This window comes from Leucobacter triazinivorans (genome assembly GCF_004208635.1).
Taxonomy (GTDB): Bacteria; Actinomycetota; Actinomycetes; order Actinomycetales; family Microbacteriaceae; genus Leucobacter; species Leucobacter triazinivorans.
In genome coordinates, this window is sequence record NZ_CP035806.1 from 2,692,239 (window position 1) to 2,918,382 (window position 226,144).

Annotated in this window: 211 protein-coding genes, 6 tRNA genes and 9 pseudogenes (2 of these 226 only partly in view); 140 read left to right on the plus strand and 86 right to left on the minus strand. The window is 67.6% G+C overall.

The genetic code is table 11. The features are described from left to right. Nucleotides 1-337: the beginning of a heme ABC transporter ATP-binding protein gene (locus tag EVS81_RS12100; protein ID WP_205879332.1), read on the minus strand. It extends 479 nt beyond the left edge of the window; 337 of the gene's 816 nt are visible here — the first part of the coding sequence; its start codon is at nucleotides 335-337; the stop codon falls past the left edge of the window. Next, on the minus strand, nucleotides 337-1,404 hold the full coding sequence (locus EVS81_RS12105) for a FecCD family ABC transporter permease (RefSeq protein ID WP_130110614.1): 1,068 nt from the start codon (nucleotides 1,402-1,404) through the stop codon (nucleotides 337-339). Before EVS81_RS12105 ends, EVS81_RS12100 begins: the two co-directional genes overlap by 1 nt. 147 nt (nucleotides 1,405-1,551) lie before the next feature. Between EVS81_RS12105 and EVS81_RS12110 the strand changes: the two genes are divergently transcribed. From EVS81_RS12110 to EVS81_RS12125, 4 genes are all read left to right on the plus strand, one after another. Next, complete coding sequence (locus EVS81_RS12110) at nucleotides 1,552-2,670, plus strand: heme/hemin ABC transporter substrate-binding protein (protein WP_240739835.1); 1,119 nt, start codon at nucleotides 1,552-1,554, stop codon at nucleotides 2,668-2,670. 117 nt (nucleotides 2,671-2,787) lie between these two features. After that, entirely contained in the window at nucleotides 2,788-3,564 is a 777-nt protein-coding gene (locus EVS81_RS12115) for a LytR C-terminal domain-containing protein (protein WP_240739836.1), read from the plus strand. A 180-nt stretch (nucleotides 3,565-3,744) separates the two neighbouring features. Continuing rightward, a complete protein-coding gene (gene groL, locus EVS81_RS12120; RefSeq protein WP_130110615.1) occupies nucleotides 3,745-5,367 on the plus strand; it encodes a chaperonin GroEL in 1,623 nt (540 codons plus the stop codon). A gap of 401 nt (nucleotides 5,368-5,768) precedes the next feature. Further along, nucleotides 5,769-6,620, plus strand: a complete 852-nt coding sequence (locus tag EVS81_RS12125) for an endonuclease domain-containing protein (RefSeq protein WP_240739837.1) — start codon at nucleotides 5,769-5,771, stop codon at nucleotides 6,618-6,620. A 70-nt stretch (nucleotides 6,621-6,690) separates the two neighbouring features. Here the strand turns inward: EVS81_RS12125 and EVS81_RS12130 are convergent, their stop codons facing one another. The 5 genes from EVS81_RS12130 to EVS81_RS12150 form a co-directional block, all read right to left on the minus strand. Continuing rightward, nucleotides 6,691-8,451 carry a sensor histidine kinase gene (locus EVS81_RS12130; RefSeq protein ID WP_130110616.1) on the minus strand — a complete coding sequence of 587 codons (1,761 nt, stop codon included), beginning with the start codon at nucleotides 8,449-8,451 and terminating at the stop codon, nucleotides 6,691-6,693. Between the two features lies 1 nt (nucleotide 8,452). After that, nucleotides 8,453-9,154 carry a response regulator transcription factor gene (locus tag EVS81_RS12135; RefSeq protein WP_130110617.1) on the minus strand — a complete coding sequence of 234 codons (702 nt, stop codon included), beginning with the start codon at nucleotides 9,152-9,154 and terminating at the stop codon, nucleotides 8,453-8,455. Nucleotides 9,155-9,225: 71 nt separating this feature from the next. Then, entirely contained in the window at nucleotides 9,226-11,052 is a 1,827-nt protein-coding gene (locus tag EVS81_RS12140; protein WP_130110618.1) for a DNA repair helicase XPB, read from the minus strand. 243 nt (nucleotides 11,053-11,295) lie between these two features. Next, entirely contained in the window at nucleotides 11,296-13,104 is a 1,809-nt protein-coding gene (locus EVS81_RS12145; RefSeq protein ID WP_130110619.1) for a helicase-associated domain-containing protein, read from the minus strand. A gap of 13 nt (nucleotides 13,105-13,117) precedes the next feature. Further along, nucleotides 13,118-13,384: a hypothetical protein gene (locus EVS81_RS12150; RefSeq protein WP_240739838.1), complete on the minus strand. Its 267-nt coding sequence runs from the start codon at nucleotides 13,382-13,384 to the stop codon at nucleotides 13,118-13,120. Nucleotides 13,385-13,514: 130 nt separating this feature from the next. Here EVS81_RS12150 and EVS81_RS12155 point away from each other — a divergent pair, with 130 nt between their 5' ends. Together EVS81_RS12155 and EVS81_RS12160 are read left to right on the plus strand one after the other, a co-directional pair. Then, entirely contained in the window at nucleotides 13,515-13,892 is a 378-nt protein-coding gene (locus EVS81_RS12155; RefSeq protein WP_130111462.1) for a cold-shock protein, read from the plus strand. Next, nucleotides 13,885-14,655 carry a DUF3027 domain-containing protein gene (locus tag EVS81_RS12160; RefSeq protein WP_130110621.1) on the plus strand — a complete coding sequence of 257 codons (771 nt, stop codon included), beginning with the start codon at nucleotides 13,885-13,887 and terminating at the stop codon, nucleotides 14,653-14,655. Before EVS81_RS12155 ends, EVS81_RS12160 begins: the two co-directional genes overlap by 8 nt. A gap of 565 nt (nucleotides 14,656-15,220) precedes the next feature. Here EVS81_RS12160 and serC read toward each other — a convergent pair. After that, nucleotides 15,221-16,339 (minus strand): phosphoserine transaminase, encoded by a 1,119-nt coding sequence (gene serC, locus EVS81_RS12165; RefSeq protein ID WP_130110622.1) that lies wholly within the window; start codon nucleotides 16,337-16,339, stop codon nucleotides 15,221-15,223. Between the two features lie 137 nt (nucleotides 16,340-16,476). On the opposite strand from serC, the gene EVS81_RS12170 reads away from it, so the two are divergent. The 4 genes from EVS81_RS12170 (at nucleotide 16,477) to EVS81_RS12185 (ending at nucleotide 19,845) form a co-directional block, all read left to right on the plus strand. Continuing rightward, nucleotides 16,477-17,169 (plus strand): iron-dependent transcriptional repressor DtxR, encoded by a 693-nt coding sequence (locus tag EVS81_RS12170; protein ID WP_130110623.1) that lies wholly within the window; start codon nucleotides 16,477-16,479, stop codon nucleotides 17,167-17,169. Nucleotides 17,170-17,261: 92 nt separating this feature from the next. Further along, a complete protein-coding gene (gene gdhA / locus EVS81_RS12175; protein WP_420813288.1) occupies nucleotides 17,262-18,608 on the plus strand; it encodes an NADP-specific glutamate dehydrogenase in 1,347 nt (448 codons plus the stop codon). Between the two features lie 206 nt (nucleotides 18,609-18,814). After that, nucleotides 18,815-19,555, plus strand: coding sequence for an NlpC/P60 family protein (locus tag EVS81_RS12180; protein ID WP_240739839.1), 741 nt, complete (start codon nucleotides 18,815-18,817; stop codon nucleotides 19,553-19,555). Nucleotides 19,556-19,772: 217 nt separating this feature from the next. Next, nucleotides 19,773-19,845 (plus strand) — tRNA-Arg (locus tag EVS81_RS12185). Between the two features lie 120 nt (nucleotides 19,846-19,965). On the opposite strand, the gene EVS81_RS12190 is transcribed toward EVS81_RS12185, so the two are convergent. After that, complete coding sequence (locus tag EVS81_RS12190) at nucleotides 19,966-20,262, minus strand: metal-sensitive transcriptional regulator (protein ID WP_130110625.1); 297 nt, start codon at nucleotides 20,260-20,262, stop codon at nucleotides 19,966-19,968. A 132-nt stretch (nucleotides 20,263-20,394) separates the two neighbouring features. On the opposite strand from EVS81_RS12190, the gene EVS81_RS12195 reads away from it, so the two are divergent. The 6 genes from EVS81_RS12195 (at nucleotide 20,395) to EVS81_RS12225 (ending at nucleotide 24,685) form a co-directional block, all read left to right on the plus strand. Then, the gene (locus tag EVS81_RS12195; RefSeq protein ID WP_130110626.1) at nucleotides 20,395-20,580 is read left to right on the plus strand and encodes a hypothetical protein; all 186 of its coding nucleotides are present in this window, start codon (nucleotides 20,395-20,397) and stop codon (nucleotides 20,578-20,580) included. Between the two features lie 17 nt (nucleotides 20,581-20,597). After that, nucleotides 20,598-20,972, plus strand: coding sequence for a thioredoxin (trxA, locus tag EVS81_RS12200; RefSeq protein WP_130110627.1), 375 nt, complete (start codon nucleotides 20,598-20,600; stop codon nucleotides 20,970-20,972). 199 nt (nucleotides 20,973-21,171) lie between these two features. Then, entirely contained in the window at nucleotides 21,172-22,602 is a 1,431-nt protein-coding gene (locus EVS81_RS12205) for an MBL fold metallo-hydrolase (RefSeq protein ID WP_130110628.1), read from the plus strand. A 54-nt stretch (nucleotides 22,603-22,656) separates the two neighbouring features. Next, on the plus strand, nucleotides 22,657-23,481 hold the full coding sequence (locus tag EVS81_RS12210; protein ID WP_130110629.1) for a sulfite exporter TauE/SafE family protein: 825 nt from the start codon (nucleotides 22,657-22,659) through the stop codon (nucleotides 23,479-23,481). A 101-nt stretch (nucleotides 23,482-23,582) separates the two neighbouring features. Continuing rightward, nucleotides 23,583-24,176 (plus strand): DUF4395 domain-containing protein, encoded by a 594-nt coding sequence (locus EVS81_RS12220; RefSeq protein ID WP_240739840.1) that lies wholly within the window; start codon nucleotides 23,583-23,585, stop codon nucleotides 24,174-24,176. Nucleotides 24,177-24,292: 116 nt separating this feature from the next. Continuing rightward, nucleotides 24,293-24,685 carry a rhodanese-like domain-containing protein gene (locus EVS81_RS12225; protein ID WP_130110631.1) on the plus strand — a complete coding sequence of 131 codons (393 nt, stop codon included), beginning with the start codon at nucleotides 24,293-24,295 and terminating at the stop codon, nucleotides 24,683-24,685. Between the two features lie 117 nt (nucleotides 24,686-24,802). On the opposite strand, the gene EVS81_RS12230 is transcribed toward EVS81_RS12225, so the two are convergent. Both EVS81_RS12230 and EVS81_RS12235 read right to left on the minus strand, forming a co-directional pair. Next, nucleotides 24,803-26,398, minus strand: coding sequence for an isocitrate lyase (locus tag EVS81_RS12230; RefSeq protein ID WP_130110632.1), 1,596 nt, complete (start codon nucleotides 26,396-26,398; stop codon nucleotides 24,803-24,805). A 209-nt stretch (nucleotides 26,399-26,607) separates the two neighbouring features. After that, on the minus strand, nucleotides 26,608-27,261 hold the full coding sequence (locus tag EVS81_RS12235; RefSeq protein ID WP_130110633.1) for a hypothetical protein: 654 nt from the start codon (nucleotides 27,259-27,261) through the stop codon (nucleotides 26,608-26,610). 33 nt (nucleotides 27,262-27,294) lie between these two features. On the opposite strand from EVS81_RS12235, the gene EVS81_RS12240 reads away from it, so the two are divergent. The 9 genes from EVS81_RS12240 to EVS81_RS12285 all read left to right on the plus strand — a co-directional run bounded on the left by EVS81_RS12240 (nucleotide 27,295) and on the right by EVS81_RS12285 (nucleotide 37,755). After that, the gene (locus tag EVS81_RS12240; protein ID WP_240739841.1) at nucleotides 27,295-28,167 is read left to right on the plus strand and encodes an EamA family transporter; all 873 of its coding nucleotides are present in this window, start codon (nucleotides 27,295-27,297) and stop codon (nucleotides 28,165-28,167) included. Nucleotides 28,168-28,186: 19 nt separating this feature from the next. Continuing rightward, nucleotides 28,187-28,915, plus strand: coding sequence for a CYTH domain-containing protein (locus EVS81_RS12245; RefSeq protein ID WP_165384260.1), 729 nt, complete (start codon nucleotides 28,187-28,189; stop codon nucleotides 28,913-28,915). 49 nt (nucleotides 28,916-28,964) lie between these two features. After that, nucleotides 28,965-29,171, plus strand: coding sequence for an HPP family protein (locus tag EVS81_RS12250; protein ID WP_130110635.1), 207 nt, complete (start codon nucleotides 28,965-28,967; stop codon nucleotides 29,169-29,171). 568 nt (nucleotides 29,172-29,739) lie between these two features. Then, a complete protein-coding gene (locus EVS81_RS12260) occupies nucleotides 29,740-31,161 on the plus strand; it encodes an NAD(P)/FAD-dependent oxidoreductase (protein ID WP_130110637.1) in 1,422 nt (473 codons plus the stop codon). Further along, nucleotides 31,158-31,517, plus strand: coding sequence for a cupin domain-containing protein (locus tag EVS81_RS12265; RefSeq protein WP_165384261.1), 360 nt, complete (start codon nucleotides 31,158-31,160; stop codon nucleotides 31,515-31,517). The genes EVS81_RS12260 and EVS81_RS12265 overlap by 4 nt, the downstream gene beginning before the upstream one ends. 60 nt (nucleotides 31,518-31,577) lie before the next feature. Beyond that, on the plus strand, nucleotides 31,578-31,844 hold the full coding sequence (locus EVS81_RS12270) for a hypothetical protein (RefSeq protein ID WP_130110638.1): 267 nt from the start codon (nucleotides 31,578-31,580) through the stop codon (nucleotides 31,842-31,844). Between the two features lie 50 nt (nucleotides 31,845-31,894). After that, a complete protein-coding gene (locus EVS81_RS12275; protein ID WP_130110639.1) occupies nucleotides 31,895-33,340 on the plus strand; it encodes a uracil-xanthine permease family protein in 1,446 nt (481 codons plus the stop codon). A 309-nt stretch (nucleotides 33,341-33,649) separates the two neighbouring features. Further along, nucleotides 33,650-37,504: an AAA family ATPase gene (locus tag EVS81_RS12280; RefSeq protein WP_130110640.1), complete on the plus strand. Its 3,855-nt coding sequence runs from the start codon at nucleotides 33,650-33,652 to the stop codon at nucleotides 37,502-37,504. Then, complete coding sequence (locus EVS81_RS12285) at nucleotides 37,501-37,755, plus strand: hypothetical protein (RefSeq protein ID WP_130110641.1); 255 nt, start codon at nucleotides 37,501-37,503, stop codon at nucleotides 37,753-37,755. The genes EVS81_RS12280 and EVS81_RS12285 overlap by 4 nt, the downstream gene beginning before the upstream one ends. A gap of 107 nt (nucleotides 37,756-37,862) precedes the next feature. On the opposite strand, the gene EVS81_RS12290 is transcribed toward EVS81_RS12285, so the two are convergent. Both EVS81_RS12290 and EVS81_RS12295 read right to left on the minus strand, forming a co-directional pair. Then, the gene (locus EVS81_RS12290) at nucleotides 37,863-38,180 is read right to left on the minus strand and encodes an FmdB family zinc ribbon protein (protein WP_130110642.1); all 318 of its coding nucleotides are present in this window, start codon (nucleotides 38,178-38,180) and stop codon (nucleotides 37,863-37,865) included. A gap of 11 nt (nucleotides 38,181-38,191) precedes the next feature. Continuing rightward, nucleotides 38,192-38,824: a 5-formyltetrahydrofolate cyclo-ligase gene (locus EVS81_RS12295; RefSeq protein WP_130110643.1), complete on the minus strand. Its 633-nt coding sequence runs from the start codon at nucleotides 38,822-38,824 to the stop codon at nucleotides 38,192-38,194. A gap of 125 nt (nucleotides 38,825-38,949) precedes the next feature. On the opposite strand from EVS81_RS12295, the gene galU reads away from it, so the two are divergent. The 7 genes from galU to EVS81_RS12330 all read left to right on the plus strand — a co-directional run bounded on the left by galU (nucleotide 38,950) and on the right by EVS81_RS12330 (nucleotide 46,844). Then, on the plus strand, nucleotides 38,950-39,876 hold the full coding sequence (gene galU, locus EVS81_RS12300) for a UTP--glucose-1-phosphate uridylyltransferase GalU (protein WP_130110644.1): 927 nt from the start codon (nucleotides 38,950-38,952) through the stop codon (nucleotides 39,874-39,876). A 3-nt stretch (nucleotides 39,877-39,879) separates the two neighbouring features. After that, nucleotides 39,880-40,485 (plus strand): GNAT family N-acetyltransferase, encoded by a 606-nt coding sequence (locus EVS81_RS12305; protein ID WP_240739842.1) that lies wholly within the window; start codon nucleotides 39,880-39,882, stop codon nucleotides 40,483-40,485. A gap of 85 nt (nucleotides 40,486-40,570) precedes the next feature. After that, nucleotides 40,571-41,641 (plus strand): hypothetical protein, encoded by a 1,071-nt coding sequence (locus EVS81_RS12310; protein WP_130110645.1) that lies wholly within the window; start codon nucleotides 40,571-40,573, stop codon nucleotides 41,639-41,641. Nucleotides 41,642-42,099: 458 nt separating this feature from the next. Beyond that, complete coding sequence (locus tag EVS81_RS12315; protein ID WP_130110646.1) at nucleotides 42,100-42,453, plus strand: peptidase inhibitor family I36 protein; 354 nt, start codon at nucleotides 42,100-42,102, stop codon at nucleotides 42,451-42,453. Between the two features lie 311 nt (nucleotides 42,454-42,764). Continuing rightward, nucleotides 42,765-43,619, plus strand: a complete 855-nt coding sequence (locus tag EVS81_RS12320) for a hypothetical protein (RefSeq protein WP_130110647.1) — start codon at nucleotides 42,765-42,767, stop codon at nucleotides 43,617-43,619. Beyond that, nucleotides 43,616-44,872, plus strand: a complete 1,257-nt coding sequence (locus EVS81_RS12325) for an efflux RND transporter periplasmic adaptor subunit (protein WP_130110648.1) — start codon at nucleotides 43,616-43,618, stop codon at nucleotides 44,870-44,872. The genes EVS81_RS12320 and EVS81_RS12325 overlap by 4 nt, the downstream gene beginning before the upstream one ends. Continuing rightward, on the plus strand, nucleotides 44,862-46,844 hold the full coding sequence (locus EVS81_RS12330) for an ABC transporter ATP-binding protein/permease (protein ID WP_165384262.1): 1,983 nt from the start codon (nucleotides 44,862-44,864) through the stop codon (nucleotides 46,842-46,844). The genes EVS81_RS12325 and EVS81_RS12330 overlap by 11 nt, the downstream gene beginning before the upstream one ends. Nucleotides 46,845-47,023: 179 nt before the next feature. On the opposite strand, the gene EVS81_RS12335 is transcribed toward EVS81_RS12330, so the two are convergent. Next, nucleotides 47,024-47,620, minus strand: coding sequence for a DUF305 domain-containing protein (locus EVS81_RS12335; protein WP_130110650.1), 597 nt, complete (start codon nucleotides 47,618-47,620; stop codon nucleotides 47,024-47,026). A gap of 385 nt (nucleotides 47,621-48,005) precedes the next feature. Here EVS81_RS12335 and EVS81_RS12340 point away from each other — a divergent pair, with 385 nt between their 5' ends. Next, entirely contained in the window at nucleotides 48,006-48,356 is a 351-nt protein-coding gene (locus EVS81_RS12340; protein WP_130110651.1) for a sugar ABC transporter ATPase, read from the plus strand. 30 nt (nucleotides 48,357-48,386) lie between these two features. Here the strand turns inward: EVS81_RS12340 and EVS81_RS12345 are convergent, their stop codons facing one another. The 3 genes from EVS81_RS12345 to EVS81_RS12355 all read right to left on the minus strand — a co-directional run bounded on the left by EVS81_RS12345 (nucleotide 48,387) and on the right by EVS81_RS12355 (nucleotide 49,794). After that, the gene (locus EVS81_RS12345; RefSeq protein WP_130110652.1) at nucleotides 48,387-48,947 is read right to left on the minus strand and encodes a CueP family metal-binding protein; all 561 of its coding nucleotides are present in this window, start codon (nucleotides 48,945-48,947) and stop codon (nucleotides 48,387-48,389) included. Between the two features lie 105 nt (nucleotides 48,948-49,052). After that, nucleotides 49,053-49,532 carry a DUF6153 family protein gene (locus EVS81_RS12350; RefSeq protein WP_130110653.1) on the minus strand — a complete coding sequence of 160 codons (480 nt, stop codon included), beginning with the start codon at nucleotides 49,530-49,532 and terminating at the stop codon, nucleotides 49,053-49,055. A 189-nt stretch (nucleotides 49,533-49,721) separates the two neighbouring features. After that, nucleotides 49,722-49,794 (minus strand) — tRNA-Ala (locus EVS81_RS12355). A gap of 114 nt (nucleotides 49,795-49,908) precedes the next feature. On the opposite strand from EVS81_RS12355, the gene EVS81_RS12360 reads away from it, so the two are divergent. The 3 genes from EVS81_RS12360 (at nucleotide 49,909) to EVS81_RS12370 (ending at nucleotide 52,740) form a co-directional block, all read left to right on the plus strand. Further along, on the plus strand, nucleotides 49,909-50,538 hold the full coding sequence (locus EVS81_RS12360) for a LysE family translocator (protein WP_130110654.1): 630 nt from the start codon (nucleotides 49,909-49,911) through the stop codon (nucleotides 50,536-50,538). Nucleotides 50,539-50,616: 78 nt separating this feature from the next. Continuing rightward, nucleotides 50,617-51,060, plus strand: coding sequence for an acyl-CoA thioesterase (locus EVS81_RS12365; RefSeq protein ID WP_130110655.1), 444 nt, complete (start codon nucleotides 50,617-50,619; stop codon nucleotides 51,058-51,060). A gap of 153 nt (nucleotides 51,061-51,213) precedes the next feature. Further along, a complete protein-coding gene (locus EVS81_RS12370; RefSeq protein WP_165384263.1) occupies nucleotides 51,214-52,740 on the plus strand; it encodes an Ig-like domain-containing protein in 1,527 nt (508 codons plus the stop codon). 131 nt (nucleotides 52,741-52,871) lie between these two features. Here the strand turns inward: EVS81_RS12370 and EVS81_RS12375 are convergent. Next, nucleotides 52,872-52,944, minus strand: a tRNA-Lys gene (locus tag EVS81_RS12375). 128 nt (nucleotides 52,945-53,072) lie between these two features. On the opposite strand from EVS81_RS12375, the gene EVS81_RS12380 reads away from it, so the two are divergent. Beyond that, nucleotides 53,073-53,702, plus strand: coding sequence for a hypothetical protein (locus EVS81_RS12380; RefSeq protein WP_130110657.1), 630 nt, complete (start codon nucleotides 53,073-53,075; stop codon nucleotides 53,700-53,702). 169 nt (nucleotides 53,703-53,871) lie between these two features. Here the strand turns inward: EVS81_RS12380 and pstB are convergent, their stop codons facing one another. The 4 genes and pseudogenes from pstB to pstS form a co-directional block, all read right to left on the minus strand. Beyond that, nucleotides 53,872-54,651, minus strand: coding sequence for a phosphate ABC transporter ATP-binding protein PstB (gene pstB, locus EVS81_RS12385; RefSeq protein WP_130110658.1), 780 nt, complete (start codon nucleotides 54,649-54,651; stop codon nucleotides 53,872-53,874). 118 nt (nucleotides 54,652-54,769) lie between these two features. Continuing rightward, nucleotides 54,770-55,864 carry a phosphate ABC transporter permease PstA gene (gene pstA / locus EVS81_RS12390; protein WP_130110659.1) on the minus strand — a complete coding sequence of 365 codons (1,095 nt, stop codon included), beginning with the start codon at nucleotides 55,862-55,864 and terminating at the stop codon, nucleotides 54,770-54,772. A gap of 26 nt (nucleotides 55,865-55,890) precedes the next feature. Next, on the minus strand, nucleotides 55,891-56,829 hold the full coding sequence (pstC, locus tag EVS81_RS12395) for a phosphate ABC transporter permease subunit PstC (RefSeq protein ID WP_130110660.1): 939 nt from the start codon (nucleotides 56,827-56,829) through the stop codon (nucleotides 55,891-55,893). Between the two features lie 131 nt (nucleotides 56,830-56,960). Further along, nucleotides 56,961-58,064: pseudogene (pstS, locus tag EVS81_RS12400) on the minus strand (phosphate ABC transporter substrate-binding protein PstS). 164 nt (nucleotides 58,065-58,228) lie between these two features. Between pstS and EVS81_RS12405 the strand changes: the two are divergent. After that, nucleotides 58,229-59,458 (plus strand): CapA family protein, encoded by a 1,230-nt coding sequence (locus EVS81_RS12405; protein ID WP_240739843.1) that lies wholly within the window; start codon nucleotides 58,229-58,231, stop codon nucleotides 59,456-59,458. A 262-nt stretch (nucleotides 59,459-59,720) separates the two neighbouring features. Further along, entirely contained in the window at nucleotides 59,721-60,896 is a 1,176-nt protein-coding gene (locus EVS81_RS12410) for a MarP family serine protease (protein ID WP_130110662.1), read from the plus strand. A 103-nt stretch (nucleotides 60,897-60,999) separates the two neighbouring features. Here the strand turns inward: EVS81_RS12410 and EVS81_RS12415 are convergent, their stop codons facing one another. The 4 genes from EVS81_RS12415 to EVS81_RS12430 all read right to left on the minus strand — a co-directional run bounded on the left by EVS81_RS12415 (nucleotide 61,000) and on the right by EVS81_RS12430 (nucleotide 65,863). After that, entirely contained in the window at nucleotides 61,000-61,977 is a 978-nt protein-coding gene (locus EVS81_RS12415; RefSeq protein ID WP_130110663.1) for an NUDIX hydrolase, read from the minus strand. Further along, complete coding sequence (locus EVS81_RS12420) at nucleotides 61,974-64,124, minus strand: RNA degradosome polyphosphate kinase (RefSeq protein WP_130110664.1); 2,151 nt, start codon at nucleotides 64,122-64,124, stop codon at nucleotides 61,974-61,976. Before EVS81_RS12420 ends, EVS81_RS12415 begins: the two co-directional genes overlap by 4 nt. Beyond that, a complete protein-coding gene (gene mshD, locus EVS81_RS12425; protein ID WP_130110665.1) occupies nucleotides 64,121-65,071 on the minus strand; it encodes a mycothiol synthase in 951 nt (316 codons plus the stop codon). The genes EVS81_RS12420 and mshD overlap by 4 nt, the downstream gene beginning before the upstream one ends. 126 nt (nucleotides 65,072-65,197) lie before the next feature. Next, nucleotides 65,198-65,863, minus strand: a complete 666-nt coding sequence (locus tag EVS81_RS12430; protein ID WP_130110666.1) for a winged helix-turn-helix transcriptional regulator — start codon at nucleotides 65,861-65,863, stop codon at nucleotides 65,198-65,200. A gap of 119 nt (nucleotides 65,864-65,982) precedes the next feature. On the opposite strand from EVS81_RS12430, the gene EVS81_RS12435 reads away from it, so the two are divergent. The 3 genes from EVS81_RS12435 (at nucleotide 65,983) to EVS81_RS12445 (ending at nucleotide 68,431) form a co-directional block, all read left to right on the plus strand. Further along, nucleotides 65,983-66,279: a hypothetical protein gene (locus EVS81_RS12435; RefSeq protein ID WP_240739844.1), complete on the plus strand. Its 297-nt coding sequence runs from the start codon at nucleotides 65,983-65,985 to the stop codon at nucleotides 66,277-66,279. Nucleotides 66,280-66,474: 195 nt separating this feature from the next. Then, complete coding sequence (gene ygfZ, locus EVS81_RS12440; RefSeq protein ID WP_130110667.1) at nucleotides 66,475-67,632, plus strand: CAF17-like 4Fe-4S cluster assembly/insertion protein YgfZ; 1,158 nt, start codon at nucleotides 66,475-66,477, stop codon at nucleotides 67,630-67,632. A 43-nt stretch (nucleotides 67,633-67,675) separates the two neighbouring features. Beyond that, on the plus strand, nucleotides 67,676-68,431 hold the full coding sequence (locus EVS81_RS12445; RefSeq protein ID WP_130110668.1) for a phosphoglyceromutase: 756 nt from the start codon (nucleotides 67,676-67,678) through the stop codon (nucleotides 68,429-68,431). A gap of 63 nt (nucleotides 68,432-68,494) precedes the next feature. On the opposite strand, the gene EVS81_RS12450 is transcribed toward EVS81_RS12445, so the two are convergent. After that, the gene (locus EVS81_RS12450; protein WP_130110669.1) at nucleotides 68,495-68,680 is read right to left on the minus strand and encodes a DUF3073 domain-containing protein; all 186 of its coding nucleotides are present in this window, start codon (nucleotides 68,678-68,680) and stop codon (nucleotides 68,495-68,497) included. A gap of 127 nt (nucleotides 68,681-68,807) precedes the next feature. Between EVS81_RS12450 and EVS81_RS12455 the strand changes: the two genes are divergently transcribed. Continuing rightward, nucleotides 68,808-69,431: a hypothetical protein gene (locus EVS81_RS12455; RefSeq protein ID WP_130110670.1), complete on the plus strand. Its 624-nt coding sequence runs from the start codon at nucleotides 68,808-68,810 to the stop codon at nucleotides 69,429-69,431. A gap of 376 nt (nucleotides 69,432-69,807) precedes the next feature. Here EVS81_RS12455 and EVS81_RS12460 read toward each other — a convergent pair whose 3' ends face one another. Next, a complete protein-coding gene (locus EVS81_RS12460; protein ID WP_240739845.1) occupies nucleotides 69,808-71,115 on the minus strand; it encodes a DUF445 domain-containing protein in 1,308 nt (435 codons plus the stop codon). 76 nt (nucleotides 71,116-71,191) lie between these two features. Between EVS81_RS12460 and EVS81_RS12465 the strand changes: the two genes are divergently transcribed. The 6 genes and pseudogenes from EVS81_RS12465 (at nucleotide 71,192) to EVS81_RS12485 (ending at nucleotide 82,106) form a co-directional block, all read left to right on the plus strand. Beyond that, nucleotides 71,192-75,460: an efflux RND transporter permease subunit gene (locus EVS81_RS12465; RefSeq protein ID WP_130110671.1), complete on the plus strand. Its 4,269-nt coding sequence runs from the start codon at nucleotides 71,192-71,194 to the stop codon at nucleotides 75,458-75,460. 102 nt (nucleotides 75,461-75,562) lie between these two features. Continuing rightward, nucleotides 75,563-75,637, plus strand: a pseudogene (locus tag EVS81_RS16265) (hypothetical protein); the annotation flags it as partial. Nucleotides 75,638-75,957: 320 nt separating this feature from the next. After that, entirely contained in the window at nucleotides 75,958-77,214 is a 1,257-nt protein-coding gene (locus tag EVS81_RS12470) for a DEAD/DEAH box helicase (protein WP_276319066.1), read from the plus strand. A 559-nt stretch (nucleotides 77,215-77,773) separates the two neighbouring features. Beyond that, entirely contained in the window at nucleotides 77,774-79,873 is a 2,100-nt protein-coding gene (locus EVS81_RS12475; protein WP_130110673.1) for an acyl-CoA dehydrogenase family protein, read from the plus strand. A 197-nt stretch (nucleotides 79,874-80,070) separates the two neighbouring features. Then, nucleotides 80,071-81,042, plus strand: coding sequence for a prolyl aminopeptidase (gene pip / locus EVS81_RS12480; protein WP_205879333.1), 972 nt, complete (start codon nucleotides 80,071-80,073; stop codon nucleotides 81,040-81,042). A gap of 176 nt (nucleotides 81,043-81,218) precedes the next feature. Next, nucleotides 81,219-82,106: pseudogene (locus EVS81_RS12485) on the plus strand (neutral zinc metallopeptidase). Nucleotides 82,107-82,284: 178 nt separating this feature from the next. Here EVS81_RS12485 and EVS81_RS12490 read toward each other — a convergent pair. From EVS81_RS12490 to EVS81_RS12505, 4 genes are all read right to left on the minus strand, one after another. Next, the gene (locus EVS81_RS12490; protein ID WP_130110674.1) at nucleotides 82,285-83,133 is read right to left on the minus strand and encodes a LysR substrate-binding domain-containing protein; all 849 of its coding nucleotides are present in this window, start codon (nucleotides 83,131-83,133) and stop codon (nucleotides 82,285-82,287) included. Continuing rightward, nucleotides 83,130-83,468 carry an MGMT family protein gene (locus tag EVS81_RS12495; RefSeq protein ID WP_130110675.1) on the minus strand — a complete coding sequence of 113 codons (339 nt, stop codon included), beginning with the start codon at nucleotides 83,466-83,468 and terminating at the stop codon, nucleotides 83,130-83,132. The genes EVS81_RS12490 and EVS81_RS12495 overlap by 4 nt, the downstream gene beginning before the upstream one ends. A 129-nt stretch (nucleotides 83,469-83,597) precedes the next feature. Further along, nucleotides 83,598-84,380, minus strand: a complete 783-nt coding sequence (locus EVS81_RS12500; RefSeq protein WP_240739846.1) for a VIT1/CCC1 transporter family protein — start codon at nucleotides 84,378-84,380, stop codon at nucleotides 83,598-83,600. 142 nt (nucleotides 84,381-84,522) lie between these two features. Continuing rightward, on the minus strand, nucleotides 84,523-86,583 hold the full coding sequence (locus EVS81_RS12505; protein ID WP_130110676.1) for an ATP-binding cassette domain-containing protein: 2,061 nt from the start codon (nucleotides 86,581-86,583) through the stop codon (nucleotides 84,523-84,525). Nucleotides 86,584-87,054: 471 nt separating this feature from the next. Between EVS81_RS12505 and EVS81_RS12510 the strand changes: the two genes are divergently transcribed. Then, entirely contained in the window at nucleotides 87,055-87,552 is a 498-nt protein-coding gene (locus EVS81_RS12510) for an SRPBCC family protein (RefSeq protein ID WP_130110677.1), read from the plus strand. A 49-nt stretch (nucleotides 87,553-87,601) separates the two neighbouring features. On the opposite strand, the gene EVS81_RS12515 is transcribed toward EVS81_RS12510, so the two are convergent. From EVS81_RS12515 to EVS81_RS12530, 3 genes are all read right to left on the minus strand, one after another. Next, nucleotides 87,602-88,030 carry a DUF3995 domain-containing protein gene (locus tag EVS81_RS12515; RefSeq protein ID WP_130110678.1) on the minus strand — a complete coding sequence of 143 codons (429 nt, stop codon included), beginning with the start codon at nucleotides 88,028-88,030 and terminating at the stop codon, nucleotides 87,602-87,604. A 378-nt stretch (nucleotides 88,031-88,408) separates the two neighbouring features. Then, nucleotides 88,409-88,957, minus strand: a complete 549-nt coding sequence (locus EVS81_RS12525; RefSeq protein WP_130110679.1) for a GNAT family N-acetyltransferase — start codon at nucleotides 88,955-88,957, stop codon at nucleotides 88,409-88,411. Between the two features lie 62 nt (nucleotides 88,958-89,019). Then, nucleotides 89,020-90,069, minus strand: a complete 1,050-nt coding sequence (locus EVS81_RS12530) for an LLM class flavin-dependent oxidoreductase (RefSeq protein WP_130110680.1) — start codon at nucleotides 90,067-90,069, stop codon at nucleotides 89,020-89,022. Between the two features lie 212 nt (nucleotides 90,070-90,281). On the opposite strand from EVS81_RS12530, the gene EVS81_RS12535 reads away from it, so the two are divergent. The 6 genes from EVS81_RS12535 to EVS81_RS12560 all read left to right on the plus strand — a co-directional run bounded on the left by EVS81_RS12535 (nucleotide 90,282) and on the right by EVS81_RS12560 (nucleotide 94,021). Beyond that, on the plus strand, nucleotides 90,282-91,835 hold the full coding sequence (locus EVS81_RS12535; RefSeq protein ID WP_130110681.1) for a leucyl aminopeptidase: 1,554 nt from the start codon (nucleotides 90,282-90,284) through the stop codon (nucleotides 91,833-91,835). A 3-nt stretch (nucleotides 91,836-91,838) separates the two neighbouring features. Continuing rightward, nucleotides 91,839-93,209, plus strand: coding sequence for a M18 family aminopeptidase (locus tag EVS81_RS12540; RefSeq protein WP_205879334.1), 1,371 nt, complete (start codon nucleotides 91,839-91,841; stop codon nucleotides 93,207-93,209). 92 nt (nucleotides 93,210-93,301) lie between these two features. Beyond that, on the plus strand, nucleotides 93,302-93,586 hold the full coding sequence (locus tag EVS81_RS12545) for a hypothetical protein (RefSeq protein WP_130110682.1): 285 nt from the start codon (nucleotides 93,302-93,304) through the stop codon (nucleotides 93,584-93,586). Between the two features lie 121 nt (nucleotides 93,587-93,707). After that, a tRNA-Glu gene (locus EVS81_RS12550) sits at nucleotides 93,708-93,780 on the plus strand. 29 nt (nucleotides 93,781-93,809) lie between these two features. Continuing rightward, nucleotides 93,810-93,886: transfer RNA gene (locus EVS81_RS12555), tRNA-Asp, on the plus strand. 62 nt (nucleotides 93,887-93,948) lie between these two features. Then, nucleotides 93,949-94,021: transfer RNA gene (locus EVS81_RS12560), tRNA-Phe, on the plus strand. A gap of 149 nt (nucleotides 94,022-94,170) precedes the next feature. Here the strand turns inward: EVS81_RS12560 and EVS81_RS12565 are convergent. After that, complete coding sequence (locus EVS81_RS12565) at nucleotides 94,171-95,346, minus strand: tyrosine-type recombinase/integrase (RefSeq protein WP_130110683.1); 1,176 nt, start codon at nucleotides 95,344-95,346, stop codon at nucleotides 94,171-94,173. Further along, nucleotides 95,346-95,543, minus strand: a complete 198-nt coding sequence (locus tag EVS81_RS12570; protein WP_130110684.1) for a MerR family transcriptional regulator — start codon at nucleotides 95,541-95,543, stop codon at nucleotides 95,346-95,348. Before EVS81_RS12570 ends, EVS81_RS12565 begins: the two co-directional genes overlap by 1 nt. 135 nt (nucleotides 95,544-95,678) lie before the next feature. Here EVS81_RS12570 and EVS81_RS12575 point away from each other — a divergent pair, with 135 nt between their 5' ends. The 19 genes and pseudogenes from EVS81_RS12575 to EVS81_RS12675 all read left to right on the plus strand — a co-directional run bounded on the left by EVS81_RS12575 (nucleotide 95,679) and on the right by EVS81_RS12675 (nucleotide 113,500). Next, a complete protein-coding gene (locus tag EVS81_RS12575) occupies nucleotides 95,679-96,374 on the plus strand; it encodes a hypothetical protein (protein WP_130110685.1) in 696 nt (231 codons plus the stop codon). Between the two features lie 10 nt (nucleotides 96,375-96,384). Next, a pseudogene (locus EVS81_RS12580) lies at nucleotides 96,385-97,170 on the plus strand (HAD-IC family P-type ATPase); the annotation flags it as partial. Nucleotides 97,171-97,234: 64 nt separating this feature from the next. Then, complete coding sequence (locus EVS81_RS12585; RefSeq protein ID WP_130110686.1) at nucleotides 97,235-97,663, plus strand: hypothetical protein; 429 nt, start codon at nucleotides 97,235-97,237, stop codon at nucleotides 97,661-97,663. Nucleotides 97,664-98,236: 573 nt separating this feature from the next. Further along, nucleotides 98,237-98,929: a M23 family metallopeptidase gene (locus EVS81_RS12590; RefSeq protein WP_130110687.1), complete on the plus strand. Its 693-nt coding sequence runs from the start codon at nucleotides 98,237-98,239 to the stop codon at nucleotides 98,927-98,929. A 48-nt stretch (nucleotides 98,930-98,977) separates the two neighbouring features. Further along, a complete protein-coding gene (locus EVS81_RS12595; protein WP_130110688.1) occupies nucleotides 98,978-99,901 on the plus strand; it encodes a cytochrome c oxidase assembly protein in 924 nt (307 codons plus the stop codon). After that, complete coding sequence (locus EVS81_RS12600; protein ID WP_130110689.1) at nucleotides 99,898-100,275, plus strand: hypothetical protein; 378 nt, start codon at nucleotides 99,898-99,900, stop codon at nucleotides 100,273-100,275. The genes EVS81_RS12595 and EVS81_RS12600 overlap by 4 nt, the downstream gene beginning before the upstream one ends. Before the next feature lie 116 nt (nucleotides 100,276-100,391). Next, entirely contained in the window at nucleotides 100,392-100,781 is a 390-nt protein-coding gene (locus tag EVS81_RS12605) for a hypothetical protein (protein WP_130111482.1), read from the plus strand. 91 nt (nucleotides 100,782-100,872) lie between these two features. Continuing rightward, entirely contained in the window at nucleotides 100,873-101,484 is a 612-nt protein-coding gene (locus EVS81_RS12610; RefSeq protein WP_338034606.1) for a TlpA family protein disulfide reductase, read from the plus strand. Further along, nucleotides 101,481-102,245, plus strand: coding sequence for a cytochrome c biogenesis CcdA family protein (locus EVS81_RS12615; protein WP_130110690.1), 765 nt, complete (start codon nucleotides 101,481-101,483; stop codon nucleotides 102,243-102,245). The genes EVS81_RS12610 and EVS81_RS12615 overlap by 4 nt, the downstream gene beginning before the upstream one ends. Continuing rightward, a complete protein-coding gene (gene resB / locus EVS81_RS12620) occupies nucleotides 102,226-103,947 on the plus strand; it encodes a cytochrome c biogenesis protein ResB (RefSeq protein WP_130110691.1) in 1,722 nt (573 codons plus the stop codon). Before EVS81_RS12615 ends, resB begins: the two co-directional genes overlap by 20 nt. Then, a complete protein-coding gene (locus EVS81_RS12625) occupies nucleotides 103,944-104,687 on the plus strand; it encodes a DsbA family protein (protein ID WP_130110692.1) in 744 nt (247 codons plus the stop codon). Before resB ends, EVS81_RS12625 begins: the two co-directional genes overlap by 4 nt. Nucleotides 104,688-104,689: 2 nt before the next feature. After that, nucleotides 104,690-105,697, plus strand: a complete 1,008-nt coding sequence (gene ccsB / locus EVS81_RS12630; RefSeq protein ID WP_130110693.1) for a c-type cytochrome biogenesis protein CcsB — start codon at nucleotides 104,690-104,692, stop codon at nucleotides 105,695-105,697. Between the two features lie 49 nt (nucleotides 105,698-105,746). Beyond that, nucleotides 105,747-107,360 carry an apolipoprotein N-acyltransferase gene (gene lnt, locus EVS81_RS12635; RefSeq protein WP_130110694.1) on the plus strand — a complete coding sequence of 538 codons (1,614 nt, stop codon included), beginning with the start codon at nucleotides 105,747-105,749 and terminating at the stop codon, nucleotides 107,358-107,360. Between the two features lie 36 nt (nucleotides 107,361-107,396). After that, nucleotides 107,397-108,044: a signal peptidase II gene (locus tag EVS81_RS12640; protein ID WP_130110695.1), complete on the plus strand. Its 648-nt coding sequence runs from the start codon at nucleotides 107,397-107,399 to the stop codon at nucleotides 108,042-108,044. Then, nucleotides 108,041-108,373, plus strand: a complete 333-nt coding sequence (locus EVS81_RS12645; RefSeq protein WP_130110696.1) for a DUF6804 family protein — start codon at nucleotides 108,041-108,043, stop codon at nucleotides 108,371-108,373. Before EVS81_RS12640 ends, EVS81_RS12645 begins: the two co-directional genes overlap by 4 nt. Before the next feature lie 86 nt (nucleotides 108,374-108,459). Further along, nucleotides 108,460-109,626 (plus strand): peptidoglycan DD-metalloendopeptidase family protein, encoded by a 1,167-nt coding sequence (locus EVS81_RS12650; RefSeq protein WP_130110697.1) that lies wholly within the window; start codon nucleotides 108,460-108,462, stop codon nucleotides 109,624-109,626. A 522-nt stretch (nucleotides 109,627-110,148) separates the two neighbouring features. Continuing rightward, nucleotides 110,149-111,078 carry an SURF1 family cytochrome oxidase biogenesis protein gene (locus EVS81_RS12655; RefSeq protein WP_130110698.1) on the plus strand — a complete coding sequence of 310 codons (930 nt, stop codon included), beginning with the start codon at nucleotides 110,149-110,151 and terminating at the stop codon, nucleotides 111,076-111,078. 346 nt (nucleotides 111,079-111,424) lie between these two features. Then, nucleotides 111,425-112,033, plus strand: a complete 609-nt coding sequence (locus EVS81_RS12665; protein ID WP_130110700.1) for a DUF5134 domain-containing protein — start codon at nucleotides 111,425-111,427, stop codon at nucleotides 112,031-112,033. Between the two features lie 30 nt (nucleotides 112,034-112,063). Further along, a pseudogene (locus EVS81_RS12675) lies at nucleotides 112,064-113,500 on the plus strand (PepSY-associated TM helix domain-containing protein). Nucleotides 113,501-113,563: 63 nt separating this feature from the next. Here the strand turns inward: EVS81_RS12675 and EVS81_RS12680 are convergent. Genes EVS81_RS12680 through EVS81_RS12690 form a run of 3 tightly spaced genes read right to left on the minus strand, consistent with a single transcriptional unit; the run spans nucleotide 113,564 to nucleotide 116,070 of the window. Then, nucleotides 113,564-113,953 carry a hypothetical protein gene (locus EVS81_RS12680; protein WP_420813230.1) on the minus strand — a complete coding sequence of 130 codons (390 nt, stop codon included), beginning with the start codon at nucleotides 113,951-113,953 and terminating at the stop codon, nucleotides 113,564-113,566. Beyond that, nucleotides 113,943-115,097 carry a heparan-alpha-glucosaminide N-acetyltransferase domain-containing protein gene (locus tag EVS81_RS12685; protein ID WP_130110703.1) on the minus strand — a complete coding sequence of 385 codons (1,155 nt, stop codon included), beginning with the start codon at nucleotides 115,095-115,097 and terminating at the stop codon, nucleotides 113,943-113,945. The genes EVS81_RS12680 and EVS81_RS12685 overlap by 11 nt, the downstream gene beginning before the upstream one ends. Nucleotides 115,098-115,128: 31 nt before the next feature. Further along, nucleotides 115,129-116,070, minus strand: coding sequence for a cation diffusion facilitator family transporter (locus EVS81_RS12690; protein WP_130110704.1), 942 nt, complete (start codon nucleotides 116,068-116,070; stop codon nucleotides 115,129-115,131). A 143-nt stretch (nucleotides 116,071-116,213) separates the two neighbouring features. Here EVS81_RS12690 and EVS81_RS12695 point away from each other — a divergent pair, with 143 nt between their 5' ends. Next, on the plus strand, nucleotides 116,214-116,585 hold the full coding sequence (locus EVS81_RS12695) for an ArsR/SmtB family transcription factor (RefSeq protein WP_130110705.1): 372 nt from the start codon (nucleotides 116,214-116,216) through the stop codon (nucleotides 116,583-116,585). 9 nt (nucleotides 116,586-116,594) lie between these two features. Here the strand turns inward: EVS81_RS12695 and EVS81_RS12700 are convergent, their stop codons facing one another. The 3 genes from EVS81_RS12700 to EVS81_RS12710 all read right to left on the minus strand — a co-directional run bounded on the left by EVS81_RS12700 (nucleotide 116,595) and on the right by EVS81_RS12710 (nucleotide 118,764). After that, a complete protein-coding gene (locus tag EVS81_RS12700; protein WP_130110706.1) occupies nucleotides 116,595-117,902 on the minus strand; it encodes an Nramp family divalent metal transporter in 1,308 nt (435 codons plus the stop codon). 143 nt (nucleotides 117,903-118,045) lie between these two features. After that, nucleotides 118,046-118,498, minus strand: coding sequence for a DUF3817 domain-containing protein (locus tag EVS81_RS12705; RefSeq protein WP_130110707.1), 453 nt, complete (start codon nucleotides 118,496-118,498; stop codon nucleotides 118,046-118,048). Nucleotides 118,499-118,530: 32 nt separating this feature from the next. Next, on the minus strand, nucleotides 118,531-118,764 hold the full coding sequence (locus EVS81_RS12710; RefSeq protein WP_130110708.1) for a hypothetical protein: 234 nt from the start codon (nucleotides 118,762-118,764) through the stop codon (nucleotides 118,531-118,533). 85 nt (nucleotides 118,765-118,849) lie between these two features. Here EVS81_RS12710 and EVS81_RS12715 point away from each other — a divergent pair, with 85 nt between their 5' ends. The 6 genes from EVS81_RS12715 to EVS81_RS12740 all read left to right on the plus strand — a co-directional run bounded on the left by EVS81_RS12715 (nucleotide 118,850) and on the right by EVS81_RS12740 (nucleotide 125,496). Beyond that, nucleotides 118,850-119,227 carry a BlaI/MecI/CopY family transcriptional regulator gene (locus tag EVS81_RS12715; RefSeq protein WP_130110709.1) on the plus strand — a complete coding sequence of 126 codons (378 nt, stop codon included), beginning with the start codon at nucleotides 118,850-118,852 and terminating at the stop codon, nucleotides 119,225-119,227. 7 nt (nucleotides 119,228-119,234) lie between these two features. Continuing rightward, entirely contained in the window at nucleotides 119,235-120,050 is an 816-nt protein-coding gene (locus EVS81_RS12720) for a M56 family metallopeptidase (RefSeq protein ID WP_130110710.1), read from the plus strand. Nucleotides 120,051-120,138: 88 nt separating this feature from the next. Next, nucleotides 120,139-120,372, plus strand: a complete 234-nt coding sequence (locus EVS81_RS12725; protein ID WP_130110711.1) for a heavy-metal-associated domain-containing protein — start codon at nucleotides 120,139-120,141, stop codon at nucleotides 120,370-120,372. Nucleotides 120,373-120,452: 80 nt separating this feature from the next. Then, the gene (locus EVS81_RS12730) at nucleotides 120,453-122,429 is read left to right on the plus strand and encodes a cytochrome c oxidase assembly protein (RefSeq protein WP_240739847.1); all 1,977 of its coding nucleotides are present in this window, start codon (nucleotides 120,453-120,455) and stop codon (nucleotides 122,427-122,429) included. Nucleotides 122,430-122,476: 47 nt separating this feature from the next. Further along, a complete protein-coding gene (locus EVS81_RS12735; protein WP_130111488.1) occupies nucleotides 122,477-124,666 on the plus strand; it encodes a heavy metal translocating P-type ATPase in 2,190 nt (729 codons plus the stop codon). 14 nt (nucleotides 124,667-124,680) lie between these two features. Then, nucleotides 124,681-125,496 (plus strand): CPBP family intramembrane glutamic endopeptidase, encoded by an 816-nt coding sequence (locus EVS81_RS12740; protein WP_130110713.1) that lies wholly within the window; start codon nucleotides 124,681-124,683, stop codon nucleotides 125,494-125,496. A gap of 8 nt (nucleotides 125,497-125,504) precedes the next feature. Here EVS81_RS12740 and EVS81_RS12745 read toward each other — a convergent pair whose 3' ends face one another. Then, nucleotides 125,505-126,113 (minus strand): DUF5134 domain-containing protein, encoded by a 609-nt coding sequence (locus EVS81_RS12745; protein WP_130110714.1) that lies wholly within the window; start codon nucleotides 126,111-126,113, stop codon nucleotides 125,505-125,507. Nucleotides 126,114-126,260: 147 nt separating this feature from the next. Between EVS81_RS12745 and EVS81_RS12750 the strand changes: the two genes are divergently transcribed. The 10 genes from EVS81_RS12750 (at nucleotide 126,261) to EVS81_RS12795 (ending at nucleotide 137,104) form a co-directional block, all read left to right on the plus strand. Next, a complete protein-coding gene (locus EVS81_RS12750) occupies nucleotides 126,261-126,653 on the plus strand; it encodes a hypothetical protein (RefSeq protein WP_130110715.1) in 393 nt (130 codons plus the stop codon). A gap of 21 nt (nucleotides 126,654-126,674) precedes the next feature. Next, on the plus strand, nucleotides 126,675-127,730 hold the full coding sequence (locus tag EVS81_RS12755) for a CPBP family intramembrane glutamic endopeptidase (RefSeq protein ID WP_240739848.1): 1,056 nt from the start codon (nucleotides 126,675-126,677) through the stop codon (nucleotides 127,728-127,730). Continuing rightward, nucleotides 127,727-129,319 carry a multicopper oxidase family protein gene (locus tag EVS81_RS12760; RefSeq protein WP_165384266.1) on the plus strand — a complete coding sequence of 531 codons (1,593 nt, stop codon included), beginning with the start codon at nucleotides 127,727-127,729 and terminating at the stop codon, nucleotides 129,317-129,319. The genes EVS81_RS12755 and EVS81_RS12760 overlap by 4 nt, the downstream gene beginning before the upstream one ends. Beyond that, nucleotides 129,306-129,773, plus strand: a complete 468-nt coding sequence (locus tag EVS81_RS12765; protein WP_130110717.1) for a hypothetical protein — start codon at nucleotides 129,306-129,308, stop codon at nucleotides 129,771-129,773. The genes EVS81_RS12760 and EVS81_RS12765 overlap by 14 nt, the downstream gene beginning before the upstream one ends. A 20-nt stretch (nucleotides 129,774-129,793) precedes the next feature. Continuing rightward, nucleotides 129,794-130,174, plus strand: coding sequence for a cupredoxin domain-containing protein (locus tag EVS81_RS12770; RefSeq protein WP_130110718.1), 381 nt, complete (start codon nucleotides 129,794-129,796; stop codon nucleotides 130,172-130,174). Nucleotides 130,175-130,271: 97 nt separating this feature from the next. Beyond that, nucleotides 130,272-130,886 (plus strand): vitamin K epoxide reductase family protein, encoded by a 615-nt coding sequence (locus EVS81_RS12775; RefSeq protein ID WP_130110719.1) that lies wholly within the window; start codon nucleotides 130,272-130,274, stop codon nucleotides 130,884-130,886. Nucleotides 130,887-130,970: 84 nt separating this feature from the next. Further along, on the plus strand, nucleotides 130,971-131,279 hold the full coding sequence (locus EVS81_RS12780) for a TFIIB-type zinc ribbon-containing protein (protein WP_130110720.1): 309 nt from the start codon (nucleotides 130,971-130,973) through the stop codon (nucleotides 131,277-131,279). Between the two features lie 401 nt (nucleotides 131,280-131,680). After that, nucleotides 131,681-135,175, plus strand: a complete 3,495-nt coding sequence (mobF, locus tag EVS81_RS12785; protein WP_240739849.1) for a MobF family relaxase — start codon at nucleotides 131,681-131,683, stop codon at nucleotides 135,173-135,175. Nucleotides 135,176-135,249: 74 nt separating this feature from the next. Further along, nucleotides 135,250-135,858 carry a hypothetical protein gene (locus EVS81_RS12790; RefSeq protein WP_130110721.1) on the plus strand — a complete coding sequence of 203 codons (609 nt, stop codon included), beginning with the start codon at nucleotides 135,250-135,252 and terminating at the stop codon, nucleotides 135,856-135,858. Nucleotides 135,859-135,907: 49 nt separating this feature from the next. Next, a complete protein-coding gene (locus tag EVS81_RS12795; RefSeq protein WP_130110722.1) occupies nucleotides 135,908-137,104 on the plus strand; it encodes an XRE family transcriptional regulator in 1,197 nt (398 codons plus the stop codon). A gap of 198 nt (nucleotides 137,105-137,302) precedes the next feature. On the opposite strand, the gene EVS81_RS12800 is transcribed toward EVS81_RS12795, so the two are convergent. The 5 genes from EVS81_RS12800 to EVS81_RS12820 are packed head-to-tail and all read right to left on the minus strand — an operon-like array spanning nucleotide 137,303 to nucleotide 141,512. Further along, the gene (locus EVS81_RS12800; RefSeq protein WP_130110723.1) at nucleotides 137,303-138,187 is read right to left on the minus strand and encodes an FHA domain-containing protein; all 885 of its coding nucleotides are present in this window, start codon (nucleotides 138,185-138,187) and stop codon (nucleotides 137,303-137,305) included. Beyond that, nucleotides 138,184-139,575 (minus strand): AAA family ATPase, encoded by a 1,392-nt coding sequence (locus tag EVS81_RS12805; protein ID WP_130110724.1) that lies wholly within the window; start codon nucleotides 139,573-139,575, stop codon nucleotides 138,184-138,186. Before EVS81_RS12805 ends, EVS81_RS12800 begins: the two co-directional genes overlap by 4 nt. Nucleotides 139,576-139,589: 14 nt before the next feature. Continuing rightward, a complete protein-coding gene (locus EVS81_RS12810) occupies nucleotides 139,590-140,672 on the minus strand; it encodes a M23 family metallopeptidase (RefSeq protein ID WP_130110725.1) in 1,083 nt (360 codons plus the stop codon). Next, nucleotides 140,672-141,211, minus strand: a complete 540-nt coding sequence (locus EVS81_RS12815; protein WP_071416686.1) for a hypothetical protein — start codon at nucleotides 141,209-141,211, stop codon at nucleotides 140,672-140,674. Before EVS81_RS12815 ends, EVS81_RS12810 begins: the two co-directional genes overlap by 1 nt. A 1-nt stretch (nucleotide 141,212) precedes the next feature. After that, nucleotides 141,213-141,512, minus strand: a complete 300-nt coding sequence (locus tag EVS81_RS12820) for a helix-turn-helix domain-containing protein (RefSeq protein ID WP_231941996.1) — start codon at nucleotides 141,510-141,512, stop codon at nucleotides 141,213-141,215. Between the two features lie 214 nt (nucleotides 141,513-141,726). Here EVS81_RS12820 and EVS81_RS12825 point away from each other — a divergent pair, with 214 nt between their 5' ends. The 4 genes from EVS81_RS12825 to EVS81_RS12840 all read left to right on the plus strand — a co-directional run bounded on the left by EVS81_RS12825 (nucleotide 141,727) and on the right by EVS81_RS12840 (nucleotide 147,115). Continuing rightward, nucleotides 141,727-142,602 (plus strand): dihydrolipoyl dehydrogenase family protein, encoded by an 876-nt coding sequence (locus EVS81_RS12825; protein ID WP_205879437.1) that lies wholly within the window; start codon nucleotides 141,727-141,729, stop codon nucleotides 142,600-142,602. Nucleotides 142,603-142,710: 108 nt separating this feature from the next. Next, nucleotides 142,711-144,258 (plus strand): IS91-like element ISCR8/ISPps1 family transposase, encoded by a 1,548-nt coding sequence (locus EVS81_RS12830; protein ID WP_011117152.1) that lies wholly within the window; start codon nucleotides 142,711-142,713, stop codon nucleotides 144,256-144,258. Between the two features lie 552 nt (nucleotides 144,259-144,810). After that, nucleotides 144,811-146,151: an NCS2 family permease gene (locus tag EVS81_RS12835; RefSeq protein ID WP_011117162.1), complete on the plus strand. Its 1,341-nt coding sequence runs from the start codon at nucleotides 144,811-144,813 to the stop codon at nucleotides 146,149-146,151. A gap of 388 nt (nucleotides 146,152-146,539) precedes the next feature. Next, nucleotides 146,540-147,115, plus strand: coding sequence for a TetR/AcrR family transcriptional regulator (locus EVS81_RS12840; RefSeq protein WP_011117161.1), 576 nt, complete (start codon nucleotides 146,540-146,542; stop codon nucleotides 147,113-147,115). Here EVS81_RS12840 and EVS81_RS12845 read toward each other — a convergent pair. Together EVS81_RS12845 and EVS81_RS12850 are read right to left on the minus strand one after the other, a co-directional pair. Then, on the minus strand, nucleotides 147,102-148,565 hold the full coding sequence (locus tag EVS81_RS12845; RefSeq protein ID WP_130110726.1) for an amidohydrolase: 1,464 nt from the start codon (nucleotides 148,563-148,565) through the stop codon (nucleotides 147,102-147,104). The genes EVS81_RS12840 and EVS81_RS12845 overlap by 14 nt on opposite strands. A gap of 140 nt (nucleotides 148,566-148,705) precedes the next feature. Next, nucleotides 148,706-150,019, minus strand: a pseudogene (locus EVS81_RS12850) (Tn3-like element IS1071 family transposase); the annotation flags it as partial. Between the two features lie 157 nt (nucleotides 150,020-150,176). Here EVS81_RS12850 and EVS81_RS15930 point away from each other — a divergent pair. The 5 genes and pseudogenes from EVS81_RS15930 to EVS81_RS12870 all read left to right on the plus strand — a co-directional run. Beyond that, nucleotides 150,177-151,064: pseudogene (locus EVS81_RS15930) on the plus strand (FAD-dependent oxidoreductase); the annotation flags it as partial. 72 nt (nucleotides 151,065-151,136) lie between these two features. After that, nucleotides 151,137-152,051, plus strand: a pseudogene (locus tag EVS81_RS15935) (IS91-like element ISCR8/ISPps1 family transposase); the annotation flags it as partial. Between the two features lie 257 nt (nucleotides 152,052-152,308). Further along, complete coding sequence (atzC, locus tag EVS81_RS12860) at nucleotides 152,309-153,532, plus strand: N-isopropylammelide isopropyl amidohydrolase (RefSeq protein WP_011776997.1); 1,224 nt, start codon at nucleotides 152,309-152,311, stop codon at nucleotides 153,530-153,532. 54 nt (nucleotides 153,533-153,586) lie between these two features. Further along, nucleotides 153,587-154,957 carry an amidohydrolase gene (locus tag EVS81_RS12865; RefSeq protein ID WP_130110727.1) on the plus strand — a complete coding sequence of 457 codons (1,371 nt, stop codon included), beginning with the start codon at nucleotides 153,587-153,589 and terminating at the stop codon, nucleotides 154,955-154,957. A 160-nt stretch (nucleotides 154,958-155,117) separates the two neighbouring features. Beyond that, a complete protein-coding gene (locus tag EVS81_RS12870) occupies nucleotides 155,118-156,128 on the plus strand; it encodes an ABC transporter substrate-binding protein (protein ID WP_043426253.1) in 1,011 nt (336 codons plus the stop codon). Nucleotides 156,129-156,384: 256 nt separating this feature from the next. On the opposite strand, the gene EVS81_RS12875 is transcribed toward EVS81_RS12870, so the two are convergent. The 4 genes from EVS81_RS12875 to EVS81_RS12890 form a co-directional block, all read right to left on the minus strand. Beyond that, complete coding sequence (locus EVS81_RS12875; protein WP_192551697.1) at nucleotides 156,385-156,777, minus strand: RidA family protein; 393 nt, start codon at nucleotides 156,775-156,777, stop codon at nucleotides 156,385-156,387. A 332-nt stretch (nucleotides 156,778-157,109) separates the two neighbouring features. Next, nucleotides 157,110-157,895 carry an IS21-like element helper ATPase IstB gene (istB, locus tag EVS81_RS12880; protein ID WP_021473521.1) on the minus strand — a complete coding sequence of 262 codons (786 nt, stop codon included), beginning with the start codon at nucleotides 157,893-157,895 and terminating at the stop codon, nucleotides 157,110-157,112. After that, nucleotides 157,892-159,427, minus strand: a complete 1,536-nt coding sequence (gene istA / locus EVS81_RS12885) for an IS21 family transposase (RefSeq protein ID WP_021473522.1) — start codon at nucleotides 159,425-159,427, stop codon at nucleotides 157,892-157,894. Before istA ends, istB begins: the two co-directional genes overlap by 4 nt. A gap of 192 nt (nucleotides 159,428-159,619) precedes the next feature. Beyond that, a complete protein-coding gene (locus tag EVS81_RS12890) occupies nucleotides 159,620-160,402 on the minus strand; it encodes a Fic/DOC family protein (protein WP_240739850.1) in 783 nt (260 codons plus the stop codon). A gap of 68 nt (nucleotides 160,403-160,470) precedes the next feature. On the opposite strand from EVS81_RS12890, the gene EVS81_RS12900 reads away from it, so the two are divergent. The 3 genes from EVS81_RS12900 to EVS81_RS12910 all read left to right on the plus strand — a co-directional run bounded on the left by EVS81_RS12900 (nucleotide 160,471) and on the right by EVS81_RS12910 (nucleotide 163,582). Continuing rightward, nucleotides 160,471-162,531: an Eco57I restriction-modification methylase domain-containing protein gene (locus tag EVS81_RS12900; protein WP_240739851.1), complete on the plus strand. Its 2,061-nt coding sequence runs from the start codon at nucleotides 160,471-160,473 to the stop codon at nucleotides 162,529-162,531. Then, complete coding sequence (locus EVS81_RS12905) at nucleotides 162,518-163,249, plus strand: hypothetical protein (protein ID WP_240739852.1); 732 nt, start codon at nucleotides 162,518-162,520, stop codon at nucleotides 163,247-163,249. The genes EVS81_RS12900 and EVS81_RS12905 overlap by 14 nt, the downstream gene beginning before the upstream one ends. Nucleotides 163,250-163,333: 84 nt before the next feature. Further along, nucleotides 163,334-163,582 carry a hypothetical protein gene (locus EVS81_RS12910; protein WP_130110730.1) on the plus strand — a complete coding sequence of 83 codons (249 nt, stop codon included), beginning with the start codon at nucleotides 163,334-163,336 and terminating at the stop codon, nucleotides 163,580-163,582. 7 nt (nucleotides 163,583-163,589) lie between these two features. Here the strand turns inward: EVS81_RS12910 and EVS81_RS16195 are convergent, their stop codons facing one another. The 14 genes from EVS81_RS16195 to EVS81_RS12975 all read right to left on the minus strand — a co-directional run bounded on the left by EVS81_RS16195 (nucleotide 163,590) and on the right by EVS81_RS12975 (nucleotide 172,165). After that, a complete protein-coding gene (locus EVS81_RS16195; RefSeq protein ID WP_276319067.1) occupies nucleotides 163,590-163,712 on the minus strand; it encodes a hypothetical protein in 123 nt (40 codons plus the stop codon). Next, nucleotides 163,676-163,972: a hypothetical protein gene (locus EVS81_RS12915; protein WP_130110731.1), complete on the minus strand. Its 297-nt coding sequence runs from the start codon at nucleotides 163,970-163,972 to the stop codon at nucleotides 163,676-163,678. Before EVS81_RS12915 ends, EVS81_RS16195 begins: the two co-directional genes overlap by 37 nt. Then, entirely contained in the window at nucleotides 163,969-164,445 is a 477-nt protein-coding gene (locus EVS81_RS12920; RefSeq protein ID WP_130110732.1) for a hypothetical protein, read from the minus strand. The genes EVS81_RS12915 and EVS81_RS12920 overlap by 4 nt, the downstream gene beginning before the upstream one ends. Before the next feature lie 2 nt (nucleotides 164,446-164,447). Beyond that, nucleotides 164,448-164,846 carry a ParB family protein gene (locus EVS81_RS12925; RefSeq protein ID WP_130110733.1) on the minus strand — a complete coding sequence of 133 codons (399 nt, stop codon included), beginning with the start codon at nucleotides 164,844-164,846 and terminating at the stop codon, nucleotides 164,448-164,450. Then, nucleotides 164,843-165,640 carry a ParA family protein gene (locus EVS81_RS12930; RefSeq protein ID WP_205879336.1) on the minus strand — a complete coding sequence of 266 codons (798 nt, stop codon included), beginning with the start codon at nucleotides 165,638-165,640 and terminating at the stop codon, nucleotides 164,843-164,845. The genes EVS81_RS12925 and EVS81_RS12930 overlap by 4 nt, the downstream gene beginning before the upstream one ends. A 79-nt stretch (nucleotides 165,641-165,719) precedes the next feature. Next, nucleotides 165,720-166,106, minus strand: a complete 387-nt coding sequence (locus EVS81_RS12935; protein ID WP_130110735.1) for a single stranded DNA-binding domain-containing protein — start codon at nucleotides 166,104-166,106, stop codon at nucleotides 165,720-165,722. Between the two features lie 72 nt (nucleotides 166,107-166,178). Continuing rightward, nucleotides 166,179-166,412, minus strand: a complete 234-nt coding sequence (locus tag EVS81_RS12940) for a hypothetical protein (RefSeq protein WP_130110736.1) — start codon at nucleotides 166,410-166,412, stop codon at nucleotides 166,179-166,181. Between the two features lie 69 nt (nucleotides 166,413-166,481). Then, nucleotides 166,482-166,898 (minus strand): hypothetical protein, encoded by a 417-nt coding sequence (locus EVS81_RS12945; protein ID WP_130110737.1) that lies wholly within the window; start codon nucleotides 166,896-166,898, stop codon nucleotides 166,482-166,484. 43 nt (nucleotides 166,899-166,941) lie between these two features. Then, entirely contained in the window at nucleotides 166,942-167,139 is a 198-nt protein-coding gene (locus EVS81_RS12950) for a glutaredoxin domain-containing protein (RefSeq protein WP_338034616.1), read from the minus strand. Nucleotides 167,140-167,539: 400 nt separating this feature from the next. Then, nucleotides 167,540-167,845 carry a hypothetical protein gene (locus EVS81_RS12955; RefSeq protein WP_130110739.1) on the minus strand — a complete coding sequence of 102 codons (306 nt, stop codon included), beginning with the start codon at nucleotides 167,843-167,845 and terminating at the stop codon, nucleotides 167,540-167,542. 33 nt (nucleotides 167,846-167,878) lie between these two features. After that, nucleotides 167,879-168,397, minus strand: a complete 519-nt coding sequence (locus EVS81_RS12960; protein WP_130110740.1) for a DUF6349 family protein — start codon at nucleotides 168,395-168,397, stop codon at nucleotides 167,879-167,881. 33 nt (nucleotides 168,398-168,430) lie between these two features. After that, nucleotides 168,431-169,318, minus strand: a complete 888-nt coding sequence (locus EVS81_RS12965) for an ArdC-like ssDNA-binding domain-containing protein (RefSeq protein WP_099197235.1) — start codon at nucleotides 169,316-169,318, stop codon at nucleotides 168,431-168,433. 337 nt (nucleotides 169,319-169,655) lie between these two features. Then, nucleotides 169,656-171,698, minus strand: coding sequence for a hypothetical protein (locus EVS81_RS12970; RefSeq protein ID WP_240739853.1), 2,043 nt, complete (start codon nucleotides 171,696-171,698; stop codon nucleotides 169,656-169,658). Nucleotides 171,699-171,907: 209 nt separating this feature from the next. After that, nucleotides 171,908-172,165: a hypothetical protein gene (locus tag EVS81_RS12975; RefSeq protein ID WP_130110741.1), complete on the minus strand. Its 258-nt coding sequence runs from the start codon at nucleotides 172,163-172,165 to the stop codon at nucleotides 171,908-171,910. Between the two features lie 191 nt (nucleotides 172,166-172,356). Between EVS81_RS12975 and EVS81_RS12980 the strand changes: the two genes are divergently transcribed. The 3 genes from EVS81_RS12980 to EVS81_RS12990 are packed head-to-tail and all read left to right on the plus strand — an operon-like array spanning nucleotide 172,357 to nucleotide 173,582. Next, a complete protein-coding gene (locus tag EVS81_RS12980) occupies nucleotides 172,357-172,725 on the plus strand; it encodes a hypothetical protein (RefSeq protein WP_130110742.1) in 369 nt (122 codons plus the stop codon). Nucleotides 172,726-172,735: 10 nt separating this feature from the next. Beyond that, nucleotides 172,736-173,116 (plus strand): helix-turn-helix domain-containing protein, encoded by a 381-nt coding sequence (locus EVS81_RS12985; protein WP_130110743.1) that lies wholly within the window; start codon nucleotides 172,736-172,738, stop codon nucleotides 173,114-173,116. Further along, entirely contained in the window at nucleotides 173,109-173,582 is a 474-nt protein-coding gene (locus tag EVS81_RS12990) for a hypothetical protein (protein ID WP_130110744.1), read from the plus strand. Before EVS81_RS12985 ends, EVS81_RS12990 begins: the two co-directional genes overlap by 8 nt. 391 nt (nucleotides 173,583-173,973) lie before the next feature. Here EVS81_RS12990 and EVS81_RS12995 read toward each other — a convergent pair whose 3' ends face one another. Further along, complete coding sequence (locus EVS81_RS12995; RefSeq protein WP_165384267.1) at nucleotides 173,974-175,188, minus strand: tyrosine-type recombinase/integrase; 1,215 nt, start codon at nucleotides 175,186-175,188, stop codon at nucleotides 173,974-173,976. Between the two features lie 110 nt (nucleotides 175,189-175,298). Next, nucleotides 175,299-175,496, minus strand: a complete 198-nt coding sequence (locus EVS81_RS13000) for a hypothetical protein (protein WP_130110746.1) — start codon at nucleotides 175,494-175,496, stop codon at nucleotides 175,299-175,301. A gap of 132 nt (nucleotides 175,497-175,628) precedes the next feature. Between EVS81_RS13000 and EVS81_RS13005 the strand changes: the two genes are divergently transcribed. Then, nucleotides 175,629-176,318, plus strand: a complete 690-nt coding sequence (locus tag EVS81_RS13005) for a hypothetical protein (RefSeq protein ID WP_130110747.1) — start codon at nucleotides 175,629-175,631, stop codon at nucleotides 176,316-176,318. Nucleotides 176,319-176,347: 29 nt separating this feature from the next. Beyond that, complete coding sequence (locus tag EVS81_RS15940) at nucleotides 176,348-177,454, plus strand: DUF2510 domain-containing protein (protein ID WP_205879337.1); 1,107 nt, start codon at nucleotides 176,348-176,350, stop codon at nucleotides 177,452-177,454. A gap of 47 nt (nucleotides 177,455-177,501) precedes the next feature. Here EVS81_RS15940 and EVS81_RS13015 read toward each other — a convergent pair whose 3' ends face one another. Both EVS81_RS13015 and EVS81_RS13020 read right to left on the minus strand, forming a co-directional pair. After that, nucleotides 177,502-178,482, minus strand: a complete 981-nt coding sequence (locus tag EVS81_RS13015) for a TM2 domain-containing protein (RefSeq protein WP_130110748.1) — start codon at nucleotides 178,480-178,482, stop codon at nucleotides 177,502-177,504. Between the two features lie 130 nt (nucleotides 178,483-178,612). Beyond that, on the minus strand, nucleotides 178,613-179,143 hold the full coding sequence (locus EVS81_RS13020; RefSeq protein WP_130110749.1) for a hypothetical protein: 531 nt from the start codon (nucleotides 179,141-179,143) through the stop codon (nucleotides 178,613-178,615). Between the two features lie 167 nt (nucleotides 179,144-179,310). On the opposite strand from EVS81_RS13020, the gene EVS81_RS13025 reads away from it, so the two are divergent. Then, nucleotides 179,311-180,558, plus strand: coding sequence for an IS256 family transposase (locus EVS81_RS13025; RefSeq protein ID WP_130111500.1), 1,248 nt, complete (start codon nucleotides 179,311-179,313; stop codon nucleotides 180,556-180,558). Nucleotides 180,559-180,583: 25 nt separating this feature from the next. Here EVS81_RS13025 and EVS81_RS13030 read toward each other — a convergent pair whose 3' ends face one another. From EVS81_RS13030 to EVS81_RS13055, 6 genes are all read right to left on the minus strand, one after another. Beyond that, complete coding sequence (locus EVS81_RS13030) at nucleotides 180,584-180,928, minus strand: hypothetical protein (protein WP_130110750.1); 345 nt, start codon at nucleotides 180,926-180,928, stop codon at nucleotides 180,584-180,586. A gap of 422 nt (nucleotides 180,929-181,350) precedes the next feature. Continuing rightward, nucleotides 181,351-182,211, minus strand: a complete 861-nt coding sequence (locus tag EVS81_RS13035) for a hypothetical protein (RefSeq protein WP_130110751.1) — start codon at nucleotides 182,209-182,211, stop codon at nucleotides 181,351-181,353. 335 nt (nucleotides 182,212-182,546) lie between these two features. After that, entirely contained in the window at nucleotides 182,547-183,341 is a 795-nt protein-coding gene (locus EVS81_RS13040) for a hypothetical protein (protein WP_130110752.1), read from the minus strand. Further along, complete coding sequence (locus tag EVS81_RS13045) at nucleotides 183,338-183,577, minus strand: hypothetical protein (RefSeq protein WP_130110753.1); 240 nt, start codon at nucleotides 183,575-183,577, stop codon at nucleotides 183,338-183,340. Before EVS81_RS13045 ends, EVS81_RS13040 begins: the two co-directional genes overlap by 4 nt. 188 nt (nucleotides 183,578-183,765) lie before the next feature. Further along, the gene (locus EVS81_RS13050) at nucleotides 183,766-184,269 is read right to left on the minus strand and encodes a helix-turn-helix domain-containing protein (protein WP_130110754.1); all 504 of its coding nucleotides are present in this window, start codon (nucleotides 184,267-184,269) and stop codon (nucleotides 183,766-183,768) included. Further along, the gene (locus EVS81_RS13055) at nucleotides 184,269-184,961 is read right to left on the minus strand and encodes a hypothetical protein (RefSeq protein ID WP_130110755.1); all 693 of its coding nucleotides are present in this window, start codon (nucleotides 184,959-184,961) and stop codon (nucleotides 184,269-184,271) included. The genes EVS81_RS13050 and EVS81_RS13055 overlap by 1 nt, the downstream gene beginning before the upstream one ends. Nucleotides 184,962-185,258: 297 nt before the next feature. On the opposite strand from EVS81_RS13055, the gene EVS81_RS13060 reads away from it, so the two are divergent. From EVS81_RS13060 to EVS81_RS13070, 3 genes are all read left to right on the plus strand, one after another. Then, on the plus strand, nucleotides 185,259-186,494 hold the full coding sequence (locus EVS81_RS13060; protein ID WP_130110756.1) for a DUF2254 domain-containing protein: 1,236 nt from the start codon (nucleotides 185,259-185,261) through the stop codon (nucleotides 186,492-186,494). A 138-nt stretch (nucleotides 186,495-186,632) separates the two neighbouring features. Continuing rightward, a complete protein-coding gene (locus EVS81_RS13065; protein ID WP_130110757.1) occupies nucleotides 186,633-187,181 on the plus strand; it encodes a GNAT family N-acetyltransferase in 549 nt (182 codons plus the stop codon). 186 nt (nucleotides 187,182-187,367) lie between these two features. Continuing rightward, nucleotides 187,368-188,759 carry an MFS transporter gene (locus EVS81_RS13070; protein WP_130110758.1) on the plus strand — a complete coding sequence of 464 codons (1,392 nt, stop codon included), beginning with the start codon at nucleotides 187,368-187,370 and terminating at the stop codon, nucleotides 188,757-188,759. 13 nt (nucleotides 188,760-188,772) lie between these two features. Here the strand turns inward: EVS81_RS13070 and cysE are convergent, their stop codons facing one another. After that, nucleotides 188,773-189,342 (minus strand): serine O-acetyltransferase, encoded by a 570-nt coding sequence (cysE, locus tag EVS81_RS13075; RefSeq protein ID WP_130110759.1) that lies wholly within the window; start codon nucleotides 189,340-189,342, stop codon nucleotides 188,773-188,775. A 138-nt stretch (nucleotides 189,343-189,480) separates the two neighbouring features. Beyond that, nucleotides 189,481-190,416, minus strand: a complete 936-nt coding sequence (gene cysK / locus EVS81_RS13080; protein WP_130110760.1) for a cysteine synthase A — start codon at nucleotides 190,414-190,416, stop codon at nucleotides 189,481-189,483. A 231-nt stretch (nucleotides 190,417-190,647) separates the two neighbouring features. On the opposite strand from cysK, the gene prmC reads away from it, so the two are divergent. From prmC to EVS81_RS13150, 14 genes are all read left to right on the plus strand, one after another. Next, complete coding sequence (prmC, locus tag EVS81_RS13085) at nucleotides 190,648-191,493, plus strand: peptide chain release factor N(5)-glutamine methyltransferase (RefSeq protein WP_240740080.1); 846 nt, start codon at nucleotides 190,648-190,650, stop codon at nucleotides 191,491-191,493. 152 nt (nucleotides 191,494-191,645) lie between these two features. Continuing rightward, a complete protein-coding gene (locus EVS81_RS13090) occupies nucleotides 191,646-192,311 on the plus strand; it encodes an L-threonylcarbamoyladenylate synthase (protein WP_130110762.1) in 666 nt (221 codons plus the stop codon). Between the two features lie 2 nt (nucleotides 192,312-192,313). Then, the gene (locus EVS81_RS13095; RefSeq protein ID WP_130110763.1) at nucleotides 192,314-193,549 is read left to right on the plus strand and encodes an MraY family glycosyltransferase; all 1,236 of its coding nucleotides are present in this window, start codon (nucleotides 192,314-192,316) and stop codon (nucleotides 193,547-193,549) included. Beyond that, entirely contained in the window at nucleotides 193,546-194,016 is a 471-nt protein-coding gene (locus EVS81_RS13100; RefSeq protein WP_240739854.1) for a Cg1360 family ATP-synthase-associated protein, read from the plus strand. Before EVS81_RS13095 ends, EVS81_RS13100 begins: the two co-directional genes overlap by 4 nt. Nucleotides 194,017-194,180: 164 nt before the next feature. After that, nucleotides 194,181-195,002, plus strand: coding sequence for a F0F1 ATP synthase subunit A (atpB, locus tag EVS81_RS13105; RefSeq protein ID WP_240739855.1), 822 nt, complete (start codon nucleotides 194,181-194,183; stop codon nucleotides 195,000-195,002). 54 nt (nucleotides 195,003-195,056) lie between these two features. Further along, nucleotides 195,057-195,284: an ATP synthase F0 subunit C gene (gene atpE / locus EVS81_RS13110; protein WP_053384488.1), complete on the plus strand. Its 228-nt coding sequence runs from the start codon at nucleotides 195,057-195,059 to the stop codon at nucleotides 195,282-195,284. 35 nt (nucleotides 195,285-195,319) lie between these two features. Continuing rightward, a complete protein-coding gene (locus tag EVS81_RS13115; protein ID WP_130110764.1) occupies nucleotides 195,320-195,868 on the plus strand; it encodes a F0F1 ATP synthase subunit B in 549 nt (182 codons plus the stop codon). Beyond that, on the plus strand, nucleotides 195,868-196,644 hold the full coding sequence (locus tag EVS81_RS13120; RefSeq protein WP_130110765.1) for a F0F1 ATP synthase subunit delta: 777 nt from the start codon (nucleotides 195,868-195,870) through the stop codon (nucleotides 196,642-196,644). The genes EVS81_RS13115 and EVS81_RS13120 overlap by 1 nt, the downstream gene beginning before the upstream one ends. 55 nt (nucleotides 196,645-196,699) lie before the next feature. Beyond that, on the plus strand, nucleotides 196,700-198,325 hold the full coding sequence (gene atpA, locus EVS81_RS13125; RefSeq protein ID WP_130110766.1) for a F0F1 ATP synthase subunit alpha: 1,626 nt from the start codon (nucleotides 196,700-196,702) through the stop codon (nucleotides 198,323-198,325). A gap of 79 nt (nucleotides 198,326-198,404) precedes the next feature. Further along, entirely contained in the window at nucleotides 198,405-199,295 is an 891-nt protein-coding gene (locus EVS81_RS13130; protein ID WP_130110767.1) for a F0F1 ATP synthase subunit gamma, read from the plus strand. 23 nt (nucleotides 199,296-199,318) lie between these two features. Continuing rightward, nucleotides 199,319-200,782, plus strand: coding sequence for a F0F1 ATP synthase subunit beta (gene atpD, locus EVS81_RS13135; RefSeq protein ID WP_130110768.1), 1,464 nt, complete (start codon nucleotides 199,319-199,321; stop codon nucleotides 200,780-200,782). A 2-nt stretch (nucleotides 200,783-200,784) separates the two neighbouring features. Next, nucleotides 200,785-201,045, plus strand: a complete 261-nt coding sequence (locus EVS81_RS13140) for a F0F1 ATP synthase subunit epsilon (RefSeq protein ID WP_130110769.1) — start codon at nucleotides 200,785-200,787, stop codon at nucleotides 201,043-201,045. 145 nt (nucleotides 201,046-201,190) lie between these two features. Continuing rightward, the gene (locus EVS81_RS13145) at nucleotides 201,191-201,997 is read left to right on the plus strand and encodes a YaaA family protein (protein ID WP_130110770.1); all 807 of its coding nucleotides are present in this window, start codon (nucleotides 201,191-201,193) and stop codon (nucleotides 201,995-201,997) included. 30 nt (nucleotides 201,998-202,027) lie between these two features. Then, complete coding sequence (locus EVS81_RS13150; RefSeq protein ID WP_130110771.1) at nucleotides 202,028-202,837, plus strand: PP2C family protein-serine/threonine phosphatase; 810 nt, start codon at nucleotides 202,028-202,030, stop codon at nucleotides 202,835-202,837. 52 nt (nucleotides 202,838-202,889) lie between these two features. Here the strand turns inward: EVS81_RS13150 and EVS81_RS13155 are convergent, their stop codons facing one another. After that, nucleotides 202,890-204,239 (minus strand): aminotransferase class III-fold pyridoxal phosphate-dependent enzyme, encoded by a 1,350-nt coding sequence (locus EVS81_RS13155; protein WP_130110772.1) that lies wholly within the window; start codon nucleotides 204,237-204,239, stop codon nucleotides 202,890-202,892. An 87-nt stretch (nucleotides 204,240-204,326) separates the two neighbouring features. Between EVS81_RS13155 and EVS81_RS13160 the strand changes: the two genes are divergently transcribed. The 11 genes and pseudogenes from EVS81_RS13160 (at nucleotide 204,327) to EVS81_RS13200 (ending at nucleotide 218,466) form a co-directional block, all read left to right on the plus strand. Beyond that, the gene (locus EVS81_RS13160; protein WP_130110773.1) at nucleotides 204,327-204,803 is read left to right on the plus strand and encodes an OsmC family protein; all 477 of its coding nucleotides are present in this window, start codon (nucleotides 204,327-204,329) and stop codon (nucleotides 204,801-204,803) included. 235 nt (nucleotides 204,804-205,038) lie between these two features. Continuing rightward, nucleotides 205,039-206,667, plus strand: coding sequence for a methionine--tRNA ligase (metG, locus tag EVS81_RS13165; protein WP_130110774.1), 1,629 nt, complete (start codon nucleotides 205,039-205,041; stop codon nucleotides 206,665-206,667). Next, nucleotides 206,664-207,701 carry a TatD family hydrolase gene (locus EVS81_RS13170; protein ID WP_130110775.1) on the plus strand — a complete coding sequence of 346 codons (1,038 nt, stop codon included), beginning with the start codon at nucleotides 206,664-206,666 and terminating at the stop codon, nucleotides 207,699-207,701. The genes metG and EVS81_RS13170 overlap by 4 nt, the downstream gene beginning before the upstream one ends. 71 nt (nucleotides 207,702-207,772) lie before the next feature. Beyond that, complete coding sequence (gene rsmA, locus EVS81_RS13175) at nucleotides 207,773-208,723, plus strand: 16S rRNA (adenine(1518)-N(6)/adenine(1519)-N(6))-dimethyltransferase RsmA (protein WP_130111507.1); 951 nt, start codon at nucleotides 207,773-207,775, stop codon at nucleotides 208,721-208,723. 46 nt (nucleotides 208,724-208,769) lie between these two features. Then, entirely contained in the window at nucleotides 208,770-209,702 is a 933-nt protein-coding gene (locus EVS81_RS13180; RefSeq protein ID WP_130110776.1) for a 4-(cytidine 5'-diphospho)-2-C-methyl-D-erythritol kinase, read from the plus strand. Nucleotides 209,703-210,651: 949 nt separating this feature from the next. Then, nucleotides 210,652-213,966, plus strand: a complete 3,315-nt coding sequence (locus EVS81_RS13185; protein ID WP_130110777.1) for a DUF7927 domain-containing protein — start codon at nucleotides 210,652-210,654, stop codon at nucleotides 213,964-213,966. 78 nt (nucleotides 213,967-214,044) lie between these two features. Continuing rightward, nucleotides 214,045-214,716 carry a DsbA family oxidoreductase gene (locus EVS81_RS13190; RefSeq protein ID WP_130110778.1) on the plus strand — a complete coding sequence of 224 codons (672 nt, stop codon included), beginning with the start codon at nucleotides 214,045-214,047 and terminating at the stop codon, nucleotides 214,714-214,716. A 36-nt stretch (nucleotides 214,717-214,752) separates the two neighbouring features. Further along, the gene (locus EVS81_RS15835) at nucleotides 214,753-214,917 is read left to right on the plus strand and encodes a hypothetical protein (RefSeq protein ID WP_165384268.1); all 165 of its coding nucleotides are present in this window, start codon (nucleotides 214,753-214,755) and stop codon (nucleotides 214,915-214,917) included. 265 nt (nucleotides 214,918-215,182) lie between these two features. Beyond that, nucleotides 215,183-215,651 (plus strand): annotated as a pseudogene (locus EVS81_RS16270) (ATP-binding cassette domain-containing protein); the annotation flags it as partial. 59 nt (nucleotides 215,652-215,710) lie between these two features. Then, nucleotides 215,711-216,682, plus strand: a complete 972-nt coding sequence (locus EVS81_RS16275; protein WP_420813289.1) for an ATP-binding cassette domain-containing protein — start codon at nucleotides 215,711-215,713, stop codon at nucleotides 216,680-216,682. Then, nucleotides 216,682-218,466 (plus strand): ABC-F family ATP-binding cassette domain-containing protein, encoded by a 1,785-nt coding sequence (locus EVS81_RS13200; RefSeq protein WP_130110779.1) that lies wholly within the window; start codon nucleotides 216,682-216,684, stop codon nucleotides 218,464-218,466. The genes EVS81_RS16275 and EVS81_RS13200 overlap by 1 nt, the downstream gene beginning before the upstream one ends. A 29-nt stretch (nucleotides 218,467-218,495) precedes the next feature. Here EVS81_RS13200 and EVS81_RS13205 read toward each other — a convergent pair whose 3' ends face one another. From EVS81_RS13205 to EVS81_RS13220, 3 genes are all read right to left on the minus strand, one after another. Next, nucleotides 218,496-218,867: a sulfate permease gene (locus EVS81_RS13205; protein WP_130110780.1), complete on the minus strand. Its 372-nt coding sequence runs from the start codon at nucleotides 218,865-218,867 to the stop codon at nucleotides 218,496-218,498. A gap of 152 nt (nucleotides 218,868-219,019) precedes the next feature. Continuing rightward, nucleotides 219,020-222,556 carry a MobF family relaxase gene (gene mobF, locus EVS81_RS13210; RefSeq protein WP_130111509.1) on the minus strand — a complete coding sequence of 1,179 codons (3,537 nt, stop codon included), beginning with the start codon at nucleotides 222,554-222,556 and terminating at the stop codon, nucleotides 219,020-219,022. Between the two features lie 445 nt (nucleotides 222,557-223,001). After that, nucleotides 223,002-224,176, minus strand: a protein-coding gene (locus EVS81_RS13220) for an IS3 family transposase (RefSeq protein ID WP_130109015.1) whose coding sequence is annotated in 2 segments (ribosomal slippage) — nucleotides 223,002-223,897 and nucleotides 223,897-224,176 — 1,176 coding nt in all. Because the reading frame shifts where the segments join, the coding sequence is not laid out codon by codon here. Here EVS81_RS13220 and EVS81_RS15945 point away from each other — a divergent pair. Beyond that, nucleotides 224,175-224,558 (plus strand): DNA cytosine methyltransferase, encoded by a 384-nt coding sequence (locus EVS81_RS15945; RefSeq protein ID WP_205879339.1) that lies wholly within the window; start codon nucleotides 224,175-224,177, stop codon nucleotides 224,556-224,558. The two genes, EVS81_RS13220 and EVS81_RS15945, sit on opposite strands and share 2 nt — an antisense overlap. A 2-nt stretch (nucleotides 224,559-224,560) precedes the next feature. Further along, entirely contained in the window at nucleotides 224,561-224,998 is a 438-nt protein-coding gene (locus EVS81_RS15950) for a hypothetical protein (protein WP_205879340.1), read from the plus strand. Between the two features lie 241 nt (nucleotides 224,999-225,239). Here the strand turns inward: EVS81_RS15950 and EVS81_RS13230 are convergent, their stop codons facing one another. Further along, a protein-coding gene (locus EVS81_RS13230; RefSeq protein ID WP_130110782.1) for a thiamine pyrophosphate-dependent dehydrogenase E1 component subunit alpha crosses the window boundary here: on the minus strand, nucleotides 225,240-226,144 show its 3' portion. 202 nt of this gene lie beyond the right edge of the window; only the last 905 of its 1,107 coding nucleotides appear in the window; its start codon lies beyond the right edge, outside the window; the stop codon is at nucleotides 225,240-225,242.

Consider the following 226,144-nt stretch of genomic DNA (forward strand, 5'->3'; position numbering starts at 1 on the left):
CCACCTGGTGCACGGTGAACGGGAAGAGCAGCTGATTGTCCTGCAGCAGAACGCTGCGCCGCCGCGACAGCTCCGACAGCGACCACTCCGCGATGCGTCGACCGCCGAAGAAGACTTCGCCGCGATCCGGAACCGTGTCTCCGGAGAGCAGGTTCAGCAGGGTCGACTTGCCGGCACCGTTCGGGCCGAGCAGCGCGAGCACCTCTCCCGCGCGCACGTCGAGCGAGACCGCGTCGAGCAGCGCGCGGCCGCCGCGCTCGACGACGACCGAATCGGCGCTGCAGACGACGGTGCCCGGGGTGGCCCGCTCGGGCAGCACGAAGTGCCGGGCGGCCATCAGCCCCACCCCCCGGAGCGCTTGCGGGTGCGTCGCAGCAGCCAGAAGAAGAACGGTCCGCCCACCAGTGCGGTGAGCATGCCGATCGGCATGTCTGCGTTGGGCACCATCGTGCGCGCGGCGAGGTCGGCGAGGGTGAGCAGCAGTGCGCCGCCGAGCGCCGAGGCGGTCACGAGGGGCAGGTGCGCGGGTCCGAGCATCATGCGCATGAGATGCGGGATCACGAGACCGACGAACGCGATGATGCCCGCGAACGCGACGGCGGCGCCGGTGAGCAGCGCCACGACGAAGATCATCGTGATGCGCAGCACCTCGACATTGACCCCCAGGTGGCGGGCGTTGCGCTCGCCCAGCGAGAGCAGATCGAGCTTGCGCGCAGCGAGATAGGCGGCGCACAGCCCGACGGCGACGACCGGCGCCACGATGAGCACTTGCGACCATCGGCTGCCCGCCAGACTGCCGAGCTGCCAGAACACGATCTGCTCGCGCGACTGGGTATCCCCGAGGAAGGTGAGGAGGGCGATGGCGGCCCCTGCGATGGCGTTGACCGCGATGCCGGTGAGCACGAGCGTCACCACCTCGGTGCGGCCCTCGGCGCGACTCATGCCGTAGACGAGCAGCGTGGCGCTCAGCCCTGCGGCGAAGGCGAGCACGGCGGTCGTCCACTCGCCGAAGAGGGTGAGCCCGAAGACGATCGCGAGGCCTGCGCCGACGGCGGCGCCCGAGGACACACCGATCACACCGGGCTCGGCGAGGGGGTTGCCGAAGATGGCCTGCATGAGCAGGCCCGCGACCGCAAGGCCGGCCCCGACGAGCGCTGCCATCGCCACTCGGGGGAAGCGGATCGCCCACAGCGTGGCATCCCCGGTCGGATGCGTCGGCATCGGCAGCCAGTCGATCCCCACCCGGTGCAGCAGCGATCCGAGCACCTCTTGAGGCGGGATCGCCAGCTGCCCGGTGCCGGCCGACACGACGACGGAGGCGACGAGCGAGATCGTGAGCGCGGTGAAGAGCACGGTCTTCGCCGCCGAATGACGGGAGACGGTCGTGGGTGGGGGAGCGGTCATGCGGGTTGAGGTCGCCTTCATGCTGGTGGGCCGTGAGCGGAGCTCGATCGGCGCGGCGATGTGCTGGATCTTCGAAGTCCGAGAATCATCCTACCTTTGTTGGGGTAGGCTAAGCGGGGTGAACATCTGACGAAAGGGGCATGCTCCGTGTCACTGGGACGCGCACGCAGGGGAGTGGGCCTGGCGCTCCTGGCGCTCGTGGGGATGAGCCTGGTGGGGTGCCAGACGGCCGCCGAGTCCGACGAGCGCGCGGCCGCCGCAGCGATCGACCTGCCCCCGCTGAGCGAAGTGACGCCGCTCGAGGATCCGCGTGCCTACGAGGGCCCGACCACCGCCGTCGTCGGCGGCCCGAGCATCCCTCCGCTCGCCGAGGCGCCGCGGCCCGAGCTGCCGGTGACGGTCGCGTCGCGGGATCGGGGCGCAGAGACCGACGTGGTCGTCTCCGACGTATCCCGCATCGTGCCGCTGTCGCTCAGCGGCTCGATCGGCGAGCTGGTGCACGCCTTCGGCCTCTCCGGCAACATCGTCGGCCGCGACGTCTCCACCGCGTTCCCGGGATCGGAGGAGATCCCGGTGGTTACCCGGGACGGGCACTCCATCGATGCGGAGGGCGTCCTCGCGCTCAACCCCTCGGTGATCATCACCGACGGCAGCATCGGTCCCACCGACGTGGTGCTGCAGCTGCGCGACGCCGGGATCCCGGTCGTCACCGTCGATCGCGCGATCGACGCCGAGACCAGTTACGCGACCGTGCAGCAGGTCGCCGACGCGCTCGGCATCGGGGCCGCGGCCCCGGCGGTCGTCGACACGATGCGGCAGGCCATCGCCGACACCGAGGCCGAGGTGCAGCAGCTGCTCCCGGAGGACGAGTCGAAGCTGCCTCGCGTCGCGTTCCTGTACACGCGCGGCACCGCAGGCATCTTCTATCTCTTCGGCGAGGGCAGCGGTGTCGACAGCCTGATCCGGTCCATCGGCGCGATCGACGTCGCCGAGGAGATCGGCTGGGTCGGCGAGAAGCCGATGACCGAGGAAGCGCTGATCGGCATGGATCCGGACATCATCCTCGTGATGACGAAGGGGCTCGAGAGCGCCGGGGGCGTCGACGGGCTGCTCGCCGCGCAGCCGAGCATCGCCCTGACGGCGGCCGGCGAGCACCGGCGCATCATCGACGTGGACGACACGGTGCTCTTCGCCGGTGGCACCCGCATCCCCGACGTGATCGACGGTCTCGCCCGCGCGGTGTATGCGCCCGAGTCGCTCCGGTGACGCGCCGGCGGAGCGCGTCGGGCCGTCGAACCTGTCATCGTTCTGGCAGGAGGCGCCGTGTAACCTATTCGGAGTATCGCCCGGGCGGCGATCGTCGGGCGACGACAGGGAGATGACGTGGGGCAGACCGCAGTGCGCACCGCCGAGCGCCTCGACAGCCGCCAGGCCCACCCGCGGGACCGCTTCGACGAGGTGCCGCGCAGCGGTCGGGTCGGTGCGCACCGCTTCACTGCCCGCCCGCGCTACGTCTGGCAGTACGTGGTCGCCGCGCTGCTCGGCTTCGCGCTGCTGACGACCTTCGGGATCCTCGCCGTGCACAGCATTGGCGCGGCCGGAAAGCTCCCGACGAGCAGCCCGTCGGAGGGGGCTGCGACATCTGACGCGCCGCAGCCCGAACTGAACCCGGACGCCACGGTCGCTGTGCTGAACGGCACCCCGACCCCCAACCTCGCCACAGCCGTCGACCAGCTCATCACGAGCGAGGAATGGGGGCAGATCCGTTTCTCGGGCAGCGCTGCGGAGTCCGACGTGGCGATCTCGGCCGTGTTCTACTCCGACGAGGCGGACGCGGCGGCGGCGGCGGGCCTTGCGGCGAAGCTGGGCGGGATCTCCACCTACATCACCGAGGACTACGCGGCCTACGAGGTGCAGCTCGTCGTGCTGATCGGCGCCGACTATCAGGGGCCCGGGCTCGAAGAGGCCCAAGCGATCACCGATGCGGCGGCTGAAGCGCCGTCGACCGACGACACGGACGCTGCGGCTCCGGCCATCGATCCCGCCACCGGGTACGAGATCGATCCGGCCACGGGGTGGCCCATCGACCCCGCGAGCGGATGGCCGATCGACCCCGCGACGGGGGCGCCCGTGGATCCCGCAACGCTGCCGGCGTCCTGAGCAGCGCGACGAGGATCCTCCGTGTTCGCTCTTCGCGAGCGCATCTGCTTGCACTCGCGGTGCCTGAGTGCCAAGATTGGTGTTAGCAGTCGATTCGACTGAGTGCTAAATATCCGTGACCCGGCGCCACGCGTCGGCATGGTGAACACCACCGCAGAGACGTCCAGGAGGGGCGAATACATGGCAAAGATCATTGCGTTTGATGAGGAAGCGCGTCGCGGGCTCGAGCGGGGCCTCAACATCCTCGCCGACACCGTCAAGGTGACGCTCGGCCCGCGCGGCCGCAACGTCGTTCTGGAGAAGAAGTGGGGCGCGCCCACCATCACCAACGACGGCGTGTCCATCGCCAAGGAGATCGAGCTCGACGATCCCTACGAGAAGATCGGTGCGGAGCTCGTCAAGGAGGTCGCCAAGAAGACCGACGACGTCGCGGGCGACGGCACCACCACCGCCACCGTGCTCGCGCAGGCGCTCGTGAGCGAGGGCCTCCGCAATGTCACCGCCGGCGCCGACCCGATCGCCATCAAGAAGGGCATCGAGAAGGCCGTCGCCGCCGTCTCGGATCAGCTCCTCAAGAACGCCAAGGAGATCGAGACCACCGACGAGATCGCGGCGACCGCCTCGATCTCTGCCGCTGACGAGCAGATTGGTCAGCTCATCGCCGAGGCCATCGACAAGGTCGGCAAGGAGGGCGTGGTCACGGTCGAGGAGTCGAACACCTTCGGCACCGAGCTCGAGCTGACCGAGGGCATGCGCTTCGACAAGGGCTACCTCTCGGCCTACTTCGTCACCGACGCCGATCGCCAGGAGGCGGTCTTCGAGGATCCCTACATCCTCATCGTCAACAGCAAGGTCTCCAACATCAAGGATCTGCTCCCGGTCGTCGACCCGGTCATCCAGTCGGGCAAGCAGCTCCTCATCATCGCCGAGGACGTCGAGGGCGAGGCGCTCGCCACCCTCGTGCTCAACAAGATCCGCGGCATCTTCAAGTCGGCTGCGGTCAAGGCGCCGGGCTTCGGCGACCGTCGCAAGGCCATGCTGCAGGACATCGCGATCCTCACCGGCGGCACCGTGATCAGCGAGGAGGTCGGTCTCAAGCTCGAGAACGCGACCCTCGACATGCTCGGCACCGCGCGCAAGGTCATCATCACCAAGGACGAGACCACCATCGTCCAGGGCGGTGGCGAGGAGGAGCAGATCCAGGGCCGCGTGGCTCAGATCCGCCGCGAGATCGACACCACCGACAGCGACTACGACCGCGAGAAGCTGCAGGAGCGCCTCGCGAAGCTCGCCGGCGGCGTCGCCGTCATCAAGGCGGGCGCCGCGACCGAGGTCGAGCTCAAGGAGCGCAAGCACCGCATCGAGGACGCCGTGCGCAACGCGAAGGCGGCCGTCGAAGAGGGCGTGCTGCCCGGCGGCGGCGTCGCGCTCATCCAGGCTGGCAAGGACGTCTTCGAGGGCCTCGGCCTCGCGGGCGACGAGGCTGTCGGCGCGAAGATCGTGCGTGCCGCGATCGAGGCCCCGCTGCGCCAGATCGCGCAGAACGCCGGCCTCGAGCCGGGCGTGGTCGCGGATCGCGTCGCCAACCTGCCCCTGGGTCACGGCCTCAACGCCGCGACCGGCGAGTACGGCGATCTCGCCGCTCAGGGCATCCTCGATCCGGCGAAGGTGACCCGCTCGGCGCTGCAGAACGCCGCGTCGATCGCCGGTCTCTTCCTCACGACCGAGGCCGTCGTCGCCGACAAGCCCGAGCCCGCTGCCGCGGCTCCGGCCGGCGATCCCACCGGTGGCATGGACTTCTAAGCCCTCGCACCGCTGAGGCGCAGCGGCGCTGAGTCCCAGCGCAGTTGCGGCGCAGCGCCGCTGAGTCCCAGCCCAGCAGGGGCCGTACCTTCGGGTGCGGCCCCTGTTTGCGTTTCCGCGCCTCACCCCACTTTCCGCCGCCCACCGTGCAGGAGATCACCCGAGGAGCGGACGTAAACGCGGTGAAACGTCCGAACGACGGGTGATGTCCTGTACGACGGGCGTGCTGGGTCGACGGGCGCGGATGAGCGACGAGCACCAGCGAAGAGAGGCGAGATGGGCGGGAAGCGGGCAGGAGCATCGATCGCTCACAAATAGGATGAATCCGTGGAGGTGCGGGATCCCTCCACAGATCGCGGGAAACCCGCGCGCAGGGGCGGCGAGTCGGAGACGATAGCCGCATGAGTCTGCAATCAGAGCTGAAAGCGGTAGGCGGGGTGATGCGCAGCGCCGAGCTGATCGCTCGGGGCTACACTGCGCACGCCTTGAAGCAAGCCTGCGCGGCGGGTGCCGTCAGCCGTCCGGCCCGGGGCTGGATCGGCTTGCCCTCCCTCGACTCCGAACTGCGCTATGCCGTGCAGCATGGCGTCATACTCACCTGCGTTTCCCTCGCGCGCCGCCACAGGCTGTGGGTGCGCAGGGACAGCGGGTGCCACTTCGCGGTGCGCTCCCGACACGCCCACGTGCGCGTCGAGCAGCACAAGTTGCACTGGGGGAGGGCTGTGCGACGTCGAGAACCTTGGGCGGTGCTCGACTCGATCGAGAACGCGCTGAACTACGTCGCCACCTGCGAGTCGCCCGAAGACGCGCTCGCGACGTGGGAGTCGGCGCTGAAAGCGGGGCTCGTGACGCGCGAGGCGCTCGCGCGGTATCCGCTGAGCGGCGTCGCCCGCGAGCTTCTCGAGCAGTGCACCCCGTTCTCCGGCTCCGGGCTCGAGAGCTACGTCAAACGCCGGGTCGCTTCGCTGGGGCTGACGATCGTGGCCCAGGCGTGGGTGCTCGGGCACCGGGTCGATTTCCTGATCGAAGGATGGCTGGTATTCGAGATCGACGGCAGCACGCACACGGGAGAGCAACGGGATCGGGACAACCGCTACGACACCCTGCTGGAGGTCAACGGTTACGGCAGGATACGCGCGGGGTATCGGCCGGTGATGTTCGAGTGGCCGCGGGTGCAGGCCGGGATCATGGACCTGATCTCGCAAGGACAGCCGCGCCCGTGGTGCAGGACATCACCCCAGAAACGGACGTAAATGCGATAGAACGTCCGAACGGCGGGTGATCGCCTGTGCGACGGGCGTGCGGCGGGCCCGGAGGGGAGGCTCAGACGATCAGCCGCTGCACCGGGATCGTGTCTTCCGACGGTGGAGCGCTCGGCAGGTCGACGCGGAACGTGGCCCCTCCGCCGGGCGTCTCGTGCACGCTGACGCGCCCCCCGTGGGCATCGACGATCGATTTGACGATGGCCAGGCCGAGGCCCGATCCGCCGGTCTCGCGGTTGCGGGATGTATCGGCGCGCCAGAATCGGCCGAAGATCTTTTCTCGGATCTGCTCGGGGATCCCGTCGCCGTGGTCGACGATCTCGAAGCGCGCCACAGGCACCGCGGCCGACCCGGGCTCCGCTGACCCGGGCCCCGCCGACCCGGGCCCCGCCGACCCGGGCCCCGCCGACCCGGGCCCCGCCGACCCGGGCCCCGCGGCTGCGGGCCCCGCTGACCCGGTCCCCCCGGCCGATCCGGTCCCGCTCCCCCCGGAAGCCCCGGGTGCCGCGGGCCCCGCGGGAGATCCCGGCGATCCCGGCGAGGCAGGGGAACCGGGCGACCCCGGCGAGCTCGGAGAGCTCGACGCATCGAACGGACCGGTCGGCACCGAGACCACGATCTCGATCGGGCTGCCTTCCGGAGTGTGCCGCATCGCATTGCCGATGAGGTTCGTCATCAGCTGCCGCACCTTGTGCTCGTCGCCGATCACCTCGGGCGCGCCGGGCGCTTCGACCACCGAGACCTCGCGATCCGGAGCCTGCGCCCGGGCGTCGAGCGCGGCATCGTGCGCCAGGCGGTTGAGCGGCAGCGGAGCGAGCTCGAGGGGCCTGCGTTCGTCGAGTCGGGCGAGGGCGAGGAGATCCTCGACCAGCGAGGTCATGCGGATCGACTCCTTCTCGATGCGCTCCATCGCCTGCCCCACCTGCTCCTCGTCCTGCAGGGCGCCCATGCGGTACAGCTCGGCATAGCCCCGCACCGACACCAGCGGCGTGCGCAGCTCGTGGCTGGCATCGCCGATGAAGCGGCGCATGCGCTCGATGGTGCGGGCTCGATCCTCGAGCGAGCCGTCGAGGCGGTCGAGCATCACGTTGAGCGACTCGCCCAGGTGGCCCACCTCGGTGTGCGGGCTCGTGACCATGATGCGTTTCGAGTAGTCGCCGCGCGAGATCTCGAGCGCCGTCTTCTCCACCTCCGCGAGGGGCAGCATGGTGGCGGTGACGAGCAGGCGAGTGAGCGCGGCGCCGAGCAGGATCACCGCGATCCCGAACGCGGTGAAGATGACCACGTAATTGGCAACGGCCTGGGTGATGAGGGTCGTCGAACTGGCGATCAGCAGGGTGCCGTTGGGTTGCCCGTTCACGTAGATGGGGGAGACGATGGCGCGCCAGCCCGTGCCGCCCTCGCCCTCCAGATCGACGATGCGGTCCCGCTTCTCGGCCACCGCGTCGAGCGACAGTGGCGTCTGCGGCAGCTGGGGGCGGTCGATGCTCGGATTTCCCTCGGTCTCCGCGTCGGCGTAGCCGGTGTTGTCGTACAGCAGCTCGCCCTGCGCATCCAGCATCGCCACGTAGTACTCGCGATTGGCGAAGAGCACGTCTTCGCGCGTGAGACCCCGCAGGTCGGCGCCGTTCGCCAGCGCCGGAGTGGGGTCGCTGCGCAGCTGGGCGAGCTCGGTCGTCTGATTGTTGATGAGCGTCGGCCGCAGCAGGGCCATTGTGCCGACGCCCGCCACGATCAGGCCGAGGAACAGGATGAATACCGTGACCCCCGTGATCTTCGCGCGCAGCGAGACATCTGTCCAGCGGTCGGCGAAGCGGGACACGCTACTTCGTCTCGGTCTTCAGCATGTACCCGAAGCCGCGCTTGGTCTGGATCAGCGACTCCTCGGTGAGCGGGTCGAGCTTGCGGCGCAGATACGAGATGTACGACTCGACGATCCCGGCGTCGCCGTTGAAATCGTACTCCCAGACGTGATCGAGGATCTGCGCCTTCGAAAGCACGCGATTCGCGTTCTGCATGAGGTATCGCAGCAGCTTGAACTCGGTGGGCGAAAGCTCCACCGTGGCGCCGTCGACCGTCACCTCGTGCGTGTCCTGGTCCATGGTGATCGGCCCGATGCTGAGCACGGACTCCTCGTCCTCCTGAATCGTGCGGCGCAGCACGGCCTTGATGCGCGCGACGATCTCGTCGAGGCTGAACGGTTTCGTGACGTAGTCGTCGCCACCGACGGTGAGGCCCTCCACTTTGTCCTCGGTGTCGTCCTTCGCGGTGAGGAAGATGATGGGGGCGGTGTAGCCGGCCGAGCGCAGGCGCTTGGTCACGCTGAAGCCGTTCATGTCCGGCAGCATGACATCGAGGATGATGAGATCGGGCTCTTCCTCGAGTACGGCGGAGATGGTCTGCGCGCCGTTGGCGACGGCACGGACGCCGAACCCGGCGAACCGCAGGCTGGTGCTGAGCAGCTCGCGGATGTTGGGCTCGTCATCGACGATGAGGATCCTGGGTCCCTTGTGCTGAGTAGTCATGCTCTCAGTCTCTGATGATTCGCTATGAAGTCGCTGACAATCTCGGGCTGTGCCTCGCGACGACGCGCCGTCTACAGCTGGTGGGCATCGAGGATCGTGTAGCTGTACCCCTGCTCGGCCAAGAAGCGCTGGCGATTCTGCGCGAAGTCCTGATCCACAGTGTCGCGCGCGATGAGCGTGTAGAAGGACGCCGTCAGGGGAGCGGCGTCGGCCGCGTCGGCGTCGTCGTGGGCGTCGGTCACGTCGGTCACGTCGGGCGCGCCGCCGCCGGCCGCCTCGAGGCTCCGCCGCTCCGCTGCCCGCGCACCGGACTTCGGCCGGAGCAGCCGGCCGAGGCGCTGCGCCTCCTCCTGACGCGAGCCGAAGGATCCCGAGATCTGAATCGCCACCGACGCATCCGGGAGATCCACGGAGAAGTTGGCGACCTTCGAGACGACGAGGATCCGCTCCTCGCCCGAGCGGAACGTCTCGAATAGGCGCTCGCGCTCATCGACCGGGGTCTGACCCGTGATGAGCGGCGCGTCCAGCGCCTCCGCCATCGACTCGAGCTGGTCGATGTACTGGCCGATCACCAGCACGCTCTCACCCGCGTGCTGATCGATGATGCGCCGGGCGACGGGCTGCTTCGCGAGCGTCGAGGATGCGATGCGGTAGCGGTCCTGATCCTCGGCCACCGCGTACTCCATGCGCTCCGACTCGCTCAGATCGATCCGCACCTCGAAGCAGGCAGCGGGGGCGATGAACCCCTGCGCCTCGATGTCCTTCCACGCGGCGTCGTAGCGTTTCGGACCGATGAGGCTGAACACGTCTCCCTCGCGGCCGTCCTCGCGCACGAGGGTCGCGGTGAGACCGAGACGCCGGCGGGCCTGCAGCTCGGCGGTGAGCTTGAACACGGGGGCGGGCAGCAGATGCACCTCGTCGTAGACGATCACACCCCAGTCCTGCGCGTCGAGCAGCGAGAGGTGCGCGTACTCGCCCTTTCTGCGGCTCGTGAGGATCTGGTACGTCGCGATGGTGATCGGCTTCACCTCTTTGACCTGCCCGGAGTATTCGCCGATCTCGTCCTCGGTGAGGCTGGTGCGGCGCAGCAGCTCGTCGCGCCACTGGCGGGCCGAGACCGCGTTGGTGACGAGGATCAACGCCTTCGCGCCGACAGCCGCCATCGACGCCGCGCCCACGATCGTCTTGCCCGCACCGCAGGGCAGCACCACGACACCGGATCCGCCGTGCTCGAACGCCTCGACCGCCTTGGCCTGGTAGTCGCGCAGCTGCCAGCCCTGCTGCACGAGATCGATGTCGTACGGCTCGCCCGGGGTGTAGCCGGCGAGATCCTCGGCCGGCCAGCCGCGCGCCACGAGCTGCTGTTTCAGCTCGCCCCGCGCCCACGCCTCGACCGGATAGGTGCGGTCGTCGAGCCGATTGCCGAGCAGGGGTGCGATCTTCTTCGCGCTCGCCACCTCGCGCAGAATCGCGGGATCATCGCAGCGCAGGATGAGCTGGCCGCTGGGGGCCGCGGTGCGATCGGGGCGGATCGGAGCCGAGATCGTGGGATCCTCGGTTTCGGGCGGCTCCGCTCGCTCACCCGGAGGGGCGTCGAGTCGCTCGATCGTGAGGCGGCCGTAGCGCCGCATCGTGTCTTCGATCTCACTCGCCACCCCCGTGGGCACCGGGAACTTCGCGTGACGGTTCAGTGTGGCGAGGATCTCTTCGGCGGTGTGCCCGGCGGCGCGCGCGTTCCAGAGGCCGAGCCGCGTGATGCGGTAGGTGTGGATGTGCTCGGGCGCGCGCTCCAGCTCGGCGAATACCGCGAGCTCGTGGCGCGCATCCTCCGCGTCCGGGTGCGCGACCTCCATGAGTACAGTGTGGTCGCTCTGCACGATGAGGGGGCCGAGTGTCATAGCTGTCGAGTTTACCGCGTCCGTCCCGGGAATCCGGGGCGTCGGTCGCTGCGCGGCCGTCCCCGTCCACCGCAACGCGCGCCAGTTGTTGTTGCCTCACCTCTGCGTTGGTGACATCTACTGACGCGCGAAGGGGGCGCGGGGAGGCAGGGCGCGGGGAGGCAGGGCGTGGGGAGGCAGGGCGTGGGGAGGCAGGGCGCGGGAGGCAGGATGAGGGAAGCGCGACGAAGAGCCGGGCTGAGATCAGGCGGATTCGACCGCGGTGATCAGGTTGACCGGGAGAGTGCGCTCCACCCCGGCTGCCTGGTCGGTCGCCCGCAGGCGGCCGCCGCTGAGCGAGACGGGGAGCAGCAGAAAGGTGTGCTGCTGGCCGCGAGCCTCCGCGGTCACGCGCACGGGCACGCGATCCCGGATCGCGAGCTCGAGCCTCCGCGTGAAGTTGCTCGTCCCGGGTTCGGATCGTGCCGCGAGGAAGACGCGCTCGACCAGGTCGGAGAGCGCCTCGGGCAGGTCGTCGTGCGCGTCCTGCGCACGGGGCGGCGCCGTGCTCTCGGTGGCGGCCTTCGCACTCGCGCGCGCACGGGGACTCGACGCGTGGTATCTGGCATCGGCGAGCGCGGCCAGCACATGGTCGGCGCGCAGCCGGGAGCACAGCGTGGTCGGGTCCACCCGGTGCAGCTGCAGATGCTGCAGCGCCCGATCCACCGTCAGCGTGTCGGCGAGCTCGCTGCTGCCGACGACGATGCGGGTGCGTCCGTCATCCCCGTGATGCTCGCTCACCTGGATGTTCCCCACCCGCTCGGCGAGCGACCCGATCAGGTAGTCGAGGGGCTGGGGGATGCCGGTGAGCGAGACGCGCGCGAATGCGGCGCGCGCCTGGTGCGGCGTGATGCCGCGCGAGAACGCCTCGGCGATGGAGGCCTCCGTGACGCGCCGTGTGGAGGCGACGCCGATGTGCTCGGGCACCGTGAGCGCTGCCAGATCGATCTCGTCCGCCGGTGCGAGCGGCCCGGGAACGATCACGCTCAGGTCGGGCTGCACGTAGACGCCGGGGGCCGCGGGCGGCAGCAGATCGCGCACGAGTCGCTCGGCGGCGGCCCGCTCGCCCGAGTGCAGCAGCTCTGCGACCGAGCTGAGCCGTCCGTGCGAACTGAGGCCGAGGTATTCGGCCGCAACGACGAATCGCCGCGCAGCGGTCGACTCGGCCTCCGACAGCAGCGGAAAGCGCTCCGGGAGACCGGCGGCGATCGCCGCGAGCGGTTCCTCGCGCACCAGCCCGGCGCGCAGCGGGGCCGGGATCGTCGCCAGCGTCGTCGCCGCGAGGTCGAGCCATCGCGCGATATGATCGCTCTCCGTCCACTCCTCCGCGCGCTCTGAGACCACGAGCGACGACCCGCCCGAGGCCACGAGGCCCGCGCGGTCCGCTGCGGCCAGGGCCTGCGCGGCGTGATCCGCTTCGATGCCGATCGACTCTGCCATTCCCCGAACACTGGCCACGGCGACGGAGCCGCTTCGGTTGAGACGGGCCGGGCGATCCCGCAGCACACGCAGGCACTCGGCGGTCTGGCCGACCGCCGTGAGCGCGGCGGTCACCCAGCTGTCGGCGCTCGGAGGCGCAGCGGGAGGGGCGGACGCGTTGTCGCCGGAACGGCTCGGCGGCGGCGTGCTGAGGTCGTCGGGGCGGTGTCCGGCCGTCATGAGGGCGTGCCGCAGCGCGTTGGTGACCTCCGGGAGCGCCACCGGACGCGCATCCTCGACGCCCAGGAGCCCCAGCGCCAGCAGCGCGGAGACCCGCTCCGCGGTGCGTGTATCCGTGTCGCGGGCGAGGCCGGCGCGCGGTTCCTCGGCCAGTCCGAGCAGCACCGCGAGCGCATCGCGATCGAGGGGGGAGAGGGCGCGCAGGATCGAGTCGGGGCGCAGCAGCTCCGCGGCGAGTCCGATGGGGTCGAGCACACCCGCGGGCGCCTGCGGTCGGCGGCGTCGAACGAGCGACTCGAGCGCGTCGCGGTCCATCTCCGCGATGGCGGAGGCGAGCGCGAGAGTGCCGCTCATGGTCTCGTCGCGCCTACGAGCGGGTGCCGCGACGGAAGTCGGCGCGGCGACGGCGTTGACTGAGGATGAGCAGCAGGATCAGCAGCACGAAGCCCACGGGTAGACCGATGAGGGAGAGCCCGTAGACGAAGGGCCACAGGCCCTCGGCCATCGCCTCGCGGTCGTTCATGCCCACGATGAGCGTGACGAAGAACGAGAGCAGCGCGGTCGCGATGATCGCGAGCGAGGCGTATGCGAGGATTCGCTCGAGAAGCGACGGGGTGCTGGGTGCAGTGGACATCCGTGCCATGCTATCCGCCGCACCGCAGAGGGGGCCGGAGGAGAACGCGGTAGACTTGGCCGAGTATGCGAGCGCATCGCTCGCGAAGACGTGCGTGGCGGAGTCGACTCCGCTGGAGAGGGACGAGGGCATGCCGAACGGCAAGGTCAGGTTCTACGACGAGGCGAAGGGCTTCGGGTTCATTCAGGGGGATGACGGGGCGCAGGTGTACCTGCACGCCTCGGTGCTCCCCGACGGCGCCGACGTGCAGCCCGGCACGCGTCTGGAGTACAGCGTGGCCGATGGCCGCAAGGGGCCGCAGGCCCTCTCCGTGCGGTTCATCGACACGCCGCGCCTGGCGAAGCGCAATCGCAAGTCGGCCGACGAGATGGCGGTGATCATCGAGGATCTGGTGAAGCTGCTCGACGGCGTGGGCAGCCACCTGAAGCACGGCCAGTATCCCGAGCGCTCGCAGTCGCGCAAGATCGCGACCATGCTGCGCCGAGTCGCGGATGACTTCGATGTCTGACGCCCACGTGCCGCCGGTTGAGGCCCTGGAGACGTCACCCGATGCGAACGCCGCGACGGATGCGAACGCCGCGACGGATCCTTCGAGCGCGACGGATGCGTCGGGGGTGACGGGCCCGGCCGCCCCGACCGCGCTCGACGAGGTGCTGTTGGCGTCGCGGGATCAGGCGCGCGCAGCGCTCGCCGAGATCACCGATCCGCGCACCATCGGCTCGGACGACGGACACGAGGTCCACGAGGCGCACCTGCTCACGCTGTTCTTCGAGTGCCGCCTTCCGGGCTACCCGGGGTGGCGCTGGGCGGCCACCCTCTCGCGGGTCGATGAGGAATCCCCGGTGAACGTGCTCGAGGTCGAACTTCTGCCGGGCGACGGCGCCGTCGTGGCACCCGAGTGGGTGCCGTGGTCGGTGCGACTGGCGCAGTACCGGGAATCGCAGGCGCGTCAGGCCGCAGAGGAAGCGGCGGCTGCCGAGGCGGCGGCGGCCGAGCTCGGCGACGAGGACGATGCCGATTCCGAAGACGATCTCCTCGACAACGACTTCAGCGATTTCGACGACGAGATCGACGGCGTCGACCTCGACGAAGATGCCAGCGCAGCCGTCGACTCCGGTGATGATGCGGGCGAGGACGATCTCGACGAGGACGAGGATCTCGACGAGGACTCCGACGACTCCGAGATCTTCGCCGACGATCCTGACGATATCGATGACGCCGACGATGACGACGACACCGACGCGGAAGACGGGTCGGACGACGACGAATAGGCGGATCTCTGCGCCGTCGCCCGGGTCCCGCACGAGGGACGCCGTAACTGCGTCGGGCCGGCCATGAGTCGAAGTACGTAATTTTCACGGATCCGCGAACCCGGATCTCTTCATAGCGTTCTCGAGTAACGAGGATTCGGGTTTCGACCCGCGACAGGCACTCCTCGTCACCAGGGAAGCGAGGACGCAATGAGAGCTCGGAGAGACCCGCTACACGCTCCGCTCGACCGCGCCCCGGGCACGCCCGACGCGCGGCAGCCGAGCCGCGCGCGGCGGATCGGAACGGTCCGCGCCGCAGTGCCCGCCCTCCCCTCGAGCCGCCGGCCGCCGTCGGCGTCCGGCTGAAAGGCCGGGACGGAGGGCGGCCCTTCCCCGGCTTCCCTCCGTCCCGCATCTGAGCGGAGACACCCGTTCGCCGCAGATCCCGATTCGACGCACACCCAGGTCTCACTCGAATCGGGCAGACGGCGCACCCGGCCGCTCGGCTGTCGGGCTCGGTATCGGTGGCGGCTGCGACCGAGCCCGGCAGCACCCCCCCCTCAGGCGAGGGGGTGCATACGACGGATCAGACCAGGCGCTCCAGCACGTAGTCGATCGCGCCGGTGAGCGCGCGCACGTCGTCGGGCTCGATCGCGGTGAACGTCGCGATGCGCAGCTGATTGCGTCCCAGCTTGCGGTAGGGCTCGGTGTCGACGATCCCGTTCGCGCGCAGCGCCTTCGAGATCGCCGCTGCGTCCACCGCGTCGTCGAGATCGATCGTCACGACCACCTGGGAGCGGTGCGCCGGATCCGCGACGAACGGCGTCGCGACCGCGGTGCGCTCCGCCCAGTCGTAGAGCACGCCCGAGGATTCGGCGGTGCGGGCGGCGGCCCAGGCGAGACCGCCCCGGCCGTTGATCCATCGCACCTGCTCGTCCATCAGCGCGAGCGTCGCGAGTGCGGGCGTGTTGAGCGTCTGGTTCTTGCGCGAGTTCTCGACCGCGCCGGCGAGGCTGAGCGTCTCCGGGATATAGCGGCCCGAGGCGGCGATGCGCTCGATCCGCTCGATCGCGGCGGGCGAGACGAGGGCGAACCACAGGCCGCCGTCGGAGGCGAAATTCTTCTGCGGGGAGAAGTAGTAGACGTCGACCTCGTTCGCGTCGAAATCGATGCCGCCCGCGCCGCTCGTCGCGTCGACGAGCGTGAGCGCTCCCTCGTCGCCGGCCACGCGGCGCACCGGCGCCATCACGCCGGTGGAGGTCTCGTTGTGCGGGTAGGCGTAGACGTCCACGCCGGCGACCGCCTCGGCCTGCGAGCGCGAGCCGGCGTCTGCCGTGCGGATGTCGGGCGCATCGAGGAATGGCGCGGCGGCCGCGGCCTTCGCGAACTTCGCACCGAACTCGCCGAACGCCAGGTGCTGGCTGCGGCGTTCGATGAGAGAGTGCACCGCGGAATCCCAGAACGTCGTGGCCCCGCCGTTGGCGAGCAGCACCTCGTACCCCTCGGGCGCCCGGAACAGCTCCGCGAGACCCTCGCGAACGCTGCCGACGAGATCCTTCACCGGCGCCTGGCGGTGCGACGTGCCGAGCACGCGGGGCTGGAGCGAGGCGAGGAAGTCGATCTGCTCCCCCCGCACCTTGGATGGGCCGCACCCGAAGCGACCGTCGGCGGGCAGGAGTTCAGCGGGAATGGTGATTTCGGCCATGTGCACGATTCTACGAGAGCCCGGGGCCCGCAACGGCTCGTCCGCGAGAAGCGCGGGTCCGCCGACCGGGACGAGTCGGGAAACCGGCTCCGCATGCTCTAGTGTGTGAAGCGTGCCCCAGTCATGAGAGGACGGCGATGACGGACCTGATCGACACGACCGAGATGTACCTCCGCACGATCCTCGAGTTGGAGGAGGAGGGGATCGTTCCCCTGCGCGCCCGGATCTCGGAGCGGCTCGGTCACTCCGGCCCCACCGTGTCTCAGACCGTCGGTCGTATGGAGCGCGACGGGCTGGTCGTCGTGACCGATGATCGGCGCCTCGAGCTCACCGCGTCGGGCCGTACCAAGGCCGTGCACGTGATGCGCAAGCACCGCCTCGCCGAGCGCCTGCTCTCCGATGTCATCGGTCTCGAGTGGGCCTACGTGCACGAGGAGGCCTGCCGCTGGGAGCACGTGATGAGCGAGCGGGTCGAGCGCAAGCTGCTCGGAATCCTCGGGCACCCCACCGAGTCGCCCTATGGCAATCCCATACCGGGGCTCGACGAACTCGGTGCGATGCGCGCGGGATCCTTTCAGACCGGCGTCACCGGCATCGCCGAACTGCTGGTCGATCACGGGCAGCCGGTGACCGCGCACATCAAGCGCCTCGCCGAGCCGCTGCAGGTGGATCCCGAGCTGCTGGAGCAGCTCGCCGGGGCCGGAATCCTTCCCGGGAGCACGGCAACCTTCACCCGCCGCGGCAACGTGGTGCACGTCGAGGTGGAGGGATCCAGTGAGGCGCTCGACCTTCCGGGTGACGTCGCCGCCCATATCTTCGTCTCGGCGTAGTCGCGGGCGCGACACGTACGAAGCCGGGAGCACGCAGAGGACGGAGATGCCGTCCGCGATGGAGTTGATAGACCGAGGAGACGAATTTGTCATTGCCCACCCCTGAAGCCCATATCCGCGCGGTCGCGCGCGTCGTCGAGCACCGCAGCGCGGCGGAACCCGAGTTCCTGCAGGCCGTGCACGAGGTGCTCGAGTCGTTGGAGCCGGTGCTCTCGGAGCACCCGGAGTTCGTCGAGAGCGGCATTCTCGAGCGCCTCGTCGAACCCGAGCGGCAGCTCATCTTCCGCGTGCCGTGGACCGACGATGAGGGCTTCGTGCGGGTGAACCGCGGCTTCCGCGTGCAGTTCAACTCCGCGCTCGGCCCCTACAAGGGCGGCCTCCGCTTCCATCCCTCGGTGAACCTCTCGGTCATCAAGTTCCTCGGCTTCGAGCAGATCTTCAAGAACGCGCTCACCTCGCAGCGCATCGGCGGCGGGAAGGGCGGGTCGGACTTCGACCCGAGCGGCAGAAGCGATGCCGAGGTGATGCGCTTCTGCCAGAGCTTCATGACCGAACTGGTGCACCACATCGGCGAGCACACCGACATCCCCGCCGGCGATATCGGCGTGGGTGCGCGCGAGATCGGCTTCCTGTTCGGCCAGTACCGTCGCATCACGCAGCGCTACGAGGCGGGGGTGCTGACGGGCAAGGGCGTCGGCTGGGGCGGTGCCGAGGTGCGCACCGAGGCCACCGGCTACGGGGCGGTGTTCTTCGCCGAGGAGATGCTGCTGCGCGCGGGCGAGGGCATCGAGGGGCGCCGGGCCGTGGTGTCGGGGTCGGGTAACGTCGCGACCTATGCGATCGAGAAGATCCAGCAGCTCGGGGGCAGGGCCATCACAGCGTCCGATTCCGGCGGGTACATCGTCGACGAGGACGGCATCGACATCGACCTCTTGAAGCAGGTCAAGGGGGTCGAGCGGGCGCGGATCTCGGTCTACGCGGATCGCCGCTCCTCGGCTCGCTTCATCCCGGGCGGGGCCGTGTGGGACGTGCCGGCCGAACTCGCCTTCCCCTGCGCGACGCAGAACGAGCTCGACGAGGGGCACGCCCGCACGCTGGTCGCGAACGGCGTGCGCGCCGTCGCCGAGGGGGCGAACATGCCGACGACGCCGGCGGCCGTCGAGCTGCTGCAGGACGCCGGCGTGCTGTTCGGGCCGGGCAAGGCGGCCAACGCGGGCGGCGTGGCCACCTCGGCGCTCGAAATGAGCCAGAACGCGGCGCGCTCCCGGTGGGACCGCGACAAGAGCGAGACCCGGCTGCACGACATCATGCGCGATGTGCACGGCTCCACCTACGCCGCGTCGGAGCGCTATGGGAGGCCCGGCGACTACGTGCTCGGCGCCAACTCCGCAGCGTTCGTGCGCGTCGCGCAGGCGATGCTCGAGCAGGGCGTGATCTAGCGGAGGTCGCCCGCACTTCTCTCGATATCGAGAGAACCGCGGCCGCGAACTCCGCTGAGAACACGCCAAGTTTCAAGGCTGGTCGAAGGTTCCGTGACCGGAACGTGACATTCCTGAGATCATCGGTTACCCTTGAACGGTCGCGGCTCGAAAGGGTCGTTTCTCGGACTTGAGAACCGTAAGCGAACGTTAGGCAGATTATTCTCGTGATTCAGAACTCCAGCACGGACGTCGTGCTTTCCGGCGACGCCGCGAAGCCGGCTTCGGCGAAGACGAAGCGAATCGCTCAGATGGCCGGTGCCGCAGTGCTCAGCTTCGGCCTGGTGGGCACCTTCAGCCTCCCGGCCTACGCCACGGCGCCCGAGCCCGAAGGGCTGCCCGACGGCTTCGCCGCGGCGCAGACCCTGCAGACGGTCGACGCCGATGACGCGGTGCTTCCTCTCGTCGCTCCGACCGGCGAGGTCAGCGCCGAGGCGCTCGAAGAGGAGCGGCGTGCAGAGGAGGCCGCGGAGGCCGAGGAGGCTGCAGCGGCCGCCCGCGCCGCCGAGGAGCAGGCTGCGGAGGGCGCAGCCGGCCAGCAGGCTGCTCAGGCGTTCTCGGGCAACGACGTTCCGGCCGGTCAGGGCGCGCAGGGCATCGTGAGTGCGGCACTCGCTCAGCTCGGTCAGTTCCAGGACTGCACCGCGCTCGTCGAGCGCTCGCTGCGCGCGATCGGCATCCCCGCGGGCGACCTCGGCACGCAGGTCGGCGAGTACACCGGTCTCGGCGGATCGCTCGTCACCAGCGGCGATTACGCCCCGGGCGACGTGCTCGTGTGGTCCGGTCGTCACGTAGCCGTCTACATCGGCAACGGCCAGGCTGTCCACGGCGGCTACGGTGGCAACCAGACCGTTGTCGCCGGTGCGTTCATCGACGGCGCCCCCGACGGGGTCGTGCGCTTCGGCTGAGCAGCGCTCACACATCTTCGAGGAGCGGGCGGGGTTTCGACCCCGCCCGCTCCTCGCGTTTGCGGGTGCAGCGCGACCGCACGCTCGGATCCGGCGCGCGCGAGGGAGCGCGCCCGACCGGGCGCGCTCTCGGTGTCGCGTCGCCACCGGCGGCGGAACCGGAGGGGCGACGCTGCTAGACTCGTCTCTCGGTGCGAGGCCTCGGCGCGCACCGTACGCCTTGGTAGCTCAGTGGATAGAGCACCGCTCTCCTAAAGCGGGTGTCGGAGGTTCGATTCCTCTCCAGGGCACTTCGAAGTCGGTACTGCGGCCGAAGGCTCCTGGCTCGGCGGGATCGACGGGCACCTGAGCGAGGCGCGCCTCACGTGATGCCGTGATCGCCCCGACACCCGCCCGAATCGGGAACGGCGCTACGCGAGACTGAGGAAGAGGCGCTCGAGCTCTTCCGGATCCGATGCGTCCGCCCGATCCGGCTCTGCGAGGCACTCCTGCAGTGCGCTCGACACCACCAGGAATCCGGCGCGATCGATCGTCTGGGAAGTCGCTGCGAGCTGCTGCACGATATCTCGGCGGTGGCCGTCCTGCTCGACCGCCGCGATCACCGCTGCGAGTTGCCCGTGGGCGCTGCGGAGGCGATTCACGATCCTCCGCTGGGCCGCCGCGTCCGATGCTGCCGAAGCGGGCGTGTCCGCTGCCTGGTGCGCCATTGCTGGTCTCCGTTCTGCGTGTTTCGATCATCGGACTTGACAAGGGGGATACCCCCGGGGGTATAGTGTTGCTATCACCAAGATACCCCCTAGGGTATTGAGGTCACAAGTTCGACGAAAGAGGAGTGCCCGATGTGCCGAGCGACGAAGTGCCGTACCTGCGGAAAGACGACCTGGGCGGGCTGCGGTCAGCACGTCGCGATGGTGAAGATGAGCGTGCCGGCATCCGAGTGGTGCAACGGCAAGCACTCGCCGGCGCAGGTCGAAGCCGCGAAGGCCGAGCGGGGCGGGTTCTTCTCCCGCCTGTTCGGGCGCTGAGCCGGGAGGAGCGGATCATGGCGACGAAGAATCTGACGCACGACGACTTCGCGGGTCACGTTGCCGGCGACGGCATCGTCTTCGTGGACTTCTGGGCGGCGTGGTGCGGCCCCTGCCGGGCCTTCGCGCCGGTGTTCGAACAGGCCTCGGAGCAGCACCCCGACATCGTCTTCGCCAAGGTCGACACCGAGGCGCAGCCGCAGCTGGCGGCTGAGTTCCGCATCACCTCGATCCCGACGCTGATGGTGTTCCGCGACGGGATCATGGTCTACGCCCAGCCCGGTGCGCTCCGTGCGCCGCAGCTCGACCAGCTCATCCAGGGGGCGCGCGACCTCGACATGGACGACGTGCGCCGGCAGCTCGCCGAGCGCGACGCGCAGCCGACGGTCTGACCGTCCCGACATCTTCCACCCCGGCACATCGATAGAGAGGACCCACTCATGTGCGCACGAATCACCTGCTCGACCTGCGGCAAGCCCACCTGGACCGGATGCGGCCAGCACATCGAGGACGCCCTCTTCGGCGTGCCCGAAGCCGACCGCTGCACCTGCCGCTGACCCTGCAACCGCTCTCGACACGAAGGATCTGATCATGCTGCTCGAACGCATCTACGACGAGGATCTCGCCCAGGCGAGCTACGTCATCGGCTGCCAGGCGAAGGGAGAGGCGATCGTCGTCGACCCCCGCCGAGACCTCGACGTCTATCTCGACCTTGCCGAGAAGCAGGGCATGAGGATCGTCGCCGTCACGGAGACGCACATCCACGCCGACTACCTCTCGGGCACCCGGGAGCTCGCCGCGCGCACGGGCGCGCAGATGTACGTCTCCGACGAGGGCGGACCGGACTGGACCTACGGCGCGGACTTCGACGGGGCAGTGCGCATGCGGCACGGTCACCGCATCGCGCTCGGCAACATCACCGTCGAGGCGGTGCACACGCCCGGGCACACGCCCGAGCACCTCTCGTTCCTCGTCACCGACGGCGCGCAGGCCGACGAGCCGGGGTTCATGCTGACCGGCGACTTCGTGTTCGTCGGCGACCTGGGGCGGCCCGACCTGCTCGACGAGGCGGCCGGCTTCGTCGACACCCGCTTCCAGGGTGCGAAGGATCTCTTCGCCAGCCTGCGGGATCGCTTCCTCACCCTGCCCGACTACGTGCAGGTGCTTCCGGCGCACGGCTCGGGCAGCGCGTGCGGCAAGGCGCTCGGCGCGATTCCCGCGTCCACCGTCGGATACGAGCGGAACTTCTCCTGGTGGGGTCCCTACCTGCGGAACGACGACGAGCAGGGCTTCATCGACGAACTGCTCAGCGGCCAGCCCGACGCGCACGCCTACTTCGGGCGCATGAAGCTGCAGAACAAGATCGGCCCCGCCGTGATCGGCGGCGCTCCCGAGCTCGTCGAGTACACGTCGGAGCGGCTGGCCGCAGAGCTCGCCGCCGACGAGGTGGTCTTCGTCGACACCCGGCACAACAGCCTGGTGCACGAGGGCACCGTTCCGCGCGCGCTGAACATCCCCGGCGTCGCGAAGGCGGCGAGCTACGGCGCCTGGGTCTACAACCCCGACACCGAGCAGCGACCGCTCGTGCTGCTCGCGAGCGATCGCGACGAGGCCGAGGCGATGCGAGACCACCTCATCCGCGTCGGCATCGACGCGGTGCGCGGCTTCGCGACCTCGCTCGACGGGCTCGAGCTGGTCGTGCCGAAGCTGGTGCAGCCGGAGGATCTCGACCGCGTCGAGCGGGTCGCGCTGCTCGACGTGCGCAACAAGACGGAGTACGCCGATGGTCACCTGCCGGGGGCGCAGCAGCTCTCGGGCGGCCGAGTGCTGTGGAACCTCGACCTGCTGCCGCCGAAGGAGGCCGGGACGATCGTCGCCTACTGCCAGAGCGGCGTGCGGGGAAGCGTCGCCGCCAGCGCGCTGCGCCGAGAGGGGTACGACATCGCCGAGCTCGACGGCAGCTTCGCCCGCTGGGCCGCCTCGGGCAAGCCGGTCGCGGTCGACGAGCGCGTCGCGGCCTGATCCTTCTGCCCCTTCCGCCCCCTCGATCACCCGCATCCGTCCAGGAGACCCGGCATGGAACCGTCGCTCGTCATCGCACTGCTGCTCGCCGTGCTCGTCGGCGTCTCGCTGGGGCTCCTGGGCGGCGGCGGGTCGATCCTCACCACCCCGATCCTCACCTACGTGCTCGGCATGGAGCCGAGAGCCGCCATCGCGTCATCGCTCTTCATCGTCGGCGCGACGAGCGCCTTCGGCCTCATCGCGCACGCACGGGCCGGGCGGGTGCGCTGGAAGACGGGTGCGATCTTCGGAGTCGCCGGGATGGCGGGCGCCTTCGTCGGCGGGGTGTTCGGAGGAATGATCCCCGGGGCCGTGCTGATGATCCTCTTCGCGGGGATGATGATCGCGACAGCCGTGGCGATGATCCGCGGGCGAGCGCGTCGGCCGGCGGCCGAGGGCGGGGCGGAGGCCGCCCCGGAATCCGGAGCGGAGGCCGGGGCGGCCCGCAGCTCGGGCCGGCCGCTCGTGAGGATCCTGATCGACGGGCTGCTCGTGGGGCTGGCTACGGGCCTCGTGGGTGCGGGCGGCGGGTTCCTCGTGGTGCCCGCGCTGAACCTGCTGGGCGGGCTGCCGATGGCCGTTGCCGTGGCGACCTCGCTGCTCGTGATCGCGATGAAGTCGGCCTCGGGCTTCGCCGGATACCTGCTCGCCGTGCAGATCGACTGGCCCACGGTGCTGGCCTTCACCGCGGTCGCGATCGCGGGATCCCTGCTCGGCGCGCGCCTCGCGGGCCGCGTTCCCGAGCGCGCGCTGCGACGGGGGTTCGGCATCTTCGTGCTCGCCATGGGCGCCTTCGTGCTCGTGCAGGAGATTCCGAACGCCCTGGCGGGTCTCGCGTGAGCGGCGTCGGAGCGGGCCCTGCGGGCCCCGTGACCCCAGAGGGCGCCGTGACCGCAGCGGGCCCCGCGACCCCAGAGGGCCCCGTGACCCCAGAGGGCCCCGTGACCGCAGCGGACCCCGTGACCCCCGCGACCCCGGCACGGCCCCGCGTGGGGCGAACGGTGCCCGGGTACGCGGTCCCGGTGATCAACGAGCGCGAGGCCCGTGCCGCCGCTGGCCTGCTCTTCCTGCCCGGCATCGTGCTCTACGTCACCGCGATCCTCACGGGCACCGCAGATCCGCTCAAGCCCTTCGGCGCCGTCTTCATGCTCGACATGCTGATCCGGGTGCTCGCCGGCGACCGCTTCGCCCCCTCGCTGCTGCTGGCGCGCCTGATCGTCGCGCGACAGCGCCCCGAGTGGGTGGGGGCGCCCCAGAAGGTCTTCGCCTGGTGGCTCGGCTACGGCATGGGGACGACCGCCTGCCTGGCGACCGGCCTGCTGCAGGCTCCGCTCTGGGTGACGCTCGTGCTCTGCGGCACCTGTCTGCTTCTGCTCTTCCTCGAGACCGCGTTCGGCATCTGCGTGGGCTGCGCCCTGCAGTCCCGGATCTCCCGAACGGCGCCGCAGCACTGTCCGGGCGGCAGGTGCGAGGTGCCCCGGGACGCAGACGATCGCCCGGCCCCGCACGCACCCGACGTCGAACCCCGATCCTGATCCCGACCCCGATCCCGATCCCGACCCTGATCCCGACCCTGATCCCGATCCCGATCCCGATCCCGACCCCGACCCCGACCCCGACCCCGACCCCGACCCCGATGAAAGGAACGCTCATGCGTCGCATCCTCACCTCGATCGCAGCGCCTCTGGTCGCCGGCGCATTCGCGCTGGGCCTGGCCGCCTGCTCCACCGCGCCCTCCGCGAGCGCCGGCTCCGCAGCGGGCCTCGACGTCTCCGACGACGCCATCATTCTCGACGTGCGCACCCCCGCGGAATACGCCGAGGGCCACCTGGCCGGGGCGCAATTGCTCGACTTCACCGGCGGCGAGGTCGCCGCTGCGATCCCGCAGCTCGATCCCGAAGCCGAGTACCTCGTCTACTGCCGGTCGGGCAACCGCTCAGGCCAGGCGATCGCGCTCATGGAGGCCGCGGGCTTCGGCAATCTCACGAACCTCGGATCACTGGAGCAGGCGGCCGCGGCCACCGGAATCGACGTCGTGCGCTGATCGCGGGCTGCGCTCCGGATCCGACGCAGGATCCGGGTCCGAGCGCACCGTCCCGCGCACGCGAGCAGGGGACCCCGACCGGAGTCGGGGTCCCCTGCAGCGCTCAGGCGACGAGAGTCAGCTGAACTGGTTCATCGTGTTGTCCTTGCCGCCGGCCTTGAGGGCCGCGTCGCCGGCGAAGTACTCCTTGTGGTTGTCGCCGATGTCGCTGCCGGCCATGTTCTGGTGCTTCACGGTCGCGATGCCCTGGCGGATCTCCTCGCGCTGCACGTCGCGGACGTAGGTGAGCATGCCCTCGTCGCCGAAGTACCCCTTGGCCAGATTGTCGGTCGACAGCGCAGCCGTGTGGTAGGTCGGCAGGGTGATCAGGTGGTGGAAGATGCCGGCGCGTGCCGAGCCGTCGCGCTGGAAGGTGCGGATCTTCTCGTCGGCCAGCTCGGCGAGCTCGGTGCCGTCGTATTCGACGCTCATCAGCTTGTCGCGATCGTAGGCCGAGACGTCGGCGCCCTGCTCGGCGAGCTGGTCGTAGGCCTGCTGGCGGAAGTTGAGGGTCCAGTTGAACGACGGGCTGTTGTTGTAGACGAGCTTGGCGTTCGGGATCTCCTCGCGGATCCGATCCACCATGCCGGCGATCTGCTCGACGTGCGGCTTCTCGGTCTCGATCCACAGCAGATCGGCGCCGTTCTGCAGCGACGTGATGCAGTCGAGCACGCAGCGGTCCTCGCCGGTGCCGCTGCGGAACTGGTACAGGTTGCTCGCGAGGCGCTTCGGGCGCAGCAGCTTGCCGTCGCGCTTGATCACGACGTCGCCGTTGCCGAGCTCGGCCTCGGAGATCTCCTCGACGTCGAGGAACGAGTTGTACTGGTCGCCCAGATCGCCGGGGGCGCTGGTGACCGCGAGCTTCTGGGTGAGGCCGGCGCCCAGCGAGTCGGTGCGGGCGACGATCACGCCGTTGTCGATGCCGAGCTCGAGGAACGCGTAGCGCACCGCGTTGATCTTCGCGATGAAGTCCTCGTGCGGCACCGTGACCTTGCCGTCCTGGTGGCCGCACTGCTTCTCATCGGAGACCTGGTTCTCGATCTGGATGGCGCACGCGCCCGCCTCGATCATCTTCTTCGCGAGCAGATAGGTCGCCTCGGGGTTGCCGAAACCCGCGTCGATGTCGGCGATGATCGGCACCACGTGGGTCTCGTACGTGTCGATCTGCGACTGGATGAACTCGACGGCGGTCTCGTCGCCCGCGAGGCGGGCGTCGTCGAGCTGGGTGAAGAGCAGGTCGAGTTCGCGGGCGTCGGCCTGGCGGAGGAAGGTGTAGAGCTCCTCGATGAGCGCGGGCACCGCGGTCTTCTCGTGCATGGACTGGTCGGGGAGGGGGCCGAACTCCGAGCGCAGGGCCGCGACCATCCACCCCGAGAGGTAGAGGTAGCGCTTGTTGGTGCTCTTGAGGTGCTTCTTGATCGAGATCAGCTTCTGCTGGCCGATGAAGCCGTGCCAGACGCCGAGGGACTGCGTGTAGACCGAGGAGTCGGCATCGTACTCTGCCATGTCGCGGCGCATGATGTCCGCGGTGTACTGGGCGATCTCGAGGCCGGTCCTGAAGCGGTTCTGCGCCCGCATCCGGGCGACGTGCTCGGGGCTGATCGCGTCCCAGCCGGAGCCGTTCTGCTCCTTGAGGGCCTGCACTGCCTCGATATCGTCTTGGAACGCAGTCATGATGTTTCCTTCGTGTCGTGTCGTCATCGTTCACCAGGGCCGTGAGCGGCTTACTTCTCACTATTCCCAACTTGAGGCCGCCCCGATCGCGGATTCGGGGGTGAATAACCCCGGTATTTCTGCGAGACAGAAGAAGGCGTGGCCTGGCGGGCGCGGCAACGGCGCAGCGCGGCACTGCGGGCTGCGCGCGGCGGGCGTGCGGGGAGGGCTCAGAACGGCGGGGAGATCAGCAGCTCGACGCGTTCCGCGAGGAAGTCGCGCAGCGTCGGCGCACCCGCCAGCGGCGCACCGGCGCGCCAGCGCACCCGGAACTCGCCGTCGGCGACCCCGACCGGCAGCTCGCGCCGTGTGCTCCCGGTCGATGGTGTGAGCGGACCGCCCGCCGGTGCAGCCGAGTCGGCTGAGGCCGCCCCGGGCGCTCTGGGCGCTCCGGACGCCTCTGGCGCCTCGGGTGCTTCTGGCGTCTCGGGATCCGGCCCCGATTCGTCGGGGCCGAGCGGGATGCGCACCGCGTCGTAGTTCACGGGGGTGCCGGTCTCGTATCCGCCGCGCAGCGCCGCCGCGGCGATCTCTCTGCGTTCCTCGCGCGAGAGCGACTGGTAGCCGGGGCGTCCGCGCTCGGCAGCGCGCGTCGCGCGTCCCAGCGCGTAGAGCTCGCCGGAACCGCCGAGCAGCAGAGGGCCGATCCTCCAGACATCGCCCAGCGGGCGCATGGTGGCAGGGCGCGTCCAGAGCAGCACGCGCCGGGGCGCGACGTACTCGGCGAGCGCTTCGGCGGGCACGCCGGCGGCGCGCAGCTGCTCGGCCGCCTCGGCGCACGCGCGCGCCGCCCGCTCGGCCGCGCCGGTCCTCTCCGCCGTCATCCGGCCAGTGTATCCGCGGATAGACTGTGGCCGGTGACCCACTCATCCGCAGCGCGGGCGCTCGCCCGCCGCGCCACGATCCGCGCCATGCTCCTCGTGCTCATCGGCGCGATCGGCGTGCAGTCGTCGGCGGCGATCGCGATGGGGCTGTTTGACGCGCTGGGCGTGCTCGGCACGAGCTCGGTGCGCATGTCGATCGCGGCGGTGATCCTGCTCGCCGTGTTCCGTCCGCGGCTGCGCGGCCGCAGCCGCGCTGAGTGGGCCGGGATCGTGCTCTACGGCGTCGCCATGGCGGCGATGAACGCCTTCCTCTACCTCGCGTTCGACCGTCTGCCGCTCGGCGTCGCCACGACCATCGACTTCCTGGGTCCGTGCCTCGTCGCGCTCGCCGCATCGCGACGGCCGCGGGAGGGGCTGCTGGCCGTCGCCGCGATCATCGGCGTGGGGCTCATGGCTGGATTCGGCGGCCCCTTCGACCCGCTCGGCCTGGTCTTCGCCGCCCTCGCGGGGGCGGCGTTCGGGCTGTACACGCTGCTCGCGGCGCGCATAGGCCAGTCGGAGGGCGGGCTGCCGAGCGTCGGCCTGTCGGTGGCCGTCGCGGCGATCCTGACGCTGCCCTTCGCGATCCCGGCAGTACCGCTCCTCGAGGCCCAGCACCTGCTGCCGCTGCTCGCCTCGGCCGTGCTCGGCACCGCCCTGGCCTTCACCGTCGACACGATGGCGGGGCGGCTGACCTCGGCGCGGGTGCTCGGCGTGTTCTTCGCCTTCGATCCCGTCGTCGGAACGATCATCGGCGCACTGTTCCTGGGGCAGCTGCTCACGCCGGCGGCGGTGGGCGGGATCGTGCTCGTCGTGGCCGCAGGGGCGGGCATCGTCTGGTCGGCGGGGGAGCGGCGCGTGCCGTGACGGCCCGTACACTGTGGGGGTGACGGAACTTGGCGGGGTGGAGCACGCGGCATCTGAGGCGCTCGAGATCGAGCGGAAGTACGAGGTGTCGGTCGCGCTGCCGCTGCCCGCGGAGGATCGCTTCCGCGCCGTCGGGTTGGATCCCGCGCCGCCGTTGCGGCACGAGCTGACCGCCCGGTACTTCGACACCTCTCGGGGAGATCTGGCGGGCCTCGGGCTGGCGCTGCGCGAGCGGCACGGCGGGAAGGATGCAGGCTGGCACCTGAAGCAGCGAGGTGAGGCCGGCGTGCGGGAACTGCTGTGGCCGCCGAGCGCGACGATGCCGCAGGCGCTGCGGGAGGAGCTCCGGGAGCGGATCGGCGATGCCTCCGCCGCCGAGGTGCGCCCGGTGGCGCAGCTCGAGACCGAGCGCACGGTGGTGATGCTGCGCGACGGGGACGGCCGCGAGGTCGTCGAGCTCGCCGACGACCGGGTGCGTGCGAGCGATCGCGTGGCCGGTGTGGAGCGCGCCTGGCGGGAGTGGGAGGCCGAGCTGATGCCCGGCGCCCATGCCGCGGTGCTGGATCGGGTGGAGGCGGTGCTGCTCGCGGCGGGAGCCGAACCGTCGCTGAGCTTCGCGAAGATCGCCCGTGCGACCGGCCGCCTGATCGAGGCGGCGCGCGCTCGGGGTGCGGACGCCGCCGTGCTCGAGGCGCTCGCGCGGCTCGACGCCTCCGATCGCGAGGCGGCGCGCGGGCGCTTGCGCTGAGGCGCGGCCCGAACGCACCGCTGTTGCGCGCTGGGCCTAGGCTGGTGGCATGAGCAAGGGATCGGATCGCGACCGGGGCCGCGCGCCCGAACCGCCGTCGCCGCAGGCGCGCCGCAAGCAGATCATCGTGGGCATCGTGATGGGTGCGATCGTCGGGGTCGTGCTCGGCGCGCTCACCCAGTTCTGGCTGTGGCTGCCTGCCGGACTCGCGCTGGGGCTCGCCACTGGGGCGATCATGAAGCCGCCCGCCGAGTAGGCGCTGCGTGCGCGGTGGCGCTGCGTGCGCGGGTGGCGCTGCGTGCGCGGGTGGCGCTGCGTGCCCGGGTGGCGATGCGTGCGCGGGTGGCGCTGCGTGCCCGGGTGGCGCTGCGTGCCCGGGTGGCGCTGCGTGCCCGGGTGGCGCTGCGTGCCCGGTGGCGATGCGTGCGCGCGTGCCACGCCCCCGAGACCGAGCCTGTTGTGCGAGACCGACCCGAATATTCGCGTCAATCGGCTCGGGTTCGCACAATCGGCTCGGGTTCGCACAATCGGCTCGGGTTCGGCTTCCCGGGGCCGGCGCGTGAGCGCACCCCGGGGCCCGCACGTGCCGTGCCCCGCAGTGGGGTCCCCGCGCCCCGGGGCCCGCACGTGCCGTGCCCCGCCCTGGAGTCTCCGCACCCCCGCCTTGAGCGCCCCCGCCCCGCGCCCCCCGGGGTCCCACGTGCCATGCCCACGCCCTGGGGCCCGCCGCCCCCGCCCCAGAAATGTCAATGACGTTGACATTTGCGTGTACATCCGCGTGTCGATGTGCGAGGATCGTAGCGGCAATCGAAGACGAGGACTCCATGCACCCCACCATTTTTGAAACTCACCGTCCGGCCGCGAAGATCGTCGAGGACTCGCTGGCCGAGACCGAGCTCGCCTGCTTCTGGACCGACGACGTGGCCGACCGCGTCGCGCAGTACCCGCCGCTCGACGGCGACGTGCGCGTCGACGACGCCGTGGTCGGCGGCGGCTTCGCCGGCCTGTGGACCGCGATCAAGCTGAAGACCGAGCACCCGGATCGGCGCGTCGTGCTGCTCGAGGCGGTGCGCATCGGCTGGGCGGCGTCCGGTCGCAACGGCGGCTTCTGCGAGGCGAGCATCACCCACGGCGAGCCCAACGCCGAGTCGCGCTGGCCCGACGAGACGGGCACGCTGCGCCGACTCGGGCACGAGAACCTCGACGCGATCGAGCGCTTCATCGAAGAGCACGGCCTCGACGTCGATTTCGAGCGCACCGGGCAGCTCTCGGTGGCGAACGAGCCGTACCAGACGGAGTGGCTGGGAGAGGGCGATGATCCCGAGGTGGTCACGCTCGATCAGCAGCAGGTGCAGGAACGCATCTCGTCGCCGACCTTCCTCGGTGGCGAGTTCTCGCCGCGAGAGAACGCCAATCTGCATCCCGCGAAGCTGGCCGCAGAGCTCGCGCGCCACGCCGCCGAGATCGGCGTCGAGATCCACGAGCAGACGCCGGTCGAGGGTCTCGAGGGATCGGCGGAGGCGCCGATCCGGCTCACGACCGGGCGGGGCGACGTCGTCGCGGAGCGCGTCGCTCTCTGCACCAACGTCTTCCCCTCGCTGCTGAAGCGCTACCGCTTCCACACCGTGCCGGTGTACGACTACGTGCTCATGACCGAGCCGCTCACCGACGAGCAGCTGGCCTCGATCGGCTGGGAGGGCCGCGAGGGCCTCGCCGACATGGCCAACCAGTTCCACTACTCGCGTCTCACCAAGGACAACCGCATCCTCTGGGGCGGTTACGACGCGGTGTACTTCGCGGGCGGTCGCATCAAGCGCGAGTACGAGGATCGCATGGAGAGCCACCGCAAGCTGGCCAGCCACTTCTTCACGACCTTCCCGCAGCTCGCTGGCGTCAAGTTCACGCACCGCTGGGCCGGCGTGATCGACACGTCGACCCGGTTCTGCGCGTTCTTCGGACAGGCGCACGGAGGCCGCGTGCAGTACGTGGCGGGCTTCACGGGGCTGGGCGTCGGGGCCACGCACTTCGCCGCCGACGTGCTGGTCGACCGATTCGAGGGGCGCGTCACCGAGCGCACCGAACTCGAGATGGTCAAGCAGGTGCCGCTGCCGTTCCCGCCCGAGCCGGCCGCGTCGATCGGCATCAACCTGACCCGCTGGTCGCTCGATCGGGCCGATCACAATGGGGGCAAGCGCAACGTGCTGCTCAAGACGCTCGACGCGCTCGGCCTGGGGTTCGACTCATGAGCGAACTGCTGCCGAACGACGTGAACCTGCTGGTGAGCGGCACCCGCGTGGGCGTCGAGCTCGAGGACGTGCCCGCCGAGGACGTCGTCTCGGGTGCGCCCCGCCAGGGGGTGGCCGAGCTCGGGGCCATCAGCGGTGCCGAGGTCGGCGTCTGGGAGCTGCGCGATGGCGTGGTCACCGACACCGAGGTCGATGAAGTGTTCGTGGTGCTCTCGGGCGGTGCCACTATCGAACTGCTCGATGAGGATCGCACGGTCGAGGTGGGTCCGGGCGATGTGATGCGGCTGCTCGCCGGTACCCGCACGCGCTGGACCGTTGAGGATCACATCCGCAAGGTGTACATCTCGGCGGAGTAGGGGCCCGACCGCGGGGCGGGGTGGATCCTGCGACTCGCGCTGCTCGCGCAGGATGACCGGGTGGGGTGGATCCTGCGACTCGCGCTGCTCGCGCAGGATGACCGGGTGGGGTGGATCCTGCGACTCGCGCTGCTCGCGCAGGATGACCGGGTGGGGTGGATCCTGCGACTCGCGCTGCTCGCGCAGGATGACCGGGTGGGGTGGATCCTGCGACTCGCGCTGCTCGCGCAGGATGATCGGGCGGGGTGGGCGCGCGCCCACCGGTTGAGCGGGGAGCGCAGCGACGAGTCGACATCCGATCCTCGCGTGAGAGCGCCGAGCCCATAAGATAGATCCTTGGCGCGACCGCGCCGACCCCGATCCTCGAAGGAGCCCCGATGGCGCTGCCCTGGAAGCTGCACGGAGACGGCAAGCGCGTCTCGCCCGACGCGATCGTGCTCCCCGAGGAGCGCATGACCTGGCCGCGCACCATCGGGTTCGGCGCGCAGCACGTGGTCGCCATGTTCGGCGCCACCTTCCTCGTGCCGCTGCTGACGGGCTTCCCGCCCACCGCGACGCTGTTCTTCTCGGGGCTCGGCACCCTGCTCTTCCTGCTGCTCACCGGCAACCGCCTGCCCAGCTACCTGGGATCCTCCTTCGCGTTCCTCGCGCCGATCTGGGTGGCGACCGGGGTCGGACCGGGCGCGGCGGCGACGCCCGAGGGCCTCGCGCGGGCCTCCTTCGGCATCCTCGCCATGGGGGTGCTCATGGCGATCGTCGGCATCGTCGTGGCCAAGTGGGGCACCGGCTGGATCAACGCGCTCATGCCGCCCGTCGTGATGGGCGGAGTGGTCGCGCTGATCGGCTTCAACCTCGCGCGGGCGGTGAAGAACAACTGGCTGGGCAACCCGGATGCGAATCCGGACGTCAATCAGGGGCTGCACTCGACGGCTGCGCTCATCACGATCGTCTCGATCCTGCTCATCACGGTGCTGTTCCGGGGCATCATCGGCCGTCTGTCGATCGTGCTCGGCATGGTCGTCGGCTACGTCGCCGCCGCGCTGATGGGCATCGTCGACTTCTCGGGCGTCGAGGCCGCGGCCTGGGTGGGCCTTCCCGATTTCCATGCGCCGGGCAACCCGTTCGCAGACCCGTCGCTGTGGGGGCTGCTGCCCTCGTTCTTGCCGGTGGTGCTCGTGCTCGTCGCCGAGAACGTCGGCCACGTGAAGAGCGTGGGGCTCATGATCGAGCGGGATCTCGACCCGGTGACCGGCCGCGCCCTGCTCGCCGATGGTGTCTCGACCGTGCTCGCGGGCTTCGGCGGAGGATCGGCCACCACCACCTACGGCGAGAACATCGGCGTGATGGCGGCGACCCGCGTCTACTCCACCGCGGCCTACTGGGTGGCGGGCATCATCGCGGTGCTGCTCGGCTTCTCGCCGAAGGTGGGCGCGCTGATCTTCTCGGTGCCCGCAGGCGTGCTCGGCGGCGTGACCGTGGCTCTGTACGGCCTCATCGGCCTCATCGGCGTGAAGATCTGGATCGACAACAAGGTCGACTTCTCGAAGCCGATCAATCAGTTCTCGGCAGCGATCCCGCTGATCGTGGGCATCGCGGACTTCGGGCTGCAGCTCGGATCCGAGGGACAGCCCGTGGTCTTCAACGGCATCGCGCTCGGCACGATCGCGGCGATCGGGGTCTACCACCTCATGAACGGGCTCGCGAAGGCGCGCGGAGGCGAAGTGGAGGTTGCCGACCCGGTGGTCACGGGCGCGACGGGCGCCGCCGACGCGACGGGCGCTCCCGATGCCACGGGTGCGGCGCGCGTCCCCGACACGAAGTAGCTCGCCGTACGTGCAGGTACGCGCGTCAGTAGGTGTCACCAAACTTGACGTTTGGTGACACCTACTGACGCGCGTACGGGGGCGAGGCCGAGCACGCGGGGCGGTGCACGTGCCGAGCACGCGGGGCGGTGCACGTGCCGAGCACGCGGGGCGGTGCACGTGCCGAGCACGCGGGGCGGTGCACGTGCCGAGCACGCGGGGCGGTGCACGTGCCGAGCACGCGGGGCGCAGCGCGCGGCCTGGCGCAGGCGGCCGCGAAACACCGCGCCGATTCCGGCGAATTCCCGCACCACCGCTTAGGGTGGCGGTGTGTGGAGTGTTGATCGGCGACGGCGGCCCGACAGGGATCGCGGCGAGAACGGTGTTGAGGAGGCAGGCGCGAATGCGGCTCAGCCTCGAAACGACGGCGCGCTCGCGACCGCGCCCGATCCCGCGCCGGCCCCTGCGGAACCCGGGTCCGCGGCCGACCTGGCGGCGCAGTTGACCGGCCCCGTCTCGCTCGTCGATGCCTACGCCGACGAGCACGCGGACTGGCGGCGCGAACTCGCGCGCATCGGCGGGCGCAACCCGCTGCTGCACTTCGACGACCGGCAGGCCAACCGCATCGAGCTCTCCACCACGCACCCCGGCGGCCTGCCCCAGTTCATCACCGGCAACAAGATCCTGCTGTCGGCCCTGATCCGCGACGATCTGGCGCTGCGCCACGCGCGCGCCGCCGCCGGCCGGGTCACCGACAAGGCGATCGAGATGCGCACGGTGCGCGGCCTCGAGACCGTCAACCTCGGCATCGGCATCGCCAAGTGGACCTTCGAGGGCGAGGACTTCTGCGCTCCCGTGCTGCTGCGGCCGCTCGCGATCCGCCGTTACGGCCGCGACTTCGAGCTCAAGCTCAAGCAGTTCCCCGTCGTCAACTCCGAACTGATCCGGGTGCTGCGCGAGCAGTTCGGGATCACGCTCGACGCGCGCGCCCTCATCGAGCTGTCGCAGTCGGAGGGGGTCTTCAAACCCCAGCCGGTGATCGACCGCCTGCGGCAGATGGTCGCGGGCGTGCCGGAGTTCCTGGTGCAGCCGCGCCTCGTGGTGTCCTCGTTCCACAACGTTTCGCAGCGCATGGCTGCGGATGCGACGAGCCTGGACACCCCGATCCTCGCCGCGGTCTGCGGCAGCGAGCCGGCACGGCGGCAGCTCACCCAGTCGTACCAGCCCGTCAACCCCACGCCGCCCGACGAGCGCTCGCCGGACACGGATCGCTGCCTCTACGACGCAGACGCCGAGCAGGACGACGTGCTCGCCCAGATCGACGCCGGGCACTCGCTCGTGGTGCACACCCTGCCGGGAACGGGCGGCACGCAGACGGTCGTCAACGCCATCGGCAACCTGGTGCGCGCCGGCAAGCGCGTGCTCGTGGTGTCGCCGCGTCGCGCGACGCTCGACGGCATCTCGCACCGTCTGACGCGCGCCGGCCTCGCGGGCCTCTCGGTGAGCCCGCGCCGCCTGCGCCGCAACCTCGTCGAGGCCATCAGCCGCAACGAGAACGCCCGCCCCGAGCAGCTGCGAGACGTCGACGAGGCCCTTACCCGCCTGCGCGGCGCACTGCTCGACTACCAGACCGCGCTCTCCGAGCCCGACGGGCGCTTCGGCGTCTCGCCGCTCGACGCGCTGCGCCGACTGACCGTGCTGGCACTCGGCGAACGACCGCCGAGCACCACGGTGCGGCTCGACGATCAGGCGCTCGGCCAGCTCACGCTCGACCGGTCGTCGGTGGCGGAGGCGCTCACCGAGGTCGCCAGGCTCGGCCAGTTCCAGTACGGTCCGGCCGATTCGCCCTGGTACGGCGTCGACTTCGGCACGACCGAGGAGGCCCGCTCGGCCTACGCGCTCGCGGTCGACCTCGCCGAGTCGCAGCTGCCTCGGCTGATCTCGATGGCCAACGAGGTGGTCAGTCAGACCTCCATGCGGCCCTACGAGACGATCGCCGAGCTGGGTGTGTATCTGCGCCTGCTCATGGGGATCCGGGACACGCTCGACCGCTTCACGCCCGAGGTCTACGATCGCTCGCTCACCGAGGTGATCGCGGCCCACGCGCCGCGCGGCGGCGACGAGATGTCGTCGGCCAACAAGCGCCGGCTGCGCAAGCTCGCCCGGGAGTACGTGCGGCCGGGCGTGCACATCACCGACATGTACTCGCGCCTGGTGCAGATCCAGCAGCAGCGCGTGCTGTGGCAGCGCTACACGACGGTCGTCGGCGCTCGGCCCGAGGTGCCGCTGGGCATCGCCGACGTGGTCGTCGCATTCCAGTCGGCGTATCAGGATCTCGACCAGCTCGACCGCGTGCTCGGCGTGACCGCCGACGCGGATCGGCTCAAGAACCTCTCGCTCGCGCGCCTGGCGAGCCGCATCTCGGATCTCGCGCGCGAGTCGGAGGTGCTGCAGAACATCCAGGAGCGCACCACCATCGTGGAGCGGCTGCGCGCGGCGCACCTCGAATCGCTGCTCGACGACCTGTCGGCGCGGCACGTTCCGGCGGAGGACGTCGCCGCCGAGCTCGAACTGGCCTGGTGGCAGTCGGCCCTTGAGCGCATGCTGCAGACGAACCCAGCACTGCTCAGCGCCAACACCAGCGTGATCGAGCGTCTCGAGGCCGATTTCCGGCTGGTCGACGACGCTCACTCGGGCGCCAACGGTTCGATCCTCGCCGGCTCGCTCGCCGACGCCTGGCGGGTCGCCGTGCTCGACCACAAGCAGGAGGCGCTCTCGATGCGCGAGGCGCTGCGCAGCGGGTACGTCTCGGCCGGGGCGCTCGCGCAGCGCGCACCCCATCTGCTGGGGGTGCTCGCGCCCGTGTGGACGATGTCGCCGTACGAGGTGGCGCAGCTGCCCGAGTCGATGCCGTTCGACACGGTGCTGCTCGTGGATGCCGGTGCGACGACGCTCGTCGAGAACCTGGGGGCGATTCGACGCGCGGATCAGGTCGTGGCGTTCGGCGACACGATGACGCAGACGCCGTCGCGCTTCGAGATCTCGGTCGGGGAGCACGTGGACGCGGGCGAGGACGACGCCGGTTCGCTGCACGAGCAGTCCGCGTTCGCACAGCTCGGCGAGGTGCTGCCGACGCTCACGCTGACGCGCAGCTACCGCGCCGGTGGAGAGGATCTCACCCACCTCGTCAACACGCGCTTCTACGACGGGGCGATCCAGTCGCTCCCGTGGGCGGGGAGTTTCCTGGGGCACTCCAGCCTCACCTACGAGTTCGTGCGCGGCGGTCAGGGGCTGCCGGATCAGCACACGGGCGCGGTGGAGAGCACCGACGCCGAGGTGGAGCGGGTCGTGCAGCTGGTACTCGAGCACGCGAGCGAGCGGGCCGGCGAGTCGCTGATGGTGATCACCGCGAGCGAGCGACACGCGGTGCGCGTGTACCAGGCGGTGCTGCAGGCATTCTCGAAGTTTCCGCAGTACCGCGAGTTCCTGCTGGGTGAGCGGGCGGAGCCGTTCGCCGTGCTCACGCTCGAGCAGGCGACGGCGCAGAGCCGGGATCGGGTGATCTTCTCGATCGGGTACGGGCGCACCCCGCACGGGCGCGTGCTCTCGAACTTCGGCGGATTGGGACGCCCGGGCGGGGAACGGCTGCTCGCCGTCGCGATGACCCGGGCTCGGCGCGCGATGACCATCGTGAGCTGTTTCAAACCCGAGGATCTGGACACGGCGCGGATCAGGCACGGCGTGGTGGAGCTGGCCGAGCTGCTGGCGTTCGAGCACCCGGATCCCGAGCCGCCGTCGCTGCCCGCCGAGCGAGACCCGATGCTCGGGGAGCTGGCCGACCGGCTCGAAGCGATGGGGCTCAACGTCGCGATCGACTACCGCGGTGCGATTCCGCTCGCCGCCTCTCTCGGTGATCGGGCTATCGCGATCGACATCGACTTGGGGGCCGGCGGCGAGGGAGGCGACAGTCTGCGCGACACGCTCCGGCTGCGCCCTGCAGTGCTGCGCCGCCTGGGGTGGCACTACCACCGCGTGCAGAGCTTCGACCTCTTCGCGGATCCGGACGAGGTGGCCCGGCGCATCGCGCGCATCGTCGGCTACGATGCGGATGCGGATGCGGACGCGGCGGGGACCGCTACCGCGTCTGCTGCCGCGGCCCCGGCCGGGGCCGCTGCCGAGCAGTGACCGCCGACGAACCGACCGGCGATGTGTCGACCGGCGACGGGCACGTGAGCGACCGCGGGCGCGGGGGAGACGCGGATCGCGGGCAGTCCGCCGACGAGCGGCCGGGGGCCGCCTCGCGACGTCGACGGCGGGTCACCCGGCCCGCCCCCGCGGGGAGCGATCCCGAGCCGGCCGATCCGCCGCTCGAGCGGCGATCGGAGAGCGAGAACGACGCCCGCCTGCGGGCCGACCGCCCGCCGCACTGGGGGTAGAGCCGGCAGCGCGCCGTGCGGAGCGTGCCCGCCGTGCGCGGGGCGGGAGGCGGCCCGAGGATCTCCGGCGAAGCGCCGGCGGGTGCGACCCTCCTGGCCGCGTGCGATCAGGCCGTGGAGGATCCCGAGCCGCCCGATGCAGCGCCGGCGCTGCTCGAGGCGCCGGATCCCGACCCGCCCGATGAGCTCGACGCACCGGTAGTCGAACCGCCCGACGCACTCGAGCCGCTCGAGCCGCTCGACGCGCTCGAGCGCGAGTCGGTGCGGTAGAAGCCGGAGCCGTTGAAGGTCACCCCGAGCGAACCGAAGACCTTGCGCAGCTTGCCGCTGCACTCCGGGCAGACCTGCAGGGCCTCGTCGGAGAACGACTGGTAGACGTCGAAGGCGTGGCCGCAGTCGGCGCAGCGATAAGCATAGGTAGGCACGAGGCTCTATGTTAGCCGGTGTTCCCCGGGTCCGGAGCCGGGCCCGGGCCGCCGAAGGCCCCGAGACGGCGCACCCCGCTCGGCGTGACGACGCCGTCGACCGGCACGTCGTGGGCCTCGCGGGGCAACCGCGGCAGCAGATCCTCATCGAAGACCACCGCATAGACGGGGGGCCGAGGGGCGAGCCCGCCGAGGAGGCGGTCGAAGTACCCTCCGCCCCAGCCGAGCCGTACCCCTCGGCGATCGACGGCGCACGCGGGGATGAGCATGAGGTCGACGCGAGCGAGTGCGTCGGCATCGACCGGATCGCCGAGCGGCTCCGGGATGCCGAGCGGCCCCGGCGCCAGGCGGCCGGTCGACGGCACCCAGTCCAGCTGTCCGCTCGGCCTGACGACGGGCAGCAGCACTGCGACATCGTGTGTCGCGGCCCACGCCAGAAACCCCCCGGTATCGGGCTCGTCAGGCAGCGAGGCGAAGCCGGTGACGGTCCGCGCTCCCGATCGCTCGACGAGGTCGACGAGCCGCGTCGTGAGCGCGGCCGCCGCTGCGGCGCGATCCCCGTCGCTCATCCGGCGCCGCCGGGTGCGCACGGCGGCGCGCACCTCTCGCTTGGTCGCCTCGTCGGCGTTCGGCTGTTCGCCCATGGGTTCAGCCTACGACGGCAGCGCGCTGGTGGCGCGCAGAGCGCTGCGCGCACGCGGCGCGCGCACCGCGCACGACTGAGAAGCGGACTTTGGTCCGGTCGGGAGCGGCGGATAAGCTGGCTCTCATGACAGATGCACAGGTTTCGCGGGGTTCGGTGACGAAGGCGGTCGTTCCGGCGGCGGGGTTGGGAACACGGTTCCTGCCCGCGACGAAGGCGATGCCGAAGGAGATGCTGCCGATCGTGGACAAGCCCGCGATCCAGTACGTGGTCGAGGAGGCCGCCTCCGCGGGCCTCGACGACGTGCTCATCATCACGGGGCGCAACAAGACCAACATCTCGAATCACTTCGACAGCGTGCCCGAGCTGGAGCACGCGCTGGAGCGCAAGGGCGACGCCGACAAGCTCAGCAAGGTGCACGAGCCCAATGAGCTCGCAGACGTGCACCTGCTGCGACAGGGGCAACCGCTCGGCCTGGGCCACGCGGTGGCGTGCGCGCGCAAGCACGTGGGCGATGCCTCGTTCGCGGTGCTGCTGGGCGATGACCTGATCGATGCGCGAGACCCGCTGCTGGATCGCATGATCGCCGAGCACGACGCGCGCCGGGCCACCGTGATCGCGCTGATGGAGGTGCCGCGGGAGTCGATCCACCTCTACGGATGCGCGGCGGTCGAGGCGACCGACGACCCCGACGTGGTGCGGGTGACCGCACTGGTAGAGAAGCCCGCGGCCGACGAGGCGCCGTCGAATCTCGCGGTGATCGGCCGGTACGTGCTGCGTCCCGAGATCTTCGACATCCTCGACGAGCTGCCCCCGGGGCGCGGCGGCGAGATCCAGCTCACCGACGCGCTCAACCGCCTCGCCGAGGGTGCGGGCGAGGGGCCGGTGTACGGGGTCGTGTTCCGCGGACGGCGGTACGACACCGGAGATCGCGCCGACTGGATCAAGGCCAACGTGCTGCTGGGCGTCGACCACGACGAACTCGGCGACGAGATCCGCTCCTGGATCCTCGACTTCGCCGATCGTCTCAGGTCCCAGGACGCGAACGGCTGAGCCGTGGCCCCGCTCGGCCGTCCCATCGAGGAGCCCGCGCTGCTGCAGCACGGCCGGGTGGCCCTGCGTGTCATTCACCGTCGCGACGCCGATCCTCTCCGCAGCCTGCTCGAGCGCAACCGCCAGTGGTTGCGGCGCTGGGAGGCGACGCACCCCTCGGGCCGCGGTGCGGAGCCCGGGTCGGTGTCGATGCGGCCGACCGTGCGGCTGCTGCGGCGGCAACTGAGCCTCGGCAGCGGCGTGCCGTTCGTGGTGCTCCATGACGGTGAGGTCGTGGGGCAGCTCAGCGTGTCGGAGGTGAGCGGCGGGGCGCTGCAGTCGGCGCAGCTCGGGTACTGGGTCTCTGAGCACGTCGCCGGTCGCGGCATCGCCCCGATCGCGGTCGCGCTGGCCATCGACTATCTCTTCCACGAGCTCGGCTTGCACCGCGTGGAGATCTGCATCCGTCCCGAGAACACGGCGTCGCTGCGCGTCGTCGAGAAACTGGGACTGCGCGCCGAGGGCCGGCGCGACGCGTACATCCACATCGACGGTGCCTGGCGAGACCACGACTGCTTCGCGGTGACCCGCGAGGAATCGGGGGGAACGCTGCTCGGCCGGCTGTCCTGACCGCGCGCGGAGATTCCGGATCGCGCGCCGGGAATCGCGGCGCGCCGGGAGGCGCCTCCCGCGCGGACACCGTACAGTGAACCCCATGACGGGCGGCGTGCTGGGCGGGGGAGTGATCTTCGTGATCGCTGCCCTGCTGTGGGCCGCGGTGCTGGTGCCCGCCTGGATCCGCCGTCGGGAGTTCCGCGCCGCTGAGCGGAATGCGGCCCGGTTGCAGCGCACGCTCCGCGTGCTCGCAGAGACCTCGGAGGTGCCCCGGGAGGTGCACCTCGAAGCCACGGCGCGTCAGGCTCTGGCGCAGGAGAAGCTGCTCCGCACCGCCAGGAAGCGGCAGGAGGCCGAGCGACAGGCAGAACTCGCGGAGGCGCGCGCCGTGCAGGTGCGGGCCGAGATCCAGGCGCAGCGCATGCAGCGCACCGAAGCGGCGATCCAGCGCTCCGCTCGCTTGCGACGCCCAGCGGTGCGACGGCTCCGGGCGCTCGCCGCGCTGGGCGCGCTTGTCGGCCTGGTCGGTGCGCTCGTCGGCCTCGGATTCGCCGTCGCCGGGAGCGGGGTCGCCGTGCTCGTGTGGGGCGGGTTCGGCTTCTGCGCGTCGCTGGGCGCGCTCGTGCTGCTGGCCCCCGGCCGGGTGCGCGTGGACCCGATCTCGGCCGAACAGGTGGAACCGGTCGCGCCGATGCCCGATGTCGCGCAGCCGAGCGTCGCATCGGAGGCGGACGATGCCGCTTCGGCCGCGCACGCGGCGGCGCAGCTGGCGGCGGCGGCGCGGATCGAGCGCGCTCGGGCGCTCGCCCGATCCCGAGCCGAGCGCCCGACGGCTCGCGAGAACCAGCCCGACTCGATGCTGCTGCGCGAGGCGGAGCGGGATCCGGCGACGCGGGGTGCTGCTGCCCGAGCGGGTGCGGGTGCCGTTGCTGCAGCCGGGGCCGACCCGGCGCCGTCCGCGGACCGGGTGCAGCCTGCCCGCGCTGAGGCCCGCACCGGCGAGCCGAAGGCGGGTGTTCCTGCGACTCCGCGGCGCGCCCCCGCTCAGGGGCCGACCGCGCAGGAGCGCGCCGCGCGAGAGCGCCTGCGCCAGATGGGCGTGATCGGAGATACGAGCGCGGGGATGCCCGACCTCGATGCGGTGCTGCGGCGCCGTCGCAACGCGAGCTAGCCGCCTCCGGAGGCTCCGGCCCCCAGCGCGGGACCGACTCCGCTGTGCGCCGGGCTGCCGTAAGGCGCCCACGAGACACCGGGTCGGGCCCCGGTGTGAGGTCTTTATCGCACCTTCCGGCAGAACGGTGGTGCTCAATCACAAGGTCTCCAACACGTATCTTCGGTACTTCCTCTGCTTAGTTTATTGATCTCTCCATTAGGTTCGTCGTGGCGAACAACAGGGTCCGCCATGCGAGCGAGGAGGCAGGGTCGAGTAGCGGAAGACGTCACGCGCAAGTTGAGATGCCGCGCAGCGCGAACATAGACCTTCGACGCAATGAGGCGTCGGGTCGGTATCTGTCACAAGAGGCAGAGAGTGCCTCAACATCAGGGCGACGTGTCGTGGAACGCTCGCTTGAGCCAGCAGCTCCGTTGCCGGCGCCCGTATTCGTGCAGTCATAGACGATAGGAATCATTGTGTTTCGAAACAATCAATCTAGAGTTGCCATCAGTGGTATTGTCGGTGCCGCGCTCCTGGTGGGTGGCCTCGCCGCAGCCGGGCCGGCAAACGCGGCAATTGACCTGTATCAATATAAGAACTACGGTGGGACCGTCTACAACGCCGGGCACGGCTATAAGCCAAACCTCGGTACCTTCGACGACAAGACTTCGTCACTCAAAGTCCGCGGCGGTGATGTCGCGACGCTCTATCAGTTTGTGAACTACAGTGGCCAGAAGTCGACGAAGTTCAGCATCGGGTCGCCAGACCTGAGTACGTGGTCGTTCCCGAGTGGTGGGACCTGGGACAATCGGACCTCCAGCGTCTACTGACCCATTTGGTCTGATCTGAGGCGCCCCGGGATGGGTGGGCGGAGTCAGGGTCGTTGATCCTGCCGATCTAGCGATCCTCCGGGCACCGCCCGCCTATCCGTGCCTTCCTCCTGCCTCGGCATAGTCGTCCGCACTGTGAATGTGCCGATCCGCACCGAGCAAGGCAAAGGGGAGCAATCTGTCGAGTGCAGAATAGCTCTCGCCGCCCACAGTGCCGCACCGGAAGAAAGACAAACCGAACCATGAGCTCAGTGATCGTCGATCCTCGTCCTGCTCTGTCCGCGCGCTTGCGACTCCTGAGCATGCTCGCTATGCCTGTGATCTTCGCACTTCCTGTTCTCGTCGGATGTGCCACTGGAACCCCGGAGGTCGAGGACGAATCTGCTTCGCTCCCTGAGATCACGGCGCAGGGCTTCAGCGATGTGAAAGCCGAACTGAACTTCGAGACGGGCACGGCGACGACGCCGATCTCGGAGTACCTCACGAATTTGGACTTCGGCACGGAGGTGCTCTTCGCTCAGGCGCGGGAGACGCTCGTCACCGAGTGCATGACCGCGGCAGGTCACAATTACACCGGCCTCACCTCGGTCGACTGGGGATCGCTGCAACCGCAGGAAGACCGGATTTTCGGACGATGGGACCGCGTATCCGCGGCCGAATTCGGCTCGATGATGGATGAGACTCGCGGAGTTCCGAAGACGACAACGGTCGAGCAGGGGGTCGAGTTCAATAGTGCGCTGGCTCTCTGTCAAGAGGAGGCAGCGGTAGACCCGGTCTTGGGACCTCTTTCAGAGGACCTGAGCCAACTCACCCTCGCCGACCGTATCCTCGGAAACGCTTCCACTCTCGCCGAGAATTCAGATGCGGGCAGGGAGGCTACCGAGAGCTTCACAGCCTGCATGGAAGAGAAGTCCATCGTCCTCGATCCGGCTAGCGGGTACATGAGCAGTGAATACACCGATCTCGGCAAGGACGCCGAGATCGCCGCGGCGGTCGGGGAGGCCGACTGCAACGTCGACACCGGTCGTGTCCAGAAGCTGTACGACCTCAGAGCCCAGTATGAGGCCGCCTACATCGAGAAGTACGAAGCACAGCTCGGCGATGTCCTCGCGCACAAGCAAGAGGTGCACGCTCAGCTGCGGGCCATAATCGACGACGTGTCGTGAGCGACGACCGTGCGCGGCCAGGCGAGCACGAGGTGAGGCTCAAGCGGATCGCTCGCCCAGCATACGTCGTGGGTGCCGCGATTCTCGTGGCGCTGATGGTGGCTGCCGCATTCGTCGCGGGCATGAGTATTGAACGTCCGGCGGCCTCTTCCGATGCGGCCGCAGCAGCCGCACCTGCGGTGACCGCACAGGTCGAGATGCGGGTCGTGCAGGAAGGACTGCAGGTGCCCGGAAAGGTCAGCGCTCCAGAATCCCTCGACGTGAAGCTTGCAGACGATGGCGTGCTGGGCTCTCCCGCCGCAGGGGATGGAGAGGGGTCGGCCGAAAGCGAAGCCGGCGCGGTGGCGGGCGCGGAGCAGACCGCAGAGGGCGCAGAAGGGCCGATGACGGATCGCAACGTCATCACTCGCATGGTCGCGGCAGAAGGCGACCAACTGGCGGCCGGGGATCTGCTGGCGGAGGTATCCGGGCGGCCGGTCGTCGCCGCGCCGCCAGGCACTCCGCTCTATCGAGACTTCGAACTGGGTCTCGCCGGTCAAGATGTCCTGGCGATCCAGCAGTTGCTCTCTGACCTGGGCTACATGGTCGATCTCGACGGGATCCTCGACGCCGACACGATGGACACGATCATGTACTGGTACGCCCAACTCGGATACGAGCTCCCGCAGGGGGCGAGCGGGCAGCGGCGCTTACCTTGGCGAGAACTGCTCCCGCTCCCGCCCGGTGCGTTGACCGTGGTCGCGCCGGGCACCACCGGCAGCGTGCTGAGCGGAGACTCCCCACTCCTGACGGTCCGTCGCGGAGCCCCTGTCATCGAGGCCATCGTGGACGCCGGTCAGGTCGCCCGGTTTCGCGAGGCGAAGTCCGTCTTCGTTGGGTTTGAGGGGAAGAACATCGAAGCGGCGGTCGTGTCCATCGGCGAGATGAAGACTGACGACGACACCGGGGTCTCCGGTCACACGGTGACGGTGGCCTGTCCTTCTGAGATCGCGGAGAGAGCCAGTGAGATCACCACCGTCTCGATCAGCACCGAGAAACCCGAAGAGGCTTCATTCGCGGTCCCGCTCACCGCCATTGAGGAGGATGACCATTCGCAGTTCGTGATCCTCGACGACACGAAGGCCGAGCGCACGGGAGGCACAGGCACCCCGGGAGAGCGCGTGGATGTCGAAGTCATCGTGGTCTCAGGGGGCTGGGCGGCAATCGCGGAGAACGCGAGGCTCCCGGAGGGGGCGAGGATCCGTGTCGGATGAACGACCCGTGATCCTGCGCCTTGCCGGGATCAGCAGACGCTACAGCGGTGCCGAGAACGCGCCGGCATTGTCGGATGTGACCTTGACGGTCCGAGAGGGGGAGTTCGTCGCGATCGTCGGTGCCTCCGGCGCCGGAAAATCGACGCTGCTGAACCTGCTCGGCTTGCTCGACACCCCGAGCACGGGGACCTACGTCGTCGCTGGTCGCAGGATCGACGAACTCGACGAGCGGGCACGCGACCGGCTGCGCGCCAGCACCTTCGGCTTCGTGTTCCAGGATTCCCACATGCTGCTCAAGGAGACGGTCGCGGGCAACGCCGCACTCGGACTCTCCATCAATGATGTGGACCCGGCACTCCGACCCGGCATCGTGGCAGCAGCACTCGACACGGTCGGCCTGCTCGAGAAGGCCGGAGATCTCGCCGGGAATGTATCCGGAGGAGAACGTCAGCGAGTCGCCATCGCTCGTGCGATCGCCACCGCTCCGAAGATCTTGCTCGCCGATGAGCCGACCGGAGCTCTGGATACCGCGAACTCAACGCGCGTCGCGCGAATGCTGCGGGATCTGAACCGCGACGGCGTAACCGTGATCATGATCACCCACGATCCGAGCATTGCCCGAACCGCCGATCGCGTGATCGAGATCAGTGACGGCAAGGTCCTCTCCGACGAGGCCACCGCCGACCAGGCTACGGTCCGGGGACGCCGCCCGCCCGAAACCCGCGAGCTCCCTGCGGCTACGCAGTCCTCCTGGTCACGAGTGCGGGAGCGGATCGGGGCAGCGATCTCCCATCACACCGTTCACGCGGCCCGCGCCGCGCTCCTGCTCCTGGCGTTCACCGTCGGCTCCGGAGGTCTCGTCACGGCGATCGGGTTGAGTCAGAGCGCTGCGGCCCAGGTCGTCGGGCGCCTGGACTCCGCTGCGCTCGATGAGTTCCTCGTCGTTCCGAAAAACACACCTACAGCGATCCGGACTGAGCTCGCTCTGCCCGATGACGCTCCCGCATCGCAGGTCGCGGAAGTCGCCCAGCAGCGGCTCCGCGGACTCGACGGGGTCCTGAGCGTCGGGCTCACCTCCATCGCGGAGTTCGATGAGGGGGTTACCCTGCTCAACCCCGCAATGGTCGCCGAGCAGCCGGTGCTCTCGCCGCAGATCCGAGTGGCAGATCGTGAATATCTGCGACTCCGAGGCGTGAGCCTGGGAACAGAGCACGAGTCGATGCGACTGTTCGAAAGAAACGCAGAAGCGCCGGCCGTTATTCTCGGCCCGGCACTCGCTGAGCGGCTGGGCTACGCCGACCAGGTGCCCGGATCTCAGCTCTGGATCGGTTCCACCTCCGCGGCGATCATCGGAGTGATCGGCGAGCTCGGCGAGGAGCCGCAGCTGGCCTCTGCGCTCATCGTCAACCCGGCCCTCGCCGCGGTCGTGTCGGCAGCGGACCCGACACTGATCGTGCAGACCGAACCCGGGCTCCCCGCAGGGCTCGCCGAGGTCGTCGGTGCGACGGTCGCCCCAGGCGACCCGTCGCTGTTCACCGCGGAGACCGTCGCCGATCTCCGATCGCTGACCCAAGGCGTCGCGTCGGATCTCGTATCGCTGATCACCATCGTCTCCTGGGTGCTGCTCGTGCTCTCGTCGCTGAGCGCCGCGACCGCAGCGTACCTCTCCGTGCACGCCCGCGCCGCGGAGATCGCCCTGCGCCGTGCAGTGGGGGAAAGCAAGCGCTCCATCTGGGGCCAGTTCGTGCTCGAGGGCGTACTCGTCGGGCTCCTCGGCGGCGTGCTCGGCAGTGCCCTGGGCGTCGTCATGCTCGTGGTGTTCGCGGCGCAACAGGGGTGGACGCCGACCTTCAACTTCGCGTTCCTCGGCGTCGGCGTTGCAGCAGGCGCCTGTACGGGCATCATCGCATCGTTGTACCCGGCTGCGCTCGCGGCACAGCAGGATCCGGCGCTCGCCGTGCGCGGAACCTGAGGGCCATCACCATGGAACTTGCGAATGCGAATGCCTGCGCCACAAGATGTCTCGAGGACATCGGTCGCGTGCGATACCCGCTCCCCGCCGGTGGGTCAAGCCACTGAATGTCGAGGTGCGCGGCGGCTACCGTGGCAGACGAACGCCTAAGGGTATCTGGTGATCCTGCTGCGCGTGACTCAGCCGCTGCGGGATCCCTCGGCGCACTGCCGCTCGGCCTCCACTGCGAAACGGGGGACCGCCCGCGCCTCGGCGGCTGCCGGCGTGGCCGCCGGCCCGTTCGCGCGGATGTCGTCGATGAGCCAGGACATCTCGAGGATCTCGCGGCGCTGCGCCTCGCTGATGTCCCGCGCGAGCGCGCACACCCGAAGGTCGGTGATCTGCGCGCGCTCGGAGCGCGTGATCGCGAGCGAGTGGTGCGGGATCATGCCCTGCATGAAGTCCACGTCGTCCACGGTCGCCTGACTGCGGTCGAGCGCGATCCCGCCGCCGAGCAGCAGGAGGCTCACGACCACGATCGCGAGGTTCGCGCGCGTGCTGCGATACATGTGCAGCATCCACGCGAGCATCACGAGGCCCATCGCGCCGCCCATCGTCATCGCCATGAACACGCGGCTCTCGCTGAACCGCACGTCGCCCCAGACCCAGACGCCGGCGAACATGGTCCAGTACATGACGACCATTCCCGTGAGGATCATGGCCCCGAAGCGCAGATACTTCTTCCGGACTCCGGCGCGTTCCTCCTGCGGCGAGCTGTTCGCCTCTGACTCGTTCATCCGCTCTCCTCCCGTGAGTCGCCGTGCGGGCGAGCACCGGAGCGTTCGGGGAATCACCGGCGCTGGGCTGGAAGCCTACCCGGCGCACTGCGCGCGCGGAGCCGCCTCGACAGGCCGGTCTCGCGCGGGTATATTGCGTGCTCGCGCTCCGATGCGAGGGTGCCACGGCACTTCGGTGCGACGGTACCGGCAGGTGCGGCGGAGGCGGCGACGCGCGGGCTTCGCGGGCACCGAGAAGAGCCGTGAGCACCCAGGAGAGCAGGGATCCCGACATTACCCAGCCGGAGTCGAATCTTCAACCCTCTGAACGAGCGGCGCGGGGGCCGCCAGACTGAGGCCAGGCGGGTCGGAGATGCCGCGCCCGCCGCAGACCACAGGAGCACTCATGGAATCGACCCCGAACGTCCCCTCAGACGAGACCGGCCCCGAGGAACTCGCGCCGCTCGGCGACCGCGACGCTACGGCGACGGAGCCCGCGGCCGACGACCCGGCTCAGCGCGAGTGGGAGGCTGCCGCACCGCTCGACGATGCGGGCGCGGATGCGAGCGATGCCGCGTCGGCGCCCGCACCGATCCCCGCGCCCGGCTCGGACGTCGCGGCCGGGGGAGACCAGAGCGAAGTGCCGGCTGCAGACCTTCCGACCTCTGAGTCGCAGCCCGAGAGCCAGGGTGAGGACCCGGTGGTGGCAGAGCTCGGCGACGACGGCGAGGGCGATCTCGCCCCGGGGGATCGCTGAGACCCGCGGTCGCCGCGCCGCCTGTGCCGCTCAGACGAGTCGCAGCGTGGTGATGCAGGTCGGATCGTCCGGAGACCGCGTGGAGATGGGCGCGGTGCCGACCCGGCCGTCGTGCTCGACGACCAGGTCGGCTTCGATGCCGCGGGGCACCCAGACGCCGACGAAACCGTTGTCGTAGCTCCGTCGCGTCTCATCGATGAGCACGTCCCCGTTCGCGTCGGTGAGCGTGATCCGCATCTCGGCGCCGGCGAGTTCGCCGACGCACGTGGTCAGGCTGTGGAAGTGGCACTCGTGGGTGAGCTCCCGATACGGAGCGATCGAGAGGTAGACCTCGTCGTCGGGCAGGGGCAGTCGCGCCTCGCGCCCGCCGCTGTCGCTGAGCACGAGCTCGTCCGTCTGCACCGATGCCAGGAGATCGGCGGGGCGCTCGGCGACGGGCATGGTGTCGAGGTGCTCGATGATCTGGGGTGCGTCGAGGCCGGCGAGATCGTGGTCGGCCAGGAGATCGCGGTCGCTCTCCGGGCTGCAGCCGGCGAGGAGCAGTGCCGCTGAGAAGGCAAGGGCGGCGGTCGCCGCGGTGCGCAAGTTCATGTGGGGTCTCCGAATTCTGGTGTCGCTGTGGTGTGCGGCGGCGCGTGCGCCGAGTGAGCGGGGGTGGACGTCCAGGCGCGGGCGTGCGCCTGATCCACACGCCCGTCACGTGCGACTGATGCAGAGAGCGTGGAGTGACGGCGGCCGGGGCGAAGGTCCATCGGCGACATGCGGGGTGCGACCCTGCCCCGAGTCGGAGCGGATCCTCCAGGCCCGCAGACGGGCCGGGATCAGCGTCGCGAGCGCGAGCAGGAGCGCGAGCACGCAGGCCATCGCCAGGCCTGGGTGGCCCGCGTCACCCGAGCTCGTGCACTCGGGAGTCGGTCCGCACTCAGCCGTGCCGAGGTGCGCGGTGGCGTTGTTGGGGTGCGCGGTGCTGCCGAGGTGCGCGGTGCCGTCGAGGAGCGCGGCGTGCAGGGTGCCTGCCTCAGCCGAGTGCTCGAGCGCGGGGCTGCCGTGCAGGTTGAGCGTGTGCATGGCGAGGAGCCCGAAGATCGCAGTCGCCGCCAGCAGACCGCCGAGCAGCAGCCCCCGAAGCCTGCCTCGGAGGCGCCTCCCCGTGCGGGCGGCCGCGTGTGCTGCCATGCGATCGATTCTACGCGAGCGCCTTGCCCGGTCGGTGTGAGCCGCCGGGCAGCGGCGCGCTGCGCCGCCTGAGCGGGCTGCCGCGCGCGGGGCGGACTGTGCGGGGACACGGCGCGGGAACGCCGGCGGCCCGGCTGCGGAGCCCAGCGCCCGTCGGCGTGGCGAGGCGCGCGGTGATGTCGAATGCGGTGGATCTGAGGGGAATCGAACCCCTGACCTTCTCATTGCGAACGAGACGCGCTACCAACTGCGCCACAGACCCTGACAGCGAACCACTCTAGCAGCATCCGAAGCGCGACACGAAATCTGGCGGCCGCGGGGCGGGCCCCTGGGCGGGCGCCGCGAGACCGCATGCGCCGCGCACTACACTGTGCTCGTGAATCCCGCGCTCTGGATCTCCTTGCTCACCGCATCCGCCGTGATCAGCTTCACTCCCGGTGCCGGGGCCATCAACACCATGTCGAACGCGTTGACGGTGGGGTGGCGGCGATCCTTCTGGGGAGTGCTGGGGCAGCAGCTCGCACTCGTGCTCCACATCTTCGTGGTCGCCGCGGGGGTCGGCGTGCTGGTGTCGAGCACGCCGATCCTGTTCAACGCCATCCGCGTGCTCGGCGCGGCGTACCTGGGGTACCTGGGGGTGCGGCTGATCCTCGCGAAGCCGCGGCGCGGTGCCGGATCCGCGCACCCCGACGGCTCGCTCGGCGAGGGAGCCTGGTCCCTGCTGCGACGCGGTCTCTGGGTCAACCTGCTCAATCCCAAGGCGATCGTGTTCTTCCTCGCGTTCATCCCGCAGTTCATCCGGGCCGACGCGCCCCTGCTGCCCCAGTACCTCGTGCTGATCGCCACCGTGGTGGGTGTCGATGCGGTGGTGATGTGGGGCTTCTTCGCCACCGCGGCCAAGCCGTTCCGGCGCGCGGTCGGGAGTGCGCGCGGCCAGCGGATCCTGAACACCGTCTTCGGTGCGCTCTTCATCGGCGTCGCAGTGCTGCTGCTGTTCGTGCACTGAGTCCCGGCCGCCCCGCGCGCGCCGCGGCGTAACCGTCCTGTTCTACTCGCGTAATCCGCGACTCATAGGCTCCCGGGCATGACCATCAGTCGAGTGCGCCAGGGTGAAGGCATCAACTTCTACAGTCGGAAGTGGGTGCGGCCCGAGGATCTCAACGCGAACGGCACGCTTTTCGGTGGGAGTCTGCTGCGGTGGATCGACGAGGAAGCCGCGATCTACGCGATCATCCAGCTCGGGAATCAGCGTGTGGTCACGAAGTTCATCTCGGAGATCGACTTCGAGGCCTCGGCGCGCCAGGGGGATCTCATCGAGATGGGGCTCGTGGCCGTCGGATTCGGGCGCACCTCGGTGACCATGCGCGCGGAGGTGCGCAACATGATCACGCGCAAGACCATCCTCACCATCGAGCGGATCGTCTTCGTGAATCTCGGCCCTGACGGACGCGCGGCACCCCACGGATACTCGTCGATCACCTACGACCGGGATCGCGCGCCCGCGAGCGCCGAACAGGGGAAGGACTGACCGCACCGGTCCCGGTGCACCGAGCCGCAGCGTGCTGCGACCCGGTGTGCGGTCGATGCGCGAGGCTCCCGGTGCGCGGTCCGTGCGCCGTGTGCGATCAGCCGAGTTTCCCAAAGTTTCGACTACGTTGAATATTGGACTATGATCAATTTCATGCGTCAATTCTTCGGTGGCCTCGTCGCCGTCCTCGCCCTGGTCCTCGGAAGCCTCGTGATCGCGTCGCCCGCTCGCGCCGACACCGTCACCTGGGACGGGGAACTCTCCGCAGGAGCGGCCACCTGGCTGCGTCCGAGCTGCCTCTCGGCGGGCACCGGAGAGGAATGGTGGCAGAAGCAGGCGTTTCGCGTCGACGCCGACGGCATGTACGAGCTGGAGATGATCTCTTCCGCACCCGTGGAGGCCGGAGGATCGTCGCCCGACGGGTTCTTCCTACTCTACGAGGCGCCGTTCGATCCCGCCGCACCGACCGTCAACTGCATTGCGGACAACGACGACGGTGCATCGGCGCTCAATCCGAGGCTGGTGCAGGCGCTGACCGCTGGCACCGACTACGTCCTGGTGACCACTCAGTGCTGCGACGGCATCACCCCGGCGCAGGCGATGACCTACACGAACCAGATCACCGGCCCGGGCGCGGTCACCCTGACCCAACAGATCCTCGCTGCCCCGACGGAGTCCACGATCCCAGCGGCGACCGATACAGTCCAGATCATCTTCAGGCTTTCTGCGCCGCCCGCGGCCAACGTGACGATCCCGCTGGTGAGTGCGGATCCGGGGCTCCTGAGCGTTCCCGCATCGGTCACGATCACACCGGCCCAGTGGAGCACCGGTGTGCCCGTCAGCGTGACGCGCACGACTCCCGTCGCGGCGGATGCGACGGTCGCTATCGATGCCGGGCCTGCCGTCAGTGCGGATCCCGCCTTCGCGGGCCAGACCCTCGGCGGTCTCGGCGTCACCCTGATCGCGCCGGTTGCTACGGCGACGACGCTGGCAGCCGCGCCGAGTTCGCCGGTGTTCGGCGACGAGGTCGTGCTGACCGCGACGGTCGACGTGACGGGGGCGATCGGCGCCGTGGACTTCTTCGCCGACGGCCTTCCGCTCGGCAGCGCGCCGCTGGTCGACGGCGCTGCCGCGCTCGCCGTCACCGATCTCGCCGCGGGGGCGCGCACCCTGACCGCGGAGTACTCGGGGGATCCCGAGCGCGCGGCATCGACGTCCGATCCGGTCGGCCTGGTCGTCTCGGCGGTGGCGACGAGCACGCGACTCACGATCTCCGCGCGCACGTCGACCCTGGGCGACGATGTGACGCTGACCGCCGAGGTCACGGGCGGGGCGCCGACCGGCGACGTCGACTTCCGTGCCGATGGGCGCTCGCTCGGAGTCGTCTCCCTGCGCGACGGTGCGGCCGAGCTCACCGTCGGCGACCTCCCGGCGGGGCGCCACGCGATCACCGTGCAGTACGCGGGCGACGGCAACCACACGGAGTCGGCCTCGGAGACCGTGGTGCTCGACGTGCAGGGCGCGTCCGAGGATGACGCGACCGCTGCTCCGGCGCGGCTGCCCGAGACCGGAGGCGACGTTGTGCCGGGACTGTTCGCGGGCGGTGCGCTGCTCGCGGGCGGTGCGCTGATCGGCGCGGGCGGCATGCTCGGCGCGCGCCGCGCGCGATCCCGCCCCTGAGGCAGGGGCCGGAGCGGCGCCGCGTGTGGCTGCACCGTGGGGCTCGTGCGCCCGAGTACCCGAGTGCGGTGTGCCCCGGATGCGTGAAGTCCTGTGTGCAGGAAGCCCCTGCGCAGCAGGCCCGTCAGCAGTAGGCCCCGCCGGGCTCGAACCGGCGACCCGCGGATTAAAAGTCCGATGCTCTACCAACTGAGCTAGAGGCCCGTGGTTACCGATTCTATCGGGTTTCGCCGAGGCTCCGGTGCACGCGGAGTGCGAGACGGGCGCGTAGAATCGCCGGGTCCGCGACAACGGGCGCCCAGAGAAGTCCGCATCGACCCCGAAGGAGCTCCGTGACCCGAGAACACCCGCGACCGGTCCTCCAGCCGACCGCCAGCTTCGACTGGATCATCGGGTCAGACGAGCCGGGGGCCGCCCACCGGATCGCCCAGGAGACCTCGTGGGCGCTGCTCGACCGTGTGCGTGCCGGCGCCGACCCGACCGTGGTCGAGCGCGTCGTCGGACTCGCGTCGGGCGACGGGATCGACGACATCGCCGAGCTGTGGGCGGGGGAGGGCACCCACTCGCTCGCGGGTGTGCTGTGGCGCCTGTACCTGCTGCGCCGGGTGGTGTCTGCGGATCCCGAAGGATCGGCCGAGCTGTTCCGCCGGGGGGCCGCCGCGGCGCAGACGATCGATCCGGTCGTCGCGGGTGCCGCCGAGCCGGTAACGCCGCTCTCGATCTCCGAGCTCTGCGACACCATCCTCCGCGGCGCATTCGTCGGCGACGTCGGCGACGCGCTCGATCGGGCCGCGAGCTACTGCCAGGTGATGTCGCTGGGATCGGCCGACCTCGCGGACACGCGCGACGCTCACGACGACGCGCACGCCGCGCACCTCACCACGCGCGCGCTGCGCTACGCGGGCATGGCCCAGGAACTGCACGCCGGTGCGCGTCGCTGGCGCGACGGCACGCTCGCCTGAGCGCGCACCGAGCGATCGTCGCGCTGCGTGCGCGGACGCTCTGCGATAGACTGGTGCACGCCGGGCCGCAGTAACCCCGGGCTCCAATTTCTGCCGCCTCGAGCGGCCTTTCGCCGAGAGGCGTTCTGCGGTCCGGCCCTTTTCTGCCCTGCACCGGCCCGCCGAGCGGCTACCCGAAGCGGCCGGAGACGTAGTCCTCGGTCGCCTGCACCGAGGGCGTCGAGAAGATCGTCGACGTGTCGTCGTACTCGATGAGCTTGCCGGGCTTCCCGGTGCCGGCGATGTTGAAGAACGCCGTGCGATCCGAGACGCGCGAGGCCTGCTGCATGTTGTGCGTCACGATGACGATCGTGTACTCCTTCTTCAGCTCGTCGATGAGATCCTCGATCGCGAGCGTCGAGATGGGATCGAGGGCCGAGCAGGGCTCGTCCATGAGCAGCACCTCGGGGGAGACCGCGATCGCGCGTGCGATGCAGAGACGCTGCTGCTGTCCGCCCGAGAGGCCCGACCCCGGCTTGTCGAGGCGATCCTTCACCTCGTTCCAGAGGTTCGCGCCCTGCAGCGAGCGCTCCACGAGGGCCTCGGCGTCGCCCTTCGAGATCTTCCGGTTGTTGAGCCGCACGCCGGCGAGCACGTTCTCGCGGATCGACATCGTCGGGAACGGGTTGGGGCGCTGGAAGACCATGCCCACCTGTCGGCGCACGAGCACGGGATCGACTCCCGCGCCGTAGAGATCCTCGCCGTCGAGCAGCACCTCGCCCTCGACGCGGGCGCCGGGGATCGCCTCGTGCATGCGGTTGAGGGTGCGCAGGAAGGTCGACTTGCCGCAGCCGGACGGCCCGATGAACGCGGTGACGCTGCGGGGCTCGATGTTCATCGATACGCCCTCGACCGCCAGGAACTTGGAGTAGTAGACGTTGAGGTCCGAGACCTCGATGCGCTTCGACATGTGTGGGTTCTTCCGTTCGGGAGTCTGCTCCGCCGATCGAGCGGAGTCGGAGTCAAGGAGCCGGTGGGCGGGCGGGAAGCGGCGTTCGCCGTCGACTCCCGCCGCGCAGCCGGCGGGGTCAGCGGCCGGTCTTCGGCGCGAACCACCTCGCGATGAGGCGCGCGAGGAGGTTGAGCGCCATGACGATGAGGATCAGCAGGAGCGCCGCCGCCCAGGCGCGCTCGAGGAACGCGAAGGCCGGGTTGCCCTGGTTGGCGAACTGCGTGTAGACGAAGACGGGCAGCGACTGCATGCGATCCTGGAACAGGTTGTAGTTCATGGACGCCGTGAATCCGGCGGTGATGAGCAGCGGCGCGGTCTCGCCGATGACGCGGGCGATCGAGAGCATGATGCCGGTGGTGATGCCGGCGATCGAGGTGGGCAGGACCACCTTGACGATGGTGCGCCACTTCGGCACGCCGAGTGCGTACGACGCCTCGCGCAGCTCGTTGGGCACGAGCCGCAGCATCTCCTCGCTGGATCGCACCACGACCGGGATCATCAGCACCGACAGCGCGACGGCCCCCACGATGCCCATGCGCACGCCCGGTCCGAGGAAGAGCGCGAAGACCGCGTAGGCGAAGAGGCCGGCCACGATGGAGGGGATGCCCGTCATGACGTCGACGAGGAAGGTAATGATCTTGGCGAGCCGGCCCCTGCCGTACTCGACGAGATAGATCGAGGTCATGAGGCCGAGCGGCACCGAGATCACCGTCGCCGCGAGCGTGATCAGCAGCGTGCCGACCATCGCGTGCAGCGCGCCGCCGCCCTCGCCGGTGACGTTGCGCATCGACGAGTTGAAGAACTCCGCATCGAATCGCGCCAGGCCGTTGCCGATCACGGTGATCGACACCGAGATCAGCGGCACCATCGCGAGGAGGAACGCGCTGGTGACGAGCCCCGTGACGAGGCGATCCATCGCCTGCCGTCGACCCTCGACCGCGGTGGACATGACGGTGATCACCACGAGGTACGCGATGGCGCCGATCAGCACCGCACCGACGACCGAGAACGCTCCGCCCGAGGCGAGGGCGAGCAGGCCGAAGAGCGCGAACGATGCGACGAGCGAGGCGCCGAGTACGATCCAGGGGGTGTTGCGCGCGAGCCGGTTGCCGGCGAGCGCGGAGCCCGCGCGGACGGGGCGTACGGTGAGAGCCACGGGATCGGTCCCCATTTCTTTGCTTCTTGACTGCTGCAGCATCAGTTGGCGCCCGAGAACTCTGCCCGGCGCGAGACGATCCATCGCGCGACGGCGTTGACGAGGAAGGTCACGATGAACAGGATGAGGCCGGTCGCGATGAGCACGTTGATGTTCTCGCCGTAAGCCTCGGGGAACGAGAGCGCGATGTTCGCCGCGATCGTGGACGGATTCTCGGACGTGAGCAGGCGGAACGAGATGACGCCCGTGGCCGAGAGCACCATGGCGACGGCCATCGTCTCGCCGAGCGCGCGCCCGAGTCCGAGCATGGCCGCCGAGACGATTCCGGGGCGGCCGAAGGGCAGCACCGCGAGGCGGATCATCTCCCAGCGGGTCGCCCCGAGCGCCAGCGCCGCTTCCTCGTGCAGTGCGGGCGCCTGCAGGAACACCTCGCGGCAGATCGCGGTCATGATCGGCAGGATCATGACCGCGAGCACGAGCGCGGCGGTGAGGATCGTGCGGCCGGTACCGCTGGCGGTGCCGCCGAAGAACGGGATCCATCCGAGGTACTCGTTGAGCCACACGAACACGGGCTGCGCGGCCGGGGCGAGGACACCGATGCCCCAGAGGCCGAAGACCACGCTGGGCACGGCGGCGAGCAGGTCGACGATGTAGCCGAGCACCTGCGCCAGCTGCCGGGGCGCGTAGTGCGAGATGAAGAGCGCGATGCCGATGGAGAGGGGCAGCGCGATGAGCAGGGCGAGCGTCGCCGCCCAGACCGTGCCGAAGACGAGGGGGCCGACGTAGGCCCAGAAGTTTGAGGTGAGCAGCGAGGCGCTCTCATCGGTGGCGACGAAGGCGGGCAGGCTCCGCGCGATGAGGAAGATCGCGACGGCGGCGAGGGTGACGAGGATCATGCTGCCCGCGAACACCGCGGAGCGCGAGAACACGCGGTCGCCGAGGCTGAGCACCGGTTTTGCAGGGGCGGAGGTGGCGGTCACTGAGACTCCGGGGTGAGTGCGGACGGGTGGGGGCGGAGGGGACTGCTGCTCGAAATGCTATTCGACTTCTGCAGACGCCGCAGCGGAGCGGGCGCCGACCACGAGGGGATCGACGCCCGCTCCGAGCACGATCAGCTGATGGCGTCGATCGCGACCTGCACCTTGCTGCGGAGGTCGGCGGAGATCGGGGCGCTGCCGGCGGACTCGGCGGCAGCAGCCTGGCCGTCCTCGCTCACGATGTAGCCGAAGTACTCCTTCACCAGCTCGGCGTTGGCGGCGTCGGCGTACTGCTCGCAGCCGATGAGGTAGCTCACGAGCACGATCGGGTAGACGCCCGCCTCAGTCGAGGTGCGATCCAGCTCGATCGCGAGGTCGTTGTCGCCGCGGCCCTCCTCGAACGGCGAGGCGTCGACGATCGCGGCGGCGGCCTCCGGGGAGTAGGCGACGTACTCGTCGCCCACCTTGATCTCGACGGTGCCGAGATCGCCGGCGCGCGAGGCGTCGGCGTAGCCGATGGTGCCCACGCCGTTGGTCACGGCCTCGACGACGCCCGAGGTGCCCTGCGCGCCCTCGCCGCCGAATTCGGTGGGCCACGACTCGATCGATCCGACCGTCCACTCGTCCGCGGCGGCGGCGGACAGGTAGTCGGTGAAGTTGCCGGTGGTGCCCGACTCGTCCGAGCGGTGCACGGCGGTGATGTTGACGTCGGGGAGGTCCACGCCCTCGTTCTGCGCGGCGATGGCCGGGTCGTTCCACATAGTGATCTCACCCGTGAAGATCTTGGCGACCGTGGGCGCGTCGAGCTTCAGCGAGTCGACGCCGTCGACGTTGAAGATCACCGCGATGGGCGAGATGTAGGCCGGGAACTCGACGATGTCGCCCGTCGCGCACGCCTCGAACGGGCCGGCCTCGATCTCGTCGAGCTTGAACGCGCGATCCGAGCCGGCGAACGAGCTCGCGCCCTGCTAGAAGGTCTCGCGCCCGGCGCCCGAGCCCGTGGGGTCGTAGTTGACCGTGACGCCGGTGTGGGCGGTCTGGAACCCGGCGACCCAGGCCTCCTGTGCCGAACCCTGCGAGGACGCACCCGCGCCGACGAGCTCACCCGAGAGGGTCGACGCCGAAGCGCTGCCGTCGGCCGGGGACTCCGGCGCCGACTCGTTGGCGGCACAGGAGGTGAGCGTGAGAGCGGCGATGCCGCCGATGGCTGCGACCTTGGCGAATGCTGAAAGCTTCACTGGGGAATGATCCAATCTGAGAGCGGATGTGGGGGCATGACCACGAGCGGCCACACCCCCACGCTAGGGAAGGCGGGTGACGCGCGGTCTGCCGGCGGGTGAACAGCGGGTGAACTCGCAGGGGCGGATCAGAGCGAGAAACTCGGAACGGTAGCATGTTCTGCGTGACTCGAGTGAACAAGATCGCGGTGGCCGGAGCGGCCGTCGTCGCGCTGCTGGGCCTGGCGGGCTGCGCTCCGGAACCGGATGCCGCGCCCGTGGCCGAGCAGCCCGCGCCGGCCCCGACGCAGACGCCGGAGCCCGAACCGGAGCCGCAGCCCGGCGCCGGCCCCGACTGCCCGACCGATCACTGCGTCAGCGTGACGGTGACCGGCGACCTGCTCTTCCACGAGGGGCTGTGGAGCCAGTACGCCATTCCGACCGATGCGGAGGGGCGCAACTTCGACTTCGTGCCGCTGCTCGAGGGCCAGCGCGCCTACCTCGACCGCACCGATCTCGCGATCTGCCAGATGGAGACGCCGCTCGCGCCGGTGGGCGGTCCCTATGCGGGCTACCCGGCGTTCAGCACCCCGCCTGAGCTGGCGGCGGCGGTGGCGGAGATCGGCTACGACGTCTGCACGACGGCGTCGAATCACACGGTGGATCAGGGGACCGAAGGGCTCGTGCGCACGCTCGACCTGCTCGACGAGGCGGGGATCGCCCACACCGGCTCCTACCGCGCAGAGGGCGAGCGGGACGTGCCGCTCATCGTCGAGGCCAACGGGGTGAAGATCGCCGTGATCACCTCGACGTTCTCGCTGAACGGGCTCTACGCGGAGCACGACTGGCAGGTCGACTACCGCGAGGAGGAGCCGCGCGTCGATCCCGAGCGGGCCATCGCGAAGGCCGAGAAGGCGCGCGAGATGGGCGCCGAGATCGTGATCGGCGTGCAGCACATCGGCGAGGAGTACTGGTCGCAGCCCACGCCGGGGCAGATGGAGCTCGCGCACCAGCTGCACGACAGCGGGCAGTTCGACTTCGTCTATCAGCACCACGCGCACGCGGTGCAGCCGCTCGAGGACTACGGCGGCAAGTGGGTGCTCTACGGCACGGGCAACACCATCAGCGAGTCCGCTCCGCCAGCGCAGCAGGTGAACAACGAGTTCTTGATGACGCGAGTGCAGTTCGCCCGGCAGGACGACGGCACGTGGGTGACCAACGACGTGTCGTGGAACGCTGCGACCAATACGCAGGACGGGCAGTACCGGTGGTGCTCAGTGATGCCGGATCAGCCTCAGGGCGTGTGCCAGTCGCCGGAGTTCGACGCGGGCGTGCTCGAGCGCACCCGCGCCACCGTCAACAGCATGGGGGCCGACGGATCCGGTGCCCGGGAGTGGCTGATCACGCAGGAGTAGCGGGCGCCTCCGTCCCGTCATCCTGCGCGAGGCACGTGCCCCGTCATCCTGCGCGAGGCACGAGTCGCGTCATCCTGCGCGAGGCACGTGCCCCGTCATCCTGCGCGGGGTACGTGCCCCGTCATCCTGCGCGAGGCACGAGTCCCGTCATCCTGCGCGAGGCACGAGTCCCGTCATCCTGCGCGAGGCACGAGTCGCAGGATCCACAACTCCGGGCCGACTCCTCCACGCATCTCCCGGTTTCGCTTCGTAGAGTAGGCGCATGTCTGTCGGTCTCATCATCGACGTCGTCGTGGTGATCGTCATCGTCGCCGCGGTGGCGTCCGGCCTCGCACGCGGCCTGCTGCGCGCACTCGGCACGGTGGCCGGAATCGTGGCGGGCGGAGCGGCCGCGCTCATCGTGATGCCGATCGTCTCGGCGCGGGTGCCCGCAGCGGGCTGGAACGTCGCGGCGGCGCTCGCGGCCGGGCTCGCTGTGATCCTCATCGGCATCACCATCGGAGAGATGATCGCGCGGGCCGTGCGCCGCCCCGTGCATCGGGTGGGTCTGGGCATCGTCGATCGTCTGCTCGGCGGCGCGGCCGGTCTCGTCACGTCGATCGCTGTGCTGCTGATCCTCTCGATGAGCGTGGGGAGCACGGGTGTGCCCGGCGCCACGCAGGCGGTGTCGTCATCGACCGTGCTGCGCGCGCTCGAGCAGGCCGTCCCGGCGCCCGTCCAGTCGGCGCTGGCGCGGATCCGGTCGATCGCGATCGAGGACGGGATCCCGACCGTGCTCGACGCGGCCGGGATCGTCGACGCCGAAGTGCCCGATACCGATGCGGAGACGGAGCCTCTGCGCACGGCGTCGGCGTCGGTGCTCCGGATCACCACGAGTGCGCCGGCGTGCAGCACGTCGAGCACCGGCAGCGGCTTCGTCATCGACCAGGGACTCGTGATGACGAACGCGCACGTCGTCGCGGGTGCCGCCGAGGTCGTCGTCGAGGCGAGGAACGAGCTGCCGCGCTCGGCCGACGTCGTCTACTTCGATCCGGACGCCGACATCGCGGTGCTCTCCGCTGACGGCATCGGTGCACCGCCGCTGCCGTTCAGTGCGACTCCGGCGCCGGGGTCGACCGTGTTCTTCCAGGGGCACCCCTACGGCGGTCCTTTCGTGTCGCGCAGTGCCGCGGTACTCTCGGCCGGGCCCGCCGTGGCCACCGACATCTCCGGCACGGCAGCCGTCACCCGCTCGATGATCCGCATCGCGGGACTCGTGGAGCCCGGCAACTCCGGGGGGCCGTTGCTCACCGGCGACGGGGCGGTGGCGGGCATGATCTTCGCGCGCGGCGAAGCCGCGCCGAACGTGGGCTACGCCCTCTCGATGGAGGAGCTCGCGCCGGTGCTGGCGCTCGCGCCCGAGCTCGGGGCTCCGGTCTCCACAGGTGCGTGCGTCTGAACCGCACCGGCCGCACCCGCGGCGCCCGCCGCACCCGCCGCACCCGCGGCACCCGCCGCACCCGGCCTCGCCGCACCCGGCCTCGCCATCGGCACCGCGGGGCTCAGTGCTCCAGCGGGTAGGTCTCGACGCCGAGGATCCCGGCGTCGGGGTGGTGGCGCGAGAAGTGGAACACCGAGAACCCGGCCGGCGGAAGCGAGGCCGAGGCGTTGAGATAGGCGCCGGGGCGACTCCCCGTGGCCTGCATGAGTTCGCGTGCGAGATCCGGGAGCACGGGGCGATGACTGCAGACCACCGCGTTCTTGCCGCGGGCGACGATCTTGCCGATCCGGCGTCGCAGCGTCGTCAGGTCGCCCTCGTCCCACGCGTCCTGGCTGAGCGAGCGCTTGGCGCGCACGCGCTTGCGCAGCAACGTCGCGAGCGGTGCGACGGTGGCGAGGCAGCGCGTCGCCGTGGACGAGTAGATGCGGCGGGGCCCGAACGCCGCCAGGATAGGGGCCAGGATCTCGGCCTGCTCCTCGCCCGCCGGGGTGAGACGCCGCAGGTGGTCGGCGCGCCCCGAACCGCGTCGGGGCTCGGCCTTGGCGTGTCGCAGCAGAGTGACGGAGAACGAGTCGATCAGATCGCGCGACGCGAGGCGCAGGAACACGTCGAACAGCTCGCGATCCGCCTTGTAGCTGAGACGCTTGCGCGCAGTCTCGAGCGGCACCCACTCGATCGCCTCGACCTCGCGGTTCGGGGTGAACGTCGAGCTCTCGATCGTCTCCTCGCGCACCTTGGCGGCCCAGTACTGCACGGTCTTGGTGCGGTTGCCGCTCAACTCGTAGTGGATCGTGCCCAGGTTGATCCCGAGAGCGACCCCGAGGCCGGTCTCCTCCATCGTCTCGCGCACCGCGGCCTGGGGCATGCTCTCGCCCGGATCGAGCTTGCCCTTGGGGAACGACACGTCGCGCTGCTTGGTGCGGTGGATCAGGAGGACCAGGATGCGCGCGTCGCCGTGATCGTCGAAGACCCGGCGCCAGCACACCGTGCCGGCGGCGAGCACCTCCTCCTGCGGGGCCTGCTTGGAGCCTCCGCTCACCGGGGCCTCCGCGACCGGGCCTCGGTGCGATCGGTCATCACGAGATCCTGCAGATCGGGCAGGGGTTCGCCCTCCTCGCTCACCTCGCGTCGCATCCAGCTGCCGTCGGGCAGCATGCGCCACGACGAGACCTCGTCGCTGAACGCGAAGCCGAAGAAGCGGTCGATCCGTGCGAGATGCTCCCGGTCCGTGAGCTGCACGAGCACCTCGATCCTGCGGTCGAGATTGCGGTGCATGAGATCGGCGCTGCCGATGAAGGTTTCGCGCTCGCCCGCGTTCTCGAACGAGTAGATCCGGGAGTGCTCGAGGTACCGGCCCAGGATGGAGCGCACGCCGATGCGTTCGGACAGTCCGGGCACCCCGGCGCGGATAGAGCAGATGCCTCGCACCCAGATCTCGATGGGCACGCCCGCCTGGCTGGCGCGGTAGAGCGCGTCGATGATCGCCTCGTCGACCATCGAATTGGCCTTGAGCTTGATGCCGCTCGGGCGGCCGGCGCGCGCGTGCTCGGCCTCGCGCTCGATGCGCTCGAGCAGACCGCTGCGCAGCTGGAGCGGGGCGACGAGCAGCCGGTCGTAGTCGGTCTCGATGGCGTAGCCGGAGAGCACGTTGAACAGCTTCGTCACGTCGCGCCCCACCTCGGGCGACGCGGTGAAGAGACCGAAGTCCTCGTAGATGCGGCTGGTCTTCGGGTTGTAGTTGCCCGTGCCGATATGGCAGTAGTGCGCCAGGCGGCCGCCCTCGTCTCGGATCACCTGGACGAGCTTGCAGTGGGTCTTCAGCCCGACGAGGCCGTACACCACGTGCACACCGGCCTGCTCGAGCTTGCGGGCCCAGGTGATGTTGGCCTCTTCGTCGAAGCGGGCCTTCACCTCGACGAGCGCAAGCACCTGCTTGCCCGCCTCCGCCGCCTTGATGAGCGCCGCGACGATGGGGCTGTCGCCCGAGGTGCGGTACAGCGTCTGCTTGATCGCGAGCACGTCGGGATCGGTGGCCGCCTGCTCGACGAACGCCTGCACACTCGTCGAGAACGACTCGTAGGGGTGGTGCACGAGCACCTCGCGGCGAGCGATCGCCGAGAACGTGTCGGGCTTCTCGCTGGGCGAGCTGGTGCGGAACTGGGGCGCGGTGACCGGGATGTGCGGCTTGAACTTCAGGTCGGGGCGCGCGACGCGCGTGAGGGCGAAGAGGCCGCTCAGGTCGAGCGGCGCGGGCAGCGTGTAGACCTGCTGCTCGTCGATGTCGAACTCGCGCACGAGCAACTCGAGCGTGGCCTCGTCCATGTCGTCCGAGATCTCCAGGCGGATCGGCGGGCCGAAGCGCCGCCGCAGCAGCTCCTTCTCGAGTGCCTGGATGAGGTTCTCGGTCTCGTCCTCCTCGATCTCCATGTCCTCGTTGCGGGTGACGCGGAACACGTGGTGGTCGAGCACCTCCATGCCGGGGAAGAGGCCGTCGAGCTGATTCGCGATGAGGCCCTCGAGCGGAATGAAGCGCACGTCGTCGGCGCTCTCGCGGCGGTCCACGCGCACGTAGCGCGGGATCATCTGCGGCACCTTGAGCCTGGCGAACTCCACCTTGTCGCTGCGCGGGTTGCGCACGCGGATCGACAGGTTGAGCGCGCGTCCCGAGATGTAGGGGAAGGGGTGCGCCGGATCCACCGCGAGCGGCATGAGCACCGGGTAGATGTGGTGCTCGTAGTAGTCGGTGAGGATCTCGCGATCCGCGTCGTCGAGTTGCTCCCAGTCGACGATGCGCACGCCGGCCGCGGCGAGTTCGGGCTGTACCTGCTCGCTGAAGCAGCGCGCGTGCCGCAGCTGCAGCTCGTAAGCGGTGCGGTTGATGTCGGCGAGCACGTCGGTGGGGGCCCTGCCCACGTTGGTGGGGACGGCGAGCCCGGTCACGATGCGCCGCCGCAGACCGGCGACCCGCACCATGAAGAACTCGTCGAGGTTCGCGGCGAAGATGGCGAGGAAGTTGGCGCGTTCGAGCAGGGGCACCGACGGGTCCTCGGCGAGCTCGAGCACCCGCTGATTGAACGCCAACCAGCTCAGCTCGCGGTCGATGTAACGGTCGGCCGGCAGCTCCTCGGCGAGGCCGACCGCCGGCACCGCGTCGACGCCCGTGGTCTCGGTGTGCTCTTCGCTCATGGGTCCATTCTGGCATCGACCGCTCGCGAAGCAGGCCTCGCCCACTGACGGCTGCGTGAATCGATGGTGAACGACGCGTGCTCGTACAGGCGCACCGCCCGTTCGTTCTCCCCGTCGACGTAGAGGCTCACGCGCTGCGGGCGGCGCTGCGCCATGCGGGCGAGCGTCGCCTCGAGCAGCAGTGCGCCCAGCCCGCGACCGGCGTATTCGGGACGCACTCCCACGGCGTAGAGCTCGCACTCGTCGACCTCGCCGCTGTCGGCGCGCAGGGTCTTGATCCAGGTGGAGCCGGCGAGCTCGTCGCCGGGCTCTTCGGCGAGCAGGATGAGATCCTCAGGATCGAACCATGCCTCCTCCCGCATGAGCGCGAAGTCGGCCTCGGTGATGCGCCCCTGCTCGGGGTGCGCGGCGAAGGCCGCGGCGTTCGCGCGCACCCACGCCGCCGCATCGCCGGGGCGCGCGGGGTCGTAGGGTCGCAGCCGCAGGCCCGCGGGCGTCGGCAGCGCGAGCGGGTCGGCACCCTCACCCGGCAGCAGCGCGGGATCCAGCATCATGCGATACAGGGAGCGCACGGGCGAGAATCCCGCCCGCCGCAGGAGCGCTTCCGCGTCCGGGTTCTCGCCGTGCGCCCACGCGCGCAGCTCCGTTCCGGCCGCTCCCTCGAGCAGTGCGTCGAGCGCGGCCGTGCCGATGCCGCGGCGCCGGGCGTCCGGGTGCACGACGAGGTCGACCTCGCCCTGGCCGATCACGCCGACGGCCGCGGGCAGCGGGGCCGCCTCGGGTTCGGTGAGGAGCAGGAGGCGGCGTTGCCGCTGCACCGCCGCGAGCACTGCCTGATCGGAGATGGGGGACGCCCCGTCGGCGGCCTCCGCGTCGGCGATGACGGCGCGGGCCAGCTCGAAATCCCGATCCTCGGTCGCCTCGTGAGCCTCCAGCCGCTGCCGCATGTTCGCGCTCCCTCTCGGTGATCGACGTCTCGGGTGACCAGGCTACCCTTCCGGGGTCTTCGGCGACCCGTGATCCGCATGCCTGTCGTGCCCCGTGGGCCTGCCCCGCGCCCCGCGGCCGCGTCGCTACTCCTCGTCCTCGACCCGTGCGCGCGCGAATCCGTATCCCACCCCGCGCACCGTGCTGATGAGCCCCTCGTGATCCCCGAGCTTCGCCCGCAGGCGCCGCACGTGCACGTCGACCGTACGCGTGCCCCCGAAGTAGTCGGTGCCCCAGACCTCGCTGAGCAGCTGCTCGCGGGTGAACACGCGGCCCGGGTGCGCGGCGAGGAAGTGCAGCAGCTCGAACTCCTTGTACGTGAGATCGAGCGGCCGGCCGAAGAGCCTGGCGGTGAAATTCGATTCGTCAATGACAACGCCCGCGGCCTGGACCGCGGGCGGGGGTGCAGCTGTGGCGGGCTGCTCGAGCAGGCGCAGGCGCAGCTCGATCTCGGCGGGACTGGCCGTGGGGAGCAGCAGCTCGCTCACCCCCCACTCGGTCGTCAGGGCCGTGAGGGCCACCTCGGGCAGCACGACGACGCGCGGTGTGGCGGCCCCGTCCGCGAGGCCGAGGCACGCCGAGCGCGCGCGTCGCGCGTCGAGTGTTCCATCGATGAGGATCGCGTCGAAGCGCTCCGCCATCGTCTCCGGCACGCGGAGCGAGAGCGGTGACGTGCGCACCTCGTGGGGCAGCAGGTCGAGGCCGGGGAGGGAGTCCGCCGGATCGCGATCGGTCAGGCAGAGCAGCAGCATCGATCCGCCTCCCTTTACTGTTCGTTCGTTCCGAGGCAATAGTACTGCGGGCTCTGTTTCGCTACCGTTTCGCCGAGGTTACCCGGCGGCTGCGGCAGCGCGTATGGGAGGATGGAGGGGTGAGCACACCCGAAGACGTTCCGGAGATGCCGACCGCGCACTCCTGGCACATCCCGCGCCTGATCGTGGCGTGGGCGGTGGCCGCGGTGATCGGGGTGCTCGTGACGATCTTCGTCTCCGGGGAGGCGCGGTTCTCGTGGCTCGCCTTCGCGATCGGGGTGAGCACGCTCGTCACGTTCGGGCTGCAGATCGGCACGGCGCAGCGCGAGGGCTTCATCACGAGAGTCGCGTTCAGCGTGGCGGGATCCGTGCTGGTGATCGCGGTGATCGACGTGATCGGCCTGCTGATCGGCTGACCCGGCGGATCGCTCGCGGTCCCGCTCGATCACGCTCGGTGTAGACTGACGGCATGCTTCTCGCGCTCGAACTCTTCTTCCTCGGACTTCTCGGTCTGGCCTCGCTGGCCATCGCTTGGGTCTCCGGCACGGTCATCTACAAGCTCTTCAAGGGACAGCGCTGAGCCCCTGCCGGCGCGATTCGCGCGACGAACGATGAACCCGTTCCTCGATCTGTCCGGCGCCGTCGCCGATCCGGCAACCGGTGTCGCAGCCCATTACGGCGAGCCGCTGCCAGAGCAGCGCGCGCTCGAAGCGGGTCGCGCCGTGGTCGATCTCTCCCACCGGGGAGTGGTCACCGTCTCGGGCGCCGATCGGCTGAGCTGGCTGCACTCGATGACGAGTCAGCAGCTGCTGGGCCTGCGACCGGGGGAGAGCGTCGAGACGCTGCTGCTCGACGCAAATGGGCGGATCGAGCGGGCGATCCGCTTGGTCGACGACGGCGAGCGGAGCTGGCTGCTGGTCGATGAGGGATCCGCCGAGCCGCTCGTCGCGTTCCTGCTGCGCATGCGATTCGCGTTGCGCGTCGACGTGCACGACGTCTCGTCCGAGTTCGCGGCGGTGCTGGCGTTCGCGGGGCCCGCGGCCGAGGCGCTGCGCGCGGCCCAGCCGATCGTGGAGTGGCGCGACCCGTGGGCGGAGGTGGCGCCGGGCGGCGTGCAGTACGCGACCGGAGAGCATCCCGCCGAGGCGTGGAGTGCGGCGCAGTTCGTCTTCCCGCGCGAACGGCTCGCCGAGATCGCGAGTCTCGTGGCGGGTTCGGCCGCTGCGTCGGTGCGGGGCGCCGAGCGACTGCGCGCGGCCGGACTGCTGGCCCTCGACGCGCTCGAGGTGCGCGCCTGGCGCCCTGCGCAGCACGCCGATGTCGACGAGCGCGCGATCCCGCACGAATTCGACTGGCTGCGCACATCCGTGCACCTGACGAAGGGGTGCTACCGGGGGCAGGAGACGGTGGCGAAGGTGCACAACCTCGGTCATCCCCCGCGTCGGCTCGCGATGCTGCACCTGGACGGCTCGGGCGGCGAGCTGCCGGTGCCGGGCGCGCTCGTGTATCTTGCCGGGACTGCCGGAGAAGCCGACGCGCGTCCGGTCGGCCGGGTGACGCGGTCCGTGCTGCACCACGAGTGGGGAGGTATCGCGCTCGCGCTGCTGAAGCGTTCCGTGGATGAGGACGCGCGCCTGGAGGTGCGCGGCGGGGCAGATGGCGGGGATCCCGGAGCTGCGCCGGGCGAGATCATCGCCGCGGCCCAGGAGGTCATCGTTCCCGTCGGTGCAGGATCGGTGCGCGAGATCCCACGACTCAAGCGCCTCTGAGGTCCGCGCTGAGCGTGCCGCCGCGGCTGGATAGACTGGAATCATGACGAATACGCTGATCCTGCTCCGCCACGGCCAGAGCGAGTGGAACCAGAAGAACCTGTTCACCGGCTGGGTCGATGTGCGGCTCACGGAACTGGGTCGCGGCGAGGCGGCGCGAGCCGGCGAACTGCTCGCGGATGCGGGCCTGCTGCCCGACGTGCTCTACACCTCCGTGCTCAGCCGGGCGATTCAGACCGCCAATCTGGCGCTCGACACCGCTGATCGCCTGTGGATCCCGGTACGACGCTCCTGGCGGCTCAATGAGCGCCACTACGGTGCGCTGCAGGGCCTCGATAAGGCCGAGACGCTGCAGCAGTACGGCGAGGAGCAGTTCATGGAGTGGCGCCGCTCCTTCGACACCCCGCCGCCGGCGCTGGAGGACTCGAGCGAGTGGTCGCAGTCGCGGGATCCCCGCTACGCGGGGATCGACGGCGAGCCGCCGCGGACCGAGTGCCTGAAGGACGTCATCGAGCGCCTCGTGCCCTACTGGGAGGGCGAGATCCTGCCCGACCTCACCTCGGGCAAGACCGTGCTCATCACTGCGCACGGCAACTCGTTGCGCGCGCTGGTGAAGCACCTCGACGGCATCTCGGACGCCGACATCGCCGGCCTGAACATCCCGACGGGCATGCCGCTCGTGTACGAGATCGACGATCGCGGCGTGCCGGCGGGCCCGGGCCGCTACCTCGATCCCGAAGCGGCTGCAGCGGGCGCAGCGGCTGTCGCGGCGCAGGGCGCGCAGGGCGCGCAGGGCTGACCGCAACGGCGAAAGGGCCGCTTCCAGGGGAGCGGCCCTTTCGCGTCTCGGAGACGACGGCGCTCAGCGCTCGTCGTCGTCCTCGGTGTTGTACTTGCTCGCGTACTCTTCCCAGGGGTCCTCGTTCGCGTTGCGCTCGGCGTTCCTGGCGAGCTCCCGCTCGAGCTCGGAGAGGTCCGTATTGGGGCTGAAGTACTTCAACTCCCTGGCTACCTTGGTGTGCTTTGCCTTCTGACGGCCGCGCCCCATGCGTGACCCCCTTACACATTCAGGCCCCGCGGTAGAACACCGCGAGGCAGTACCAATTCACTAGACGTATGGAGCAGATTCTAGCATGGTCGGTCGAACCCAGCAGCGGGGCCATTACGATGAAGGAATGACTTCGCGGCGCCCGTTCAGGATCGTGCTCATCGCGGTGCTGGTGATCGCTGCCCTGGTGCTCGTGGGGGTCCTGGCCGTGCTCCTCCCGATCCTCATGCACCGGAGCGCAGGGGGTTCGGGTCAGGATCTCCCGACGGAATATGTCTCCGAGTCGAGCGCGACGGGGGCTGACGGACGTACCCGGGTGCTGGCGGCGGCAGGGCCCGAAGGTGGACCCGCGGATCTCTCCGCGCTGCGCCCCGGGCAACGGGTGATCGTAACCGGGGACGGCTTCGATGCCGGGATCGGCATATATGTCGCGATCTGCGCGATTCCGGATGCTCCGGACCAGAAGCCCGGCCCCTGTCTCGGCGGGATCCCGGAGGGCGCCCAGACCGGCGAGGCCGAGGCGAGCGGGCTGTCGAGCGCCTGGGTCACGGACGATTGGGCCTGGCGCGCCTTCGCCACCCACGACTACGGCGCCGATGGATCGTTCGAGGTCGAGCTGACCGTCCCGAGCCCGGTGGGCGAGACGCTCGACTGCCGGGTCGAGCGCTGCGCGATCGCGACCCGGTCGGACCACACGGCCGCCGGCGATCGTGTGCAGGACATGCTGCTCCCGGTCGCCTACGCGCAGTAGCCGATCCCCGCCTCTGCTCGCCGCGCCCCGCCCCGCCCCGGCCCGGGTTGTCCGTCCCCACGGCCCGCCCGGTCCGCCCGGCTTGCCCCCACACATCCCGGCCCGGCCCGCCTGCCCGGCCCGCCTGCCCGGCCCGTCGCCTCGCCGCGCCCCGGTCCGGCCCGCCCGGCTCGCCCCTCACAACCCGGCCTGCCCCGCACTTCGCGCGCCAGTTGTCGCTGCTTCCCACGAGTTTTGCCAACAACTACTGACGCGCGAAGATCAGGCTCGGCCCTCGGCCCTCGGCCCACGGTCCACGGCCCACGGTTCTCGGCTCGGGCGGGCCGGCGAGCCGGCGAGCCGGCCGGGCGAGCCGGGGCGAGCCGGGGGAGAGCGATCAGCGCACGGGGAACGCGGAGGCGACCAGCGTCGCGATCGAGTAGATGGCGAGACCCGCGAGGGATCCGACGACCGTGCCGTTGATCCGGATGAACTGCAGGTCCCTGCCCACCTGCAGCTCGATCTTCTCCGCGGCCTCTTGCGCGTCCCAGCGCTGCACCGTCTCCGATACGACGTTCGCCAGGTCGTGCCGGTAGTTGCGCACGAGGTGCTCCACCACGCTCATCACCCAGACATCGATCTTGTACTGCAGGGTGGGATCCGCGAGCAGCTTGCGGCCGAAATCCTGCAGCGCTCCGGTGATCCGCCGCCGCAGCTCGCTGTCCGGATCCTCGAGCATCTCCTCGAGCGCGGTGCGGGCGGCCTCCCACGTGCTGGCGGCCAGGGCGCGGATGCGCGGACTGTCGAATACCTCGTGCTTGAACCGCTCGAGCTGCGCCTGCAGCTGCTCCTCCCGCTGGAGATCGCGGGCGAGATCCGAGAGGAAGCGTCCGACTGCCAGGCGGAACGGGTGCTCGGGCTCGGCGGCGACGTGCTGCGCGAAACGCACGGCCTCGGCGTGCAGCCTGTCGTCGACGAAGCGGTTCACCGCGCTCGGTACCCAGGTCGGCATGCGGGAGGAGACGATTCGATCGAACGCTTCGGGATGACCGACCAGCCACTCCTCGAAGCGGTTCGCGGCGATGTCGATCAACGCCTCGTGGTGCCCGCCGTCGAGGAACGACTCGGCGGCGCGCCCGAGCAACGGGCCCCACTCCGGATCGACGACGTGGCGTCGTACCAGGGCTTCGATGAGCTCTTGCACGTCGTCGTCGCTCACGACGGCGAGCGCGCCGAGCGTCGCGCTCGCCAGCATGTCGCCGGCGCGCTCGGCGTTGGCGCGCTGCTCGAGCCACTGCCCAGCGGCGCGCGCGCCGCTGATCCGGGAGAGCTTGTCGTGCACGACCTCGTCGGCGAGGAAGTTCTCTTCGATGAACGAGCCGAGGCCGGCACCGATGTCGTCCTTCTTGTTCGAGATGAGGTTCGTGTGGGGGATGGGCAGGCCGAGCGGTCGCCTGAAGATCGCGGTGACGGCGAACCAGTCGGCGAGCGCGCCGACCATCCCTCCCTCGCTCGCGGCCCGGACGAAGCCGAGCCACGGGTAGCGCTCCTGCAGCGCGAACGACACGACGAACACCGCAGCCATGGCGAGCAGCAGCGCGAGCGCGATGCCCTGCATCCGGCGCAGCTCGGCGAGCCGTTCGAAGTCGGCGGGGGTGACGGCTCCCAGCGTGCGCTGTGCGCGGCGGTTTCGAGGCATCGGCATGCACAGCATTATCGCGCGATACGGAGGGGCGCGGTCCCGATCCTGACTGTCGGCGGTGCATGAAATAATCGTTCGCATGCACCTGCTCACGGCGTTCAGCCTCAAGAATCGCGCACTGATCGCCCTGGTCACCGTCGTCGCCGCCGTGTTCGGCTTCATCGGCGTCGGGTCGCTCAAGCAGGAACTCATGCCATCCGTGGAGTTCCCCACGATCGCGGTGGTCACCGCCTATCCGGGTGCGTCGCCAGAGGTCGTCAACAACGACGTCTCCGGCCCCGTCGAGACCGCGTTGCGCGCGGTACCGAATCTGGAGAGCACGACCGCGACGTCGAGCACGGGCTCGTCGATGGTGCTCGCCGAGTTCACCTACGGCGTCGACCTCGCCGCCACGGAGCAGAAGGTGGAACGCGCGATCAGCCGCATCTCGCAGCTGCTGCCCGAACAGAGCGACACGCAAGTGCTCACCGGCGGGATCGACGATTTCCCCGTGATCCAGATCGCCGTCACCCCGCCCGAGGGAGAGACGCCCGAGCAGGCAGCGCAGCTCGTCGAACGCGTCGCGATCCCGGATCTCAGCGACCTCGACGGGGTGCGCGAGGCGCAGCTGACCGGGGTGAGAGAGGACCGCGTCACGATCGAACCCGACCCCGCAGCCCTCGCCGCACAGGGCATCGGGGAGCAGGCGATCACCGACGCGCTGCAGCAGAGCGGTGTGCTCGTCGCCGCGGGTACGGTAGAGGACGGGGAGCGCACGCTCGCCGTGCAGGCGGGCTCGACGCTGCAGTCGGCCGACGAGATCGCTGCACTCCCGATCCCTCGCAGCGCCGAGGCGATCGCCGCCGAGCAGCAGGCGATCCTCGAGGCTTCGCAGCTGCCCGGGCAGGGGTTTCCGGCCGCAGACCCGTCCGCTGAACCTCTCGCCCCCGCGACGCCGCTCACCATCGGCGACGTCGCAGACGTGCGCCTCGAGCCGGGGCCTCAGCAGAGCATCTCCCGTGTCGACGGAGCGCCCGCGCTCACGATCGCGGTGACCAAGGTGTCGGCGGCGAACACCGTGGAGGTGTCGCACGCGGTGCAGGAGACCCTCGACGAGCTGCAGGATCAGCTGGACGGCGCAACGCTCACCGTGATCTTCGACCAGGCACCCTACATCGAGGAGTCGATCCACACCCTCACCACCGAGGGGCTCCTGGGCCTCGTGTTCGCCGTGCTCGTGATCCTCGTCTTCCTGCTCTCGGTGCGTGCGACGCTCGTCACCGCGATCTCGATCCCAACCTCGGTGCTGCTCACCTTCGTCGGTCTCAACTTCGCCGAGTACAGCCTCAACCTGCTGACGCTCGGCGCGCTCACCATCTCCATCGGCCGCGTCGTAGACGACTCCATCGTGGTCATCGAGAACATCAAACGGCACATGGCCGACGGCGGCGACCGGATGCGCACCATCATCGAGGCCGTGCGCGAGGTGGCGGGGGCGATCACCGCCTCGACCATCACCACGGTCGCGGTCTTCCTGCCGATGGCGTTCGTCGAGGGCATGGTCGGCGAGCTCTTCCGGCCGTTCGCATTCACGGTGACGATCGCGCTCGCGGCGTCTCTGTTCGTCTCGCTCACGATCGTTCCGGTGCTCGCATACTGGTTCCTGCGCGGCGATCGCCCCAAGCGCCGCGCCACGGCCGTCGGTCCTCAGGCCGAGCGGGCCACCGCGCTGCAGCGGGGCTACCGACCGATCATCGAGTGGACGCTGCGGCGGCCGGCGGTCACGATGCTCATCGCCGTGCTCGTCTTCGGCGCCACCATCGCGGCTGCGTCGAGCCCCCTTATGAAGACCAACTTCCTCGGCGCAGACGAGCAGAACTCGGTGGGGCTCGTGCAGACCCTCGAGCCGGGCACGAGCCTCGACGCCCAGTTGGCGCAGGCGGAGCGGGTCGAGGAGGCGCTCGCAGGCGTCCCTGCCGTGGAGACCGTGCAGGTGACCATCGGCAGTGCCGGTGGCGGCATGTCGGCGCTCTTCGGCGGCGGGGGAGACGGATCGGTGAGCTACTCGCTCACCACCGACCCCGACGCTGATCAAGCGGTCGTGCAGGACGATATCCGCACCGCGGTCGACGCGCTCGACGATGCGGGGGAGTTCTCCCTGGGGCAGTCTGGCGGGGGCGTCGCCATGTCGAGCGCCATCGAGGTGAACGTCTCGGCTCCGGATCAGGAGACGCTGCGCGAGGCCAGCGAGATCGTCACCGCCGAATTGCGGGAGAGCCCCGAGCTGCAGCAGGTGGAGAGCGACCTCGCACAGTCGCGCCCGTATTTGCGCGTGACCGTGGACCGCACCGCCGCGGCCGCCGCCGGTCTCACGGAGGCGGGAGTGGCCGGCCAGCTCGCGCAGCAGATGCAGCCGCGCCAGATCGGCCGGATCACGATGGATGCCGACAGCGTCGACGTCTACCTCGCGAGCGGCGTCGCCCCGGACGATCAGGCCGGAGTGGCCGCGCTCCAGATCCAGACCGCGCTCGGCCCGCAACGCCTCGACGCGCTCGCGGAGATCGAGGTCGCGGACGGGCCGGTGACCGTGCGCACCGAGGACGGTGCGCGCATGGTGACGGTCTCGGCGCTCCCGGGCGACGACGATCTCGGCACGGCCGGCGCTGCGGTCGATGCGGTCATCGAGTCCGTCGAGCTGCCGGCGGGCGCGACGGCGGGCGTCGGCGGGGTGCTCGCGCAGCAGGGCGAGGCGTTCCAGCAGCTGGGACTCGCGCTGCTGGCCGCGATCCTCATCGTCTACGTGGTGATGGTGGCGACGTTCCGCAGCCTGCTGCAGCCCCTGCTGCTGCTCGTGTCGGTGCCGTTCGCCGCGACGGGCGCGATCCTGCTGCTCATCGCCACCGGGATCCCGCTCGGCGTCGCCTCGCTCATCGGCGTGCTCATGCTCATCGGCATCGTGGTCACCAATGCGATTGTGCTCATCGACCTCGTCAACCAGTATCGGGATCGCGGAGACGCGCTTCGGGACGCGGTGCTGCACGGTTCGCTGCAGCGTCTGCGCCCCATCGTGATGACCGCGCTCGCCACGATCTTCGCGCTCACGCCGATGGCGCTCGGCATCACGGGCAAGGGCGGGTTCATCTCGCAGCCGCTCGCCGTGGTGGTGATCGGCGGCCTGCTGTCGTCGACCGCCCTCACGCTCATCGTGCTGCCGACGCTCTACTACGTCGTGGAGCGGCGACGCGAGGGAGGTGCGCGCCGTCGCCGAGCGCGGCGTCGGGGATCGTCGCCCAGCGGGGGCGGGGCGGCGGCAGCCGTTGACGCGGGTGCCGTGTCGGGTGCCGGTGCGGCCGCCGGTGCGGGTGCGGGTTCGGTGGAAACAGCCGGTGCGGCCGCAGCGGCCGGAGGTGCCGGATCGACCGAGGCATCCGAACCGGAGTTCGCCGTCGCGTCGGAGGACGGCGGTGCTCCGCTCGGCGACCGCGTCCCTGGTGTGGAGGCATCGAGCGATCCAGAGTCAGTGCCCGCGCACGCGCCGGAGTCGGTGCCCGTGCCGGATTCGGAGCCCGCGCCGGTGCCGGAGCCGATGGCCACGCCTGCGCCCGTGCCCGCGGTCGCCGATGAGGCGACTCGGCAAGCGATCCTCGAAGAACTCCTTCGCGCCGGGCTGTCTGCTCCCGAGATCTCTGGCGAGTCCGCAGGCGGGCCCGGCAGCGCGCCCGCCCAGCACGCGCGAGCGCACGATGCACCGGAGGGTGCAGCGCACGCGGAGCCGGAGGCGGCGTCCCAGACCGAGTACGACGAGGCAGGGCCCGAGACTGCTCAGATGTCGTTGGCGCTCGCCGATCTTGGCTTTACGGGGGCGGAGAATCCGCTCTCCGACGTTGCAGACGAGGCGCTGCGCGAGGAGGCTGAGCCGCTGCGCGGGGAGGCTGAGGCGCTGAGTGAGGAGGCTGAGCCGCTGAGTGAGGAGGCTGAGCCGCTGCCCGAGGCGGTTGCCGAGACGGGGTCTGTGCCGCTCGTGCTGCCCGAACCCGTCCAGGCGCACACCGCGGCAGACGACCCTCGAGCCGCGGCTGATCCGGAGTCCGGCGACGAAGCCCTGTCTGAACCAGGTGCTGTTCCGCAAGCCGAATCGGGCGCGGAGCCGGATCCCGCGCATGGCGATGCCGCGTACAGGCGCGAGGACCCTATTGCCCCGCCGCCAGTGACGGGTGAACTCGACTGGGAGCAGCTCATGTGGCAGGCGACGCAGGAGATCGACGACGAGGACGATGAGCACGGCGAGTCGGCGCGCGGAGCCGATGACGGCGACGGGTCGGTCGAGGATTCCGGGGCGAGCGAATCGACGACCGGCCGGGGGGAGTAGCGATGGCGGCGAAGGGACGGCGCGGCTATCGGCCGCCCGCCAACTACGAGCCCGGGCGTGCGCCGGGCCGGCGCAACCGATGGGCCGGGCGCGCATCTGCCGATGGGCGGCCGGACTCTGACGACAGGCGTTCGGACTCTGGCGACAGGCGTTCGGACTCTGGCAACAGGCGTTCGGACTCTGGCGACAGGCGTTCGGACTCTGGCAACAGGCGACCGAACCCTGCCGAGGGGCGGCTGGATCCCGATGCACCGCGAGCCGCACGCCCAACGGGGCGGGAGCGCGGCGGGAGCGGTGCAGATGCTACCCGCGGCTCATCGGCAGAACGTCCAAGAGCCCGCGTCTTCGCCTTCGACAGCGACGGAGCGTCTCGCCAGAAACCCGCCTCGCTCCCGCGAGAGGGACGCGCAGAACCGCGCCGCGACGCCTCCTCTGGCCACGGCCGCACCTTCGAGCGCCTCACGGCCCGACGCACGACCGCGGCAGACGCCGAGGGCGTGTCGTTCGTCGACCTCGGCCTGGGCGGCAACATCGTGCGCACGCTCGGCGAACTCGGCGCGCTGCGACCCTTCCCGATTCAGGCGGCCACCATCCCGGACGCGCTGCGCGGGCGGGATGTGCTCGGTCGCGCGCGCACCGGATCGGGGAAGACGATCGCCTTCGGATCCGCGCTCGTGGAGCGACTGCTGCGCCTGAAGGCGGAGGGCGCGTTCGCGAGCGATCCCGCGCCCGTCAGACAACGGCCGAAACGCGGCGAGCGTCGGGACCGCGCACCCCGCCGGGCAGTGCGCAAGCCGAAGGCGCTGATCCTCGCCCCGACGCGCGAGCTCGCGCTGCAGATCGATCGCACGGTGCAGCCGATCGCGCGCTCCGTCGGCTTCTTCACGGCTCAGCTGGTGGGCGGCGTGCCGATCGACCCGCAGGTGCACGCGCTCGAGCGCGGTGTCGACGTCGTCATCGGCACGCCGGGCCGCGTGCGGGATCTCGTCGAGCGCCGGCGCCTCGACCTGCGTGAGGTGCGGATCTCGGTGATCGACGAGGCAGACCACATGTGCGAGCTCGGCTTCCTCGAACCGGTGCAGTGGATCCTGCGCCAGACGGAACGCGGCGGACAGCGGCTGCTCTTCTCGGCCACACTCGACAGCGGCGTCTCCGAGCTCGTGGGCGAGTTCTTGCGCGACCCCGCGGTGCACGAGACCGAGGAGAGCGGCGAGGGCACCGTGCGACACCGGGTGCTCGTCGTGCTGCGCGAGCACAAGGATCGAGCGCTCGTCGAATTGGTCTCGCAGCCCGGCCGCGCCTCCGGCAGCGCCTCCGGCAGCGCCTCCGGCAGCGGATCCGGAGCCGCGCGCACGCTGGTGTTCTGCCGCACCCGGGCCTATGCGGAGCGCGTGGCCGAGATGCTCGCAGAGGCGGGGGTGCGGGTCACGGCGCTGCACGGGGACCTGAGCCAGGCGAAGCGCGAGCGCAACCTGGAGCGGTTCTCGTCGGGCGGCGCCGCGGTGCTCGTGGCGACCGACGTGGCAGCTCGGGGGATCCACGTCGACGACGTCGACCTCGTGCTGCAGGCGGACCCTCCAGACGAGGCGAAGACCTATGTGCACCGGGCCGGCCGCACGGGGCGCGCCGGCAACGATGGGCTCGTGATCACCCTGATCCCGCGCACCCGGCAGAAGCGCACGCGCGAACTGCTCGAGACCGCCGGTATCGAACCGGAATTCTTCGGAGATTTCGAGCCCGCGGGTGCCGCGTAAGAGAAAACGCGCCAGCGTTTTCGCGCGGTGCGCGCCGGGGCCACCGCCCCGGGCGCTGTAACAAAGCGGAGCTTTGCGCGCCGACGGCGCTGAGCGCGCCCTCGCGCTCAGGCGACGCGCGAAGCGCGGAGCTGGGTGCCGCGTAAGAGAAAACGCGCCAGCGTTTTCGCGCGGTGCGCGCAGGGGCCACCGCCCCGGGGTGAGGTGCTCGGTCGCCTGCTCTCCCCGTCATCCTGCGCGGAGCGAGCGCAGCGAGCGCAGTCGCAGGATCCATGCAGGGCGGAACCCGCGAGCGATGGCCTCTGCCGCGGTGCGCAGGTCGACGAACGACTCGAGACGCGGTCCCAGGCGCGCCTTACCGAGTGGAGATCACCTCCAGTTCGGCGGAGCAGTTTTTGGTTGATGTCTACAATGCTTCCGGTGGCGTGAGTGAGCCTCGATTGTGCGCGGTGGAGCGCGCGGTTGTGAGTGTCGGCGGTCCCTCCTAACCTGGCAGCATTCGGAACCGGGAATCGTGCCTCGAGCGGGCGATCCCGAAGGCCATGTCGAAGGAGCAGTGATGAGCGACACCCACACCCTGCCGGATCCCCGCATCGACGCCCAGACGGTCGGCGACGCGCTGCTCGGCAAGTGGAAGCGGGAGCGACTGGAGTCCCGCCGTCTCGCCGAGGATCCGCGGCTGCACACGATCCCCGGGCAGTCGATGCCCGAACACCGGGAGCGCACCCTGGGCCAGCTCGGCATTCTCGTCGAGGAGGGCGCGATCCAGCGCGCCTACCCGAGCGATCTGGGCGGCGGCGACAACCACGGCGGCAACATCGCGGCCTTCCAGGAGCTCGTGCTCGCCGATCCCTCGCTGCAGATCAAGAGCGGCGTGCAGTGGGGGCTCTTCGGCGCCGCGATCCTGCATCTCGGCACGCGTACGCATCACGAGAAGTGGCTGCCCGACGTCATGAGCCTCAAGCTGCCGGGGGCGTTCGCCATGACCGAGATCGGTCACGGCTCGGATGTGGCGTCGATCGGCACGACGGCCACCTACGATCCCGACACCGAGGAGTTCGAGATCCACACGCCCTTCACCGGCGCGTGGAAGGACTACCTCGGCAATGCCGCTCTGCACGGACAGGCAGCGGTGGTCTTCGCGCAGCTCATCACGCGCGGTGTCAATCACGGCGTGCACGCGTTCTTCGTGCCGATCCGCACCCCTGAGGGCGAGATGCTGCCGGGCGTCGGCAGCGAGGACGACGGGGTGAAGGGAGGCCTCAACGGCATCGACAACGGCCGTCTGCACTTCACGCACGTGCGCGTGCCTCGCGAGAATCTGCTCAATCGTTACGGCGATGTCGCGGCCGACGGCACCTACTCCTCGGAGATCGAGAGCCCCGGCCGTCGTTTCTTCACCATGATCGGCACTCTCGTGCAGGGGCGGGTCTCGCTCGACGGCTCAGCGGTGCGTGCGATGGAGGCGGCGCTGACCATCGCGATCCGCTACGGCAGCGAGCGGCGCCAGTTCCCCGGCGCATCCGGGCGCGAGACGGTGCTGCTCGACTACGGTCAGCACCAGCGGCGGCTCCTGCCGCGGCTCGCGCAGACCTACGCCATGGCATTCGCCGACGAGCGACTGCTCACCGTCTTCGACGAGGTCTTCTCAGGCGCCCGCGACACCGATGAGAATCGGGAAGACCTCGAGACGCTCGCCGCCGCGCTGAAGCCACTGTCGACCTGGGCTGCGCTCGATACGCTCCAGGAGGCGCGGGAGGCCTGCGGCGGGGCGGGCTTCATGGCGAAGAACCGTCTGGTGGGGCTGCGAGCCGACCTCGACATCTACGTCACGTTCGAGGGCGACAACAACGTGCTGCTGCAGCTCGTGGGCAAGCGCCTGCTCACCGACTACGCCGCGCAGTTCAAGCCGGGCGACCGGGCGGCCATCGCGAAGGCCGCAGCCGCGCAGCTGGGCGACCGCGTGAGTCGATTCGGACTGCGGCAAATGGGTCAGAGCATCGCCGATCTCGGCCAGGTCTCGCGCTCGGTGGAGAGTCTGCGCAGCACCGAGGCGCAGCGGGAGCTGCTTACGGATCGCGTGCAGACGATGGTCTCAGAGATCGCGCTCGCGCTGCGCGAAGCCACCAAGGGCATTCCCAAGGGCGACTCGCGTGCGCGGGCGATCGCGAACGAAGAGGCCTTCAACGCGCAGCAGCACAAGCTCATCGAGGCCGCTCGAGCGCACGGCGAGCTGCTGCAGTGGGAGGCCTTCACCGAGGGCATCGAGCAGGTAGACGATCCCGGTTCCCGTCAGGTGCTGACCTGGCTCCGCGATCTTTTCGGACTCGGGATCATCGAGCGCAACGCCGCTTGGTACCTCGTGGCGGGCCGTATCTCGGGGCAGCGCGCCGAGGCCGTCACCGCGTACATCGATCGGCTCATCGCCCGCCTGCGGCCGCACGCCCTCGACCTCGTCGACGCGTTCGGGCTCACCCCGCAGCTGCTGCGCGCCGAGATCGCCACCGGCATCGAGGCGGAGCGTCAGGAGGAGGCGCGCGCCTACGTCGAGGCGCGCATCGCGGAGGGCACCTGGCCGATACACGAGAAGGAGCTGCGCAAGCGGGATCAGGAGCGTGCGCGCGCCGAGGAGCGCGTGCAGGCGAAGACGAGCGCGTAGGGACGCCATCGGTCTCTGCGGTTCGGGCGGCACAGCGGGCGACACGGCGCGGCTCGGCGCGCCGGGGCAGGAATCCGCAGGGACCGCGGGGACGCCGGTGCGGGGCTTCGGAGAAGCCGGGACGGGGCCGCAGCGACGCCTGGGCAGGGCTCGCAGTGTGGCCGTGGCGGGGAGCCCGCAGGGAATAGGGTGGGTCCATGTCTGAACTGCGCGCGCTCTACCCGCCCGTCGAACCCTACGCGTTCGGTCGTCTCCCCGTCGGAGACGACCACCAGGTGTTCTGGGAGACGAGCGGCAACCCGGAGGGCAAGCCGGTCGTCTTCCTGCACGGCGGGCCCGGTGGCGGCTGCAGCCCCGACCACCGCCGCTACTTCGACCCGGAGCGCTACCGCATCGTGCTCTTCGATCAGCGCGGCTGCGGGCGCAGCACGCCGCACGCGAGCGCGCCCGATGCCGATCTGTCCGCGAACACCACCTGGCACCTCGTCGCCGACATCGAACGGTTGCGCGAGCACCTCGGCGTCGATCGCTGGCAGGTCTTCGGGGGATCCTGGGGGTCGACGCTCGCCCTCGCCTACGCCCAGACGCACGCCGATCGGGTGACGGAGCTGGTGCTGCGCGGCATCTTCACCCTGCGCCGCAGCGAGATCCGCTGGTTCTATCAGGAGGGCGCGTCGCAGCTGTTCCCCGACGCGTGGGAGGAGTACCTCGCGGTGATCCCCGAGTCGGAGCGCGACGACCTGGTCGCCGCATACCGCCGCAGACTCTTCGACGAGGATCCGACGGTGCACGTGCCCGCCGGCGTCGCCTGGACCGTCTGGGAGAACTCGACGATCCGCCTCGTGCCCGATGCGGCGGGGATCGCCGCCGCGCGGGAGGACACCGCGGCGGCCGTCGCGTTCGCGCGTATCGAGAACCACTACTTCTCGCACGGCGGCTGGATGGAGGACGGGCAGCTGATCCGCGACGCCGCAGAAAAACTCGCGGGGATCCCGGGCGTGATCGTGCAGGGGCGCTATGACGCCTGCACCCCGCCCCGCACGGCGTGGGACCTGCACCGGGCGTGGCCTCAGGCCGAGTTCGAGATGGTGCCCGACGCCGGCCACGCGGCGAGCGAGCCCGGGATCGTCGACGCCCTCGTGCGTGCGACCGATCGTTTCGCGGCGTAGGGTCTCGCTCGCTCTCTGCGCCCGCTCATGCGCGGTGTGCCTCCGCCGAGATCCCGTTTCTCGCCGGATCAGGTGCAGGTGAGCGGCAGGAAATGGGATCTCGCGAGGGATGGGAGCTGCTCGAGCCGCGGCTGGCCGGGTCTCGCGGCCATTCCGGGGGGCGGTACCGATAGACCATGACTCTCAACGACAACGTGCGGATCGACACGAGCCGGGTGTCGAAGCGGAGCGGCGGCCGACGCGGCGGGATCATCGCCGGCGGCGGTATCGGAGTCGTGCTGCTGCTGGCGCTGGGATTCCAGCTGCTGGGCATCAACCTGATGCCCTTCGCTCCGGTGGTGGAGCAGGCGATCGGCGGGGGAGCCGTCTCGGAGGAGCAGGCCGGGTCGGTGCCCGGTTGCGAGAGCGGGGCCGACGCGAACACCGACGTCGAGTGCCGGATGGCGGCCGCGAGCGACTCGCTCGAGCGCTACTGGGCCGCGGAGGTCGGCAACTATCGCGGTCCGGCGAAGGTCGTGCTCTTCGAAGGGCAGACGGAGTCGGGCTGCGGGGCGGCCTCGGCGGCGACCGGCCCGTTCTCCTGTCCGGCCGACGAGAAGATCTACATCGACGTCTCGTTCTTCGACACGTTGAGCGGCGAGGACGGGGCGTCGAACGGCTCGCTGGCCCAGATGTATGTGCTCGCCCACGAGTGGGGGCACCACATCTCCAACCTCATCGGGTCGCTGCAGGGCGTCGGGCGCGACAGCGGGCCGGCTTCGGGATCGGTGCGGCTCGAGCTGCAGGCCGACTGCTTCGCCGGGGCGTAGGTGCAGAACGCCTCGACGGTCACCGACGACAGCGGGGTGCCGTTCTTGAAACCAAGCACGCAGCAGCAGATCGCCGATGCCATGAGCACCGCCGCCGTGGGAGACGACCACATCATGGAGTCCGCGGGCGTGGGCGTGAACCCCGAGCGCTTCACCCACGGAACGTCCGAGCAGCGGATGCGCTGGCTCCGGACGGGGTACGAGCAGGGGCCGACCGCCTGCGGCACCCTCGACGTGCCGGCCTCGGAGCTGTAGGGGCGGCGGGCTTCGCGTCAGCCAGTGCAGGATCGCGACCGCGGATCGTGCGGTTGCGGGTGTCGGCTCGCTGCGTTCGCTCGACCGGCGGGTGCGGGTGTCGGCTCGCTGCGTTCGCTCGACCGGCGGGTGCGGGTGTCGGCTCGCTGCGCTCGCTCGACCGGCGGAAGGAGGCGTCTCAGCGCCGCTTCTTCGCCTTGCGCTTGGCGGCCTTTTCCCGCTCCGCCTTCTCCCGTGCGGCGGCGAGCTGCGCGCCCCGCGAGTTCGGCTTGAGCGCCGGCTTCTTCTTGGCCGGACGCTTCGCCGACTGCTGGGCTCCGGACTTCGCGCTCGGCGGTTCGTCCGCGCCCGTCGCGCCCGTCGCGCCCGTCGCGCCGGTCGCGCCCGCGCTCGGCCGCGAGCTGCGTGCCGTGCGTCCGCGCAGGATCCCGGCGAGCTGCTGCACGTCGGGGGCATCGCGCTCGACCCGCCAGCTCGCCCAGATCGTCGTGCCGGGAATGGGATCGCCGTCGGCGACCACCCGGAGCACGGAGTGCGCGCGCTTGTCGACGAGATGCCGAGCGAGGGGCAGTGGCGCGAGCACGCCGCCGATCCCGGTGGAGACCAGCGCCAGCGCCTCGGGGAGTCCGCGCGGCATCCAGTTCGGGTCGCTCCACGGGGTCGCGGCGGGCCAGGAGTCCGGGTGCTGCGGATGATCGAGCAGGGGAACCAGGGCGAGGTCGACGACCGGGATCTCCGAGAGCTCGGCGAGCTCGTGGTCGGCGGGCAGCACGAGGGCGACGGCCTCCTCGTAGAGCCGCAGTGCGTGATGGGTGCGGTGCGAATCGCGGGGATCACTGCCGAGAGGCCGCTCGCCGGGAGCGGCGCGCTCGAGCAGCATGTCCTGCCCCGCATCGGAGGGGCGGCCGAACGGGTGCGCGAACGGGACGAGTTCGAGGGGACGTCCCGGCACGGCTCGACCCCAGCGCGCTGCCCATTTGCTCGGGGCGACGCCGCGGGTGAATCCGAGCTGGATGGGTGCGTTCACAGTGCGATCTCCGAGTAGATCTCGTGGGTGTAGGGCAGGCGTGCGGAGGAGAGCGCGATCCGATAGTCGTCCGCGGCGGCGACGTGCCGCAGCGGGGTGCCCTCCTCGCGATAGTGAGGGAGCGCCAGTCGCGCGTGGCCCTGCGGAGGAGACCCGCTGGCCGGGACGACGCGCCACCAGGGCACCGCGTGACCGTAGAGCGCCATGACGCGCCCGACGGCGCGCGGAGCCGACGATCCGATCGCGATGCCGACGTCGCCGTAGGTCATGACCCGACCGGCGGGGATGCGCGCGACGATGTCGAGCACCTGCTCGGCGAACTCCTCCGACACCATCTCCCCAGCATATGCGCTCCGGTGTGGGCGGGCGCTCCGGTGGGATCGGGGGCTCCGGTGGGACCGGGGGCTCCGGTGGGACCGGGGGCTCCGGTGGGATCGGGGGCTCCGGCTCTCGATCGCCCAGCGCTACCCCAGCGTGGACACCCCGAGCAGCATGCCGATCGTGTAGGTCGCGGCCACCGCGATGCCGCCGAACAGCAGCTGCCGCGCCGCGCCGGCGAGCCAGCCGTGGCGCGTCACGCCCGCAGCGATCCCGCCGGCGATCAGCAGGCCGACGCCGCCGAAGGCAAGCCCCCACCAGAGGGTCCCGAACCCGAAGAGGAAGGGCAGGATCGGGATGAGCGCGCCGACCCCGAACGCGAGGAACGACGAGACCGCGGCGACCACCGGCGACGGCTTCTCCTCGGGGCTGAGGCCGAGCTCGTGCGCCAGGTGCACGCGCACGGCCTGGTCGCTGTTCGCGTGCACCTGACCGGCGGCGACGTCGGCGACGTCCTGCTCCATGCCGAGCCGCTCGAAGAGCGCTGCGAGCTCGGCCTGCTCGCCCTCCGGGTTGCGGAAGTGCGCTTCGCGCTCGATCCGCACCTCCTTGTCCAGCTGCTCGTTCGCGGTGCGCACCGAGGTGTACTCTCCGAGCGCCATTGAGATCGCGCCCGCGATGAGGCCCGAGACGCCGGTGATGGCCACGATCCCGGGGGCGGCGCCGGCCGCGGCGATGCCGGCGATGAGTCCGACGTTCGAGACCAGGCCGTCCATCGCGCCGAAGACGCTCGCGCGCAGCCAACCCGAGGAGACATCGGCGTGGCGGTGATCGTATTCGTGCGGCTTGGAAATGTCGATGGGGGTCATGATCGCCTTCGTGTGGTTCGGAGTGCTGGCGGGATCGCCGCGGTCTGCACGAGCAGTCACGCTAGCAAGGTTTGCGAGAGAGGGAGAAGCCCGCACGGCACCTCGCCGATCCGTTGCCGAGAGTTCGTCCGATCGAACTCGCAGAGACGGGATCCCGGTCATCGCGCTGCGGGATCCCTCGCTCCGGCGAGCGCGCCGCCTCTCACCGCGGCGCTGTGAGCTCGCGCGTCTCGCCCGGCCAGCGCGATCGCAGCCAGCGGTCGTGGGTGGCGATGACGAGCGCTCCCGTGAACTCGCGCAGTGCCGCCTCGAGCTCTTCGACGAGGGTGAGCGAGAGGTGGTTGCTCGGCTCGTCGAGCAGCAGCACGGCGGGGGGATCCGCGACGAGCGCCGCGAGCGCGAGTCTGCGGCGCTGGCCCACGCTCAGTCTCCCGACCGGCCGATCGAGGTCCCGGGGGGCCAGCAGTCCGGTGGCCAAGAGCGGAGCCCGTTCGGCGATGTCGTACCCGACCGCATCGCGATAGACGGCGGACGCCGTGCGCGTGGGATCGACGATGCTGACCTCCTGCGGCAGGGAGCCGACGCGAGCGCCGCGCTCCACCGTGCCGTGATCCGGCTGCAGGTCACCGGCGAGGATCGCGAGCAGCGTCGATTTCCCCGCGCCGTTCGGCCCGGTGAGCATGATCCGGCCGCGGGGCGTCACCTCGAGGGAGGTCTCGCGCAGCCGTCCGGCAAGTGCCACCCGGTCGGCGCGCAGCAGCGGCGCCTGGGCGGCGGCGCTGTCCTCGACTCGTGCAGGTTCCGCGCCCGCGGGGTTCGCAGAATCGGGGTCGCGCAAGGTCGCTTTCGTGCGGCTGAAGCGGACGTGTGCGTCCCCGATTCCGGTGGCGGGGGGAGGGGCGGATCCCGAGCCAGGTCCCGGAGCGGATCCCGAGTGCGATCCCGGCGCAGAGAGCGGCGCAGATCCCGAGGCCGAACCCGGAGCGAATCCGCTGAAGCGCAGCGGCTCGGGTGGGCGCCGCACCCGAATCCGCTCGAGCGACTCGAGCCGCACGCGGGCGTTGCGCGCTCGCCGCGCGGTGACCCTCGCGTCCTTGTCCGCGTAGAACTTGCGGGTGATCTTGGACTCGGATTTCGACTCGTGCTTGCGGTTCACCTCGCGCGAGCCGACCTCGATCTCGTGGATCAGCTCGGCCCGCTCCGCCTGCTCGGCCGCGTAGCGCTCCCGCCAGCGGGCGAGCTCGGCCTGCCGGGCGGCACGCGCCGCTGTGTAGCCCATGCCCCACACGCGCACGCCGAGGCCCGAACCGGTGTCCTCCGAGTCGGGGGACGCGTATGCCCCGGTGCGCACGCCGGTCGTCGCCCCGGTGCGCACGCCGGGCGTCGCTCCGGCCGGCGCCGTGCAACCTGTGTGGCCTGCCCGATCCGCGAAGCCCATGGACGCGGGCGACGGGCCGGCGGCGTCGGCGAGCACGCTCGCCGGCACGGGGAGTGCGTCGAGATCGAGGATCCGGGTGCACACTGCGTCGAGCAGCGCGCGGTCGTGGCTCGCCACGATCACGATGCCCGGCCAGGCCGCCAGCACGAGCTCGAGGTAGGCGGCCGAGGCGTCGTCGAGATGGTTCGAGGGCTCGTCGAGCAGCAGCGTGTGGGGAGCCTTCAGCAGCAGGGCCGCGAGCGCCAGGCGCAGCCGCTGCCCGCCGGAGAGCTCGCCGACGGTCCGCCGGAGCGGGATCCCGCCGAGGCCGAGTCCGCCGAGCGTCTCGCCGCGGCGGGCTTCGGCCGACCAGGCGTCGCTCTGATCCGCATCCTCGAGGGCCGCGGCATACGCCGCCGCGATCGCAGGGTCCTGCGGTCGTGCGGCGAGCTGTTCGCCGAGGGATTCGATGCGCTGCAACACGGTGACGGCGGCCTGCTGGGCGTCGTCGAGTACGCGGGAGATCGGCGCGCTCTCGGGGTACGGCAGCTCCTGCTCGAGCAGTCCGATGCTGCCCGGCGGTGACACGATTCCGCGCTCGGGCGGTAGGACACCCGCGAGGATGCGCAGCAGCGTCGACTTGCCGGTGCCGTTCTCGCCGATGAGGCCGATGCGGTCGCCCGGAGCGGCCGAGAACGTGATGCCGCTGAGCACGCGGCGATCCGGGTATGCGTGAGAGACGCCCTCGACCGAGAGGTGCGTGCGGCTGGTGGTGCCGGTGTCGCGCGTCGCGGCGCGCGCGGCCGATGCGAGATCGGGTGCCGATGGAGGATGATGCGCGGGCATGGTGGCCGCCTTTCGGAACGTCGTGGTGTTCCGCCGAGGTCGGTCGGGGTGCGTCACTGCCGGCGAGAGGGTCGACGCGAACGGGCCGTCGACGCGAACGGTGCGTCGACGCGAACGGTGCAACCGACGCGAACGGTGCAGCCGTGGGGGCGGGGCACCCCGGCTGCGCGAGTTGGCGCGGGCCTCGCGGGCGGAATCGCAGCTCCCCGGAGCCGTTGCGGCGGTGCCCTGCCGATCGGCGGGGCGGGAACGGGGCTGCGTCAGTTCTTCACGACCCCGAGTGTACGCCACGGGGTGCGGGGGAGCGCAAGGGGTGGGGAGCGCAAGGAGGGGGTGGGAGCGCAAGGAGGAGGTGGGGAGCGCAAGGAGGAGCGGAGGAAGAACGGGTAAGCGCGCAGGCGAGGTGCGGCGGAGAGGCGGGCGAGGTGTGAGCGACGTGTGAGCGAGCGCGCGGAGGAGTACGCTGGGCGCATGGCTGAAGCGACGGGGAAGCTGGTGCGCACGGAGCGCGGGATCGATCTGGTGCTCGTGCGCTCGCTCGCGCTGCCGGTCGACGAGGCGTGGGCGTACCTCACCGAGTCCGAGCTCACCGAGCAGTGGTTCGGACCGTGGGAGGGAGACGGCCGCCCCGGCGGCGCGATCCGGGTGCGCATGCGATTCGAGGATCACGAGCCCGCGATCCGCATCCGCATTATCGCGTGCGAAGCGCTCGAGCGCCTCGTGCTCAAGGCCGAGGACGAGGTCGGCGGCTGGCACCTGGAGTTGCGCGTCGAGGAGGACGGCGACGACGCGCTCGTCACGCTCGTGCACCACCTCGACGACGACGGGATGGACGGCGTCGGCGAGATCGGGCCGGGGTGGGAGTACTACCTTGACCTGCTCATCGCGGCGAGCGAGGGCACCGAGCGCCCGGGCTTCGACCAGTACTACCCGTCGCTGCGCGAGGCGTACCGCTCGCAGCGGCCGTGACGCGCGACCGGGTGCGCGGAGGCGGTCGCGGCCCCGCGCGGCGATGCCGCTACTTCTTCTTGGCCCCGATCAGCACCGCGAGACCCAGCACGCCGAACAGCGGGCGGTAGAAGCGGCGATCGAGCTCGCGGAAGCGCTTGCCGGCCGCCGGGAGGCCCAGGAGCGCGAGTGCGGCCTCGCCGCCGGCTGCCGCCCGGGCCAGCAGCCCGAGTCCGATGAGTCGCCTGAGCCCAACTGCCGCCCGACCCTCGCCGAGCCCGCCCGCGACCACAGCTCCGGCGGTGAACGCGGCACCGGAGACCGCCCAGGTGGCCTCCGGGCTCGGGGCCGCCTTCGCGCTGCCGGCGACGGCTGCCCTCAGCCGCTTGGCATTCTTCGCGGGCCACGTCGATCCTGACGCCCAGACGGCGTGCAGCGCCCCGGCCGCCGTGAATCCGGCCCAGCCGATCAGTCGCGCGATCCGTGTTCCCCCGCTCATGCCCTCACCCTAGCCGACGGGCCCGGGAACTGCGAGAGCGGATCAGAGCAGTCCGGCGACCCGTCGGGCGGTCGTATTTGCCGAGCCGGGATTCTGCCCAGTGACGAGCCGGCCGTCGACGACGGTGTACGACGCGAACGGGGTCATCGGCTGCCGGCCGCGCGTTCACCGTGACCGATGCGCACACCCGAACACCCGAACACCCGCACACCCGCACACCCGTGTGGATGCGGTCATGCGCCCTCCGGGAGGTCTCGTCGCGCGGAGGCGAGCATCCCCGGCATCGCGGTTCATGCGGAATCGCCGCGGTGGCGCCGCACCTGCGGCCTCGTCTCCGGCGCGTCAGCCCGGGGGTCTGCGTGCGAGGGGATTCGATCCCTACTCCGGCTCGGCTGGATCCCTGACGATCGGCCGGACCCCGGCGGCGCCGGCTGTCGGCCCCGTGAGGCGCTTGCGCATCCTGAAGTTCACCAGCTCGATGCCGTGCCGGACCGGGCGCTGCTCGCGCTCGACCCGGAAGCCGTATCGCTCGAAGAGCGGCCGGGCGGTGATGCTCACATCGGCATAGAGCTCTTCGGCGCCGCGCTCTCCCGCACGTCTCTCCGCCTCGGCGAGAAGCTCTCGGGCGACGCCTCGTCGTTGCTGCTCCGGAGAGACGAACATCATGTCGATGCGCCCGTCGGCGGCGACATCGGAGAACCCCGCGACGTCGCCGTCGAGGGTGGCCACGAAGCTGTTCCTGCCGTTCATCTCCGGGTGCCAGCTCTCCGGGTCTCGCTGTTCCGGTCTGGCCCATGCTCGGATCTGCTCCCGGGTGTAGTCGGCAGCAGCGATCCGGGTGACGGCGGCGATGAAGGTCTCCAGCGTTCGAGCGGCGTCCGCCCGCTCATAGGGGCGGATCCGCGGGCGCTGCAGGTCGGTGCTCATGGATCCCAGTGTGCCGGGTCGAGCCGGAGGGGGCTGCGCGCCCCCGGCGCGAGACCCCGGGTTCAGACCGCGTCGCCCCGCACCGGCCCCTCCGTGTTGGGCTTCCAGCCCAGTGCCGGCGCCACGTGCTCGGCGAAGGACTGCAGCACGTGCAGGTTGTACTCGGGGCCCAGCTGGTTCGGGATCGTGAGCATCAGGGTGTCGGCGGCCATGACGGCCTCGTCGGCCCTGAGCTGCTCGATGAGGCGATCCGGGGTGTCGGCGTAGGTCTTGCCGAAGGTCGAGCGGAACCCGTCGATGATCCCGATCTGGTCCTGCCCGTCGCGGCCGCGCAGACCGAAGTAGGCCTCGTCCTCGGCGCTGACGATCGGGAAGACGCTGCGGCTCACCGAGACGCGCGGCGATCCGGAGTGCCCGGCCTCCCGGTAGGCGGCGCGGAAGCGGTCGATCTGGTCGCGCTGCAGTATGTGGAGGGGGTCGCCGGTCGCCTCGGTGAGCAGCGTGGAACTCATGAGGTTGAGGCCCTTGCGGCCGGTCTCCTCGGCGGTGGCGCGGGATCCCGCACCCCACCAGATGCGGTCGCGCAGGCCGGGCGAGCGCGGTTCGATGGCGAGCCTGCCGGGAGGAGCCATCTGCGGGTCGCTGTCGACGAGCGCCTCGCCCTCGATCGCGTGCAGGAACCGCTCGAACTTGGCGCGCGCGAGATCGGCGCCGCGTTCGTCCTCGGCGCCGGTGTAGCCGAAGGCCTCGTAGCCGCGCAGCGCCGTCTCGGGGGATCCCCGGCTCACGCCGAGGGCGACCCGGCCGTCGGCGATGAGGTCGAGCGCGGCGGCTTCCTCGGCGAAGTAGAGCGGGTTCTCGTAGCGCATGTCGATCACGCCGGTGCCCACCTCGATGCGCTTCGTGCGCGCCGCCATCGCGGTGAGCAGTGGGATCGGCGACGCCGCCTGGCGCGCGAAGTGGTGCACGCGCACGTAGGCGCCGTTGACCCCGATCTCGTCCGCTCCCTGTGCGAGCTCGATGGTCTGGTGCAGCATGTCGCCCGCGGTGCGCACGCGCGACCCGGGGACGGGCCCGTAGTGCCCGAAGGAGAGGAATCCGAACGCTTTCATGCCGGGTGCAACGCGCGATCCCGAATTGTATTCCTGCGCATGTACTTTGCCGGTGCGCGTGCGCTCTGCTCAGGTAAGTGGGAGTCGCGTTCTGCTGCTTCGCCGCGAGGATTCCGGCAGAACGCGACTCCCACTTCGCTATGGCGCCGGTTGTGAAGCGGCCGCTGTGCGGGCCCGCGCAGGAGAGCCGCCGCGGCGATAGGCTGGGGCTCATGAGTGTTGTGATTGATCCAGCCTTCGATCCCGTTCCCTCGCTCGCGCATTCCACGCGGGTCAGCGTCTCACCGGCGCCTCCCGAAGGGTCCGCTGCGGCCGCCGTCTTCGTCGCCTCCGAGGGCGAGCTGCCCGGCGACCTCGCCGAGGTGGGGCGCGACGCGCTCGCCGCGGCGGGCTTCACGGGGGCCGCCAACCAGACACTGCTGCTCCCGGGCACGCCCCTGCGCGTGCTCGTCGGCACCGGAAAGTCGGAGATCGAGACCGACGCCCAGCTGCGCGACGCGGTTGCGGCGTTCGCTCGCGCGGCCCGGGAAGCCGGCCGGCTGGCCGTCGACCTCACCGGGATCCTCGCAGCCGGAGACTGGGACGCCGAGGTCGCCGTGCAGGCGGCGATCGAGGGCGCGGTGCTCGCCCGCTACCGATACGACGCCCTGAAGAGCGACCCGAGCACCGTCGCGCTCGACGAGCTCATGCTGCAGATCGGCGACGAGCACGTCGAGGCCGCCGAGTACGGCGTCGAGCGCGGCCTGGTGCTCGCGCGCACCGCCGCGATCGCGCGGGATCTCGCGAACACCCCGCCGCGCCACCTGAGCGCGGTCAAGTTCGCCGAGGTGATCGAGCGCCTGGCGCCCGAGTTCGGCCTCGAGGTCGAGGTCTTCGACCGCGAGGCGCTCATGGAGCTCGGCACCGGCGGCCTGCTCGGCGTCAACGCCGGCAGCATCGAGGAGCCCCGCATGGTCAAGGTGTCCTACCGGCCCGCCGACGCCGACGGATACCTCGCGCTCATCGGCAAGGGCATCATGTACGACTCGGGCGGCATCAGCCTGAAGCCGTCGAACGCCATGCACGCCGCCATGAAGTTCGACATGATGGGCGCCGCGGCGGTCTTCGCGTCGATGACGGCCCTGCGCGATCTGGGCACCAAGACCGCCGTCACCGGCTGGCTCATGTGCACCGACAACATGCCCTCCGGCAGCGCGACCAAGCTGGGCGACGTGCTCACCATTCGCGGCGGCAAGACCGTCGAGGTGAAGAACACCGACGCCGAGGGCCGACTCGTCATGGCCGACGGCCTGGTGCTGGCGACCGAGGAGGAGCGACGCCCCGACGCGATCGTCGACATCGCCACGCTCACCGGCGCCGCGATGATGGCGCTCGGTACGCGCACGGCCGCGATGCTCGCCAACAACGACGCGGTCGCCGATCAGCTGCAGGCCGCCGCCGACGCCACCGACGAGAACATCTGGCGCTTCCCGCTGGATCATCGCTACCGCGACCAGCTGAAGTCGAGCACAGCGGATCTGTCGAACATCGGCGGGCAGTACGCCGGCGTGATCCTCGCCGGGCTGTTCCTCAACGAGTTCGTCGACGGCCTGCCCTGGGGGCACCTCGACATCGCCGGCACCATGCAGGCCGAGAACGATGACCTGTGGCGCTCGACCGGTTCGACGGGGTTCGGCGCGCGTCTGCTCGCCGAGTTCGCGGCGGGCTTCGAAGCGCCGGACACCGGCGAGACCGACACCGAGTCCGGCGAGACGGACGAGGCCTAGACGATGGGGCCCGGGGCTCTCGGCGTACCGGGGCGGTTGCTCGCCGACCGCGACGCCTACATCGACGCGTTCTCGGCGTTCGTCGCGGCGTCGCCGAGCTCGTATCACGCGGCGGCGGCCGTCGCCGAGACCCTCGCCGGCGCGGGGTTCGACGCGCGCGACGAGGGGGAGGCGTGGCCGCAGTTCGCCGCGGGCGACTGCGGTTTCGTGGTGCGCGACGGCGCGGTGATCGCCTGGCGCGCCGGCGACGGCGTCGACGGGGCGAGCCCGGTGCGCGTGCTCGGGGCGCACACCGACTCGCCCGGGTTCGTGCTCAAGCCCCGGCCCGACTTCACCGCGGACGGCTGGGCTCAGGCCGGCGTCGAGGTGTACGGCGGTCCGCTCATCAATTCGTGGCTCGATCGGGATCTCGGCTTCGCCGGGCGCATCGTGACCCGCGACGGGGTCGAGCGCCTGGTGCGCACCCCGGCGGTGGCCCGCATTCCGCAGCTCGCGATCCACCTCGACCGCGAGGCGAACTCGGGCCTGACCCTCGACCGGCAGCGCCATGTGCAGCCCGTGCTGGCGGCGGGCGCCGGCGACGTCTCCGTGCTCGAACTGCTCGCGCAGGGAGCTGGCCCGTCGACCGCGGGGGACCCCGCTGTCGCGGATCCCGCGCTCACGAACGAGGGACCCGGGATCAGCTCCGGTGACATCGCGGGCGCAGATGTGCGCCTCTACGACACCCAGTACCCGCAACGCATCGGTGCACGGGGCGACCTGCTCGCGTCTCCCCGGCTCGACAACCTCAGTTCGACCTTTGCCGGTCTCGTCGCACTGCTCGAAAGCGAGCCGGCCCGTGGCACCATCTCGGTGCTCGCGGCCTTCGACCACGAGGAGCTCGGTTCGGCGACACGATCGGGCGCGTCGGGCCCATTCCTGTCGGACGTGCTCGATCGGCTGCGCGCCGGGCTCGGCGCCTCGGGCGAGGACTCCGCGCGGGCGAATGCGCGATCCTGGTGTCTGTCGGCGGATGCCGGGCACTCGGTGCACCCCAACTACCCGGAGAAGCACGATCCGCGAGTGCGGCCGCTCGCGGGCGGCGGGCCGATGCTGAAGATCAACGCGAATCAGCGCTATGCGAGCGACGCGCACGGAGCCGCGTTGTGGCGGCGCGTGTGCGAGACGGCCGGGGTTGCCTCGCAGGAGTTCGTGTCGAACAACACGGTGCCGTGCGGATCCACCATCGGCCCGCTCACCGCGACTCGGCTCGGGATCCGCACCGTCGACGTGGGAGTGCCGCTGCTGTCGATGCACTCGGCGCGGGAACTGGCGCACGTCGACGACCTGCACGGGCTCGCCCGGGTGACGGGCTCGTTCTTCGCTGCCGAGTGAGTGCGCGGTCTGCGGTGCCCCGGGGTCTGCCGGTTGCAGGCCCGGAGTCCGCGTGTTGTCCGAATCGGGCTGCCGTTCGCTAGGATCGTGCTATGAGTGAGATGCAGCAGGCGGGCAACGGCAGCGTGGCCCTGACGCGCGAGACGCTGACTCCGAGCGTGCAGCGCATCGGCGGCCGCGACATCGAGATCACATTCCTGGGGGAGAACACCTACGGGCAGCCGACGTGGATCATGTGGAACGCCGACGAGCCGTTCCTGATCGGCATGCTCTGCCAGGGCAAGATGGGGTATCACTTCGAGCAGCGCACCAGTTCGGGCACGATGCTGCACGAAAATATCTCCCTCAGTCGCGTGCAGCGCGCGCTCGGCGGCTGAGCCGATCCGCGGGCGAGGTCCGGCGCGACACGCCAGGGATACCGTGTTCTGGGCCCCGATTTGCGCTCCATGCGACATCCGTCATAGGATTTCATCTCGGTAGCAAGCGAGAAATCGCTTCGGCCCCATCGTTTAGCGGCCTAGGACACCGCCCTTTCACGGCGGCAGCACGGGTTCGAATCCCGTTGGGGTCACTGAAACCGAATACAATTGAATACACCATGGCCCTGTGGCGCAGTTGGTTAGCGCGCCGCCCTGTCACGGCGGAGGTCGCGGGTTCAAGTCCCGTCAGGGTCGCCAGATGAAGAGCCCTTCTACGGAAGGGTTTCTTCGTCTCTGGCGGTCGCCAAAGGTGAACGTCGGGCTCTGTAGCTCAGTTGGTAGAGCGTTCGACTGAAAATCGAAAGGTCACCGGATCGATGCCGGTCGGAGCCACGTAGCGGAGTATTACGCCGCTGCTGAACCCTCAAGAGGCTTCTACTTGCGGGGGTTCTTTTGTTTTCCCTGATCAGACTGTGTTTCTGCGGCTCGTCTGCGCGCTGCGCCGCCGGTTGAGCTTGTCGAAACCAAGGCGCTGACGGCGCTCACAGGCGGGGCACATCGCGGCGCTGTGCCATATTTGTGCCATATCCATCGCGGTTCGTGAGGCTATCGAACACCGCGGCTGTGCGCCTGGCGACGCCCTCGCGGGCGCGGGAGTAGCGTTCGGTGACTTGCAGGCTCGAATGTCCGAGCACTGCTTGCACGTCCGGGGCTGACGCGCCCGCGTCGAAGAGGATGGTGGCGAACGTGTGGCGGAGATCATGCACGCGCAGATCGGGACGCTTGACGGCGGTTCGGATCACGGCCCAGTCCACTGCGCGGCGGAAGTTTGCCGCGACGAGCCTGCCGCCGTTCGGCCCCGAGAACAGTAGGTCGTCGGGTTCTTTGTCTTTGATGGCTTCCTGCAGATGGGGCAGCAGGGCCTTGACGATCGGCACCTGTCGTTCCTTGTGGCTCTTCGGTGTCTGTTCGATCAATTCCCCGTTCAGGCCGGGCGAGAAGCTGCGGCTCACGCGCAAGACACCCTGTTGCAAATCGACATCGCGTACTCGGATCGCGGTCGCCTCGCCCGCCCGCATTCCCGTGAACACGAGGGCGGCGGCGTAGCGGCGGTAGACCCCTTCGGGGATGAGTTCGAGCATCTTGGTTACTTGTGGCATGGTGAGCGCGCGTGAGGTTGGGGCGGCGCCGGCGTCCTGGCTCGGGCGTTTGATTTCCCGGGCGGGGTTGTAGTCGATGACCCGCGCCCGGCGTGCCGCGTCGAGCAGGCGGCTGATGAGCGCGAGCGCATCCACCTTGGTCGAGGGCGAACAATCCCACTCGACCATCGCCGTTTCGATCAGTGGGGAAGTGATGGCTTCGAGCTTCATGTGGCCGAGTGTCGGCTGCACGCGCCTACGCCATGCCACGCCGTAGGCGCGGGCTGTACCTGGCCTTACCGATGCTTCGATTGCTGACCAGTGGCGCTCGTGCCACTGGGTGAGCGACATCGCGCCGTTCGGGTTCTTGCCTGCAATGGCTTTCGCGAGTTCTTTCTTGGCCTCAGTCAGTGTGCGGAACGTGCGTGTGCGCTCGGCCCAGTTTCCGTAGAGGTCGGGCACCAGCACGCGAATCTGATACCGCTGTCGATCCTCACGCCACCGGATGCCCTCGGGGAGTGGCTTGCCTGTGCGTGGATCGAGCCGCAGCGGGGAGTCTTTCGACGGTCGGCCAGCCATCAGCGTCTCGTTCCGCCGACCTCGAGGAACTCGTCGATCGTGTCGGCGCGCCAGAGCTTGTGCTTGCCCACCTCGGCATCCGGTTCGGGGATCAACCCCTCGCGGCGCAGCTTGTCAAACGTCGGCAGCGGCACCCGGCACCGCGCAGCGGCCTCGGCGCGCGTCAGGTAGTCCGTCTGGGTTGTCGCCTCGGTCATGCCCTTTCCTCTCATCGGGTGCGGGTGAACGCCATCAAGAACTAGCGTTATTGCGAGTACCTGATATTAGAACACAAACAACGTGTAACCGCAACTACATGAGATGAGAGTGGGTTTCCGAATAGACTCGTGCGCATGGCACTACCCACGCCCCGGCCGGGGGATCAGAGCGCAGACGGACTGCTCACGCAGGCCGACCTTCCTGCGGGCTGGCACCTCGCTTCTCGCTTTCCCGGCGAGCGCCCCGACGATGCGAGCGACGAGATCGACCGCGTACTCGGCTACGACGACCATGCGACGGGCGAGGCCGCCGACTCGGAGCAGAACGAAACTGTGGACGGCCGCTGGCGCTACATCGAGCACGAGGGCACGGCCACGCGGGTGATGATCCGCTTGCAGCGACAACTCTACGCAACTCCCGAGGAAGTACGCATCACCGGCGTGATCTATCTGCCGTGGCGACCAGGCGACCCGATCACCAGTCACCTCCTGCGCGAACTGCCAACCGCGAAGATCGAGGCCGCGATCAACAAGCGCTTGTTCGCCATGAAGCGCATCGCCACCGTCACCGGCAACAAGATCTTGCTCCCGAGCGGCCGCAAGATCAGTGACCGTGACCTCTTGAAATCGCTCGGCAACCCGAAGCAGGTGCCCGACTTCTATGAACTCGTCGCGTTGCAGCACGGCAAGCTCTCGAGTCAGGGTGATGAAAACCCCTCGGCAACGATGGCCGGCATCAACGGCGTCGCACTCAGTACTGCACAGGGTTGGGTGGCAAAGGCCCGCAGCCGTGGACTGCTCCCGCCAGGACGTCGCGGGAGGGCTGGATGATTCAAATGAGGAGGAAGCCGGGCACGGTATCAGCGGTGTCGTCGACGGCCGCCGCATCCGTGTCGGCAACGCCCGCTGGCTCGACCCCGGCGAGCATCGGGAGGCTGCCGAACAGCTAGCCGAACGCGGCATGACCGTTGTCGCGGTCGAGGCCGACGGGAAACTCGCGGGCCTCATCGGGATCCGCGACGAGTTGCGCGCGGAGTCGGCCGAGACGATCCGCATGATGCGCGACATGGGCATTACCCCGATCATGCTCACCGGCGACAACGAGCGCACCGCTCGTGCGCTGGCGGCCGAGGCCGGCATCGAAGACGTTCGCGCCGAGCAGCTCCCCGCAGACAAGGCCAGCGCCATCGGTGCACTCGTGGCTGCGTCGCCGACGGCGATGGTCGGTGACGGCATCAACGATGCCCCCGCGCTCGCGACGGCGACTGTCGGCATCGCCATGGGGCTCAAGGGGTCGGCGGCCGCCATCGAATCCGCCGACGTCGCCTTCACCGGTCATGATCTCCGCCTCATTCCGCAGGCTCTCGCGCACGCGCGTCGAGGCCGTCTGATCATGACGTGGAACATCGGTCTCGCCCTGGCCATCATCGTCGTGCTCTTCCCCCTGGCGCTCTTCAGGGTGCTCGGCCTCGCCGGGGTCGTGCTCGTGCACGAGCTGGCTGAGGTGCTCGTGATCCTCAACGGCATCCGAGCCGCACGCAGGCCCGCAAATGCGCGGCCCTCGGCGCTGTTGCCGAGCGCTGTATCAACACCAGCGGAAACTCCGCAAGAATTGCTGGCAAGGTAGTATTTCTGGCCTCATCTCAGGCTTCGATGCTAAATTGTTACATAGCTATGGAGGTGATGAAGTGATGGATGCACGCTCAGCCACGCGGCGACCGCTGTCGCGGCGCGCGCTCCTGACCTTCGTCTGGGTCGGCGCCTTCGTGATCCTCGGCCTCGTCGGCCTCCGGCTCCATAGCGCCGAAGCCGTCGGCGTCCCGGTGGTCGCTCAGGCACCAACTGTCGCGGAAATCAGCGAGTCGGCTGCATCGGTCCCTGTCGCCAGCGACGGAGAGAAGCACACGGCCCACGGCAACCTACTGCAGAGCTGGCATCTCGACCTGCTCGCGATCTGCATGCTCGCCATGCTGGCGAGCATGCTACTGCTCGGCCTCTTCCTCCGGCGCCCCTGCCAACGCCCACACCTCCGCCGGCTTCGCGAGCTGGCAGTCGAAGTCCCGCGCGCACCGGACCGAACCCAGCCGCTCCTCCTCCTGCTTTCCATCTCCCGAACCTGATCTCGAGAATTCTGCGCGACAGGGTGTTCGTCGAGTTCTCTGCATCTCTTGAAGAAGCCGGGAACCGCCCTCACTGAGGGGCTCACGGCATGCCCATATCTGCACGGCCGCGACAGAGCAGCACCTCCGAAGTGATGCCGCCTGCCGCCGACCAGATACCCGTAAACGCAGCAGTCACCTCGGCATGCCGCCGGATGCTGCACGCACGCACTTCCAGAGGCGCATCTGACGCCCACGATCAGGATCAAACAGTTTGAACACGACAGAATCCCCCATCAAACCCCAACACTTCCTCTTCGTCATCGGCACCGTAGCGCTGAGTATCGCGGTGGCCGTGGGACAGTACCTGGTGCTCGGAGTACTCCTATGAGCCGGCGTCGCCGCGACCAGGAGCCAGTCGCCCGCCGACGAAGCACCTGGGTGGAGCCGCAAGCAGAGCACCCATCCGACGAAGCCCCCGATCGTCGCGCCCGGCACGGAGAATCATCGGCCACGAGCGAACCGCGATCGAAGAACCCAAGCCCGTCCGCGCCGGCAGGCGGTGGCACGGGGGAGGGCGGATCAGCCGAGACGATGGCGACCCCGATCGCCAAACGTCGGAGACTGCGCAGCTTCATCTCCGGCAGTTCTGCGCTGGCCTGCGTCGGCGCGCTCGTCGTCGGCACACTGCTGCCTGTGACGAATCCGGCAACCGCGGACAGCGTCGCCGCCGCCATTCCGCAGCAGTCGATCTCCACAGGCGGCACCGCCGAAGACCCCGCGGTGCTCGATGCACTATCTGCGATGCCAACCGCAGTCGCGATCCCGGAGATCCAGACCATCGGCGGAACCGTGAGCGTCACCGGGCTTACCGACACAGCGCTCCGCTACCCCTTTGATCAGGAAGTCCCGCTGACCGACGGCTTCGGCTACCGGTCGGCACCCGTCGCGGGGTTCCACGATGCACAGGATATGGGCGCTGCCGGAGGCACGCCCGTCCGGATCATCGGGGATGGCGTCATCACCGAAGCGGGCTGGGCGTCAGATGGATGCGGGTTCTCCTTGAAGGTCCAGCACCAGGTCGCAGGCCAAGCCGTCAGCAGCCGCTACTGCCACATGCAGGACAACTCCCACGCCTGGCAGGTCGGGCAGACGGTGCAAAGCGGTGATCAAGCCGGGCTCGTCGGCACGACCGGATTGTCGTTTGGCAACCACCTGCACCTGGCGCTGCGAGTCGAGGACGAACCGATCGATCCGCTGCCGTTCATCGCCGCGAACGCGAAGTAGCCCCGCTCGGCGGCATTGTCGCCTCGTCAGTAAGGACACCCCCTGCCCGTGTATCCCGCGAAGGTCAGCCTCGAGCTCAGTGATCTCTTCCGGCTTGAGCTGCTCAGTATGTCGCCGCTCGCGTGGCTCGCGATTGTCTGTCTCGTCATCTATCTGGTTGGTGCGATCTCCCTCTGGATTGCAGGGAAGCCGTGGAGCGTCCTGGCAACGGTCTCGTTCTTCGTCGGATGCCTGATCTGGTTCCTGGTCACCGGGCTGAGTGGGAACGCCTATGCGGACGAACTCGTCTCGGTGCTCGTCTTCCAGCAGATCACGCTGATGGTCTTCGTGCCGCCGTTCCTGCTCATGGGATCGCCCGGCAGGTTGCTCCTGCGGGCCACCCCTCACCGGGGAATCGGGCGCCCAGCGCTGCGCGCAGCGCTGGGCGCCTACCGGTCGCGCACGGCTCTGGTGCTCCTCCACCCAGCGATGGTCGTCATCATCGCGGCTCTGGCCTTCCCCACCCTCTATTTCACGGATGCCGTGAGCTGGTTCCTCGCTCTGCCAGGCGGGCACCTGATCCTGCTTACGTTCTTCCTCGTCTTCGGAGTCATCGGTGCCGCACCACTCTGGGCGGTCGACCCGCTGCCGCGCGAGCCCTCCTTCCCCGTGCGTCTCGTGGACCTCTTCATCGAGATCCAGATCCATGCGGTGTTCGGATTGTTGCTGCTCGTGAACGCGGGCCGGATGTTCAGCTGGTATGCGGAAGATCCCGAGGAGTGGGGACTCACTCGCGAGCTCGACCAGGCCATCGGCGGAGGCCTCGTCTGGTCGTATGGCACCCTTCCGCTCATTGTCGTGCTCGTCGTCACCTTCTCCAAGTGGCGCGTGAGCGACCTGCGTCAGGCGAAGCGCCGACAGACGCAGGAGGACGCCGATCTGGATGCCTACAACGCGTACCTGGCTGAGATATCTGGAAAGGAGCAGAAATGATGACCATCGCCGCAGTTGCACTCACCGTGATGCTCGGTCTGCTCGCCGTCTTCCAGATCGCTTTGGCCGCTGGTGTGCCCCTCGGCAAGTTTGCGTGGGGAGGCCAACATGCGACCCTGCCGCTCAATCTCCGCTTCGGAGCGGTCTCCGCAGTTTTTCGCTACGGTTTCGTCGCGTTCATCGCCCTCGACCGCAGCGGCACCATCGCCGTGCTCCCGGAGGAGTTCAGCTTCTGGGTGATGTGGATCGTGGTCGCCCATTTCGGGTTGAGCGTCATTCTCAGTCTGCTTTCCGCGAGCAAATACGAGAAGATGACACTCGCTCCCTATACTCTCGTGATGGGTCTGCTCAGCCTGCTCATCGCTCTCAAGTAGGTCCCGATATGCAGCGCGAGTCAGTCCACTCCCATGGTCCCGTAGAGCGGGCTCGGTACAATCGGGGTGTGTTCCCAGTTTCCCGCAGCGCCCGCACGACGCGGCGACGATTCACGATGAGAGCCGCGACGCTGTTCCTCGCCGCAATCGTCACCGTCGTGGGCTTGTGGGGTGCCTCTCATGCTGATGACGTCGGCCTGTCCGCGCCGGCGGTCGCCACCAGCACGGTCGCGGCTCCCTCTGTCGATGCTGCCGGGGGTCACCTTACCGATACGGCAGGGGAGGCCGCCGCCAGCGAAAGCATGCTGATCGGTATCGTCACCTGTCTGCTCGGGATACTCTGCGGCTTCGCATTGGCAATCTTGATCGTCTTCGCGTTCCGCTGTAGGGAGCAGTGGTTCCAGCGCCAGCGACCCCGGATCGCTCCGATCGTCGCAGCTGCCGCATTCGATCATCGAGGCAGGCATCGCTTGGGCCTGCACGAGCTCAGTCTCCTGCGCATCTAGGCGCTCCTCACGCTGCCCTTTGGGGCAGGAACGGGCCGGCGTGTCCGCCGTGCCCGCGACCGCGTGTTGAGGATTGAGGAGAACCGAGAACTTGAGGACGTCTAGACCGGCGTACCTGCTGTTGACCGCACTCGTGGCCACCGCCGCGATCAGTACGGGGCTAATCGGCTGCACCGCCGCCGAGCCACTGTCGGAACGGTACCAGCAGGGCAGCGAACGAAGCGGCACCTCCGACGGCCGCATCGTTGAGATCCCTATCGATGAGCGCGGAGCCGCGGTGAGCTTCAGCGGAACAACCGAGTACGGCGATCCCGTCTCGAGCGACGACTACGCCGGGCAGGTGTACGTCGTGAACTTCTGGTACGCCGCCTGCGGCCCCTGCATCATCGAAGCCCCCATGCTCGAGGAAGTCTGGCAGAGCTACCAAGACGAGGGAGTCGCCTTCCTCGGCGTGAACATCTACGATCAGCCGGCGACCGCCGTCGCCTTCGCCGAAGAGAACGGCATCACCTACCCGAGCGTGATCGACGTGAACGACGGCCGGATCAAGCAAGCCTTCGCCGGCGTCACCCCGATCCAAGCCACCCCCACCACGCTCGTGCTCGACCGTGAGGGACGGGTCGCCGCCCGCATCATCGGGCAACTCGAATCGGCTTCCATCCTCGACACGCTCGTGGCCGACGCGCTTGCGGAGACACGATGAACCCGAGCGATCTCGTCTTCGACGGTGCGCTCTGGGTGGGCGTGCTCATCGCCGTACTCGCCGGCTTCGTCTCCTTCGCCTCACCGTGCGTGCTGCCGCTCGTGCCCGGCTACTTCGGCTACCTCGGCTCCGCCGTCGCGCCTGTGGAGCACCGCGCGGGAGCCGCTGACAGCAGCACCGCTCAACGCCGTCGATTGCTCCTCGGCGTGCTCTTGTTCATCACCGGGTTCTCCGTCGTGTTCGTCACCGTCACCGTGCTCGGAGGCGTCTTCGGCCAGGTCTTCCTCTCCTATGCTGACATCGCCACCCGCATCCTCGGCGTCGTGGTGATCGTCATGGGCCTTGCCTTTGTCGGCGTCTTTCGCAAGATGCAGCGCACCGTCCGCCCCCGCTTCCGTTCACGCTTAGGACTCGCCGGAGCCCCACTGCTCGGTCTCGCGCTCGGCATCGGCTGGACGCCGTGCATCGGGCCGACGCTCGCCGCGATCATCTCCGTCTCGTGGAACCTCGGCGACCCCGTCCGTGCGGGGCTGCTTGGCGTTGCCTACTCGCTCGGCCTCGGCATCCCCTTCCTGCTGCTCGCTCTCGGGCTCGGCTGGGCGACCCGCTCGATGTCGTTCCTGCGCCGCCACATCCGCACCATCAACATCGCCGGCGGGACCGTGCTCGTGCTGCTCGGCCTGCTCATGGTGACGGGGCTCTGGACACGCCTCATGTCCTCCCTGCAGGGGGTGATGGCGAATGTCCAACTCCCGCTCTGACAACGACACCCTCCCCGCACGCCCGAGCGACCACATCGACTCCGTCGAGCGCACACCCGGTACCGGCGGCCTCGGATGGCGGGGCTGGCTCCGGTGGGGGTGGCGGCAGCTCACCAGCATGCGCACCGCGCTCATGCTGCTCCTATTCATGGCGGTCGCCGCGATCCCCGGATCGCTGTTCCCGCAACGCCAGGCCGATCCCAACGGCGTCGTCAAGTACTACGACGACAATCCGGAGCTCGCCTCGGCACTCGACACAATGCAGCTGTTCGACGTCTACAGCTCCGCCTGGTTCTCAGCCATCTACCTGCTGCTGTTCGTCTCCCTCATTGGCTGCATCATCCCCCGGATCAAGCACCACGCGAACGCGCTGCGCGCGAAAGCCCCGAGAACGCCGGCACGCCTCCAACGCATGGCCGCGCATTTCACCCATGAGCTACATCTCGTAGTCGACGACACCTCAGAAGCCGACATCGAGCAGGCCGTCGCAATCGCCGAGCACGAGCTGCGCCGCCGCGGATACCGCACCGCCAGATACGACAGCGCGAAGGTCTGGTCCGTCTCCGCCGAACGCGGGTACCTGCGAGAAACCGGCAACCTCGTGTTCCACTCGGCGCTCGTCGGGATCCTCGTCACTGTGCTCCTGAGCACCGGCCTCAACTACACCGGCGACCGGGTCATCGTGCAAGGCACCACCTTCGTGAACACCGAGAGCGCCTACTCGTCGTTCTCGCCGGGACGCTACTTCGACCGAACCTCCCTGACCCCGTACGCGCTGAGCCTCGACGGCTTCGACGTCGAGTACGTCGACCCGGGTCGGCCGGGTGCGGGGCAGGCGGGCAGCTTCGCCGCCCACCTCTCCATCCGCGAGCCCGGCGACGACGACAGCCGGGCCGAGACGGTGCGGGTGAACGCGCCGATCGAGGTGAACGGCGACCGCATCTACCTTCTCGGCAACGGCTACGCGCCGATGATTACGATCCGCAACGCCGCCGGCGACATCGTCTACCAAGAGCCGCAGCCGTTCCTCCCGCAGGACTCCGCGATGACCTCGCTCGGTGTGATCAAAGTCCCGGACGGTCTACCCGAGCAGGTTGGACTCATCGGCTTCCTCTACCCGACGCAGAGCACACTGGAAAGTGGCGCCTACTACTCGGTGTTTCCCGACCTCATCAACCCGCTGATGACGTTCAACGTCTTCACCGGCGACCTCGGCATCGACGACGGCACGCCGCGCTCCGTGTATCAGCTCGACACCCAGTCCATGACCCAGCTCACCGGCGGCGACACCGGGGTCGACTCGATCGAGCTCGCCCCCGGCCAGACCGCCGACCTCCCCAACGGGATGGGCACCATCACCTTCGAGGACCTCACCGTCACCGAGGGCGCCGAGGAACCAGTGAAACGCTTCGTCTCCCTGCAGATCCAGCGCGATACCGGAGCCACCTGGGTGCTCATCTTCTCCATCCTTGCCACCGTGGGCCTCGTCACCGGGCTCCTCGTGCCTCGCCGCCGACTGTGGGTGAAAGCCACCTTCACTGAACCCGTCGTCGGCGAACGCAAGGTCAGGATCGAGTACGCGGGCCTCGCCCGTGGCGAGGATCCCGGCCTCGTCCGGGCTGTCGAGCAGTTCCGGGACAGCCACCTGTCAGCCATCGCCGAACAACTACCGCCGCCACACTTCAAGAAGGGAACCCCATGACCCGGCCCCCGCACACCGTGCAGAAACCGAACAAGAAGATGAGCACCTCGCAGAAGACGGCGCTCATTGCGATCCCAGCCGTGCTGCTCGTCGCGCTCATTGTCATCCTCATCTCGGTGCTCAACCGGCCCGAGGTCCAGGCGCCGAGCGATGCGTCGAACGGCGGCGAAACGGGAGGAGGGGGAACCCCCTCCCAGAGCGAGGTGCCGCTGGTGCAGGAGAACTCGCACGTCCTCGACGACGCCGGCGAGGGTGCACCGGTGCTCGTCGAGTTCCTCGACTTCGAGTGCGAGGCCTGCGGCGCCGTCTACCCGGTGATCGAGGAGATCCGGAAGCAGTACGACGGTCAGATCACCTACGTCGCCCGGTACTTCATCACCAACCACACTAACTCGATGAACGCCGCCCTCGCCGTTGAGGCCGCGTCGCAGCAGGGCAAGTTCGAGGAGATGTACCAGAAGCTCTTCGAATCCCAGCCCGAATGGGCGGAGCAGCAGACCTCCCAGGCCGACAAGATCCGCAGCTACGCCGAGGAACTCGGGCTCGACATGGCGGCCTTCGACCAGGCCGTCGCCGATCCAGCAACCCAGGCCCGGGTCGAAGAAGATCACAACGCCGGCATGGCGCTCGGCGTCCGCGGCACCCCGACGTTCTTCCTGAACGGCGAACTGTTCCAACCCCAAACGGTCACCGACATCACCGACGCGCTCGACGCAGCGATCGCGGAGAGTAAGGAGTAGCCATGGATTTGCAGCTGCAGGCCACGCTCGACGAGTTCTCCGTGATCGCCGTCTGGTCGGCGATCACGGTCTACGTCCTCGCGTTCCTGGCCTTCGCCTACGATCTGTCGCAGCGCGCCTCGGCGGCACCCGTCAAGCAGCGAGAGGCGGTCCTCGTCGGGGCGGCCGGAGGCCCGGCGTCCGTGCCGCAGAGCAGCGGAGAGGAGGAGAGCCTCCGGGTGCCCGGTGCGGAACGGTCGCGCCGCTACTGGGCGCGCCTGGGCATCGCCTTCACCGGGCTGGGGTTCCTGCTCCACCTGGCCGCCACCGTCGCCCGCGGGATCGCAGCCGAGCGGGTGCCGTGGGCGAATATGTACGAGTTCGCCCTCATCGGCACTCTGCTGATCGTCGCCGTCTACCTCGTCGCACTGCGCTGGTATGACCTCCGGTTCCTCGGGGTCTTCATCGTTGGCATGGTGGTGTTCTTCCTCGGCGGCTCGACGATCTCCTTCTATGTCGAAGTGACCCCGCTGATGGATCCGCTCAAGAGCATCTGGCTCATCATCCACGTCTTCGTCGCGTCGCTCGCCACGGCGCTGCTCGCGATCGCGGCAGGACTCTCGGTCATGCAGCTGCTGCAGGCGCGCCGCGAACGGATCAAGGCCGCCGGTGGCGACGAGGTGGCCCCGGACCGCGGCTACCTGCGCACGCTGCCGAGCGCCGAGGCGCTCGAAACGCTCGCCTACCGCTTCGCGATCCTCGGCTTCATCTTCTGGACATTCACCCTCATCGCCGGGGCGATCTGGGCGAACGAGTCCTGGGGCCGCTACTGGGGCTTCGACGTCAAAGAGGTCTGGACGTTCGTGATCTGGGTGATCTACGCCGGCTACATCCACGCCCGCGCCACCCGCGGCTGGCGGGGGACGAAGTCCGCATGGCTGTCGCTCATCGGCTTCGCCACGGTGATCTTCAACTTCACCATCGTCAACCTCTACTTCCAGGGCCTGCACGCCTACTCCGGCGTCAGCTGAGTCGCCCCACGACCACACCCGAGATGCGAGCACCAGGAAGGAAGCCGCGATGACGACCACGGAGACACGACCGCCTCGCGACGACCCCGCCGCGTCCCGCGCGGCGGCACCGCGCACCGCGCAGACGTCGCGCAGCTCAGCGGTCGTGCGCGGCCTGCCGTGGGGCGCAGCGATCCCGGTCGCCGCCCTCTCGGGCCTGCTGCTCGACCTCGCGTTCCCCAGCCTCGGCTGGTGGCCGCTCGCCTTCCTGAGCATCGCCGGCGGCCTGTGGACGCTCGGGGGCCGCAGCATCGGGGGAGTGTTCGCCGTGGGACTGGCCTACGGCGCCGCGTTCACCTTCACGCACCTCATGTGGGTCGTGCAGTTCCTCGGCCCGATCCCATGGATCGCGCTCGCCGGGTTCGAAGCGCTGCTCTTCGCGCTCGGTGCGATCCCGATCGCCCTCGCCTACCGCTGGGCCGCAACCAGTCCGCACCGCGCGGTACGGACCCTGCTGCTTCCCGCGCTCATCGCGGCGCTGTGGACCGCGCGCGAGCTCGTCCTTGGCTCCTGGCCTTACGGCGGGTTCCCCTGGGGCCGGATCGGCATGTCGCAAGCCAACGGCCCCTTCGCCGAGGTCGCCTCCTGGGTCGGAGTGACCGGCCTCACCTTCCTCATCGTCTGGTTCTGCGCCAGCGTCGTCGGCTGGACCACTCGGCCCGCACCACGGAAGCTCACCGGGCTGCTCCCGGCCGCGGTGATCCTCGCCCTGCTCTTCGTGCCGGCGTTCCCCACGACCGCGGCCGGCAGCCTCCGCATCGGCTGGGTGCAGGGCGACGGGCCCGCCGGCTACTTCGACGCGCGCGGCCCGGGCGACGTGCTCGCCGCCCAGCGGCAGGCGAGCGAGACGATCCTCGGCGAGCCGATGGATCTGCTCGTGTGGCCCGAGGGCGGCGTCGACTCCGATCCGTTCAGGACGCCGGGGACCGCCCGCACCCTCGATGAGCTCGTGGAACAGGCAGGTGCGCCGCTGCTCATGAACGCGGCCACCGCGCGCGACGAGCACACCTACAACACCTCGATGCTCTGGGAGGGCGGCGGCGCCGAACAGCTGCACGACAAGGTGAATCCGGTGCCCTTCGGCGAGTATGTGCCCGACCGGTGGTTCTACGAACTTATCGTGCCCGACCTCGTCGGCCTCATCCAGCGCGAATACACACCCGGCACGAACCCGCCGCTCGTCGCCGTCGACGGCATCCAGGTCGGGCTCGCGATCTGCTTCGATGTGATCTACGACTCGGTGATCTGGGACGGGGCACGCGGAGGGGCGCAGTTCTACGCCTTCCAGACCAACAACGCCGACTTCCGGGGCACCGACGAGAACCTGCAGCAGCTCGAGTTCGCGCGCATGCGCGCCATCGAAACCGGTCGAGCCGTCGTGAACGTGTCGACCGTGGGCACCAGCCAGGTCATCGCCCCCGATGGCACCGTGATCGCCGGCGCCCCCGCCAACACACCTGCCGCCGCCGTCACCTCCGTGCCGCTGCGCACAGGGCTCACCCCGGCCGTCCTCGTCGGCCCGATCCTCACCCTGATCATCCCGATCGCCGCGATCGGCGGGCTCCTCACCCTGCGTCTGCTGCAGCGGCGATGGAACCGCCTGTCCACCCCCCACCCCTGTTGAGGTCGCGGACGCGACCGAATCCCCACTGAAAGCATCATGACCCACGAACTCCCGCAGGATCCACCCGTCGATGAGGGCGCACGGCCCGCAGCGCGGCCCACGGGCCGCCGCCCCGCCCGCAGGCTGCTGTTTGCCTACAGCTGCGCCATCGCGGCATTGACGATCGCCATCGACGTGATCAGCAAGCAGCTCGCCCTCCACTCCCTCGACACCGAAACCCGCATCCCTCTGCTCGGCGATCTGCTCGGACTGCAGCTCGCCTTCAACACCGGGGCCGCATTCTCGATCGGCTCCCAGCTCACCCCCTTCATCACGCTGCTCGGGATCGTCGCCTCCGTGCTCCTCGTCAGGGCGGCGCTGCGCACGAAGCGCCGGATCTACGCCGCGGCAGTCGGACTGATCCTCGGCGGTGCCATTGGCAACCTCGTCGACCGTATCTTCGCCCCGCCCGGGTTCGGCAGCGGCGCCGTCACCGATTTCCTCGCCTACGGCGAGCTGTTCATCGGCAACCTCGCCGACGTCGCGATCGGTGCCGGCATCGTGCTCTATCTGTTCGGCGCCTGGCGCATCCGTGCAAGCTCCCGCACATCGCCCGCAACCGCCGACGGTTCAGCGGCAGCCACGGCGCCAGAGGAACCGAACCCAGATACCGCGACAGCCCGGCTGGAGAGGACGCACCCATGACGCAGAGGCAGCAGGCCCCGTCCTACCAGCGCAACGCGCTCCTCCCCGGTTTCATCGCACTCGCCACGCTCATCGTCGCCGTCGCCTTCGTCGGCAGCGACTGGTTCACGGTCTTCCGTTTCGTGGTCTCGATTCTTGCGCTCATCGTCGCCTGGTTCGCCGTCCAGGCACGCCACTGGTGGTGGGTGCCCGTATTCGTCGCGATCGCGGTGCTCTGGAACCCCGTGTATCCGTTCCCGTTCAGTGGCATCTTCTGGATCCTTGCCCAACCGATCGCCGGCAGCACGTTTCTGCTCGCCGGAATCCTCATCAGGAAGCCACGCACCTGACCACAGCCCGGATCGCACCGGGTTTCAGCCCCAGGGAGAGAGACCATATGAGACACACGAAGTCCAGCCGCATCAGGCGCATCTCCGTGAGCCTTGTCGTCGGAGGCGCCATGGTGGCGCTGGTGTTCAGCAGTCCCGGCGGCAGCGGCACCGCCGCGCATGCGGTGGACCTGCCCACCTGGGACGACGTCCAGGCCGCGAAGCAGAACGAGGCGACGGCGGCGGCGAAGGTGCAGGAGATCGAGCAGCTCATCGCGCAGAGCGAAGCCGAGCTGGAACGCCTCCGCACGGCGACCGAGACCGCCAACGCCAAATGGCAGGAAGCCGAAACCGCCGCAGAAGAGGCGGCGCAGCGGGCACAGGAACTCGAAACCGAAGCGAGCGCGAGCCGGGAGGAGGCCAGAGAGGCCTCCGATCAAGCGAGCGACATCATCTCCCAGCTCTACCGCTCCGGAGGCGTCGACCACAGCACGGAAGTGTTCTTCCAGGCCGACGCTGAAACCACCGATGCCCTGTTGAATCGGCTCGCCATGATGGAACGCGCCACGCAACGCAACTCCACGATGGCTGAACGCGCCCAGCTCGCATTGAACACGGCCGCGTCGCTCGGCGAACAGGCCGAGGTGGCGCAGGAGGCACGCGACCAGCTCGCCAGCGAGGCCGAGGCAATGGCGCAGACCGCAGCGGAGAACCTCGACGACCAGCGTGTGCAGTTCCTCGAACAGGAGGCCCAGCAGCAGGAATTGCAAGCGCAGCTCGCGGCGCTCAAGGATGCGACCACCACAACGGTTTCCGGTTACGAGGAGCGCCTCCGGATCGAGGAAGAGCAGCGCCGGAACCAGCAGGCCGCGGGCGGCGGCGGTGGCGGCGGTGGCACACCCGGGGGGAGCGGCTGGTACCAGCCCGTGCCGATCTCCTGGATCTCCACCTACTTCCGCCAGCCGTGGAGCCACACGGGACTCGACCTCCCCGCCGGCTGCGGCACGCCGATCGTGGCCCCCGCATCCGGAACGGTCGTCGTCGCCGGCTGGGTCGACAACTTCGGCGGATACATGACGTACCTCAATCAGGACAACGGCTATCAGACCCGTTTCGCCCACCAGATCGGCACCCCGCCCGTGTCCTACAGCCAATGGGTCCCCGCCGGAGCAGTGATCGGGTACGTCGGCAACACCGGCATGAGCTTCGGCTGCCACGTCCACTATGAAGTGCTCTCCGGCGCTGCATTCGTCGACCCCACTCCATTCATCTAGCACCATGACGCCGCACCTCATGAGACCAGAGCACGACGTGGCGCCAGCACAGCCTTTCAACCCCGAGAAGAGGAGGAGAAACCCGCTCTTTAGGCATTCCGCACTCGGCGACCGTGTCCACTACATGTGTTCTGCCGACCGGATCGGGCGGACACAGCCGGTACTCCGAGCAGGATCCGCCGCCGTGATCATCGGCAGCGAAGGAATGACCTTTAGTGCGATCCAGCTGCTATGGGCCCTCAGCAATGTGAGCGTGCTCGCCACCGCCTCACAGCTCGTTACAACGACAGGGTGCACGATCAACGTCGCCAACTCCTCCCGGGTGCGTCGACTGATCGAGAGGGGAACGGCCTCCAGAGACTTTCAGGCTCGAAGATCCTCCTCAACCGTCGCCACGACAACTACGACGCCCCGGGGTGTGTCAGGAAGGGAACAGGTGTACTCGCTGCAATCACACGCAGCCGCGTCAAGCGACTGCGTGTGCGACGCCGTTTCGGTGTATTCGAGCCCAGTTCTAGCTCCATGACGATGCAAGTACCCGCCCCCGAGCATGATCCCACCTCGATCGAACATCAGCCCAGTCGCCGGGCTCGCGGGGCACGACCGGGCTGGTCGTTCCTGCGCTCACGCCGGTGGCTCGGCTACTACGGACTCTTCGTCGTCTTCTCCGTCGTGTGTGTCTGGCTCGCCGACTGGCAGTTCGATCGCCGAAGCGACGCCCGAGCGGAGATCAACCGCATCGAACAGAACTACAACGCACCCGCGGTCCCGATCGCGACCGCGGTCCCCGACCCTGCAAGCTTCGACGAGGATGCGCTGAAATGGCAGACCGCCACCGTGCGCGGAGAATATGTGGGCGATCCCTTCCTCGCCCGCAACCGTCCCGGTCCCGAGGGGGTCGGCTCCCAGCTCCTCCAACCCCTGCGCACCGAGGAGGGGCTCTTGTTCTTCGTGGATCGCGGCTGGGTATCCGTGAACGGCAACGAGGCCAACGCCAGCGACACCTGGCTCGCAAGCGCCCCGGCGGCCCCGAGCGGGCCGGTCGAAGTCGAAGTCCGACTCCGGGCGAGCGAACCACAACTCGCCGGCCGCCTCTCCCAGGGGAGAACCGTCGCGAGCATCAACCTGCCCGAGCTCGCCCGGGTCGGCGGCTTCGACGCCGCCTACACCGGAGCCTATGGGATGCTCGTTCGCGAATCGCCCGAAACAGCAACCGGCCTGCTCCCCGACCCACCGGAGCGAGACGAGGGGCCGCATCTGTCATATGCGCTGCAGTGGTATGTGTTCATCGTCATCGCCGCCTTCGGCGTCGTTTACGCCGCCCGGCAGGAACACCGAGGGCTGAACGCGGGCAGCGAGGCCGTGCTCCGGCAGCAACAGCGTGCTGAGGCGCGCAAGGCGCGTCGCGGCACGACCGATGCCGAAGAGGAAGACGCCTACCTCGCAGGGTAGAACCCGAGACCCCGGGCGTCCTGGCCGAGGCGCCGTCCCGCTGCAGGTCGATGAAAGGAGCTGAGGTGGATCTTGCCGTCTGGATCACGCAGTTGCTTCTCATGTCTGCCCTGATCGCTGTTATTGCCGCTGCCGGGGCACCTCCGCGAGACGGACGAGAGAGCCCGTCGGCGCGAGAGGAGTTCGATGATCTTGTCTACCGGTTGCGCGGTTTCGCCACCAGGCTGAAGAGCCGATGGCAGCGGTGCGGCACACGGAAGAAACGTCCCCCACGCCGCTGACGGACGCCCGAGATACAACGGGGAGCGGAGTTGCCGCTATCTACTACAAGTTGTAGATTTACTCTGTGCTTGCTGCTCCCTGGGACTGGATCCTGACTGTCCTGTTCGCGTCGACGGGTGTCTACTGCCTCTGGCATCTTTCCGCTTCGTGGGATCGCTCTACCAGCAGGCCTGATCGTGCGGTCGATGTGTTGCATACGGTCATGAGCGTGTCGATGATCGCAATGATCTGGTTCCCGACGGGCTCGGTCGGCACCTGGGTGCAGATTGTGGCGTTCGGGGTGGTGAGCCTCGTGATTGCAGGATACGCGAGCGCGAAGGCAGTCCCTGCAGGTGTGCGTGTTGATCTCGGCATTCATGTGCTGCTAGCGGGGGCGATGGTGTGGATGCTTGCGGCTATGCCTCTCATGATGAGTGGAATCCCGGCGCCAGGTGCTGGCGGTGGCGGACACGACGGGCACGGTGCGACGTCCGTGCCCGATGCAGCGGCCGTGAGCGCGGAAGCACCGGCATGGGTGTTGCTGGTGACCTGGGCTCTGGTCGTGCTCTGTGTCATCGCGATGGGCTGGTGGGTATACCGATTCTCCCGTGAACGGACGCACCGCTCGCATGTGATGTGTCATATCGGTATGGCCCTCGGCATGGGGGTCATGCTGGCCCTCATGATCAGCTGATTCTGCTCTTATTTCCCCAGGAAGGTGCGCATGACCACTCCGCAGACAGACCGTGCCGATGAGCGGTCGACCGACGATTCGAGACGGGCGCTCCCGCGAGCACGATGGTGGCGAGACGGCTTCCGGCCGCTGCTTGCACGTCTGCACTTCTTCATCGGCGTATTCGTGGGCCCGTTCATCTTGATTGCCGCAGTCACCGGGCTCATGTACGCCGCGACCCCCGCAATCGAGCAGATCGTGTACCGGGACACGCTCACAGTCGCACCATCCGGACCACCTCTTCCGCTTGCGCAACAGGTGAGCGCAGCCCAAGAAGCCTAAGTCGACGGCACCCTCATCGAGGTGCGCCCGGCCACCAACCCAGATGACGTCACCCGCGTCACCTTCTCGACCAAATCCGATCCCGCTGACCGAGACCTTACCGTGTTCATCAACCCATACAGTGGTGAGGTAACGAACACGCTGCCAACCTTCGGTGAGTGGTTGCCCGTACGCTCGTGGTTCGACGACCTGCACCGGACGCTGTTCCTCGGTGATGTCGGAAGGCTCTACAGCGAGCTCGCGGCGAGCTGGCTGTGGGTACTCGCCGCGTCCGGCCTCAGCATCTGGGTGTTCCGCAGAGTCCGCAAAGGCAGGCGGCGGACTCTGGTCATCCCCACGCGCGAGGCAAAGGGGCGCGGGCGGTTGATGGGATGGCACGGTGCGCTCGGCGTGTGGCTCGCACTCGGCATGCTCTTCCTCTCGGCCACCGGCCTGACCTGGTCTCAGTATGCCGGAACGAACGTCGGGAACCTTCGAGAAGCACTCGACTGGACCACCCCGTCCGCCGCAGCAGCGCTCCCTGAGAACACCGAGGTTCCCGAGATTGCGGAGCAGGAGCTTCCGGCGGCTCTCGAACGCGCCGCGGAGAGCGCCCGCGACGAGGGACTCGACGGGATCATCAAGATCGTGCCCGCCGAGAGCGGTGAGGCATGGACGGTGTCCCAGGCGCAACGCAGCTGGCCCGAGAAGCAGGACTCCATTTCGGTAAACCCGGCCACCGGGGAAGTGTTATCCCGAGTCGACTTCGCCGACTGGCCGCTCGCGGCGAAGCTCGCCCGCTGGGGAGTCGACGCGCACATGGGCCTGCTCTTCGGTGCTGCCAACCAGATCGTGCTGGGGGCGCTCGCAATCGGGATCATCTTCATGATCCTCTGGGGATACAGGATGTGGTGGCTGCGACGCCCAACTACGCGTGCCGCGCGTTCGAGCTACCTGCGTCCACCCGGCGCTGGGCGGACGCCCACCCGCGTCGCGATCTTCGTGATCGCTCTCCTCGGTGTCGGAGCTGACCTATTCGCGCCCGCACTCGGTGGCTCGCTCATCCTGTTCCTCGCCGTCGATCTCGCCCTCGGTGCTTTCATAAGGCGACGAGCCTCCCGTCCGGATAGCACGGAGCGAAAGCACCGCTCCACCTCAGTACGGTGACTGCTCAACGCTGCGATGGTTGACACCACCCCTAAGCAGCAGATCGAGCCGTGTGACGTTGATTCACCCCCAGATGACCAACATGCGGTAGAGCATGACGGCGATCGCGAAGTTGACGACCACCAGCACGAGGTTCGCCGAGCGGCGACGATCTACAAGAGCCCAGAACGCGGCACCGAACGGGATGAGAGTCGCGACGATGAGGTACATCCAGAACTCGAGCGGATCGCCCTCGGCAGGATTGCCCGCGCATGGCTGCACGATGCCGATGACCACCTGCGCGATGAGCAGGATCCCGACGAGCAGGGTCGCGCCGAGCGTGTAGTCGTTGGGCCCGCGCTTCCGGGCGTACTCGACGATACAGACGACCATCGCGAGGAGGGCGACGACGACCTGGACGATGCCGAACCAGACGATCATGAGGCGATGGCGGAGTCGGCGGTCACGGCTCAAGAGTATTCTGGCGCTGCTGCGCATTTGCCCCGGAGGAGGCCGGCGGTCCTCCCACCGAGGAGAGTCGACCGAGCGCAGCTTCCAGCGGCCCCTGCCCGACCAGCAGACTCCATGCCACGGAGAGCACCACGGTGGTGATCGTGATCGGGAGGAAAGGGTCGAGGTCGCGGAAGGCATGCTCGTGGGCGGAGCCGAGCAGCATCGTCGACGCGGCCGCCCACACCACGATCTGCAGCACATAGGCCGTCAACGGCATCGATCCCACCGCCCGCAGCGGGAAGGTCAGCCAGGGCCACCGACCCCCAGCGCACAACAGCAGGCACAGGCCGATCGCCGCGATCGCGAAGCCGCCGCTCCCGATCGCCTCGAGCACGCCGCTCGAATGCGGATCCGCCGTCCACCAGGCAGCAAGGAACGGTCGATCAGCCGACTCCTCCGACGACTCCGCGCCGGGGGAGAGACTGTATCCGGCTACCGCCAGCAACGTGCCGAGGCCGAGCGCCGCCCACTGCACCCGCTGCGACCACATCCCCGCGCGCGCCAGACCGAGGCCCGCGAGGGTGAACGCGACCCACAGCGGAAACGGATAGTTCCATCCGATGTAGTGCCCGGTGAGCCAGCCCTCATAGCTCTCCCACCATGGCGAGGCGTTCGCCCACACGACCAGGGGCGAGGCCACGAGCGCGACGGTCGCGGCCGCGAGGAACAGCCGCGAGGCGCGCTGGGTGAGCAGGGGAAGCGCCAGCACGAAGATGATCGCATACGTCGGCAGGATGATCGCGGCCGGCACGTCGAAACTGATGAGCAGCACGCCGAGAAGCCAGATCACCAGCGCCCGGATTACCACCTTGAGCCTCGCCCGGCCGAGCCCGGCGCCGTTCGGGGGCGTCGGGCCGCCGGTGGACAGGCCCAGCGAGACGCCGGCGAGCGTGGCGAAGAGGATCGAGGAGCGACCGGTCACGACCGAGCCCCAGGTCGACGGCTCCGTCCACGAGAGCGAGCCGAGCCAGAGCAGATGCGCTGCCAGCATCCCGAGTACTGCGAGACCGCGGGCGAGGTCGACCCCAGCGACCCGGCCAGGCCCGTTCAGCCGCTGCCAGTTCTGCGCGATGCGACGGCGCAGCGGAGCCGTGACGGTGCGCATCACGCTCCGCCGTTGATCCCGCGCCGTCTGCTCATGGGTGCTTGATGCCCGCCGGTTCGTCCTCGCTGATGTGCGCCGTCTCGATCTGGAAGGTCGAGTGGTTGACCGAGACCTCGAAGTGCTCGGCTACGCACGCCTTCACCGCATGGAGCATCTCGGCCGCATGCCCGTCGGTGAAGCACTCGTCCTCGACGACGACATGGGCGGTGATCGTCGGCAGGCCGGTCGCGACCGTTGATGCGTGCAGATCGTGCACATCCTTGACGTGCTCGAGTTCGAGGATGTGCGCTCGCACCAGGTCGAGTTCGAGGCCCTTGGGGGTGAACTCCATGAGCACGCTCGTCGTCTCGCGCATCAGCTTGAAGGCGCGGGGCACGATGAGCGCCGCGATGAAGAGCCCGGCGAGCGCGTCGGCGCGCTGGAAGCCGGTCGTCGCGATCACGATCGCGGCGACGATCACGCCCAGGGAGCCGAGCGCGTCGTTGAGGACCTCGAGGAACGCGGCGCGCATGTTGAAGTTCGCGCCGCGGCTCGAGGACAGGATGAGGATGGCGGTGATGTTCGCCACGAGGCCGACGATGCCGAAGACTAGCAGCTCGGTCGCGGGCACCTCCGGCGGCTCGAACAGGCGCCGGATGCCCTCGATGGCCGTGTAGAAGCCGACCACGAGCAGGAGCGTCGCCTGCCCGAGTGCAGCGATCACCTCGATGCGGCGGAACCCCCAGGTGCGCCTCGACGTCGCCGGCCGCAGCATCAGCGTCGCCGCGATCAGCGCGACCAGCAGCCCCGAGGCGTCGGTGATGGCATGCGCGGTGTCGGTGAGCAGAGCGAGGCTGCCGGTGATGACGGAGCCGACGGCCTGCGCCACGACGATCGTCGCGGTGATGCCGAAGGCGATCCAGAGCTTGCGGCGGTAGTCGCCGGGCTGTCCCGCCTCAGTCGCGCTCGGCCCGTGATCATGCCCTGCACCCATTCGGGGCCTCCGTTCTCGTTCGACACCAATCAATACACTTCATTATATAGATAACATCGCCATATGGCGATGTTATCTTGCGTGGGCGTACTGCGGGTTCGCCCGACCTGGAATGGTTGCCGAATCGGAGATATCATCGTCACATGACGATGCAAGCCGAACGATCGCGCGAGTTGCCGACGATCGCCGAGGCCGAGGCGCTCATTTCAGCCGCGGCCCTCTTCCACAGCCTCGGAGACCCCTCCCGCCTGGTGATCCTGCAGCACCTGCAGCTCGGCGAGCACCGCGTCGTCGACCTGGTGAAGCACCTCGGACTCTCCCAGAGCACCGTCTCCAAGCACCTCGCCTGCTTGAAAGACACCGGCATGGTCGTCTCCCGCGCGGAGGGGCGGGCCTCAATGTACTCCCTCGCGCAGCCCGACGCCGTCGTCGCGATCCTCGCCGCGGCCGAGAAGATGCTCGCGCTCACGGGGGACGCGGTACGACTGTGCCCGCAGCATCATCAGCACGACTGAGCGACGTCCTTAGCGCCCGGTGATGATGAGCCACATCAGCAGGACGTTCAACGCCGCCAGGAAGATGGCCGCGAGAACTCCGGCGGTTGTCGTGAGTGCGCGGTTGCGGAAGCCGCCGAGCACCGCAGGGTTCGCTGTCAGCGCGACCAGCGGAATCAGGGCGAACGGGATACCGAATGACAGCACCACCTGGCTCAGCACCAGCGCGAGCGTCGGGTCGACGCCGAAGGCGAGCAGCGCGAGCGCAGGAACCAGCGTGACCAGCCTGCGAGCCAGCAGCGGCACCCGGAGTCGGAGCAACCCGCGCATGATCTCGGCCCCGGCATAGGCACCCACTGAAGTGCTCGCCAAGCCGCTCGCGAGCAGACCGACCGCGAACAGCGTAGCAACCGCCGGACCGATGCCCTCCCAGAGCGCCGCATAGGCGCCCTCGAGCGTGTCGGTGCCGGAGACGCCGGCGAGATTCGCGGCGGCGAGCAACAGGATGCACAGATTGACCGTGCCCGCGATGAGCATGGCGATCGTGACGTCCCAACGCGTCGCGCGGAGCAGACGAGACGTCGAGATCCCCCGAAGGTCCTCCAATACCACGCCACGAGACACCGGCTGATGTTCGCCGCCGCGCGAACGTCCCACCGTGGGAGTAAACCGATCCCTGGCCAGGGCGCTATGCGCGTAGATGGCATGAGGCATGATCGTCGCGCCGAGAATCGACGCCGCCAGCAGCACGGAATCGGTGCCCTCGAATCTCGGCACCAGACCCTCGGAGATCCCCGCCGGATCGGGCGGCGCGACGAACACGCCATAGGCGAAACCGATCGCGATGATCACGATGAGCCCCATCACGATGAACTCGAACGGCTTTGCGCCATCCCGCGACTGCACGGCCAGGAGCGCGATCGAGACGGCGCCAGTGATGATGCCGCCCCACACCAGCGGCACATCGAAGAGGAGATACAGGGCGACGGCTCCGCCGATGACCTCGGCGATGTCCGTGGCCATGGCGACGAGTTCAGCTTGCAGCCAGTACAACCGCCGCGCCCACGGTCGACGGATACGGCGCCCCAGCACCTCGGGGAGGCTCTGCCCGGTGACGACCCCGAGCTTGGCGGAAAGGTACTGGATCAACCAGGCGATGATATTGCCCAGCACCACCACCCAGACGAGCAGATACCCGTAGCGGGCCCCCGCGGTCATGTTGCTGGCGACGTTCCCGGGGTCGAGATACGCGACACCGGCAACCAACGCGGGGCCGATGAGCCACACCACCCGTCGCGGAGCCGCCGTATGCTGCCCGCGAGCAGCTATATTCGTCATGCCGAAATCATATGTTCGGAGGGCCTAAGTTTGCTAGGCAAAGTTGCTCAGAGAGAACTCCTCCTCACCCAGGGGATCGACCAGGAAGCAGGCGACGAGAACGAGGGGTCGCGTGCCTGCGATGCCGACGGTCCCGAGCTCGTTCAGAACTGCACCGGTGGACCCAACCGCAGCAAGACGAGGAAGATCGCAATCACCAACGCGACCACGACGCCGATCGCGAGGGCTGCGTGCCGCAGTGCCCACGCCAGCACGCGCTCGGCGAATATCCGTGGCTGCTCTCCGGCAGTGCCAAGTCGCCACGACCCCGCAAGGAGACCACGGCGGTCGACCCAAAGTTCAAAGAACACCGTCGCGAACGGGATGACCGAGGCGAGCAGCCCCGTCAGGCCGGTACCTGGTCGCCAGCGCCCGTCGATCCATACGCATACCGTGACCACGCAGTAGGTGAGGAACACGAAGCCATGAATGCCACCGGCAGGACGCACCAGGGCATCGGAGGCGCCGGTGAACCGCAACAGGAGTGCGGCGAGCAGGCCCGCCCAGGTCACCGCCTCTGCGAACGCAAACCACTTGAAGACTGAACGAGGGGACATGCGACACGGACTTCCGATGAACAGGGGCGAGCTTAGCTAGGGTGTTCGCCGGCGGACGGCGGCTCAGGCGTGCTGGGAGGCCGCGCGGACGTCAGCGGCTTCGGCGGGAGCCCAAGCTTCGCTCGCTCCTCGTCCTCCATCTTCCTGTAGACGCGGCGTTCGGTGCGATCTGCGCGCGAGATCGCTCGGATGACAAAGTAGAAGAAGGTGCCGATGATCACCGATGGAGTGAGCGACCAGAGCGCATTCACCCACCAGTTCTCCATGCGCAGAGGCTACTGTTGCATGCTGTGAGAATGATCCATTAACTCGACGAGATGTAGAGTTAAGAAATCGACGAGGAGGCGCGACATGGCAGGGGTGCGTAAACGCGAATGGGGCGGGCTCGAAGACGAAGTCATGCAACGACTCCACGAGCAAGAACATGCCGTGAGCGCACGCGAACTGCAGGCCATGTTCAGCGAACCCGTGCCGGCCTACACAACGCTCATGACAACGCTCACCCGCTTGGAAGGGAAAGGCCGCGTCGAACGGATCGGCGATTCGCCCCGCAAGATCAGCTTCCGCCCACTGCGCTCAAGCGAGGAAGAGGCGAGTGAGACGATGACCTCCGCCCTCGAGCAGGCCACCGACCGCCGAGCCGCCCTGCTCGCCTTCGCCGGCAACCTCGCAGATGACGACGTCGCGGCGCTCATGGACGCCTTCGGCGAGGCGACCGCGCACGAGTAATCCGATCGTGTTACTCCTTGCATTCGCCCTCCTCGGCACAGCCATCACCCTGGCCGTGCTCTGCCCGCGGCTCTTCGCCGCCGGGCGCTGGCATCTCTTCCACCCTCGAGCCGCGCTCACCGTCTGGTTCGGGACATTCGGCGTCGGCGTCGTCACCGCATTCTCCGGCATCGCGCTCGGCATTGTCTCCGTCGAATCACTGCGCCACGCGATCCCGCACACGCCCGGCGTGACGGTCTCCGCAGCAGTCTGGGTGGCCGCCGGGATCGCCGGCCTCGCACTGGCCTTCCTCTTCACCTACTCCGGGTCGCTCCAATCGCTCCGCCCCGCCTCCCACTCCCACGCCGTCGCCTACGCGCGAGAAGAGCACGTCGGTTTCACGCTCGTCCGATTCCACTCGGAGACCCCCGAAGCCTATGCTGTTCCCGGCCGACGACCGGAAATCTTCGTCTCCTCGTCAATGGAACAGCTCCTCACCGCGCCACAGCTGCAGGCCGTGCTCGCACATGAGTTCGCGCATCTACGGCATCAGCACGGGCTGGCAATGCGCATCGCACAGATCAACGCGCTGTTCCTCCCGGGCATCCGAGCCAGCCGTGCATTCGAGCGCGCCACCCGTCTGCAGATCGAGCTCGCCGCGGACGATGCCGCCGCCCGGCAGGTCGGTGCTGCGCATCTCGCGAACGCGCTCCTCGTGCTCGCGGCCGCAACGCAGGACGTCGCCATGACCCTCCGGGCGGAGCGGCTGAGCCGGAAACGGTGGCCCGCCCCGGGACGTCGACGGGTCCCGCAGGGACTGCAGGCCGCCTCCCAGCTGCGCTGACAGCAGTGAGCTCGAGTCCGGCGCCAAGCTCCCATACGTCTACATCTTGTAGTCTTGTGCGAGTATTCGAGTGAGAGATCGAGGGGCGATGGACGCGACCAGCAAGCAGGAGCTAACCGTCAACGGTATGACCTGCGGCCACTGCGCACAGACACTGACGGCAGAGCTCGGCACGCTCAGCGGAGTGACCTCCGTCGACGTCGACGCGGCCGCCGGCCGAGCCGTGGTCCATGCCGCGCACCCCCTCAGCACCGAGGTCCTCGCGGGGGCTGTCGGCGAGGCCGGCTTCGAACTCCTGGCAGTGCACGAGCGCACCCAATGAGCGGCAGCGCCGCTTCGCCCGTCCCGGCCGAGGCACACGGGGAGCGCTCACCGAGGCGCACGGCGACAACTCTCGCGATTGTGGCGATCGCCCTCGCCGCGGCGACCGTGCCCCCGATCGTCGCCACCCTCGACATCGGCCCATTCGCCTACGAGCAGCTTTACCTCACCTTCCCCGGCTTCGACGTCGCCGTAATGACCGCGCTTGGCCAGGGCCTCGGCGACCTGGCCGCGACGCTCACCTTCGGCGCCCTGCTCTATCTCTTGTTCTTCCGCGACGCTCGCGGCAAACGGGCCAGACGGATCGAGCCGTGCCTCGAGCTCACCGTGCTGCGCTCCGCCTCCGTCGCCTGGGCGATGGTGTCAGCGGGCATGGTGGTCTTCGAATCGCTCGACGCGAGCGGCATGCCCTTCGCCCGACTCGCGGAACCCGGCGCATTCGCCTTCCTCTACGAGGCGAGCGCCTTTCCCCCCGCGTGGACGGTATCCCTGATCGCGGCAACGATCGTCTCCATCAGTTGCCAGTTCGTCACCCGGTGGACCGGGCTCCTCATTCCGCTCTGGGCCACCTGTTTCGGCATCCTCGCCCCAGTGGTCGTCGGGCAGATCCTCGTCGGTCCGAACCACGACCTCGGCAGCGACGCCGGCACCTATCAGGCGCTCGTCACCGGAGCCGTCTTCGGAGTCCTCGTCATCGCCGCCCTGCGCGCGATGACCGGTCGCACCCTCGACCCGGTCATCGCCACCCGCCTCACGAGGCTCGTGCTCGTTGGCATCCCCGTCATCGGCGCCACCGACCTGCTCCTGGCATGGTTCAAACTCGCCGGATCGAGCCTCCTCGACTCCGCGACAGGCTGGCAGATCCTCGCACGCTGGGCCTGCCTGGGACTCCTCATCGTCGCCCTCCTGAGCTGGCGAGCTGCGCAGCGGACCGACCCGTCCCGTCCGGCCGTCTGGCCGCCAGCCATCGCGACCGTGGCCATCGCCGGATGGCTCGGCATCACCGCGGCGATGACGCGCGTCCCGCCGCCGCACTACTTCCAGCCCACGAGCATCTCCCAGGTATTCCTCGGATTCGACGTCGAAGCCCCGCCATCGCTGCTCGTCTGGTTCACGCACTGGCGGCCCAACCTCCTCTTCATCGTGCTCGCAATCATCGCGATCGCCGTCTACCTCTGGGCGGTGCGCGTGCTGCGCAACCGCGGAGACAAGTGGCCCGTCGGACGCACCATCTCGTGGATCGGCGGCTGGTGCGTCATCGTCTTCATCACGAGTTCCGGCTTCGGGAAGTACTCGGCCCCAGACTTCGGTACGCACATGATCGTGCACATGAGCCTGAACATGCTCGCACCGATCCTCCTGGTGATGGGCGGCATCATCACCCTGTTGCTGCGCGCGACCCGAGCCGACCCGGCGCGACCGGCGGGCCTGCACCACTGGATCACCTGGGTGCTGCACTGGAAGGTACTCCGCTTCGTCTTCAACCCCCTGTTCGTGTTCGTGCTGTTCGTGGGCTCCTACTACGGGCTCTATTTCAGCGGCATCTTCGAAGAGGCGATGCGGTTCCACTGGGCGCACCAGCTCATGAACGTCCACTTCATCATCGCCGGGTACCTCTTCTACGGGCTCGTGATCGGCGTCGACCGACCCCCGCGCCCACTGCCGCACATCGGCAAGCTCGGCTTCGTGCTCGCCGCGATGCCGTTCCACGCCTTCTTCGGCGTGATCCTGATGATGGCCGACGGCGAGTGGATCGCGCAGAACTTCTACCTCTACTTCGGGCTGCCCTGGACCGACCTCCAAGCCTCCCAGTACCTCGGCGGCGGCGTCGCCTGGGCCGGCGGCGAAATGCCGCTGCTGCTCGTCATCATCGTGCTCGGCATCCAATGGTCGCGGCAGGATGCGAAAGAGGCCCGCCGCAAGGATCGGCACATGGACTCCGGCCGCGACGAGGAGTTCGACGACTACAACAAGATGCTCGAAACCCTCGCCAAGCGGCGACAGGCCACAGGCCCCGGGCGTCCCGCACCCCGGAGCGACGAGGAGACCCAGCAGTGAGTCTCACCACGGACGTCGTCGAGCCGCTGCAGCTCGACGTCTCAGGGATGACCTGCGCCGCCTGTGCGGGCCGTGTCGAGCGCGCCCTGAACAAGATCGAGGGCGTCACCGCGAGCGTGAACTACGCGACCGAGCGCGCCATCGTCTCCGGTCTCGGTACCGCCCGCGCGGGCGAGGCCCTCGAGCGCGTCGAGAAAGCCGGCTACGGCGCCCGCATCCACGACGAAGCGGACGACGCCTGGTCCAAGCGCGCCACCGAGGTGCGCATCACCTCGCTGCGGCGACGGCTGATCCTCGCCGCCGTGCTCACGGTACCGCTCATGGATCTCACGATCGTGCTCGCCCTTGTCCCCGAGTGGCGTTTCCCCGGCTGGGAGTGGCTTTGCGTCGCCCTCGCCGTGCCGATCGTCACCTGGGCGGCCTGGCCGTTCCACAAGGCGACCCTCAGAAACCTCCGCCACGGCGACGTCAGCATGGACACCCTCGTCTCCCTCGGCATCACTGCCTCCTTCGGCTGGTCGGTAGTGACGCTGCTGTTCGGCATCGAGGGGGGCGGGACTAGGTACTGGCTCGGTATCGGCGCCACCCCCGAGGGGGCGAACGCCATCTACCTCGACGTCGCCGCCGGTATGACCACCTTCCAGCTGGCGGGCCGTTACTTCGAGACCCGCTCCCGCCGCAAGGCCGGCGACGTGCTCGGCGCGCTCAGCGAGCTCGCCGCCACGCACGTCCGCATCCAGCGCGACGGCGCCGAAGAGATCGTGCCCGCCTCCGCGCTCCGCGTCGACGACGTGTTCGTCGTGCTGCCGGGCGAAACCCTCCCTGCCGACGGTACCGTGGTCGCCGGCAGCGCCGACATCGACGCCAGCATGCTCACCGGCGAACCGCTCCCCGTTGCCGCCGGACGCGGTGACACCGTGATCGGGGGCACGATCAGCACCAACGGCCGCCTCGAGGTGTGCACGAGCTCCGTGGGTGCGCACACTCAGCTCGCGCAGATGGCCGCCCTCGCCGAGCAGGCCCAGGCCCGCAAAGCTCGCGTGCAGACTCTCGTCGACCGCGTCACCCGCTACTTCGTGCCCGGCGTGATCGTCCTAGCTATCTTCGTCACCGCCGGGTGGATGCTCGCCGGCCGCTCATTCGAGGAAGCCTTCGGGATTGGCATCTCCACCCTCATCATCGCCTGCCCCTGCGCCTTGGGGCTCGCCACCCCGACCGCGCTCATGGTCGGCATCGGCCGGGGCGCCAGCCTCGGGATCCTCGTCAAGGGGCAGGACGCGCTCGAGGCGAGCGGCACGATCACCACGGTGGTGCTCGACAAGACCGGCACCCTGACCACCGGCGAGATGAGCGTGCGCAGCATCGCCGCTGTCCCCGGCGTTGGCGAACACGAGCTGCTGCGCATCGCCGCCTCAGTCGAGCAGGGGTCTGAGCACCTCATCGCCCGCGCCATCGTCGCGGCCGCGAAGCAGCAGATCACCGACCTCGACCATGTCAGAGACTTCATCGCCGTACCGGGCCGGGGCGCCTCCGGCACCGTCGCCGGCGACACCGTTCTGATCGGCAGCCTTGCCTACATGGACGAGCAGGGCGTCTCCACCGGAGCCGCCCGCGTCTACCTCACCGAAGCCGACCCCACTGAGTCGCCCGTGTTCGTTGCCCAGGCGGGACGCCTCATCGGTCGCTTCGGCCTCGCTGACACCATCAAGCCGAACGCCCGGGCCGCGATCCAGGCGCTCCGGCAGCAGGGCCTCACCACGGTGCTGCTGACCGGCGACTCCCGCGCCGTCGCCGAGGAGATCGCCGGCACCCTCGGCATTGACCGCGTCTGTGCCGAAGTGCTGCCCGCCGAGAAGGCCGATGCGATCCGCGAGCTGCAGGCTGCGGGGGAGCGGGTCGCTATGGTCGGGGACGGCATCAACGACGCCGTCGCCCTCGCCGCCGCCGATCTCGGCCTTGCCGTCGTCTCCGGCACCGACATCGCCCTCAAGTCGGCCGACATCATCCTCGTGCGGGAGGACCTCGCCGTGATCCCCGAGGCGATCGAGCTGTCGCGGCGCACCCTGCGCACCATCCGCGTGAACCTGGGCTGGGCGTTCGGCTACAACCTTGCCGCGATCCCGATCGCCGCCGCCGGATTCCTGAACCCCCTCATTGCCGCCGGTGCGATGGCGCTCTCCTCGGTGCTCGTCGTGTTCAACAGCCTCCGGCTGCAGAACTTCCGCCGCAGGGTCTAGCCGGGGTGCCCCAGATGCGACCGCCCCAGTATGCGCGCTTCGATGTCGTCCCGATCTCGAAGCGCCGACTGCGCTGGGAGCTCGCGATTGTGCTCGCCCTGTCCTTCGGTTACGCGGGGGTGCAGTCGATCATCACGATCCTGCGCCGCCTCAGCCAGGAGACCGCGCTCGCCTCCCAGACCGCCACGATCAACCGGCCGCTCGCCGAGCAGCCCCTCTTCGACCTCGCCTATCAACTGCTCGGCTTCTTCGGGGAACTCGCGCCCGTGGCGCTCGTGGCGTACCTGCTCTGGCGCAGTGCCGCACCGCACCTCGGGAATCTCGGGCTCGGCCGTCTCCCCGGCAGGGACGGCCGTTGGTGGCTGGCCGACACCGGCTGGGGCGTCTTGCTCGCGGCCGCGATCGGGATCCCGGGGCTCGCGTTCTACCTCTTCTCGCGCATCATCGGCATCAATGCGAACGTCGTGCCGACCGCTCTCGACGCCTACTGGTGGACAGTGCCCGTGCTGATCCTCTCCGCTCTGCGCGCAGCTCTCGGCGAGGAGCTCATCGTCGTCGCCTACTTCTTCGACCGCATGCGGCGCCTCGGGGTCGGCCCGCTCGCCACCATCGTCTCGAGCGCACTGCTGCGCGGCAGTTACCACCTCTACCAGGGCATCGGCGCGTTCATCGGCAACGTCGTGATGGGGCTCCTCTTCGGCTGGGTGTACCACCGCTGGGGGCGGTCACTGCCGCTCATCATCGCGCACTGGCTGCTCAACATCGTCAGCTTCGTCGGCTACCCGCTCGCGCTGCTGCTCTGGCCCGCCCTCTTCGAAGTCGCGCCCTAACTTGGCCGTTACCCGTTCATGAGCAAGAGCATCGCCGCCATACCTGCCGCCATCAGACAGTGGCAGAGCGCGTGCAGCCGCTCCCCGCGGATCGCCGCCGAACGGTACGCCCACCACATCGCGATCGCCGCGCTCCCGACGACAAAGACCCCGTTCACGATATCTACCCAGAGCGGTGTCGTCATCATCATCTCCATGGCTTCACCACTGCCTGCACCATGGCCGGACGAGGCCTCGTCCCCGCCCATTCCAGCCATGAGCAGCGGCATTGCCGCGATCATCCACACCATCGCCGCGGCGAGCCAGATATGCCCGGCGAGATCCACGCGACGACTGAGCAGCGGCGCCTTCCAGAGCCCCGGCATCAGTGCGAGCGCGAGCACGGTGAAGACCACGATCTGCGCCCAGTTCAGCGCTGCCGGGATCATCATGAACCAGCACATCGCGATCATTCCGGCGCTCATCACCAGGTGCATGAGGTGGATCGCTGTCGACTCGAGCACCGGGCCACGCGGGGCACCGGGCGGCGGCCAGTGCGCGATGAGGCGCACGAGGCAGTACACCCCGGTGAATGCGAAGACGACGGTGAGAATGAGATTCCACGGGGCAGACAGCATACAGCCGAGCTTACATCTACATCATGTAGAGTACGGGGCGAGGCCCGCACCCCTCACAGTTCCCCGAACCTGGGGCAGGGGAGGAGAGATCCCGGGCGCCCGGCGCGGCCCAGACCCCCTGCGGCGTCCGCGAAAGGAATACCGACCATGACCGTACTCGCCTTCGCCGTCGGCGGCATCCTCACCGCCACCGGCGTGATCGCCTACTTCGCCTCCGACGCGAGCAGCATGACCGCCCTCATCCCCGCAGCGCTCGGTGTGCTCATCCTCATCGCCGCCTTTGTCGCACGCGCGCCGAAGGCCCGCCGACACGCGCTCCACGCCGCCCTCGCGATCGCTCTCCTCGGCATCGCCGGTACCGCCATGAACGTGATGAAGCTCGGCGAGCTCTTCGCCGGCACCGCCGAACGCCCGAACGCGGTGATCGCGAGCACCGTCACCTTCGTCGTGCTCCTCGTGTTCCTCGCCGCCGGCATCGCCTCCTTCGTGCGCGCCCGCCGCTACCGCGCCGCCCAGACGCCGACGAACGCCCCCGCCTGACCCGCAGCTGCAGACCCCAGCATGTCCAGCCCCGAACCCGAGCCGCGCAAGCCATCTGCGGTGCCGCCATCCTGGGGCTGGGCACGGGGTTCGCAGCAGCTGCGCACCGTGGAGACCGAACCGCTCGACTACCACCGCCTACTGCGCGGCACCCCCGCCTACCGGTGGTGGAAGCCGCTCGCCCTGCTCCTGCTCTCGGGAGTCTTCTTCGGCATCCTCACCGTGCTGGTTACCGTGGCGGTTATCCCGGTGCTGACGCTCACAGACCCCGACTACCCCATGCAGGTCGCCGCGGGCACCGCAGAGGTGCTCGATACGCAGCGGCCCATCTCGGTGCTCGTGAGCATGGTCTCGATCATCATCATGCTCCCGGCGGTGCTGCTCGCAATGCTCGTGATGGGCATGCGGCCCATCGGCCGGATCTGGTCGGTCGCCGCCCGCATGCGCTGGGGACTCCTCGGCAGGCTGCTCGGCGTCTCCGTGCTCGCCATCGTCGTCATGAACCTTGTCGGCATCGGCGTCGGCCTGCTCTTCGAGCCCGCCACCGATGCCGCAGCTGCTACTAGCGACACCGGCTTCGACGCGCGCGCCGCGCTGCTATCGATGCTGCTCGTGCTGTTCCTGGTGCCGCTGCAATCTACCGCCGAAGAGGTCGTCTTCCGCGGGCTCTTCATGCAAGTGCTCGGGGCCTGGATCAGAAGCCCCTGGTTCGCGATCCTCATCCCCTCGATCGGCTTCGCGTCTCTCCACATCTACGACATCTGGGGGCTCCTCGCCGTCGGGCTGCTCGGCGCCGTCTCCGCCTGGCTCACCTGGCGTACCGGGGGCCTCGAGGCTGCGATCGCGATCCACATCGTCAACAACTACGTCGCCTTCGGCATCATGGCCTCGGGCCTCACCGGGGAAACCGCGCAGACCGCAGGCGACGGCAACCCCGCCGGGCTGATCGGCCAGATCGCCGGCCTCGCCCTCTTCGTGTGGCTCACGCTGCGGGTCTTCACCCGAGGCGGGCACGGCAGGCAGCGCATCGACCTTATCCAGATCCCCGTCGCCCCGCGGGAATGGGGCACCCGGTGAACGCAGACGAGCCGACCTCCGAGGAGTCGCACGGAGCCGCACGCCCGGGCATCACCCGTCGGGGAGTACTCGCGGTCGCCGCCGGCGGCCTGGTCGCCGGCACCGTGATCACGCTGAGCGGCTGGACGCCGCAGCCCAAACCCATCCTCGCGCCCAGCGGTGGTGTGCGGCGCACACCGCTGCCGATCCCGCCGCTCGCCGAACCCGAGATCGCCCACGACGGCACCCGCATCTTCTCCCTCACCGCGCAAACCGGGCAGAGCCGCATCCACCCAGCTGGACCGACCCCGAGCTGGGGCTACAACGGCGCCTTCGCAGGGCCCTCCCTGCGCGCTGCCGAGGGCGATCGGGTACGGATCGTCGTGCGCAACGAGCTCCCCGAGACGACGACCGTGCACTGGCACGGCTTGAAACTCCCCGCGCAATACGATGGCGGCCCGCACCAGCCCATCGCCCCCGGCGAGGAATGGATCGCCGAATGGGAGATCGAGCAACCAGCCGCGACCTGCTGGTACCACCCGCACACCCACGGCACTACCGAAGCACAGGTCACCCGCGGCCTGATGGGTCTATTCATCCTCCAAGACGAGCTCAGCGAGTGGAGCGGCCTGCCGATCGACTACGGTGTCGACGACGTGCCCGTCCTCGTCACCGATCGCAGCTTCAACGCCGACGGTACCTTCGCCGCACGCGAACGCACCGCCTTTGGGCTGCTCGGGGACACGGTCATCGTGAACGGCGCGCTCTCCCCGACGTTCGAGGTCACCCGCGCGCTCACCCGGCTGCGCCTGCTGAACGGTTCCTCGGCGCGCACCTACCACTTCGTGGTTCAGGGCGCGCCGATGACGCTCGTCGGTACCGAGGCGGGACTGCTGCCCGACCCCACCCCGATCAACAGCGTCACCCTCACCCCAGGGGAGCGGGCCGAGGTCCTCGTCGAGCTCGAGCCCGGGCAGACCGCCATGCTGCAATCGGTGCCGCATTCGCTGGGTCTCCTGCAGAGTACTTCCCGCGCGGCCGGCGCCGAAGACCGCTTCGACGTGCTCGAGCTGCGCGCCGCCTCAAGCTTCGCCGGGCCCGACTTGACCATCGCCGGACTCGGCATGATCGCGCAGGTTCTCCCGCCTCCGCTTGAGGCGCCAGATGTCACCCGGTCGATGGTGCTCACGAACAACCAGATCAACGGCGCCACCATGGAGATGAGCCGCGTCGACCAGGTCGTCACCGTCGGCGCCCGCGAGCGGTGGGTGATCGATAATCAGCACCACCTGCCCCACAACCTCCACATCCACAACGCGCGCTTCTTGGTCGTCAGCGTCGACGGCGAACCCCCGCGCGACTACGAGCGCGGCTGGAAAGACACCGTCTATGCGCCGCCCGGTCGTCCCGTGATCATCGACGTCGAGTTCGGTCGCAGCGCCGACCCCGAATGGCCCTATATGTTCCACTGCCACTGGCTCATGCACCACGACATGGGCATGATGGGGCAGTTCGTCGTGATCGACGACACCCAGGAACCGCCCACCGCGATCAGCACTCCCGCAGTGCACGCGGGCAACCCCGGAGGAGGCATGAATGGCAGCCACTGACGACACCGCCGCCCGCCCGAGCAGAGCTCGCCGGTTGCTCGGGGCGCTCGCGCGCTGGGTGCTCATCGTTCACGCCGCACTGCTGGTCGCGCAGCCGTTCATCGCCGGGACGATGCTCGACGGCCGCAGCGCCGACGCCCAAGCCTGGCACCTGAACATCGGCATGGCCCTGCCCGCCATCGGATTCGTGCAGATCATCGTCACACTCCTCGCCTGGCGACTCGCCCGCTGGCCCCAGGGCGCTTTCACCGGCTCGATCGCCGTCTGGGTGCTCGAACTTGCCCAGTTCTTCATCGGCTATCTGGGCATGCCGCTCGCGATGCACATCCCGCTCGGCCTGCTCCTCGTCGTTGCCGGGGTCGGCATGGCCTACTGCTACGGCTACCGAGCTGCTCCCGCACAGCCAGGTGGCTCCGCGCAGCCTGCGCGAAGCGCGGACGAACTGACCCCTTGAGATTGAGAGGAAGACACACGATGGACACCGATACCCGCCGTATTCTCATGCACGCCCTCGGAGCCGTACTGGCGGTCGGGCTGCTCGGTGGCCTCGCCGCCTGCGCCGCGGCGAAGCCCGAGGTCACCCCCTCTGCTGATGACGCGGACCCCGCCGTCACCGTGCGCGCCTACGACAACGCCTACGACATGGCCGAGGTCGACGTCACCGAGGGCGAAGCGGTGCGCTGGGTGTTCGAGGGGCAATCCAAGCACGACGTCGTCGCCGGGGACGCGAGCTTCGTGAGCGAACTCATGCGGCAGGGGAGCTTCACCCACGTCTTCGATGAGGCCGGCAGCTACGAGTACGACTGCTCGATCCACGCCGAAATGAAAGGCGTCGTCAACGTGACGGCCGACTGACCCATGCCCAGGATCCCGCACGCGCAGCGCGCACCCGATCGCCACCGCTCCTCGAGCAGCCGTCAGGCATTCGGCCTCGCCTGTGTAGATTCGAACCATGACCACGAGCGCTGAGACACCGCTACGCCGACGACGCATCGGCTTCGCCTGGTTCTCGATCTTCGCCGGTATCGTTGGCTGGTTCGCCTCCTTCGAGCTGCTCACCGAGTACATCAAGACGCTGCAGGAACCCACCCACTTACCGAACTGCAACATCTCGAAGCTCGTCACCTGCGGGCCGAACATGGACTCCTGGCAGGGTTCGCTCTTCGGATTCTCCAACACCATCATCGGCGTCACCGCCTTCACTGCCCCGATCCTCGTCGGCGCCGCGATCCTCGCCGGAGCTCACTTCGCCCGGTGGTTCTGGCGGCTCTACTGCCTCGGCCTCCTCGGAGGCATCGTCTTCATCACCTGGCTGCAGTACCAGAGCTTCTACTCCCTCGCGACGCTCTGCCCCTGGTGCATGGTGGTCTGGACGGCAATGATCCCGCTCTGGTGGATCACCCTCGCGAAGGCGGGCGCCGACGGGAACCTCCTTGCAGGGGATACGAGTGTGCGCGCGTTCAAAGGGTTCGCCTCCTGGGCGTGGGTCGCGATCCTCCTCCACTTTGTCATCGTTGCTGTCGTCGCACAGCTCGCGGTCGACTGGCTCTTGGAGTTCCGGCTCTGATCCCTGATGGTCGCGGGCGGAACTCCCAGCCGGCCGTCCTCTTCTTCACAGCCAGGGGTGCTCGCTCTGTCATACGCTGGCATCATGAACTGCCCGAGTGACGGAACCACCCTGCTGATGAGCGAACGACAGGGGGTCGAGGTCGACTACTGTCCGCAGTGCCGTGGTATCTGGCTCGACCGGGGCGAGCTCGACAAGATCCTCGAGCGCATGCAGGCCGACACCGCCGAAAAACCGGCCCAGCAGTACTCCGAGCCCCGCTACGACAACCGCGACGAACGGCGCTACGACAACCGAGGGCGGGACGGCCACTACGACGACCGCCGGCGCGACCCCCGCTACCGCAAGAAGAAGAGCCCGTTCGAGTTCCTCGGCGACATCTTCGAGGGCTAAGACGCCTGCACGCATTTGAGTGGGCGATACGCTCGTGAACTCACCCCGAGGGGATTCATTCAGGCCAGCTGGACATCAGGCGTCTCCTTGCTCTTGGCCCGAGCAGGCGCCATGCTCACGACAGTGTGCCTTGGGCCCCATGGAGGAATAGTCCTTGCGGGTATTTTTCTAGATCGTCCGAACGGGCCGCGTCTGTGCTGACCCTCCCAGATCTGCGGGCACGTAGACGAAGCGAGGCAACGTAGTGAGACTTCAAACACCAAATGTGCAGGCTTCGACATGAGGACGCCGACCGCTCTTTTGGCCCACGGCCAGTTCCACCCCATATGAGCACGAACGATTTCGTGAGAACTTCTCTTTCGAAGATGAGCATGTGAATGAACGTATGCTACATTATGTAGTTGCAAGAACATGATTTAGACGAAATGGTGATCCATATGCATGGCGGCGTGATCCTATTCCGGGGAACCGGAGCCGACGCGCTGCGCTATGTCGAGGCCGACCGGAGCCGTGCTGACGACTACTACCTCAGCGACGGGGCGGGTATCGAGTACGCCGTGCTCGACGCGAGCGGCGAGGCGGTCTTGGTTCGGGCGCTCTCGAACGAGGAGTACGCCGGATGGGTGGACTGGATCAACCCCGACACCGGGGAGCGGATGGGGCGGCCACGGCTTGCCGGGCAGGATCGGCTGGGGTCGCCCAGGTTCGCAGAAATGACGATCAACGGCCCGAAATCTCTCTCCATTGCCGCCGCACTGCATCCCGAGGTGTCTAAGGTGCTGGATCGCGCGCAGCAGGACGCGCTGGCGGAGATTCGGCGGTGGCTCGCGCAGCACTCGGTGACGCGGGTCGGCCCGCGCGGGGCGCAGGAAGTCGTGCCCATCGAGCACATGCAAGTCGTCGGCATCACACACCGCACCTCTCGCGCGGGCGACCCGCACCGGCACATTCATATGCAGATCGGCACACGGGTATGGGCTGCTGGGAAGTGGCGGGCGCTCGATACCGCCGCGATCTTCCGACAGCAGGGCGCGATCCGCGCCCTCGGCACCGCCGTCATCGCCGCGCACCCAGAGCTTGCCAAGGTGCTGGATCGGCACGGCCTCACCCTCGACCCCGTAACCAGCGAGGTAGTCGAGTTGGAGCCGTACAACCATCTGATGAGCAAGCGGGGTGAGCAGGTGCGTCGGAACCTTGAACGGCTCGAAGCCAAATGGGAGGCCGCGCATCCTGGCGAGAGGATGGGGCCGGTCGTATTCTCCCGGCTCACCGCTCAAGCGTGGGCGCACGAACGCCCGGCGAAGAAGCCGACGACCCTGCGTGAAGAAGAGGCCTGGCTGACCGAGCTGCGCGAGGCCGGCTACGACCCAGCGGCATTGCGCCGGGCTGCGCGTCGTGCGCCGGTACCGCTGGAGGAGCTATCGGTGCAGCAGATCGCATCTCGCGCCCTGGATCGTTGCGCCGCTGGCGCATCGACGTGGACGAGGCACACCGTGCAGGAGCATGCAACGCAGATCATCACCGAGGCCGGGGTGCGCGCAACAGGCGAAGAATTGCGCGACCTCATTACCGTCGCAACACGCCTCGCGCTCGAAGATTGCTTCTCGGTGCTCGTGCCGGGTGCGCCGACGCCGGAGCATGTGGCGCATCTCACGAGCCTGCGCGTGGTGCAGGCCGAGACGGAACTACGCGACCTCCTCGCCGCACGAGTGCCAGCCCAAGAGCCGAAGCATACCGACGTGAGTGAAGCAGCAGCAGCGCGGTGGCTCGATGCCGGGCAGGAGCGCGCCGCCGCTGCCGTCGCATCTGCTGATCCTCTCGTGATCGTGGAGGGAGCAGCGGGCGCAGGCAAGACCACCATGCTCGGCGTCGCAATCGAGGTTGCCGCCGAACAGGGCAGAGCGTCGCGGGTTCTTGCGCCGACGTTGCGTGCCGCTCAGGTGGTGCGCGAAGAACTCGGCGTACCCACCGCGAGCGTTGCGGCGCTCGTGCATGCGCACGGGTGGCGATGGAACGACGATGGCGTGTGGTCTCGCCTCGCACCCGGCGACACCGACCCCGCGACCGGCCGCACCTATCGCGGCCCCTCGGGGAGCGCCCGGCCTGCGCGGGGTGAACGGGTGATCGTTGACGAGGCCGGGATGCTCGACCAAGACACCACAATCGCACTCCTCACGGTCTGCGCCGAGGCAGGCGCAACGGTCGCGCTGGTTGGGGATCGTGCACAGCTCGCCGCAGTCGGGCGCGGGGGTGTGCTCGACATGGCGGCGCAGCTCAGGGGCCGCACGTTCGACATGGCCGAGGTTCACCGCTTCGCCGATCCCGTCTATGCCGAGGTCACGTTGCAGATGCGCGACGGCAGAAACCCCGGCGCGGTCTTCGATCAGCTCGCAAAACTCGGGCTTGTGCACCTCCACGCCGGTAGCGACGAGTTGCGTGCGCACATCGCCAAGGCGCGGCAAGACGGTGAAGCCGTCACGGTGACCTCGAACGACGAGGCGCGCGCCGTGAACTCAAGCATCCGCGACGAGCGAATAGCACGCGGCGAGGTCAACGAGCAGCGCACTGCCTACGGCAGCGACGGTCTCCCCATCGGTGCGGGCGACCTGATCCAAACCCGTAAGAACCGTACCGATCTTGGCGTGGCGAACCGGCAGCAGTGGATCGTGCAGCACGTCGCAGACAACGGCACACTGAGCGTCCTTGAAGCTGGAAACGGTCGGAAGCGACAGCGCACCATCAGCCTCCCCGCCGAGTATGTGGCAGAGCACACCCACCTGTCCTACGCGGCAACCTCCTACGGCGTACAGGGCGCGACCGTGCCCGCATCGCATACCCTTCTCACCGACTCCACCAGCGCCGCAAGCGTATACGTCGGCATGACCAGAGGGCGCGAGTCGAACCTGCTGCACATCGTGGCCGAGAACTTGGGCGATGCGCGGGCGCAGTTCGTCGCGGCGATGGAACGCGACCGCGCCGACCGTGGCCTTGCCGACGCGACCCAGCGCGCCGCCGAGGAAGTCACCGGACTGATCAAGCACGGCCCCGTCAAGTTCGTGAGCGACGAGATAGCCACACTCATGCAGCAGGCCGCGACCGCTGAGGTGCAGGCCGAACGTTGGCAGCAGGTCAGCAGCGCCCTCGCCGACCTGAACCAGCGCGAGACAGTAATACGCGAGGCCGCCAGAGTAGCCGAGCAGACGGCAAGGCACCGCGCCGAGCAGGTGCGCGTCGAGGTCACCGCGCCGATCGTTTCGGCAGCGAGGACGGCGCTCGCAGAGTGGCAGCAAGCCGAAGCCACCGAGCAGACCGCAGGCAAGCAGGTGCGGGGATCATCGTGGTTCGGGAAGCGCCGCGCCCGCGACGAGCATGAGACCGCCAAGAGGCGAACCCACGACGCACGCCAGCAGTTGGCGAGCGAGTGGGGCGAGCTACCGAGGTGGAACGAACGCGCCGACACCTGGGTCAAACGAGTCACCCGCCCGAAGATCGACGCCGACCCCCGCGTGGTCGATGCCGAGCAGGAGCACCGGGCAGCGCGTGATGAAGTCCTAAGGAGGCCCGAGCGGGCGCAGACAGCACGCCTGGCGGCGTTCGGTCGCGTCTTCGGCGCAGAGCAGGTGTTCCGCAACCGGGCGGCCTACCTGAGCACCAACCCCGCACAGCGCGCCCAGAGCGCGGCCCAGACCGCGAAGCACGCGCGAGACGAAGCCGAACTGCTGCGCTCGCTCACGCCTGCTGAGGCGGTCGCACGAATCGAGCAGACCCGCGTGGCGCAGGTCGAGAGCGAGGCAAAGCAGTCGGAACAAGAGCGTGCTCGATTGTATGGGTTCAATCGACGAAGTCCTGCTTTGAGGAGCAGTCCTAGCGGTGATTGGCCCGGACTGAGAAGATAATGTATGAGGTAGGAGAGTGATAGTTCTTAGCCCAAGAGTTGCGGTGTGACATTTGATGGAATATGCTCATGGGTATGTCACACATCCCCGCGCCGGTTCAGCAGCAGCTGCAGGATCTTGCCTTCGAAGTTCGTGAGGTATTTGGTGAGCGTGGGTATCGTATCGAAGTGGCTTTGTCAGTCGACCCTTCTTTTAACGAATCGGGTAACCGGTCTGCTCTAGTGAGGAGCATGGTAAAAGACGCCATACGCACCGGAGCTTCGCGTTGGGGAGTGGACTTCGAAGATGCTGCCGGTGGTGCGCTGGATATCCGCTTTGACCTGGGGTCGCGGATTTTGGTGTTCCGAGTAAAGAAAGCCAAGCGGCGCGCTGATGGAACTCTGCAGATCATCACGAACACTGCTTCTTCATGGGGGTTGATGGATGAAGATCGTTTAGTCCCGGAGGAGCAGTGGGTCTTTGCTTTCGTTGCGAACGACAGCAACATTGAAGGGCTTTCTGTCGCTCCTGTGCTTGGTGTGACGCAAAAGATCCCTGGCTATTTCATTTTGGGGGACGAAACCCTGCTTAATGGTGGCGTTGATGCGCCACGGGGCTTTAGCAGTGACAATGATGATTCTCTTCCTGGATTTGAAGAAGATGAGGATGAGGGGGAACTGGGAAACCTTGGTCCCTCCTTATAGAAGAACGGGGTTATTTAGCGGTTGAAGTCCACGTGAAGGAGGGTTTGTTGTGAGCGGTTCACAACCAGTTGGCGGTGCGGTTCGTCGGTTGCGTGCTGCACTCGGTCTGAGTCAGAGCGAACTCGCTGATCGTGCGGGAATTGCTGCGGGCACGATGTCGATGATTGAGAACGACCGGATCTCGGCAACTGCTGAGGCTATTGAAGCTCTCTCGACCGTACTTGACTGTTCACCCGACTACCTGAGACGAGACAACGGTGATCTGCTTGCGGGACGACCTTGGCTTCGCGCTTACGCTGATGCTCCCAGCAGGACCGTAGAAAGCGTGGTTGCCGACAGCTCTACGGCGATTGATGCGGCTCAGAGGTTAGACCTGAGGTTTGTTCCTGACGTTCTTCCAATTTTTAGCGGAGACCCGAACAACGACGCGGACATCGAGGAGTTCACAGCGCAAGTGCGGGTCGCAGCAGGGCTCGGCGAGGATGATGTCGTCAAGAATATGGTGCGAACCGCGGAGCGTTTGGGTTGTGTTGTTCTGCCTATGGAAAGCGAACTTGGGAGGCATCTAGGGATGTCTAACAGGGTCGACGGGACGGCAGTGATTCGAGTTGCGCGCTCGAATGACGGGTCAACACATTATGTGCCTGGTGACCGACAGCGCTTCACGGTCGCTCACGAGCTGGGTCACCTAGTTATGCACTTTGAGCAGCGCCCGCCTGATTCGGCTGTAGAAGCAGCGCGCATTGAGAAGCAAGCGCATCGATTCGCTGCTGCATTCTTGGCGCCGGCAGACCCGCTGATCGATGATCTCAACCGTATCGGGGGGCGGGTGACGCTGAGTGCGTTGGCGCAGCTGAAAGAGGCCTGGGGTGTGGCAATCAAGGCGCTTGTCGTTCGATTCCAACACCTCGGAGTGATTGAGCAAGATCATGCTCGCAGTCTCTATAAGCAGATTTCAGCTCGTAGGTGGAACAAAAGCGAACCCGTGCATGTTCCAAATGAGGAATCGGTTTGGCTTGCTAAAGCTCTCAAGAAGCGATTTGGTTCTGAAGGTGACCCGTTCGCAGGGGCTTCCGTTGCGCTGGGCCTCGGACGTTCATACTTTGAACGATGGGCAATGTGGGCGGTGGAAAATCAGGCCGATGCCGTTGCTGAAGTTGTCCAGCTCGGTTTCGGTAAACGGATCGATAACCAGTCTTTGAATGAAGAGTCTCGAGGCCAGGTTCTCCGGATGCCGGTTCGGTAAGCGGTTGGTGGCTATTGGCATGTTTGCTGTCTCTGAACTTGCCCTGGCGATCAGGTCAACCTTGCCTTCTGCGGGGAAGAAACAAAACCACCGGTTGCGCGCTGCCGTTCATCGTTGTTCGTCGGGTGTATTAGTTCCGCAGATAGGATTGATTATGCATAAACACTGCGGCGACGCGCCGACGCCGCCCGGGGTAGATCAATGCGCCCTCGTGACGGTGCAGTAGACGTCGCCCAGAAGGATCGTTGCGCCGTCGGGGATCACGGTCGGTTCGCCGGGCGTGAGCCAGTGGGGCGGGGCCGACTGCAGTTCGATGCCGTTCGCGGAATCGAGGTCGGTCACGACGATGCGACCGGCGTCGTCGACGTCGATCGTCGCGTGGGTGCGCGAGAGCATCCGTCCAGGCGTGACGACGGTGAGCGCTTCGCGTCCGTCGACGGGCTCGGGGTTGCGGCCGACGACGACATGCGGGCCGGCGTCGATGCTGCGCTGGGTGTTGAAAGCCAGGTGCAGGACCGGCGCGGGAGGCGCTGCGGGGGCCGCTGCGCGGCGGCTGATGCGTGTGTGCTCGATGTCGTGCAGCTCGTCGAGCTCGTCGAGCTCAACGGGGCTCGGCCGGGTGACCCGCGCGGCCGCGGGCGGTGCGACGGTGTTCGGCTCCGCCGGGGGAGCGACCTCGACGCGCAGCGGTTCGTCGACGCCGCACTGGACGCACGTCGCGGAGGTCACCGGCTGTAGCCGGCGGCAGACGCGGCAGCGTCCCTCGTCGATGCTGAGGCCGTCAGGGGCGGGAATGGTGCCGTCGGCGCCGATGAGCTGCACGTAGCCCTCCGGGCGCACGGCGAGGGCGTGTGTGCGGCCGTCCTCGGTCACATCGAGACGGATCGGGCGACGTAGCTGCGTGCCGATCGCCACGGCGCGCGCGATCATGCCGGTGCGGAGCGCTGCGACGGACTCGGCCGCGCACGCGCGGCTGACGCCGTTGATCGTGAGGGTGCCTGTGCCGTCGTGCGTGACGGTGGCGGCGAGACGGGGCCACTCGGGGACGCGATGCAGCCCTGTGAGCGGCTGTGTGGCGTTCATAGCCCGCGGGCGACCGCCGCGCCCGCTGCGAGCCACGCACGCTGCGTCTGGGGGCGCAGGGAGCCGAAGCGCAGCACTCCGTCGACCATCGCCGGGTCGTGGGGGACCGTCACGGCCTCACGGGCGAGGGACCGGTAGCCGTCGGCCACGCGCGCCAGGTCAGCGGCGGTGGACTTCGGATCGGCCTGGTTCACGATCACGACGGCATCACGGGCCAGCTCGGCCGATCCGGCGTCGCGCTCTGCGAGGGCTTCGAGGAGGAGCGCGCCGGCTTCGGCGTGGTCGTCGCGGGTGGTCGTGGCGACCACGAGCTGGTCGGCGTGGTCGATCATGCGCAGCCACATCGGATCGGACTCGTCGTTGCCGGAGTCGATGAAGATCAGCCGGTAGTACTTCGCGGCGACGGCGTGGATCGCGTCGACGTCGCTCGGCTCGACGCGCTGCTCGTGCGCGAGGGCCATCGGCTTGCTGCGCAGCACGTCGAACCGGTCGCGGGTCTGGTGGTGCACGTAGTGCGCCAGGTCCGCTGACTGCGCTCCGGTGCTCAGGAGCCGGTCGACCTGGGGGAGGAGGTCAAGCAGGGTCGCCTCGTGCGGTCCCTGCTCGGTGCGCCAGCCGAGCGTTCCGCGGGTCTGGTTGTTGTCCCATGTGAGGACGCCTGCGCCGCCGTGGCGGGCGAACACGGCCGCGAGGAGGACGGTGGTCGGGGTCTTGCCCGCGCCTCCCTTGCCGTTCACGACGGCGATCGTGCGGGGGCCGGGCCAGTGCTGCGAGACGGCGAGGACGTCGGAACGCTCCGCGCGCTCGGATTCGCTCGGGCTCATGCGGATGCCGGCACGGGTGAGCGCTCCGCGCCATCCCTGGGTTGCCGGCTCCTCCATCTGCTCGTGCGTGAGGAACGACTGTCGGGCCTCGCGACGGCTCGGGTACTCGGTGGCCGGGGCGGGAGCCTGACGCACCCATGCGTTCCCGTCGGGCGCGGGAGCCGGCGCTGCGGCCGGAACCTCCGGCGCGGGAGCGAACGTCGGAGCCTCCGGCGCGGGGGCGGGCGCGGGAACCTGGTCGATCGGCGCGGGCGTCGACTCGATGGGGGACGCGGCGTCCTCGATCGGCGCCGGCCGGGCGGGCAGGCTCTCGTCGGGCTCTACGCTGCCGTCGGGGTGGACGATTAGCGGCCATTCCCCGTCGGGGCCGCTGGTGGTGACCCGCACGGGGCGCTGCATCTTCGTGGCCGTGTCGGCCACGCGAGCGAGGATCGCGGCGCGAGCATCCTCGAGAGTGGTCGTCTCGATCGGGTGCGACGTGCCGTTGATCGTGACCTCTCCCGATCCGTTCGCGAACGTGCGCGCCTCGATCTTGGGGAACGTGGGTACTTCGATGCTGCTCATGGTCGTCTCCTGATCTACTGTCCGAGCTGAATGCCGACCTCTGCCATGAAGGGCGCGGGGTCGACGTTCTCGCCGTTGACGCGCACTTCAAAGTGCAGGTGGCATCCGGTGGATTCACCGCTGCTGCCGACGCGAGCGATCTGCTGGCCGGCCTTCACCTTGTCGCCGGTCTGCACGAGCATCCCGGAGTCGTACATGTGGAGGTAGCGGGTGGTGACCCCGCCGCCGTGGTCGATCGAGATTGTGCCGTTGCCGGCGTCGTCGAAGCCGCGGAACGTCACTACACCGTCCTGTGCGGCCCAGATCGGGCCGTCGCAGCCGCCGCCGGCAAGGTCGGTGCCGGCGTGGAGTCGCTGCGTGCCGTAGATCGGGTGCACGCGGATGCCGTAGGGGCTGCTGACCGGGCCGGCGCCGGGGGAGGCCCAGCCTTCGGCGCTGACTTCGCCGGGAAGCAGGCCCTCGCATGCGCCGCCGCTGGCGCTGCCGTCGCCGGAGTCGAGGCCGGTGCGGACACCACTCAGGCCCTCGACGATCTGCACCGCGCCGTCCCAGAACTTCGTGTAGTGGTACGGGTCGGCGTTCACCTGAGTGCGGTGGGCGACGATCGTCGGTTCCAGCGACTCGCGGTCGGGAACCTTCGTGGTCATCGCGTTGAAGAACTTCGTCGACGAGATGTAGGGGTCCAGCCGCTCCTCGCGGGTGCCCCATCCGTCCTGCTGCTGGAACAGGCCGATCGACGTCGTGCGGGTGCCGTCGGGGTTGGTGACCCCGCCGGTTTCCCAGTCGCCGTAGTCGATGTTCCGGAGGCTGGATTCACCCATCGCAGTCATGACGCCGATGGTCTGATCCCGCGCGTTCAGGCCGAGGTCTTTGCCCGCCTGCATGACATATGCGGCGTTCACAAGCTGCTCGTGGCCGTAGCCGGCAATCTCCGTCTCGGGGACGGATGCGGGGTCGATCGAGACGCTCGATCCGCCGTTGCCGGCGCTCGGGCCGCACTCGTCCTCGCCCATGAGGAGGAGCCCGAACAGGGAGCCGACGATGAGGAGCGGCACCGCCGCGATCGCGTAGGCGGCGCTGCCCTTGGGCGCTGCCATCAGTTCACCCCTTCGGGGAGGATGAAGCGCCCCGCGAGCCAGGGGGAGTCAGCGTCGGCACGGCTGAGCACGACGCCGTAGGTGCCGGCGTTGGTGGGGACGTCGACGAACGCGACGTAAGCGCTCGTGTCGTCGGTGATGACGGCGGGGCCGGTGACGCTCGTCGCGACGATGCGTGCCGGGTCCATGTAGGCGTAGTCCTGGGTGGCCTTGTTGTCGAGGAGGGGCTGCAAGCCGGCCCACCACTGCTCGAACGGAAGATCGGGGCGCGCGTAGGCGGTCATCACGGCGACCGCGGCCGCCGTTGCGCTCTCGCGCGATTCGTCATCCCACGTGGGCACGGGCCGCGGGCCGTGCGTCTCTCCGCTGTCCTCGTCGATGAGGCCTTCGGGGGCGGGGGTGAACTGGTCGAGGTCGGGATAGATCGGGCCGGTGCTACTGGCGCTGGGGGTCGGCGCTGGCGCGTTGTTCTGGCCGGTGCAGGCGGTCAGGGCCGCCGCGGTGACGACTATGAGTAGCGCCGTCCCGATCTTCCGCATGTCAGTCCCCTTCGTGCCGTTCTGAGTTGATGACGACGACCGGGCCGGTGTCGCGAGGGACATTCGCACCCCGGCGCAAGGTGTCTTTCAGCTCGTCGCGGATGATGAACCACGTCGAGCCGACCTTGTAGCCGGGGATCAGTCCCTCGCGGAGCCACGTGTACACGCTCTTGTTAGAGACTCCGAGTCGTTCTGCTACTTCGGTGGGGCCGAGGGTCGGAGGGCTCTGCTCGAATAGGCGATCGAGCGCGTCACACGCACCGCTGTCGCTGCTCACGGTGAGACCTCCTGTTGGCTCCACGGTCCTAGTGTACCGGTTAGGGCATGTTTGTATAGGTTCGGGTTCATTCGGGTTCACCCTTCCTTGTTTGGGCGCTTGGGCGTAGGATTCCCTTATTAGGGTGAATCTCACTGTACCTAGGGGGGCAACATGAGCGACCCGCTCAACCCGTGGCTTTCTCGGCCGACGACGCCGCCGCCTACCGAGGCGGCCCCGACGCCTGGATGTGGTGGAAATGATGGACGGCCTGATGCAGGGCGCCGACCGCGACCTGGTCAAGATCTGGCAGAAGATGAACGCCAAGCGCTTCGACAACATCATGTTGAAGACGAAAACCGTGGGTGCCGAGGCCACACCTGAAGGCATCAAGGTCACATTCGCGCCAGCGGAAGAGGGCGGCACCACCCCCGAACCCCAGGTGTACGACCTGGTGCTGCAGGCCGTGGGCCGCACGCCCAACGGCAAGAAGATTGCCGCTGAAAAGGCCGGCGTGTCTGTGACGGACCGCGGTTTCATCAACGTCGACATCCAGATGCGCACCAACGTGCCGCACATCTTCGCCATCGGCGACATCGTCGGGCAGCCCATGCTGGCGCACAAGGCGGTGCATGAGGCACACGTGGCGGCAGAAGTGATTGCCGGTGAACTGCAAGGCAACAAAGAGCTGGCAAGCGCCGCCTTCAACGCCCGCGTGATCCCAAGCGTGGCCTACACCGACCCTGAAGTGGCTTGGGTGGGCCTGACGGAAGACCAGGCCAAGGCCCAAGGCATCAAGGTCAAGAAGGGCCTGTTCCCCTGGACGGCCTCGGGCCGCGCCATTGCCAACGGCCGCGACGAAGGCTTCACCAAGCTGCTGTTCGACGACAGCCCCGAAGCAGGATCAGGAGACGGCCATGCTGGCCGGGGCCACGGCAAGATCCTGGGCGGTGGCATGGTCGGCACCCACGCGGGCGACATGATCGGAGAGATCGCGCTGGCTATCGAGATGGGTGCGGACGCAGTGGACATCGGCAAGACCATCCACCCGCATCCGACGCTGGGCGAGAGCATCGGCATGGCGGCGGAAGTGGCGCATGGCAGCTGCACGGATGTGCCGCCTGCGCGCAAGTAAGTCCGCAGCCAAGCTACCCTGACAAGGCCCGAACTGGCGACGGTTCGGGCCTTGTGCTTTGCGTACCCAAACAATCGCCGCAGAATACTGTGCATTTGTACAGTATTCATGTCAGCCACTTCCAAGCCCAAGCTCTACAACCCACGCCACCCCGAACGCACGCTGCTCTACCAAATGGTAGCCGAGCACTACGAGACCTGGCTAGAGTTGGCCAGCGCGGGTCAGTTCGACGGCCAGGGCGACCACCACACCCCCAAGCCCTTCGTGCGCAAAGCGTTTGCCAAGTATCTTGAGTGCGGCATCTTTGCCCATGGCTTTGCCCGCGCTCGCTGCGGCGACTGTGGGCACGACTACTTTGTAGCCTTCTCCTGCAAAGGCCGGGGAGTCTGCCCCTCGTGCACCACGCGGCGGATGGTGGAGACGGCGGCACACCTGAGCGACCACGTTTTCCCCCGCCTGCCGGTGCGCCAGTGGGTGCTCTCCGTGCCCAAGAGGTTGCGGTACTTCATGCAACGCGACGGAGCGGTGCTGAGCATGGTGCTGCGCATCTTTCTGCGGGTGATCGCACAAACTCTGCAGACCCACAGCCCCGGTGCGGCCCATATGGACAAGGCAGGCCTGCACATCGGTGCCATCGCCTTCATTCACCGATTCGGCTCCAGCCTCAATGAACACGTCCACTTCCACGTTTGTGTGGTGGACGGGGTGTTTGAGGAAGTGGAGGGCGAGGGCGATGCTGATGCGACCCCTCGAATCTCATCGCCGGGTGTCATCTTTCACGCGGCCACCGGCATCGATGCGGCTACCGTGGCCCCAGTGCAGACCACACTGCAAAAACGCATCCTGCGCGCCTTCGTTGCTCGGGGCCTGCTGGAGAACTGTGACGCCAAAGACATGCTGGGCTACAAACACAGCGGCTTCTCGGTGGACGCCGGTGTCTGCATCGAAGCCCACGACCGCGCTGCGCTGGAGCGGCTGCTGCGCTATTGCGCGCGTCCACCGTTTTCCATGGAGCGCCTACGCAAAGAGGGAAGCAAACTGGTGTACCGCTGTGCCAAACAGCGCAGCGAGCCCACCAGTGACAAGCGTGGTGCCAAGGCAGATGAGCTGCACCTCACACCGCTGGAACTGATCGACCGCATCGCCGCGCTGGTGCCACCGCCACGCACCCACCGGCACCGCTACTTTGGTGTGCTGGCACCAAACTCGCCGCTGAGAGCGGCGGTAACGGCGCTGGCCCAGCCTGCTGCGTCGCAACCAGCCACGGTGGAGACTGCACAACCTGGCGCGGGCGTACCTGGGGTGGCGGCGCCGGGCAACGCGGCCACACCCACACCCGAACCTGAAGCACGCCCGAAGCGAGCGGCGCATTACTTGTGGGCGGTGCTGATTGCCCGCATCTACGAGGCATTTCCGCTGCTGTGCCCCATGTGCGGTGGGCAGATGCGCATCATTGCCTTCATCACCCACAGCGCCGAAATCCGCCACATCCTGAACCACATCGGGGTGGAGTCTGCCCCCCCGCACATCACCCCGGCACGCGGGCCACCGCTGTGGGAGGGCTGCGACGCGCCGGTGGATGATGGTGCGCAAGGCGAGCCGGATTGGGATCTGGCAGCTCAACCCGACGAGGTAGACCAGCGCGTCAATTGGTGACCCAGTGAAGCGGCGGTATCCATCGCTGCGGGGAAGCAGCTGCACGCGCGCCAGGCCCAAATGCATACTGCCTCCCAAGCTCTTGCCATTGAGCGGCAAGCGAGCGCTCAACCTTCCTTGGCCGAACGTGTTTCGAGGCCCAAAACTCGTGCCATACTTGGCCTCATGCGGTTGAATTTCCTATCCGTGAACCCTTCAGCACTGTTGTGCATGGGCCATGGCAGTTCTGACGTCTGACGTGAACACGCAACACGAATGCAAGAGCATCCTGCCGAGGCCCGGTGCACTGCGGTTGCGTCTGACGTCTGACGTGCAGCGTCTAACGTGCAACGTCTGGCGTCTGATCCTTTACAACAGGTCAGACAATCACAGTCTGAACAATGTGCACAAACCCTTGTCCTGGCACAGATCAAAGCGGAACAACAGCCGTCGGTACGCAATTTGCAGACCATTTGGACAGGTTTTCAAAACCATCCGCTGCTGCCACTGCTCCCGAGGCTGCCCTTGAACAAGTCTGCTGATACCGCCGCGCCCGACTGCACCCCTACCCCCATGCCTACCCCGATGGAGCGGGTGGACCGCTTTTTCGAACTGAGTTCCCGGGGCACTACCGTGCAGCGGGAGTTGCTGGCGGCGGTGACCACCTTTGCCACCATGTCCTACATCCTGGTGGTGCATCCACTGATCATGTCCGATGCCGGCATGGACAGAGCCCAGGTGCTCACCATCACCGCCGTGGTGGCGGGGGTTTTTTCCATTCTGATGGGGCTCATGGCCAATCTGCCCATCGCCGTGGCGCCCGGCATGGGCGCCAATGGACTGGTGGCCTACACCCTCATTCTGGGCCTTGGCGTGCCCTGGCAGGGCGCGCTGGGGCTGGTGTTCTGGAGCGGGGTGGTGTTTCTTGTCCTCACCCTCACCGGCATCCGGCGGCTGCTGCTCGATGCCTTCCCCGATGCCCTGCGCCGGGCGCTGACGGCGGGCATCGGTCTTTTCATCATGTTCATCGGCCTCAAAACGGCGGGCATTGTGGTGGCGGCCCCGGCCCCCTCCCTGGTGCAGATCGGCGTGGTCACGGCACCCACGGTGCTGCTGGCGCTGTCCGGCATCCCGATTGTCATGGGACTCATGGCCCGGCGGGTGCCCGGGGCGATCATTCTCACCATCATACTGCTCACCGCCATCGGCTTTTTTATCCCCACAGCCACAGGTTCCCTGACTCCGATGCCGAGCGCCGCCCTGGCCCAGCCGACAGGCTTTGGTGACCTGTGGCTGGCGCTCGATTTTGGCTATCTGTGGTCGCATCTCGGCATTGCCCTGCCAGCCATGCTGTCCCTGGTGTTCATGGACCTGTTCAGCTCCCTCGCGGCCATGAACGCCCTGTGCCAGCGGGCCGGTCTTGTCGATGACCAGGGCGCGATGCTGAAGCCGACCGAGGCCCTGTCGGCGGATGCCATGGCCGCCATCGGCGCCTCCCTGGCGGGCACCTCCACCGCCATCTGTTTCGGCGAATCCGCCGCCGGTATCGAAAGTGGCGGGCGCACCGGCCTTGTCGCCATTTTCGTGGGCCTGTTCTTTTTCCTGGCCCTGTATCTGAACCCGCTGATTCTTATCATTCCCGCCGAGGCCTCGGCCCCGGCACTGGTGTTCATTGGCCTCTTGATGTTCGTGGAAGTGGCGCGCATCGATTTTTCCGATGTCATCACCGGCGGCGCTGCCACCCTGACCCTGATCCTGATGGCGGTTACCTCCATCAGCGATGGCATGGCCATAGGGCTGATCGTCTACGCCATCGCCATGGTGATCACCGGCCGCGCCCGCCAGGTACACCCCATCGCCTACGGTCTTGCCGTGGTGCTCGGCGCCTACTACGTACTGCTGCCGCCGCTATGAGCCGAGGCGTTGTGACTGTGGGCCTTGGCTTTGTGACCGCAGTTACCGGATAATCCCTCGCCATCACCGGGGTTGGTCTTGCAAGGAGATTGGTCTTGCAACGGATTGGTATTGCAAGACCTCCGCCAGTGAAAACATCCCTGTCCCGTAGCAAGATCCGGTGCATCGCAACCATTGCCATGCAGATCGGGAGCTGCCTATCATCGAGAGCTAGTTATCATCGAGAGCTGGTTATCATCGAGAGCTGCGCATTATCGAGTTATCGAGAGCTCTCCATGATCAGGGCTGCCCATGCCTGGCTCGCCAGGCCGAACATTGAAACTCGAATAGTCAAGCTCGAACAGTCAAGCTCGAACATTGCGCTCTTCTGAATTATTGACGGTATGACATGACCAAAGAACCAGGCACCAGAGCTCTTGAAACCCGGAAAAGAATCATTGCTGCGGCACTTGAACTCACCCTGCGACAGGGTGAAAGCGGCATCACCATGACCGAGATCTACAAGCTGGCAAACATTTCCAGAACTTCCCTGTACCGCCACTTCAGCACTGTCGAAGAAATCCTGACCAGCATCTATTTAAAGATCAGAAGCGAATTTGAATCGGGCCTGCAAAATGCCATAGAGGCAAACCCTTCGGCGGAAAACCGGCTGGATGTGGTGACAGATTACCTGCACCACTTCTTTACCAGTGACCTTGCCCAGAAGCTCAGCGCCGCCAATACCAGCTACCTGAAAAAATTGAGCCTTATCAGTTTCGATGCCCGGGTCGACATGTACAAAAAAGTTCTGGGGCCGTATTTCGACATTGCCGAACAGCAAAAAGGCGCGCCGGTGGACCGGGATCTGGTCGCCTATTTCATCACCCACTACTATGCATCCATGGCACTCTACGGGGGTTATGGTAGACCCGAGGCAATAAACCTTTTGCTCAAGAAACTCATCACCGGCCTCAGCATGGTGTGACACCGGTGCCCCGTCGAAGGGCTGCCACCAAAGGATCGCCGTAAATCACCCGGCGAAACACCTCGTCCGCAGCCCGGGCCAGCTCCATTTCATCAAGGCCCGGAAATTCACCGTTGCGCCACACCACCTTGCCGTTGATCACGGTCATGTCCACGGGGCCGGAAAAACCCACTTTCGCGGGCAGGCTCCGTGGATCGTGGTTGGCGCCGATGTATTCGATCCGGTTCAGATCGACGGCAAAGAAATCCGCAGCCCTGCCCACGGCGAGGGCGCCGAGATCAGGCCGGTTGAGGCAATCCGCACCACCCTGGGTGGCCATGCGCAGAAAGTCATAGGGAGCTGGCACCGGATGCTGGCGCTCACTGGCCTTCAGGCACTGGAGCAGGTAGGCAAGGCGGATGCACTCGGCGAGGTTCGAGCTGTCGTTGGAGGCGTGGCCATCCACCCCAAAGCCCACCCGCACACCTGCCGCCGCCATGGCGGGAATGTCGGTGACTTCGGCACCCACCAGAAACACCGGCGCCGGGCAATGGGCAACACCGGTGCCGGTGGCGGCAAGGCGGGCGATGTCCGCTGCGGTGAATTCCCAGCCGTGGGCGAGCCACACATCCGGCCCGACAAAGCCCCGGTTTTCGCACCAGTCGAGGCTGCGCTCGCCAGAACGGGCCACCATGGCGGGGGTTTCCCCCTCCCCCAGATGGGTGTGCAGGCTCACCCCCAGGTGGCGGGCCAGACGGGCAGACTCGACGAAGGTTTCCGGGTAGGCAATCACCGGCGAGCTGGGCGCCACCACCACCCGCTGCATGGCGAAGGGCCGCGGGTCATGAAAGCGGCTCACCAGGCGTTCGCAATCGGCAAGAAAAGTATCGGTGCTCTCCCGCATGGCATCGGGAATGGTGCTGTCCTCCAGGGTGATGCAGCCGCGCCCGGCGTGAAAACGCAGCCCCAGCAGGTTAGCGGCATCAAACTGGCGGTCCACCAGAAAGGGTCCACCCCGGCGGCTGTAGTTGTACTGGTGATCAAACGCGGTGGTGCAGCCGTGCTTGATCAGCTCCGCCATGGACACCACTGTGCTGTGGTAGATGCAGTCTTCATCCACCAGGGCAAACACCGGGTAGATCTTGCGCAGCCAGGCCAGCACATCAAGCTGGGTCCAGTCGAGGGGGGCAAGATTGCGGACAAAGGCCTGAAAAAAATGGTGATGGGTGTTGATCAGCCCCGGATAGGCGGTCAGCCCCCGGCAGTTCACCACCTCAACACCCTGTTCCTGGCCAACGCCAATTGGGGCCAGAGTTCGGGGCAGATCCGGGCCAAGGCCAATAATCTCCCCGTCTCTCACCAGAATATCGACGCCATTAAGCACCGTGCCCGCGACATCCCCGGTGACCAGCTGGTGAAACCCGGTGTAAAGAGTAACGGCAGCTTTTGCAGGTGTGGCGGTGTGGCTCATGGTATCTCCCTTTTTCTGGTAAACCTGTCTGATGGCATGGTTTCACGAAACACCGGTGTTTGTCAACGTAGTTGTCGTGTAGACCGTGTTTTTATGCAGCCTCGTTCAACTGCATTTCTTGCCTCTCCGGATTGAGTGTGTTCCCGGTCTGGGCTGGAGATCGAAACCTGCCAGATCATTCCCAGACTTGGTGCCACCACTTCAACTGGCAGCTTTCTGGATCCTTTGAGATATAAAGCTTGCAGCTTGGCAAGGTACTCGATGGCAGGATGCTCGCCGGTGGCCTGCCAGGGCAGCTTTGCAATGGCGACGAGCAACGACCGCACGGGGCGAATTCCATCAATCAATCCCTCGCGGACCAGGGAGGCCCTGCTCGGTGGTTTGCGTTTCTGGGTTTCGGTGATCAAGGCTTCAAGACGGGCACGCAACTCAGCATCTGGCACCGCACCTTGCGCGCTCAAGGCAACAAGTTCGCCGAGCAGCGTTTTGTACATTGCGGCCCAATTGACGGTAGCGGGGACATCGGCGGCAGCCTGACGCCACAGATCGGCGATCCGGCGCTGCACCATAAGGATCAACTGGTCTGTGGTGGTGAACAGGCAATACCGAAGAAAGCATGCGACCTCCACGGTGCGCGCTGGCTCTTTGATCTTGGCTCCGGCTGAGGGCGGCCTGGAGACAAGTCGGCGCGCGTAGCGGCGCAAGATGAGATCGGGGATGTCTGCCAGGTGCTTATGAACGTCCAGCGTGTAAAGCAGGTCGATGCGCTCCAGTACCTCGCTGATTTGGCGGGTTGAGTGTTTCGCCGGTGCAGCCCATAGCCAACTCTGCTGGGTTTGTCCATCTGGGCGCAGCTCTGAAACTGAGGCTCGCCAGCGATCAAGTGTTGCTGGATCAACGCTGGCGGCGATGGCGGTGCCTGTTTCAACTTCAAGCTGGGCAAGTGCCGCCGCAATCAGTGTCCGAATTGCCCGCTCGTGCACGATCACCAGCTTGTTCTTGTACAGCCATTGACGCGCCCGCACGAGTAGCTGATCGCGGTCGGCGCAGCGCGCCACTTCGTCGCGCAGTTCACGTACCAGTGAGCGGCGCTGGTGCTCGCTCATCCACTGGAATCCAAGGACCGTGCAGGCTACTTGTTGGTGATCGAATAGCGTGCGCCCGCGTTCATACATGGCTCTCAGCGAGGCGACTTCTGGTGCTGCAATGCCAAGCTCGTTGCCAAGGTGGCGCCACAAGGCTACTGGAATTACCCGAAAGGCACCGAGCAAACGCCCACTCATGCGCAGGAAACCAATATGGAGCGCCAGACCAAGCTTGTGGGAATCACCTCGGCGTGCATTGATTGCGTCGCGCTCGGCACCATCGAAGGTGAAAAATGCCTTCATCTCGAAGTCGCTGATATCGCGGGGGAGCCCACGCATCCCCAAAAACGTTGTGTGCCAACCCTGCATCGTGAACCTCAAAAGTGGGAGGCCACCATACCCGTTTACAAAGCGAACAGGAAAGTCAATGAAATCAACGGTCTACCCAGACCACCCCCGCGCCAGTGCTAGCTTTGCGTACCGTCACTTATTGCACTGAAAACGAGGAGACCCCGCCATGGCCAAAATGCGCAAGGTCACCACCGTTCGCGGCTACGGTGCCTTTGTCGGCGCCAACCACCTCGAAGTGGAAGAAACCACCGGCACGGGCCAGGAGAAGACGGGCACCAAGAAGGTCATCGCCTTCAAGCGCGCCATCATCGCCGCTGGCAGCCAGGCCGTGCGCCTGCCGTTCATGCCCAACGACCCGCGCGTGGTCGATTCCACCGGCGCGCTGGCGCTCAGCGGCGTGCCCAAACGCATGCTCATCCTGGGTGGCGGCATCATCGGCCTGGAAATGGGCACGGTGTACAGCACCCTGGGCGCACGCCTGGATGTGGTGGAGATGATGGAAGGCCTGATGCAGGGCGCCGACCGCGACCTCGTCAAGATCTGGCAAAAGATGAACGCCAAGCGCTTCGACAACATCATGTTGAAGACGAAAACCGTCGGTGCCGAGGCCACACCTGAAGGCATCAAGGTCACATTCGCGCCAGCGGAAGAGGGCGGCACCGCCCCCGAGCCACAGGTGTACGACCTGGTGCTGCAGGCCGTGGGCCGCACGCCCAACGGCAAAAAGATCGCTGCTGAAAAGGCTGGCGTGGCCGTCACGGACCGTGGCTTCATCAACGTCGATATCCAGATGCGCACCAACGTGCCGCACATCTTTGCCATCGGCGACATCGTGGGCCAGCCCATGCTGGCGCACAAGGCGGTGCATGAGGCACACGTGGCGGCAGAAGTGATTGCCGGTGAACTGCAAGGCAACAAAGAGCTGGCAAGCGCCGCCTTCAACGCCCGCGTGATCCCAAGCGTGGCCTACACCGACCCTGAAGTGGCTTGGGTGGGCCTGACGGAAGACCAGGCCAAGGCCCAAGGCATCAAGGTCAAGAAGGGCCTGTTCCCCTGGACGGCCTCGGGCCGCGCCATTGCCAACGGCCGCGACGAAGGCTTCACCAAGCTGCTGTTCGACGACAGCCCCGAAGCAGCGACCCCTCGAATCTCATCGCCGGGTGTCATCTTTCACGCGGCCACCGGCATCGATGCGGCTACCGTGGCCCCAGTGCAGACCACACTGCAAAAACGCATCCTGCGCGCCTTCGTTGCTCGGGGCCTGCTGGAGAACTGTGACGCCAAAGACATGCTGGGCTACAAACACAGCGGCTTCTCGGTGGACGCCGGTGTCTGCATCGAAGCCCACGACCGCGCTGCGCTGGAGCGGCTGCTGCGCTATTGCGCGCGTCCACCGTTTTCCATGGAGCGCCTACGCAAAGAGGGAAGCAAACTGGTGTACCGCTGTGCCAAACAGCGCAGCGAGCCCACCAGTGACAAGCGTGGTGCCAAGGCAGATGAGCTGCACCTCACACCGCTGGAACTGATCGACCGCATCGCCGCGCTGGTGCCACCGCCACGCACCCACCGGCACCGCTACTTTGGTGTGCTGGCACCAAACTCGCCGCTGAGAGCGGCGGTAACGGCGCTGGCCCAGCCTGCTGCGTCGCAACCAGCCACGGTGGAGACTGCACAACCTGGCGCGGGCGTACCTGGGGTGGCGGCGCCGGGCAACGCGGCCACACCCACACCCGAACCTGAAGCACGCCCGAAGCGAGCGGCGCATTACTTGTGGGCGGTGCTGATTGCCCGCATCTACGAGGCATTTCCGCTGCTGTGCCCCATGTGCGGTGGGCAGATGCGCATCATTGCCTTCATCACCCACAGCGCCGAAATCCGCCACATCCTGAACCACATCGGGGTGGAGTCTGCCCCCCCGCACATCACCCCGGCACGCGGGCCACCGCTGTGGGAGGGCTGCGACGCGCCGGTGGATGATGGTGCGCAAGGCGAGCCGGATTGGGATCTGGCAGCTCAACCCGACGAGGTAGACCAGCGCGTCAATTGGTGACCCAGTGAAGCGGCGGTATCCATCGCTGCGGGGAAGCAGCTGCACGCGCGCCAGGCCCAAATGCATACTGCCTCCCAAGCTCTTGCCATTGAGCGGCAAGCGAGCGCTCAACCTTCCTTGGCCGAACGTGTTTCGAGGCCCAAAACTCGTGCCATACTTGGCCTCATGCGGTTGAATTTCCTATCCGTCTTATAGTACAATGGTTACAACCATGGCACGAAACGGGACAAGTCCTAGTTTAAAAAATGAGGATAAAAATGAGTAAAGATTTTGATTTAATCATTAGAAACGCCTATCTAAGTGAAAAAGACAGTGTATATGATATTGGGATTGTTGGTGACAGAATAATCAAAATAGAAGCTAAAATTGAAGGAACCGTAAAAGACGAAATTGATGCAAAGGGTAACCTTGTGTCTCCCGGATTTGTCGATGCACATACCCATATGGATAAGTCATTTACGAGCACAGGTGAAAGATTACCGAAGTTTTGGAGCAGACCTTATACAAGGGATGCTGCCATCGATGCTGCCATCGAGGATGGCTTGAAATATTATAAAAATGCTACCCACGAAGAAATAAAAAGACATGTGATAGAACATGCTCACATGCAGGTACTCCATGGGACTTTATACACCCGGACCCATGTAGATGTAGATTCAGTTGCTAAAACAAAAGCAGTGGAAGCAGTTTTAGAAGCCAAGGAAGAGTTAAAGGATCTTATCGATATACAAGTCGTAGCCTTTGCACAGAGTGGATTTTTCGTTGATTTGGAATCTGAATCATTGATTAGAAAATCCTTGGATATGGGCTGTGATTTAGTTGGGGGAGTTGATCCTGCTACGCGGGAAAATAATGTTGAGGGTTCTTTAGACCTATGCTTTAAATTAGCAAAGGAATACGATGTTGATATCGACTATCACATACATGATATTGGAACTGTTGGAGTATATTCGATAAATCGTCTTGCCCAAAAGACAATTGAAAATGGGTATAAGGGTAGAGTAACTACGAGTCATGCCTGGTGTTTTGCAGATGCTCCGTCCGAATGGCTCGATGAGGCAATCCCATTGTACAAGGATTCGGGTATGAAATTTGTTACCTGTTTTAGTAGTACACCGCCTACTATGCCGGTGATAAAGCTGCTTGAAGCTGGCATCAATCTTGGCTGTGCTTCGGACAATATCAGAGATTTTTGGGTTCCCTTTGGCAACGGTGATATGGTACAAGGGGCTCTGATCGAAACTCAGAGATTAGAGTTAAAGACAAACAGAGATTTGGGACTAATTTGGAAAATGATAACGTCAGAGGGTGCTAGAGTTTTAGGAATTGAAAAGAACTATGGGATAGAAGTTGGTAAAAAGGCCGATCTTGTTGTATTAAATTCGTTGTCACCACAATGGGCAATAATCGACCAAGCAAAAAGACTATGCGTAATTAAAAATGGACGTATCATTGTGAAGGATGAGGTTATAGTTGCCTAATAGATGCTTTTTTTGGAGCGGCACCCTAAGGAAGCCCTGCACGAAGGAGAGAGAATGATCCTGATCCGCGGACTGACACGTGTCATCACTTTCGACGATCAAGAACGCGAGTTGGAAGACGCCGACATTCTGATCGACGGGCCGAAGATCGTCGCCGTCGGAAAGGACCTGTCGGATCGCAGCGTTTCACGGACAATCGACGGGCGTGGAATGATTGCGCTGCCAGGTCTCATCAACTCGCACCAGCACCTGTTCGAAGGCGCAATGCGGGCGATTCCCCAACTCGAGCGGGTCACGACGGCCAGTTGGCTCGAAGGCGTCCTGACCAGAAGCGCAGGATGGTGGCGCGACGGGAAGTTCGGTCCAGATGTCATCCGGGAGGTTGCGCGCGCCGTCCTCCTCGAGTCGCTCCTCGGTGGCATCACCACGGTCGCCGACCAGCACCTATTCTTCCCCGGTGCCACGGCCGATAGCTATATCGACGCAACCATCGAGGCCGCCACCGACCTCGGGATCCGGTTCCATGCGGCAAGGTCATCGATGACGCTCGGCAAGAGCGAAGGTGGCTTCTGCGACGACCTGTTCGTCGAGCCCGTCGACAGAGTCGTCCAGCACTGTCTGGGTCTCATCGACCAGTACCACGAGCCGGAACCGTTTGGAATGGTTCGAATCGCTCTTGGACCCTGCGGCGTCACCCACGACAAGCCCGAACTCTTCGAAGCGTTCGCACAGATGGCGGCGGACTACGACGTGCGCCTCCACACCCACTTCTACGAACCGCTCGACGCGGGAATGAGCGACCACCTCTACGGTATGACGCCGTGGCGTTTCCTTGAGAAGCACGGCTGGGCCAGCGACCGAGTATGGCTGGCTCACGCTGTGGTACCTCCACGGGAGGAGATCCCCGAGTTCGCCGACGCAGGCGTCGCGATCGCGCATCTCATTGCGCCGGACCTTCGGATGGGCTGGGGACTCGCGCCTATCCGGGAATACCTCGACGCCGGAATCACGGTTGGGTTTGGAACGACCGGGTCCGCCAGCAACGATGGCGGGAACCTGCTTGGCGATCTGCGCCTGGCTGCGCTGGCGCACCGCCCCGCTGACCCCAACGAGCCCGAGAAGTGGCTGTCGGCACGCGAGCTGCTCCGAATGGCAACCAGGGGATCAGCGGAGTGCCTCGGCAGGCCCGACCTGGGCGTCCTCGAGGAGGGTCGTGCTGCGGACATCGCCTGTTGGCGCCTCGATGGAGTCGACCGGGTTGGTGTGCACGACCCGGCGATCGGCCTGATCATGACTGGTCTTTCAGACCGGGCAAGCCTGGTGGTCGTGAATGGTCAGGTGCTCGTCGAGAACGAACGACCCGTTCTGGCAGATCTCGAACGCATCGTCGCGAATACGACAGCACTCATTCCCAAGAACTTGTAGTGCCCTGCGCCCCCTGCAGTAGGGGTCACGGCGGTACTGGACGCCGAGCATCTGTGCTCCCAAGTTCCTTGCCACACGCACGTCATCGACGCTCTTGCTCGCCGTCGATGCCCGCTCGGGCGAATTGATACGGATTTCCCACTTGAAAGGATCGATATCGATGGCAGTTCGACGGGTTTCAGCCGCGCTCGCGGTCGCACTCCTGATCATTGCCTCCATCGCGGGATGCGGCAAGGACAGCGAAGGCGGCACCACCACATCAAACGGCGCGCCGACGAGGCTACGGATGCAGCTGAGCTGGGTGGCGAACGCACAGTTCGCTGGATACATGATGGCTAAGGAGCAGGGCTTCTACGAGGACGCAAACCTGGATGTAGACCTTCTCTACGGCGGGCCGAACGTCAACAACGTTCAGCAACTGACCAGCGGTCAGGCCGACCTCACCGTCGACCGCGTCAGCACCCTCTTCCTGTCGCGTGACAAGGGCATCCCGATCAAGGGCATCGCGGAGTTCGATCAGAAGTCCGGATTCTGGCTCGTGGCCAAGAAGAGCAGCGGAATCAACTCACCTGATGACCTTGTCGGGCAGAAGGTAGGAATCTTCGCAGACGACGAGTTCCAGGCCGACGCCCTCCTCACAGCGATGGGCGTCGACCCCAGCGATGTTAAGACGTTCTACCAGGGATTCACGATGGATCCGTGGCTCAACGACGAGTACCCCGTCGCAGAGATGACATCGTTTGGGCAGCTCCAGGAGGTCTATCACGCTGGTTACACAGACAAGGACCTTGTCTTCTTCAAGCCTTCTGACTATGACGTCGGCATTCTCCACGGGTGCCTGATCGCCAACGAGAGCGCCATCCAGTCCAGCCCCGACGCGCTCACCGCTTTCGTCGAGGCAACGATGAAGGGGTGGACCTACGCCTTCGCGCATCCCGACGAGGCTGTTGACGCCATCCTCGCAGAGGAGCCCAGCGCCAGCCGACCAGTCGAAACCTCTGCGCTGGACGCGATGAAGGACGTCCTCTGGGATGGAGACACGCCTCCAGACAACTGGGGCCAGATTCCCATGGACAACTACGAGGAAACGGCCAAGATTCTTGAGGACGGCGACTACGTCGACCACCCGATCGACGTCGAGAAGTCGGTGGATCTGACCATCGCGCCGTGAGGACTGTCCGTCGGCTCGGCGGCTCCTGCAGGAGGCGCTCTGGATTGGGGAGCCCGCACGACGGCAGGCAGGCGCAACTGCCTGCGGGACGTGCCATCGGCTGAGCCGATCGCTCAAACGACCAGCGCCCCAGACAATCTGACTGGGGCGCTGGTCTTTCGTGGGTATGGCCTGTGAAGGTAGGCACCGAACCGCAGAGCCGATGCCTAGTTTGGTTCCGGCAAGCCGGACGGACCATACATTGGTCCGGTGGCGGCTAGCCGATGATGGCGTCTGCCTCGATTTCGACGAGTAGGTCGGGAAGAGCCAGTGCGCCAACCTCAACAAGCGCATTCGCTGGCCGTACCTCCCCGAACACCTCACCATGGACGGCGGCCACCGCCTCGAAGTCCGAGATATTCGTGACGAAGATCCGAGTCCGGACCACGTCCGCGATCGACGCGCCCGCTTCTTTCAGCGCGGACTCGACTCGCGTAAGAGTCTCACGCGTCTGTGCGACGACGTCGTCGCCGCCAACGGCTCCCTCACTCGACCCTGCGGTCATCCCACCAACAAACACAAACGGCCCCTTGCAGACGGCCCGCGAGTAGCCCCGGAGGCTCTCGAGGTGAGACCCAGACGAGATATTCTGCCGAGTCATCGACTCCATGTTGACCCTTTCGGTCGGTCTCGGGCCATCCGACCCGGTGATTTGGGCGGCGGAGTTGCCCGCCATCCGTCGTCGGCCGCGCACCTTGGGACGGCACGGCTTACGCTGTGTGAAAGTCTAACTCCAATGAACGAAGTTCTCAGATGGGGTCTGCGCTTGCCGTGACTCCCAATCGACAGCAAAGGCTGAGGTGAGTCGTGGTAGCGTGTCAAGGGACAGTAGGAACTGCCCAGGGGCGGACATGAAACCTGCCCGCTGACGGCCACGAGAACTGCCCGGTGGTGGCCACGGGATCTGCCCAAGGGGGCGGTGGCCACCACCGACCGGGGTGCTCAGCTCAACGGGCTCACCCCCTGGCCGGCGAGTGCCTGGGTCAGGCGCACGCTGTCGCCGCTGGTCTGGCAGACGTGGGCGTGGTGGAGCAGCCGGTCGACTGTGGCGGTGGCCAGCGTCTTGGGCATGAGCTCGTCGAACCCGGACGGGTGCAGGTTCGAGCTGATCGCGACCGAGCGCTTCTCATAGGCGGCGTCGACGAGGCGGTAGAGGCCTTCGGCGGCGTCGGCGGCGACGGCCAGGAGCCCGATGTCATCGACGATGACCAGGTCGGCCCGCAGGATTCGGGCGATGGCCTTGGTGACGGTGTCGTCCGCACGGTGCCGGCGCAGCAGGACGCCGAGGTCTTCCAGGGTGAACCAGGCGACCTTGAGTCCCTGCTCGACGGCTTGTTGTCCGAGCGCTTCGAGCAGGAACGTCTTCCCGGTCCCGGATGGCCCGCAGACCACGAGGTTCTCTCGCCGGTGGACCCACTCCAAGGTCCGCAGCGCCTGCTGGGTCGGGGCCGGGATCGAGGAGATCTCGGGCTGCCACGCATCGAACGTCTTGCCGGTCGGGAACCCTGCGGCCGCCCGCCTCGTGGCCAAGGCGGAGCGTTCCCGGCCGGCGACCTCCTCAGCGAACAGGGCCTTGAGGACCTCGGCGGGCTCCCAGCGTTGGGCCTTCGCGGTCGCGACCACCTCGGGCGCGTGGCGACGGATGTGCGGCAGCCGCAGCTTGCGCAGCAGCTCCTCCAACTCGACCGGCAACGGCGGCGCGGTGCTGATGGGGCTCCTCGTCGTCATCGGGTCACCTCGCCGTCGCCGTCCGCGGTGGACCGCTGGCCGAGCCGTGCCCACGCGGCGGTGCCCTGGGTCAGCGAGGAGTCCTCGCTGGCACGATGCTCACCTGTGCCGGGCTGCCGGGCGTGGTGGTCCAGGATCGAAGAGAGGTCGGCCTCGGCGAACCGGCCATGGACCGCGGCGTGGCCCAGTGCCCAGTCGACCTCGACGGGGTCGAACAACTTGGCCAACGCGAGCGCCTCGGTCATCTTGACCCGCATCCGCGGCGTGCCCGCGGCAGCCGCCTCGACCAACCACAGCCGGGCCCCCTCACCCAGGTCGAGGAACTCCGACTCCGCGGCGTTCTTCGCTCGGGGCTGGCGGTCCAGCGGGCCGGACGGCTGGGGCGGGAAGTGCCCGTCATCGATCTTCGGCGTTCCCGGCGTGGCGCGACGGTGGCGGGCGACCTCGATCGGACCGTCGTCGCCGACATGAACGATGACGACCCACTCGTCCTCACCGACCCCGTGGGTGCGGACCCACACTGTTGCACCGAGCAGGGTGTGTGGGACCGAGTACTGGCCGGACTCGAACATCACCATCGGGGTGTTCGCCGGCACCATGCGGGTGGTGCCGAACGCGACCGTGTGCGCTCGCGCCGGAACGGGGTGCAGCCGAGCTCGTTCCTCGGCGAGCATCTCGATCGGCGGCCGCTTCGTCGTCCGGTGGGCACGGGTGTTGACCTTCTCGCAGAACGCCTCGCAGGCCGCCTCGAGCTCAGCGAAACTCGCGTACTCCTCCCGCAGGTTGGTGTCCTTGGGGACGAGGTCGGCCTTGCTGATCTTCACCGACGCCTCGGTGCCGCCCTTGGACGCCGGATCCGCGGGCACACAGGTGTGCACCACGACCGAGTAGTGCTCGGCGAAGGTGACCAACTGCTGGTTCCTGACCGGGATCCCGGCGATGTGCTCGACCGTGACGGTCTTCTCGTTGTCGGTCAGCACGTAGGTCGGCACTCCACCGAGTCGGCGGAACGTGACGTCCAGCGCGGCGAACACGGACGGCATCGTCTTGTCACGCAACGGCAGCACGACCCGGAACCGCGACCACGCCAGCCACGCCACGAACAGCACCGTCTTGACGCCGTCGACGACCGGGCCGTCGCCGTAGTCGTACTGCAGCCACATCCCCGGCTCGGTGACCCAGGGCCGGTGCACCCGCACCCGACCAGAGCGATAGGACGCCTTGACTTTAGCGACCGCGCGGCGTGTGGTGCGTTCCGAACCCTTGTAGCCCAACGCCACGAGCTTCTCGTGGGCGACATCGGCACGGACCTTCCCGAACGACCGCTCGACCCACTCCTCGACCTTGGGCAGGTACTCATCGATCAACTGCAGCCGGGCTGCGGTCTGGTCCAGCTCCCCGCCGGCAGCGCGGCGGTCCACGTAGTGCTTCACCGTGTGGTGCGAACAGCCGGCCAACTCACCGGCATCACGAAACGACCCAGTCAGGTCGTAGGCATCCAAGATTTCCATGATCTCCTCGGCAGACTTCACATGTCCCTCCTCAGGGGCGAACGGCGCATCAGCACGCCAACCGCACCTGAGGAGGGGCCTCAACCGTGGGAACCGGTGAGGCAGACGACGTCGTGTCGGGCAGATCCCATGACCGTCAGTGGGCAGTTCTCATGTCCGCCACCGGGCAGCTTCGTGGCCGTCTCCGGGCAGTTTCTCGTGGCCGCCGACAGGTCAGTCACGTCCGCTCCGTCCTGTGTCGGTTCTGCCTCTTTCGGGGTGCTGCGTCGTCGAACGCCCTGCGACGTTCGCGCCCGGCGTGGGTGTAGGTCGCACCGCCCCTCTCGCACTCATGGGGAAGCTTGCGCGGAGGGCGTCGGCTACGCCGTTGTCGCTCATCCGGGACGCCGAAGCGTCACGGTCTAAAGGGGTAATCGCCTTCCCCAGCACCGCGGCGAGCTGATCGTTTCGGCCGGTGTCCTGGGAGTGAAACCGTGCCTGCACGAACTCGTCGCGCAGCGGCGAGCCAGGGGCAAATTGCGCGGCGTCGATCCGATAGCCGGCCTGCTCTGCGAGCTGGGAGAAGAACACGAACTGCGTCCGCGTATTGCCCTCACGGAAGCTGTGTACGACATTCAGCTCCCCCCAGCTCTCCGCGAGCTCGTCGACGAACTTCGCTTGCGGCAGTCCGCGCAGATAGTCCTTGCCGGCGAGTTTGGCGTACTCGGCCTCGGCGGCCGCCGTCAGGTGAGGACCGGCGCCGTAGTAGGCGTGCCCGTCCTTTGTCATGAACTGCCCGGCCGGCGCCACCCGTTCTTGACCAGCCCACTCGTAGACATCCTGGAACACGTAAGCGTGGATCGCCTTCATGTGGTCGTAGTCGAACTGGCCGGGAATCGGGTTGTCGTACAGCTCTTGAAGGCGCGTGTGCGCGTATGCCTCTTCCAACTGCCGGAGCTTGTCGGGGTCGGGTTCCCCATACGGCTTGCCGGGTGCGGTGAACTTGTTCCTCAACACAGATGTACCTGGGATGAAGTAGTCATCCCAGGTACGAAAGGTGGTGCCGCGAGGCATCAGCCCTGCACGTGGCGGCGGATCGCAGCGCGCGCCTCATCCCCCGTCAGCTCGTGGCGAGCGGCCCGCTCGACGATGGTGCGCAGCGCCGGGTCGATGACCTCGTGGCCGGCCAGCGCGAGAGCTGCATCCGCGAACGCCAGGCGGTCCTCGGCAGTGGTCGATGCCGGCGGTGCGGCGATGAGCGTACGGACCATGCTTGCCCCTCTCGTGGCGTGCTTCGATTCTATCAGCTATGGGTCGAAAACGGTCGAATCAGGTTTCGGAACATGGGAGGTTTTGGCACGGAGTTTCGGCACGGCGTGTCGACGTCGACGAGCCGGGGTTGGCACTCGTCCCGAAATCGATCGATTTCGGGACGTCTAGGGAGCGTCGATCCCCGCGGTGTGGGTGGTATCGGACAGAATTGGTGCGTGATCCTCGGCGCGCGCGACCCCTCCGACGGCGCCGAAGCTCGGAAGGCGCGCGGAGCGTTCTTTACTCCCCCTGCGATCGCTTCTTTCATCGCCAACTGGGCGGTACGAGACGCGAGCGATCTGATCCTCGAGCCGTCCGCAGGCGATGCCGAGTTTCTTGCGCACGCGGTGTCGCGACTGCGCATGCTCGGCGTATCAACGCCGGTCGTACACGGTGTTGAGCTGCATGGGTGGAGCGCGGAATACGGAGCCAGACGAATCAGGGCGGCGGGCGGCGAGGTCGTCATGACCGTGAGCGACTTCTTCGATACCCCTGCGAGCGGCCAGTACACCGCGGTCGTCGGCAATCCTCCGTACATCCGATTCCAAGACTTCACGGGCGAGGCGCGCACGAAGGCGCGTGCCGCGGCTCTCCGCGGAGGGGTCGCGCTCTCGGGACTGGCATCGTCGTGGGCGGCGTTCACCGTCCACGGCGCCCTCGGCCTGCGCGCTGGGGGCCGACTCGGCTACGTACTGCCTGCGGAACTGCTACACGCGAACTACGCCGCCCCCGTCCGTCGGTTCCTCTTCGAGAACTTTGCTCAGGTCGACCTTGTGCTGTTCGAGCAGCGAGTGTTCGAGGAGGCAGAGACAGAGGCCATTCTGCTCCTGGCCGACGGCTACGGCGGCTCGACCGACCATGCCCGCATCCGCCAGGTGGCGAACGCGGCCTCGCTGGCCACCGACTTGCCCCCGATCGCCACCTGGACGCCCCCCGACCCCGCAGCGAAATGGTCAAGCTCGACAGTCACACCCGAAGCCCTGAAGATCTACGGAAAGCTGATCCTGAGCGGCCAATTCATGGCGATGCAGAACTGGGGCGAGACGTCGCTCGGGATGGTCACCGGCAACAACAAGTACTTCGCGCTGTCGCCCGCGCGAGTCGCTGAGCTCAAACTGCAGCCGAGCGACGTGGTGCGGCTCTCCCCTCCGGGCTCGAGCCATCTGCGCGGATTGGAGTTCTCAACCCGCGCGCACACGGAGCTCGGGAAAGCCGGTAAACGTACGATGCTGTTCCGCCCTGCGGACAAGCCGTCCACCGCCGCGATGGCGTACATCGCGCAAGGCGAGGAAGAGTCGGTGCACGCGGCCTATAAGTGCCGCGTCCGCAGAGAGTGGTGGCGCGTTCCTCTCGTGAAAAAGGCCGATCTGCTCCTGACCTACATGAACGCGGACACCCCAAGAATCACCACCAATACAGCCGGCGCTTTGCACCTGAACTCCGTCCACGGGGTCTACCTCACGCCGGAGCACCGAAGCATTGGCCGAGAGCTGCTGCCTCTTGCCGCACTGAACTCCGTCACGATGCTGGGCGCCGAGTTCACCGGCCGCGCGTACGGCGGCGGCATGCTGAAGATGGAGCCGGGCGAAGCCGACCTGTGGGCGCTGCCCGATCCGTCGACGGTCGCCGCTGCACGTGACGCGCTACTCGCGATCCGCCCCGTCGTCGGCGGGAAGCTCCGCCGCGGACAAGTCCTCGAGGCCGCCAAGCTCGTCGACGACGTGTTGCTGGTTCGGACTCTCGGCATGCGCCGCCCGGACGTCGCGGAGATTCGCGCGGCACGCGCTGACCTCTCGAAGCGGCGAGAGTCGAGGAGCCGTCGTGGCAGCGATTGACGATCGCCTGATCGCGGCTATCCGATCGTGCGGCTCAAAGCCCGCCGACACCGCTCCGCAGGCCACCAAGAAGAACTACAACGAAAAGCTATCGGCCGCGGTCGCCCTGGCCGTCGCCGCCGAGCTCCGTGCACGGGGCATGGACGGCGCTAGACCAACCGGACCCGGCGAAGCAGGGGTCAGCGGCGCGGAACGACGTCTGGCCGGCGGGATCGGCGCGAAGAAGGTCGACGTGACCTGGGCCACCGAAGAATCCGGGCTCATCCTCGCCGTCAGCGTGAAGACGATCTTGTTCAAGGACGGCCAGACCAGGAACTACCAGAAGAATCTCACCAATCGTCGAGCAGACCTCCTCAACGAAGCCGTCACCCTGCATCGCCGGTTCCCGTACGCCGTGCTTGCTGCACTGCTCATCTTCGATGCCGGAGCCGAGCACGACGGCACGGGTCGGCGAAAGTCGACCTTCATCAACGCTGGTCCACGCCTTCGGCTCTTCACTGGCCGGCAGGACCCTGCCGGCCGAGATGAGCAGTACGAGAAGTTCTACGTTCTCTTGGCCGATCTGAACGACACGATGCCATCCATCCGCGCATATGAAGCTAACGACCTTGCCACTGAGGTTCCGCTCTCCGAAGCGTTCGACACGCTCGTCGCGCTTATTGGAGAACGAAACTTCGACCTCTACGAAGGCCTCGACGGGACCGTCACCAAGGCCTGAGCTGCCCCGCGCCAGTGACACGTCGTCCCGCTCGTGTCGGGGGATGGCTTTACGGTCACCGACGTGGTGCAGCACTGGTCGCCTATGTCGCAGTTGCAGCGCTCCCCCGAGCTGGGGGTCTGGTATGTATTCGACAAGAGCCGGCGCATCGCGATCATTCGCTACGTGGAGGTCCGCGGCCGCCGACTGCTGCGCTCGGTGACCTTCGACCGCGACCCCGCCGAGCGGCAGCTCATCGGATACTTCCCGGAGGATGCGATGCGTCTCGCGGTCGAGTTCACCTGGTGGGAGTACATCAAGCACACCGGCCGGTCGACGAGCAACCGACGCTGAGGCAGGCCTAGGCCGACTCGGGCGGCGGATCGGTCCGCACGTCCTCGGGCAGGTCCGTCGCGATCGCACCCGTGCGCAGGTCGCCGTAGTAGGTCACCGCCTGCTCGGCCTCCGAGCTGGTGCCGTACACGGGCGACACGATGACAAGGAAATCGCGATCGGCGCCGGCTCCTCGCTCGGAATCTCGTCGACAAGGCAATCCCGGTAGACGTGGCCGCTGTAGTAGCCCTCTCGCCCGTCAGCATCCTTGCGCCACAGCTTGTCGGAGTCCTTCTGCAGAAGCAGGGCGTTCGCCAACGACAGCGTGATACCGAACTCCACGCCTGGGTGCGCCGCCTGGGCGGTATCGAGCACTTGGTCGACGAGCTGCTGCACGGTCACGCCGGTCATGCGGAGATCTCCGTTTCGTCGGTGACGTCGGCCGTCTCGATCGAGTCGCGATCGGCGTCGTAGATGAGCCACGTCCGGTCGTTCCACTGGTTGCGGTAGACGATCCCGCGAGGCGTCAGGGAGTGCCAGACGGCGCCGGGGTTGTACTCGGCGACCCACTCGGCCGCGAGCTGGTCGGCTGCGGCGCGATCCTCGGCCGTGCCGCTCTCGGTGGAGCGAACGTGCGCGGCCCACACGGGACGGGCGGCGGTCAGCTTGCGCTCATCCCGACGCAGCTCCTCGATGAGGGCGGGCAGGCACCCGCACTCGTCCGTGGCGTCGTGGTGGTAGCCGATACAGCGGTCGTCGGTGCATCCGCACTCGTCGCCGCGCCAATCCTTCGCTGACTCGTACCCGTGGCGTTTCGCCCACTGACCGGGGGTGATCCCCGCCCATCGCAGCGTCTCTCGCGCTTCGTGGTTGAGCTGCGTCATGGTCACTCCCCCATCGGTCTGCCCTGGGGCAGTTCTCGAGCCCCCACGGGCGGAAACGGCTTGCCGCCGTTGTACTGGCGCTCTAGCCGCTCGACTTCCTTCATAGCGGCCCCGCTGAGGAACTGCGAGAGGCTGCGCACGCCTTCGTAGGGGATGGTGTGCATGATCGCGCCACGGATGCGGTCAGTGTCCTCCTGCTCCTGGTAGAACGACACCTTGGGCGGGTACTTGCTGCGCTTCTTCGGTGCGGCCGCCTGCGGCTCTGTGGCGCTCTCTGCAGGCGTGGCCGGTGCGACAGGCGCGGGAGCGGCTGCGGGAGGCTCCTGCGGCGTCTCAGCGGCCGGTGCGATGGGGTTCCGCCCGCTGAGGGTGGAGCGTTTGCGTTCGGGTCGGGCGCTCATGCGCGTACTCCTTCGAGGGTGGTCAGGTGGCCGCTGTAGAGGCCGCTGAGGGCGGTTGCTTCGGCGCTCCCCCACTCGTCGAGGCCCTTGGATGCTTCGACGGCATCCGCGATCACGACGCGCTTGGGAACCGGCGGGGTGAGCACGCGCAGTCCGCGTGCCTCGGCCGCCTCGGTGAGGTCGTCGAGCCAGGCGCGGCCGCTGACGGTGTTCTCCTCGTGCTGGTTGATGAGGATGCCGGCGACGTCGAGCTGCGCGTTGTAGTGCTCGCGCACGAGCGCGATCGTGTCGAGGAGCTGCGTCAGGCCGTTGGCGCTCCACAGCTTCGAGTGCGTCACGACCACTACCCCGTCCGCGGCCGTCAGGCCGTTGCTGGTGAGCTGGTCAAGGCTCGGCGCGCAGTCGATGAGGATCAGGTCATAGTCGTCTGCAACCTCGCGCAGCGCGGCGCGTAGGCGGCTCTCTCGGCCCGCTCCGGCGATCACGAGTTCATCGCGCACACTGCCGAGCTCGACGCCCGACGTCGGCACGAGGTCGAGGCCGGGCCACAGTCCCGGCACGATGACGTCGCGCAGCGTCTCGTCGGCGTGCTTGCTCAGCGCATCGGCTAGGCCGGGCTGATCTTCCTCGACGGTTTCGGCTGCGATCGACGTCGTGAGGTTTCCCTGCGGGTCGAGGTCGACGGCGAGCACGCTACGCCCAGCCAGCACCGCGGCGCGGGCCAGGTGGAATGTCGTCGTGCTCTTGCCGACGCCGCCCTTCTGATTGCAGAGGGCGAGGATTCGAGCGGTCACGGTGTCACCTTTCATGTGTAACGGCAATAGTACTGTTAGGGGTGCGCCCCACGGTGGAGGCGCACCCCTGAGTGCGGGATCAGAACGGGGTGTCGTCGCCCTGGTCGGCGGTCGAGGGCTTGCCGACCACGCGGACGCTCTGCCCGCGCAGGCTCACCGCGATTTCGTCGGCTCGGACCTCGTGCTGCAAGCGGCTCCCCTGGTCGCCCTTGTACTCGGTGACGCGGTAGCGGCCGGAGAACGTGACGCGGATGTTCCCCGACTCCTCGGCCGCCTCGACGAGGTTCTGCGCCTGGTTGCCGCTCACGGCGACGTCGTAGGCGACGGTGGGGCCGTCGGTGTAGCTGCCGTCCTCCTGGCGGATGCGATCGCTGACGAGGACGCGGGCGTAGGTGTACGGGCCGTTGTCCCCTTCGCGGAGGGTGGGCGTTGCGGCGAGGTTGCCGGTGCGGGTGATGTAGCTCATGGTGTGCTCCTTCGGTTTCGTCCCGGTAGTGGGAACAGTACTATTAGCGGGAATGGGGTTACAAGGGGATAGCTAAGGGCGCTCGACCTCCAATCGCCGGCCATCCATCTGCGCCGGGTACAGCACGTGCTCGACGTCGCTGGTCGGGTGGGGGTTCACGAGACGCACGCCCTGAACACTCCCCGCTCCGATGTAGCCGAGACGCTGCGCGACGACTCGCGCCGGGCGGTAGGGCCGGCCATCCCAGCTCAGGATGCGGTCGCCCGCCTGGAGGTCGGCCAGCTTGGTGATGATGAGGTTCTGCATGTCGTGTCCTGGTTCCGTATCGTCTCTAGTTCCGTGTAACTCTAATAGTACTATTAGAGTTACTGATGGTCAAGCCTTTCGGGCTTCTCCGGCCAGCAGCTCTCCGACCGTTTCGGCCAGCAGCCACAGGCGATCGGCTGCCGCGCGATCCTCGGCGGTGTAGTCGCGATAGGCGGCCTGGTGCTCGAAGTCCTCACGGCCGCGCCGGGCCATGCTCAGCAGCATGTCGATTCCCTCGCACAGCTCGCGGTCGACTGGAACAACCCGCCCGCCGCCGTCGACGACGAGGCTCAGCGGTTCGCCCATCCCGTGCACGTGCATGGCGTAGCCGTCGCCCTCGCGCTCGACGTAGGCCGTCAGGATCGTTCGCGACTCCTCGTCGTCGAAGTCCACGCGCCCGTAGCTGTCGGGGTCGTCCCCGAGCGGCCAGAGCTGCGGCTCCAAGCGGGTGCCACGGTCATACGGGGTCAGGTTGCGGTCGGTCATGATTCCTCCTGTAACGGGATTAGTACTATTTGGGGTAGTGGGGTCAGGCTGCGAAGTGAGCGGCGACGCGCTCGATCTGGTCGGGTCGGAGGTCGCACCAGTGATCGTCATCGTCGACCACGACGACGGGGGCCACGGTGTAGCCCAGTTCCTCGGTCACGTACTCGCGCGCTTCGGGGTGCTCGGTGATGTTGACCTCGACGTACGGGATGCCCTTGCTGTCCAGCATCATCTTCGTCATCCGGCACTTCCCACACTGGGGACCGGTCATGTAGACGGTTAGCGCTTCCATTTCGTGATCCTCCCACCCCACTCGTTTTTTTGCCGTGAAGGCGACTTGTCGCCGCTAGGGAGAGCCGGCCGGAGTGCCAGTGACCGTGGAATACCGGACTGAGCGAAGCGAGGGAGGATATGCCGCGAAAGCACTGGCGCGCAGGTTGGCCGACCGTATGCTGCCGAAGGCTTCACGGCAAAAGAACGGGTCGATAGGCCCTGACAGTCGGCCGGCTCCGTCCGGCCGTCCGTTAGCCGACGCCGGCTCCGTCCGGCGTCGGCCGGCGTGGTCGTGAGCTGCGGCACCTGGCCGGGGAACAGTACTGTTCCCGCCCCACGCAACAGCGACGGGAACAGTACTAATAGGGTCACTCGCATTGCTGGGTGGCTGCGATCCGGGCGGCGACGTTGCACACGTCGTCCGGGGTCACTTCGTCGAGGAGGATCGTTCGGGTTCCGCCGTCGAGGTCGATCCACCACACCGGGCGCACGGTGTCGGCGTCGATCCCGGCGCGGTGCGCGGGAAGCTCTGACGCCGGGTCCACGGGGCCGAAATAGAGCTGAGGAGCCCAGCTATCGGCCCCCATGTCGGTGTAGAGCGTCGTGGGAAAGGGGAGGAGCTGCGCCACGTCATCCAAGAGGGCGGCAACGTCGCTGGTCGTGAGGGTCGTCATGGGGTTCTCCTAACGGGATTAGTACTATTCGGGTCAGTCGTTCGGGGCGGCGAGGTCGTAGCCGCCGAAGGGGGAGCGGCCGCCGACGTGGCGGCCGCCGTACGGGCCGCGTCGACTGATGACGGGTGCGCCGGGACGCTGCCACTCGGCGGGGTAGTTCTCTGCGCACCACTTGGCCGCCGCGGCGCGCGCCTTCTTCTCGTCGGCGGTGCTGAGGTTCGTCGGCAGGATCGGCAGGGCTCTCCATCCGGGCATCGCGTGGTCGTGCTCTGCGAGGTCGCACCGGGTGTCGGCGTTGAGCATGTGCAGCTCGTGGGCCTCGTCGCTAGCGGCGACGTCCTGCCGACCGAAGTACGCGCGGTGCCACATGTGCGAGCGCATCAGGCATCCGAAGTTCCCGTGTTCGCCGGTCCACCGCTCGAACGCGGCCGCGAGGTCGTCGGGGTGGTGGTAGTCGGTGACGTACCGCAGGGGCACGCCTTCCCAGGGGGTCGCGGCCACGGCCTCGCGCTCGAACTCGGCCATATCGAACAGGGTCGGCTCTCCGTGCATGACGTTCTCCTAACGGGATTAGTACTATTCGGGTTACGCGGCGACGGGCTCGGGGGCGGGCTCGGTGATCGCGTCGGCCAGGGCGTGCGCGGTGCGCAGCACGTTTGCCGCGGTGGCCTTGATCGTCTCGGCCTCGCACTTGCTCCACCCGGCGACGTAGCCGACGCTGTAGGCGCTCGTGTCGAGTCCGAGAATCCCGGCGACGATGTAGGCGACGCTCTCGGCCTCGGTTTCCTTGATCCCGCGGTGCTCGACGTACTCGGCGTGATCTTCCTCGGCGTGCAGGATGACGTGGGCGGCCTCGTGAAGGGCGGTCTTGGCTGCCTGAGCGGGGGAGAGGTCCGCGTCGATCACGACGCGCTGCGTGCCGTCGGTGGTGGTGTACCCGTTCGCGCCTCCGGCGATCTGCTCGCGCTCGACGGTCCAGCCCTTGCCGGTGAGGTAGTCGGCCACGGCGTCGAAGATGCCCGCGGGGTCGTCTCCGGTGAGCTGTCGCGCAATGTCGGCCGGGTCGCCCGCTTCCTCGTCGATGAGGTCGGTCTGTCCCATGTCGAACACGGACACCGGGAAGAATCGCACGCGGCGCTGTTCCTCCTCCTCGCCGGTCTGCTCGTTCTCGACCGTCTCGCGCACGTCGCGGCCGCCGAAGATGCGGATTCCGCGCTCACCCTTGCGCACCTGGCGGTTGAGCTTCTGCCACGTCCGGTAACCGGCGACGTGCGACGCCTCGGGGCACTGGGCGAAGATCAGCAGCAGGTTCCCCAGGCTGTAGCGGTGGAACGACTGCGCGAACGTCAGGAACCGCGCCCACGTCTCGGACTCGCGCAGCGCCTCGACCTGTTCCGCGATCGTCGCTTGCAGGGCCTCGGCCTCGGCGCGACGCTCCTCGGGGCTCTTGGTGTTCTTGACCGTGCGTGCCATGTTCGGAACCTCCACCTAACGGGATTAGTACTATTTGCGTCTGTCTCACCCCCACGTTTTTTTGCCGTGAAGGCGGTTTACCGCCGCTAGGGAGGACGGCCGGAGTGCAACCCGGAGGGCGGTGGGGGAGAGAGTTTCGGCGCGATGTGAGGGAGCGCAGCGACCGCGTGCCGAAAGTCTCGGAGGAGCCGGCGGCGCAGCCGCTTGCATGGAGGTTGGCCGACCGTATGCTGCCGAAGGCTTCACGGCAAAACAACGGGCCGAAGGCCCTGACAGCGCCGGCATCGCCGGCTCGACCAGCGAGCCCGTGGGCTCGCCTCCGCGCAGCGGATCGTCGCTAGGCGACCTGACGTCGCGGTGTCTCGCCCGCCTTGGTGGCGGGGCCGTCGCAGTACCGGCACCTGACACCGATCGTCATCCCGTGCGCGCAGTAGCCCGGATCGATCCATTCCGCGTCGACCTCGTCGACGTCGGCGACGTCGACGAGGGTTCTCGAGCGGAGATCTCCGTCGGCGTTGCGGTCGTACGCCCGCACGGCCGTTCCCTCGCGCTCCTCGACGATGATGCGACGAGCTGCGGCATAGTCCAGCCGGCCATCGGGTCGGCGCGGGTGTGGGCCGTAGGCGTGGGTGCCGTCATCCGGGACGAGGGAGAGCTGACCCCGGCTCGGTCGACGTTTCGCGTCGGGTCGACGGGGCGCGTGCATCCACGCCTCCTCGGCCTTCCACCATGCCCACGCCTCGCGCTCGACGCGGTAGCGGGTAGCGCGGGCGTCGAGTCGGCCGGCGACCCCGGCGCGCTCGGCGGCCACGTCGAGGGGGAGCGCGTCGACGCGGTGCCAGCCGTCGCGGGCGCGCTCGACGATGCCGGAGTAGGTGAGGCGGTCCAGCAGTCGACGGGTGCGCAGCGGGTCGGCGCCGATCAGAGGGGAGAGTTCGTCGAGGGGGCGAGCTGTGGTGTCGATTCGTGCGTAGAGGTTCCCGGCCAGGTGTCCGAGCGCAGGGCGGGTAGCGGTGAACAGGTCGTGTGCGGCATCTGTTGTTCGTGCTCGGAGCGTTGCGAGGATCGCGGTTCTCTCAGCGGCCCCGGCCCCAGGGGGGCGCGGGTCCGCTTGTGACCGGGCATGATCCGAGTTGCTGTGGAGAGCGCTCTGAGGGTCGATCGTCCAGTGAGCGGCGCGGGGTCCGTCCGCGGCCGCGGTCTGTGCGATCCATCCGTCCTCGGAGAGGCGCAGCAGCGCCGTCCTGGCCGTCTCACGGCCGACCCCGGCTAGTAGGGCCAGGCGGCGGGTATCGGCTTCCAGAGAGGCGCTGAGGGCGTGCAGGGCGAGAACGCACAGCACGTCGAGGATGCGGCGATCGGCAGGGCCGCCTCCGCGGGCCCAGCGGCCGGCTGCGGCGTCGGCGCGTTGCTGGACGCCGCGCACGTGCGCGGCGATCGCGTCGGCGCGACGGTCGAACGTGGGATCGTCCCCGATCTGCCGGTCACTCGCGGCGACGTAGCGCACGGCCTTGTCCCACTGACGGGCGAGGATGCGGCGCTGCTCGCCGCGGGGGCGGTTCACGCGGCCGCGGACGGTCGCGCGCGTGCGGACGTGCTCTAGGCCGGGCTCGGTGTCGACGAGGGCGGCGACGTCGACGTGCCGCCACCTGGCGGCCGCTGCGCCGATCAGGACGCGCCAGAGCGTCGCTGAGGCGTCCGCGGGCGTCTCGTGCAGCGCTGCGGCGCTGACGGCGGGGAGCTGGCGGCGTGGGCCGACCAGGTGCAGACGGCCGTGGGCGTCCAGCGGCAGGGGCGCGTGCGGGTCGATGGTGCGAGCGGGCTCGGTGTCGTCGACGAGGCCGGCGAGGAGGCTCACGAGCGCGCGCACCTGTGCGGCGGTGGCCGTAGGCGCGCTGAGCGCGTTCAGGTCGCCGCGGAGGACCGTGGAGTGCCCGCCGGCACGGTGCGGCGCTCCTGGGGGCCGCACACAGCCCGTCACGGGGTTGCTGAGGGGCGACAGGTCGAGGGTGGGGCACACGTGCCGCGCGAGACGGGCGAGGGTGGCGACGGTATCGGCGTCGACAGACTCGGCCAGGCCGACCCACAGGTGGCGACCGCCGGTCGGCCCGGACTCGCAGACGACGTGCGACAGGCCGACGTCGGAGAGGAGGCCGGAGAGCACGTCAGTGTCGCGAGCTGCGGCCGCGGGGTCGCCGTGAGCGTCGAGGTCGAACGCGAGAAGGCGGAACCGCTGATCGGGGCCGGCGAGGTAGACCGCCCACGGGCGCTCAGGCGCAGCGGCGCCGATCACGCGATCGCGGTACTCGTTCGCGATCGTCCCGTAAGCGTCGACGACAGCCACACGCACGCGCGGCCGCGGGCTAATCGCCTCTGTCAAGGCCCAAGACTCGGCGTGCGGGTACTGGGTTTCTGTAAAGGGAGGGGTTATGATGACACCACCTTTCGATCCCGGTCGATGGGTACGACAAAGGCCCGGTTCCCTACCGGTTCTTGTCGGAACTGCCTTGATCTACCAGGTCGCCAAACTCAGAGGATCAGGCACTTAGCTTCGGCCCCCGTCTCGTAAGAGGCGGGGGTTCGCTCGTTCTATGCGGCTTTCGTCGGGGCCTCCTCCGGCAGGTCGAGCTGGTTCGCGCGGTCCCGCGCGGGAGGGTCGACGAGCGGCATGCCGCCGTTCTCGTTGACGAGCTTGGTGATGAGCGCATCCAGGTAGTACGACATGGTGACGCCGGATGCCTCGGCAGCTTCGCGCACGTCGTTGCGCGCGGTAGGGGAAACCCGGCCCTGTAGCAGGACCGTGGGCGCGTCGTTCGGGCGTCGCGCGCGTCGGCCGTAGTCGCTCATACGAGCCATCGTGCCGGGATTCGGTGACAAACTACGATCTTCCCTCTAGGTGCAGCGGACCGGGTGCGCCAGCTTTTCGGTGGTACGGATACCCGTCTTGCAGCATTGGGGAAGACGTGCGAGCAGCTGTTGATCGGCTCATGGGTTCAATCTCGGGTGGCAAGAGAGTATGGAATCCCTATGCCGCTGGCATGGCTCGTAGCGAGTTCAAGAAGCGAATTGAAAAGGCTCAGCGGGGAGAACTGCAACCAGTTGACGAGGTGAAGCCCGTTGATATCAAGAATCCTCCTCCCCTGTACGAGATTCGGTGGACAGGAATCTCTGTGACGGAGCGAGAAGACGATGGATCTCAGAGCCACTCGACGGCGCAGGTACGTATGTACCACTCGGAGCCTGTGGCTCTTCCTGACTATTTCGTGGGCCACCACGTTCACGAGAAACGACTTGATGTAGAAGACGTGAATGCTGAGCAACAGAGAGAGATTCATGCTGCGGTCAACTGGTACGCGCACGGCGAACCTGAGAACTGGGGAATTGCCACTGGCTTGCCCGCGATATAAGGTTTAGTTTATGGAACTGAACGGTGCTCAGATTGAAGCGCTCGCTGATCTGCTCGTTGACTCGCATGACGAGTTGCTGAGCAGCTTGGTCAAGATGCGCAAGAAGCATGGTCTAAGCCAAGAACAGGTTGCTGAGCGTATGGGCATTAGCCAGCCTGCGGTTGCATCATTCGAACGTTACGACGCCAATCCAACCTTGGCTACCATTCGACGGTATGCGTTGGCAGTTCAGGCTTCTATCGAGCATCGTGTAGTCGACCAGTGCTGCATCTTGGTTGCTCGGGAAGCCACTGGAGGTGCGAGCCGTTCCATGAGTTGGAATCCGCGACAGTCGGTGGAATGGGAATGGGCGGCTGGCGAAACCCATGTGAAGGCGTTTGTGAATGCCTGATACTGCCATTACCGAGGTGGGGCAGCTTGTTGAATCTGCTTCACTTTTAACCATCGAAGTGTTCAGGCTTGGTGCGGAGCGAAAGTTGGATGCTCAGCCCAGCGATGAAGGAGTCGAAATTGCTCCTAAGTACACGCTGGATATAGACGTTCGTGATGACAGAAGCGGGTTCCGTATCCGTTTGATGACTGAGATCAATACTCCGTTCGGTGATATTGAATGCGGTGCTTACGCGGAGTATGAACATCCGGGAGTAGTTCTTGGAGAAGAATCATCTGCTGCCGCTTCAGAATTCGTGAACAACGTGGCGTTGATGCACCTGCTCCCTTTCGTGCGTCAGTCAATCGCAGACATTACTCAGAGAGTCTTCACCGCTCCATTATTGATGCCGATAATTCAGCGCGGAGAGCTTGAATTTGAGCTCGAGATTCGATCGCCTGGATCGAGAGTGGACCACGACTCCTGACTCCTGGACGAGTGCGGATCCTGTGCCATATTTGTGCCATAAATCCGGCAAGAAGCAACTGAAAGCAACTGATACTCACCGACCTGAACAGCGTGATTCTGCCGATTCGCCTATATATAAGGTGAAGAAAAATCCCTGATCAATCTGAAAATCGAAAGGTCACCGGATCGATGCCGGTCGGAGCCACGTAACGGCTATTACACCGTTGCTGAACCCTCGCAAGGCTTCTACTTGCGGGGGTTCTTCTATTTTCCCTGGTCAGCGCTTGGTTTCGGGCCGCGTCGCCGCGCCGTCGTCCTGCGTCCCGAGACTGTCGTCCTGTGCGCCGAGACCCTCATCCTGTGCGCCGAGACCGTCATCCTGCGCGCAGTCGCAGGATCCATCGCGGCGCTTACAAGCCGAGCCCTCCGCGACCTTGGGCCATTCTTGGGCCATTTCCGTGGCCCGTACTGTAGCCGGCGGTTCCGAACGGATCGTTGAACGGAACGCCGAACGGGTCGGCGAGGTTCGGGCTCGCAGACGAGCGCCGCGACTTCTTCGCGCCGCTCGTCTTGCTGCTCTTCTTGGTGTTCTTCTTCGGCTTCGGCTTGTCCGGCTCGAAGAGCCCGTCGAGCACCGACCCGGCACGCCGCGCGACACCCTCGCGTGCGCGTGAGTAGCGCTCGGTGACCTGCAGGCTGGAGTGTCCGAGTACGGCTTGCACGTCGGGTGCAGAGGCTCCTGCGTCGAAGAGGATCGTGGCGAAGGTGTGGCGGAGGTCGTGCACCCGCAGCTCGGGGCGGTGAAGCTCGGTCTTGATCTTCTCCCAATCGACGGCGCGGCGGAAGTTCCGCGCAGTGAGCCTGCCGCCATTCGGCCCCGCCCACAGCAGATCATCCCGTTCCTTGCCCTTGATGGCCTCGATGACGGACGGACGGAGCTGCTTCGTGATCGGTGCTTCCCGCTCCTTGTGGCTCTTGGGGCTCTGCTCGATCAGTTCGCCGTTCTTGCCGGGGGAGAAGCTGCGGCTGATACGGAGGATGTTCTGCTCCAGCTCGGCGTCGCGCACCCGCTGTGCCGTCGCCTCGCCAGCGCGCATTCCGGTGAAGACGAGCGCTGCCGCGTAACGCCGGTACACGCCCGCGGGGATGAGTTCGAGCAGCTTTCTGATCTGCTGCACGGTGAGCGCCCGCGAGGTTGGGGAAGTGGAGGTGTCCTGGCTCGGGCGCTTCACCTCGCGCGCCGGGTTGTAATCGATGATCCTCGCCCGGCGTGCGCCGTCGAGCAAGCGGCTGAGCACCGCGAGCGAATCGACCTTGATTGACGGCGACCCAGCCCATGACACCATCGCCGACTCGATGAGCGGCGAGGTGATCTCTTCGAGCTTCTTGTCGCCGAGCGTCGGCTGCACCCGCTTGCGCCATGACACGTCATAGCCGCGCGCTGTTCCGACCCGCACCGAGGCGGCGATGGCGGGCCAGTAACGTTCATGCCACTGCGTGAGCGTCATTCCCGCGTTCGGGTTGCGGCCCGACACCTCTTTCGCCAGCTCGCGCTTCGCTTCCGCGAGGGTGAGGAACATGCGAGAGCGATGCTGCTTGTTCCCGGCGAGGTCGGTCACCGTCACGCGAATTTGATACCGCCCTCGATCCGTCCGCCACCGGATGCCCTCGGGCATCGGGCGACCCGTGTTCGGATCGACCCGAGCTGGGGAGGTATTCGACGGACGCCCGGCCATTAGCGTCTCGTTCCGCCGACTTCGAGGAACTCCTCGATGGTGTCTGCGCGCCAGAGCTTGTGCTTGCCGACCTCCGCGTCAGGTTCAGGGATCAGCCCGTCGCGGCGCAGCTTGTCGAACGTCGGCAACGGCACTCGGCAGCGAGCAGCGGGCTCGGCGCGCGTGAGGTAGTCCGTCTGCACTGTTGCCTCGGTCATGCCCTTTCCTTTCGTTGGAAGCTCGCGCGCTGCTCTGATCTAGCGTTATTGCGAGTACCTGATATTGAAACACAAACAACACGTAATCGCAACTACATTAGATAGGTGTACCTGTTCGCTAGACTGATGCGCATGGCACTTCCGACGCCCCGCCCCTGGGATCAGACCGCGGACGGCCTGATCGCCCAGACTGATCTGCCAACTGGCTGGCACCTCGCTGCCCGGTTCCCCGGAGAACGTGCCGACGATGCCAGTGACGAGATAGACCGCGTGCTCGGCTACGACGACCAGGCAAGCGATGCCGACTCGGAGCAGAACGAGACTGCTGATGGCCGCTGGCGTTACATCGAGCACGAGGCCACCGCTACCCGCGTGATGATCCGCTTGCAGCGCCAGCTCTATGCCACCCCCGAGGAAGTGCGGATCACGGGTGTGATCTATCTGCCGTGGCGACCGGGCGACCCGATCACGAGTCACCTGCTGCGCGAGATCCCGACCGCGAAGATCGAGGCCGCGATCAACAAGCGTCTATTCGCCATGAAGCGCGTCGCCACCGTGACCGGGAATAAGGTTGTGCTCCCGAGCGGTCGCAAGGTCAGCGACCGAGACCTGTTGAAGCCGCTCGGCAATCCCAAGCAGGTGCCCGACTTCTACGAACTCGTCGCGCTCCAGCATGGAAAGCTCTCGGGTCAGGGTGACGAGAACCCCTCCGCGACGATGGCCGAGATCAACGGCGTCGCCCTCAGCACCGCCCAGGGGTGGGTCGCCAAGGCCCGCAGTCGGAGCCTACTTCCGCCAGGGCGTCGCGGACGCGCTGGGTGAGAAAATGAATACGTTGAATCGGGGTGCCCATGAGTAAAGACGAAGAATACGAGGAAGAGATCCGCCTTGTTCGACGCAAGAAGGGCACCTATCGATCGAACTCAACGAAGTCCAATGAATTTGAAAGTGACTTGCTGCGTGACAAGCACACCAGGAGTGTTGCCGGCCCCACAGAGTCCCGTGCCGTCGACGAAGAGGAGCTTCGTCGGAGGTATCAAGGTGATCCGGTAGTCCTATACCAAGAGTCAGCGCAGAGTGTTGACGAAGATGCCGACGACGATATCGCCGGACTAGTCGCCGGGCTGGCTCTCCTTGGCCTCTCCGTGGGGGCTGTAGCCATCGCCGGAATTGGATCCCGTAGGCAGCGCCGCCGTGAACTTGAATGGGAGCAAGCAGAGGCGCGGAGACAAGCTCTCATCACCCCTATCGTTCAGACGTCAACTGCGGCCCCGGCGGGCTGGTACGAGGTGGGTGATGGACGCCAGCAGTGGTGGGACGGTCAGAATTGGACGGGGCATATCAAGGCTGATGTGCATAGAGCGCCGCCGCCTCCTGGCTGGTATGACGACGGCGCTGGCAGTCGACGCTGGTGGGACGGACGAGAGTGGACAGCGCACACGCAAGGTAGTCTCAGCGCATCTCCACAGTCCGGGATGATCGAAAGTGTAGACGTGCAAGTAAGCACAAATGAGCTGCAGCATGTGGTTGAAGTTCCCATCGTCACAATGAGTAGCGAAGAATGGCGTGAGCGTGCACGCGCCATGCTCGTCGCGCGAGCATTCAGCGAAGAGCAATGGCGGCTCCTATCGCATGCACGTATTGAAGATGGCGAAACGGCATTGCTGGAGTGGCAAGGGCAATTGAAGAACCTTACGCCCGAGGACTTCTCAAACAGGATCAATCATGTGCTTGAGGCACGCCGTGGGCAAGGTCATCAGGCACTGACTGCTGGAGTCAGCGGCGGCAGTCTTGACGAAAGATCAGGGGGCGACTTGCCGCCACAGGAAATGGAAGCCCTTCTTGTTGATCGCAGTCAAGCGCAACTCCCCAGGGAAAAGACGAGGCCTCCTGGTTGGTACAACGACCATGACGGTCGGGCTCGATGGTGGGACGGTTCGAGATGGGCTGAGTACTGATTCAAAGCTGAACTCTTGTCGGCGGAAGTCTAACGAGGTGGTGTGGCCTACCTTGCAGACTCAAGGGCCTGATCTAGTTCTTTGTGGAGGACTAGTTTGCGCTCGGCGTTGACCTGCCTGATGTTGTCGATGAGCTGCGAGTCAATCACCATGATTGCTCTTCGCCCCGCACTAACGTGTTGTTCCACGTCATCCCAAAGGTGAGGGTTGGATAGCATGTCGAGTAGATGGTCCTGGTCGAGAATTATCGCAAGCTTGCTCAACTTCTCGGCGTAGGCTTTCTTGACCCGACTGATTTCCCGACGCCTAGATTTTCTTTGCAAGCGGCCATACAGCTCTTCGACGTTCTTCAACAGTGAATCGAGTTGTCGCACAATTCCGGCGGCGGTCTCGTCGCCGATAGCCGCGAGTAAGACGTACTGGTTGCGGAGAGAAGCAAATTTCTCGACGGGGGATCGGGCGTCCGTCGAGTCGTGATGCGCTGCTCGAGTCTCGGATGCTCGTCGACTCTGCGACCGTCTGCGCAAGAAGTACACCAGACCGAGCACGGCTCCCGCTGCGCAGAGGACAGCTATGGCAACCCACCCGATGGTGGTCAACCCGTTGCTGTCGAATGAAGCATAGATCAGAGAGAAAATGGCGCCGAGCGCGAACATTGAAGCAAAGAAGATCCCGATTACTTTCCAGACCAACTTGCTATATCTGTCGTAGCCTTGCAGTCGAAGTCCCCAAGTGTCGCGTTGCCCGCCGAAGAGCGTGATCAACACGTCGATAACGATCCAGTACCCAAGTCCCCCCAACGTGAACAGCTTGAACAATGCAGAGCGGGTCTTGCCGAGGTAGAAGCGGTCAACTCCGAAGATGCCAAGGAAGAGCGCAAAGAGCAGGGTGGCCAGATAGCTTTTTCTCCCTTCAGGTACCGGATGCTGACGGCCAGCACTCTGCGGGAGGTGTGGCGGCGCTGAACCCGGCTGGGATACATGCTGTAGAGATGTGCCTGGGATCGGGTGGGGATCGGCGCTTGACATTCCCCTCCTCCGGAATCTGCGACGTGGTTACGGCTCCATTATGCGCTATGCGAGAGTTTCCAATCCGACGAGGCATAGTAAGTCAAGATCGACGGTGTCGCCTTCAGCGTCGTGGGATGCTGCGCAGCAGTTAGTCGGAGAATCCGAGACCGCTACCGTTGTAAAAACCGACCATCGGGTTGCCAGTCCTGAAGGAGGCGCTGAGGAGGTCGTGCAGTTCAAGGAACCCATACCCTGCGTCAAGTAGGTGTCGCTCGGAGTCGCCACCCGCGTGGTCGAGCACCGCCTGTAGTTCAGTGAGGGCGGAGGCCGCGAGCTCTGGCTCGGCGATGACAACGGCGGTGTCAAATCGCGAACCTCGCTCAAGTACCTCGGCGAGCGCCGGGCACCGGCCTGTATCGAGCGAATGTTTGATCACACCAATACCGGACCGCTCAGCCCACCAAGTCAGGCAGATCTCGCGCATGCCTTCGTGTGCGCAGGCCTTCGATCCCCACCACTGCCAGAGTGCTTCATCCTCAGTGTCGTCCATGCCGTACAACCCGATGGGTTTGATCTGGCCGAAACGGTCGTAGTCGAGTTCTGCTCGGTCAATGGGCGGTTGAGAAGCTAAGCCGTCGCGGAAGCAATTGCAGGCAACAAATGCCTCATGTTCACTCACGGTACTTCCCTCAGTTTGGTTTCACGGTATTGGGATGAGGGGGAGTGACAGTAATGCCCCATAAAGTGGTGTAGCGCACGGTGGCCAGCGCGTCGTAGAACATGGGCGCGGTCACCGTGTGGTCCTTCGAGGAATCTCCTACAACCCACCCGAAAGGCATCAACACGATGACCGCTCCTACTATTGTCGACCCTGCCGGCCTGTTCAGCGAAGCTCTCATCGACGCGTCCCCGGATCTGATGCGTAGTCTGTTGCAGACCATGATCAACGCGCTCTTGTCCGCGGACGCGGACGCGGTGGTCGGCGCTGAATGGGGCAAGCCCTCATCCGACCGGATCACGCAGCGCAACGGCTACCGACACCGCGACCTCGACACCCGGGTCGGCACGATCGATGTCGCGATCCCGAAGCTTCGTCAGGGAACCTACTTCCCCGAATGGCTGCTCGAGCGCCGCAAACGCGCCGAGACCGCGCTGATCACCGTCGTCGCGGACTGCTACCTCGCCGGCGTGTCCACACGCCGGATGGACAAGCTCGTCAAGACCCTCGGGATTCACTCGCTGTCGAAGTCGCAGGTGTCCCGGATGGCGGCGGAGCTCGATGAACACGTCGAGCAGTTTCGACACCGTCCGCTCGACGACGCCGGCCCGTTTACCTTCGTTGCCGCCGACGCGCTCACCATGAAAGTTCGCGAGGGCGGACGCGTCATAGGCGCAGTGGTGCTGGTCGCGACCGGCGTCAACGGCGACGGGCGCCGCGAGGTGCTCGGCCTGCGCGTGGCCACCAGCGAGACAGGGGCGGCCTGGAACTCGTTCTTCGCCGACTTCGTCGCCCGCGGTCTCGGAGGCGTCCGCCTCGTCACCAGCGACGCCCACTCAGGCCTCGTCGAAGCAATCGCAGCGAACCTGCCCGGTGCTGTTTGGCAGCGCTGTCGCACGCACTACGCGGCGAACCTGATGAGTGTGACACCGAAGGCCATGTGGTCGGCGGTGAAGGCGATGCTGCACTCCGTCTACGACCAGCCCGACGCCGCCGCGGTCCACGCTCAGTTCGACCGACTCCTGGACTACGTCGACGGGAAACTGCCCGACGCTCACGAGCACCTCGACGCGGCCCGCGCCGATATTCTCGCCTTCGCGCAGTTCCCGGAAGGCCTGTGGCAGCAGATCTGGTCCAACAACCCCAACGAGCGTCTCAATCGGGAAATCCGCCGCCGCACCGACTCCGTCGGCATCTTCCCGAACCGGGAAGCGATTATCCGCCTCGTCGGCGCGGTCCTGGCCGAGCAGACCGATGAATGGGCCGAAGGACGCCGCTACCTCGGCCTCGACGTTCTCGCGAAGAGCCGCCTCACCCTCGTCACTGACAACGACGTCGAGGAGGTGATCGACACCGTTCTCGAGCTCAGCGCCTGACTCCATCACCACGAAAGACCAACCGTTACACCACTACCCGCGACTTGACCCACGCCGCCCGCTCGTCGGCGGTCACCTGGCGGTCAGAACCTGCCTCGCTCAGCGTTTGCTCTAGCTGCGTGATGCACGCTTGGGTTGCGTTGTCGCCCTGGTTTGCGTTCGCCACATTCACGAGCACAATGATTGCGACTGCCACGGCAATGATGCCAAGTGCGACCCATTTGATCCAGCCCGGAGCTTTGGCCGCTTTCAGAGCTTGGTCGGCCCGCTTCAACTCCCGCTTGGTGTACGAGGAGGGTGCGGATTGCGCCTGCTGGAGAGCGTGCTCGTATTTGGCTTGAGCTTGTGCGATGCGATCTTCTCTAGTCACTCTACGTTCCTCCTGTGGCATGTTGCTCCGTGGTGCAGACCTTTGCATCGCAGGGCAAAGGTGTGCACTGCGCTGAGTACCACGCCGAGGATGGACTGGTTTCGTGAACTATCCGACCCGCGACGCAAACCTTGGCGCGCTCCGACTCCGGTTGAGTAAGGAACGTAGTAAGCGGGAATAGTCGTATGATGTGCTCGCGGAGCGAACCGGCTTGGCCCGTCGCACCCTAATAAATTTGGAAACAGCTAAGACTATGGGCACTGTCGATAGCTGGTACAAAGTCGCGCAGGCGTTTGGCATGACAGCGGGTGAGTTCTTCGCCTTGATTGAGACCCCGTTCGGCGCAGAGTCCGAGAGTTGATCGGTTGCCGGTAATCAGTGGTCGCATCGCAGCGCGACCGCGCAACCGTGTCGGAAGCTATCTATTGCTCAGTCACTCCTGACGTATAAGCCATTGGATTGCGAAGGTATAGCTCTTGGGCTTCTTCTCCTGCCTGCACATACCAAATGACCTGCTCAACATAGTCGATAATGCGAGGTATCTCGACGAAGGGCAACTCGGGTAGACCATCGAGGTCGATCGCCAAGTGGAAGTCGACATGACCCGTGACCGAGAGGTTGGAAACATAACTCGGAACCACCGCATCGAAAACAATGGCCCCGACTGCAGGCTCAGGACTGGCTGTGAAGTTTGAGGGAGCCTGCAGCCAGGCTCCGAACTGATGCGCCTTTACAGGCCCCGCATACTCGACGTTGATATCAGCTCCTGGAGCTGCCGTCCCGCGTAGCGCAATAGAGGTTTTGTGTTTGTCAAGATTGCTTAGCATCCTGAGGATATTCAGCGGGTGTTCCGGGTACCCGGTTTTGAGGCTGAACGGCTGACAAAACTTGACCCGGTCTAGAAGCGGCAGTTGGGCTCCAGCCAGCCAGCTTTTCGCTTTCGCTTCCCACGAGTCGGGGTCGTCGAGAATCGGGAACTGAAGGTTGCTTCCATCGTTCCGATTCTGACCAGCATTGAGTATCTGCCAAACTGTTGAATCTAGCGCCCCGCGAAGTGCGTTGGCAATCTCACCAACGTAGACGGACATCTTTGCTACATCTGGTGGCGTGAAAGACTCAATGACGCTTTGGACTCGCTCATTGGCTGTGCCGTGGGCAGTGGATATGCGAAAGGGCTTGCTGTTGGCGTACAGCTCGACCTGATTGAGTAACTGTTTGTGTCTGAGGCGGGCGTGTTTTATCCGGTAGCTGGGCCAGGCGTTCACCTGATATGTGGTGATCACTAGTCCTCCACCCTGGCCGCAGATGCTTCTGGCGCTCTAGCTGCGAGCTTCAAAGAGTTCATCGAACTTACTTCGGAGACCGTCTGTTGGGAGTTCCTGGCGTAGCATCTCGTGATTCCCGCCAGCAAGTGCCTCTCCGACGAGACGTTGGGCATGAACGAGATCATGCCCAGTGATGTACTTGCTCGTCTTGAGCTTGGGCACCTCACCGCACTCGCATAGGCAAGCGGGGCGGTTGGCAGAACTCATAGTCACATACTAGCGGCGGCATGAGTGTTCCTGGCCTTTCATGGAGTCAGTGAGTATCGCATCGACGCGTGACATAGTAACGCCCCCTATCGAGACAGCTCGGGGTCCGTGATGGGAACTTCGGTTCCGTCTCGCAGAACCACGGAGAAGCTAGCGCCCTCCAGAAAGTCGGGGGAGCTTGCCTTCATTGCAGCGTAGATTGAGCGTGACCCTGCAAGGAGGCTAGACACCAGGTGCGCATCGCGCACCGGATCAATCGTGCCGTTGTCGGTGTAAGCCATTTGGAGTGCGTCAAGTCGCCAATCATTGGGAAAGCTCAGAACGGCGTGTGCGACATCTTCTGACATAAAGCTAACCAGCGGAGCGAGTGTCTGCTGAGTCTTAGTCGCTGCAAGGATGTAATGCGACATCAATCCAGTTCGTTCCGGCCCGAAGAAGGCCGGATCCTGACTAGCTATTACCTTCGCTGCTTCTGCAAGCTCGTTTGCATCCCAGCTATCGAAGTCGACCCCTGGCCCACGCACATAGTGGCGATACGGCACTAAAGCGATAGGACCGAGGCCTGCAAGAGTCTGCAAATGGATCTCGTAGTCCGAGTAGGTGCGCCGTTCTCTTGTGCGTTTCGGTACCTCGACAACAAGCCAACCGAATACCACAGCGGCAAGCAGCGCATAGGCGAGATTTCTTATCACGATGGACAACACATGCCCTCCGGGCACTACCTCCGGCCAATATTGTGCGACCTCAAGGCTGACGGCAATAAGAAGCAGGGCAACGCTCGCCTGGAGAGGGTGGCGAAGGATACGCGACGCCACCGCAACGCTCTTTTCGTAAAGAAGCTTTGTCTTGTCAAGGCTCCTACTCAGACGACTTCCGTTCATGCTTGGTCTAACTCGCTCTCTGGAAACATGGGCAGCATTTTGACGAGTAGGTCGTAGTAACTGGGATATTGCTTGAAGTGCTCTTGCAACCCTTGAGATAGCTCCTCGAAACTTGACGCCCCCGCGCCCACCTCACGGGTGAGCGCCTCCTGATCGGCAATCACCTGCCGAGGGTCGATACCTACGGTGTAGTTCACAAGGCGCGCTAAGCGCCGGGAAAAATCAGCTGTCATCATTTCTGTTCCTATCTGCTCGTATCGTAAACGCCACCACTGACATTCCATCGGCGCTCGATGGGGTCTTCCTGGAACTTGCGGGGTTGCTCGGCTATTCGCGCCCACCCCGCGCCCCTCAGGTCGCAGGAGAGCCGGAGAGAAGACGAGGCCCCCGACCAGTCGAAACCAGCCGGGGGCCTGCACCTTGCCTATTCCTGGATCAGCCCAGGGCGAGGGGGCGGTGCCGTCGCAACCTGCCGAGTAGCCACGACCAGAATCTGCTCAAGCATCGAGGTCGCGCCCTGCATCTTCTCCTGCTCCGAAAGCACAATGTCGCCCTTCGTGACATTCGCATAGGCGCGCATCGCGGCGTCGGTTGACTGCATCAACGCCTGACGCCTGCGCGGGTCAGATTCCGACTCAGCAAGCTCCAGCGTCCGGTCGGTCTGATCCAGCAGCTTCTCCGCGATCCGTTCACGCCGATCCCGCATGTACTCCGAGCGGTACGCCCGCGCGCGATCCATCGCGTCGGGTGTGCCCGACGAGCCCGAACCGGTGCGCGCCCACTCGACCTGGTTACGCTTCGCGATGTCGGTGAGGGTGCGCTTGCTCAAGCCAAGCTCCTCCGCAATCTGCGGACGGGTCTTCCCCTCGCGGATCAGCTCGACCGCCTGCTGCTCCACCTCCGGCGGGGTGCGGTACCCGCTCGGCATCAAGCCACCGCCTTGGAACGGATCACGCGATCCAGCGCCTGCACGCGCTGGTCAACCTCGATGTCCGCCGAGGCGAACTCCGAACGATCCATCGCCGCGAACCCCTCTGGGTCGGCCTGGTGCAGTGCGGTCACAGCGCCGAGGCTCGGCTGACCCTCCAAAGCCTCCGAGAGCACGCGTCGCCAGGCGTTCGGAGCCGACACCGCCTGCTGTGCGGCGCGCACCTGCGCTGCGCCCTCGTCGCCTGCCTCGGCCAGCCGGTTGAACACGAGGGAGCGCACCTCGGACACCACCTCGTCCGGCGCAATCGACGACACCACCTCCGGCAGGGTATCGATATACGCGGCCACCGCCCGGAGCCGTGCGGGGGAGGCAGTGTGGATGATCTGGTCGAGGGAGCGGCCCGAGTCGAGCAGTGCCTTCGTCTGCCCCCACTCGAACTGTGCGACCGCCACCTGATCGGCGGTGGTCGGGCGGAGCGAGTCGATATACTCCGCCGGGGTCGGGCCGGTCGCTGTCGCCTCAGCAGGGATCGCGGCGAGCAGGTTCTTCCGGGCCTCCATCAACCGGCGGGCGCGCTCACGCGTGATAGCCGAATTGGTGTAGTCCGGGTTCGACCACTTCACCGCTTCGGCAAGTTCCGTGCGGTACCGCTGGTACGCCTGCGCATGAGGGTTGATGTTGGTATTCATTATGAACCTTCAAGGGTTTTGGGCGGGGCGGATGCCCCTGGGTGAACCGCTGCCAGACGCCCCGACAGCGGGGGCCTGTTAGGCGGCTCTTGCCAGAGCCTCAATAGTGAAGGCAAACGAGGGGAGCGCGGTTACGCGGCCCGGTAACCCTCCGGTGTCGCGCGTCTACTTGCGGGGGTTCTTTTGTCTCCCGGGCCACGCGAGCGCCTCGCACCGCGGAGTGCTGCGCGCCCAGGCTCTCACGGCTCCACCCGCACCACGACGCGCTGGTAGGCTGAGCGCGCGGAAGGGGCGGGAATGGGTCGCATGATGGCGGTGCTGCGCCGGATCACGCGTCGCGTGTGGTTCCGAGCGGCGCTGATGACGCTGGGCGGGATCCTGCTCGCCCTGCTTGCCGGCCTTCTGGGCGCCTGGATCCCGACCTCGATGTCGATCGATCTCGGCCAGGGGTCGGTCAGCACACTGCTGCAGATCATCGCGAGTTCGATGCTCGCGGTGAGCACCTTCTCGCTCACGATCATGGTGACGGCCTACTCGTCCGCGGCCACGAGCGGTACGCCGCGCGCGACGCAGCTGCTCATCGAGGATCGCACGTCCCAGAACGTGCTCTCGCTGTTTATCGGCAGCTTCACCTTCGCCCTCGTGGGTATCGTGGCGCTGTCCACGGGCTACTACGACGAGAAGGGGCGCACGGTCCTTTTCCTGGGCACCCTCGTCGTGATCGCGCTGATCGTGATCGCGCTGCTGCGTTGGATCAATCATCTCGCGCACTTCGGCCGGGTAGCCGACACGATCGACCGGGTCGAGCGTGCAGCGCTCGAGGTCGTGTGCGAGTACGCGAAGCGGCCGACGATGGGCGGGCTTCCGCTTCGCGGGCTTCCGCGCAGGCCGTTGCGCGCGGTGCACGGAACACGGGTCGGGTACGTCACCCACCTCGACATGGCTGGTCTGCAGAGCGCCGCCGAGTCGGCCGAGACGGACATCTACGTCGTTGCCACGCCGGGGCGGCAGGCCGATGTGGTCGTCCCGCTGGCCTATGTGCCGGCGGAGTCCGCCGAGGACATCGACGAGTCCGTGCGGCAGGCGTTTCTCGTGGACGATCACCGCACCTTCGAGAGCGACCCGCGGCTCGGGGTGATCGCCCTCTCGGAGATCGGGATCCGAGCGCTGTCCCCGGCGATGAACGACCCGGGAACCGCCATCGAGGTGATCGCCGCCCTCGAGCGCGTGTTCGCGGCGATGGCCGACGTCGAGCCCCGGCCGGAACCCGATTACGACCGCGTGCACGTGCGCGAGGTGCAGCTCTCCGATCTGGTGACCGATGCGTTTCGCCCGCTCGCACGAGACGGAGCCGGCTTTATCGAGGTGCACCTGCGGGTGCAGCGCACGCTCAGCGCGCTGGCCGCCCTCGGGGGCCCCGAGTGGGCGCGCCCGTTCCGCGAGGCCGCGGCCGACGCCGCTCGCCGCGCTGCTGCCGGTCTCGACCGCACCGATCGGCGCGTGCTGCGCCGGGCCCGCCGCGACTACTGGTAGGCGGGTCCGACGCCGGCGTTCGGCGTCGCCGCGCGGGATCGGGGGAGCGTCGAGCCGCCCGCCGCCGAGCTGCCCGGTGCCCTCGCGCCGCCCGGTGTCGTCGCGCGCCCCGGCGGGCCCGGAACGTATCATGAGAGCATGACCGCCTCGACCGCACTCGCCGAGCCCATCGTCGGCCCCCTCGTCACCCTGCGCGCGCCGCTGAGCGCCGATCTCGACCCGCTCGTCGCAATCCTCACCGAGCCCGAGGTGGCGGAGTGGTGGGTGGGCTACACGCCGCAGCGCGTGCGCGAGGAGTTCATCGAGGCCCCGGAGACGACCCGCATCATCGAGGTCGAGGGGGAGTGCGCGGGCGCGCTCTACGTGCTGCGCGGCGAGGATCCCGAGTACCCCACCACGGTGATGCACCTCTTCCTCAGCACCCGCTTCCGCGGGCGTCGCATCGGCGAGGAGGTGCTGGCGCTCGCGATCCGGGCCGAGTTCGCCGACGGGATCTCCCGCGTCACGCTCGACCCGAACGTGCACAACGAGGGCGCCATCCGCAGCTACGAGCGCCTCGGATTCCGCCGCATCGGCGTGCTGCGCGACTACCAGGTGCGTCCGGGCGGGCACCTCGAGGACGCCCTCTTCCTCGACCTCACCCGGAGCGACTTCCCCGACGGCCCGCCGCTCCCGCCGCGGGGCTGACCTCGGCGTCCGCCGGCCCAACCCGAGCGAATTGCTCGAAACCGAGCGAATCGTCTGCGCTGGACGGCTCTGTTTCGCGCATCGGGCTCAGTTTCGGCGAACCCGGGCCCGGCGCACGCCCGGCGCACGCCCGGCGCACCCCGCCCCGCGGCGAGCAGCGCCCCGCCGGGCCGCTAGCATGGACCCATGCGAACCGCGCGGCCCCTGCTCCCCTGGGTCGTCTGGGGAGTCGCGGCCCTCGCCTACGCGGTCGCCATCATCAACCGCTCCTCGCTGTCGGCGCTCGGCCCTGCGGCGCAGGAGCACTTCGGCATCGACGCGACCGCGCTGTCGATGTTCGCCATGATCCAGCTCGTCGTCTACGCCGGGCTGCAGGTGCCGGTGGGCGTGCTGCTCGACCGCTTCGGCTCGACCAACATGATCCTCGGCGGCGGCGTGCTCATGGTGATCGGGCAGACGGTCATGGCGCTCGCCCCCGATGTGAGCCTCGCGATCCTCGCCCGCGTGCTGGTGGGGGCGGGCGACGCCTGCACGTTCATCAGCGTGATGCGCATCCTGCCCGAGTGGTTCGCGGTGCGGCAGCTCCCGACGGTGAGCCAGCTCACCGGCCTCATCGGCCAGGCGGGCCAGCTGGTCTCGGTGGCGCCGCTCGCCCTGCTGGTGAGCGTCGCCGGGTGGGCGAGCGGTTTTCTGGGCATCGCAGCGGCGGGGCTGCTGGTCGCGCTCCTCGGATCCCTCGTGCTGCGCAACCGCCCTGGAGACAGCACGCTCGCCGAGCGCATCATCGGCCGTCAGAGCCGCACGAGTCGCGATGCCCGGTCGCTCGCGACGCCGCCCGTCACCGGCGTCGTGGAGATGGCGCCTCCCGCGACCGAGATGATCCCGGTCATGAAGGAACCGCGAGTGCGCGGCCTGGGATTCTGGTCCCGCGCGCGTCGTCTGCTGCGGATCCCGGGCGTGCGCCTCGCCTACTGGGTGCACTTCACCTCGCCGTTCGCCGCCAACGTGTTCATCCTGCTGTGGGGCACGCCGTTCCTCGTGGGCGGCGTCGGCCTGTCGCCGCCGGCGGCGAGCGGCCTGCTCAGCCTCACGGTCGTGTCGTCGATGCTGGCCGGCCTGCTGCTCGGCCCGATCAGCTCGCGCTTCGTGGAGCGTCGGGTGTGGATCAACGTCGGCATCACGGTGGCGCTCGCCACCGTGTGGATCGCCGTGCTGCTCTGGCCCGGCGCGCCGCCGATGTGGCTGCTCGTGCTGCTGCTCGTGGTGATGCCGTTCGGCGGCCCTGCGTCCATGATCGCCTTCGAGGTGGCGCGATCCCACACGCCACGCAGCTTCGCGGGCTTCGGCACCGGCCTCGTCAACACCGCGGGCTTCACGGCGTCGCTGCTCGTGATCCTGCTCATCGGGCTGGTGCTCGACCTGCAGGGCGCGGGCTCGCCGGAGGACTACTCGCTCGGAGCGTTCAAGGTGGCGTTCGCGGTGCAGGTGCCCTTCTGGCTGCTGGGGCTCACCATGATCGTGATCGAGGCCCGCCGCACGAAGGGGTGGATGCAGGAGCACGGTCGGCGGCTGCGCTGAGCCGCGACAGGGCTCAGATGACGTAGAAGTCGGCGAGGTCCGGGGTCTCGGCCCGCGGTGCCCCCCGGCGCGGGCGGCCGTGCGCCGGGATCCCGGTGAGTGTGGTCCACGGCGGGGCAGAGTGCACCACCACCGCGTTCGAGCCGACCGCGCTGTCGTGGCCCAGCTCGATGTTGCCGAGCACCTTCGCGCCGGCGCCGAGGATCACCCGGTCCCCGATGGTCGGGTGGCGCTTGCCGCGGTTGTGGCCCGTGCCGCCGAGCGTGACCCCGTGGTAGATCAGCACATCGTCGCCGATGACGGCGGTCTCGCCGATCACCACGCCCATGCCGTGATCGATGAACAGGCGCCTGCCGATCGTGGCCCCCGGGTGGATCTCGATGCCGGTGAAGAAGCGCACGAGCTGGGAGAGCGCCCGGGGAAGGAGGCGCATGCCGCGATTCCAGAGCGCGTGCGAGACGCGATGCCACCAGACGGCGTGCAGCCCCGAGTAGATCAGGAACACCGAGGCGCCGCTGCGCGCGGCGGGATCGCCGGCCTGCGCGGCGCCGATGTCTTCGCGGATGCGGGAGAAGATGCTCACTGCGACCCTTCGCACTCGATCGGACGGATCCGCCGTTCCCGCTGCTCCCGCCGCCGCGGGGCCGGGGACGGATCCTTGCGTGCTGCAACAGCGGGCCCGCGCAGAAGATTCCCGCGCGGGCCCGCTGCGATGCGCGTGCTAGACCTCGAGATCCTCGAACAGCACCGTCGAGAAGTAGCGCTCGCCGAAGTCGGGCACCACGACCACGATCTTCTTGCCCGCGTTCTCGGGGCGCTTCGCGAGCTGCGTCGCGGCCCACACGGCTGCGCCGCCCGAGATGCCCGCGAGGATCCCCTCGTCGGTGCCGAGCGCGCGAGCCTTCGCGATCGAGTCTGCAAGGGTCACGTCGATGACCTCGTCGTAGATCTCGCGGTCGAGGATATCGGGCACGAAGTTGGCGCCGAGCCCCTGGATCTTGTGCGGGCCGGCCGTGCCCTCGGTGAGCAGCGGCGAGTCGATGGGTTCTACCGCGACGACGCGCACGTCGGGGTTCTGCTCCTTGAGGTACCCGCCGGCGCCCGTGATCGTGCCCCCGGTGCCGATGCCGGCGACGAAGATGTCGACCTGACCGTCGGTGTCGTTCCAGATCTCGGGGCCGGTGGTGGACCGGTGGATCGCCGGGTTCGCAGGGTTTGCGAACTGCTTCGCGAGCACGGCGCCCGGGGTGCTCGTCGCGATCTCTTCGGCCTTCGCGACTGCACCCTTCATGCCGAGCGGGCCCTCGGTCAGCACGATCTCGGCGCCGTAGGCGGCGAGCAGCTTGCGGCGCTCGATGCTCATCGTCTCGGGCATGGTGAGGATCACGCGGTAGCCGCGCGCGGCGCCGACGAAGGCGAGCGCGATGCCCGTGTTGCCGCTCGTGCCCTCGACGATGGTGCCGCCGGGCTGCAGCTCACCCGACTGCTCGGCCGCGTCGATGATCGCGATGCCGATGCGGTCCTTCACGGATCCAGCGGGGTTGTAGAACTCGAGCTTGGCGAACACCTCGGCCTCGGCGCCGTCGGTGACGCGGTTGAGGCGCACGAGCGGGGTGTTCCCGAAGGCCTGGGTGATGTTGTCGTAGGTGCGTGTCATGCGCTTCGATCTCCTTCTGGAGGTGATGGGAGTCAGGTGGGGGCCACCGAGAACTATAGCGCGAAGTTATTTGAGGAGTATCAATAACTTATGCAATGCGTCACCGTGTGACGGCGGCGCCGGCGGTGCCGCGCTGACACCGGGGCCGCGCGCGCGTGGACGAATGCCGCGGTGTGGCAGAGTGGGGGAGTGGAAGAGCGGAGCGCCGAGCGGGCGCAGCGGACCGGAGATCTGCTCGCCGAGCTGCGAGCGGTGCTCGCCGCGGGCGGGATCGAGGATCCCGACGCGGAGGCCCAACTGCTCCTCGGGCACGCGCTCGGGGCGTCGCGGGGGCGGGTGCAAGCGATGTCGGTGCTCGGCGCGCCGGTCGATCCCGAGCGCGTGGACGCGGTGCGCGAGCTCGCCGAGGAGCGTGCGCGCAGAGTCCCACTGCAGCATCTGACCGGCCGGGCGCCCTTCCGCTCGATCGAGCTCTCCGTGGGCCCCGGCGTGTTCGTGCCCCGCCCCGAGACCGAGACGGTCGCGCAGTTCGCGATCGATGCGCTGCAAGCGGTTCCGGATCCCGAGCCGGTCGCCGTCGATCTCTGCACGGGCAGCGGCGCCATCGCACTCGCGATCGCGGCCGAGGTGCCGACCGCGCGCGTCTGGGCGGTGGAGAAGAGTCGGGAAGCGCACGCGTGGGCCGAGCGCAACGTGCGCGAGTGGGGCGCCGGCAGGGTCGAACTGCTGCTCGGCGATGCGCGGGATCCGCAGCTGCCCGAGCGGATCGTCGGCCGAGTCGACGTGCTCGTCTCGAATCCGCCATACGTGCCCCGGGACATGGTGCCGCGGGACCCGGAGGTGCGGGACCACGATCCCGAGCTCGCGCTCTACAGCGGCGCCGACGGGCTCGAGCTGATCCGCGCCATCAGCCTCGTCGGCCTCGGACTGGTGCGCCCGGGCGGCACCCTCGTGCTCGAGCACGCCGAGATGCAGGGCGAGTCGATCCGCCGCCTCCTCGCCGCCGACGGCTGGCGCGCGGCGGCGACCCATCGCGATCTCACGGGGCGGGATCGCGCAACGACCGCGCTGCGCTGAGCCGCCCCCGCCGGTCGAGCGAGCGCAGCTCCCCGCCGGTCTGGCGCAGCGCAGCTCCCCGCCGATCGAGCGAGCGCAGCGAGTCGAGATCGAGCATCCGCGCGTTCGACTCGCTGCGCCTGCCCACCCGGCGGGGAGTAGAGTGAAGGGCTATGGCCGAAGTCTTCGATTGCTCCGATAGTCCCCAGCTGCTCGCGGGCATGCGCACCGCGCGGCGGGCGATCGGGCGCGGCGAACTCGTGGTGATGCCCACCGACACGGTCTACGGCGTGGCGGCCGACGCCTTCACGCCCGAGGCGGTGCAGCGACTGCTCGACGCCAAGGGGCGCGGCCGCCAGTCTCCGCCGCCCGTGCTCATCCCGAACACGAACACCCTCGCCGCGCTCGCCGCTGAGGTCACGACCCCGCTGCGCCGTCTGGCCGAGACGTTCTGGCCGGGCGGGCTCACGATCGTCACGCGCGCCAACCCGTCGCTCAGCTGGGATCTCGGCGAGACGGGCGGCACGGTCGCGCTGCGGATCCCGAACCACCCGCTCGCGCTCGAGCTGCTCGAGGAGACCGGCCCGCTCGCGGTCTCCTCGGCCAACCTGACCGGGGCCGCCGCGGCGCGCACCGCGGCGGCGGCGCAGGAGATGCTCGGCGACTCGATCTCGGTCTATCTCGAGGCGGGAGAGGCGGCGGGAGACGGCGTCGCCTCCACCATCATCGATGCGACCGGGCTCAGCGAGGACGGCGGCGTGCTGCGCGTGCTGCGCGAGGGCGGGGTGACCCGCGAGGCGATCGCCGAGCTGCTGCCGCAGGTGGCCTTCGGGGACTGAGCATGGCCCCCTATCTGGTCGTCGTCGCGGTCGCGGCGGTCGTGACCGCAGCTGCTTCCTACGCGATGCTGCGGCTCAGCCGGCGCTACCGGCTCGCCCCCGAGGTGCGGGCCCGCGACGTGCACCGAACGCCCACGCCGCGTCTCGGCGGGGTGGCGATGTTCGCCGGGATCCTCGCGGCGTTCGCGATCGCCGGCACGCAGGCCGAATTCGCCTCGCTCTACGAGCAGGGATCGAGAATGTGGGCACTGCTGGGGGCATGCGCCATCATCGCCGTGATCGGGGTGCTCGACGACCTGCTCGATCTCGACTGGATGATCAAGCTGGCGGCGCAGCTCGCGGCCGCCGGACTGCTGGCCTGGAACGGGGTGCAGATCGTCTCGCTCCCGCTGGGCGACACCCTCGTGGTCGGCTCGCCCATCGCCAACTTCGTGATCACCGTGTTCCTCATGACGCTCGTCATGAACGCCGTCAACTTCGTCGACGGCCTGGACGGCCTGGTGGCCGGCGTCGCGATCATCGCGAGCTCGGTGTTCTTCATCTACACCCGCATGCTGCACGCGCAGATGGGCCAGTTCGACTCAGTGGTGTTCGCGAGCCTCATCGCGATCGTGCTGATCGGCATCTGCATCGGCTTCCTCCCGTTCAACTGGCATCGCGCCCGCATGTTCATGGGGGACACCGGTGCGCTGCTCGTCGGCCTGCTCATGGCGACCTCGACCGTCTCGGTGACCGGGGAGCTCAACCCGGCCGCGCTCGATCAGAAGCTCGTGCTCGCCGCCTACATCCCCATCATCCTGCCGGTCGCGGTGCTGGCGCTGCCGCTCGCAGACTTCTCCCTCGCCGTGGTGCGACGTCTGCTGGCGGGCAAGAGCCCGTTCGCGGCCGACCGCCAGCACCTGCACCACCGGCTGCTCGACATGGGGCACTCGCCGGTGCAGGCGGTGCTCATCTTCTACCTCGGCACCGCCGTGCTGTCGATCGCGCTGCTGCTCGTGTTCACGCCCCAGAGCCTCGTGCTGCCCCTCGCCGTGCTGGTGGTCGGCACGCTCGCCTGCGGGCTGGTGCTGTTCTTCCCCGCCTCGCGGGTGCGCGCAGCCCTCGCGCAGCGGCGCTTGGTACGGTTGGGGGAGCGGGGAGTGCCCGCCGCCGACGCCACGCGCAGCTCGCGGACGGCCCTGAACCGCACGGGCGAAGCCGACGATGCAGACGAGGCAGACGAAAGGATCCCCGAGTGAGCAACCCCGCGACCCCCGAGTCGTTCGAGACCGAGCCGGCGCCCATGCCGACCTCGCAGCCGGTGCTGCTGCGCGCGTTGCGGTGGGGCATCCTGGCCACGATCGCGCTGGTGGTGGTGTTCGGGGGTATCGGATGGCTGGTGGCCGAGGGCCGCGGGCTCACGGGCGGGGCGATGGGCGCGGCCTTCGCGGGCGTGTTCCTGCTGCTCACCGTCGGCAGCATCGCCTTCGCCAACCGATTCGTCGACAGCCCCGTCTACGTGCCGGTGTTCTTCGGAATCGTGATGGGCGCCTGGCTCGTGAAGTTCATCGGGTTCATCGTGGCGCTCCTGATCCTGCGCGGCCAGCCGTGGCTGGATCCGCGCATGTTCTTCTTCGGACTGCTCGCCGGCGTGATCGTCTCGCTCGTGATCGACGTGCTCGTGGTGACGAAGTCGCGCATCCCTTACGTCTCCGATCCTCGCTGAGCGGATCCCGTTCCCCGATGTGGGCGCCGAGTTTCGCCCGGGGCTGAATCCTTGTTAGGATGGGGGAGTTCCCTGCCGGGTCGTGCTTGAGCCATGCCTGTCAGGCCGGGGGCACGACCATCGTTCGACGCTGTACAGCTATGTCTGTACCCCGAATCAGGAGAATGGCGCTGTTCGCAAACGCTATGCACCTCGTGACCCCGACTCTCTTCGCCGCGGAAGGTGAGTTCCATCCGCCGTCGATCAACGAGTTCTTCCCGCCGGCGCTCTGGTTCGAAGGCACGCCCTTCGAGATCAACCGCATCATGCTCATCCGCATCGTCATGGCGGTGCTGCTGCTCGTGCTGTTCTGGATCGGCACCCGCCGCATGCGCGTGATCCCCACTCGGGGGCAGTCCCTCACCGAGATGGCGCTCGACTTCGTGCGCATCAACATCGCCGAGGATCTGCTGGGCAAGGTCGACGGCCGTCGCTTCCTTCCCATCCTCACCGCGATGTTCTTCATGATCCTCGCGTTCAACATCACGGGTGTCATCCCCGGGCTCAACATCGCGGCGTCGTCGGTCATCGGCACCCCGCTCGTGCTCGCGGTCGTGTCGTACGTCACCTTCATCTACGCCGGCATCAAGAAGAGCCCGAAGAACTTCTTCAAGAACTCTCTCTTCCCCTCGGGCGTTCCGTGGCCGGTCTACATCATCGTGACCCCGATCGAGCTGATCTCGACCTTCGTCATCCGCCCGGTCACGCTGACCCTCCGTCTGCTCATGAACATGATGGTCGGGCACCTGCTGCTCGTGCTGTTCTTCGCGGCCACCAACTTCTTCATCCTGTACGCCGGGGGCTTCTTCCCCGCGCTCGGCGTCTTCACCTTCGCGTTCGGCTTCGCGTTCACGCTCTTCGAGATCCTCGTGGCCGTGCTCCAGGCCTACGTGTTCACCCTGCTCACCGCGGTCTACATTCAGCTCGCGCTGGCCGAAGACCACTAAAACCAACCGAGTTCGGCAACCGCCGTTCTTCACCTACGGAAGGAAACACACACTGTGTCTGTTCTCGCTGAAATCTCCGGCAGCATCGCGACCGTCGGCTACGGCCTCGCCGCCATCGGCCCCGCCATCGGTGTGGGCATCGTCGTGGGCAAGACCATCGAGGGCGTCGCTCGCCAGCCGGAGCTCGCCGGCCGCCTGCAGGTGCTGATGTGGATCGGCATCGCGTTCACCGAGGCGCTGGCGTTCGTCGGCATCGGTACCGCGTTCATGTTCGGCTACTGATCCCGCATCTGCAACAACCTTGAGAGGAGGCAACGATGATCAACACAATCGTTGTTGCTGCTGAGGATGCGGCGCCCAACCCGTTGCTCCCGGCGACCTATGACATTGTCTGGTCTGCGGTTGTATTCGTCATCCTTCTGATTGCCTTCTGGAGGGTCTTCCTCCCCAAGATGCAGGCCATGCTCGACGAGCGTGCCGAAGCGATCGAGGGCAACATCGCCAAGGCCGATGAGGCCCAGGCGAAGGCCGAGGCCGCGCTGCAGGAGTACACCGCGCAGCTCGCCAGCGCGCGCCAGGAAGCCGGCGAGATCCGTGAAGCGGCGCGTGCCGACGCGGCGAAGATCGTCTCCAAGGCCAAGGAGGACGCGGTGGTCGAGGCCGGCCGCGTCGCCCAGGCCGCGCAGAGCCAGATCGAGGCCGAGCGCCAGAGCGCCGTCGTGTCGCTGCGCAAGGACGTCGGCTCGCTCGCCGTCGACCTCGCCTCGAGCGTCGTCGGCGAGAGCCTCAGCGACGACCAGAAGGCCTCGGCCCTGGTCGACCGCTTCCTCGCCGACCTCGAGGCATCCGAGAAGGCGGCGAAGTAATGGGAAGCGCGTCACGCGAAGCACTGGCCCAGGCGCGCACCGCGCTGCGGGCGGGGCTCGATCAGGCTGCCGGCGGCGAACTGCTGCGGGTGGCGGGCCGTATCGCAGAGAGCCCCGCGCTCGCTGCCGCACTCGGCGACGCCTCGGCGGACGCCGTGGCGAAGACCCAGGTGGTCGAGCGACTGTTCGGCGGGATCTCCGCTGACGCGCGCTCCGTGCTCGTCGCCGCCGTGCATGCGCGGTGGTCGAACGTCGACGAGTTCGTCGCCGGTGTCGAGGAGCTCGGCCTGCGCGCCGAGGGCATCGCCAACCCGGAGCTCTCTGACGAGCTGCTCGCGGTCGCCGATCTGGTGGATCGCAGCCACGAGCTGCAGCTCAGCCTCGGCAGCAAGCTCGCCGAGCCCGCCGGTAAGGTGACGCTGGTGCAGCGCCTGCTGTCGGGCAAGACCTCCGCCTCGACCGTCGCGGTCGTGAGCCACCTCGTGGCGAACCCGCGCGGTCGTCGCCTCGATGCCGCTCTGCGCCAGGCTGCCCGCACGGCCGCGGATCAGGGCGGCAGCGAGCTCGCGACCGTCACGGTCGCGGCCCCCCTCAGCGGCGCACAGCAGGACCGTCTGGCCCGCGCGCTCGAGCAGTCGGCCGGTCGTCCGGTCAAGATCACCACGGTCGTCGATCCCGAGCTGATCGGCGGCGTGCGCATCCAGCTCGCCGACGACGTGATCGACGGCAGCGTCCGCGCCCGCCTGGAGGATCTCCGCCAGCAGCTCGCAGCGTAAGGCACAACTTTTCACCACCGGGGGCGGCGCTTCCGGACCAGACAGAGGAAACGAAATGGCAGAACTCTCAATCAGCCCGGACGAGATCCGCGACGCGCTGAAAGACTTCGCAGCGTCGTACGAGCCGACCCAGGCGGAGAAGACCGAGGTCGGCACGGTGGTCGACGCCGCAGACGGCATCGCACACGTCGCGGGCCTTCCCGGCGTGATGGCGAACGAGCTGGTGCGCTTCGAAGACGGCACGCTCGGCCTCGCGCAGAACCTCGAGGAAGACGAGATCGGTGTCGTCGTGCTCGGCGAGTTCACCGACATCGCCGAGGGCCAGCCGGTCACCCGCACCGGCGAGGTGCTCTCGGTACCCGTGGGCGAGGGCTACCTCGGCCGCGTGGTCGATCCGCTCGGCAACCCGATCGACGGCCTCGGCGAGATCGCCGGCGTCGAGGGGCGTCGCGCGCTCGAGCTGCAGGCGCCCGGCGTCATGCAGCGCAAGTCGGTGCACGAGCCGCTGCAGACCGGCATCAAGGCCATCGACGCGATGATCCCCGTAGGCCGGGGCCAGCGCCAGCTCATCATCGGCGACCGTCAGACCGGCAAGACCGCGATCGCGATCGACACGATCATCAACCAGAAGGCCAACTGGGAGTCGGGCGATACGACGAAGCAGGTGCGCTGCATCTACGTCGCGATCGGTCAGAAGGGCTCGACCATCGCCTCGGTGAAGGGCGCGCTCGAGGACGCGGGCGCGATGGAGTACACCACCATCGTGGCCTCGCCGGCCTCCGATCCCGCCGGCTTCAAGTACCTGGCGCCGTACACCGGCTCGGCCATCGGCCAGCACTGGATGTACGACGGCAAGCACGTGCTCATCATCTTCGACGACCTGTCCAAGCAGGCCGAGGCCTACCGCGCCGTGTCGCTGCTGCTGCGCCGCCCGCCGGGGCGCGAGGCCTACCCGGGCGACGTGTTCTACCTGCACTCCCGCCTGCTCGAGCGCTGCGCGAAGCTCTCGGATGAGCTGGGCGCCGGTTCGATGACCGGCCTGCCGATCATCGAGACGAAGGCGAACGACGTCTCCGCCTACATCCCGACCAACGTGATCTCGATCACCGACGGCCAGATCTTCCTGCAGTCCGACCTCTTCAACGCCAACCAGCGTCCCGCGGTCGACGTGGGCATCTCGGTGTCGCGCGTCGGCGGCGACGCGCAGGTGAAGTCGATCAAGAAGGTCTCCGGCACGCTCAAGCTCGAGCTCGCCCAGTACCGCGCTCTCGAGGCGTTCGCGATGTTCGCCTCGGATCTCGACGCGGCGAGCCGCAAGCAGCTGGAGCGGGGCGCCCGCCTCACCGAGCTGCTCAAGCAGCCGCAGTACACCCCGTACCCCGTCGAGGAGCAGACCGTCTCGATCTGGGCCGGCACCAACGGCTACCTCGACGAGGTGCCGGTCGAGGACATCCTGCGCTTCGAGCGCGAGTTCCTCGACTACCTGGGCCGCAACTCGGAGGCGCTGAACACGCTCCGCTCGACCAACGTGCTCGACGACGACACCGTCGCCGAGGTCACCGCGCAGATCGAGAAGTTCAAGAGCGAGTTCCGCACCTCCTCGGGCAAGGCCCTGAACGAGCAGTTCGAGGCGCTCGACGAGGCAGAGATCAAGCAGGAGCAGCTGGTCGTCAAGAAGTAGCGACGGCTTCGGCGGGGGCGCGAGCCCCCGCCGATCCCGAGCCACCTGACCAGCCAGCCCCGACCAGTACAGGAGAGACATGGGAGCGCAACTTCGGGTCTACCGGCAGAAGATCCGTTCTGCCCAGACGACCAAGAAGATCACCCGTGCGATGGAGCTGATCGCAGCCTCTCGCATTCAGAAGGCGAAGGCCCGCGTCGAGGCTTCGACGCCCTACGCCACCGCGATCACGCGGGCGGTCTCGGCCGTCGCCACGCACTCGAACACCGACCATCCGCTGCTCACCGAGGCCGAGACGGTCGAGCGTGCGGCAGTGGTGATCTTCACCTCGGACCGCGGTCTCGCGGGCGCCTTCAACTCGCAGGTGCTGCGCGAGGCCGAGGAGCTCTCCGAGCTCCTGCGGGAAGAGGGCAAGGACGTCGTCTACTACCTGATCGGTCGCAAGGCCCAGGGGTACTTCTCCTTCCGCCGCAGGCCCTCCGAGCGCGTGTGGACCGGTGACACGGAGAACCCGAGCTTCGAGACGGCCAAGGAGATCGCCGAGTCGCTGCTCGAGATCTTCGCCCGCCCCGCCGCCGAGGGCGGCGCGCAGGAGATCCACCTTGTCTACAACCGCCTCATCAGCATGGTGAGCCAGGTTCCCGAGGTGCATCGCCTGCTTCCGCTGCAGGTGGTGGAGGGCGTCGCAGAGGCCAGTGAAGGGCCCGAGTCGCTCTACGAGTTCGAGCCCGACGCCGATACGGTGCTCGACCAGCTGTTGCCGGCGTACATCGAGTCGCGCATCTTCAATGCGCTGCTCGAGTCGGCGGCCGCCAAGCATGCTGCCACGCAGAAGGCGATGAAGTCGGCGAGCGACAACGCCGACACGCTGATCCGCGACTACACGCGCCTCGCCAACAACGCCCGCCAGGCCGAGATTACCCAGCAGATTTCCGAAATCGTAGGCGGCGCCGACGCGCTGTCGAGCTAGAAGAAGCACGAAGAGAGAGAAACATGACCGAAACCGCCGCAGTGGCGACTGAGGCCGCAACGAAGGTCGTCGGGCGGATCGCTCGAGTGACCGGCCCCGTCGTCGACATCGAGTTCCCGCACGACGCGATCCCCGCCGTCTACAACGCTCTCAAGACCACCGTCGACTTCGGTGACGGGTCCGAGCCCTCCACGCTCGTGCTCGAGGTCGCCCAGCACCTCGGCGACAACCTCGTGCGCGCCATCGCCCTGAAGCCCACCGACGGCCTCGTGCGCGGCCAGGAGGTCGTCGACACCGGCGACTCGATCACCGTGCCCGTCGGCGACGTCACCAAGGGCAAGGTCTTCAACGTGACCGGCGACGTGCTCAACCTCCCCGAGGGCGAGACGATCGAGGTGTCCGAGCGCTGGAGCATCCACCGCGAGCCCCCGGCGTTCGACCAGCTCGAGTCGAAGACGCAGCTGTTCGAGACCGGTATCAAGGTCATCGACCTGCTGACCCCCTACGTGCAGGGCGGCAAGATCGGCCTCTTCGGCGGCGCCGGCGTGGGCAAGACCGTTCTGATCCAGGAGATGATCCAGCGCGTGGCGCAGGATCACGGCGGCGTGTCGGTCTTCGCCGGTGTGGGCGAGCGCACCCGTGAGGGCAACGACCTCATCCACGAGATGGACGAGGCCGGCGTCTTCGACAAGACGGCACTCGTGTTCGGCCAGATGGATGAGCCGCCGGGGACCCGTCTGCGCGTCGCGCTGTCGGCCCTGACCATGGCGGAGTACTTCCGCGATGTGCAGAAGCAGGACGTGCTGCTCTTCATCGACAACATCTTCCGCTTCACGCAGGCCGGTTCCGAGGTATCGACGCTGCTCGGCCGCATGCCCTCCGCCGTGGGCTACCAGCCGAACCTCGCCGACGAGATGGGCATCCTGCAGGAGCGCATCACCTCGACCCGCGGTCACTCGATCACCTCGCTGCAGGCGATCTACGTCCCCGCCGACGACTACACCGACCCGGCTCCGGCGACCACCTTCGCCCACCTCGACGCGACCACCGAGCTCTCGCGAGAGATCGCGTCGAAGGGTCTGTACCCGGCTGTGGATCCGCTGACCTCCAGCTCGCGCATCCTCGATCCCCGCTACTTGGGCGAAGATCACTACCGCGTGGCCACCACGGTCAAGCAGATCCTGCAGAAGAACAAGGAGCTGCAGGAGATCATCGCGATCCTCGGCGTCGACGAGCTCTCCGAAGAGGACAAGATCACGGTGGCCCGCGCACGCCGTATCCAGCAGTTCCTCTCGCAGAACACCTACATGGCGAAGAAGTTCACCGGTGTCGAGGGCTCCACGGTTCCGCTCAAGGACACCATCGAGTCGTTCGACGCGATCGCCAAGGGCGAGTTCGACCACGTCGCGGAGCAGGCGTTCTTCAACGTCGGCGCCATCTCGGACGTCGAAGAGAACTGGGCCAAGATGCAGAAGGATCTGGCCTGAGCATGGCGCTCAACGTCAGCGTCGTCTCCGCCGATCGCGAGGTCTGGACCGGCTCGGCCGCCCAGGTCATCGCGAAGACGGTCGAGGGCGAGATCGGCATCCTCGGTGGTCACGAGCCGCTGCTCGCGAAGCTCGCGCAGGGCGAGGTGCGGGTGACCACCGCCGACGGTGAGAAGGTCAAGGTCGATGCCGAGGGGGGCTTCCTCTCCGTCGATCACGACACGGTGACCATCGTCGCCGGGCGAGCTGCACTCGTTCAGTAGCAGTTCTTCCGCTCCGACGCCGAGGCCGGACGTCGCCCCCGTGGGCGGCTCCGGCCTCTCGTCGTCTCCGCGGCCCTGCACTCCGGTCATCGTCATGCTGCGCGAAGTCGCAGGATCCATCCCGTCTCCGAAAGGGAACCTCCGAATGCTCGTGCTCCTTCCGCCTTCCGAGACCAAACGCCTCGGAGGATCGGGTGCGCTGGATCCCGCCGCGCTGCACGCGCCTGAGGCGTTGCAGGCGGCTCGTGAGCGGGTGCGCGCCGCGCTGGTCGAGCTGAGCCGCGACGAGGAGGCGGCGGCGAAGAGCCTGAAGCTCGGGGTGAAGAACCGCGGCGAGCTCGACCACAATCTGCGGCTCGGCTCGAGCGGCGTGATGCCCGCGATCGAGCGCTACACCGGAGTGCTCTACGACGCACTCGACGTCGGGTCGCTCTCTGCCCCCGAGCGCGCCTGGATCGATGCGCACGTCATGGTGCAGTCCGCGCTCTTCGGCCTGGTGAGCGCGGGAGACGCGATCCCGGCGTACCGGCTCTCGGCGGGATCGCGTCTGCCGCAGCTCGGAGCGCCCCTCAAGCGGGTGTGGGGCGAGGCCCACGCCCAGGTCAGCTGGGCCGAGGGCACCCTGCTGCTCGACCTGCGCTCCAAGGACTACGGTGCGCTCGCTCCGCTGCCGAATGGGTACTTCCTCAACGTGGTGCAGCGAGGCGAGAACGGCGAGGTGCGTGCGCTGAACCACTTCAACAAGGCGGCCAAGGGTGATCTCGTGCGGCGTCTCGCCCGATCCGGCGCCACCCCCGGGGGCGCAGAGATCGTCGGCGTCGAAGAGCTGCTGCGCTGGTCCCGCGACGAGGGGCTCGAGATGACGCTCTCCGAGGCGGATCGCTCGGTCACGCTGGTGACCGAGCTGGGGGCGCCTGCTCGCGCGTCCTCCTCCGGCGCGGTGGCGCGATAGGATGTTGAAGATGTCTATGGAGCGGAAGCAGTGACCACTCGAGGTGAGAACGCGTCTCACCGGCGTCTGCGCTACCGCGGTGACCGCGACACCGAGATCGAGCTGTCGTGGTTCGCGCTGACCGACGTCGGTCGTCGGCGTGACACCAACCAGGACAGCTATGTCGCTCTGCCGCCCATCTTCGCGGTGGCCGACGGTATGGGCGGACACTCGGCCGGCGAGATCGCGTCAGCGGCGGTGGTGCGTCGCCTGGCCGAGCTCGGCGGCAACATGGAGGTCGGCGAAACCGACATCGACGAGATGCTGAGCGACGCCGTCGACGACATCGAGCTCGATGCGGGGGAGACCGAGCTCGGCGCAGGCACGACCGTTACGGGCGTCTGCATGAGCCCCGAAGACGAGCCGACCTGGCGCGTCTTCAACATCGGCGACTCGCGCGTCTACCAGTACTTCAAGGGAGCGTTGAGTCAGATCACCGTCGATCACTCGGTTGTGCAGCACCTTCTCGACACCGGTGCGATCACCGAGGAAGAGGCGGAGATCCATCCGCACGCCAACGTGATCACCCGCGCGGTGGGCTTCAACGAGGCGCCGATTCCGGACTACACCGCCCTCGCGCTGATCCCGGGGCAGCGCCTGCTCATCTGTTCCGACGGGCTGACCAAGGAGCTCACCGACATCGGGATCCAGCACTTCCTCGCCACTCAGCCCACCGCTGAGGACGCAGCGCGCACCCTGGTGCAGCAATCGCTCGAGAACGCGGGACGCGACAACGTGACTGTGATCGTGATCGATGTGCACGCGGTCGGCGAGGATCGCACGGAGGAGATCACGGTCTGACCGTGCCCCGTCCCGCTGGCTGAGCGAGCGCGCTTGCTCAGCCAGCGGCCGCTCAGGCTGCGGCGAATGCCGCCTCGAGTACGTCGATCACATCGTCGATCAGCTCGTCGCTCATCTTGAGCGAGGGCAGGAAACGGATGCCCTGGTTGTAGATGCCGGTGCTCAGCAGGATGACGCCGTTGCGCGATGCGTAGTCGATGACCTTCGCCACGAGATCGGCATCGGGCTCGAGGGTGCCGGGCTTCACGAGCTCCACGGCCAGCATCGCGCCCCGTCCGCGCACCTCGGCGATGGCCGGGTACTGCTCCTTGAGCCGGTTCAAGCCGGCGGTGAAGCGGGCTTCGATGCGCTTCGCCTCGGCGAGCAGCGATTGTGCCTCGAGCTGCTCGAACACAGCCACCGCAGCCGCGCACGCCACGGGGTTGCCGCCGAAGGTGCCGCCCAGCCCGCCCGGCTGCGACTTGTCCATGATCTCGGCGCGGCCGGTGATGCCCGCGAGCGGCAGTCCGCCGGCGATGCCCTTCGCCGTGAGCACGATGTCGGGTTCGACGCCGAACTGCTCGATCGAGAAGACGGTGCCGGTGCGCGCCATGCCGGCCTGCACCTCGTCTGCGATGAAGACGATCCCGTTCTCGCGGCACCACTCGGCGAGCGCCGGCAGGTAGCCTTCGGCGGGCACGATGAACCCGCCCTCGCCCTGGATGGGTTCGACCACGAGGCACGCCAGATCCTCGGCCCCTGCGGTCTTCTCGAGGTGGGCGATGGTGCGCGCCGCTGCTTCGGGGCCGGTCAGCCCGTCGTGCAGCGGGTACGAATTAGGTGCCCGATAGATATCGCCGGCGCGAGGGCCGTAGCCGTAGGCGTAGGGCACGGCCTTGTGGTTCATGCTGCTGGTGAGCAGGGTGCGACCGTGGTAGGCGTGCTCGAGTACGGCGACACCGGGACGGCCGGTGTACTTGCGCGCGATCTTCACGCCGTTCTCGACGGCCTCGGCGCCCGAGTTCATGAGCAGGGTCTTGTAGGGCTGCTCGGGCGTCGATCCCGGCACGTGCTGCGCGAGGTACTCGGCGACCCGCACGTAGGGTTCGTAGGGCGTCATCGTGAAGAGGGTGTGCGTGACCTTGTTGAGCTGTGCCGTGGCGGCGGCGACCACGGCCTCGTCGGTGTGACCGATCGTGGTGACGCCGATGCCGCCGCAGACGTCGACGAGCTGGTTGCCGTCGACGTCGACGACGATCGCGTCGTGGGAGCGCTCGATGTATACGGGCAGCACGCTGTGCACGCCCGGCGGCACGACGGCCCTGCGACGCTCATGGATCTCTCGTGAGCGGGGACCCGGGATCTCGGTGACGACGAGACGCTGCTGGGGAATGCTGGTTTCGGAGAGGGTCGCTTCGCTCATACGCCTGATCTTACTCTCGGAGCGGTCGAGATCTTGCCGGGAGCCGCTCCGTGATGGATGCGGGATCCGCGGCGGTAGTGTGGGCGCATGAAGGATCTGCACGAGTACCGCATCGGGATCGAGTGGACGGGCAATCGGGGAACGGGCACGAGCGGGTATCGCGCGTATGGGCGGCAGCTGCTGATCCACGCGGAGGGGAAAGCGGCGCTGGAGGGTTCGGCCGACCGCACGTTCCACGGCGACGCCGACCGCTGGAACCCGGAGGAATTGCTGGTCACTGCACTCGCGCAGTGCCACATGCTGTCGTACCTCCACATGGCCGTCCGGGCCGGTGTGGTCGTGACGGCCTACACCGACGACGCCGTGGGGACGATGCGCCAGGAGGGGCTGGGCGGGGCCTTTTCAGGCGTCGTGCTGCGTCCGCGGGTGACGGTGGCCGACGCGTCGATGGTCGAGGCGGCCCGCGCGGCGCACGCCGAGGCCCGCGAGGTCTGCTTCATCGCGAACTCGGTCAACTTTCCCGTGACGCACGAGCCGCAGATTCTGGTCGCGCACGCGGAGTGACCCGGGCGGCGGCTCTCGTGCGGGTGAGCGCCAGTCGTGCAGGACAAAACCCGTCATACAGGACGATTGGGAGGAAAGGCTCCTGCATGACCGGAGTTCTCCTGCATGACGGGAGTCCGCGCTGGGACGCCGGGCGCCGGGACGCCGGGCGCCGGGCGCCGGGCGCCGGGCGCCGGGACGCCGGGCGCCGGGACGCCGGGCGAGCCTGTCACCGGTTCCGAATACAATGGAACCCATGGCACCGGACCCCCAGGCACAGCCCGCGCAGGCGCAGCCCTCCTCGTTCTTCCTCACGACGCCCATCTTCTACGTCAACGACGCGCCCCACATCGGGCATGCCTACACGGAAGTGGCGGCCGACGTGCTCGCGCGCTGGCACCGCCAGGCCGGAGACGACAGCTGGTTCCTCACCGGCACCGACGAGCACGGCCAGAAGATCCTGCGCACGGCCACGGCGAACGGCGTCGCGCCGCAGGAGTGGGCCGACCGTCTCGTCGAGTCGGCGTGGAAGCCGCTGCTCGACACCATCGACATCTCGAACGACGACTTCATCCGCACCACGGATGCGCGCCACGAGACGGGCGTCGCCAAGTTCCTGCAGAAGCTGCACGACGACGGGCACGTCTACGCGGGCGAGTTCGAGGCGCTCTACTGCGTCGGGTGCGAGGAGTTCAAGCCGAAGAGCGAGATCGTCGACGGCACCGGCGCCTTCGCGGGTGAAAAGGTCTGTGCGATCCACTCCAAGCCGCTCGAACTGCTGCAGGAGAAGAACTACTTCTTCAAGATGAGCGCGTTCCAGGATCGGCTGCTGGCGCTCTACGAGGAGCGCCCCGACTTCGTGCAGCCGGCCAGCGCGCGCAACGAGGTGGTCGCCTTCGTGCAGCAGGGGCTCGAAGACCTGTCGATCTCGCGCACCTCGTTCGACTGGGGCATTCCGATCCCGTGGGATTCGAGCCACGTCACCTACGTCTGGTTCGACGCGCTGCTCAACTACGTCACCGCCATCGGCTACGGCGAGGATCCCGAGCAGTTCGCGCGTCGCTGGCCCGCGACCCACATCGTCGGCAAGGACATCCTCCGCTTCCACGCGGTGATCTGGCCCGCGATGCTCATGGCGGCGGGGCTCGAGGTACCGGAGCACGTCTTCGCGCACGGCTGGCTGCTGGTGGGCGGCGAGAAGATGTCGAAGTCGAAGCTCACGGGGATCGCGCCGCAGGAGATCACCGACACCTTCGGTAGCGACGCGTTCCGTTACTACTTCATGCGCGCCATCTCGTTCGGCCACGACGGGTCCTTCAGCTGGGAGGATCTGGCGGCCCGCTACCAGGCCGAGCTGGCCAACGGCTTCGGCAACCTCGCCAGTCGTGCGCTCGCGATGAATCGCAAGTACTTCGACGGCCGGGTGCCGCAGGCCTCTGCGGACGCGGACACCGCCGCAGAGGCGCAGATCCGGGAGCTCGCCGCGAGCGTGGCGGCCCGGGCCGATGAACGCATCGAGGCCTTCGCGATCCACGAGGCCATCGCCGCGGTCTGGGAGCTGGTCGACGCGCTCAACGGGTACATCACCGAGCAGGAGCCCTGGGCGCTCGCGAAGGATCCGGCGCAGCGCGAGCGGCTGGCCACCGTGCTCTACACCGTGTCCGAGGGGCTGCGCGCGCTCGCCGTGCTGCTGGCCCCGGTGATCCCGCAGGCCACCGCGAAGCTGTGGACGGCGCTGGGCGCCGAGGCCGCGCTCGGGGCTCTTTCCGAGCAGCCGATTCGCGAGGCCGGCGCGTGGGGCGGTCTGCCCGCGGGTGCCGAGCAGCAGCCGCTCGCCGTGCTGTTCCCGCGCATCGAGGCCGAGGTAGGAGCAGATTCGCGATGAGCGCCGACGCTTCTCGTCGTGCTGCGCGAGCGGAGCGAGTCGACCGATCGGCGGGCTCGGCCCCCGCGGCGCCGCACCGCGCCGAGGCGGAGGGCCGCACGGCGCCTCCGGGTGGTCTGCGCAAGCGCACGACGTCGGAGGGGCGGGACCTGACCCGCCCCCCGAGTCCCGAGCCGCTGCCGATTCCGCTCTACGACAACCATGCCCATCTCGAGTTCGAGGACGGCATCGATCAGCTCGATCCGCTCGACTCCCTCGATCGCGCCGGGGCCGTGGGCGTGCGCGGCGTCGTGCAGGTCGGCACCGACCTCGAGACGAGCCGCTGGAGCGCGCAGCTCGCGCAGAGCGACCCGCGCGTGCTCGCCGCCGTCGCACTGCACCCGAACGAGGCGCCGAAGCTCTTCGCGCAGGGGTGCCTCAGTGCGCAGCTCTCCGAGATCTCCCGCCTCGCTGCTCAGCCTCGCGTGCGCGCGGTGGGGGAGACGGGGCTCGACTTCTTCCGCACCGGCGAAGACGGGCGGGATGCGCAGATCGAGTCGTTCGAGACGCACATCGAGATCGCAAAGGCCAACGGGATCGCCCTGCAGATCCACGACCGCGACGCTCACGACGAGGTGGTCGCGACTCTGCTGCGCGTCGGCGCCCCCGAGCGCACGGTGTTCCACTGCTTCTCGGGCGACACTCGGCTCGCCCGCATCTGCAACGAGCACGGGTGGTACATGTCGTTCGCCGGTACGACCACGTTCAAGAATGCTCCGGCGCTCCGCGAGGCGCTGACCGTGGCCCGGCCCGAGCTGGTGCTCGCCGAGACCGACGCGCCGTTCCTCACCCCGGAGCCCTACCGCGGGCGTCCCAACGCCCCGTACCTCCTGCCGCACACCGTGCGTCGCATGGCCGACGCACTCGACGAGCCGCTCGACACGCTCTGCGAGCGCATCGCGGCGAACACGGTGCGGGTCTACGGCTCGTGGGATCCGGATGCGGCGGCCGGTGCGCGGAATCCCGAACCCGCCGCCGTCGGGGATTCGGCGTGAGCGACGGCATCGGCCCGGCGGGGTCGGGGGAGCACGGTGACCCGAACGGTACGCCATCTCGGAGGTCCGCGCTGCTGGGCCCCGCCGAGGTGCGGGAGCTCGCCGAGCGACTCGGCGTCTCACCGACCAAGAAGCTCGGGCAGAACTTCGTCATCGATCCCAACACCGTGCGCAAGATCGTGCGTCTCGCGGGTGTCCGTGAGGGCGACCGCGTCATCGAGGTCGGCCCGGGGCTCGGGTCGCTCACGCTCGGCATCACCGAAGCCGGCGCGGAGGTAACGGCCGTTGAGATCGACCACCGTCTCGCCGCAGAACTGCCGAGCACCGCGCGCGCGATGCAGCCAGATATCTTCGCCGATCCAGCGCGGCCCCGCCTGCACGTGGTGCGCAGCGACGCGCTCGAGGTGACGCTCGCGGATCTGCTCCTCCGGCGTCCCGGTCGGGCCGCGGAGATGGAATCTATCGCCACATCCGCCTCGCGGGATGAAGCCCGCGACTCGCATGGCTCAGTGGCGCTGCCCGAGGTGCTCGTGGCCAATCTGCCGTACAACGTCTCGGTGCCGATTCTCATGCATCTGCTCGAGTTGCTGCCGAGCCTGCGCCGCGGGCTGGTCATGGTGCAGTCGGAGGTCGGCACCCGCATCGCGGCCTCGCCCGGATCGAAGGAGTACGGCGCCCCGAGTGCCAAGGCCGCGTGGTACGGGGAGTGGCGGATCGCCGGCACTGTGAGCCGGCGCATCTTCTGGCCGGTGCCCGGCGTCGACTCGGTGCTGGTGAGCTACGAGCGACGCGGGCAGCCGCGCGGCGACGAGGCGGAACGGCACGGCACGTTCGCGCTGGTCAATGCCGCCTTCGCGCAGCGCCGCAAGATGCTGCGCCAGGCGCTGCAACCCGTGCTGGGCCCCCTCGACCGCGCGATCGCGGTGATCGAGGCCGCCGGGCTCGACCCGACGTCTCGGGCGGAACAGCTCGGTATCGACGACTATCTCGCGCTGGCCCGCAGCCACGCTCGACGCTCCTGAGGATCCGCGCAACCCGCGAGCGCGGCGGTGCGCTAGCGTTATGCCTATGAGCACGAGGGGGCTGCGATCGATCACGGTGCGTGCGCCGGGCAAGGTCAACGTATTCTTCCGCGTCGGCGCGTTGCAGGACGACGGATACCACGACGTCGCCTCGCTCTATCAGGCGGTCTCGCTGTTCGAGGAGGTGACCGCGACCGAAGCCGACGATTTCTCGGTGCGCGTCACCGGTCCGATCGACGCGAGCGGTCTGCCCCTCGACGACCGCAACCTCGCGCTGCGCGCCGCGAAGCTGCTCGCGGCGCGCACCGGCACCGCTCGCGGTGCGGCGCTCACCGTATTCAAGCGGGTGCCGATCGCGGGGGGCATGGGCGGCGGATCGGCTGACGCGGCGGCCACGCTCGTGGCCTGCGACGAGCTCTGGGGTACGGGACTCGGGCGCAGCGGACTGCTGCCGCTCGCCGCCGAACTCGGCGCCGACGTGCCGTTCGCGCTCGAGGGCGGCACGGCCGTCGGAACGGGGCGCGGCGACGAGCTGAGCCCTGCGCTCGCCAAGGGCACCTTCCACTGGGTGCTCGCGCTCTCGGACAACGGGCTCAATACGCCCGTCGTCTACCGCGCGCTCGATCGGCACCGCGACGAGCACCTGGTCGATCTCGGGCGTCAGCCCGACCTGGTGAAGGTCGATACGGCCGTGCTGCAGGCAGTGCGCGTCGGTGACGCCGGGTCGCTCGCCGAAGCGATGCACAATGATCTGCAGGTCGCGGCGCTCAAGCTCGCTCCCGAGCTGACCGACCTGCTCGAACTGGGGGAGACGCGCGGCGCGCTCGCCGGCATCGTCTCGGGATCCGGGCCCACGGTCGCCTTTCTCGTCGACAGCGCGCAAACAGCGGCCGAGCTGAGGAGCGCGCTGACGCGCGGCGGCGTGCAGGCGCTCACCGTCACCGGGCCGGTGCCCGGCGCTCGGGTGCTGGACGGCTGACCGCTCGGCTCGTTCCCGGCGCGCGGGTGCCGCGCGTCTGACCGTGCGTCTGACCGCGCGTTTCGCTCTCGGCCCTCGTGTGGTTTGGGGTGGGTGGTGCGGGTGTACTGGTTTGTGGGCTGGGGGTACTCATTCGGGGTTGTTTACCGGTGGGGGTGGTGGGTGCGTGTGTAGCGTGCGAGTCATTATGGATGATTTGCGTGCGGAGAAGACTCGTTGTGCGTCTCGGGGTGTGCGGGGTGTGCGTGGTGTGCGTGGGAAGCGGAGCGCGACGTCGGTGTTGTTGAGTGTGGTGTCGGCGGGTGCTGCGGGTGCGTTGTTGGTGGGGGTGTTGCCGGTGATGCAGGTGGGGGTGTTGTCGCGTGCGGCGGATGGGGCCGAGGTGCCGCGGACGTGGTCGTCTGCGGATCTCGCGGTGAGTGGTGCGGTGACGTCGCCTGCGGGGGTGCCGGGGACGTCGGGGGCGGTGGAGTATGCGTGGGGTGTGGAGTACGCGGGGGATCTCTCGGCGGCTGGTGGGGCGATGACTGGGGAGGAGCTTCCTGAGCGGCTGATCAGTGTGCTTCAGGGGGATACGGTCACGGGGAGTGCTGCGGTGTGGGGTGCTGCGGGGGATGAGTCGGGTGGGGTGGTGGGTGCTCCGGAGGTGCGTGGGGTGCCTGATCCTGGTCTCGGTGGGGCGTTGTCGGTGCTTGGGCAGGAGGTGTCGGAGGCGGGGGTCGGGAATACGCGGTGGCGGATCCGTGAGGCCGATGCGGTGCGTGTGAATACTGATGGTGGTCCGACTCCGTTGCGGTTCGAGGGTGCGTCTGCGGGGGCTGATGAGGCGTCTGCGGGGGTTGATGAGGCGGCTGGGGCTGATGAGGCGGCCGGGGCTGCTGCGGATGGTGGGGATGGGGTGCGGGTGTTCGTGGTGGATCCGGGGTTGGGGGTGACGTTGGAGGCCTGCGTGTCGGGTACGGCCTGTGATCCTGATGATGATGCCGATTGGGCGGCTGATCCGGCTGCGGTGGGTGCGGGGCCGGTGCCGGAGGAGCTCACGTGGCGTGCGGTCGCCACGAATATGGGCAATGTTGTGCTCAGTGATGTTCGTGTGGTCACGCTCACGGCAGATGCTGCCCCGCTCGAGGGGGTTTCGTTTCCGTCGTTCGGGGAGCTTGCGGTCGGGGCGACTGCGGCGGCGACGTTCACGACCCCGGTGCAGAGCGTGGGGCGCACGGTCGCGGTGACCGCGTCGGCGGTGTTCGAGGGTGACGGGCCGGACGGTGTGCCGCTCGCCGATCGTTTCACCGACGCTGCGGGAACGGTGGGGCGGTTGCCGTCGGCAGAAGCGACGGCAATGTACCCCGTCGCGGAGAACACCGACACTGAGAACACCGAGCCCGACGCGGAGAGCGCCGACCCCGAAGGGGAGAACACTGAGGCCGAGGCCGAGGCTGAGGACACCGAGGCTGGGGACCCCGAGGCCGCGGGCGACGATGATCCGACGCACGAGACCGGTGAGCCGTTCCTCCTCGAAGACGGAATCAGTGCGCGGACCGGGCCTCCGGTCAACACGCATACCTATATGAGGTTCGCGCCCACGTTCTATGCTTATGCGGACGCCGGTGACAACGTCGATGTCACTCTGAGCCGGGCGGGCGACCCAGAGTCGATGAATGACCCGGCAAAGGTCGAGATCCTTCCCCCGGGAGGGGGCAGCTGGACGTGCACGATCCCGGCGGGCGCGGCGCTGAACACGGCCTGTCAGCGGCTCGACTACACGAGCACCCGGGCCGGGGTGTGGACGATCAGGTTCAGCTCACCGGTCTCGTACCCCATCGGGGCCTTCGGGTGGGATGTCACTGTTCAGAGCGGCAGCACCGACAAGCCCGGAAGGGTGTGGACCGAACAGCTCGACCTCCGGCAAGGAGCGGCCGATAGCAGTTTCAGCCTGTGGTACCTGGGACCGTACGGAAACTTCTATCGGGCTGACTACCAGAAGCTCAACGGAATCGACTCGAACTTCCGGTCCAATCAGTTCGGGGTGGTGAAGAAGGGCACCTGCGTCTCCGCGTACCGAAGCATTGACAAGGCCGATGCGCAGCACTCGGGATACAACGCATCGTGCGGTGTGCCGTATCACATCTTCCTCGAACCGCCGTCGGCGAGTCTGCCGGCTGCTGCTACCGATCACGCCAATAAGACGCACTATGTGCTGCCGCCGCTCGCGACGCCGTCGCTCGACGATGTCTCGTACGCGTCGACGGCGCCGGCGTCGGCGACTCCGCGTGCCGGCGCGTTCACGGTGAGAACGCGCAACTACATCGGCAACGCCACCCTGCAGCTCGACCTGAACGGCAACGGCGTGTACGGCGAGGCCGCCGACGGTGAGCAGGAGTTCGCGGTCGTGGGCGACACGACCGTGGTGCCGTGGGCCGGCACCTCCGCGGGCGGGCAGCCCCTGCCCACCACGAGTAGCGTCAATGCGCGGGTGCTGCTGGAGGGGAGCGGCGAGGTGCACTTCACCATGGACGACGTGGAGCGACGCCCCGGTATCACGGTGACGAAGTTGAACGGGCCCGAGGCCAACGATGCGACGCTGTACTGGGACGACAGCGCCCTGAGCACCGCCGGTCGCATGCCGGCATGTCTGCCGCCGGTCTTGAAGAGCGGCGCGTCGGGCGCGAACAGCGCGGTCCTGGGCGGGGTGCACGGATGGGACTGTCCGGCAACCAGCGCAGACGCCACTGGCCAGGCGTGGGGCAATGAGCGCGTGATCGACGATTGGACATTTACCAGGTTTAGTGCGTCTCGGGAGGTGAAGCTCCCCGCGTATTCGGTGACGAAGTCGGCTGTGCCCGGCAGTGGCGGTATTCTGCGGGCGGGCGAGACCGTGACGTACACGGTCGAGGTGGAGAACACCACGAACGCGTACCTCGACCCCAAACAGTTGGCGCCCACGGTGATCGACGACCTGACCGGTGTGCTCGATGATGCGAGCTACAACAACGACGCCCAGGCCAGCCTGGGCGGCGTACCGGTGACACCGATGATGGGGGCGGTGTCGTTCGATGCGGCGACCGGGAAACTGTCGTGGGTGACCGGTGCCGCACCGAACTGGGGGCCGGGACAGAAACTGACGATCACGTACTCGGTGACGGTCACAGACCGCGCCACCCTCCTCGGAGGGACGCACAACGGGGATCTGATGCTGCGCAACCAGGTGGCCAGCCACGGATGCACCACAGCCCAGGCCTGCGCGACCGAGCACCCCGTGGACGCAGAAGGAGACACGGTGCTGCAGGTCGACAAGCAGTTCGTGTCTGCCACCGGGTGGGGTGCCGGTGACACGATCACGTGGCAGATCGATGTCCGCAACGGTGACGACACCAAACCCGCCTACCAGGTGCAGGTCGCAGACACCCCCGATACGGGCCTGGACCACGGGAACGCGGTATGGCAGGCACTGCCCGCGGGAACCACCGCCACGGGCACGACCTGGAAAGTGGGCACCCTCGATCCGGGCGAAACGAAAACCGCCCGCGTCACCACGGTGATCGCGCAGGCCGCCGCACCCCACGGCCCCACCTACCGCAACGCCGTCACGGTCAGCAACCCGACCAACCCGTACGACACCCAGCGTCCGCTCACCGACATCGAACCCAACGAGACCGTCCAAGAAGACGCCGACCAAGCCGACCTGGCAGAAACACGCGCCCCGACAGCAACCTTCCACATCGACAAAGTCGGCGAGTCCGGCGACTGCCCACCCCCCGACACGTCGTGCTGGGTGGCGATGCCCGGATCCGACTGGCGGATCTACCCCGTCACCGGCGGAAACATCTCCCCGACCCCCGCCGCAGGGGTAGACATCACCCCGATCGACGGCGTCGCCGCCGGCGCAGGAGCCCCCGGCACCGCCACCCAGTTCCTCGTCACCGGACTGCTCCCCGGAGAATACGCACTCATCGAACACACAGCCCCCGAAGGATTCAGCCTGCTGGCAGCACCCCTGAAACTGACCGTGACCACCACCGGAACCGTGTCCTTCAACACCACCGACATCGCCGACGGCACCATCACGATCGGCGAGATCGACGCCGGCCCCGCAGGGAAAGTCCCGCAGGTCACCGTACGAGACGTCCCCAACCTCGTATTCCCCGTAGCCGGCGGCGCAGGATCCGCTCTCGTGCAATGGGCAGCAGCACTCCTCTGCGCAGCAGGCGGCGCGCTCCTCATACGCACCCTCACCACCAGACGCCGCACCCTCACCCACCTCTGACCCCACACCCCAACACCCACCCGCGACGAACACGCTCGCGCCGGGAATACCCGGGCCTCGCGCTGTGCTGTACCCGTCATGAGTGAGAAGATCCGCGTCGACATCTGGTCCGACATCGCCTGCCCGTGGTGCTATCTCGGCAAGCACCGCTTCGAGGCGGGGGTGGCCGCGTTCCGGGAGTCCCGCCCCGACGTCGAGTTCGAGGTCGAGAGCCACAGCTTCGAGCTGGCACCCGACACTCCGCTCGACTTCGCCGGCACCGAGATCGACTTCCTCGTCAAGCACAAGGGAATGCCGGCCGAGCAGGTCGAGCAGATGCTGGGACAGATGACCGAGTTGGCCGATGCTGAGGGCGTGACCTTCGCGTTCGACCGGGTGAAGCACGCGAATACCGCGCGAGCGCACCGGATCCTGCACCTCGCGAAAGAGCAGGGCGTGCAGTCCGTGCTGCAGGAGCGTCTGTTTCGCGCCTACTTCTCGGAGGGGGAGGACATGTCTGATCCCGAGGCGCTCGCGCGACTCGGCGCAGATGCGGGCCTCGATCCCGACGCCGTCCGCGCCGCGCTCGACGACGACGCGTACGGTGACGCCGTTGAACGCGACATCACCCGAGCGCGAATGCTGGGGGTGAACGGGGTGCCATTCTTCCTGATCGACGAGAAGTACGGCGTCTCGGGGGCGCAGACAGCCGAGGCCTTCGCCGGCGCGTTCGAGCAGGTGCTCGGGCTGCGCGACGGCGCGGCCGGTTGAGTGCAGCGAAGCAAAACCGAAACCAGGGAGATGAGCATGACCGAGAAGACAGAGATGACCGAGACGGCGGAGCCGACCGAACTGAACCAGGAGGCCGGCATCGCGGCGGCGGCCGTCGCTGAGAGCACCGAGATCCTCAACCTGCTCGGTGATGCCGAGTCGGGTGGGGCGTGCTGCGGGGGATCCTGCTGCAGCGTCTGACGACGCTGAGTTGGATCCCGGAGGCTGGTGAGCCTCCGCGGCATCGGCGCGCGCAGAGCTCCGCTCTGCGTGGTGCGCCTGGCCGCCGCTGCAGCGTCTGACGACGCTGAGTTGGATCCCGGAGGCTGGTGAGCCTCCGCGGCATCGGCGCGCGCAGAGCTTCGCTCTGCGTGGTGCGCCTGGCTGCCGCTGCAGAACGACGATCTGCGCACACCTGGGCCGCCGCACCCCGACCAATCTGGGAGCGCCGTAGACTGGAGAGGTTATGGCGCATCTTCTGGGGGCCGAGGCCCTGCACCTCGAGGTACCGACCAAGACCGTCTTCGACTCGGTGACCCTGGGGGTCGCCGAGGGGGACCGCATCGGGATCGTCGGCCGCAACGGCGACGGCAAGTCGTCGCTGCTCATGATGCTCGCGGGGCGGCGCGAGCCCGACGGCGGGCAGGTGACCATGCGTGGTGGCACCACCATCGGCGTGCTGGATCAGGCCGACGCCTTCGGGCCCGGCGAGACCGTGAGCGGTGCGATCGTCGGCGACCGGCCCGAACACGAGTGGGCGGGCGATGCGCGCACGCGCGAGGTGATCGCGGGTCTCGTGGGCGACCTCGGCTGGGACGCGCCGCTCGACGCGCTCTCGGGCGGGCAGCGGCGCCGGGTGGCGCTCGCGCAGCTGCTGGTGGGCGACTACGACCTGCTGTTCCTCGACGAGCCCACGAACCACCTCGACGTCGAGGGCATCTCGTGGCTCGCGCAGCACCTCAAGCGGCGATGGCCGCGCGGTCAGGGGGCGCTGCTGGTCGTGACCCACGACCGGTGGTTTCTCGACGAGGTGTGCGAGACGACCTGGGAGGTGCACGATCGCATCCTCGAGCCGTTCGAGGGCGGGTACGCCGCGTACATCCTGCAGCGAGTCGAGCGGGATCGCCAGGCCGCCGCGATCGAGCAGAAGCGCCAGAATCTGGCCCGCAAGGAGCTGGCCTGGCTGCGACGCGGCGCGCCGGCGCGCACCTCGAAGCCGAAGTTTCGCATCGACGCCGCGAACGAGCTCATCGCCGACGTGCCCGAGATCCGCGACAGGGTGTCGCTGCAGTCGATGGCCGTGCAGCGTCTCGGCAAGGAGGTCGTGAACCTGGAGGAAGCCGGGGTGACGTATCCGGCGCTCGAGCCGAGCGCGGAGCGCGGAGCCGACATCCGAGGGCTGCCCCGGCCGATCCTCGAAGACGTGACCTGGCGTCTCGCCCCCGGCGAGCGCACGGGCATCCTGGGGGTCAACGGCGCCGGCAAGTCGACGCTGCTGGGGCTCATCTCGGGCGACGTGGCGCCCTCGACGGGGCGCGTCAAGCGCGGCAAGACGGTGAAGGTGGCCACGCTCACGCAGCGGCTCGACGAGCTCGAGGAACACCTCAACGAGCCGGTGCGCACGGTGATCGGGCGGTTGCGCACGAGCTTCACGGTGGGGGCGGGATCGAAGGCGCAGGAGCTCACCCCGGGGCAGATGCTCGAGCGCATGGGCTTCACGAGCGCGCAGCTCTCGACCCCGGTGAAGGATCTGTCCGGCGGGCAGAAGCGGCGACTGCAACTGCTGCTGATCCTGCTCGACCAGCCGAACGTGCTGATCCTCGACGAACCGAGCATGTCCGAGGCGGGTTGGGCTTGTCCCTTGATTTTACGGGGTTCTCGGCCGAAGCGGAAGCGTCTGAGCGGGCGCGCCGCTTTGCGGACGATGCATCGCCCCCATCTTGCGGCCCGTGTAGGGAGGGGCTGATGGCGCATCTGTTGGGGGCAGAGGCTCTGCACCTGGAGTACCCGACTCGCGTGGTGTTCGACTCGGTAACGCTCGGCGTGAACGAGGGCGACCGTATCGGGATCGTCGGTCGCAACGGTGATGGAAAGTCGACCCTGCTGGGAATGCTGTCGGGACGGATTGAACCCGATTCCGGCCGGGTCACGCGCCGCGGTGGGGTGACCGTGGGTGTGCTCGACCAAGCGGATACGTTGGACGACTCATCGACGGTCGGATACGCGATCGTGGGCGATCGACCAGAGCATGAGTGGGCTGGTGACGCGAAGGTGCGCGAGGTGATCTCCGGACTTGTGTCCGATGTTCCCTGGGACGCATTGATTGGTTCGCTCTCCGGCGGGCAGCGCCGCCGTGTTGCGTTGGCTGCGCTGCTGACCGGCGAGTGGGATGTTGTGGCTCTTGACGAGCCGACAAACCATCTCGATGTCGAGGGCATCAGCTGGCTTGCCGGGCATCTGCGTTCGCGGTGGACGAAGAACGCTGGGGGGCTTCTGGTCGTCACGCACGACCGTTGGTTCCTCGATGAAGTCGCCACGACGACCTGGGAGGTTCACGACCGGATCGTAGAGCCATTCGAGGGCGGCTATGCCGCGTATGTCCTCCAACGGGTCGAGCGGGATCGGCAGGCCGCGGCGATCGAGGCCAAGCGGCAGAACCTCATGAAGAAGGAGTTGGCCTGGTTGCGTCGTGGGGCACCGGCTCGCACGTCCAAGCCGAAGTTCCGCATCGAGGCGGCCAACCAGCTCATCGAGGACGTGCCGCCCCTGCGTGACCGGATCGAGTTGAACCGGCTGGCGGTGGCGCGACTCGGTAAGGATGTGATTGATCTGCTGGACGCGGGTGTGTCCTTCGACGGACGCGAGGTGCTGCGTGATGTCGAGTGGAGGATCGCACCCGGTGAGCGCACCGCGATCCTCGGTGCGAACGGCGCTGGGAAATCCACCCTGCTCGGTCTCATTGCCGGGACCGTTCAGCCCACAACCGGGCGGGTTAAGCGCGGCAAGACCGTGAAGCTTGGTGTGCTCGATCAGCAGTTCCGCGAGCTAGATGACATCGCCGCTGACCGAGTGCGCGATGTCCTCGCCCGCGCCAAGACAAGCTACGTCATCGACGGCAAGGAACTCACCCCCGCACAACTCCTCGAACGTCTCGGCTTTGCCCGCGCACACCTGTCGGCCCGTGTTGGTGAACTCTCCGGCGGACAAAAGCGGCGCCTGCAACTGCTCCTCATCCTGCTCTCGGAACCTAACCTGATCGTTCTCGATGAGCCTTCAAATGACGTGGACACCGACATGCTCGCCGCGATGGAAGACCTGTTTGATTCGTGGCCGGGCACACTCATCGTGGTCAGTCATGATCGTTATCTCGTGGAGCGGATCACCGATCAGCAGTACGCGATCCTCGACGGTCGCCTGCGGCACCTGCCCGGCGGGATGGATGAGTATTTGCGACTGCGTGAGACACGGTCAAGCACGCCGTCCGCTGCGGTCACTGTTGCCTCACCCGCCGCACCTGAGCAGGAGCTGACAGGTGCGGAGGAACGGGCCGTGCGCAAGGAACTCAGCGCTACTGAGCGCAAGCTGGAGAGGCTGGGCGAGCACGTCGCGCGCATCCATGAGCGTATGGCTGAACACGATCAGGGCGACTATGCGGGTCTGAGCCGCCTGAACGATGAGTTGCGCGAGGCAGAGGAAGAATCCGCAGCGCTAGAGGAACGGTGGTTCGAGCTTTCCGAACGCGTCGGCTGAGCGGTGTGCGCTGAGCACCTGAGAAGGTTCTACGCCTCAATCGGTGCGGGCGCAGGTAACTGTGCCAACTCGCTTGTTGCGCGAGCCTGACGACGCTCGATCGCTTCGCGCATCCGGGATCGAACCAGCAAAGCCACGCTGACGGGTCCCATGATGATGAACTTCATCGTGTTCCACAGGCAGAGGAGCACGAGGAGGTTGAGCCAAGCGGGGCCACCGTCGGCAATGAGCTGGGTGAAGGTGCTCGCGGCCAAGAGGTAGGGCACAGCGAGGAGCATCGCGGGTACGCCCCACTTCAAGCCTCGGCGGGTGCGGATGGCGTCGAGGAGGATGTTGGTGGGCATGTAGCGGCGCAGGAATGCGCGGGTGTGGACGCTGAGGGTCCAGAGCTGGCGGATCATGACGGGGTTTCCTCTCACATGCGCGACAGAGCGTCGGAGGCGGTGCGTGTGTGAGTGGCCTTGCGGCCTGCCCCGAGGAGCGTCATATCAAGGAGAAATCCGCCTCACATTCAAGACTACGCCGCACCGGAGACATTTGGAAGGGCAATCGGTCACAACCCTCGTCTCACACCTTCACGTCGCGCCGTCCGTGATGGGTCTTCGCGTCCTTCGGTGCCAGCGACATCGCGGAGTCTTGCGAGGGCGACTTTCGCTCGTGCGGCGTCGATCTTCTGCGCGTCACTGTCGGGTGCCGGACCGAGCGGCGTGCGCGCGGTGAGGCCGTACCGGTCCCGGTACGCAGCCACGGTTCGCGCCTGCTGTTTCCACGCTGCTGCGGCTCTCGTCACGGCGGGTATGTCTCCGAGTGTGAGCGCCCATTCCTGACGTTCGGTGAGAGCCTGGTCGAGGACGGCCACGGCGCGTACTTCGATCAGCTCGCGTCGTTCTGTGAGGGCCTTCCGCATCTCAGCGCTCATGGACCCGGTGGCTTCCGGGATGAGGCCGGCGATCAGGCGGGGCGCCTTGCGGGTGCGCCCGGAACCGGCGGGTCTAACGGTAGCCCGGGCAAGACGGTGATGGAGCACGGAAGCGATGTCATCGGCGCCGCCGAAACCGCGTGCTGCGACGAGGCGCGGCATGAGGGCGTCGATGTTGTGATGGTTCGCTTCCGCCCGGCGGAGTTCGGCGGTGAGCGCCCCGAATGCGTCGGAATGGATCATGTCTTCTGCCTCGTCCGGGGTGAGGCCGGATTGACGGATGAGGGTGGCGAAGCGGTCGTGTTGGGCGGCTTGCGCGATCGTCTCGTACTCCGCCGCAAGCTGCGCCACTGACCCCCAGGCCTCCTGTTCGGCGATGATCGTCTCGTGCGCGGAGAGTTCCGCGCCGACGTGCTGCAGCACTCCATAGAGCACGCTCCGCGCGGTCGCATCCGAGTCATCCGCCGGGTGCGGGCTGGTGTGGTTGTCGTCGGGGCGGTCGGTGGCGACATATGCGAGGTTCGTGCGCCGGCCGCGGGTCATTGCGACATACAGGTTCTCCCTGGTCGTGGATGGATCAATGAGCACATGCGAGGTATCGGTCGTGATTCCTTGCGCTCTGTGTGCCGTAACTGCGTACCCCAGGTCAACGTGATCGGAGACGTAGTCGGCCGGGAGGATCACAGTGCCGCGGCTATCGGCGCGGCGGGCGGTGAGTGATCCATCGTCTCGGAGGTTGGTCACCACCCAGCGGTCACCGTTGCGTACCCATCCCCGCGGGGTGCGGAGCCGGCGGTCATTCTTCCGGGTAATGATCGTGTCACCGACCCCGGCGCGGGCGTCTCCTTGGAGGGCGACTTCGCGGCGGGCGTCCACGGTGCCATCGAGGATGAGGTCGGCGCGGGCGCGCTGGTTCAGAGCATTCATTGCTTCGTTCGAGTCCGCGATCAACACCGTCGAAGCTCCACTGAGGGTGTCGGTGCGCCAGGCGGTGTAGGCGGCGTCGATCATGGCCTCGGTGTCGCCGCCGGTGATGCGGTCGTGTTCGGCGTAGGTATCGATGGCCTCGGGGTGTCCGTGGCGGAGATCGAGGGAGGCGGTCTTCTCCCACTCGTTGACGAAGCGGTGCACGTCGACCAGTTCTGGGGCGTCGGCGTGGTCGTGGACGAGCAAAGAGAACGCGCCGCCGGCGGTGACGGATTGCAGTTGCGCCCAGTCACCCACGAGCAGCGCTTTCGCACCCATCTCGGCTGCGTGCTCCGTGATGCGATCCAGAGAGAGGGTGCCGGCGAGGGAGGCTTCGTCCACGATCACCAGTTGCCCCTTGCGGAACGATGTGCCCGCGTTCTGGTGGTCTTGCCACCACTTCGCGGTGTTCTCCGTCTTGATACCGAGATCATGGGCGAGGACCTGTGCGGCGACCGCTGACGGTGCGAGGCCGACGACGCTGCCACGCCCGTGCTCACGCTCCCACGCGGTACGCAGGGCACGCATTGCTGTCGTCTTCCCAGCGCCAGCAGGGCCGACCAGCACATCGACTGCGCGTCCTGATGTCGCAACAGCGGTGAGCGCTGCTGTTTGGTCATCGGCGAGGAGCCGTCCGTCGCGATCCGGGCGGCGGGTGACCTTCTCGATGACCTCGACCGCCACTGTGGGTGCGGTCATGGTGCGACCGCGTTCGAGTAGCCGATCTTCTGCCGCGAGGATGTCAGGCGACGAGTACACCGTCGACGCGATCGGACGGAACCTGCTCGTGTCATTCGCCCGGCGAAACACAGCGGGGCTGGATGCGAGCTCGGGCGGAGTCAGTTGGAGGGAGGCGCGCTCCGCCGCATCGACGATCATTCCTACGACAGCTTCACGATCCACAGTGGTCGCAAACCGGTAGAGCATGGTCTGGCGGGCGGCCTCGGCGGTGAGGTTCCATCTGCGCCAGGTCGACCGCTTCTCACCGACCGACTCAACCACACTCCGGCCAAGGGAAGTGATCACATCCAAAGGCATGTCATCTGCGCGCAACAGCAGCGACGTGCCGTTCGCGGTGACAGTGTGTGCCCAGCGGGTGGCGTCTTCGCCGAGCAGGTGCGACGCACGCTCCCGCCACTCGCCGGTGAGGTCCGCAAGCGAGCGAACCTGCTTCTCCGGTCTGGTCGCCAACGTCGCCTGCGCTCGAAGCTTGATGACCGTCGCCAGCGATGGTTGTCTGCCGTGACGGGCAACATACTCAGCGATGAGCCGGTTCTTCTCCTGATCTATCTGTCTGGACCTGGACGAGAACTCCGCCACCAACCTCTCCGGCACCGTGCTGATCGCCCAGGCGGGGTTGCGGTCACGTCCCATGTCTCTAGCTTCCCACTCGACACCGAAAGCGCGGGTGAGATGGTCGGCGAACACCGCCTCGTGGAGTTCGGAGAGAGCGACCGTCGCAGCATGGAGGGGTCGCCCGTCGAGAGAGCGCCACTTCCCATCGTGGACGGTCTGCACCTTGTTCGAGATCACCACATGCGTATGCAGATGCGGATCACCAGCCCGCGAATCGTAATGATCGAACGCGGTCGCGATCACGCCAGAGACATCGTCTTGCGCAACCGCCCCATTGCGTCCTGCGGCACCGACACGGGTTGCAGCAACCTCGCGTTCGATGAACGCAACCATCTCCGCAACCGCCGCATGATGCGCCTCCGCAATCAGTGATTGCGTACCCGCGTCAGACACCGCCCACAGCACCGACGCGGACTTCGGAATCGAGAACGTGAAGTCGAACCCTGCAACCGCCTTCCGGGCGCCGCGTGCACTCTCCTCCGCCTCTATTGCGGCGACCGCCTGGGCGCGCTCTGTCACTGGAAGGCCTGCGTCGAGCCTCGCGGTGCGGCGCTCGATCCGCTCAGTGACGGTCGGATACTTCCGGTACGCGCTCCCCAGTGCCCGGTCGGTCACCGGGTCACGCCCCAGCCCGATCAGGCGTTGAAGCTGTTGCTCCGAGACCTGATCGCCGACGGCGATTGCACCACCTCCGAGCGCGGAGACCGCTGACCCTATCCAACGGCCCGGCGGGGTTCCTTCTTCGGTGTAGTACCTCGTCAGCGGGCTGGAAAGTACGCGGTCGCCGTCGCCTGACGCGACGGTGCGCAGGAGGTACTTGTAGCCGTCGCCGGCGGACATCACCCGCATCGAAACCGTCACCAGCAGCCACCTATCCTCACCCCGAAGGTGAGCCCCACAGCCCGCGGCTCTGTGACTTCTGAGGTCACTTTCGGACGGTGGCGCTCCTCGCTTGCAAGACGCGTGACAATCCATTGAAGCGAACCGCGAAGGGGTGAGAAGTGGGCCAGCCGTTGATGGCTGCCGCGCGAGCTGGGCGGGGGCTTGTTGAGCCGGTGGCAGTGGGCGAGTTCGTGCACCTGGTTGGTGACCAGCTCGGCGCCGCAGCACGGCTCCGGGGATCACCGTTCCAGGAGGTTCGCCCGTGGCAGACCAGTCTTTCACCCATCCGGCCGCGCCATTGCGTATCGGATCGTTGTTCTCCGGCTACGGCGGACTGGACCTCGCCGTCGAGGAGGTCTTCGACGCTCAAACGATCGGGTCTGATGTCGGTTATGTTGACTCGGGTTTCTCTTCACGCCGCGAGTGCGACGCTGCCTACATTAACAACTTCAAACTCCACTGGGGTAAGTCTCCCTAGCCTGCGCTGGCGACGCTTCCGGTGATACTTCCCCTCAACCCAAGAAACAATCGCCAAACGAAGCTCTTCCCGGGTCTCCCACACCTTCCGATCTAGAACATTCTTCTGCAAAAGCGAGAAGAAACTTTCCATCGCCGCGTTATCCCCAGCAGCACCCACGCGCCCCATCGAGCCCTGCAACTGGTGCCGACGTAACGCCGATTGGAAGCTCTGGGAACGAAATTGACCGCCTCTGTCTGAGTGCACCACCGTCCCGACCGGACGACCGCGCTGCATGACCGCGTTCTCAAGCGCCCCCACCGCAAGCGATGCCTGCATGCGTGGCCCGATTGAGTAGCCGACGACTTTGTTAGACCAGACGTCTTTCACCGCGCACATGTACAGGCGACCCTCGTTCGTCCATTGCTCTGTAATGTCGGTCAACCACAACCGGTTCGGGCCCTGGGCGGTGAACTGGCGCTCGACGAGATCGTCACCCACCGGAGCACCAGCACGACTGGCACGGCCCTTCCGCTTCGTGATCACTGATCGAATGCCTGCCTGTTTGCACAGCCGCCACACACGCCGTTCAGTGACGGCATAGCCGAGGCCCTGCATCTCGTCAGCGAGGAACCGGTACCCAAACTCGGGATCTTCAGCATGAAGCGTACGCAGCACCCCGATGAGATGCCGATCATCAGCTTCGCGTTTCGAAACTGGCTGCTTTACCCACTGGTAGTACGCCTGTTTCGAAAACCCGAGTACCCGACACGCCACCACGACAGGCACCCGGATCGGGGCGTCCTTCGCGGCCAGTTCTTGGACGAGCGGGAACACTATTTTGGGGGCGTGATATGAATCTGCGACAAATACGCTGCTGCCCGCCTAAGCACTTCGTTCTCCTGCTCGAGGAGCCTATTGCGGCGTATCAACTCACGAATCTGCGCATCCTCCGCCGCGGTCACGTCTTTCGTCACGGGTAGGCCAGCATCACGCCGTTCAGCATCAGCCACCCATTTCGACAGCGCCGACTTTGAGACTCCAAGATCTCGTCCGACTTCTCGTTGTGTCGCACCCTGCCGCACTAACGCGACCGCGTCTTTTTTGAACTCCTCCGAGTATTTCGCCATGGTTCTATCCTCCCAGCCAGCACGTTCAGAACTGGCGGACAAGAGTCAACCAAACCGACATCAGACCCTCTGGTTCTCCGAGATCAACGAACCCGTCGCCCGCGTCTTCTCACACCACTGGCCAGACGCCCCAAACCTCGGTGACATCACGACCATCGAATGGAGCACCGTGCCACCGGTGGACATCCTCTGCGGCGGGTTCCCCTGTCAGGACGTGTCCACGGTCGGGAAGATGGCCGGCTTGAAACCCGGCACCCGCTCCGGCCTCTGGGCACACATGGCGACAGCGATCGACGCGCTGCAACCCGACTGGGTTGTCATCGAAAACGTCCGCGGTCTGCTCTCCGCCCCCCGCGCTCCGCGCAAACCTCGAAGGAGATAACAATGAGCAAAGCAACCCCGGAGACGCAACCCTCGACAGTGCAACCCCTCGCTGTGTGGAACCCGACCCGTGGGATCTGGGAGAAGCCGCAACTCGACCTCTTCGGGCAGCAGGAGCAGTTCTGGGAGACCTGGCCGACCTCCGGTATGACGCGCAATGGATCGGTCTACGCGCTTCCGCCATCGGCGCACCGCACCCCAGGTACCGCGTGTTCATCCTCGCCCGCCGCGCTCTTCCGAACCCCGCTGGCATCGGATGCCTCCCGCGGCGGGGAGAGCCTGCAACAGGTGGAAGCACGACGCGGCACGATCGCGCTGAGCCATCAGATCATCGACCTCGCACTCCACGGCCCGAACGGATACCCGCGCAAAGAGCCCGAGTACCTGTGGTCGCTAATCGGGCAGCTCTTCGACGCTGGGGAAGATACGCCGAAGTCGTGACTCGGTGGGAGCAGATCACTGGCAGGGCTGCTCCGTCCCCCTCTCTATCGAGCGACGAGACAGACCCACGCCCCGCACCGGAGTTCGTCGAGTGGCTGATGGGCCTCCCTCTCGGCTGGGTCACATCGGAGCGCAACCGCCTGTCCGTGAATCAGCAACTCACTGCGCTTGGAAATGGTGTACTCCCTCGCCAAGCCGTAGCAGCAATCATCACTCTCCTGCGCCTATCGGACATCTATCATCACGGTTCGAATGATGCTTCGTAATGTGTAAGCCAATCCTTTTGTTCGATCATGGTGGGGTGGGGGTCACTGTAGACATGGTCGAACATTTCAGCAGGGCGAGGATCCGGCAGACTGAGAACTCGTTGGCGGACATCGATGGCGTGCGTGTTGTTGTCTACGTCGATCTGGTCGAACATGTCGTCAGTTATGCCGCGGTATTGGAGGTGCGCGCGTAGTCGCGGGATGGGGTCCAGTTTCTGCCAGTGCTCGTATTCTTCTGCGCTGCGGTACTTGGTGGGGTCGTCGGAGGAGGTGTGGGGACCGAGCCGGTAGGTGACCGCTTCGATGAGTGCCGGGCCGGCACCGTTGCGCACCTGGTTCATGACGTGTTTGGTGACGGTGTAGCTTGCGATCACGTCGTTGCCGTCGATGCGGTATCCGGGGATCCCGAACCCTTCTGCACGGTTGGCGTAGGACACGGCAGTTTGCGTCGCCACAGGGGTGGAGATCGCGTACTGGTTGTTCTGCACGAAGAACAGGACCGGCACGTTGTAGGTGCGGGCGAAGATCAGCGCTTCGCTGGCGTCTCCTTCGGACATGGCACCGTCACCGATGTAGACGATCACGGCTTCTTCGCCCTCGGGCTTCCGTCCGGCCTGCTGGTCGAGGCTGATACCCATCGCGTACCCTGTGGCGTGGAGAGCTTGGGCGGCGAGCACGATGGTGTAGAGCCGGAACCGGGTCTGTTCGGGGTCCCAGCCGCTGAAGGTGTTGCCGCGGAGCACGGCGAGGATGTCGACGAAGTCGATGCCGCGCGCGAGCGCGACGCCATGTTCCCGGTAAGAAGGGAAGACCGTATCGAGGGGGCTCAGTGCGTGTGCGGATCCGGTTTGCGCGGCTTCTTGACCGTAGGAGGGGATCC

Excerpts from the sequence above, each read along its gene's own strand:
- EVS81_RS13130 (WP_130110767.1), top strand. The coding sequence starts at position 198,405 with ATGGGAGCGCAACTTCGGGTCTACCGGCAGAAGATCCGTTCTGCCCAG.
- EVS81_RS12600 (WP_130110689.1), top strand. The coding sequence starts at position 99,898 with ATGATGACCATCGCCGCAGTTGCACTCACCGTGATGCTCGGTCTGCTC.
- EVS81_RS12920 (WP_130110732.1), bottom strand. The coding sequence starts at position 164,445 with ATGACGCAGCTCAACCACGAAGCGCGAGAGACGCTGCGATGGGCGGGG.
- EVS81_RS12195 (WP_130110626.1), top strand. The coding sequence starts at position 20,395 with ATGTGCCGAGCGACGAAGTGCCGTACCTGCGGAAAGACGACCTGGGCG.
- EVS81_RS15950 (WP_205879340.1), top strand. The coding sequence starts at position 224,561 with ATGAGCAAAGCAACCCCGGAGACGCAACCCTCGACAGTGCAACCCCTC.
- EVS81_RS13000 (WP_130110746.1), bottom strand. The coding sequence starts at position 175,496 with ATGACCGAGGCAACAGTGCAGACGGACTACCTCACGCGCGCCGAGCCC.
- EVS81_RS12710 (WP_130110708.1), bottom strand. The coding sequence starts at position 118,764 with ATGGAGAACTGGTGGGTGAATGCGCTCTGGTCGCTCACTCCATCGGTG.
- EVS81_RS12655 (WP_130110698.1), top strand. The coding sequence starts at position 110,149 with ATGACGATGCAAGTACCCGCCCCCGAGCATGATCCCACCTCGATCGAA.
- EVS81_RS12740 (WP_130110713.1), top strand. The coding sequence starts at position 124,681 with ATGCGACCGCCCCAGTATGCGCGCTTCGATGTCGTCCCGATCTCGAAG.
- EVS81_RS12210 (WP_130110629.1), top strand. The coding sequence starts at position 22,657 with ATGGAACCGTCGCTCGTCATCGCACTGCTGCTCGCCGTGCTCGTCGGC.
- serC (WP_130110622.1), bottom strand. The coding sequence starts at position 16,339 with ATGGCCGAAATCACCATTCCCGCTGAACTCCTGCCCGCCGACGGTCGC.
- EVS81_RS12260 (WP_130110637.1), top strand. The coding sequence starts at position 29,740 with ATGCACCCCACCATTTTTGAAACTCACCGTCCGGCCGCGAAGATCGTC.
- galU (WP_130110644.1), top strand. The coding sequence starts at position 38,950 with ATGACAGATGCACAGGTTTCGCGGGGTTCGGTGACGAAGGCGGTCGTT.
- EVS81_RS13170 (WP_130110775.1), top strand. The coding sequence starts at position 206,664 with ATGAGCGCCGACGCTTCTCGTCGTGCTGCGCGAGCGGAGCGAGTCGAC.
- EVS81_RS13045 (WP_130110753.1), bottom strand. The coding sequence starts at position 183,577 with ATGATGACAGCTGATTTTTCCCGGCGCTTAGCGCGCCTTGTGAACTAC.
- EVS81_RS13005 (WP_130110747.1), top strand. The coding sequence starts at position 175,629 with ATGGCACTTCCGACGCCCCGCCCCTGGGATCAGACCGCGGACGGCCTG.
- EVS81_RS12350 (WP_130110653.1), bottom strand. The coding sequence starts at position 49,532 with ATGGCAGCACACGCGGCCGCCCGCACGGGGAGGCGCCTCCGAGGCAGG.
- pstB (WP_130110658.1), bottom strand. The coding sequence starts at position 54,651 with ATGTCGAAGCGCATCGAGGTCTCGGACCTCAACGTCTACTACTCCAAG.
- EVS81_RS12645 (WP_130110696.1), top strand. The coding sequence starts at position 108,041 with ATGACGCAGAGGCAGCAGGCCCCGTCCTACCAGCGCAACGCGCTCCTC.
- EVS81_RS13040 (WP_130110752.1), bottom strand. The coding sequence starts at position 183,341 with ATGAACGGAAGTCGTCTGAGTAGGAGCCTTGACAAGACAAAGCTTCTT.
- EVS81_RS12915 (WP_130110731.1), bottom strand. The coding sequence starts at position 163,972 with ATGACCGGCGTGACCGTGCAGCAGCTCGTCGACCAAGTGCTCGATACC.
- ygfZ (WP_130110667.1), top strand. The coding sequence starts at position 66,475 with ATGAACCCGTTCCTCGATCTGTCCGGCGCCGTCGCCGATCCGGCAACC.
- EVS81_RS12310 (WP_130110645.1), top strand. The coding sequence starts at position 40,571 with ATGACGGGCGGCGTGCTGGGCGGGGGAGTGATCTTCGTGATCGCTGCC.
- EVS81_RS12320 (WP_130110647.1), top strand. The coding sequence starts at position 42,765 with ATGCCTGTGATCTTCGCACTTCCTGTTCTCGTCGGATGTGCCACTGGA.
- EVS81_RS13065 (WP_130110757.1), top strand. The coding sequence starts at position 186,633 with ATGACCGCCTCGACCGCACTCGCCGAGCCCATCGTCGGCCCCCTCGTC.
- EVS81_RS12605 (WP_130111482.1), top strand. The coding sequence starts at position 100,392 with ATGAGAGCCGCGACGCTGTTCCTCGCCGCAATCGTCACCGTCGTGGGC.
- EVS81_RS12965 (WP_099197235.1), bottom strand. The coding sequence starts at position 169,318 with ATGGCACGCACGGTCAAGAACACCAAGAGCCCCGAGGAGCGTCGCGCC.
- EVS81_RS12155 (WP_130111462.1), top strand. The coding sequence starts at position 13,515 with ATGCCGAACGGCAAGGTCAGGTTCTACGACGAGGCGAAGGGCTTCGGG.
- EVS81_RS13015 (WP_130110748.1), bottom strand. The coding sequence starts at position 178,482 with ATGTCAAGCGCCGATCCCCACCCGATCCCAGGCACATCTCTACAGCAT.
- EVS81_RS12225 (WP_130110631.1), top strand. The coding sequence starts at position 24,293 with ATGCGTCGCATCCTCACCTCGATCGCAGCGCCTCTGGTCGCCGGCGCA.
- atpB (WP_240739855.1), top strand. The coding sequence starts at position 194,181 with ATGGCGCTGTTCGCAAACGCTATGCACCTCGTGACCCCGACTCTCTTC.
- EVS81_RS12505 (WP_130110676.1), bottom strand. The coding sequence starts at position 86,583 with ATGCCCGCGCATCATCCTCCATCGGCACCCGATCTCGCATCGGCCGCG.
- EVS81_RS12705 (WP_130110707.1), bottom strand. The coding sequence starts at position 118,498 with ATGTCCCCTCGTTCAGTCTTCAAGTGGTTTGCGTTCGCAGAGGCGGTG.
- EVS81_RS12725 (WP_130110711.1), top strand. The coding sequence starts at position 120,139 with ATGGACGCGACCAGCAAGCAGGAGCTAACCGTCAACGGTATGACCTGC.
- EVS81_RS12575 (WP_130110685.1), top strand. The coding sequence starts at position 95,679 with ATGGCACTACCCACGCCCCGGCCGGGGGATCAGAGCGCAGACGGACTG.
- EVS81_RS12535 (WP_130110681.1), top strand. The coding sequence starts at position 90,282 with ATGAGTGTTGTGATTGATCCAGCCTTCGATCCCGTTCCCTCGCTCGCG.
- EVS81_RS12545 (WP_130110682.1), top strand. The coding sequence starts at position 93,302 with ATGAGTGAGATGCAGCAGGCGGGCAACGGCAGCGTGGCCCTGACGCGC.
- EVS81_RS12750 (WP_130110715.1), top strand. The coding sequence starts at position 126,261 with ATGACCGTACTCGCCTTCGCCGTCGGCGGCATCCTCACCGCCACCGGC.
- atzC (WP_011776997.1), top strand. The coding sequence starts at position 152,309 with ATGAGTAAAGATTTTGATTTAATCATTAGAAACGCCTATCTAAGTGAA.
- EVS81_RS13140 (WP_130110769.1), top strand. The coding sequence starts at position 200,785 with ATGGCGCTCAACGTCAGCGTCGTCTCCGCCGATCGCGAGGTCTGGACC.
- EVS81_RS12745 (WP_130110714.1), bottom strand. The coding sequence starts at position 126,113 with ATGCTGTCTGCCCCGTGGAATCTCATTCTCACCGTCGTCTTCGCATTC.
- EVS81_RS12370 (WP_165384263.1), top strand. The coding sequence starts at position 51,214 with ATGCGTCAATTCTTCGGTGGCCTCGTCGCCGTCCTCGCCCTGGTCCTC.
- EVS81_RS12540 (WP_205879334.1), top strand. The coding sequence starts at position 91,839 with ATGGGGCCCGGGGCTCTCGGCGTACCGGGGCGGTTGCTCGCCGACCGC.
- EVS81_RS12875 (WP_192551697.1), bottom strand. The coding sequence starts at position 156,777 with ATGGAGTCGATGACTCGGCAGAATATCTCGTCTGGGTCTCACCTCGAG.
- EVS81_RS12715 (WP_130110709.1), top strand. The coding sequence starts at position 118,850 with ATGGCAGGGGTGCGTAAACGCGAATGGGGCGGGCTCGAAGACGAAGTC.
- EVS81_RS12105 (WP_130110614.1), bottom strand. The coding sequence starts at position 1,404 with ATGACCGCTCCCCCACCCACGACCGTCTCCCGTCATTCGGCGGCGAAG.
- EVS81_RS12460 (WP_240739845.1), bottom strand. The coding sequence starts at position 71,115 with ATGCCGATGCCTCGAAACCGCCGCGCACAGCGCACGCTGGGAGCCGTC.
- EVS81_RS12805 (WP_130110724.1), bottom strand. The coding sequence starts at position 139,575 with ATGAGCAGCATCGAAGTACCCACGTTCCCCAAGATCGAGGCGCGCACG.
- atpD (WP_130110768.1), top strand. The coding sequence starts at position 199,319 with ATGACCGAAACCGCCGCAGTGGCGACTGAGGCCGCAACGAAGGTCGTC.
- EVS81_RS12265 (WP_165384261.1), top strand. The coding sequence starts at position 31,158 with ATGAGCGAACTGCTGCCGAACGACGTGAACCTGCTGGTGAGCGGCACC.
- EVS81_RS13090 (WP_130110762.1), top strand. The coding sequence starts at position 191,646 with ATGGCCGAAGTCTTCGATTGCTCCGATAGTCCCCAGCTGCTCGCGGGC.
- resB (WP_130110691.1), top strand. The coding sequence starts at position 102,226 with ATGTCCAACTCCCGCTCTGACAACGACACCCTCCCCGCACGCCCGAGC.
- EVS81_RS12420 (WP_130110664.1), bottom strand. The coding sequence starts at position 64,124 with ATGAGCGAAGAGCACACCGAGACCACGGGCGTCGACGCGGTGCCGGCG.
- EVS81_RS12640 (WP_130110695.1), top strand. The coding sequence starts at position 107,397 with ATGACCCACGAACTCCCGCAGGATCCACCCGTCGATGAGGGCGCACGG.
- EVS81_RS12125 (WP_240739837.1), top strand. The coding sequence starts at position 5,769 with ATGAGTCTGCAATCAGAGCTGAAAGCGGTAGGCGGGGTGATGCGCAGC.
- EVS81_RS12825 (WP_205879437.1), top strand. The coding sequence starts at position 141,727 with ATGATGGACGGCCTGATGCAGGGCGCCGACCGCGACCTGGTCAAGATC.
- mobF (WP_130111509.1), bottom strand. The coding sequence starts at position 222,556 with ATGCGGGTGATGTCCGCCGGCGACGGCTACAAGTACCTCCTGCGCACC.
- EVS81_RS12775 (WP_130110719.1), top strand. The coding sequence starts at position 130,272 with ATGACCACGAGCGCTGAGACACCGCTACGCCGACGACGCATCGGCTTC.
- EVS81_RS12235 (WP_130110633.1), bottom strand. The coding sequence starts at position 27,261 with ATGACGGCGGAGAGGACCGGCGCGGCCGAGCGGGCGGCGCGCGCGTGC.
- EVS81_RS12160 (WP_130110621.1), top strand. The coding sequence starts at position 13,885 with ATGTCTGACGCCCACGTGCCGCCGGTTGAGGCCCTGGAGACGTCACCC.
- EVS81_RS12765 (WP_130110717.1), top strand. The coding sequence starts at position 129,306 with ATGGCAGCCACTGACGACACCGCCGCCCGCCCGAGCAGAGCTCGCCGG.
- EVS81_RS12335 (WP_130110650.1), bottom strand. The coding sequence starts at position 47,620 with ATGAACGAGTCAGAGGCGAACAGCTCGCCGCAGGAGGAACGCGCCGGA.
- EVS81_RS12205 (WP_130110628.1), top strand. The coding sequence starts at position 21,172 with ATGCTGCTCGAACGCATCTACGACGAGGATCTCGCCCAGGCGAGCTAC.
- trxA (WP_130110627.1), top strand. The coding sequence starts at position 20,598 with ATGGCGACGAAGAATCTGACGCACGACGACTTCGCGGGTCACGTTGCC.
- EVS81_RS12910 (WP_130110730.1), top strand. The coding sequence starts at position 163,334 with ATGTCGCAGTTGCAGCGCTCCCCCGAGCTGGGGGTCTGGTATGTATTC.
- EVS81_RS13060 (WP_130110756.1), top strand. The coding sequence starts at position 185,259 with ATGGGTCGCATGATGGCGGTGCTGCGCCGGATCACGCGTCGCGTGTGG.
- EVS81_RS12170 (WP_130110623.1), top strand. The coding sequence starts at position 16,477 with ATGACGGACCTGATCGACACGACCGAGATGTACCTCCGCACGATCCTC.
- EVS81_RS12150 (WP_240739838.1), bottom strand. The coding sequence starts at position 13,384 with ATGTCCACTGCACCCAGCACCCCGTCGCTTCTCGAGCGAATCCTCGCA.
- EVS81_RS12800 (WP_130110723.1), bottom strand. The coding sequence starts at position 138,187 with ATGAACGCCACACAGCCGCTCACAGGGCTGCATCGCGTCCCCGAGTGG.
- EVS81_RS13145 (WP_130110770.1), top strand. The coding sequence starts at position 201,191 with ATGCTCGTGCTCCTTCCGCCTTCCGAGACCAAACGCCTCGGAGGATCG.
- ccsB (WP_130110693.1), top strand. The coding sequence starts at position 104,690 with ATGGATTTGCAGCTGCAGGCCACGCTCGACGAGTTCTCCGTGATCGCC.
- EVS81_RS12755 (WP_240739848.1), top strand. The coding sequence starts at position 126,675 with ATGTCCAGCCCCGAACCCGAGCCGCGCAAGCCATCTGCGGTGCCGCCA.
- EVS81_RS15835 (WP_165384268.1), top strand. The coding sequence starts at position 214,753 with ATGACCGAGAAGACAGAGATGACCGAGACGGCGGAGCCGACCGAACTG.
- EVS81_RS12190 (WP_130110625.1), bottom strand. The coding sequence starts at position 20,262 with ATGGCGCACCAGGCAGCGGACACGCCCGCTTCGGCAGCATCGGACGCG.
- EVS81_RS13155 (WP_130110772.1), bottom strand. The coding sequence starts at position 204,239 with ATGAGCGAAGCGACCCTCTCCGAAACCAGCATTCCCCAGCAGCGTCTC.
- EVS81_RS13190 (WP_130110778.1), top strand. The coding sequence starts at position 214,045 with ATGAGTGAGAAGATCCGCGTCGACATCTGGTCCGACATCGCCTGCCCG.
- EVS81_RS12960 (WP_130110740.1), bottom strand. The coding sequence starts at position 168,397 with ATGCACGGAGAGCCGACCCTGTTCGATATGGCCGAGTTCGAGCGCGAG.
- EVS81_RS12985 (WP_130110743.1), top strand. The coding sequence starts at position 172,736 with ATGGAACTGAACGGTGCTCAGATTGAAGCGCTCGCTGATCTGCTCGTT.
- EVS81_RS12250 (WP_130110635.1), top strand. The coding sequence starts at position 28,965 with ATGAGCAAGGGATCGGATCGCGACCGGGGCCGCGCGCCCGAACCGCCG.
- EVS81_RS12955 (WP_130110739.1), bottom strand. The coding sequence starts at position 167,845 with ATGACGACCCTCACGACCAGCGACGTTGCCGCCCTCTTGGATGACGTG.
- EVS81_RS12475 (WP_130110673.1), top strand. The coding sequence starts at position 77,774 with ATGAGCGACACCCACACCCTGCCGGATCCCCGCATCGACGCCCAGACG.
- EVS81_RS12615 (WP_130110690.1), top strand. The coding sequence starts at position 101,481 with ATGAACCCGAGCGATCTCGTCTTCGACGGTGCGCTCTGGGTGGGCGTG.
- EVS81_RS12340 (WP_130110651.1), top strand. The coding sequence starts at position 48,006 with ATGGAATCGACCCCGAACGTCCCCTCAGACGAGACCGGCCCCGAGGAA.
- EVS81_RS13025 (WP_130111500.1), top strand. The coding sequence starts at position 179,311 with ATGACCGCTCCTACTATTGTCGACCCTGCCGGCCTGTTCAGCGAAGCT.
- EVS81_RS12935 (WP_130110735.1), bottom strand. The coding sequence starts at position 166,106 with ATGAGCTACATCACCCGCACCGGCAACCTCGCCGCAACGCCCACCCTC.
- EVS81_RS12230 (WP_130110632.1), bottom strand. The coding sequence starts at position 26,398 with ATGACTGCGTTCCAAGACGATATCGAGGCAGTGCAGGCCCTCAAGGAG.
- EVS81_RS13050 (WP_130110754.1), bottom strand. The coding sequence starts at position 184,269 with ATGCCGAGCGGGTACCGCACCCCGCCGGAGGTGGAGCAGCAGGCGGTC.
- EVS81_RS12840 (WP_011117161.1), top strand. The coding sequence starts at position 146,540 with ATGACCAAAGAACCAGGCACCAGAGCTCTTGAAACCCGGAAAAGAATC.
- EVS81_RS12790 (WP_130110721.1), top strand. The coding sequence starts at position 135,250 with ATGTCACACATCCCCGCGCCGGTTCAGCAGCAGCTGCAGGATCTTGCC.
- EVS81_RS12695 (WP_130110705.1), top strand. The coding sequence starts at position 116,214 with ATGACGATGCAAGCCGAACGATCGCGCGAGTTGCCGACGATCGCCGAG.
- EVS81_RS13180 (WP_130110776.1), top strand. The coding sequence starts at position 208,770 with ATGAGCACGAGGGGGCTGCGATCGATCACGGTGCGTGCGCCGGGCAAG.
- EVS81_RS12565 (WP_130110683.1), bottom strand. The coding sequence starts at position 95,346 with ATGGCTGGCCGACCGTCGAAAGACTCCCCGCTGCGGCTCGATCCACGC.
- EVS81_RS13055 (WP_130110755.1), bottom strand. The coding sequence starts at position 184,961 with ATGAATACCAACATCAACCCTCATGCGCAGGCGTACCAGCGGTACCGC.
- EVS81_RS12690 (WP_130110704.1), bottom strand. The coding sequence starts at position 116,070 with ATGGGTGCAGGGCATGATCACGGGCCGAGCGCGACTGAGGCGGGACAG.
- EVS81_RS12410 (WP_130110662.1), top strand. The coding sequence starts at position 59,721 with ATGTCTGTCGGTCTCATCATCGACGTCGTCGTGGTGATCGTCATCGTC.
- cysK (WP_130110760.1), bottom strand. The coding sequence starts at position 190,416 with ATGACACGCACCTACGACAACATCACCCAGGCCTTCGGGAACACCCCG.
- EVS81_RS12925 (WP_130110733.1), bottom strand. The coding sequence starts at position 164,846 with ATGAGCGCCCGACCCGAACGCAAACGCTCCACCCTCAGCGGGCGGAAC.
- EVS81_RS12815 (WP_071416686.1), bottom strand. The coding sequence starts at position 141,211 with ATGCGGAAGATCGGGACGGCGCTACTCATAGTCGTCACCGCGGCGGCC.
- EVS81_RS12570 (WP_130110684.1), bottom strand. The coding sequence starts at position 95,543 with ATGACCGAGGCGACAACCCAGACGGACTACCTGACGCGCGCCGAGGCC.
- EVS81_RS12830 (WP_011117152.1), top strand. The coding sequence starts at position 142,711 with ATGTCAGCCACTTCCAAGCCCAAGCTCTACAACCCACGCCACCCCGAA.
- EVS81_RS12940 (WP_130110736.1), bottom strand. The coding sequence starts at position 166,412 with ATGCAGAACCTCATCATCACCAAGCTGGCCGACCTCCAGGCGGGCGAC.
- EVS81_RS13160 (WP_130110773.1), top strand. The coding sequence starts at position 204,327 with ATGAAGGATCTGCACGAGTACCGCATCGGGATCGAGTGGACGGGCAAT.
- EVS81_RS13070 (WP_130110758.1), top strand. The coding sequence starts at position 187,368 with ATGCGAACCGCGCGGCCCCTGCTCCCCTGGGTCGTCTGGGGAGTCGCG.
- EVS81_RS12140 (WP_130110618.1), bottom strand. The coding sequence starts at position 11,052 with ATGACACTCGGCCCCCTCATCGTGCAGAGCGACCACACTGTACTCATG.
- pip (WP_205879333.1), top strand. The coding sequence starts at position 80,071 with ATGTCTGAACTGCGCGCGCTCTACCCGCCCGTCGAACCCTACGCGTTC.
- EVS81_RS12865 (WP_130110727.1), top strand. The coding sequence starts at position 153,587 with ATGATCCTGATCCGCGGACTGACACGTGTCATCACTTTCGACGATCAA.
- EVS81_RS15945 (WP_205879339.1), top strand. The coding sequence starts at position 224,175 with ATGGTTCTATCCTCCCAGCCAGCACGTTCAGAACTGGCGGACAAGAGT.
- EVS81_RS12845 (WP_130110726.1), bottom strand. The coding sequence starts at position 148,565 with ATGAGCCACACCGCCACACCTGCAAAAGCTGCCGTTACTCTTTACACC.
- EVS81_RS12810 (WP_130110725.1), bottom strand. The coding sequence starts at position 140,672 with ATGGCAGCGCCCAAGGGCAGCGCCGCCTACGCGATCGCGGCGGTGCCG.
- EVS81_RS12530 (WP_130110680.1), bottom strand. The coding sequence starts at position 90,069 with ATGAAAGCGTTCGGATTCCTCTCCTTCGGGCACTACGGGCCCGTCCCC.
- EVS81_RS15940 (WP_205879337.1), top strand. The coding sequence starts at position 176,348 with ATGAGTAAAGACGAAGAATACGAGGAAGAGATCCGCCTTGTTCGACGC.
- EVS81_RS12625 (WP_130110692.1), top strand. The coding sequence starts at position 103,944 with ATGACCCGGCCCCCGCACACCGTGCAGAAACCGAACAAGAAGATGAGC.
- EVS81_RS12585 (WP_130110686.1), top strand. The coding sequence starts at position 97,235 with ATGGATGCACGCTCAGCCACGCGGCGACCGCTGTCGCGGCGCGCGCTC.
- EVS81_RS12685 (WP_130110703.1), bottom strand. The coding sequence starts at position 115,097 with ATGCGCACCGTCACGGCTCCGCTGCGCCGTCGCATCGCGCAGAACTGG.
- groL (WP_130110615.1), top strand. The coding sequence starts at position 3,745 with ATGGCAAAGATCATTGCGTTTGATGAGGAAGCGCGTCGCGGGCTCGAG.
- metG (WP_130110774.1), top strand. The coding sequence starts at position 205,039 with ATGGCACCGGACCCCCAGGCACAGCCCGCGCAGGCGCAGCCCTCCTCG.
- EVS81_RS12525 (WP_130110679.1), bottom strand. The coding sequence starts at position 88,957 with ATGAGCACCGACCTGCAGCGCCCGCGGATCCGCCCCTATGAGCGGGCG.
- EVS81_RS12835 (WP_011117162.1), top strand. The coding sequence starts at position 144,811 with ATGCCTACCCCGATGGAGCGGGTGGACCGCTTTTTCGAACTGAGTTCC.
- EVS81_RS12145 (WP_130110619.1), bottom strand. The coding sequence starts at position 13,104 with ATGAGCGGCACTCTCGCGCTCGCCTCCGCCATCGCGGAGATGGACCGC.
- istB (WP_021473521.1), bottom strand. The coding sequence starts at position 157,895 with ATGACGACGAGGAGCCCCATCAGCACCGCGCCGCCGTTGCCGGTCGAG.
- EVS81_RS12870 (WP_043426253.1), top strand. The coding sequence starts at position 155,118 with ATGGCAGTTCGACGGGTTTCAGCCGCGCTCGCGGTCGCACTCCTGATC.
- EVS81_RS12780 (WP_130110720.1), top strand. The coding sequence starts at position 130,971 with ATGAACTGCCCGAGTGACGGAACCACCCTGCTGATGAGCGAACGACAG.
- EVS81_RS12735 (WP_130111488.1), top strand. The coding sequence starts at position 122,477 with ATGACCTGCGCCGCCTGTGCGGGCCGTGTCGAGCGCGCCCTGAACAAG.
- EVS81_RS12515 (WP_130110678.1), bottom strand. The coding sequence starts at position 88,030 with ATGAGCGGGGGAACACGGATCGCGCGACTGATCGGCTGGGCCGGATTC.
- EVS81_RS12465 (WP_130110671.1), top strand. The coding sequence starts at position 71,192 with ATGCACCTGCTCACGGCGTTCAGCCTCAAGAATCGCGCACTGATCGCC.
- EVS81_RS12295 (WP_130110643.1), bottom strand. The coding sequence starts at position 38,824 with ATGGGCGAACAGCCGAACGCCGACGAGGCGACCAAGCGAGAGGTGCGC.
- mshD (WP_130110665.1), bottom strand. The coding sequence starts at position 65,071 with ATGCGGCAGCGGCTGGAGGCTCACGAGGCGACCGAGGATCGGGATTTC.
- EVS81_RS13095 (WP_130110763.1), top strand. The coding sequence starts at position 192,314 with ATGGCCCCCTATCTGGTCGTCGTCGCGGTCGCGGCGGTCGTGACCGCA.
- EVS81_RS12975 (WP_130110741.1), bottom strand. The coding sequence starts at position 172,165 with ATGAGCGACTACGGCCGACGCGCGCGACGCCCGAACGACGCGCCCACG.
- EVS81_RS12950 (WP_338034616.1), bottom strand. The coding sequence starts at position 167,139 with ATGACGAAGATGATGCTGGACAGCAAGGGCATCCCGTACGTCGAGGTC.
- EVS81_RS12945 (WP_130110737.1), bottom strand. The coding sequence starts at position 166,898 with ATGACCGACCGCAACCTGACCCCGTATGACCGTGGCACCCGCTTGGAG.
- EVS81_RS12770 (WP_130110718.1), top strand. The coding sequence starts at position 129,794 with ATGGACACCGATACCCGCCGTATTCTCATGCACGCCCTCGGAGCCGTA.
- EVS81_RS12135 (WP_130110617.1), bottom strand. The coding sequence starts at position 9,154 with ATGACTACTCAGCACAAGGGACCCAGGATCCTCATCGTCGATGACGAG.
- EVS81_RS12990 (WP_130110744.1), top strand. The coding sequence starts at position 173,109 with ATGCCTGATACTGCCATTACCGAGGTGGGGCAGCTTGTTGAATCTGCT.
- EVS81_RS12700 (WP_130110706.1), bottom strand. The coding sequence starts at position 117,902 with ATGACGAATATAGCTGCTCGCGGGCAGCATACGGCGGCTCCGCGACGG.
- EVS81_RS12365 (WP_130110655.1), top strand. The coding sequence starts at position 50,617 with ATGACCATCAGTCGAGTGCGCCAGGGTGAAGGCATCAACTTCTACAGT.
- EVS81_RS12445 (WP_130110668.1), top strand. The coding sequence starts at position 67,676 with ATGACGAATACGCTGATCCTGCTCCGCCACGGCCAGAGCGAGTGGAAC.
- EVS81_RS12450 (WP_130110669.1), bottom strand. The coding sequence starts at position 68,680 with ATGGGGCGCGGCCGTCAGAAGGCAAAGCACACCAAGGTAGCCAGGGAG.
- EVS81_RS12275 (WP_130110639.1), top strand. The coding sequence starts at position 31,895 with ATGGCGCTGCCCTGGAAGCTGCACGGAGACGGCAAGCGCGTCTCGCCC.
- EVS81_RS13200 (WP_130110779.1), top strand. The coding sequence starts at position 216,682 with ATGGCGCATCTGTTGGGGGCAGAGGCTCTGCACCTGGAGTACCCGACT.
- EVS81_RS12510 (WP_130110677.1), top strand. The coding sequence starts at position 87,055 with ATGGCTGAAGCGACGGGGAAGCTGGTGCGCACGGAGCGCGGGATCGAT.
- EVS81_RS12430 (WP_130110666.1), bottom strand. The coding sequence starts at position 65,863 with ATGCTGCTGCTCTGCCTGACCGATCGCGATCCGGCGGACTCCCTCCCC.
- EVS81_RS12455 (WP_130110670.1), top strand. The coding sequence starts at position 68,808 with ATGACTTCGCGGCGCCCGTTCAGGATCGTGCTCATCGCGGTGCTGGTG.
- pstA (WP_130110659.1), bottom strand. The coding sequence starts at position 55,864 with ATGGGGACCGATCCCGTGGCTCTCACCGTACGCCCCGTCCGCGCGGGC.
- EVS81_RS12345 (WP_130110652.1), bottom strand. The coding sequence starts at position 48,947 with ATGAACTTGCGCACCGCGGCGACCGCCGCCCTTGCCTTCTCAGCGGCA.
- atpA (WP_130110766.1), top strand. The coding sequence starts at position 196,700 with ATGGCAGAACTCTCAATCAGCCCGGACGAGATCCGCGACGCGCTGAAA.
- EVS81_RS12980 (WP_130110742.1), top strand. The coding sequence starts at position 172,357 with ATGGCTCGTAGCGAGTTCAAGAAGCGAATTGAAAAGGCTCAGCGGGGA.
- EVS81_RS13205 (WP_130110780.1), bottom strand. The coding sequence starts at position 218,867 with ATGATCCGCCAGCTCTGGACCCTCAGCGTCCACACCCGCGCATTCCTG.
- EVS81_RS13115 (WP_130110764.1), top strand. The coding sequence starts at position 195,320 with ATGATCAACACAATCGTTGTTGCTGCTGAGGATGCGGCGCCCAACCCG.
- lnt (WP_130110694.1), top strand. The coding sequence starts at position 105,747 with ATGACGACCACGGAGACACGACCGCCTCGCGACGACCCCGCCGCGTCC.
- EVS81_RS12590 (WP_130110687.1), top strand. The coding sequence starts at position 98,237 with ATGGCGACCCCGATCGCCAAACGTCGGAGACTGCGCAGCTTCATCTCC.
- EVS81_RS12495 (WP_130110675.1), bottom strand. The coding sequence starts at position 83,468 with ATGGTGTCGGAGGAGTTCGCCGAGCAGGTGCTCGACATCGTCGCGCGC.
- EVS81_RS13120 (WP_130110765.1), top strand. The coding sequence starts at position 195,868 with ATGGGAAGCGCGTCACGCGAAGCACTGGCCCAGGCGCGCACCGCGCTG.